This is a genomic window from Haloarcula pelagica (assembly GCF_030127105.1).
GTDB classification, from domain to species: Archaea; Halobacteriota; Halobacteria; order Halobacteriales; family Haloarculaceae; genus Haloarcula; species Haloarcula pelagica.
In genome coordinates this window covers 112,491-343,176 of sequence record NZ_CP126162.1, presented here as the reverse complement: position 1 = coordinate 343,176, position 230,686 = coordinate 112,491, and the positions used below count along the sequence as shown (strand labels likewise).

The 230,686-nt window shown below is 66.2% G+C and carries 213 protein-coding genes, 1 tRNA gene and 1 pseudogene (2 of these 215 only partly in view); 129 read left to right on the top strand and 86 right to left on the bottom strand.

What is annotated here, in order from left to right; all coding sequences use genetic code 11:
- Together P1L40_RS20370 and P1L40_RS20365 are read left to right on the top strand one after the other, a co-directional pair.
- Positions 1-27 carry the end of a HalOD1 output domain-containing protein gene (locus P1L40_RS20370; RefSeq protein ID WP_284011217.1) on the top strand. It extends 261 nt beyond the left edge of the window, so 27 of the gene's 288 nt are visible here — the last part of the coding sequence; the start codon falls outside the window, past its left edge; it ends in the stop codon at positions 25-27.
- 119 nt (positions 28-146) lie between these two features.
- Positions 147-527 carry a DUF5658 family protein gene (locus tag P1L40_RS20365; RefSeq protein ID WP_284011216.1) on the top strand — a complete coding sequence of 127 codons (381 nt, stop codon included), beginning with the start codon at positions 147-149 and terminating at the stop codon, positions 525-527.
- A gap of 6 nt (positions 528-533) precedes the next feature.
- Here the strand turns inward: P1L40_RS20365 and P1L40_RS20360 are convergent, their stop codons facing one another.
- On the bottom strand, positions 534-1,055 hold the full coding sequence (locus tag P1L40_RS20360; RefSeq protein WP_284011215.1) for an HTH domain-containing protein: 522 nt from the start codon (positions 1,053-1,055) through the stop codon (positions 534-536).
- An 815-nt stretch (positions 1,056-1,870) separates the two neighbouring features.
- Between P1L40_RS20360 and P1L40_RS20355 the strand changes: the two genes are divergently transcribed.
- Together P1L40_RS20355 and P1L40_RS20350 are read left to right on the top strand one after the other, a co-directional pair.
- A complete protein-coding gene (locus P1L40_RS20355; protein WP_284011214.1) occupies positions 1,871-2,080 on the top strand; it encodes a hypothetical protein in 210 nt (69 codons plus the stop codon).
- A gap of 76 nt (positions 2,081-2,156) precedes the next feature.
- Positions 2,157-3,017: a 3-keto-5-aminohexanoate cleavage protein gene (locus P1L40_RS20350; protein ID WP_284011213.1), complete on the top strand. Its 861-nt coding sequence runs from the start codon at positions 2,157-2,159 to the stop codon at positions 3,015-3,017.
- Between the two features lie 190 nt (positions 3,018-3,207).
- Here the strand turns inward: P1L40_RS20350 and P1L40_RS20345 are convergent, their stop codons facing one another.
- Entirely contained in the window at positions 3,208-4,056 is an 849-nt protein-coding gene (locus tag P1L40_RS20345; protein WP_284011212.1) for a glycosyltransferase family 2 protein, read from the bottom strand.
- 364 nt (positions 4,057-4,420) lie between these two features.
- Here P1L40_RS20345 and P1L40_RS20340 point away from each other — a divergent pair, with 364 nt between their 5' ends.
- Positions 4,421-4,699 carry a HalOD1 output domain-containing protein gene (locus P1L40_RS20340; protein WP_284011211.1) on the top strand — a complete coding sequence of 93 codons (279 nt, stop codon included), beginning with the start codon at positions 4,421-4,423 and terminating at the stop codon, positions 4,697-4,699.
- Positions 4,700-4,747: 48 nt separating this feature from the next.
- Here the strand turns inward: P1L40_RS20340 and P1L40_RS20335 are convergent, their stop codons facing one another.
- Positions 4,748-5,029 (bottom strand): winged helix-turn-helix domain-containing protein, encoded by a 282-nt coding sequence (locus P1L40_RS20335; protein WP_284011210.1) that lies wholly within the window; start codon positions 5,027-5,029, stop codon positions 4,748-4,750.
- A gap of 416 nt (positions 5,030-5,445) precedes the next feature.
- Between P1L40_RS20335 and P1L40_RS20330 the strand changes: the two genes are divergently transcribed.
- From P1L40_RS20330 to P1L40_RS20315, 4 genes are all read left to right on the top strand, one after another.
- Positions 5,446-6,048: a DUF7344 domain-containing protein gene (locus tag P1L40_RS20330; RefSeq protein ID WP_284011209.1), complete on the top strand. Its 603-nt coding sequence runs from the start codon at positions 5,446-5,448 to the stop codon at positions 6,046-6,048.
- 477 nt (positions 6,049-6,525) lie between these two features.
- Positions 6,526-7,245: a class I SAM-dependent methyltransferase gene (locus P1L40_RS20325; protein WP_284011208.1), complete on the top strand. Its 720-nt coding sequence runs from the start codon at positions 6,526-6,528 to the stop codon at positions 7,243-7,245.
- Positions 7,246-7,367: 122 nt separating this feature from the next.
- Positions 7,368-8,267 (top strand): class I SAM-dependent methyltransferase, encoded by a 900-nt coding sequence (locus tag P1L40_RS20320; RefSeq protein ID WP_284011207.1) that lies wholly within the window; start codon positions 7,368-7,370, stop codon positions 8,265-8,267.
- Complete coding sequence (locus P1L40_RS20315) at positions 8,264-9,406, top strand: hypothetical protein (RefSeq protein ID WP_284011206.1); 1,143 nt, start codon at positions 8,264-8,266, stop codon at positions 9,404-9,406. Before P1L40_RS20320 ends, P1L40_RS20315 begins: the two co-directional genes overlap by 4 nt.
- Positions 9,407-9,414: 8 nt before the next feature.
- Here P1L40_RS20315 and P1L40_RS20310 read toward each other — a convergent pair whose 3' ends face one another.
- Positions 9,415-10,233 carry a hypothetical protein gene (locus tag P1L40_RS20310; protein WP_284011205.1) on the bottom strand — a complete coding sequence of 273 codons (819 nt, stop codon included), beginning with the start codon at positions 10,231-10,233 and terminating at the stop codon, positions 9,415-9,417.
- 298 nt (positions 10,234-10,531) lie between these two features.
- Between P1L40_RS20310 and wecB the strand changes: the two genes are divergently transcribed.
- The 6 genes from wecB (at position 10,532) to P1L40_RS20280 (ending at position 16,811) form a co-directional block, all read left to right on the top strand.
- On the top strand, positions 10,532-11,608 hold the full coding sequence (gene wecB, locus P1L40_RS20305; RefSeq protein ID WP_284011553.1) for a non-hydrolyzing UDP-N-acetylglucosamine 2-epimerase: 1,077 nt from the start codon (positions 10,532-10,534) through the stop codon (positions 11,606-11,608).
- A gap of 218 nt (positions 11,609-11,826) precedes the next feature.
- Positions 11,827-12,411, top strand: coding sequence for an acyltransferase (locus P1L40_RS20300; RefSeq protein WP_284011204.1), 585 nt, complete (start codon positions 11,827-11,829; stop codon positions 12,409-12,411).
- Positions 12,408-13,514, top strand: a complete 1,107-nt coding sequence (locus tag P1L40_RS20295; RefSeq protein WP_284011203.1) for a DegT/DnrJ/EryC1/StrS family aminotransferase — start codon at positions 12,408-12,410, stop codon at positions 13,512-13,514. The genes P1L40_RS20300 and P1L40_RS20295 overlap by 4 nt, the downstream gene beginning before the upstream one ends.
- Entirely contained in the window at positions 13,511-14,476 is a 966-nt protein-coding gene (locus tag P1L40_RS20290; RefSeq protein WP_284011202.1) for a Gfo/Idh/MocA family oxidoreductase, read from the top strand. Before P1L40_RS20295 ends, P1L40_RS20290 begins: the two co-directional genes overlap by 4 nt.
- The gene (locus P1L40_RS20285; RefSeq protein WP_284011201.1) at positions 14,473-15,822 is read left to right on the top strand and encodes a nucleotide sugar dehydrogenase; all 1,350 of its coding nucleotides are present in this window, start codon (positions 14,473-14,475) and stop codon (positions 15,820-15,822) included. The genes P1L40_RS20290 and P1L40_RS20285 overlap by 4 nt, the downstream gene beginning before the upstream one ends.
- Positions 15,819-16,811, top strand: coding sequence for a polysaccharide deacetylase family protein (locus tag P1L40_RS20280; RefSeq protein WP_284011200.1), 993 nt, complete (start codon positions 15,819-15,821; stop codon positions 16,809-16,811). The genes P1L40_RS20285 and P1L40_RS20280 overlap by 4 nt, the downstream gene beginning before the upstream one ends.
- Here the strand turns inward: P1L40_RS20280 and P1L40_RS20275 are convergent.
- On the bottom strand, positions 16,737-17,891 hold the full coding sequence (locus P1L40_RS20275) for a glycosyltransferase family 4 protein (RefSeq protein ID WP_284011199.1): 1,155 nt from the start codon (positions 17,889-17,891) through the stop codon (positions 16,737-16,739). The two genes, P1L40_RS20280 and P1L40_RS20275, sit on opposite strands and share 75 nt — an antisense overlap.
- Before the next feature lie 147 nt (positions 17,892-18,038).
- On the opposite strand from P1L40_RS20275, the gene P1L40_RS20270 reads away from it, so the two are divergent.
- From P1L40_RS20270 to P1L40_RS20255, 4 genes are all read left to right on the top strand, one after another.
- The gene (locus tag P1L40_RS20270; RefSeq protein ID WP_284011198.1) at positions 18,039-19,241 is read left to right on the top strand and encodes a sulfatase-like hydrolase/transferase; all 1,203 of its coding nucleotides are present in this window, start codon (positions 18,039-18,041) and stop codon (positions 19,239-19,241) included.
- 148 nt (positions 19,242-19,389) lie between these two features.
- Complete coding sequence (locus tag P1L40_RS20265; RefSeq protein ID WP_284011197.1) at positions 19,390-20,397, top strand: DUF1616 domain-containing protein; 1,008 nt, start codon at positions 19,390-19,392, stop codon at positions 20,395-20,397.
- Positions 20,398-20,624: 227 nt separating this feature from the next.
- Positions 20,625-22,391, top strand: a complete 1,767-nt coding sequence (locus P1L40_RS20260; protein ID WP_284011196.1) for a hypothetical protein — start codon at positions 20,625-20,627, stop codon at positions 22,389-22,391.
- Positions 22,392-22,421: 30 nt separating this feature from the next.
- The gene (locus P1L40_RS20255; protein WP_284011195.1) at positions 22,422-23,864 is read left to right on the top strand and encodes a lipopolysaccharide biosynthesis protein; all 1,443 of its coding nucleotides are present in this window, start codon (positions 22,422-22,424) and stop codon (positions 23,862-23,864) included.
- 30 nt (positions 23,865-23,894) lie between these two features.
- On the opposite strand, the gene P1L40_RS20250 is transcribed toward P1L40_RS20255, so the two are convergent.
- Positions 23,895-26,294, bottom strand: coding sequence for a hypothetical protein (locus tag P1L40_RS20250; RefSeq protein ID WP_284011194.1), 2,400 nt, complete (start codon positions 26,292-26,294; stop codon positions 23,895-23,897).
- Positions 26,295-26,759: 465 nt separating this feature from the next.
- Positions 26,760-27,869, bottom strand: a complete 1,110-nt coding sequence (locus P1L40_RS20245; RefSeq protein WP_284011193.1) for a glycosyltransferase family 4 protein — start codon at positions 27,867-27,869, stop codon at positions 26,760-26,762.
- A 291-nt stretch (positions 27,870-28,160) separates the two neighbouring features.
- Here P1L40_RS20245 and P1L40_RS20240 point away from each other — a divergent pair, with 291 nt between their 5' ends.
- From P1L40_RS20240 to P1L40_RS20230, 3 genes are all read left to right on the top strand, one after another.
- Complete coding sequence (locus tag P1L40_RS20240) at positions 28,161-29,213, top strand: GNAT family N-acetyltransferase (RefSeq protein WP_284011192.1); 1,053 nt, start codon at positions 28,161-28,163, stop codon at positions 29,211-29,213.
- A 92-nt stretch (positions 29,214-29,305) separates the two neighbouring features.
- Positions 29,306-30,520, top strand: a complete 1,215-nt coding sequence (locus tag P1L40_RS20235) for a glycosyltransferase family 4 protein (protein WP_284011191.1) — start codon at positions 29,306-29,308, stop codon at positions 30,518-30,520.
- A gap of 6 nt (positions 30,521-30,526) precedes the next feature.
- Positions 30,527-31,924 carry a sulfatase gene (locus P1L40_RS20230; RefSeq protein WP_284011190.1) on the top strand — a complete coding sequence of 466 codons (1,398 nt, stop codon included), beginning with the start codon at positions 30,527-30,529 and terminating at the stop codon, positions 31,922-31,924.
- 62 nt (positions 31,925-31,986) lie between these two features.
- On the opposite strand, the gene P1L40_RS20225 is transcribed toward P1L40_RS20230, so the two are convergent.
- Complete coding sequence (locus tag P1L40_RS20225; RefSeq protein WP_284011189.1) at positions 31,987-33,135, bottom strand: WD40/YVTN/BNR-like repeat-containing protein; 1,149 nt, start codon at positions 33,133-33,135, stop codon at positions 31,987-31,989.
- Between the two features lie 55 nt (positions 33,136-33,190).
- On the bottom strand, positions 33,191-34,666 hold the full coding sequence (locus P1L40_RS20220; protein ID WP_284011188.1) for a hypothetical protein: 1,476 nt from the start codon (positions 34,664-34,666) through the stop codon (positions 33,191-33,193).
- 324 nt (positions 34,667-34,990) lie between these two features.
- On the opposite strand from P1L40_RS20220, the gene P1L40_RS20215 reads away from it, so the two are divergent.
- Positions 34,991-36,223: an antibiotic ABC transporter permease gene (locus tag P1L40_RS20215; protein ID WP_284011187.1), complete on the top strand. Its 1,233-nt coding sequence runs from the start codon at positions 34,991-34,993 to the stop codon at positions 36,221-36,223.
- A gap of 768 nt (positions 36,224-36,991) precedes the next feature.
- Here the strand turns inward: P1L40_RS20215 and P1L40_RS20210 are convergent.
- The gene (locus tag P1L40_RS20210) at positions 36,992-38,266 is read right to left on the bottom strand and encodes an orc1/cdc6 family replication initiation protein (RefSeq protein ID WP_419181209.1); all 1,275 of its coding nucleotides are present in this window, start codon (positions 38,264-38,266) and stop codon (positions 36,992-36,994) included.
- A 1,268-nt stretch (positions 38,267-39,534) separates the two neighbouring features.
- Between P1L40_RS20210 and P1L40_RS20205 the strand changes: the two genes are divergently transcribed.
- On the top strand, positions 39,535-39,924 hold the full coding sequence (locus P1L40_RS20205; RefSeq protein ID WP_284011185.1) for a DUF6788 family protein: 390 nt from the start codon (positions 39,535-39,537) through the stop codon (positions 39,922-39,924).
- Between the two features lie 33 nt (positions 39,925-39,957).
- Here P1L40_RS20205 and P1L40_RS20200 read toward each other — a convergent pair whose 3' ends face one another.
- Positions 39,958-40,866 carry an NAD(P)H-binding protein gene (locus P1L40_RS20200; protein ID WP_284011184.1) on the bottom strand — a complete coding sequence of 303 codons (909 nt, stop codon included), beginning with the start codon at positions 40,864-40,866 and terminating at the stop codon, positions 39,958-39,960.
- Positions 40,867-41,012: 146 nt separating this feature from the next.
- Entirely contained in the window at positions 41,013-41,429 is a 417-nt protein-coding gene (locus tag P1L40_RS20195; RefSeq protein ID WP_284011183.1) for a universal stress protein, read from the bottom strand.
- Between the two features lie 168 nt (positions 41,430-41,597).
- Here P1L40_RS20195 and P1L40_RS20190 point away from each other — a divergent pair, with 168 nt between their 5' ends.
- Entirely contained in the window at positions 41,598-44,231 is a 2,634-nt protein-coding gene (locus P1L40_RS20190; protein ID WP_284011182.1) for a cation-translocating P-type ATPase, read from the top strand.
- Between the two features lie 38 nt (positions 44,232-44,269).
- On the opposite strand, the gene P1L40_RS20185 is transcribed toward P1L40_RS20190, so the two are convergent.
- The gene (locus P1L40_RS20185; RefSeq protein WP_284011181.1) at positions 44,270-45,163 is read right to left on the bottom strand and encodes a universal stress protein; all 894 of its coding nucleotides are present in this window, start codon (positions 45,161-45,163) and stop codon (positions 44,270-44,272) included.
- Between the two features lie 210 nt (positions 45,164-45,373).
- Between P1L40_RS20185 and P1L40_RS20180 the strand changes: the two genes are divergently transcribed.
- Positions 45,374-45,823 carry a pyridoxamine 5'-phosphate oxidase family protein gene (locus tag P1L40_RS20180; RefSeq protein ID WP_284011180.1) on the top strand — a complete coding sequence of 150 codons (450 nt, stop codon included), beginning with the start codon at positions 45,374-45,376 and terminating at the stop codon, positions 45,821-45,823.
- A gap of 26 nt (positions 45,824-45,849) precedes the next feature.
- On the opposite strand, the gene P1L40_RS20175 is transcribed toward P1L40_RS20180, so the two are convergent.
- Positions 45,850-46,431, bottom strand: a complete 582-nt coding sequence (locus tag P1L40_RS20175; RefSeq protein ID WP_284011179.1) for a VIT1/CCC1 transporter family protein — start codon at positions 46,429-46,431, stop codon at positions 45,850-45,852.
- Positions 46,432-46,436: 5 nt separating this feature from the next.
- The gene (locus tag P1L40_RS20170) at positions 46,437-46,724 is read right to left on the bottom strand and encodes a DUF211 domain-containing protein (RefSeq protein ID WP_284011178.1); all 288 of its coding nucleotides are present in this window, start codon (positions 46,722-46,724) and stop codon (positions 46,437-46,439) included.
- Between the two features lie 196 nt (positions 46,725-46,920).
- On the opposite strand from P1L40_RS20170, the gene P1L40_RS20165 reads away from it, so the two are divergent.
- The 3 genes from P1L40_RS20165 to P1L40_RS20155 all read left to right on the top strand — a co-directional run bounded on the left by P1L40_RS20165 (position 46,921) and on the right by P1L40_RS20155 (position 49,299).
- Positions 46,921-47,760: a DsbA family protein gene (locus tag P1L40_RS20165; protein ID WP_284011177.1), complete on the top strand. Its 840-nt coding sequence runs from the start codon at positions 46,921-46,923 to the stop codon at positions 47,758-47,760.
- A gap of 560 nt (positions 47,761-48,320) precedes the next feature.
- On the top strand, positions 48,321-48,539 hold the full coding sequence (locus tag P1L40_RS20160) for a hypothetical protein (RefSeq protein ID WP_284011176.1): 219 nt from the start codon (positions 48,321-48,323) through the stop codon (positions 48,537-48,539).
- A gap of 376 nt (positions 48,540-48,915) precedes the next feature.
- Positions 48,916-49,299 carry a winged helix-turn-helix transcriptional regulator gene (locus tag P1L40_RS20155; protein WP_284011175.1) on the top strand — a complete coding sequence of 128 codons (384 nt, stop codon included), beginning with the start codon at positions 48,916-48,918 and terminating at the stop codon, positions 49,297-49,299.
- A 129-nt stretch (positions 49,300-49,428) separates the two neighbouring features.
- Here P1L40_RS20155 and P1L40_RS20150 read toward each other — a convergent pair.
- Positions 49,429-49,498 (bottom strand) — tRNA-Gly (locus P1L40_RS20150).
- Between the two features lie 188 nt (positions 49,499-49,686).
- On the opposite strand from P1L40_RS20150, the gene P1L40_RS20145 reads away from it, so the two are divergent.
- Both P1L40_RS20145 and P1L40_RS20140 read left to right on the top strand, forming a co-directional pair.
- Entirely contained in the window at positions 49,687-50,571 is an 885-nt protein-coding gene (locus tag P1L40_RS20145) for an aldo/keto reductase (protein ID WP_284011174.1), read from the top strand.
- 1 nt (position 50,572) lies between these two features.
- A complete protein-coding gene (locus P1L40_RS20140; RefSeq protein WP_284011173.1) occupies positions 50,573-51,292 on the top strand; it encodes a class I SAM-dependent methyltransferase in 720 nt (239 codons plus the stop codon).
- Positions 51,293-51,322: 30 nt separating this feature from the next.
- Here the strand turns inward: P1L40_RS20140 and P1L40_RS20135 are convergent, their stop codons facing one another.
- Positions 51,323-52,060, bottom strand: a complete 738-nt coding sequence (locus tag P1L40_RS20135; RefSeq protein ID WP_284011172.1) for a DUF7260 family protein — start codon at positions 52,058-52,060, stop codon at positions 51,323-51,325.
- Between the two features lie 183 nt (positions 52,061-52,243).
- Here P1L40_RS20135 and P1L40_RS20130 point away from each other — a divergent pair, with 183 nt between their 5' ends.
- Entirely contained in the window at positions 52,244-53,641 is a 1,398-nt protein-coding gene (locus P1L40_RS20130; RefSeq protein WP_284011171.1) for a PQQ-dependent sugar dehydrogenase, read from the top strand.
- Here the strand turns inward: P1L40_RS20130 and P1L40_RS20125 are convergent.
- Complete coding sequence (locus P1L40_RS20125) at positions 53,629-54,957, bottom strand: M28 family peptidase (RefSeq protein WP_284011170.1); 1,329 nt, start codon at positions 54,955-54,957, stop codon at positions 53,629-53,631. The genes P1L40_RS20130 and P1L40_RS20125 overlap by 13 nt on opposite strands.
- Before the next feature lie 77 nt (positions 54,958-55,034).
- Between P1L40_RS20125 and P1L40_RS20120 the strand changes: the two genes are divergently transcribed.
- From P1L40_RS20120 to P1L40_RS20075, 10 genes are all read left to right on the top strand, one after another.
- On the top strand, positions 55,035-55,538 hold the full coding sequence (locus tag P1L40_RS20120; RefSeq protein ID WP_284011169.1) for a GNAT family N-acetyltransferase: 504 nt from the start codon (positions 55,035-55,037) through the stop codon (positions 55,536-55,538).
- Between the two features lie 312 nt (positions 55,539-55,850).
- A complete protein-coding gene (locus P1L40_RS20115) occupies positions 55,851-56,501 on the top strand; it encodes a DUF4129 domain-containing protein (RefSeq protein ID WP_284011168.1) in 651 nt (216 codons plus the stop codon).
- Positions 56,494-58,425, top strand: coding sequence for a DUF58 domain-containing protein (locus tag P1L40_RS20110; protein ID WP_284011167.1), 1,932 nt, complete (start codon positions 56,494-56,496; stop codon positions 58,423-58,425). The genes P1L40_RS20115 and P1L40_RS20110 overlap by 8 nt, the downstream gene beginning before the upstream one ends.
- Entirely contained in the window at positions 58,422-58,937 is a 516-nt protein-coding gene (locus tag P1L40_RS20105) for a DUF7519 family protein (protein WP_284011166.1), read from the top strand. Before P1L40_RS20110 ends, P1L40_RS20105 begins: the two co-directional genes overlap by 4 nt.
- Positions 58,938-58,979: 42 nt before the next feature.
- A complete protein-coding gene (locus P1L40_RS20100) occupies positions 58,980-59,111 on the top strand; it encodes a hypothetical protein (protein ID WP_284011165.1) in 132 nt (43 codons plus the stop codon).
- A 187-nt stretch (positions 59,112-59,298) separates the two neighbouring features.
- The gene (locus tag P1L40_RS20095; protein ID WP_284011164.1) at positions 59,299-59,448 is read left to right on the top strand and encodes a DUF7512 family protein; all 150 of its coding nucleotides are present in this window, start codon (positions 59,299-59,301) and stop codon (positions 59,446-59,448) included.
- Positions 59,448-60,476: a sulfite exporter TauE/SafE family protein gene (locus tag P1L40_RS20090; protein WP_284011163.1), complete on the top strand. Its 1,029-nt coding sequence runs from the start codon at positions 59,448-59,450 to the stop codon at positions 60,474-60,476. Before P1L40_RS20095 ends, P1L40_RS20090 begins: the two co-directional genes overlap by 1 nt.
- Before the next feature lie 53 nt (positions 60,477-60,529).
- Positions 60,530-60,835 (top strand): divalent-cation tolerance protein CutA, encoded by a 306-nt coding sequence (gene cutA / locus P1L40_RS20085; protein WP_284011162.1) that lies wholly within the window; start codon positions 60,530-60,532, stop codon positions 60,833-60,835.
- Positions 60,832-60,996 (top strand): hypothetical protein, encoded by a 165-nt coding sequence (locus tag P1L40_RS20080; protein WP_284011161.1) that lies wholly within the window; start codon positions 60,832-60,834, stop codon positions 60,994-60,996. Before cutA ends, P1L40_RS20080 begins: the two co-directional genes overlap by 4 nt.
- A 51-nt stretch (positions 60,997-61,047) precedes the next feature.
- Positions 61,048-61,485 (top strand): DUF302 domain-containing protein, encoded by a 438-nt coding sequence (locus tag P1L40_RS20075; protein ID WP_284011160.1) that lies wholly within the window; start codon positions 61,048-61,050, stop codon positions 61,483-61,485.
- 18 nt (positions 61,486-61,503) lie between these two features.
- Here P1L40_RS20075 and trxA read toward each other — a convergent pair whose 3' ends face one another.
- Positions 61,504-61,908, bottom strand: coding sequence for a thioredoxin (trxA, locus tag P1L40_RS20070; protein ID WP_284011159.1), 405 nt, complete (start codon positions 61,906-61,908; stop codon positions 61,504-61,506).
- Between the two features lie 78 nt (positions 61,909-61,986).
- A complete protein-coding gene (locus P1L40_RS20065) occupies positions 61,987-62,385 on the bottom strand; it encodes a helix-turn-helix domain-containing protein (protein WP_284011158.1) in 399 nt (132 codons plus the stop codon).
- 170 nt (positions 62,386-62,555) lie between these two features.
- On the opposite strand from P1L40_RS20065, the gene P1L40_RS20060 reads away from it, so the two are divergent.
- From P1L40_RS20060 to P1L40_RS20050, 3 genes are all read left to right on the top strand, one after another.
- Complete coding sequence (locus P1L40_RS20060) at positions 62,556-62,873, top strand: DUF7471 family protein (RefSeq protein ID WP_284011157.1); 318 nt, start codon at positions 62,556-62,558, stop codon at positions 62,871-62,873.
- Between the two features lie 53 nt (positions 62,874-62,926).
- Positions 62,927-63,496 (top strand): nitrous oxide reductase accessory protein NosL, encoded by a 570-nt coding sequence (locus P1L40_RS20055; RefSeq protein ID WP_284011156.1) that lies wholly within the window; start codon positions 62,927-62,929, stop codon positions 63,494-63,496.
- 70 nt (positions 63,497-63,566) lie between these two features.
- Positions 63,567-64,094, top strand: a complete 528-nt coding sequence (locus P1L40_RS20050; protein WP_284011155.1) for a winged helix-turn-helix transcriptional regulator — start codon at positions 63,567-63,569, stop codon at positions 64,092-64,094.
- A gap of 26 nt (positions 64,095-64,120) precedes the next feature.
- Here P1L40_RS20050 and P1L40_RS20045 read toward each other — a convergent pair whose 3' ends face one another.
- The 3 genes from P1L40_RS20045 to P1L40_RS20035 are packed head-to-tail and all read right to left on the bottom strand — an operon-like array spanning position 64,121 to position 67,589.
- Positions 64,121-64,960, bottom strand: coding sequence for a hypothetical protein (locus tag P1L40_RS20045; RefSeq protein ID WP_284011154.1), 840 nt, complete (start codon positions 64,958-64,960; stop codon positions 64,121-64,123).
- Positions 64,957-65,679, bottom strand: a complete 723-nt coding sequence (locus P1L40_RS20040) for an ABC transporter ATP-binding protein (protein WP_284011153.1) — start codon at positions 65,677-65,679, stop codon at positions 64,957-64,959. The genes P1L40_RS20045 and P1L40_RS20040 overlap by 4 nt, the downstream gene beginning before the upstream one ends.
- Positions 65,676-67,589 (bottom strand): NosD domain-containing protein, encoded by a 1,914-nt coding sequence (locus tag P1L40_RS20035; protein ID WP_284011552.1) that lies wholly within the window; start codon positions 67,587-67,589, stop codon positions 65,676-65,678. Before P1L40_RS20035 ends, P1L40_RS20040 begins: the two co-directional genes overlap by 4 nt.
- Before the next feature lie 309 nt (positions 67,590-67,898).
- On the opposite strand from P1L40_RS20035, the gene P1L40_RS20030 reads away from it, so the two are divergent.
- Positions 67,899-68,354 (top strand): ferritin-like domain-containing protein, encoded by a 456-nt coding sequence (locus P1L40_RS20030; RefSeq protein ID WP_284011152.1) that lies wholly within the window; start codon positions 67,899-67,901, stop codon positions 68,352-68,354.
- Position 68,355: 1 nt separating this feature from the next.
- On the opposite strand, the gene P1L40_RS20025 is transcribed toward P1L40_RS20030, so the two are convergent.
- The gene (locus P1L40_RS20025) at positions 68,356-68,910 is read right to left on the bottom strand and encodes a class I SAM-dependent methyltransferase (protein ID WP_284011151.1); all 555 of its coding nucleotides are present in this window, start codon (positions 68,908-68,910) and stop codon (positions 68,356-68,358) included.
- Between the two features lie 210 nt (positions 68,911-69,120).
- Between P1L40_RS20025 and P1L40_RS20020 the strand changes: the two genes are divergently transcribed.
- The 3 genes from P1L40_RS20020 (at position 69,121) to P1L40_RS20010 (ending at position 71,291) form a co-directional block, all read left to right on the top strand.
- Entirely contained in the window at positions 69,121-69,939 is an 819-nt protein-coding gene (locus P1L40_RS20020) for a glycerophosphodiester phosphodiesterase (RefSeq protein WP_284011150.1), read from the top strand.
- A gap of 50 nt (positions 69,940-69,989) precedes the next feature.
- Positions 69,990-70,793 carry a DUF7537 family lipoprotein gene (locus P1L40_RS20015; protein WP_284011149.1) on the top strand — a complete coding sequence of 268 codons (804 nt, stop codon included), beginning with the start codon at positions 69,990-69,992 and terminating at the stop codon, positions 70,791-70,793.
- A 72-nt stretch (positions 70,794-70,865) separates the two neighbouring features.
- On the top strand, positions 70,866-71,291 hold the full coding sequence (locus tag P1L40_RS20010) for an archease (protein ID WP_284011148.1): 426 nt from the start codon (positions 70,866-70,868) through the stop codon (positions 71,289-71,291).
- Positions 71,292-71,311: 20 nt separating this feature from the next.
- Here the strand turns inward: P1L40_RS20010 and P1L40_RS20005 are convergent, their stop codons facing one another.
- Positions 71,312-71,734, bottom strand: a complete 423-nt coding sequence (locus tag P1L40_RS20005) for a CBS domain-containing protein (RefSeq protein ID WP_284011147.1) — start codon at positions 71,732-71,734, stop codon at positions 71,312-71,314.
- Positions 71,735-71,984: 250 nt separating this feature from the next.
- Here P1L40_RS20005 and P1L40_RS20000 point away from each other — a divergent pair, with 250 nt between their 5' ends.
- Positions 71,985-72,743: a proteasome assembly chaperone family protein gene (locus tag P1L40_RS20000; protein ID WP_284011146.1), complete on the top strand. Its 759-nt coding sequence runs from the start codon at positions 71,985-71,987 to the stop codon at positions 72,741-72,743.
- A gap of 36 nt (positions 72,744-72,779) precedes the next feature.
- Here the strand turns inward: P1L40_RS20000 and P1L40_RS19995 are convergent, their stop codons facing one another.
- The 4 genes from P1L40_RS19995 to P1L40_RS19980 all read right to left on the bottom strand — a co-directional run bounded on the left by P1L40_RS19995 (position 72,780) and on the right by P1L40_RS19980 (position 75,925).
- The gene (locus P1L40_RS19995) at positions 72,780-73,076 is read right to left on the bottom strand and encodes a hypothetical protein (protein WP_284011145.1); all 297 of its coding nucleotides are present in this window, start codon (positions 73,074-73,076) and stop codon (positions 72,780-72,782) included.
- 158 nt (positions 73,077-73,234) lie between these two features.
- On the bottom strand, positions 73,235-73,855 hold the full coding sequence (locus P1L40_RS19990) for a plastocyanin/azurin family copper-binding protein (RefSeq protein WP_284011144.1): 621 nt from the start codon (positions 73,853-73,855) through the stop codon (positions 73,235-73,237).
- Between the two features lie 426 nt (positions 73,856-74,281).
- Positions 74,282-75,529 carry a Cdc6/Cdc18 family protein gene (locus P1L40_RS19985; protein WP_284011143.1) on the bottom strand — a complete coding sequence of 416 codons (1,248 nt, stop codon included), beginning with the start codon at positions 75,527-75,529 and terminating at the stop codon, positions 74,282-74,284.
- Between the two features lie 222 nt (positions 75,530-75,751).
- Positions 75,752-75,925, bottom strand: a complete 174-nt coding sequence (locus P1L40_RS19980) for a hypothetical protein (protein WP_284011142.1) — start codon at positions 75,923-75,925, stop codon at positions 75,752-75,754.
- 84 nt (positions 75,926-76,009) lie between these two features.
- On the opposite strand from P1L40_RS19980, the gene gfo6 (P1L40_RS19975) reads away from it, so the two are divergent.
- Positions 76,010-77,095: a D-xylose 1-dehydrogenase Gfo6 gene (gene gfo6, locus P1L40_RS19975; protein ID WP_284011141.1), complete on the top strand. Its 1,086-nt coding sequence runs from the start codon at positions 76,010-76,012 to the stop codon at positions 77,093-77,095.
- A 21-nt stretch (positions 77,096-77,116) separates the two neighbouring features.
- Here the strand turns inward: gfo6 (P1L40_RS19975) and P1L40_RS19970 are convergent, their stop codons facing one another.
- Together P1L40_RS19970 and P1L40_RS19965 are read right to left on the bottom strand one after the other, a co-directional pair.
- Positions 77,117-78,598 (bottom strand): aldehyde dehydrogenase family protein, encoded by a 1,482-nt coding sequence (locus P1L40_RS19970; RefSeq protein ID WP_284011140.1) that lies wholly within the window; start codon positions 78,596-78,598, stop codon positions 77,117-77,119.
- A gap of 69 nt (positions 78,599-78,667) precedes the next feature.
- A complete protein-coding gene (locus P1L40_RS19965) occupies positions 78,668-79,642 on the bottom strand; it encodes a DUF726 domain-containing protein (protein ID WP_284011139.1) in 975 nt (324 codons plus the stop codon).
- 127 nt (positions 79,643-79,769) lie between these two features.
- Here P1L40_RS19965 and P1L40_RS19960 point away from each other — a divergent pair, with 127 nt between their 5' ends.
- Positions 79,770-82,133, top strand: a complete 2,364-nt coding sequence (locus P1L40_RS19960; protein WP_284011138.1) for a methyl-accepting chemotaxis protein — start codon at positions 79,770-79,772, stop codon at positions 82,131-82,133.
- Positions 82,134-82,197: 64 nt separating this feature from the next.
- A complete protein-coding gene (locus P1L40_RS19955) occupies positions 82,198-83,100 on the top strand; it encodes a dihydrodipicolinate synthase family protein (protein ID WP_284011137.1) in 903 nt (300 codons plus the stop codon).
- Between the two features lie 122 nt (positions 83,101-83,222).
- On the opposite strand, the gene P1L40_RS19950 is transcribed toward P1L40_RS19955, so the two are convergent.
- From P1L40_RS19950 to P1L40_RS19925, 6 genes are all read right to left on the bottom strand, one after another.
- Positions 83,223-84,644, bottom strand: coding sequence for an ABC transporter substrate-binding protein (locus P1L40_RS19950; RefSeq protein WP_284011136.1), 1,422 nt, complete (start codon positions 84,642-84,644; stop codon positions 83,223-83,225).
- A gap of 84 nt (positions 84,645-84,728) precedes the next feature.
- Positions 84,729-85,730 (bottom strand): Ldh family oxidoreductase, encoded by a 1,002-nt coding sequence (locus tag P1L40_RS19945; protein ID WP_284011135.1) that lies wholly within the window; start codon positions 85,728-85,730, stop codon positions 84,729-84,731.
- Positions 85,730-86,896 (bottom strand): UxaA family hydrolase, encoded by a 1,167-nt coding sequence (locus tag P1L40_RS19940; protein ID WP_284011134.1) that lies wholly within the window; start codon positions 86,894-86,896, stop codon positions 85,730-85,732. Before P1L40_RS19940 ends, P1L40_RS19945 begins: the two co-directional genes overlap by 1 nt.
- Before the next feature lie 2 nt (positions 86,897-86,898).
- On the bottom strand, positions 86,899-87,222 hold the full coding sequence (locus P1L40_RS19935) for a UxaA family hydrolase (protein WP_284011133.1): 324 nt from the start codon (positions 87,220-87,222) through the stop codon (positions 86,899-86,901).
- A gap of 54 nt (positions 87,223-87,276) precedes the next feature.
- Complete coding sequence (locus P1L40_RS19930) at positions 87,277-88,254, bottom strand: YeiH family protein (protein ID WP_284011132.1); 978 nt, start codon at positions 88,252-88,254, stop codon at positions 87,277-87,279.
- Complete coding sequence (locus P1L40_RS19925) at positions 88,254-88,391, bottom strand: hypothetical protein (RefSeq protein ID WP_284011131.1); 138 nt, start codon at positions 88,389-88,391, stop codon at positions 88,254-88,256. Before P1L40_RS19925 ends, P1L40_RS19930 begins: the two co-directional genes overlap by 1 nt.
- Before the next feature lie 119 nt (positions 88,392-88,510).
- On the opposite strand from P1L40_RS19925, the gene P1L40_RS19920 reads away from it, so the two are divergent.
- Both P1L40_RS19920 and P1L40_RS19915 read left to right on the top strand, forming a co-directional pair.
- A complete protein-coding gene (locus tag P1L40_RS19920; RefSeq protein WP_284011130.1) occupies positions 88,511-89,503 on the top strand; it encodes a carbohydrate ABC transporter permease in 993 nt (330 codons plus the stop codon).
- Between the two features lies 1 nt (position 89,504).
- The gene (locus P1L40_RS19915; RefSeq protein WP_284011129.1) at positions 89,505-90,365 is read left to right on the top strand and encodes a carbohydrate ABC transporter permease; all 861 of its coding nucleotides are present in this window, start codon (positions 89,505-89,507) and stop codon (positions 90,363-90,365) included.
- 166 nt (positions 90,366-90,531) lie between these two features.
- Here the strand turns inward: P1L40_RS19915 and P1L40_RS19910 are convergent, their stop codons facing one another.
- Genes P1L40_RS19910 through P1L40_RS19900 form a run of 3 tightly spaced genes read right to left on the bottom strand, consistent with a single transcriptional unit; the run spans position 90,532 to position 95,059 of the window.
- A complete protein-coding gene (locus P1L40_RS19910; RefSeq protein WP_284011128.1) occupies positions 90,532-91,497 on the bottom strand; it encodes a C-terminal binding protein in 966 nt (321 codons plus the stop codon).
- A 24-nt stretch (positions 91,498-91,521) separates the two neighbouring features.
- On the bottom strand, positions 91,522-92,787 hold the full coding sequence (locus P1L40_RS19905) for a mandelate racemase/muconate lactonizing enzyme family protein (RefSeq protein WP_284011127.1): 1,266 nt from the start codon (positions 92,785-92,787) through the stop codon (positions 91,522-91,524).
- A 43-nt stretch (positions 92,788-92,830) separates the two neighbouring features.
- The gene (locus P1L40_RS19900) at positions 92,831-95,059 is read right to left on the bottom strand and encodes a glycoside hydrolase family 3 N-terminal domain-containing protein (protein WP_284011126.1); all 2,229 of its coding nucleotides are present in this window, start codon (positions 95,057-95,059) and stop codon (positions 92,831-92,833) included.
- A gap of 93 nt (positions 95,060-95,152) precedes the next feature.
- Here P1L40_RS19900 and yicI point away from each other — a divergent pair, with 93 nt between their 5' ends.
- From yicI to P1L40_RS19880, 4 genes are all read left to right on the top strand, one after another.
- A complete protein-coding gene (gene yicI / locus P1L40_RS19895; protein WP_284011125.1) occupies positions 95,153-97,495 on the top strand; it encodes an alpha-xylosidase in 2,343 nt (780 codons plus the stop codon).
- A gap of 66 nt (positions 97,496-97,561) precedes the next feature.
- Positions 97,562-98,689, top strand: a complete 1,128-nt coding sequence (locus P1L40_RS19890; protein WP_284011124.1) for an ABC transporter ATP-binding protein — start codon at positions 97,562-97,564, stop codon at positions 98,687-98,689.
- 54 nt (positions 98,690-98,743) lie between these two features.
- Positions 98,744-99,523, top strand: coding sequence for an IclR family transcriptional regulator (locus P1L40_RS19885; RefSeq protein ID WP_284011123.1), 780 nt, complete (start codon positions 98,744-98,746; stop codon positions 99,521-99,523).
- 1,023 nt (positions 99,524-100,546) lie between these two features.
- Entirely contained in the window at positions 100,547-101,023 is a 477-nt protein-coding gene (locus P1L40_RS19880) for a hypothetical protein (protein ID WP_284011122.1), read from the top strand.
- Positions 101,024-101,040: 17 nt separating this feature from the next.
- Here P1L40_RS19880 and P1L40_RS19875 read toward each other — a convergent pair whose 3' ends face one another.
- Positions 101,041-101,193, bottom strand: a complete 153-nt coding sequence (locus tag P1L40_RS19875) for a DUF1059 domain-containing protein (protein ID WP_284011121.1) — start codon at positions 101,191-101,193, stop codon at positions 101,041-101,043.
- 126 nt (positions 101,194-101,319) lie between these two features.
- Between P1L40_RS19875 and P1L40_RS19870 the strand changes: the two genes are divergently transcribed.
- Positions 101,320-101,745 (top strand): TRAM domain-containing protein, encoded by a 426-nt coding sequence (locus P1L40_RS19870; protein WP_284011120.1) that lies wholly within the window; start codon positions 101,320-101,322, stop codon positions 101,743-101,745.
- Between the two features lie 117 nt (positions 101,746-101,862).
- Positions 101,863-102,810 (top strand): nucleoside hydrolase, encoded by a 948-nt coding sequence (locus P1L40_RS19865; protein WP_284011119.1) that lies wholly within the window; start codon positions 101,863-101,865, stop codon positions 102,808-102,810.
- Positions 102,811-102,820: 10 nt separating this feature from the next.
- Here the strand turns inward: P1L40_RS19865 and P1L40_RS19860 are convergent, their stop codons facing one another.
- The 3 genes from P1L40_RS19860 to P1L40_RS19850 are packed head-to-tail and all read right to left on the bottom strand — an operon-like array spanning position 102,821 to position 105,651.
- Entirely contained in the window at positions 102,821-103,903 is a 1,083-nt protein-coding gene (locus P1L40_RS19860; RefSeq protein ID WP_284011543.1) for an ABC transporter ATP-binding protein, read from the bottom strand.
- Positions 103,900-104,703 (bottom strand): ABC transporter permease subunit, encoded by an 804-nt coding sequence (locus tag P1L40_RS19855; RefSeq protein ID WP_284011542.1) that lies wholly within the window; start codon positions 104,701-104,703, stop codon positions 103,900-103,902. The genes P1L40_RS19860 and P1L40_RS19855 overlap by 4 nt, the downstream gene beginning before the upstream one ends.
- A gap of 3 nt (positions 104,704-104,706) precedes the next feature.
- Positions 104,707-105,651 carry an extracellular solute-binding protein gene (locus tag P1L40_RS19850; protein WP_284011541.1) on the bottom strand — a complete coding sequence of 315 codons (945 nt, stop codon included), beginning with the start codon at positions 105,649-105,651 and terminating at the stop codon, positions 104,707-104,709.
- Positions 105,652-105,715: 64 nt separating this feature from the next.
- On the opposite strand from P1L40_RS19850, the gene P1L40_RS19845 reads away from it, so the two are divergent.
- A complete protein-coding gene (locus P1L40_RS19845; protein WP_284011540.1) occupies positions 105,716-106,408 on the top strand; it encodes a TOBE domain-containing protein in 693 nt (230 codons plus the stop codon).
- 32 nt (positions 106,409-106,440) lie between these two features.
- On the opposite strand, the pseudogene P1L40_RS19840 reads toward P1L40_RS19845, so the two are convergent.
- The 4 genes and pseudogenes from P1L40_RS19840 to P1L40_RS19825 form a co-directional block, all read right to left on the bottom strand.
- Positions 106,441-107,621: pseudogene (locus P1L40_RS19840) on the bottom strand (anion permease).
- Positions 107,622-107,643: 22 nt separating this feature from the next.
- Positions 107,644-108,102 (bottom strand): DUF6691 family protein, encoded by a 459-nt coding sequence (locus tag P1L40_RS19835; protein WP_284011539.1) that lies wholly within the window; start codon positions 108,100-108,102, stop codon positions 107,644-107,646.
- Complete coding sequence (locus P1L40_RS19830) at positions 108,102-108,659, bottom strand: YeeE/YedE family protein (protein WP_284011538.1); 558 nt, start codon at positions 108,657-108,659, stop codon at positions 108,102-108,104. The genes P1L40_RS19835 and P1L40_RS19830 overlap by 1 nt, the downstream gene beginning before the upstream one ends.
- 6 nt (positions 108,660-108,665) lie before the next feature.
- Positions 108,666-109,859, bottom strand: a complete 1,194-nt coding sequence (locus P1L40_RS19825; RefSeq protein ID WP_284011537.1) for an MBL fold metallo-hydrolase — start codon at positions 109,857-109,859, stop codon at positions 108,666-108,668.
- A gap of 245 nt (positions 109,860-110,104) precedes the next feature.
- On the opposite strand from P1L40_RS19825, the gene P1L40_RS19820 reads away from it, so the two are divergent.
- Both P1L40_RS19820 and P1L40_RS19815 read left to right on the top strand, forming a co-directional pair.
- On the top strand, positions 110,105-110,350 hold the full coding sequence (locus P1L40_RS19820; protein WP_284011536.1) for a sulfurtransferase TusA family protein: 246 nt from the start codon (positions 110,105-110,107) through the stop codon (positions 110,348-110,350).
- Positions 110,351-110,352: 2 nt separating this feature from the next.
- Positions 110,353-110,940 (top strand): DsrE/DsrF/DrsH-like family protein, encoded by a 588-nt coding sequence (locus P1L40_RS19815; RefSeq protein ID WP_284011535.1) that lies wholly within the window; start codon positions 110,353-110,355, stop codon positions 110,938-110,940.
- Positions 110,941-111,002: 62 nt separating this feature from the next.
- On the opposite strand, the gene P1L40_RS19810 is transcribed toward P1L40_RS19815, so the two are convergent.
- The 3 genes from P1L40_RS19810 to P1L40_RS19800 form a co-directional block, all read right to left on the bottom strand.
- The gene (locus P1L40_RS19810) at positions 111,003-111,818 is read right to left on the bottom strand and encodes a DUF7839 domain-containing protein (RefSeq protein WP_284011534.1); all 816 of its coding nucleotides are present in this window, start codon (positions 111,816-111,818) and stop codon (positions 111,003-111,005) included.
- 166 nt (positions 111,819-111,984) lie between these two features.
- Positions 111,985-112,407 (bottom strand): DUF2267 domain-containing protein, encoded by a 423-nt coding sequence (locus P1L40_RS19805; RefSeq protein ID WP_284011533.1) that lies wholly within the window; start codon positions 112,405-112,407, stop codon positions 111,985-111,987.
- A 47-nt stretch (positions 112,408-112,454) separates the two neighbouring features.
- Positions 112,455-113,678, bottom strand: a complete 1,224-nt coding sequence (locus tag P1L40_RS19800; protein WP_284011532.1) for a CBS domain-containing protein — start codon at positions 113,676-113,678, stop codon at positions 112,455-112,457.
- Between the two features lie 172 nt (positions 113,679-113,850).
- Here P1L40_RS19800 and P1L40_RS19795 point away from each other — a divergent pair, with 172 nt between their 5' ends.
- The 3 genes from P1L40_RS19795 (at position 113,851) to arsB (ending at position 116,407) form a co-directional block, all read left to right on the top strand.
- Complete coding sequence (locus P1L40_RS19795; protein ID WP_284011531.1) at positions 113,851-114,246, top strand: ArsR/SmtB family transcription factor; 396 nt, start codon at positions 113,851-113,853, stop codon at positions 114,244-114,246.
- Between the two features lie 156 nt (positions 114,247-114,402).
- Positions 114,403-115,257: an arsenite methyltransferase gene (arsM, locus tag P1L40_RS19790; protein WP_284011530.1), complete on the top strand. Its 855-nt coding sequence runs from the start codon at positions 114,403-114,405 to the stop codon at positions 115,255-115,257.
- Positions 115,250-116,407, top strand: a complete 1,158-nt coding sequence (arsB, locus tag P1L40_RS19785; protein WP_284011529.1) for an ACR3 family arsenite efflux transporter — start codon at positions 115,250-115,252, stop codon at positions 116,405-116,407. Before arsM ends, arsB begins: the two co-directional genes overlap by 8 nt.
- 410 nt (positions 116,408-116,817) lie before the next feature.
- Here arsB and P1L40_RS19780 read toward each other — a convergent pair whose 3' ends face one another.
- Together P1L40_RS19780 and P1L40_RS19775 are read right to left on the bottom strand one after the other, a co-directional pair.
- Positions 116,818-117,585 (bottom strand): IclR family transcriptional regulator, encoded by a 768-nt coding sequence (locus P1L40_RS19780; protein ID WP_284011528.1) that lies wholly within the window; start codon positions 117,583-117,585, stop codon positions 116,818-116,820.
- A gap of 270 nt (positions 117,586-117,855) precedes the next feature.
- A complete protein-coding gene (locus P1L40_RS19775; protein WP_284011527.1) occupies positions 117,856-118,890 on the bottom strand; it encodes a galactitol-1-phosphate 5-dehydrogenase in 1,035 nt (344 codons plus the stop codon).
- Positions 118,891-119,241: 351 nt separating this feature from the next.
- On the opposite strand from P1L40_RS19775, the gene P1L40_RS19770 reads away from it, so the two are divergent.
- The 6 genes from P1L40_RS19770 to P1L40_RS19745 all read left to right on the top strand — a co-directional run bounded on the left by P1L40_RS19770 (position 119,242) and on the right by P1L40_RS19745 (position 125,953).
- A complete protein-coding gene (locus P1L40_RS19770; protein ID WP_284011526.1) occupies positions 119,242-120,684 on the top strand; it encodes an extracellular solute-binding protein in 1,443 nt (480 codons plus the stop codon).
- A 42-nt stretch (positions 120,685-120,726) separates the two neighbouring features.
- Complete coding sequence (locus P1L40_RS19765; protein WP_284011525.1) at positions 120,727-121,659, top strand: carbohydrate ABC transporter permease; 933 nt, start codon at positions 120,727-120,729, stop codon at positions 121,657-121,659.
- Positions 121,659-122,537, top strand: coding sequence for a carbohydrate ABC transporter permease (locus tag P1L40_RS19760; protein WP_284011524.1), 879 nt, complete (start codon positions 121,659-121,661; stop codon positions 122,535-122,537). Before P1L40_RS19765 ends, P1L40_RS19760 begins: the two co-directional genes overlap by 1 nt.
- Positions 122,538-122,622: 85 nt before the next feature.
- Positions 122,623-123,795 carry an ABC transporter ATP-binding protein gene (locus tag P1L40_RS19755; RefSeq protein ID WP_284011523.1) on the top strand — a complete coding sequence of 391 codons (1,173 nt, stop codon included), beginning with the start codon at positions 122,623-122,625 and terminating at the stop codon, positions 123,793-123,795.
- 39 nt (positions 123,796-123,834) lie between these two features.
- Complete coding sequence (locus P1L40_RS19750) at positions 123,835-124,488, top strand: class II aldolase/adducin family protein (RefSeq protein ID WP_284011522.1); 654 nt, start codon at positions 123,835-123,837, stop codon at positions 124,486-124,488.
- A gap of 4 nt (positions 124,489-124,492) precedes the next feature.
- A complete protein-coding gene (locus tag P1L40_RS19745; protein WP_284011521.1) occupies positions 124,493-125,953 on the top strand; it encodes a rhamnulokinase in 1,461 nt (486 codons plus the stop codon).
- Positions 125,954-125,998: 45 nt separating this feature from the next.
- Here P1L40_RS19745 and P1L40_RS19740 read toward each other — a convergent pair whose 3' ends face one another.
- Entirely contained in the window at positions 125,999-126,772 is a 774-nt protein-coding gene (locus tag P1L40_RS19740; protein WP_284011520.1) for an SDR family NAD(P)-dependent oxidoreductase, read from the bottom strand.
- A 112-nt stretch (positions 126,773-126,884) separates the two neighbouring features.
- Here P1L40_RS19740 and dgoD point away from each other — a divergent pair, with 112 nt between their 5' ends.
- From dgoD to P1L40_RS19725, 3 genes are all read left to right on the top strand, one after another.
- Positions 126,885-128,036 carry a galactonate dehydratase gene (gene dgoD / locus P1L40_RS19735; protein ID WP_284011551.1) on the top strand — a complete coding sequence of 384 codons (1,152 nt, stop codon included), beginning with the start codon at positions 126,885-126,887 and terminating at the stop codon, positions 128,034-128,036.
- Positions 128,037-128,080: 44 nt separating this feature from the next.
- On the top strand, positions 128,081-129,112 hold the full coding sequence (locus P1L40_RS19730; RefSeq protein WP_284011519.1) for an NAD(P)-dependent alcohol dehydrogenase: 1,032 nt from the start codon (positions 128,081-128,083) through the stop codon (positions 129,110-129,112).
- 954 nt (positions 129,113-130,066) lie between these two features.
- The gene (locus P1L40_RS19725; protein ID WP_284011518.1) at positions 130,067-130,882 is read left to right on the top strand and encodes an SDR family NAD(P)-dependent oxidoreductase; all 816 of its coding nucleotides are present in this window, start codon (positions 130,067-130,069) and stop codon (positions 130,880-130,882) included.
- Between the two features lies 1 nt (position 130,883).
- On the opposite strand, the gene P1L40_RS19720 is transcribed toward P1L40_RS19725, so the two are convergent.
- On the bottom strand, positions 130,884-131,186 hold the full coding sequence (locus P1L40_RS19720) for an L-rhamnose mutarotase (protein ID WP_284011517.1): 303 nt from the start codon (positions 131,184-131,186) through the stop codon (positions 130,884-130,886).
- Positions 131,187-131,264: 78 nt separating this feature from the next.
- Between P1L40_RS19720 and rhcC the strand changes: the two genes are divergently transcribed.
- Complete coding sequence (rhcC, locus tag P1L40_RS19715) at positions 131,265-132,134, top strand: L-rhamnono-1,4-lactonase (RefSeq protein WP_284011516.1); 870 nt, start codon at positions 131,265-131,267, stop codon at positions 132,132-132,134.
- Between the two features lie 16 nt (positions 132,135-132,150).
- Here rhcC and P1L40_RS19710 read toward each other — a convergent pair whose 3' ends face one another.
- Entirely contained in the window at positions 132,151-134,331 is a 2,181-nt protein-coding gene (locus tag P1L40_RS19710; RefSeq protein WP_284011515.1) for an LUD domain-containing protein, read from the bottom strand.
- 3 nt (positions 134,332-134,334) lie between these two features.
- The gene (locus tag P1L40_RS19705; protein ID WP_284011514.1) at positions 134,335-134,856 is read right to left on the bottom strand and encodes an LUD domain-containing protein; all 522 of its coding nucleotides are present in this window, start codon (positions 134,854-134,856) and stop codon (positions 134,335-134,337) included.
- A 256-nt stretch (positions 134,857-135,112) separates the two neighbouring features.
- Here P1L40_RS19705 and P1L40_RS19700 point away from each other — a divergent pair, with 256 nt between their 5' ends.
- From P1L40_RS19700 to P1L40_RS19615, 18 genes are all read left to right on the top strand, one after another.
- A complete protein-coding gene (locus P1L40_RS19700) occupies positions 135,113-136,507 on the top strand; it encodes an ABC transporter substrate-binding protein (protein WP_284011550.1) in 1,395 nt (464 codons plus the stop codon).
- A gap of 58 nt (positions 136,508-136,565) precedes the next feature.
- Positions 136,566-137,492, top strand: a complete 927-nt coding sequence (locus tag P1L40_RS19695; protein WP_284011513.1) for a carbohydrate ABC transporter permease — start codon at positions 136,566-136,568, stop codon at positions 137,490-137,492.
- Positions 137,492-138,457, top strand: a complete 966-nt coding sequence (locus P1L40_RS19690; protein WP_284011512.1) for a carbohydrate ABC transporter permease — start codon at positions 137,492-137,494, stop codon at positions 138,455-138,457. The genes P1L40_RS19695 and P1L40_RS19690 overlap by 1 nt, the downstream gene beginning before the upstream one ends.
- Before the next feature lie 63 nt (positions 138,458-138,520).
- Entirely contained in the window at positions 138,521-139,687 is a 1,167-nt protein-coding gene (locus P1L40_RS19685) for an ABC transporter ATP-binding protein (RefSeq protein WP_284011511.1), read from the top strand.
- 27 nt (positions 139,688-139,714) lie between these two features.
- The gene (gene rhcE, locus P1L40_RS19680) at positions 139,715-140,743 is read left to right on the top strand and encodes a 2-keto-3-deoxy-L-rhamnonate dehydrogenase (RefSeq protein ID WP_284011510.1); all 1,029 of its coding nucleotides are present in this window, start codon (positions 139,715-139,717) and stop codon (positions 140,741-140,743) included.
- A gap of 110 nt (positions 140,744-140,853) precedes the next feature.
- Positions 140,854-142,059 carry an L-rhamnonate dehydratase gene (gene rhcD / locus P1L40_RS19675; protein WP_284011509.1) on the top strand — a complete coding sequence of 402 codons (1,206 nt, stop codon included), beginning with the start codon at positions 140,854-140,856 and terminating at the stop codon, positions 142,057-142,059.
- A 2-nt stretch (positions 142,060-142,061) separates the two neighbouring features.
- Complete coding sequence (locus P1L40_RS19670) at positions 142,062-143,093, top strand: LLM class flavin-dependent oxidoreductase (protein ID WP_284011508.1); 1,032 nt, start codon at positions 142,062-142,064, stop codon at positions 143,091-143,093.
- Positions 143,094-143,400: 307 nt separating this feature from the next.
- Complete coding sequence (locus P1L40_RS19665; RefSeq protein ID WP_284011507.1) at positions 143,401-144,159, top strand: IclR family transcriptional regulator; 759 nt, start codon at positions 143,401-143,403, stop codon at positions 144,157-144,159.
- A 49-nt stretch (positions 144,160-144,208) separates the two neighbouring features.
- Positions 144,209-145,054 carry a 2,4-diketo-3-deoxy-L-rhamnonate hydrolase gene (gene rhcF, locus P1L40_RS19660; protein ID WP_284011506.1) on the top strand — a complete coding sequence of 282 codons (846 nt, stop codon included), beginning with the start codon at positions 144,209-144,211 and terminating at the stop codon, positions 145,052-145,054.
- Between the two features lie 949 nt (positions 145,055-146,003).
- Complete coding sequence (locus P1L40_RS19655; RefSeq protein WP_284011505.1) at positions 146,004-146,768, top strand: pirin family protein; 765 nt, start codon at positions 146,004-146,006, stop codon at positions 146,766-146,768.
- A gap of 490 nt (positions 146,769-147,258) precedes the next feature.
- Entirely contained in the window at positions 147,259-148,707 is a 1,449-nt protein-coding gene (gene xacF / locus P1L40_RS19650) for a 2,5-dioxovalerate dehydrogenase (protein WP_284011504.1), read from the top strand.
- Between the two features lie 421 nt (positions 148,708-149,128).
- On the top strand, positions 149,129-149,992 hold the full coding sequence (locus tag P1L40_RS19645) for a fumarylacetoacetate hydrolase family protein (RefSeq protein ID WP_284011503.1): 864 nt from the start codon (positions 149,129-149,131) through the stop codon (positions 149,990-149,992).
- 128 nt (positions 149,993-150,120) lie between these two features.
- A complete protein-coding gene (locus tag P1L40_RS19640) occupies positions 150,121-151,356 on the top strand; it encodes a mandelate racemase/muconate lactonizing enzyme family protein (RefSeq protein ID WP_284011502.1) in 1,236 nt (411 codons plus the stop codon).
- A 317-nt stretch (positions 151,357-151,673) separates the two neighbouring features.
- Positions 151,674-153,029: an ABC transporter substrate-binding protein gene (locus tag P1L40_RS19635; protein ID WP_284011549.1), complete on the top strand. Its 1,356-nt coding sequence runs from the start codon at positions 151,674-151,676 to the stop codon at positions 153,027-153,029.
- A gap of 51 nt (positions 153,030-153,080) precedes the next feature.
- Positions 153,081-154,031 (top strand): carbohydrate ABC transporter permease, encoded by a 951-nt coding sequence (locus P1L40_RS19630; protein ID WP_284011501.1) that lies wholly within the window; start codon positions 153,081-153,083, stop codon positions 154,029-154,031.
- 1 nt (position 154,032) lies between these two features.
- Positions 154,033-154,968 (top strand): carbohydrate ABC transporter permease, encoded by a 936-nt coding sequence (locus tag P1L40_RS19625; protein ID WP_284011500.1) that lies wholly within the window; start codon positions 154,033-154,035, stop codon positions 154,966-154,968.
- 1 nt (position 154,969) lies between these two features.
- Complete coding sequence (locus P1L40_RS19620) at positions 154,970-156,115, top strand: ABC transporter ATP-binding protein (protein WP_284011499.1); 1,146 nt, start codon at positions 154,970-154,972, stop codon at positions 156,113-156,115.
- Positions 156,115-157,260 (top strand): ABC transporter ATP-binding protein, encoded by a 1,146-nt coding sequence (locus P1L40_RS19615; RefSeq protein WP_284011498.1) that lies wholly within the window; start codon positions 156,115-156,117, stop codon positions 157,258-157,260. Before P1L40_RS19620 ends, P1L40_RS19615 begins: the two co-directional genes overlap by 1 nt.
- 121 nt (positions 157,261-157,381) lie before the next feature.
- Here the strand turns inward: P1L40_RS19615 and P1L40_RS19610 are convergent, their stop codons facing one another.
- Positions 157,382-158,155 (bottom strand): SDR family NAD(P)-dependent oxidoreductase, encoded by a 774-nt coding sequence (locus P1L40_RS19610; RefSeq protein WP_284011497.1) that lies wholly within the window; start codon positions 158,153-158,155, stop codon positions 157,382-157,384.
- 90 nt (positions 158,156-158,245) lie between these two features.
- On the opposite strand from P1L40_RS19610, the gene P1L40_RS19605 reads away from it, so the two are divergent.
- From P1L40_RS19605 to P1L40_RS19590, 4 genes are all read left to right on the top strand, one after another.
- Entirely contained in the window at positions 158,246-159,289 is a 1,044-nt protein-coding gene (locus tag P1L40_RS19605) for a zinc-dependent alcohol dehydrogenase (protein WP_284011496.1), read from the top strand.
- A 64-nt stretch (positions 159,290-159,353) separates the two neighbouring features.
- Positions 159,354-160,427: a D-xylose 1-dehydrogenase Gfo6 gene (gene gfo6 / locus P1L40_RS19600; RefSeq protein ID WP_284011495.1), complete on the top strand. Its 1,074-nt coding sequence runs from the start codon at positions 159,354-159,356 to the stop codon at positions 160,425-160,427.
- A 37-nt stretch (positions 160,428-160,464) separates the two neighbouring features.
- Positions 160,465-161,229: an IclR family transcriptional regulator gene (locus P1L40_RS19595; protein WP_284011494.1), complete on the top strand. Its 765-nt coding sequence runs from the start codon at positions 160,465-160,467 to the stop codon at positions 161,227-161,229.
- A 42-nt stretch (positions 161,230-161,271) separates the two neighbouring features.
- A complete protein-coding gene (locus tag P1L40_RS19590) occupies positions 161,272-162,249 on the top strand; it encodes a Gfo/Idh/MocA family protein (protein WP_284011493.1) in 978 nt (325 codons plus the stop codon).
- A 589-nt stretch (positions 162,250-162,838) separates the two neighbouring features.
- On the opposite strand, the gene P1L40_RS19585 is transcribed toward P1L40_RS19590, so the two are convergent.
- On the bottom strand, positions 162,839-164,056 hold the full coding sequence (locus P1L40_RS19585; RefSeq protein WP_284011548.1) for a Tm-1-like ATP-binding domain-containing protein: 1,218 nt from the start codon (positions 164,054-164,056) through the stop codon (positions 162,839-162,841).
- Positions 164,057-164,084: 28 nt separating this feature from the next.
- Positions 164,085-164,921, bottom strand: coding sequence for a phosphoenolpyruvate hydrolase family protein (locus P1L40_RS19580; protein ID WP_284011492.1), 837 nt, complete (start codon positions 164,919-164,921; stop codon positions 164,085-164,087).
- Between the two features lie 157 nt (positions 164,922-165,078).
- Between P1L40_RS19580 and P1L40_RS19575 the strand changes: the two genes are divergently transcribed.
- The gene (locus P1L40_RS19575; RefSeq protein ID WP_284011491.1) at positions 165,079-165,489 is read left to right on the top strand and encodes a cupin domain-containing protein; all 411 of its coding nucleotides are present in this window, start codon (positions 165,079-165,081) and stop codon (positions 165,487-165,489) included.
- 49 nt (positions 165,490-165,538) lie between these two features.
- On the opposite strand, the gene P1L40_RS19570 is transcribed toward P1L40_RS19575, so the two are convergent.
- From P1L40_RS19570 to P1L40_RS19540, 7 genes are all read right to left on the bottom strand, one after another.
- Positions 165,539-166,798, bottom strand: coding sequence for an outer membrane protein assembly factor BamB family protein (locus tag P1L40_RS19570; RefSeq protein WP_284011490.1), 1,260 nt, complete (start codon positions 166,796-166,798; stop codon positions 165,539-165,541).
- Between the two features lie 49 nt (positions 166,799-166,847).
- Entirely contained in the window at positions 166,848-167,591 is a 744-nt protein-coding gene (locus P1L40_RS19565; protein WP_284011489.1) for an ABC transporter ATP-binding protein, read from the bottom strand.
- On the bottom strand, positions 167,588-168,343 hold the full coding sequence (locus P1L40_RS19560; protein ID WP_284011488.1) for an ABC transporter ATP-binding protein: 756 nt from the start codon (positions 168,341-168,343) through the stop codon (positions 167,588-167,590). Before P1L40_RS19560 ends, P1L40_RS19565 begins: the two co-directional genes overlap by 4 nt.
- Positions 168,343-169,497: a branched-chain amino acid ABC transporter permease gene (locus P1L40_RS19555; protein ID WP_284011487.1), complete on the bottom strand. Its 1,155-nt coding sequence runs from the start codon at positions 169,495-169,497 to the stop codon at positions 168,343-168,345. The genes P1L40_RS19560 and P1L40_RS19555 overlap by 1 nt, the downstream gene beginning before the upstream one ends.
- A complete protein-coding gene (locus P1L40_RS19550; protein ID WP_284011486.1) occupies positions 169,494-170,435 on the bottom strand; it encodes a branched-chain amino acid ABC transporter permease in 942 nt (313 codons plus the stop codon). Before P1L40_RS19550 ends, P1L40_RS19555 begins: the two co-directional genes overlap by 4 nt.
- Before the next feature lie 203 nt (positions 170,436-170,638).
- The gene (locus P1L40_RS19545; protein ID WP_284011485.1) at positions 170,639-172,042 is read right to left on the bottom strand and encodes a substrate-binding protein; all 1,404 of its coding nucleotides are present in this window, start codon (positions 172,040-172,042) and stop codon (positions 170,639-170,641) included.
- A 455-nt stretch (positions 172,043-172,497) separates the two neighbouring features.
- Entirely contained in the window at positions 172,498-173,274 is a 777-nt protein-coding gene (locus tag P1L40_RS19540; RefSeq protein WP_284011484.1) for an IclR family transcriptional regulator, read from the bottom strand.
- 382 nt (positions 173,275-173,656) lie between these two features.
- Here P1L40_RS19540 and P1L40_RS19535 point away from each other — a divergent pair, with 382 nt between their 5' ends.
- Both P1L40_RS19535 and P1L40_RS19530 read left to right on the top strand, forming a co-directional pair.
- Positions 173,657-174,559: a GAF domain-containing protein gene (locus P1L40_RS19535; protein ID WP_284011483.1), complete on the top strand. Its 903-nt coding sequence runs from the start codon at positions 173,657-173,659 to the stop codon at positions 174,557-174,559.
- Between the two features lie 161 nt (positions 174,560-174,720).
- Positions 174,721-175,674: an AEC family transporter gene (locus P1L40_RS19530; RefSeq protein ID WP_284011482.1), complete on the top strand. Its 954-nt coding sequence runs from the start codon at positions 174,721-174,723 to the stop codon at positions 175,672-175,674.
- Positions 175,675-175,972: 298 nt separating this feature from the next.
- Here the strand turns inward: P1L40_RS19530 and P1L40_RS19525 are convergent, their stop codons facing one another.
- Positions 175,973-176,401, bottom strand: a complete 429-nt coding sequence (locus P1L40_RS19525) for a universal stress protein (protein ID WP_284011481.1) — start codon at positions 176,399-176,401, stop codon at positions 175,973-175,975.
- Between the two features lie 193 nt (positions 176,402-176,594).
- Between P1L40_RS19525 and P1L40_RS19520 the strand changes: the two genes are divergently transcribed.
- Entirely contained in the window at positions 176,595-177,146 is a 552-nt protein-coding gene (locus P1L40_RS19520; protein WP_284011480.1) for a VIT1/CCC1 transporter family protein, read from the top strand.
- Positions 177,147-177,237: 91 nt separating this feature from the next.
- Here P1L40_RS19520 and P1L40_RS19515 read toward each other — a convergent pair whose 3' ends face one another.
- Positions 177,238-177,846 carry an HdeD family acid-resistance protein gene (locus P1L40_RS19515; RefSeq protein WP_284011479.1) on the bottom strand — a complete coding sequence of 203 codons (609 nt, stop codon included), beginning with the start codon at positions 177,844-177,846 and terminating at the stop codon, positions 177,238-177,240.
- A gap of 285 nt (positions 177,847-178,131) precedes the next feature.
- On the opposite strand from P1L40_RS19515, the gene P1L40_RS19510 reads away from it, so the two are divergent.
- The 6 genes from P1L40_RS19510 (at position 178,132) to P1L40_RS19485 (ending at position 182,045) form a co-directional block, all read left to right on the top strand.
- Entirely contained in the window at positions 178,132-178,302 is a 171-nt protein-coding gene (locus tag P1L40_RS19510) for a hypothetical protein (RefSeq protein WP_284011478.1), read from the top strand.
- A gap of 228 nt (positions 178,303-178,530) precedes the next feature.
- Positions 178,531-178,986, top strand: coding sequence for an LURP-one-related/scramblase family protein (locus P1L40_RS19505; protein WP_284011477.1), 456 nt, complete (start codon positions 178,531-178,533; stop codon positions 178,984-178,986).
- 50 nt (positions 178,987-179,036) lie between these two features.
- On the top strand, positions 179,037-179,624 hold the full coding sequence (locus tag P1L40_RS19500) for a hypothetical protein (protein WP_284011476.1): 588 nt from the start codon (positions 179,037-179,039) through the stop codon (positions 179,622-179,624).
- Positions 179,621-180,283 (top strand): DUF2238 domain-containing protein, encoded by a 663-nt coding sequence (locus tag P1L40_RS19495; protein WP_284011475.1) that lies wholly within the window; start codon positions 179,621-179,623, stop codon positions 180,281-180,283. The genes P1L40_RS19500 and P1L40_RS19495 overlap by 4 nt, the downstream gene beginning before the upstream one ends.
- Before the next feature lie 241 nt (positions 180,284-180,524).
- Positions 180,525-181,301, top strand: a complete 777-nt coding sequence (locus P1L40_RS19490; protein WP_284011474.1) for a metallophosphoesterase — start codon at positions 180,525-180,527, stop codon at positions 181,299-181,301.
- A gap of 69 nt (positions 181,302-181,370) precedes the next feature.
- Positions 181,371-182,045 (top strand): phospholipase D family protein, encoded by a 675-nt coding sequence (locus tag P1L40_RS19485; protein ID WP_284011473.1) that lies wholly within the window; start codon positions 181,371-181,373, stop codon positions 182,043-182,045.
- Between the two features lie 144 nt (positions 182,046-182,189).
- Here the strand turns inward: P1L40_RS19485 and P1L40_RS19480 are convergent, their stop codons facing one another.
- Positions 182,190-184,151, bottom strand: coding sequence for an ester cyclase (locus tag P1L40_RS19480; protein ID WP_284011472.1), 1,962 nt, complete (start codon positions 184,149-184,151; stop codon positions 182,190-182,192).
- Positions 184,152-184,797: 646 nt separating this feature from the next.
- Between P1L40_RS19480 and P1L40_RS19475 the strand changes: the two genes are divergently transcribed.
- The 6 genes from P1L40_RS19475 to P1L40_RS19450 all read left to right on the top strand — a co-directional run bounded on the left by P1L40_RS19475 (position 184,798) and on the right by P1L40_RS19450 (position 190,507).
- Positions 184,798-185,838: a DUF8173 domain-containing protein gene (locus tag P1L40_RS19475; RefSeq protein WP_284011471.1), complete on the top strand. Its 1,041-nt coding sequence runs from the start codon at positions 184,798-184,800 to the stop codon at positions 185,836-185,838.
- A 130-nt stretch (positions 185,839-185,968) separates the two neighbouring features.
- The gene (locus tag P1L40_RS19470; protein ID WP_284011470.1) at positions 185,969-187,075 is read left to right on the top strand and encodes a succinylglutamate desuccinylase/aspartoacylase family protein; all 1,107 of its coding nucleotides are present in this window, start codon (positions 185,969-185,971) and stop codon (positions 187,073-187,075) included.
- 158 nt (positions 187,076-187,233) lie between these two features.
- Positions 187,234-188,247, top strand: a complete 1,014-nt coding sequence (locus P1L40_RS19465; protein WP_284011469.1) for an AI-2E family transporter — start codon at positions 187,234-187,236, stop codon at positions 188,245-188,247.
- A gap of 154 nt (positions 188,248-188,401) precedes the next feature.
- Entirely contained in the window at positions 188,402-188,629 is a 228-nt protein-coding gene (locus tag P1L40_RS19460; RefSeq protein WP_284011468.1) for a hypothetical protein, read from the top strand.
- A gap of 6 nt (positions 188,630-188,635) precedes the next feature.
- Positions 188,636-189,517, top strand: coding sequence for a bile acid:sodium symporter family protein (locus P1L40_RS19455; RefSeq protein WP_284011467.1), 882 nt, complete (start codon positions 188,636-188,638; stop codon positions 189,515-189,517).
- Between the two features lie 57 nt (positions 189,518-189,574).
- Positions 189,575-190,507 (top strand): bile acid:sodium symporter family protein, encoded by a 933-nt coding sequence (locus P1L40_RS19450; RefSeq protein ID WP_284011466.1) that lies wholly within the window; start codon positions 189,575-189,577, stop codon positions 190,505-190,507.
- Positions 190,508-190,788: 281 nt separating this feature from the next.
- Here the strand turns inward: P1L40_RS19450 and P1L40_RS19445 are convergent, their stop codons facing one another.
- Positions 190,789-191,781, bottom strand: a complete 993-nt coding sequence (locus tag P1L40_RS19445) for a DUF4397 domain-containing protein (protein WP_284011465.1) — start codon at positions 191,779-191,781, stop codon at positions 190,789-190,791.
- A gap of 401 nt (positions 191,782-192,182) precedes the next feature.
- On the opposite strand from P1L40_RS19445, the gene P1L40_RS19440 reads away from it, so the two are divergent.
- Positions 192,183-192,965 carry a YihY/virulence factor BrkB family protein gene (locus P1L40_RS19440; protein ID WP_284011464.1) on the top strand — a complete coding sequence of 261 codons (783 nt, stop codon included), beginning with the start codon at positions 192,183-192,185 and terminating at the stop codon, positions 192,963-192,965.
- 44 nt (positions 192,966-193,009) lie between these two features.
- On the opposite strand, the gene P1L40_RS19435 is transcribed toward P1L40_RS19440, so the two are convergent.
- Positions 193,010-194,410: a TIGR00341 family protein gene (locus tag P1L40_RS19435; protein WP_284011463.1), complete on the bottom strand. Its 1,401-nt coding sequence runs from the start codon at positions 194,408-194,410 to the stop codon at positions 193,010-193,012.
- Between the two features lie 427 nt (positions 194,411-194,837).
- On the opposite strand from P1L40_RS19435, the gene P1L40_RS19430 reads away from it, so the two are divergent.
- Together P1L40_RS19430 and P1L40_RS19425 are read left to right on the top strand one after the other, a co-directional pair.
- Positions 194,838-195,200, top strand: coding sequence for a cupin domain-containing protein (locus tag P1L40_RS19430; protein ID WP_284011462.1), 363 nt, complete (start codon positions 194,838-194,840; stop codon positions 195,198-195,200).
- Between the two features lie 164 nt (positions 195,201-195,364).
- Positions 195,365-196,939 (top strand): ABC1 kinase family protein, encoded by a 1,575-nt coding sequence (locus P1L40_RS19425; RefSeq protein WP_284011461.1) that lies wholly within the window; start codon positions 195,365-195,367, stop codon positions 196,937-196,939.
- Positions 196,940-196,970: 31 nt separating this feature from the next.
- On the opposite strand, the gene P1L40_RS19420 is transcribed toward P1L40_RS19425, so the two are convergent.
- The 5 genes from P1L40_RS19420 to P1L40_RS19400 all read right to left on the bottom strand — a co-directional run bounded on the left by P1L40_RS19420 (position 196,971) and on the right by P1L40_RS19400 (position 204,684).
- Positions 196,971-198,143 (bottom strand): AI-2E family transporter, encoded by a 1,173-nt coding sequence (locus P1L40_RS19420; protein WP_284011460.1) that lies wholly within the window; start codon positions 198,141-198,143, stop codon positions 196,971-196,973.
- Between the two features lie 61 nt (positions 198,144-198,204).
- A complete protein-coding gene (locus tag P1L40_RS19415; protein ID WP_284011459.1) occupies positions 198,205-198,945 on the bottom strand; it encodes a hypothetical protein in 741 nt (246 codons plus the stop codon).
- A 66-nt stretch (positions 198,946-199,011) separates the two neighbouring features.
- Positions 199,012-199,989: a formylglycine-generating enzyme family protein gene (locus P1L40_RS19410; protein WP_284011458.1), complete on the bottom strand. Its 978-nt coding sequence runs from the start codon at positions 199,987-199,989 to the stop codon at positions 199,012-199,014.
- Positions 199,990-200,028: 39 nt separating this feature from the next.
- Positions 200,029-202,347 carry an arylsulfatase gene (locus P1L40_RS19405; RefSeq protein WP_284011457.1) on the bottom strand — a complete coding sequence of 773 codons (2,319 nt, stop codon included), beginning with the start codon at positions 202,345-202,347 and terminating at the stop codon, positions 200,029-200,031.
- Between the two features lie 18 nt (positions 202,348-202,365).
- Entirely contained in the window at positions 202,366-204,684 is a 2,319-nt protein-coding gene (locus P1L40_RS19400; protein ID WP_284011456.1) for an arylsulfatase, read from the bottom strand.
- Between the two features lie 294 nt (positions 204,685-204,978).
- On the opposite strand from P1L40_RS19400, the gene P1L40_RS19395 reads away from it, so the two are divergent.
- Positions 204,979-205,836 carry a mechanosensitive ion channel family protein gene (locus P1L40_RS19395; RefSeq protein WP_284011455.1) on the top strand — a complete coding sequence of 286 codons (858 nt, stop codon included), beginning with the start codon at positions 204,979-204,981 and terminating at the stop codon, positions 205,834-205,836.
- 74 nt (positions 205,837-205,910) lie between these two features.
- Here P1L40_RS19395 and P1L40_RS19390 read toward each other — a convergent pair whose 3' ends face one another.
- The gene (locus P1L40_RS19390; RefSeq protein WP_284011454.1) at positions 205,911-211,643 is read right to left on the bottom strand and encodes a GLUG motif-containing protein; all 5,733 of its coding nucleotides are present in this window, start codon (positions 211,641-211,643) and stop codon (positions 205,911-205,913) included.
- Positions 211,644-211,845: 202 nt separating this feature from the next.
- Between P1L40_RS19390 and P1L40_RS19385 the strand changes: the two genes are divergently transcribed.
- The 6 genes from P1L40_RS19385 to P1L40_RS19360 all read left to right on the top strand — a co-directional run bounded on the left by P1L40_RS19385 (position 211,846) and on the right by P1L40_RS19360 (position 217,479).
- Entirely contained in the window at positions 211,846-212,628 is a 783-nt protein-coding gene (locus tag P1L40_RS19385) for a helix-turn-helix transcriptional regulator (protein WP_284011453.1), read from the top strand.
- 257 nt (positions 212,629-212,885) lie between these two features.
- Entirely contained in the window at positions 212,886-213,278 is a 393-nt protein-coding gene (locus P1L40_RS19380) for a DUF5518 domain-containing protein (protein WP_284011452.1), read from the top strand.
- 352 nt (positions 213,279-213,630) lie between these two features.
- Positions 213,631-214,071 carry a hypothetical protein gene (locus P1L40_RS19375; protein WP_284011451.1) on the top strand — a complete coding sequence of 147 codons (441 nt, stop codon included), beginning with the start codon at positions 213,631-213,633 and terminating at the stop codon, positions 214,069-214,071.
- A 496-nt stretch (positions 214,072-214,567) separates the two neighbouring features.
- Complete coding sequence (locus tag P1L40_RS19370) at positions 214,568-215,032, top strand: DUF1269 domain-containing protein (RefSeq protein WP_284011547.1); 465 nt, start codon at positions 214,568-214,570, stop codon at positions 215,030-215,032.
- A 116-nt stretch (positions 215,033-215,148) separates the two neighbouring features.
- Entirely contained in the window at positions 215,149-216,579 is a 1,431-nt protein-coding gene (locus P1L40_RS19365; protein ID WP_284011450.1) for a TIGR00341 family protein, read from the top strand.
- 30 nt (positions 216,580-216,609) lie between these two features.
- Positions 216,610-217,479: a CPBP family intramembrane glutamic endopeptidase gene (locus tag P1L40_RS19360; RefSeq protein WP_284011449.1), complete on the top strand. Its 870-nt coding sequence runs from the start codon at positions 216,610-216,612 to the stop codon at positions 217,477-217,479.
- 60 nt (positions 217,480-217,539) lie between these two features.
- Here P1L40_RS19360 and P1L40_RS19355 read toward each other — a convergent pair whose 3' ends face one another.
- The 7 genes from P1L40_RS19355 to P1L40_RS19325 form a co-directional block, all read right to left on the bottom strand.
- Positions 217,540-218,337 (bottom strand): 2-oxo acid dehydrogenase subunit E2, encoded by a 798-nt coding sequence (locus tag P1L40_RS19355; protein WP_284011448.1) that lies wholly within the window; start codon positions 218,335-218,337, stop codon positions 217,540-217,542.
- A 188-nt stretch (positions 218,338-218,525) separates the two neighbouring features.
- A complete protein-coding gene (locus P1L40_RS19350) occupies positions 218,526-219,893 on the bottom strand; it encodes a methyl-accepting chemotaxis protein (RefSeq protein WP_284011447.1) in 1,368 nt (455 codons plus the stop codon).
- Positions 219,894-219,903: 10 nt separating this feature from the next.
- Entirely contained in the window at positions 219,904-220,614 is a 711-nt protein-coding gene (locus tag P1L40_RS19345) for an ABC transporter ATP-binding protein (RefSeq protein ID WP_379776684.1), read from the bottom strand.
- Complete coding sequence (locus tag P1L40_RS19340; protein ID WP_284011445.1) at positions 220,611-221,372, bottom strand: ABC transporter ATP-binding protein; 762 nt, start codon at positions 221,370-221,372, stop codon at positions 220,611-220,613. The genes P1L40_RS19345 and P1L40_RS19340 overlap by 4 nt, the downstream gene beginning before the upstream one ends.
- Positions 221,369-222,235 carry a branched-chain amino acid ABC transporter permease gene (locus P1L40_RS19335; RefSeq protein WP_284011444.1) on the bottom strand — a complete coding sequence of 289 codons (867 nt, stop codon included), beginning with the start codon at positions 222,233-222,235 and terminating at the stop codon, positions 221,369-221,371. Before P1L40_RS19335 ends, P1L40_RS19340 begins: the two co-directional genes overlap by 4 nt.
- On the bottom strand, positions 222,235-223,206 hold the full coding sequence (locus P1L40_RS19330; protein ID WP_284011443.1) for a branched-chain amino acid ABC transporter permease: 972 nt from the start codon (positions 223,204-223,206) through the stop codon (positions 222,235-222,237). Before P1L40_RS19330 ends, P1L40_RS19335 begins: the two co-directional genes overlap by 1 nt.
- A gap of 130 nt (positions 223,207-223,336) precedes the next feature.
- Positions 223,337-224,704, bottom strand: a complete 1,368-nt coding sequence (locus tag P1L40_RS19325) for an ABC transporter substrate-binding protein (protein WP_284011442.1) — start codon at positions 224,702-224,704, stop codon at positions 223,337-223,339.
- Positions 224,705-225,143: 439 nt separating this feature from the next.
- Here P1L40_RS19325 and P1L40_RS19320 point away from each other — a divergent pair, with 439 nt between their 5' ends.
- From P1L40_RS19320 to P1L40_RS19305, 4 genes are all read left to right on the top strand, one after another.
- Positions 225,144-225,695, top strand: a complete 552-nt coding sequence (locus P1L40_RS19320; RefSeq protein WP_284011441.1) for an ArsR family transcriptional regulator — start codon at positions 225,144-225,146, stop codon at positions 225,693-225,695.
- Between the two features lie 73 nt (positions 225,696-225,768).
- A complete protein-coding gene (locus P1L40_RS19315) occupies positions 225,769-227,493 on the top strand; it encodes an Nramp family divalent metal transporter (RefSeq protein WP_284011440.1) in 1,725 nt (574 codons plus the stop codon).
- The gene (locus P1L40_RS19310; protein WP_284011439.1) at positions 227,478-227,828 is read left to right on the top strand and encodes a hypothetical protein; all 351 of its coding nucleotides are present in this window, start codon (positions 227,478-227,480) and stop codon (positions 227,826-227,828) included. The genes P1L40_RS19315 and P1L40_RS19310 overlap by 16 nt, the downstream gene beginning before the upstream one ends.
- Complete coding sequence (locus P1L40_RS19305) at positions 227,825-228,304, top strand: hypothetical protein (RefSeq protein WP_284011438.1); 480 nt, start codon at positions 227,825-227,827, stop codon at positions 228,302-228,304. The genes P1L40_RS19310 and P1L40_RS19305 overlap by 4 nt, the downstream gene beginning before the upstream one ends.
- On the opposite strand, the gene P1L40_RS19300 is transcribed toward P1L40_RS19305, so the two are convergent.
- Positions 228,305-230,686 carry the 3' portion of an FAD-binding and (Fe-S)-binding domain-containing protein gene (locus P1L40_RS19300; RefSeq protein ID WP_284011437.1) on the bottom strand. Its footprint extends 642 nt past the window's final position, so 2,382 of the gene's 3,024 nt are visible here — the last part of the coding sequence; its start codon lies off the right edge, out of view — the gene reads right to left on this strand; the stop codon is at positions 228,305-228,307.

Genomic DNA, 230,686 nt, shown 5'->3' with positions numbered 1-230,686 from the left:
ACGGTCGAGATCGTCCCGCCGACCTGAGACGGGGGATAGCCCAGGGGTGGGGTGTGTCCGTGTCTCCGAACTGCGACGAGTAACCCGGCGTTAGGGCGTAGTACGCTGTCCGTTACCATGCCGATGGTTGCCGAGGACACACCTAGATGTCAGACCGTTCGCCCCGCCTTCCTACTCCCGGGGTCGTCCGCCCCCTCACCGCGCTGGAGAGCGGCCGGCACGGCCCGGTGCTGTGGGCGCTCGTCGTCGGGTTCGCACTGGCGGACACGGTGCTCACCGTGATCGGGCTGGAACTGGGCCTGTCGGAGGCCAATCCCGTCGCCAGGTCGGCGTTGTCGCTGCTCGGCCCGGCCGGACTGGTGTTGCTCAAGGGCTTCTCCCTTGGCCTCCTCGCGGTGATCGTCCGAACGGTGCCGGGTCGGTTCGAACCGGCCGCACTGCTCGGGTTCTGTCTACCACAGGCCGCCGCGACCGGTGTGAACGCGACACTGATCCTCAGTCAGACGGGGACGATCGCCGGCCTTTGAGCGATTTCAGGCCCGTGCCTGTTGGTGTTCCTCGTCGGTGAGCCGCTCGAGCTGTGTGAGGGCGTCCTCGGGCGTGTAGACGACGCCGTCGACCTTGCAAGGGTAGACACCGAGCAGTGACTCGGCGGTGTAGAACGCGACACACCGCGCGGGCGTGGAGATACAGTTGAACTCCTCGCCGGAGAGCGAGGAGGAGATTTCCTTGACCCGAAAGAACGGAGCGACCTCCACCGAGGAGTCGGCGGCCAGCGCGAAGAAATCGCCGATGGCCTGGATGATCTGTGAGCAATCGGTGACAGTCGAGAGCGCACCCTCGGTACAGACCTGTTCGCCCCACACCGTCACGGTCAGTTCGTCGATATAGCCGGCGTCGACGAGCGATTGCAACCGTTCGACGAGCCGTTCCTGCGAGGAGTAGGAGCTGGTCGGCGCCAGCGACTGAAGATACACCGTGGCGCGGACGATCGGCTCCGTTGTGGGTAGTTGGTTCGACGGCAGGTTCCGGTCGGTAGCGTCGTGACCCGGCATGACTGTCTGTCTTCTCTATCGAGATCGGTTTAAAAGGGTTAGACCGTTTAGTCAGTAGGACGGTGTTTTCCAGAAGTAACCATGGATCGGTCGGCCGAAAAGTGGTACAGACGGGGTAGCTGGGTGGGTGGGAGCCAGAACACCCCGCAGACCGTGGAGAGAGCATTCGGGTCAGTGAGTGCCGGTACGGGGGACGACCCCGGTGGGGTTCGGCAATCGATGAACCGGTTCGGTGGTGAGGGGGGAGACGCTCTCTCCGACTGAACGGAGACGCCGGGCCGGTGTAGTTATATGGCGGTTATGTTCGTGACAACCAGTGCTTGCCGACGGTCCGTGCACACCGGCGAGCCCTGGTCAGCCACCGGCGGCCGCCGCGACCGGCGTGAACGCGACACCGATCCTCGGTCGAACAGTCACCGCCAGGGCGGTTCCCTGCGCAAGACCAGCGGTACCGATAGTGTCCGAACCGCAGGGATAGAGTGGTGATACTCGGTGGAGCGGTCGACCCTGCCGGGGTCGGTGCGGAGTAAGCTTCTCATACCCGTGATCGAACAGGAGTGGTACGTACACGGACGTAAATATGAACATAACAGGTGTGTATTCGGTCAGTAATAAGGCGATCTTACTCACGTACTGGCCACAACCGTTAATCCGGTAGCCACTGGTTTCGGATGTATGATCGGGCATACCGACGGGCGGACGACGTGGAAAGCGGCCATTACTCGTCCGATGCAGCGAGGACGACGATTCGAGTCACCGAGTGACGGGTCCGGTGTGGCCACCGGAGCCGGGACCACCTGGACACAGCGGTACTGATGAGCCGGCACGACGGAGAGATCGACTGGCAGGAGATTCCGGAAGACCCGGACCCAAACCAGGACCTCGGCTACGAGATGGAGGAGCTGACGGTCATCGAGTCCTCGGCGGATTCACAGCTCATCTTCCTCCCGGAACACGACTCGCAGTTCCGGTCCGAGGAGTTCATCGTCGTCAGCGAGCAGTCGCTGCGATCGCTCGATCCCTGAGCACCTACACACTGTATAACAATACCGCTCTCGGCGAGTGGGTCAGTAACAGCCCGGCACGACCGGGCGAGAATCGATGACCTACCGAGAGTACATGAACGGCGCCCCAGTCAGCTGTAGTGTGGCCCCGACAGGGTATCAATCACTGGACGGCCACGGCACGAACGTCCCGATCGAACCGGACGCTGTCGCCGACGACATCGAGGAGTGTCAGCTGCTGGGGGCGACGATCGCCCAACTGCACGGACGGACCGACGACGGAACGCCCGCACCGTCGCGGTTGCCGGCGATCAGTACTGCAGTCACGGACGTGACCGACGACATCCTGATCGAGTACGCGGTCAGTCCGGCAGCACAGCTCGGTGACTACCTCGATGTCATCGACGAAGGGCCGGTCCCGGATATCGCACAGGTCTTCCTCGGGCCGGTTCAACACGGTCGTCGAGAGGTCGCATCGATCAGCCGGCGGGACGTAGACAGGTTCGTCGAACACCTCGTCGAGCGCGGCATCAAGCCCAACTTCGTGGTGTTGAACGGCCGTGACATCAACGAACTCGGTCGCCTACGCCAGTCGGGCCTGCTCTCGACGCCACCGATGGTGACCGTACGGCTCGGGCCGGCTGACGGGACCGTCGCCACCCCGGGCCAGTTGCTCGCACTGCTCGACGCCATCCCCGCCGATGCGACGGTGTTTGTCGGCGCCACAGGTCCGAACCAGTTCCCGCTCACGACGATGGCCGTGCTGCTGGGCGCCCACGTCCGAACGGGAATGGGCGATAACCTCTATCTCGACATCGACTCGCCGGTCCACCGGAACAGTCAACTCGTCGGCCGAGTCAGCGACGTAGTTCGCCACTCGCGCCGTACGTTTGCCGCTCCGGAAGACGTTGTCGAGATGTTATCACTTCCGGAGATACAGTCGAACGTCGAGGTGTAGTCCAGACACCCGTGTTCCCCAGGTGTCGCGACCCGTCGTCGGTTTTCGTGTGTGTTAAGCGGCGATTAACCGGGTTTCCAGCGATAACTGGCAAGAAGAGAGAATTAATGGCTAAGTTGAATTTCCGGAGCGGAGCTGTGGCAGAGAGACACACGTACGGCCCGGAGAGACGAGCCGATGACGGCGGCCGTTATGGGGAGTTCGTGCTGTCGTCGCGGCTGGCCGTCGCCCGACGGAAGTACTTCGTCCAGAGTCGCCAGAGAAACCCCGTCAGGAGGAGCCATGAGAGACGGGGGACGAACGTGGAGTACTCGATCCCGCTGGATTCGTCGCCGTAGACGGCGGTGATCGGGACATCGGCCAGTCGCATCCCGCGTGCGTCGAGGCGGATCAACAGGTCGTTGAGAAAGCCATAGTCGTCGTAGATCGAGTCGAGATCGAGTTGGCGAAGCGCGTCGGCCGAGATCGCAGTGTACCCGTTCTGCGGGTCGCGCATCCCCCAGTAGCCGCTCGCGACTTTCGTGAGAGCGGTCAGAACGGTGTTGCCGAACAGGCGCCAGCGGGACATGCCCGCCCAGTGGTCGGGCGACGCGAGGCGGTTCCCCTTCGCGTACTCGACGCGACCGGCCGCGACTGGCTCGACGATCCGCTCCAGTTGTGTCGGGTCCATCTGTCCGTCGCCGTCCATCACCGCGACGATGTCGTGGCCGTCGACCAGCGCGAGTTCGTACCCGGTCTTGACGGCCGCTCCCCGCCCGCCGTTGGACTCGTGTCGAACGGGAACGATGTCCTGGTCCGGAATCGCCGACGCGAGCGTCGTCGCCGCCTGGTCGGGTTCGACGGTCCCCCCGTCCGTGACCCGTTGCGCCGCTGTCCGGTCGGCGAGCGAGGAGACGATCTCCCAGGTTCCATCGGTCGAACAGTCGTCGACGACGAACGTCCGATCGACGAACTCCGGAATCGTCGTCAGGACGGCTTCGATGAACGGTTCCTCGTTGTAGGCCGGGACGACCACACCGACGGACGAGTCGTCGTACATCTTACGACCGTCCCACCGTTTCGACCCCATCGATCAGTCGCCACGCCCGACGTGGCGACGCTGTTTCGACCGACCATCGTCGCTCGGACCGGCCGCGTCGTCCGGTACCCGTCTCGTCCTGGTCACCTGCTGCCGAGTGGACCGCTGTGAGACGGAACAGGTGTCTGATCAGCGTCGTGTGCCGCATACTCTTCGCGTGCTACCATCCATCGCGCTATTGTTATTCCATACTTTCAACAGGTAGGCGGATCGTTCCCGCGAGTGGCCGTCCATCAACATCGATCATCCAGAAATCCTGTCGTTGATTCTATTTTTCCTCGTGAATACCAACAGATATATACCTCACTTAGCCGTCGCTCAGGATATGGTTCAAGCCACGCAGACACCCGAAGAGGGTCGGCTTTGGAACGAACTCGCGGAGACACCGAGCACTGCGATCGTGCTCGAACTCATGCACACGCTCGATCGTGAGGTAGACGAAATTCCGCCGCTGGCGAGGACGATCGATCCGGACGCTATCGACCGGCTCGTCGAATCGGGCGCGCAGGGGACCTCGATCTCGTTCACGCACGCGGGCTGTGCGGTGACAGTTTCCCCAACGAAAATCTCGGTGTCCCGACCCGAGACGCCGCCACGGGTATAACGGCCACGCAGACTGTCGGCGGGTGTCGCTCGACCGCCGAACTGCCGGTCACGCCATGTTCTTCCGGGTGATCGTGTTCCAGACCTCGACGCCTTTGTCGGTCACCCCGTAGACGCGCCCTTTCTTCCGGTCTTCCGACACCAGCAGATGGACGAGCTCGGCCTCGCGCAGTTCCTGGAGCGCACGGGAGACGTGTGCGATACTGAGATCCATATCGTCGGCGATCAGCGACGGTGTCGCCGGGCCCTCCGAGAGGCGACGGATGGTCTCGACTCTGTACCGCGAACTGATCACGAAACTCACCTCGTCCCATTGGTCGAAGTCTACCATAGTACTGTCTCCGGTCGATCCATCCGCTGTCGCCGGGAGTCCGTCGACTCGGAATCGGACGGTCGACCTTCTTGGTATACGTTTCCATTGGTCGTCGGTTAACGGTTTCGCTCTCTACGGTTCCACTCGTCTGTCTGTTGGTCACGTACCGGTTGTCTGGCGGGAGGAAACCGGGAACACACGGTGTTCGACCGTGTGACGGGTCAAAGCGAGATCCCGGGCCGGATCAGAGTTCCCGGCGATTCTCGCCCTCGGTTTTTGGTAACATGAATCACATCAAACATAGCCAACAATTAAGTATCAAGGGGTTGTCCACTCACACGGTTACGTCAGTGTAACTAGGCAACGGGGACCGTGACGACCGACGATGGTCGGGCGGTGACCAGCAAACGACGTGGGGAACACGGAGTACCAGTATGGAAGCACAAGACTCACCGATCACAAGCACTGGATCCGAACTACCGGATCACGACGGAGCGGATCAGAAAGAGGCAGAGATGAGCCAGGAGACCACACAGACAGAACGTGTGGAGACACCGTCGCTCGACCTGATCTTCGAGGTGTTGAAGAACAGTCGGCGACGGGAGGCCATCCAGTACCTCCGAGAACAGGACCAACGAGTATCGCTCGGCGAACTCGCCGAACACATCGCGGCGATCGAGAACGACACGACGACGAAACAGCTGACCTCCAGCCAGCGCAAGCGCGTCTACGTGGGGTTGTACCAGTGTCACCTGCCGAAGATGGACGATGTCGGTGTCGTCGACTTCAACCAGGACCGCGGTCACGTGACCCTGACCGAACAGGTGCAGTACTTCGAACCGTATCTTGACTACACGGGGGAGGCGGAGTCACGACCGTGGTACCAGTACTACGGCGGTCTCGCCGTGTCCGGTGCCGGAGTGGTCGGCCTGGTGACGCTGCTCGGAGCGCCCGGATGGGTGCTCGTTCTCGTGGCGACCGCGCTGGTCTGTGCTGTGGGCGGCTGTGCCGTGGTTCATCGCGCGACGAGCGAATAGTCCGGTATCGGTTTCCGCGGTCAGGAGGGACGTACCGCCAATTTTCACCGTCGAGACCGTCTGTTCGTGGCTACCGGTCCGTAGATCGGGAGACACAGTGCGGATGGACGGTCCCGTTAACACCTCATTATAGCACTGTAACAACACCTTACCGTCGAGCCCCATCGTGTAAACAGTCCTGAACTATCCAGGACGCAGCTGGCACGAATCTCACAATCGTACTATTGTTATTCGGCACACGAAGCGGCGCCGCTGGCTCCGTACCGTGGGATCAGCACCACCCTGCCAGCGAGCGGCGACCGTTTATTTCGTTCGAGATGCGCTGTAGCAGCGACGGCACGTCGGGACGGGCCGTAGATACACTTCGATAGAGGGGTGTGTGCTGCCGCGACAGCGCCACCGTGACCCGACAGTTCGCCCGAGTATCCTCGGATTTACTTTGTGCGGGTGCGCCGAACCACGCGATAGCGTCCGCGTATGACACTCGAATCACCCCCCGAAGACCACTTCGAGACGAACATCGATCGGTTCTCGTCGGACGAACTGCTCTCACAGTACACGGACCGGGCGACAGCGGGCCTGTTTCCCGAAGAACGCGCCGCCATCGACCGCTACTTCGACGACGACGGGGCAGTCCTCGATGTCGGCTGTGGCGTCGGCCGGACGACACGTCCCCTCGCAGAACGGGGCTTCGATGTCGTCGGGATCGACCTCAGTCAGGAGATGATCGAGGCGGCACGACGACTCTCCCCCGACATCGACTTCAGCGTCGACGACGCGACCGATCTCGGGTTCGAGACGGCGTCGTTCGACTACGCGCTGTTCTCGCACAACGGGATCGACTACATCCACCCGACGGCCAAACGCGAGCAGGCGTTCCGGGAGCTCCGGCGCGTCCTCAAACCCGGCGGTATCCTCGTGTTCAGCACCCACAACGCCTGGTACCGGTTCCCGGCGATCGTTCGGGACAGGGAGTTCCTGCGAACGTTCTACCTCAACCGGACCAACGTTCCCAGGCTGTTCGATCGGTACAAGAAAGACACCGGCGAAGCCGATCTCCACACGTACATGTCGAACCCCATCAGACAGCGCCGTCAGCTCCGACGCTGCGGGTTCGATCCGCTGGAACTCGTCGGGAAACGCGACGGGCCGGGCAAGTACTTCGAGGCGATGCTGTACTTCGCCGCCGAGCGATGATCGGCGGGCGTCGCTAAGTTCGCTATAACTTTACCGATCGGAATCGCCACGTCTCACAACTGTCTGTGACACGAGAGGAAGCGTCACAGACGAACCGACCACGACCCACGAACTCACAATCCATGGACATCGATATCAACCGAATCTACGACCGAATGCCCGAAGAGATGCAGTCGAGTGCCCAGCGCTGGTTCTACGTGTTACATCCCCGCCGATCGTGGGCACAGCGCATCAGACCGGAGACAGCCCACGACGCGTTCGTCGACCGCTTCTTCGACGACGAAGCCGAGTTCGAGCGGTACCAGCGGGAGTTTTTCGAGAGTTCGTTGCCGGAACACATCACCGGCGAGATCGACGCCATCGACGACGAGTACGATGTCTACGACGCCCACAGGGACGAGTGTCTGAAGTACTACGCCCTCGTCAGGAAGTTCCAGCCCGGGACGATCGTCGAGACCGGCGTCTACAGCGGCGTCTCGACGACGACGATCCTGGCCGCGCTGGCCGAGAACGGACACGGCCACCTCCGCTCGATCGACTGCTCGGCGGGGTTACGCGCGGGCGAGACGGATCCGGAGCACCGAGCCCGACAGCGCCAGTTCAGCAGGGACCGGCCCTCCTGTGCTGAACCCACCAGTCACATCCTCCCACCGGGGAAGGAACCGGGCTGGCTGATCCCCGATCACCTCCGTGACCGCTGGACGCTGACCCAGGGGAGCAGTCGGACCGAACTGCCGGCAGTGGTGGCCGACACCGCGTCGATCGATCTGTTCTTCCACGATTCGGCCCACACGCTGTCTCGCATGCTGTTCGAGTTCGAGTGTGTCTGGGACGTGCTCGAACCCGGCGGCCTCATCGTGTCGAACCACGCGGACTGGAACGACGCCGTCGACACCTTCGCCGAGGAACACCGGTGTGAGCACGGCGACCTCTCCTTTCACTATCTCGGGTACCGCGAGACGGAGGAACCGATCCCGTGCCGGACGGCGTACATCCGCAAACCGGGCGGTGAGTCGGCGTGAGGTTCCTCTTTTTCGTCAACACGCCCGCCCACGCACATCTCTACAAGTACGCCGTCGAGCGCCTCGACCGACGGGGCCACGACGTGCACATCCTGGCCCGGGACTACGGCTGTACGCTCGACCTGCTTGAGTGGCACGACCTCCCGTACAGCGTCTACGGCCGCTGTGACACGACGAAAGGCTCGCTGTTCAGACAGCTCCCGCGACACTACGCCAGCCTCCTCCCCGCGACGCTGCGGTACGACCCCGACCTGATCTTCGGGATGGGCGGCTACGCGGCTCCCGCAGGACTCGTCTCACGCACGCCAGTCGTCCTCATCCTGGATTCGGAACCGACGACGCTCGATCACGCCCTCTCGAAGCCGCTGGCCGACGCGGTCCTGACGCCGGCGGCGTTCCGGAAGGATCTGGGCCCCAAACACTACGTCTTCGACGGGTTCAAAGAGTCGGCGTATCTCCACCCCGACGTGCACGAACCGTATCCCGCGATCCGTTCGGAGTTAGGCGTCAGTGCCCAGGAGCCGTTCGCCATCCTCCGGTTCAACGCCTTCGGCTCCCACCACGATGTCGGGGCCGGCGGCTTCAGCCCGGCCCAGCGCCGGCGGCTGGTCTCGCGACTGGCCGAGGAGGTGACCGTCTTCGTCTCCGACGAGGGCGGCCAGATGGACCTGGACGGGCTGCCGGCGAAGCGCTTCGACGTGCACCCCGCGGCGCTGCATCACGCACTGGCCGAAGCCGACCTCCTGGTGGCCGACACACAGACGATCGCGACCGAGGCGGCTCTGCTGGGGACGCCCGCGATCCGGTCGAACTCCTTCGTTGGGGACGACGACATGGGGAACTTCCTCGAACTCGAACGGCAGGGGCTGCTCCGGAACCTCGACTCCTTCGAGGCCGTGCTGTCGACCGCCACCGAGTTACTGAACGACGAGTCGACCGCCACCGAGTGGGCACGACGGCGCGACGAGTTCGTCGCCGACATGGTGAACCTCACCGACGTGATCGTCGCCGTCGCCACCAAGCACGACTCGATCGAGACGGTCCCGGGGCTCAGGTCACGCAGCGCCGCTCGGCCGACCAGGCACACAGCACAACAGCCCCCCACCGCCCGCGAGCGCACCCCCTCGGGCGAGGACTGAGCGGCCGGTCACTTCGGTCCGGCGTGGACTGGTGGTCCCTCGCCCTTGTCCTCAGGTGGACCGGCGTGGCCGGGCGGTCCGCCCTCCTTGTCGTTAGGTGGACCGGCGTGGCCGGGCGGTCCGCCGTTTCCGTTTTCTTTCTCCCGCTTCTCGTCGTCGGAGTCCGTCTCGCCGCCACACTCACAGTCAAGTCCCAGGGCTCCGTTGTTGAAATCGTCGAGTATGTCTTTCAGAGCCTCGCCGTCGACGGGTTTCCCGGCCCGGACGACGGTCCAGTCGCGTTGCTCCCCGGGGAAGTTCGAGTGTTCGAGCCAGCTATCGGCGAGCGCGCTGACTTTCGCGACGTTGTTCTCGTCGAAGCCGTAGTCCCTGAGGTCGATGCCGTAGTCGGAGAAGTCCGTGGCCTGATAGACACAGTCCTGTTCGTCTTCTGGCCCGGAGTCCTTGCTCGATCGTAGTTCGAAGTTCAGTTTGGTCGCGAGCAGGGTCTGGGCTAGCTTGACCGCCTTGTCGCCCCTGGTGGGCTTGAGGAGGAACGCCTGCCACTCCTCCATCGTCTTCGAGACGCCGGTCTGTGGAAGCGTGTACTCGCTGCTGGGATCGGAGCAGTCGATCCCGGAGAGGCTCTCGCCGACGGTCGATCCCCCGCCGTTGGGGACCGAACACCAGTCGTGGTTCGCCCAGAAGCCGGGCGTCCGGGGACAGATTGTCGCCGCCGCTGTCCCGGACAGGCCGACCGTACCGATCGCGACGGCGCCGGCGGCGAACGCCCCCTGTCTGAGGACACTCCGTCTCGTTACTCGGGTCTCGGTATCCTTGTCTGTCATGGGTACTAATCTGTTGTTACCCCGTCTGTACCGTGGGGAAGCGCCCCGTTTGTTATACCGAGCTTTCCGTCGGTATCGGGCGGCTGAACCGGGCGGAGGTGGGGGTTGACACCGATCGACAGCGGGGCAGCCTCGAAAGGTGACGATAACAATACTCCCGCTCGGACACCCATCAGCCGAGTGGGTAACAGATGTCAGTATGGACTCGTTTGCCGGTGTCGAGCAGCCAGTCAGGGGACGGCCCGTTCCCGCGAACACGGCCCCCGGCCGAACCGCACCGTTCGTCGGCGGAGCGACGATGAAGGTCCTCAGCGTCGTTGGCGCTCGACCGCAGTTCGTCAAGGCGTTTCCCGTCTCGGAGGCGCTCCGCCGGGAGCACACGGAGCTGTTGGTGCACACGGGGCAACACTACGACGAGGAGCTCTCCGGCGTCTTCTTCGAGGAGTTACCGATCCCCGAGCCGGACCACAATCTCGGGGTCGGGTCGGGCTCCCACGCCGAGCAGACGGCGGCGATGATGCAGGGCCTGGAGTCGCTCGTGGACACCACCGACCCCGACGCCGTGTTGGTCTACGGCGACACGAACTCGACGCTCGCGGGGGCGCTGGTCGCCGCCAAGCGACGCCCGGCACTGATCCACGTCGAGGCCGGGCTCAGAAGCGGCGACCGGTCGATGCCCGAGGAGGTCAACCGCGTGCTCACCGATCACGTCTCCGACCTCCTGTGCGTGCCCAGCGCTCGTGCCCGGACACAGCTCGAACGAGAGGGGATCGACCGCGGGATCTACGAGACTGGGGACGTGATGTACGACGCGATCCGGTACGCCCGGACCGTCGCCACGGAGCACTCGACGGTGCTTGCCGAACTGGGGCTCGATCCGGCGGAGTACGTCCTGGCGACGGTCCATCGGGCGGCGAACACAGACGACCGTGACCGGCTCGGGCGGATCGTCTCGGGGCTGTGTGACAGTCGGATCCCGGTCGTCTTCCCGGCCCACCCGCGGACGGTCGACGCCCTCCACCGGTACGGGCTCTACGACGAGGCACGCGAAGGGCTGGAGCTGATCGATCCGGTCGGGTACCTCGATTTCGTCCGCCTGCTCGACGGCGCAGCCAGGGTCGCGACCGACTCCGGCGGCGTCCAGAAGGAGGCGTTCTATCTCGAAACGCCCTGCGTGACGCTCAGAGAGACGACCGAGTGGACCGAGACCGTCGACTGTGGCTGGAACGTGCTGGTCGGTGCCGACCGGGCGGCGATCCGTGACGCGCTCGCCGCGTCGCGCCCACGCGGGCCGAAACCCGACCTCTACGGCAACGGGCAGGCTGCCGAGCGGATCGTCGAGGCGATCGACGACCTGTCGGGGTCGGACAGGTAGGCACCGCTGCCGTCACCAGCAGTGGTCCACCGGCTGCGCGAGGGGATATCACACCCCCTACCGCCGTCGTAGCGGCTGAAAGGGACGAATAACAAAACGACGATCTACCGACCATCTACCAGATTCAGGGGCGTGTACCCCCGAACGCTACCGATGTCACCGAACTCACCGCCCAGACGAGAGCAGAGGTACCGACCCACCGCCGACGGGGGGCGCGAATGACACACCGCCGACTCGGCGAGAACGTCGAGATCGATCCGGGCGCGACCGTCGGCTACGAACACCGGGCCGACCCCGAGCCCGCGCGGATCGGCGACGACTCGACGATCCGCTCGGGGACGATCGTCTACGCCGACACGGAGATCGGCCGCGGGTTCACGACCGGTCACGACGCCCTGGTCAGGGAAGACACGACCGTCGGCGAGGACGTTGTCCTCGGGACGAAGGCCGTCCTCGACGGGGATGTCTCGGTCGGCTCCGCCGTCAGCATCCAGACCGGGGTGTACGTGCCGCCGGCGACGACGATCGAGGACCGGGTGTTTCTCGGTCCCCACGCCGTCCTGACGAACGACCCGTACCCGTTGCGGGTCGATCGGGAGCTCGACGGCCCGACGATCCGAACGGGCGCGTCGATCGGCGGGAACGCGACGGTGCTGCCCGGCGTGACCGTCGGTGCCGGCGCGTTCGTCGCCGCGGGCGCAGTCGTCACGACCGACGTACCTCCGGAGACGCTCGCAATCGGCGTCCCGGCCCAGCACCGCCCCCTTCCAGAGTCGTTGACCGGGGGGAACGTCCTGGCATGATCCCCGTCGCCGACCCGCAGTTCGGAGCCGAGGAGGTCGACGCGGTCAGTGAAGTCCTCCGAGACGGGCGTGTCGCAGACGGGCCCGAAGTCAGACAGTTCGAGTCCGAGTTCGCCGACTACTGTGACGCGAGCCACGGGGTCGCGACGGCCAACGGGACCGCCGCCCTGCACGCGATGCTCGAAGGGGTCGGGATCGGCCCCGGGGACACGGTGGTCACGACGCCGTTTTCCTTCGTCGCCAGCGCGAACGCGATCCGGCTCGCCGGGGCGACACCGGCGTTTGCCGACATCGATCCCAGGAGCTTCACCCTGGAGCCCCACGACACCCGGCGCGTCGTCCGCGAGACCGACGCCGAAGCGATCCTGGCCGTCCACCTGTACGGCCTGCCGGCGGCGATGGACGCGCTGGCCGAGATCGCCGCCGCGGAAGACGCTCGCCTGCTGGTCGACGCGGCACAGGCTCACGGCGCCCGCTACCGGGGCGACCCAGTTGGAAGCCGGGCCGACGCGACGGCCTTCTCGTTTTACCCGACCAAGAACATGACGACCGGGGAGGGCGGTATGGTCGTCACCGACGAGGAGGGCATCGCCGACCGGATCGCCAGCTACGTCAACCACGGCCGGACCGACGGTGGCGGGTACAGTCACGAGCGGGTGGGTCACAACTACCGGCTCACCAGTCTGGCGGCGGCGATCGGCCGCGTCCAGTTGCAACACCTCCCGGACTGGGTCGAGACCAGACGCGACACCGCGGCGGCGTTGACACGCAGCGTCGAGACGGTGCCAGGGATCGAGCCACCGGTCGAGCCGGCCGGCCGCCGCCACGCGTACCACCAGTACACGGTGCGCTGTACCGGGCAGTCCCGGGACCACGTCCGTGACCACCTCGCGGACCACGGCGTCGGCGCGGCCGTGTACTACCCGACACCGATCCACAAGCTGGGCGCCTACGACGGGTTCGACGCCGACGCGCCGGTCGCCGAACGGGTCGCCGAAGACGTGCTCTCGCTCCCGGTCCACCCGGGGCTCTCGGACGAGGACATCGATCGGATCACCGCGGCACTAGACGCGCTCGATTCGGCGACGGAGGTGAGCGCGTGACCGTCGCCGTCGGCGTCGTCGGCGTCGGGGCGATGGGGCGACACCACGCCCGGATCTACGCCGAGAACCCGGCGACCGAACTCGTCGGTGTCGTCGACCAGGACACGGAACGAGCCCAGGAGATCGCCACGAAGCGGAACACGCGAGTGTTGTCGTTCGACGAGCTACTCGACGCCGCGGACGCGGTCTCGGTCGCCACGCCGACGGCGTATCACGCCCAGATCGCCTGGGAGGCGCTGGGCGCGGGCGTCCACGTCCTCGTCGAGAAACCGTTCGTCGACGACCCCGACCAGGGGCGACAGCTCGTCGAGCGGGCCAGGACGAACGACCTCGTCTTGCAGGTCGGACACGTCGAGCGGTTCAACCCTGCCGTCGAGGTCCTCCGGGACGTTGTCGCAGAGACGGACATCGTCGCCCTGGACGCCCAGCGTGTCGGGCCGCCCCTGAACCGGGCGATCGACAACAGCGTCGTCCTGGACCTCATGATCCACGACATCGACATCGCGCTGTCGCTGGTCGACAGCGAGACGGGGTCGATCACCGCCGTCCGGGCCGACAGCTACCCGCACGTGACCGCCAACCTCACGTTCGAGAGCGGGACGGTCGCGACGATGACGGCCGGCCGGGCCTCACAGCGACGGGTCAGAACGCTCTCCGTGACGACCCCCGAGTCGGTCGTCGAGGTCGACTACCTCCGGCGGTCGATCGAGGTCTACCGGCAGTCCCTCCCGGAGTACGTCGAGACGGACGGCGAGGTCAGATACCGCAACGAGTCGGTCGTCGAGCGCCCGGTCGTCGAGAACGGGGAGCCGCTGAAGGCCGAACTCGCGGCGTTCGTCGAGGCCATCGAGTCGGGGACGGAACCGATCGTCACCGGCGAGGACGGACTGCGGGCGCTCGCGGTCGCACGCTCGATCGAGGAGAGCGCGACGGACGAGGAGACGGTGGTGACCAGCCTGTGAGTCGAACGACGCTGCCGCGCCCGTACGAGTCGACGCTTTCCGCCGACCAGTTCCGGGCGGCGGTTACCGACGGCCGGTTCCCGGTCGCCGTCGTCGGCCTCGGGAAGATGGGGCTGCCGCTCGCGGCGGTCTACGCCGACGTGACCGGGAACGTCGTCGGCGTCGACCGGGACGGAGATCGTGTCGCCGCGATCAACGACGGCCGGACGCCGGTCACCGGGGAGCCGGGGTTGCCGGACCTGGTCGAGCGGACCGTCGCCGACGGGGCTCTCAGGGCGACCACCGACGGCGTGTCGGCGGCCGAGGACGCCACGATCCACGTCCTGCTCGTCCCGACGACCAGCGGGGCGAAACAGGGGGCCGACCTCACCGCGATGCGGGCCGCGGCCGAGACGGTCGGCGACGGCCTCTCTGCGGGCGACCTCGTGGTCGTCGAGTCGACCGTCCCGCCCCGGAGCTGTGCGGACGTGCTCACGCCGCTGCTGGCCGTCGAGAGCGGGCTCGATCCCGAGGCGTTCGGCGTCGCGTTCTGTCCGGAACGGACCGCGAGCGGGCGGGCGCTGCGGGACATCCGTGGGGCCTACCCGAAGGTCGTCGGTGGTACGGACGAAGCGGCCACCCGTGCCGCGAGGCTCGTCTACGAGGAGATCACCGACAACGACGTGGTTCCAGTCGACGCGACCACCGCCGAGTGCGTGAAGGTCTTCGAGGGGGTCTACCGGGACGTGAACATCGCGCTGGCGAACGAACTGGCGACGTTCGCCGACGAACTCGACGCCGACGTTCGGGAGGCCATCGCCGTCGCGAACACGCTCCCGATGTGTGACATCCACGACCCCGGAGTCGGCGTCGGCGGCCACTGCATCCCGTACTACCCCTATTTCCTCCTCTCGGAGTTCGAGACCGACGGCCCGCTCATGCAGGCCGCCCGCGAGGTGAACGACGCGATGCCGGTCGCCGTCGCCGACCGGCTAATCGAGTGTCTCGACGGGAGCGGCGGGATGGACGATATCAGGGTCGTCCTGCTGGGCGTGACGTACCGGGCCGGCGTCGCCGAGACGCGGAAGTCGCCGGCCATCCCGCTCGGCGAGCGGCTCATCGCCGCCGGCGCGGACGTGGCGGCCGTCGACCCGCTGATCGAGGGCGGCGACGACCTCCCCTTCCCGCTCGTCTCGCTCGACTCGGTCCGCGAGTCGCCGCCGGACGCGGCCGTCCTCGTGACTCACCACGATACCTTCGACGGGATCGACTGGGACAGGCTTCCCCCGATGGTCGTCCTCGACGGCCGCGGGACGCTCGACATCGACTCGACACACCACGACGTACTCACCGTGGGCCGACCATGAGCCCGGACGGATCAGCCAACGGGGGACTCACCGGTGTCGACACCGACGACTGGACGCGAACCGAGTTAGCGCCGGACGCCGAGTGGCCCTTCGTCGTCTGTCTCACCCACGACGTTGACCGGCTGAGCCACAGACTTCCCACGCTCGCGCGACTCCGCGAGGCCCCCAGTGCTCGCCGTCTCCGGCGACTGCTCGGTGACACCGCACCCTACTGGCAGTTCGGGACGATCCGTGACGTAGAGCGGGACCTCGGCGTGCGGTCGAGCTTCTACTTCCTCAACGAGAAGTCGCTGTTCACCGACAAGAGGCCTAACCACTGGGTCCGGCCACAGTCGTGGTCGCTGTACTCCTACTACGACATCCAGCGGCCGGCCGTCAGAGCGGTCATCGAGACTCTCGCCGATTCGGCGTGGGAGGTGGGGCTGCAAGGCTCCTACGAGTCGTTCGACGACCGTGTCAGGCTGGCCTACGAGAAGTCCGTCCTGGGCGAGATAACGGGCACACGGATCCGTGGTGGCCGCCAGCACTACCTAAACGGCCGTTTCCCCGAGACCTGGCGTCACCACCGAGCGATCGGGCTCGTCTACGACACGACCTTGGGGTCGGCGACGGAGTACGGGTTCGACTACGGCCACGACGTGATCCACCCGTTCGGCGACGACTTCGCCGTCTTCCCGCTGACGGTGATGGACCAGGCCCTCATGGAGTCGACCGACTCCGTGGCCGCGGCGAAGGGCGCGGTCGACCGACTCCTGACCACGGCCCGGGAGACCGGCGCCGTCGTGACCGTCGACTGGCACCAGCGGACCTTCGACGACCTCGACTTCCCCGGCTACGCCGACGTGTACCGGTATCTGGTCGAACGGGCGCTGGAGTTGGGTGCCTGGGTCGGGCCGACGGGGGACGCCTACGAGCTACTGGTCGAGGGTGACGCGGGACGCCCGGTCGCCGGCGTCACGCCCGCCGCCGTCGACGACGGCGTCCGGTAGCCCCGCCTCGATCCGATCGACGACGCGGCGAATGTCGTTGTGTTCACGGGCGTACTCGAAGGCGCTGTCGCCGAGCGCGCGCCGTCGCTGTGGGTCGGTGATCAACTCACGGACACGGTCGGTCAGCGTCTCGATGTCACCGACCGCGTAGTAGCCGGTGGGGTGGTCGCCGGCGTCGTCCGTGGGGTCGACGTTGAGGCTCACGACCGGCGTCCGACGGAGCCACGACTGGATGAAGGTGTTGGGGAACCCCTCCTGTGTGCTGGTGTTGACGAACACCGACGCCTGTTCGATGTAGTCGTCGCTCTCGGCGACGGTACAGCCGCCCAGATAGCGGAGGTTCGGGAGCCGGTCGGCCTGCTCGGTGAGGCGGTCCGCGAGCGCGCGCTCGACCGGTCGGCCGACGAGCCAGAACTCACACGGGAGGTCCCGACACCGGCGTGCAACCTCGACGAAGCGTTCGGGCTGTTTCCAGGGTTTGATGCTCGCCAGCCAGAGGACCACCGGGGGGTCGTGTTTCTCCGGCGGCGTCTCGGGGACCGGCTGCCCGTTGCCCGTGAGCACGCCGGTGAGTCCCCGGTTCTCGCGCAACAGTCGTTGCTGGCGCGGCGTCTGGACGAACAGCGTGTCCGGCACCGGGAGGAAACTCCGCCGGAAGCCGAGTTTGGCCCGCCGGTAGGCGGTGTGGACGATGGTCTCGTCGGGCTTGCCGGGCCAGCCGGCGAACCGCGGGAGACACTGCGCGTCGTGGGAGACGTTGTAGACGACGTGGGCGTCGGTATCCAGGCGGAACAGCAGCGAGAACGGGATGTCGCCGAGGTTGCGCAGGTAGAGCACGTCCGGCCCGATCCGATCGACCGTCTCCCGGAGCCGTCCCCATCTGTCGAGGCCGCCGTCGGTGTCGAGCCGATGGACGGTCACCCCGTCGTGGTCGGTCACTCGCTGGCTGTCGGCGTCGAACGCGACGTAGGTGCTCTCGTGGCCCCGATCCGCCAGTTCGGCACAGATCAACTGCGCCTGTAGCTCTGCCCCACCCGGCGTGTCCGACGGGTGTGTCCCGAGGACGGCACAGAAGTGCATTTCCCGGGCGTAGCCCGCCACCGAATAAAAGTATGGTCGGCGTACACGCGGCGATCGGCACAAGTGGCTGTCACGCGGCCAGTCGCGCCGCCGGCGCCGTAGGTATCGGAGTCGTAACTAAACCGGGATCGCCCGATTACCGGGCACATGGTTCGAGCGGCCCTCTCGTCGATGGCCAGCGGTTCGGTCGAGAACGTCCTCGTCTACGTCAGCGACAGTCTGCGCTTCGACGCGCTGCCGGCGTCGGTCGCCGAGGTCGGCGTCACCGGCCGCGGGATCGCGACCAGCACGTTCACTGCCTCGGGCTTCCCGTCGATCCTCACGGGGACCTACCCCGCGACCCACACCGTCTGGTCGTTCGAGGACGCGCTGGCTCGCCGGCCGGCCCTGCTGGCGGCGTTCGAGCAGTCCGGCATCGACGCGACCCACGTCTGGAGCAACGTCGACGACCCGGCGACGAAACCCCCGCTGCGCATCTGTGGCGAGTCCGCGGAGACGACCCTCTCGGACCTCGATCCGCCGTTCTCGCTGGTCGTCCACGACCGCGGGGGACACATGCTGTACGGGCGGCGCGAGCGGGCCGACGAGTGGGCGACACACGGCGAGTTCTTCGACGAGTTCGGCGGGGATCGGGCGGCGATCAGGGAACTGTACGGGGAGGGTGTCGCGGAGTCCGTAGAACGGTTCCTCGATATCCGCGCGGCGCTGGACTCGCGGGGACTGCTGGAGAGCACGCTCGTCGTCTTCACGAGCGACCACGGGGAGTTGCTGGGGGAGTACGGCGGGCTCTACGGCCACGGCACACCGCTGGTCCCGGAACTCGTGACCGTCCCCGTCGTCTTTACCGGGGCGGGTCTTCCGGAGGGGGTTCGGTTGAACGGGTGTCTCTCGACGGCGGACATCACGCCGACCGCGCTCGGTGCGGCCGGTGTGGGCCACGGGCGGACGGAGGGGCTCGACCTCTGGGACCAGGCGCCACCGCCGGGCCGCCTCGCCCGCGCGGAACTCTGGAAGGAGACGACTTACGACGGCGTCGAGTACAAGGCGACATCCGTCTGGACGGACACCGGCGGCTACGTCCGCCATCTCAACCCGCTGCACGGACGGCTGGCACACCTCCTGGGGACCAAGTTCTACCTCGCCGACTACGCGAACATCGTCCGGCGACCCTCGCGTGGCTACCTCCCCCTGGCCGGGAGTTTTCTCCGGACCGAACGCACGTACGGCGAAGCGCCCGACCGGGAGCGCATCGAGGAGGCGCTCGTGACGACCTTCGTCGAGAACGACGGGGCGACGACCGCGCCGGCGACCGACCGGGAGCACCTCCGACAGCTCGGCTATCTGGAGTGAGTCGGGCCGGCCTCGATCGCCCGCGAGCGGTCACGACGCGTCCCGGGCGGTAAGCCGAGCTTACTCGCCGCTGTGATCGGATCTCCGTCTGTGCGCGTCCGATGGTACAGGGTGGCTAACTATGCCGGTCGTATAAAAACGAGGGGGCATGATACGGGAGTACCTGGATGGGGACTCGCTCCGTCGGTTGCTCGGGGGGCTCGCTGATATCGGAATCGTCATCGGACTGGTGGTCGTCGCGGACTTCTCGTTGCTGTACACCGGCGGCGTCGAATCGCCGGGGCGACTCGCGTTCGAGGTCGCCGTCGTGCTGTTCGGTCCCGGGTATCTGGCTGTAGCGGCCCTGTTCCCGGCAGCCGGGCGACCCGCGACGACGGGAGCGGAGAGCGACCACGCCGGCGGGATCACCCTGCCAGAACGGCTCGGGCTCTCGTTCGTGGTCGGTATCGCCCTGGTTCTGCTGCTCGGGTTCGTGCTCAACCTCACGCGCTGGGGCATCGCACGGCGGCCGCTCCTGGTGGGGATCAACGCCCTCGTCGTGCTGGCGGCGCTGCTCGCGGTCGTTCGCAGGGCCGCGCTTCCCCCGTCGGACCGGTTCACCGTGGCGGTCCGCGGGCGCTTCGCTGCCATCGCCGGCAGTGCGGTCCGACGGGACTCGGTCGTTACTGTCCTCCTCAACGTGCTCGTCGTCGTGAGCCTCCTGGTCGCCGTCGGGAGCGTCGGCTACGCCATCGGCGTCCCGTCGTCAGGGGAGAACTACACAGAGTTCTACCTCCTGACCGAAGCGGACGACGGCACGCTCGTCGCCGACGACTACCCGACGACGATCCAGGGAGGCCAGTCCGAACAGGTCGTACTTCGCGTCCGGAACAGGGAACACCGACCACAGCGGTACACGGTCGTCGTCGTCGAGCAGCGGCTCCGGAGGGACAACGGCTCGGTCTCGGTCGCCGACCAACGCGAACTCGACCGCGTTCGGGTCTCCCGACTCGGACACAACGAGACGTTCACCCGCCCCTACGACATCGCGCCGACGATGACCGGCGACATCCGGATCGCGTTCCTGCTGTATCGGGCGGACCCGCCAGAGACGGGGGTCGGAACGGACCCCTACCGCCGCCTCCAGCTCGGCGTGAACGTGACCGGCCAAGCATGAGAACAGTGAACATCCGACAAACGGTCGTACACGGCGCTTCGGGCGGTTTCGCCGGCACATACACGGTGACTAACTATACACCGGTCGCTACAACTGCGGGACAATGAGGGAGCACCAGACAGCCACAGACGGCGTGAAACCACCGATATCGGCCAGTATTGGTTCGACAGGACGACAGCAGTCAGTGGCCGGGCCGATAGCCCAGTCGTACCGGGTGTCGAGGACGGATGAGTAGTGGCTATCAGCGCCGCGTCAGTGCAGTCGTCAACGTGGACCTCGACCGGGTCCGGGTTTCGAAGCTGCTGTACGCGCTCGCGGGGGTCCAGATCGCCGCGCTGGCGATCCTCGCTCACCGGCTCTACCCGCTGACGTATCTCGATACCGGCCTGCTGTGGATGTACGAGTACTGGCTGTTGCTGGTGTCGCTCATCGTCTCGGCCACGCTGATCGCGTACTACGGGAAGACAGCGATCAGCGGGTTCCTGGCGACGCTCCTGTTCTATCTGACGCTCAACATGAACCAAGTGCTGTATTTCAGCGTCGTCGGCGGCGATACGACCGGCGAAATCGCCGATCTGACCGTCCTCTCACGGTTTAGCCACGTCGATCCGGGACTGTCGGTGAACTACACCTTCGCGCTGACGCTGTTGCGCCTGTTCGAACTCGACGGTGCGGTGGCGACGGTGAACGTGGGGTATCACGTCTACTTCCTGCTGTTGACCGTCGGCGTCTGGCTGTTCGCCTACCGGTTGGGGAACGGCTTTTTCGCCTTTCTCACCGCGGCGGCGTATCTCGTCGTCTCGCTGGTGCCGCTGAACAACCAGTTCGTCCCGCAGATGCTCGCGCTCGTCTTCCTCGTCTTCCTGTTCTACCAGATCGACCGGACCGGTCGCCACTGGCGGGTGTTCGAGTTCGGCGTCTTCCTCTGTCTCTCGCTCTCGCATCCGGTCTTCCCGCTGTTCTATCCACTCGCGTTGATGATTCGGCCGACCGTCACGTCGCTCGTCGACAGCTACGCCGACGATCAGTCGTTCACGACGGCCTACGAAGTGTTGCTCCACCCGATAACCCTGCTGCGACGGACGCTGGCACCGTCGACCTGGCTCCCCGACGACCGGTGGATGTACCTCCGGCTCGGCGGGCTCTGGTTGGTGTACTTCCTCGGGACGACACCGACGGATCTCTACGCGCTGGTGGTCGGCCCCCGGGTCGAGACAACCGGGAATCCGCTCGCCGATATCGCGAACGCGTTGCTCTCCGGCGGCGGTTCCGGCGGAGCCGACGCCGGCCCGCAGCTGCTCTATCACCTCGTGCCACAGTCGGTCGACGCCGCGGTGACGTGGGGAAGTCGGGGCCTCGTCGTCGCGATGCTCGGCCTCCTGGTGGTCTCGTTGCTGTTCAACGACCTAGAGTCGCGGGTGCTGGCCGAGTATCGCCTGGAACTCCTGCTCGTCTGTGTCGCGCTGTTCGTCGTCGGCTGGGGGATCCAGTCGACGTACTCGACGCGGGTGTTACAGGTCGCGTTCCTCCCCGTCGCGCTGTTTTTCTACGGACTGAAGAGACACCGAAAGTACGCCGTCGTCCTGGTGGTCCTCCTGGCGCTGTGCTCGCCGGTTCTTCTGGCGAACAACCACGTGAACAACACGATCACCGCAGGCGGATCGACCATCGGCTATCACGAGACACGGGCCGGACAGACCATCGACCAGCACTACCGGGACGCGGACGCCGTGGTCGTCCCGCCACACACCCCGTATCCGGTCGGCACGTTCGACGAGCGCCGAGCGGCGGACATCCAGTTCATCCTCGACGGGGATATCTCCGCACCCGACACCGGGCTGATGATCCACTCCGAACGGTTGGCGTACTACATCCAGTATCGCAATCGTGACTGTACGATCCGGGCGGAAAACGAAGATATCGTCTACGACAACACGGTACAGGTCGTCTGGCAGTCCGGTGATCGAGCGTTGCTCGACTGTCAGCCAGTATAACTCTCACAGAACGCGTTCACGAGCTAGCCGATGGATTTCAGAAAAGTCCTCACCGATTCGGGCGTCTCCCTGTTCCGGCAGATCGTCTCTCTCTCCAGGGGCATCCTCGTCGTCCCGATCATCACGAAACTGATCGGCGTCGACACCTACGGGGTGTGGACGCTGGTGTTCTCCGTCGTCACGATCTACGCCGGCGTCGGGGGGCTCCACCTCCACGGCGCCCTGATCCGGTACGGCCCGAACGAGGAGACCGACGGCCAGACCGTCTCGGACCTGCTGGCGATGGCGGTCGTCACGGCAGCGCTGGTCGGTCTGTTGGTGCCGGTCACGATCGATCTCCTGGATGTCGTCCAGCTCAGCGAGACGGTGGTCGGGCTGTCGATCCCCGTCATCGCGGCGATGCTCGTCGTCGCACAGATATTCGGCCAGATCGTCAAAAACATCCCGCGCGCGCAAAATCAGGTGAAACGGTACGAGCTCATCACACTGGTGACACAGACGTTCCAGACGGCGGCGCTCGTGGCGACGCTGACGATCACCCGCAACATCGCCGCCGGACTGCTGTCGATCGTCGTCGCGATGGTCGTGGTCTACGCGGTCGTCGCGCTCATCTATCTGCCACAGCGGCTCCGCCTCCCGGAGGTCGGGAACGTCAGACGATATCTCTCCTACTGCTCGCCGATGGTGTTCAAGGAGTTCTCGCACAAGATGCTCTCCGAGTCCGACCGGTTCATCGTCCTCTTCTTGCTCGGTCCGACGGCGGTCGGGATCTACTCGGTCGCCTACGGCGTGGCGGCGCTGTTCCCGAACCTCACGAACGTGTTCAACTCCACGCTGTACCCGACGATCACGTCGGCTTGGGACGAGGGCGACACCGCCGACATCCGGCGGTTCTACTACAACTTCCTGATCGGGTACGTCCTGTTGACCATCCCGATCCTCTTCGGATTGACTCTGCTTGCCGAACCCGTCTTGCGTCTGCTCGCTACCGAGACGGTGGCGACCGAGGGGTGGCTGCTGGTCCCGGTCGTGACCGTCTCGTTCATTTTCCGGGGGTTCGAGACGGTCCTGACCTACGTCCTCAACGCCGCCGAGGAGACCGGCAAGGTCGCCAAGGGCACCATGATCGCGTTCCTCACGAACTTCGGGCTGAACGTCGCGCTCATCCCGGTGGTCGGCCTCATGGGGGCGGCGATCGCGATGGCAGTCAGTATGGCCATCCGGCTGGGATACATCTACTACTACGTACGCCAGCACATCGCGATCCCGATTCCGACCCGACGGATCGCCAAGTCCACCTTTAGCTCGGTCGTCATGGCGGTCGTTCTCGTCTATCTCGTCGTCACGCCCGACAGCGCGATTCTCCGGCTCGTCGTCTACCCGCTCGTCGGTGCCAGCGTCTACTTCACGGTCGTCTACTCCGTCGGCGGTCTCACGCGGCGGGACATCAGACAGATCCGCGCGTTGCTCTGATCCGAGCGGCGACCCCGTCGAGGGGGCCGCTCAGTTGGTCACGGACGTGGTGACGTTCTCACCGTCGACGAAGATCGCGTAGTCACTGGCGTCGACCTCCGCGGAGAAGCCGACGATCTCGCCGTCGAAGTCGAAGTAGTCGCTGCCGCCGTTGCCGACGACGCCCTGTGCGGTGTAGCTCCCATCGCCGTTCTGCGTGATCTCTTCCTTGTCGCCGCTGTATTTGTTCTCCAGGGTCCCGTCGGTGGTCAGCGCGTAGCTCCACCAGCCGGTGTCGTTGGCCGAGCGGACCTCGATGGTTCGGTTCTCGTACTGCGTGGTGTCGCTGTCGTCGCTGGTGTCGGTGTCGCTGGAGGAACTGTCGGTCCCAACGCTGTCGGTGACATCCTCGCCGTCGACGAGGATCGTGTAGTCGCCGGCGTCGACCTCCGCGGAGAAGGCCGTGATCTCACCCGTGAAGTCGAAGTAGTCGCTGCCGCCGTTGCCGACGACGCCCTGTGCGGTGTAGCTCCCGTCGCCGTTCTGCGTGATCGGTTCCTCGTCGCCCGAGTACGTGTTCTCCAGGGTGCCGTCGGTCGTCAGCGAGTAGCTCCACCAGCCGGTGCCGTTGGCCGAACGGACCTCCAGGGTCCGTTCCGTCGTCGAGTCGGTCGTGTCGCTGTCGTCGGTGTCGTCGCCAGCGGAGCTGTCGGTCGTGAGGGTGTCGGTGACATCCTCGCCGTCGACGAGGATCGTGTAGTCGCTGGACTCGACTTCGGCGGAGAAGGCCGTGATCTCACCCGTGAAGTCGAAGTAGTCGCTGCCGCCGTTGCCGACGACGCCCTGCGCGGTGTAGCTGCCGTCGCCGTCCTGCGTGATCTCCTCTTCGTCACCCGAATACGTGTTCTCCAGCTGTCCGCTGGTCGTCAGCGTGTAGTTCCACCAGCCGGTGCCGTTGGCCGAGCGGATCTCCAGAGTCCGAACTGTCGCGTCGGTGTCGTCTGAGGGTTCCTCGGTCGAATCGTCCGTGTTGTCGTCGGTCGAATCCGACGTATCATCCGTCGAGTCGGACGTGTCGTCAGTCGAGTCCGACGTGTCGTCCGTCGAGTTCGACTGCCGGTTCGGCGTCTCGGGGTGGGTCTGTGACCAGTCGAACGTCGCGTTCGTCCCGGAGGTCGAGACCGACCCGGGATCGATGTTCGACGCGACCCGGTTGTTGTCTCCGGGGATCGACCCCGAACCCGCGATTGCACCCGATGCGGAGCCGGCGAAATCGGAGTTGCGGACCGCGATCTCGTAGTCACCGGGCTGGACGCCGGTGATGTCGGTCTCGAGGAGGAACTGGCTGTCCTCGACGGTCATGCTGTCGTTTTCGAGCATCGCGGCGAGTCCGGAACTGCGCTGGTAGCTCCGGATGATAAACGAGACGTTCCGGGCGACCCCGCCGTTGGATCCGGACGAACGGCTGTCTCCCCAGAGTCCGCGGGTGTTGTGTACCGAGGCATCCAGCACTCCGTCGCCGTCGGTGTAGTCGTCGACATCGATGACGACGGTCGTGTCGCGAACTTCGACACCGCCCCCGACACGGACCGCCGAGACGTTGTTGTTCATCAGCAGGCCGCCCTCGACGACTACCGTCCCGGGCTGGCGCGAGACGTAGCAGGCGTTGTTCGGGAACCCCTGGAGGACCGGGTTCTTGAGGTGGATCGTCCCGTCGTTCTGGCCGCCGACGAAGATACCGACACGGCTGTCCCCGCCGGCGTAGCCGCCGATGTCGCCGTTGTTGAACTGTCGGTAGTCGTCGATGCGGAAGATCCCGTCGGAGTTGAGCGTCATCGCGGCGATCCCGTTGCCGTGTTCCTGGAAGGTCTTGGGCCCGTTCATCGCGTAGTTGAGCCCGCGGATGTGGGCAGCCTTCCGGGTCGACAGACGCATCCCCGGTGCGGCACGACCCGACGAGTCGAAGGTCAGGTTCTCCAGGAAGTAGTTGTCCGCGGAGAGGCTCCCGGACTTCGTCCGGAGGACCAGCCCCTTGTCGCCGTCGCCGTAGCCGGCCGGGACTTCGAACACCGTGTCGCTCTGACATCGGATCCCCCAGTCCTCGGCGAAGACCTGTGCCTCGTCGGACCACCGGAATCGCCCCGACGGGAACACGAGTATCTCGCCGTTACTGACGTTCTCGACGATGCCGGACACTTCCTCACCCTGGGAGACATCGACCTGTGTCTCGGACATCACCGACTCGTCGACCGGTGAGTCCGTCGCCGCCGCGACGGAGCCCGTGCCGTACAGGCCGGCGAGCGTCGCCGCCACCGTCCCCTTCAGGAAGCCGCGGCGACCCAGCCCGTCGGCCAACCGCCCCGTTTCGATGTCCTTACTGTCACTACTCTGACTATCAGCTCCTGTGTCGTCAGCCGAACTAACGTCCTCACGGCCAGGTATGCGGACCATACCAGGGGTAGGAAAGACCTAAAACTTAAGCGTATGTACAGGTTGGATTCGACTCTGAGTTCAGTGGATACCTGTTACGTATCACTTTACGGCGAGCTACACTGATCCACCCGGGTCGATATGTAGAAATTACTACTGGTAAGACGGTCGTATCCCGTCGTTAGGGACTGCCTGCGACGTTCGTCGGCGGCGCAGGCCTTCGCGACTGCGATGTTAGTGTAACACACCTATCAATAACTCGCTGCGGTCAGGCCAGGGTATCGACACCGGCGGAGTCCTGATCGTCGCCTCGCTGGGTACCTCGCCGACGACGTAGTCTGTCACCGCCACCCATCGGGAGACGGTCAGCGAGTCGCTACGTGCTACGTCCCGTCGCGAAAATGAGCCACCGTGGGCCGCTCGTTCGCCGCCGATCGGGACGGGGCACGGCGTCCGCAGTCGCCGGGGTCTCGATTCGGCCGGATCTCAGTCGAGGAGTTCCTCGACGTAGAGTCGCTCCAGTCGAGTCTGGATGCTATCCCAGTCGTACTCCGTTTCCACGAGCGTTCGGTTGCGCCGCCCCATCTCGGCGACGGCTTCGGGTGCCTCGATCAGTTCCGAGAGAGCTTCGGTCAGGGCGGCCGTGTCGCCGGGTTCGACGAGTCGGCCGTTCTCGTCGCCGATCACTTCCGGGATCGAACCGACCGTCGTGGAGACGATCGCGTTCCCGCCGGCCATCGCTTCCAGCATCGCGATCGGTAACCCTTCGGCGTGTGTCGGGAGGACGTAGATCGTTCCCTGCTCCAGCAGTTCGCGCTTGCGCTGCTCGGAGACGTAGCCGTGGTACCGGACGGCGTCGTGGCGCTGGGCCAGGGCCTCGACCTGGTCGACCAGCGGTCCCTTGCCGGCGATCTCCGCCCGGAACTGCGGGTCGTCGTCGGCGAGGGCATCAAGCGCCTCGACGAGCGTCGCGACGCCTTTGCGTTCGTAGAGGTTCGACACGAAGACGATCCGCGGTCGGTCGGCCTCGTAGGCGGGTGTGTACTCGTCGGGATCGACGGCGTTTGGATACACGCGGAGTTTCTCGGGGTCGGTCCGGCGGGACAACACCTCCCGCCAGTACTCCGAGAGGACGACGATCCTGTCAGCGGCGTCGAAGACGAGGTCCTGGAGCAGCCTGACCCCTTGGTCGGAGGTCCGTGCGAACTCGTCGAACGACGAGCCGTGGATGTGGAGGACGACCGGACACTGCCACACGTACGCGGCAAACAGGACGTAGAACGCGGCCCGGTAGAAGGAGAAACGGTGTGACGCGTGGACGTGGACCAGGTCGGGTCGCGATCGGAACGGGAACCGAAGGGCCGCCGAGAGCGAACGCAGCGTCGACGTGAGAAACCAACCCGGACCGCTCCCCGTCGGCGCGGCGATCATGTCGAACGTCGAGACGGCGATCCCGTCCGAGAAGCGGTCGACCTGTTCGTCGATGTACTGATGGATCCCGCCGCCGCCGAACGTGCCGACGACGAGCAACTCGACGGGGCGGTCGTCCGCCCTGTCGTCCGACTCAGCCTGTCCGGTGCTCGGCTCGCGACGCATCAGGAGTAGGGGAGGGAACCACGTTGTTTTGTTATGCCCAGATTTCCGGAGTACAGCCGCCAGAGGGGGTATGTTTCAGCGAACGGGCGAACACCGTATACCGTCGTAACCGCGGGATGAAGTGGCATAACAAAGTAGATCAGACAAATTTGAGCCAGTGATGAAAGACGCCTGGACCGCTCCGCCTACGATCGTCGAGACGGGCCATCCAGTGGCTGATCGAGTGGATTTCCGAGCGTACTGGCGGGACGTGGCACCCGAGCGGGCAGGCCCGACGGAGGCGCCGAGCAGATGAACATCGAACGCATCTCGCTCTCGGACTGGGCGGCGGAGCTGCCCGAGACGGGTCATCAGGTGTTTCACCGTCCCGAACTGCTCGAACTGCTGGCCGAACACAGCGGCACCGACGAACTCACACTCTACGCCGGCTGGAAGGGCGATCATCTGGTCGGGCTGCTTCCGGTGTTTATCAACCGCAACCCGCTCGGTATCCGGACCATCTCGTCACCGCCACCCGGGATGCACGTCCCGTACCTGGGTGTGGTCTTGCAGCCGACGAGCCCCAAAGTGCGGAAGTGCGAACGCGTCAACACGCGGTTTACCCGGGGTGTCCTCGACGATCTGGAGATCGACAGCCGAACCCTCGTCTTCCTCGTCAACGGCCCGGAGTACACTGACCCGCGGCCCTACGAGTGGGAAGACCTCTCGGTCGACACGTCGTTCACCTATCGCCTCCAGATCGACGGGCGGTCCGCCGAGGAGATCATGCAACGGTTCTCGAAGTCCCGTCGCCGTGAGATCCGGAAGGGGAACGACCTCGACGTGATCGTCGAGCAGGGCAACAGGGCCGACACCCGGCGTGTGTTCGAACAGACCAAAGCCCGCTTCGCCGAACAGGACGAGTACTACGGGCTCACCTGGCCGTTCGTTCGCGGCGTGGTCGAAGCCATCGACGACAAGAGCCGGACCTACGTCGCACGGCGCCCGGACGGGGAGTTTCTCAGTGGTATCGTCGTCCTCTACTCCGGGGATACGGCTTCGTTCTGGCTCGGTGGCGTGCGCGCGGAGTACCAGCACATCTCGATCAACAGCCTGTTGCACTGGGCGATCATCCGGGACATCGCCGACGACCCCGAGCTGTCGGGGATCACGAACTACGACATGGTGGGTGCCGGGGAGTATCGGCTCTCGAAGTTCAAGTCCAAGTTCGGCCCCGAACTGCGTCCCTACTACGTCGTCAACTCCGGTGGCGTACAGATGTGGGCCTCCGAGTCGGCCTACAGCGTCCTCAAGAACGTCCGGACGTGGTTCCAGTCGACGCCGACGGTGGATCGAAGCGACTGATCGGCGCTCCGAACCGAGATAGGTGTGGCATAACAAACTGCCGGGACGGGAACTATCGGGCACCGATGGGGCAGTCCGACCGGTCGATACTGATGGTACAGTCGCGGGATCTGACATCGCCGTTCGGATCGACACAGGGGTACTACCTGTCTCGGTCGCTCGCGGAGTCACACACCGTCCACGTGGTGTGTCGGCGGCGCCCGAGCGGCCGCGACGACCCCGGCGGCCCCGACGGACTCGTCTTTCACGTGCTCGACACCGGAGAGGTGCCGGTCGTCTCGGGAGCCCTGTTTATCCTCCTATCGACCGCCTACGCCGCCGTCCTAGCGCTTCTCACAGGCTTCGACGCGGTGTACAGCTACAAGAGCGAACTGCCACAGGGGTGGCTCGCGTCCCGTCTCGGTCGGGGACGGTTCGTCGTCTCGCTCCAGGCCGTTCCCGTCCGCCAGGCGGACGACCTGACGGCCGAGTCAGGGACCGACGAGTCGATCGGAGCGAGGATCGCGGCGGCGGTGCGCCGGGGCTACGGAGCGGTCACCGGGTGGCTCCTGGCCGACGCCGACGCCGTAGTCTGTCTGACCGAAGGGATCAAGCGGATCACCGAACGGCAGTACGGGATCGATCTCTCGGACGCAGCGGTCGTCCCGATGGGGGTCGACACCGACCGGTTCTCGATGGAAGCGCCGGCCCGTGCCGAGCGGGACCCGGACGCGCCGTGGCGACTGCTCTACGTCGGGACGGTCCACCTGACCCGCGGGCTCGACAGCGTGTTCGAAGTCGTCGCCGAATCGGCGTTCGACCTGGAGCTACACGTCGTCGGGAGCGGCCCCGAGAGCCACGTGCGTGCCCTGCGCTCACGAGTGCGCGAACTCGGGATCGAGGACCGGGTCGTCTGGCACGGGTTCGTCGCCCACGAGGAGGTCCCCGGGCTACTCACGGAGACCGATGTCGCGCTGTCGCCGCTCTCGGACATCGAGTCCTACCGGATCAGCTTCCCGGCGAAACTGCTCGAATATCTGGCGGCCGGCTGTCTCGTCGTCGCGACGGATATCGACCCACATCGGCGGCTGATCGAGGACGGTGAGAACGGCTACCTTCACGCTCCGGGGAGCGAGGGGCTCCAGGAAGGGCTCTCGCGGTGTCTCGCCGACGCCGACCGCCACGCTGCGGTCAGACAGGCGGCCCGAGCGACGGCGCTCCAGTACGACTGGGACGCGGTCACTGCCGAGCACGAACGCGTGCTGTGGCCGGCCGACGGCGGCAGCACCGAGCGCCGACAGCCCCGGCGGGTGTCGACTAGCGAGTGAGTAACAATGTCCCCCGTCTTCGACCGCGGAGCCATGACCGACCGGCCGGACGTTCTGTTCCTCGTCGTCGACTCGGTCCGCAAGGACCGGACCTCGACGTACGGACACGACCGCGAGACGACACCGAACCTCGACGCCCTCGCCGACGTGGCGACCCGGTACGACAGCGCGTACGTGCCGGCCCCCTGGACGCTTCCCTCGCACTGCTCGATGTTCACCGGGCTGGCGCCGTCCGAACACGGCGTGACCGGCGGGTTCGCGGACTCGACCAGTCGGCTCCCGGAGGCGACCCCGACCCTCACCGAACGGCTGTCCGAGGCCGGCTACCGGACGGCGGGCTTCTCGAACAACCCATGGGTCGGCTCGCTGTCGGGGCTCGACCGCGGGTTCGAGGAGTTCGTCGAGTGGGACCTGGAACTCACGAGCCGTGGCGGACTCGGAGTCCACAGGCGCCGCGACCGGATGCTGTCGGCGGCCCACAGGCTGCTGGCACAGGCCGCACGACAGCCAGTCTTCCTCCTGAAACGCCGGTTTTTCACCGACCGGCTCGTCGACCGCGCCGAGCGGTGGTTCGCACGGACCGCACCGCTCTCGGCGCCGACGTTTACTTTCCTGAACCTCATGGAGGCCCACAGCCCGTACTTCCCGCCCCGGTCGGCGTTTCGGGCGCTCGACCTCGATCCGCCCTCGGTCGTCGAGCCGCGGCTGTTGAACACGAAGCTCCTGGCGTACGTCCTCGGGAGGCGCGACCTCGCGCCGGCCGAGCGGCGCCGCGTCATGGAGTACTACGACGCGAGTCTCCGATACCAGGACCGCCGCGTCGAGGAGCTGCTGGCCGCACTCCGACACCAGGGCCGGTTCGACGAGACGCTGATCGTCGTCTGCGCCGATCACGGAAAGACCCTCGGCGAGTACGACCGTGACGGGACACCGCCCCACTACACGCGCCAGCTCAACGTCACCGTGCCGTTGTTGGTCAAAGCACCGGGCCAGTCCTCGTCCGAGCGGGTCGAAGCGCCGGTCGAGCTGGCGGACGTGTTCGACCTGCTCGTCGGGGCCGGGACCGAAGCGGACGGGGACGGGCTCCGGCCGGACCCGTCCGGAACCGCACTCGTCGAGGACTTCCTCCCCCACACCGGCGGCGAGGAGCCGGCCGACCGCGAGCGGTGGCGTGTCCTCGCCGACGGGGTCCACAAGTACGTCACCGACGGTGACAGGGAGTTCCTCTTCGATGTCCGGGCCGACCGCGACGAGCAGCTCAAAGACCCCGGCCCCGACCGCCTCGAATCGTTCCGGACAGCGTTGCGCGACCGCGTCGCCGACCTCGATACGGCGGCGGCGGGAGAGAGCAGGTCGATCGGCAAGAGCACTCAGTCACAGCTCCAGGATCTCGGTTACATGTGAGCGGGCAGCACCGCTGGACGGTGGAATCGGTGTGTAGCGGTTCCGGACGGTGAAGTCGGTCCCTACCGGTACTGGACGGTGAAATCGGTCGGTTCCGTGGGGCTCGCTCGATCGAGCATCGAGGGCGTGACTCGGAGGAGCGCGCCGTCGAACTGTGCCGTGTTGTACGGGTTGAGGACGAGCCCGCGGTCGGGGTCGCTGGCGAGGAAGACGTAGGCGTTCGCCGACGGGACGACACCGCCCAGATCGACCGTGTCAGCCGGGACGGGCCGCTTCTGGAACGCCGCGAGTTCGATCCACTCCGAGTAGTCGGTGGCCGAACTCGCCGCCACGACGCGGGCTCGCTCCGAGTAGGACGTTTGCGCTCCCTGCGGAGCGGTGCTGTCGCTGCCCGGCTCCATCGCGGTCGAGAAGACGATCCAGTGGGCATCGCCCGTCTCCAGTGTCGTCGCGTAGTAGACGGAGCTATCCAAATCGTGGACGCGCTTGGGTTCGGGCCTCCCGCCGAACGCCGAGCGGTCGACCCTGAAGATCGGTTTCTCGGCCTCGTAGACGCTGTCCATGCCCCAGAACACGGCCGAAGGCGTAAACGCTAGCTCGACGGCACGCCAGCGCTGGTCCCCGCTGCCGAGCCGCTCGACGGTGCCGTCACGGAGGCGCCCGATCGCGCATCCGTCGCCGCTGTCGCCCGTCGTGAGCCAGACGGCCCCGGTGTAGGGATCTGTCTGGACACTATGGACGTGTCGGACGGACGGGAGCGAACAGACCGTCGACCAGGATCGTCCGGCGTCGGTCGACCGCCTGACGCGGGGAGTGGCGTCCGTGTCGAGCGGGTACTCACCGACGTACCACGCCCCGTTAGCCGCACAGAACGCGCTCGGGAGCACGCCCATCGGGCCCGAAGACTGCGGCAGCGTGAGACTCGTCGTCCAGGTGCGACCGCCGTCCCGCGAGACGAACAGCCAGCGATCGGCCGACGCGACCAGTGTCGTCGCGGAGACGGGCCAGACGTTGACCGACGCGACTCGCCCGACGTACCGGCCGAGGAGGGACTTCGCCCGGCCGGTCGTGAGCCTGTACGAGAGCCCGGCGCGACCACCGGCGGGGACCGGGAGCTCCCCGACTCGCGTGAGTCCCGCTGTCGTCTCGGTGAGGACGGCCCGGTTCTGGCTGACCGACAGCGTCCCGTCGTGGAATCCGCCGAGTTTCATCCGTGTGTCCGTGTCGGTGTGACAGGTAAATCTGCCGGGTTCATCTGCTCTCAGACTACTCCCGTACGATTAGACGGCCGTTGAACACCAGCTTGTAGCCGTCCGGCGGGCCGGTCGTGTTCCAGGATTGGACCCGGCCGTCGAACGTGTACGTATCGAAATCACCGCTGTCGACCGCACCAGTGGCCGTCCAGGTGCCGTCGCTGTTTTCGGTCACGTCGTCGCTGCCCTCCGTCGCCGACCCTTTGACCAGTTCCCCGGTGGTCGTCAGTTCGTAGTCGACCCGGTTGGTGCCCCAGATCGAGAGCGTGTGCTCGTAGCTGGGTGTCGACGCCCCTTCGATCGGTGTCGCCTCGTGGACGGTCCGCCAGTCGAACTGGTCGTCGGCGTTCGACGAGACGGGGAGCGTGCCCGGATAGATGTTCGGTGCGACCGTGTTTCCGCTGCCGAGGATCGTGCCGACACCGGCGATCGAGCCGACCGACCCCCCGTCGATCGTCGATCCCTGTACGTTGACGGAGGCCGTCTCCGCGTTGACGGCGATGACGTTGTCGTCGAGCAAGAACTGGGAGTCTCGGACCGTCACGACCGGGTTCTGGAGGATATCGACGAGGCCGCTGGACCGTTCGAAGTTGTGCAGGACGAACGACGAGTTCGTCACCAGTCCCCCGTCAGTCCCCGCCCCCCGGTTGTCGCCCCAGACGCCGCGGGTGTTGTGCTGTCCACCGTCGATCACACCGGGTCCGTCCGTATACCGCTCGGTGTCGATGACGATGGTCGTGTCCCGTACTTCGACGCCGCCGGAGACACGGACCGCCGAGACGTTGTTGTTCATCAGGAGTCCGTCCTCGACGATCACCGTCCCCGGCTGGCGCGAGACGTAACAGGCGTTGTTGGGGAAGCCCTGCAACACGGGGTTCCTGAGATGGATCGTCCCCTGGTTTCGCTGCCCGGCGAAGATACCGATTCGACTCTCCCCGCCCGCGTACCCGCCGATATCGCCGTTGTTGTACTGTCTGAAGTTGTCGATCCGGAGCGTCCCCGAGGGCTCTGTGACCAGCACCGAGAGGGCGTTCTCCTGAGGTCCCTGGCTCTGTGGTCCGTCGAGGTCGTAGTGGAGTCTGTCGACGTGTGCGTTCGTTTCGACACCGAGTCGCATTCCGGGGGCGGCACGTCCCGGGGACTGGAACCACAGGTTCTCGAGCAAGAAGTTGTCGGCGACATCGTTGTTGACGATGGTCCGGAGGAGAAGCCCGTTGGAATCGTCTCCGAGTCCGGCCGGGACTTCGAACTTCGTCCGGGGGTTACAGCGGATTCCCCAGTTGTTGGCAGTGACGACGGCTGTCTCTTCCCACCGGAACGTCCCCGCCGGGAACACGAGCAACTGACCGTCCTGTATCGTGTTGAGCACGTCGGCGGCATCGTTGATCGGTGGCTCGACGTACCGTTCGGTCATCGTCGACGTATCGACGGTCGTTTGTCGCGCGCCGGTGGCGTCTCCACCGCCGACGGCGCCGATAATCGGTGCCACACACGCCGTCTTGAGGAACGTTCTCCGATCGACTCGGTCCGCTGTGTTCGACCCGGTTGCGGCTCGGTTAGCAGTTACTCCGTCGTCGTCTTCGGCGCCCTGATTCATGGATGGATAACTGTCACGTCCATCGAATCCGGTCAAGATTGTTATGACCGTCTTTGTCAGTCGCGGGGACACGTAAGCGGAGCTTACGAAAACGGCACGTCTCGTCCGGTTCCGGCGACAGCGGTAGGATCGGAATTACAACGACTACGGCGTGTCCTCAGACATCGGTAAGATGGGTCCCCCAGCACAGACCCAGGGAACCGCACGGTGAGTCACGTGACTGAGATATACGATACATCCACGACGGAAGCTGTCGACCCGCTCTTTGACCTCCTCGAACGGTCGCTTGCGTACGCTCGCGAGCGGGAGTATCTGGGATGGGATTACTGCGACGGGATGAGCAGCCGCGTCTGGCGTTCGGTCCCCGTCCAGACCAAGTGGAGCAACCTCGCCTTCCAGGAGGTCATCAAGCGCGGCCCGCCGTTTCTTCGTCGGTTGTTTCTCGTCGAGCCACGCCGAAACTACAAGGGAGCGGCGCTGTTCGCGATGGCGAATCAGAACGCCCACGAACTGCGACAAATACGCGGGCCCACGAGGAACACGGACATCGACTACCTCGGCGAGACACGAGACCTCCTCGACTGGCTCGTCGAGAGCAACGACTCTGGAAACAGCGGGTTCGGTCTCGGACATCCCCACGCCGTGCAGGACCTCCAGGGGTACGCCAGCCCGAACACGCCCGACTCCGTGGTCACCTCCTACGCGGTGAAGGCGCTCCTCCGTGGCGCGACCCTCGATCCCGCGTACGCCCGTGTAGCCGCCAGTTCCGCCGAACTCGTCGAGAACGAACTCGACTACACGGAACTCGACGACGGAACCGCGCGGATCACGTACAGCCAGAACCACCCAGGAACGTACTACACACTCAACGCGGGCGCCCTCGGTGCGCGGTTGCTCGTGGATCTGTACGCGTACTTCGGGGACGACCGACATCGGCGGCGCGCCCGGAAACTCCTCGATCACATCGTCGATCGACAAGAGCCTATCGGCGGCTGGAAGTATCGCGACCCACCGGACGCCTCCCACCTCTCGATGGACACCCACCACAACGGGTTCATCCTCGAATCGCTCCAGTACTACCGCACCGTGACGGCGGACGGCCGCTACGACGAGGCGATCGACGACGCGATGACCTTCCATCGCGAAACGCTGTTCACCGCCGACGGCGCGCCCAACTTCGACGAGAACGACGCCTACCCGCGGGATATCCACGCCGCTGCACAGGGGATCCTCGTGTTCAGCTACGCCGGGGAGTTCACGTTCGCGAGACGGATCATCGAGTGGACGCTGGAGAACCTCTTCGACGGCGAGGAGCGGTTCTACTTCCGCAAGACGAGATATCGGACGCGACGGATCACGCTCATGCGCTGGTGTCAGGCGTGGATGGCCTACGCCATCTCAGAGTATCTGGTCGAACGAACCGGTGTCCGCGAGACGCAGGCCCCGTAGCGACGTTCCGCCTGACTGGAACGCCCCGCTGGTCGGCACCGCGGCCCCGAACCGGGCCGTCGACAACAACGAGCACCGGACCGTTCCTCCGGTCCCGACACCGACGTGTGAATACGGGTCCGTGTCGACGGATCTCCTGTTTTGGCTGCCCATCGGCGATCCCAGAGTGAGTTTCTACAGTGGAGACGCGTGTGCTTCCGAGAAGCGTGAGCGGTTGGCCGGGCGCTGTACGCGAAGTTCGATCGGATCCACGAGTGTCTTAACCAACAGCTCGCGCGTGTTCGACCCATTGTTGGTTAAGACCGGGAGTGCTCCGTCAGTTCGATTCTAGTACTATCCCGGCCAAATCTAGAGATAGTAATCAGACGCCTAGCTATCGAACACATCGATACAGGGACGGGACGCTTGTAAGACACTTGTCAGCCAGGCGTATGCCGTCTCGTCGCTGTCAGACACCGATATTCACCCACAGGCGTCCGTTTCGAACACATCGATAGCGGTGTGTGAACACACCGAGATTGTCCAGCAGCCACACGAACACATCGATAGAGGGGTGTCCTCCAGGCGAGAACCTATTCAGTCGTGGTGAACACCGCCGGCAGAGAAAACAGTTCGATACCGGTGTGTGGCGGGGAATGAACACTTCGATAACGGTGTGTGGCTCGGGACAGACAGGTCGATACCGGTGTGTGGCAGGGCAAGGACAGTTCGATACCGGCATGTCACGGACCAGTGCTGTGGCGTTCTGGTCGACCGCAGCGGGCGAGGTCAGGTCTCGTTGCGGAGCTGTGCGGTGACGACGCTCTGTACTTCGTCCGACGCGGCGACCTCGATCCGGGAGTCCTCGCGCAGCGTCTCCAGGATCGTCGCCGGCCGCTCGCCGAACTGGAACTCCAGAAACATCCCCGAACTCGGCCCGTGGCTGCGTCGCTCGAAGTCGACCAGCGAGTACGTCGTCATCTCTTTCATCTTGTTGACGTACGTCTCCTGGTGGTACTGGTCGGCGTCGATCGAGTCGGTGAGGAACTGATACACCTTGTAGCCGGTCGTGCTGCGAGCCGTGCCGTCGTCGGTCTGGTCGGCGACGGCGGCCGTCGCGTAGAGACAGAGCTTCTTCTGTTGGCTGATCCCCCTGACGACCTCCAGAACGCGGTTCTTCTCGACTTTGTCCTGGGCCGCCCTAACGTGTCGTTCGCGCACGCGCTCGTCGCCCTGGCGTTCCGCGAGTTCGCCCGCGACACGCATCAGATCGATCGCTTTCCGGGCGTCGCCGTGGGTCTGTGCGGCGAACGCTGCCGCCAGCGGGATCACGTCGTCGTCGAGGACATCCTCGTGAAACGCGTCGCGGCGTCGACGGAGGATCGCCTGGAGCTGGTTGGCGTCGTAGTCGTCGAAGTGGACATCCTCCGGCGTGAAGGAACTCAGCGCGCGACTGCCGACCGACTCCATCATCTTCGTGTCGTTCGAGATCGCGACGACAGAGAGATACGCCGTCAGCTCGTCGTTTGCTCCCGCCCGTGACAGCTGGTACAGGAGCCGCGAGAACGCCGGTTCCTGCTTGTCCCGCCGGCCGACGAGCATGTCGAGTTCGTCGAGGACGAAGACGACCGAGTCGAAGTTCTCGTTGACGATCCGGAACAGCTCGTCCCACTTCTCCTTGGTCGCGACGCCGTGTTTCGGGACTTCGACCTCGACGTTTGCTTCGTCCGCTGCACGGCAGGCGAGTTCGTAGACGCCGACACCCAGGGTGTCGATATCCTGGCAGTTGACCTCGACCGTTCCAAAGCGGATGTCCCTCGACTCGCAGATCCGGCTGATGTTCTTACACACCGCCTTCGTGATGAGTGACTTGCCCGTCCCAGACGGCCCGTACAGGAACAGATTCGGCGGCCGGTTGTCTCCCAGCGCGACGCGGAGCATCTTCGTGACCTCCTGAAGCTGTTTGTCGCGGCCGACGATCCGATCCTCCTCGACGACGTGGTTCGGATCGATGAGCGAGCGGTCCCGGATCAGTCCCTCCTGTTCGTCGAACTCCAACAGCATCTCCTCGATGGACTGTGATCCCTCGCTGTCCGAGTCGGCCGGCTCCTCGGTCGGGGAGCCAGCGGTCGATTCGGCCGGCTCGACGGCGTCGGGGTGTTCCGACGGTGGCGGCTCGGGCGACTCGTCCGTGGCACCGATCGGGTCGGAAAGACTCGTCTGTTCCGAACTGCCGTCCTCCGACGCCGCTCGGTCCCCGGTGTTGTCCTGAGCGTCGTCCGTATCCATGGCAGTCACCAACAACGCCGGGGATAAATAACTTCCCCACCCCTATCGATGTGAGATCGGGCTTCTAAGGTGGGTGATATTCGGCTCAATCGACTCCCGGGGACGAGACCGTGTGAAATCTGCGATCGGTCTGACGATGTGTCCGACTCCTGGGGACACAGACACCCCTCTATCGATGTGTTCGGGCGAGCGGAGGGGAAGGGGGTGAGAGCCGCGGACGGAGTGGTACCGGCAGTGAATACGATAGTATCATATTCACCATTCTCAGTCTCTAAGACAGCATTTTTCGTCCATTTAGTGCGAGTGGCACTGTGACGATATGGCTGTATAGAGCGCTCTCCGGACGGTTCTCGGCCGTTCTTTCTTCTTCTAGTCTGTTCTAGTAAGCTAGTTCTAGTAGACCACCCCCACCCACCTCTATCGAAGTGTTCGATGTGTTCGCTCGACCTTGCCTCGTCAGGGGGAGGGATCACTCGTACGTTCCTGGTTGTCTCTTATCTTGGAAGACACCTCATCGGGCCGTTTCAGTCCGTCTCGTCCGCTTCAGTCGCCGTTTCCCACTCTTGTCCTCCGTCTCCACGGTACTCTCGGTCTCCGGTCGGCGGTTCTCCCCCCACACAGCGACCTGTCGAACACATCGATAGAGGGGTGTGTCTGTCCCGTCCGATGGCCGACTCGATCCCAAAGTGGGTATCGGTTACCGACCGACGATCCCGGTCTCAAGGCCTCTACGTTCCATATCTGAGTGTTACGACTGTTCAGATACCGATACCGGCCTCCGGTATCGGCAGTTCTCACATGGGACTCACCGTCTCCGGGAGTTCCGTGATCGCGACCACGACCGGCCGGCCACACACCTCTATCGATGTGTCGGACCGACCGATCGCCCATCTGTCATCGACTGGAACACTTCGATAGAGGTGTGTCTGGGATCACCGGACGATCCGGAGCCGAACCGAACACATCGATAGAGGTGTGTCGGCAGCTTCGACGGCGAATTAACCAACACATCTATTATCCTACGACGATTGTTGGTTAATACTGTGTCTACCGACCCACCCACGCCTCCCGATGACCTCACAGAGCCCGTTCTCGACGAGCTCCGGACTGCGGACCCAGCGTACCTCCGGCGGATCGCCGAGTACGCGACCGACCTCGCAACCTACCGTGAGCAACAGGGAGTGCACGACGACCAGAGGGGGCGAGACGAGCGGCACGGGAACGATAAGCGGGGGGAAAACGACGAGCAGCAAGAAAGCGACGAGCAGGAGGGTCGGGACGCCGACCCGAGCGACCGACTGGACACACCCGAGGGAGTCCCGGCCAACGCGACCCTCACCGAGAAGACGATCAACGATAATCGGTATTACTACTGGCAGTGGCGGGACGGCGACCGGATCAAGTCGAAATACGAAGGCCCGGTCTCGGAGTGACCGGACCGGTCTGGCGACGAATTCGTCGACGGATCAGGCCGGTGCACGCTCGCGATGCCGGTCGGCGCCAGCGTCGAGTGCCAACCGCACGGCCTCCGCGAAGGGTGTCAACTCGACATCGACGAGGTCAGTAATACTGTCGTCGGTGACCACGACCCTGTTTTTCAGTCCGTCGACCAGCGGCTTCGCGACACTGACGGGCACGTCGGTGACCAGTCCGAGCCAGCGTGCGGAGAGACCCGGCGACAACACGGGTACCGGGACGATCAGCGGTCGACGCCCCACGTGAATCGACGCCGTCCGGACGAGTATCTCCTGGTAGGTGAGCACCTCCGGGCCGCCGATCTCGAACGTCCGGCCGGCCGTCGCCGGTTCCGCCAGGACACCGACGAGGTAGGCGATCACGTCGTCGATATAGATCGGCTGGCAGTCCGTCCGGACCCAACTCGGTGTCACCATTACGGGGAGTCGTTCGACGAGCTGTCGGATGACGGCGAAACTCGCCGAGCCGTCACCGATGATGATCGCGGCTCTGAGAACCGTCAGCGAGGCTGCACCCTCGCCCAGGAGTCGTTCGACCTCACGTCTGGACCGCAGGTGTTCCGAGAGGTCCGCGTCGTCCTCTCCGAGGCCACCCAGGTAGACGATCCGGTCGATTCCGGCGGCGTCCGCCGCGGCGACGAAGTTCCGCGCGGCCCGTCGGTCGAGTTCCGAGAAGTCGCCGTCGGCGGCCATCGAGTGGATCAAGTAGTACGCCGCGTCGACGGTGGGAAGCGTGAGGCCGGGGTCGAGGACATCGCCCTCGTACACGTCGACGCCCGGCGGCGGATCGTATCGGTCGCTGTCACGGACCATCGCGACGACCGTGTGACCAGCGTCGACTAACGCCGGGACGAGATGCCCGCCGACGAACCCGCTCGCTCCCGTCACGAGGACGCGCATACAGCCGTTTCGTACTGCCGACAGTTAATTCCGCCCCCGGAGACGAGGCGACCCAGGCGTTCGAGAACCTCGTCGGTGTGCGCGACGACGACACGTCACGCGGCCGAGCCGACGACGATAGGCCACAGCAGTCGGTCCGCGGACGGTTAGGTCAGCATCAGCGGTCGGGTGGTCGAGCGGGCGACCCGATCCGCGACACTCCCGATGTGGTGGCCGGTGTGTGAGAGCCCGTGTGAGCCAAGAATCACGACATCGGCGTCGATCGACTCCCCGTAGCTCACGATCTCGTCGTGTGGAACCCCGTGGACACACCTCGTCACTACCTCGATGCCGGCCTCGTCTCCCTGCGAGCGGATCGTCGACAGGACTTCGTTCGCACGGTCTTCCAGCTCGTCGATGACCAGTTCGCTGCTGCTAAGCGCCGGTTCGCCGTAGCGGCCGGTGTCGACGACCGCGAGCGCGTGGACCTCGGAGCCGTGTTTCCGTGCGAGGCTCAACGCGTGATCGACCGCTCTGTTCGCTGGCTCACTGCCGTCGGTGGCGACGAGAACACGCTCGTACATATTGGTTCAGTAACTAGTTCTGTGCGAGGGGTAGTAACTATTGTGCGGGGTCGGCCTCACGACAATCGGGGCCGTCGGCGCGGAGTCTGGGCTCACAGCGGTCGGAGCCGACCGATCTCCTTCCGGTGGGCGCAAATCAATATGTAGCTGGGGGGAGAGGTTCGACGCGTGCCGACGCCACCGCACGCCCGGGAGACCGACGCAGTCCTCGACGAGTTGGGATCGAGCAGCGACGGGCTCACGCCGGAAGAGGCAGCGTCTCGGCTCGAAACGCACGGGCGAAACGAGGTCACCGACGGCGCACAGCGGAGCGCGTTCGACATCTTCCTCACGCAGTTCGACAGCGTCCTGATCTGGGTCCTGCTGGCGGCCGCGGCGCTGTCGCTCTGGGCCGGCCACGCGGTCGACGCCGTCCTCATCGCGATCATCGTCGTCGCCAACGGCGTCTTCGGGTTCGTCCAGGACTACCGCGCCGAGCAGAGCCTCGAATCGCTGCGCGAACTGACCGCACCGACCGCGACGGTCCGCCGCGACGGGACGACCGCCGAAGTCGACGCCGCGACGCTCGTGCCCGGCGACGTGATCGAACTGGCGGGGGGTGACGTGGTTCCCGCGGACTGTCGGCTTCTGGAGACGACTTCGCTGGAGGTCGACGAGGCGGCGCTGACCGGCGAGAGCGTCCCCGTCTCTAAGTCCCCGGCGCCCGTCCCGGAGGACACCCCGCTCGCCGAACAGACCTCGATGATCTACAAGGGAACCAACGCCACGCGCGGGCGCGGCGTGGCCGTCGTGACCGCTACCGGGATGGAGACGGAGGTGGGGGCGATCGCCCGGGAGTTGGCCGGCACCGAAGAGACGGAGACGCCGCTCCAGGGCGAACTCGACCGACTCGGTCGGCTGCTCGGCCTGGGCGTGCTGGGGTTGACCGCGTTGGTGATCCCGGTCCTGTTGGTTCAGGATACGCCTGTGATCCAGGCCGGACTGACCGCGATTTCACTGGCCGTCGCGGCCGTCCCCGAGGGACTGCCGGCCGTCGTGACCCTGACGCTCGCGCTCGGCGTCCGCCGGATGGCCGACGAGAACGCGCTCGTCCGGCGACTCCCGGCAGTCGAAGCCCTGGGCGGTGTCGATGTCATCTGTACCGACAAAACCGGGACGCTGACGGAAGGCGAGATGGTCGTCAGCCGCGCGTGGCTCAACGACACCGTGGTGGACCTCTCTGGTGAGGAGGTACCGACCGCGACAGCCGACCAGCAAATGCCGACCGCGACAGCCGACGAGGGAACGCCTGTCGCCGCCTCCGACGACGACCGACTGGACCGCCTCTTTCGGGCCGCCGTGCTCTGTAACGACGCCACGGCCGAGGAGGGCGATCCGACCGAACAGGCGCTGGTGACCGCGGCCGCGGACTACGGGCTCGATGTCGGGACGGTCCGCGAGGAATCGCCCCGGACCGACGAGGTCCCGTTCTCCTCCGAACGCAAGTGGATGGGGACGATCCACGGCGATGTCGGCTACGTCAAGGGTGCGCCCGAGGTGGTCGTCTCGATGTGTTCGGAGGTGTCGACCTCCGACGGCCCGGCGGCGCTGACCGACGAGACGGCGACCCGGATCCGCGAACGGGTAGACGCCTTCGCAGACGACGCCCTTCGGGTCCTCGCGCTGGCCGCCCGGTCCGACGTGACCGACCAGGCCGACATCGAGACGGGGCTGACCTTCCTCGGACTGGTCGGGATGATCGACCCCGCTCGCGCGGAGGTCGCCGACGCGGTCGCCGCGACCGACCAGGCGGGGATCGATCTGAAGATGGTCACCGGCGACAACGTCCGGACGGCCGCGGCGATCGCCGACTCGCTGGGAATCGGCGGGGCGGTCATGGAGGGCCGGGAGATCGAATCGATGACCGACGAGACGCTCAGGGAGCGCGTCGAGTCCGTCGATGTCTTCGCCCGGACTTCGCCCCAGCACAAGGTCCGCATCCTCCGGGCGCTCAAGGACAACGGTCACGTGGTGGCGATGACCGGCGACGGCGTCAACGACGCGCCGGCACTGAAAAACGCCGACATCGGCGTCGCGATGGGGGTCCGCGGGACGGACGTGGCAAAACAGGCCAGCGACATCGTCCTGCTCGACGACAACTACACCACGATCGTCGCCGCCGTCCGGCGCGGGCGTGCAATCTTCGACAACGTCTGGAAGTTCGTCGCCTACCTCCTGAGTGCCAACGTCGCCGAGGTCGCGCTCGTGTTCATCGCGTCGCTCGCGGGGTATCTCGTCCTCCCCGCGGTCCAGTTGCTCTGGATCAACCTCCTGACCGACGGGCTCCCCGCGGTCGCGCTCGGGACCGACCCCGAGAGCGGCGCGGTCATGGACCGGTCGCCCAGAGACCCCGACCGAGGGATCGTCGGCCGGGGGATGCTCGGCCTGATGGCCGGGACGGGCACCGTCTCGACCGTCGTTATGTTGGGTCTGATGACCTATACGCTCGACGGCGCACCTTCGATCACCCCGTACGCGATGACGATGGTGTTTACGGGCTTCGTCCTCATCGAGTTCGTGAAACTGTTCGCGATCCGGTGGCTCAGGGAGACACCGACGTTCTCGAATCCCTGGCTCACTCTCGCGGTGGCTGCGTCGCTCACGCTCCAGTTGGCCGTCCTCTACACGCCGCTGAACCGGTACTTCGGAACCGTACCGCTGGGAGCAGCTGACTGGGCGGTCCTCGCCGTCGTCCTCGCCGTGACGGGGCCGGCGTATCTCGCCGTCGCAACGGCAGTCAGGCGCTTGGCGCCGAACCTGTAGCGATCACGGGTCGAGCGTGATACTCGACCGCGTGCTCCCTACTCTGCCCCCGAGGACCGCGCGTTGATCGCGAACACGGGCATCGACGCGTGTCTGACCACCCGTTCTGTCGTGCTCCCGAGGAGGAACCGGCTGAGTCCGGTCTGGCCGGCGGTACTCATCGTCAGCAGATCGATCCCGTTGGCGGCGGCGTAGTCGAGGATGTCACGCGCGGGGTATCCCTCCCGGACCTCGGTTTCGACAGGACACCCGGCATCCTGGATACGGTCGGCGGTCGACTCGACGGTCCGCTGGCCGTTCTCGCGCAGCGTCTCCAGCAGTTCGACCGGTGCCGACTGGTCCGGGCCGCCCGAGACGGCGCCGAGGTCGACGACGGTGAGGACGTGGACGGTCGCATCGAAGGCAGTCGCCAGGGCGATGCAGTGATCGACGGCGACCCCTGCTCGCTCGCTCCCGTCGGTCGGGAGGAGGATGTCGTCGTAGCCGGTGACGGGTGCGTCGTCCTCGCTCGCTCTGGTGGTGAGGACGGGGACCGGCGACTGCCGTAACACGTCCTCCGTGACGCTCCCGGCGACGAAGCGGCGGACGCCGGTCCGGCCGTGGGTCCCCATGCTCACGAGGTCGACATCGTGGCTCTCGACGAACTCCAGAATCGCCTTCGAGGGCCGTCCCTCGACGACGTGTCCCTGCACCGAGTCGCCGTCAGCGAGGGCCTCGACCGCGTCGATCGATTCGCGCCCGCCGTCGCGCAACCGGTCGACGTACTCCTCGGAGACCCCACCGGCGTTGATCGGCCCGGCCGCGGCGTCCACGTCGACGACCGCGAGGACGTGGACGGTCGCGTCGAAGGCGTTCCCCAGTGCGAGCGCGTGTGCCGCCGCACGGAGCGCGTGGTCGCTACCGTCTGTCGGAACGAGGATCGTATCGTACATGACTGAGCCTCAGTGGCGGGGTGAACACTCCCGCCCGTGTTCTGACCGACGCTTCGCCGGGACCGCTCATAAGGGTTCGCGTGACGATTGACTGGCACGTCCCACCGTCCGCGATACATCTCTCCAGCCATCCCTCGACTCGATCACCCCTCGTCACAGGCTCCCGGAGTCGGAGACGGGTTTATAGGCACCGCCGTCGTATCGAGTCATATGGGCGACACGAAATCGATCGAGATGGACCCGGCGACACAGGACGAACACCTGGGGACCGGCGGGACCGGGGTGCTCTCGTTCTCGGGCCCGGCGGCCGACGCGCCCCACTCGGTCCCCGTCTCGTACGGGTACGATCCGGACGAGCGGGTGTTCTACTTCCGGTTGGCCGTCGGCCCCGACAGCGAGAAGGCGTCGCTGCTCGATCGGGCCGTTACCTTCGTGGTTCACGGCGAGTCCGACGACGGGTGGTGGAGCGTCATCGCGCGCGGGGAGCTCGAATCGACGGCGGCGGAAGCGACCGCGCTTGACTCCCTCGCCGGGCTCGAACGGGTCGATATCCCGCTCGTCGATGTCTTCGACACGCCGTTGCGTGTCGTCGATTTCGAGTTCTGCCGCCTCGTTCCGACGGCACAGACCGGCCGGCGAGAGACCGGCGGTGAGATCTGATCCGGAGACAGGCCGCCGCTGGCCGTCTATCCGGGCAACACCAGATTGACGAGCGCGACCACGAGCCCCGCGAGCCCCATCCTGATCGCGGCGACGTACCACCGCTGTCCGGAGATCGACCCCATGTAGGCACCGAACGACGCCAGCACGCAGATTCCCAGCGCGACCGCGGCGACGGCCGCCTCAGCCATCGTAAACACCGTCCCCTCGACGACGAACGGGGCGAGCGGGACGACGATTCCGATGATCGGGCCCAGGCCGCTCATCACCGCGTGGAGCAGTCGCGCGCCGCGGTGCTGACGCTGGATCTGTGTATCGTCCAGATCGACCAGCATGGCCCGTTCCATCCGGAGGATGTCCGCTTTCGTCTCCGCACGCTCGATCTCCCAGACGCTCCAGACCGCCGAGGTTCCCAGACCGACGGCCGCACCGAGGCCGATCTGGATGACCGTCGCCCCGTCGGGGACGCCCGAGAGGACCGCACCGACGACGATCCCGATACTCGTCAGCGTGCCGTCGAACCCGTTCGAGATGAAATACCGTCTGGAGATCGATCGGATCTCCTCTCTCCCCAACAGGGTCCAGAGCCTGGAAACGAGTGAGGGCACGCGTCTCAGTCCTGGGGCGTTGGCCGGTTCTCGACGAGGTACTCGCCGAGTGCGACCTGATCGACAGAGTGGACGGTCGCACCGATTGCCTCGACAGTCTCCTGGATCTCGTCGAGCGACAGCGACGCCCCCTCAAATGTCAGCTTGACGTTCTGTACTTCCTGGTCGTGTTCGATGAGCGTCGCGTTGACGCCTTCGACGCCGCCGACACCGGCGAGTTGCTGTGTGAAGTCGAGCAGTTCCGGGTCGTGCGGTTTGAGCACATCGAGGACGAGTCTGCGAACTGGTGCCATACGCTCGTCTCCGACTGGAGTGCACCTAAAACCCTGCCTGCGCGTGGTTCCGGCTCACCAGGCCACAGCGGGGGAGGTCGGTGTTCCGACGGAATCCCGGATGCAGTTTCCAATCGTAACCTACTCGACCGCGCCATCCCTCCTTTCACGGACGCTGCCTGAGCTACTTCCCCCGGGGACACATCGATCTCGACGTATGACCGCTTCCGACAGCCCGACGATCACACAGTTTACCGACCCGATGTGCACCTGGTGTTGGGGTGCGGAGCCGATCAGGCGCCGCCTCCAGACGGCGTACGGCGATCGGTTGACCCACCGCTTCGTGCTGGGCGGGTTGATCGAGGACTTCGAGACGTTCTACGACGCGGCCAACGACATCTCCGATCCCGAGGACGTGGGTCCACACTGGCTGGCGGCCGCAGAACGTCACGGGATGCCCGTCGACACGGAGATATTCGAAGTCGATCCGGCACAGTCGACCTACCCGGCGAGTGTCGCCGTCGCCGCCGCCCGACAGCAGGGGTGGGAGGCCGGCCACCGATATCTCCGTCGCGTCCGCGAGGCCTACGCCACGGAGGTCCGGAACGTGAACCGGCCGGCGATACAGCGCGAGATAGCCGCCGATCTCGGGCTGGATATCGGGGCCTTTCGGGCGGCGATAGACGACGGGACTGCGCGTGAGGCGTTCGAAGAGGACCTCGCGCGGACCCGGGAGGCCCGCATCGGTTCCTTCCCGACGTACCGGCTCACCGGCCCGGAGGGAACACGGACACTGGCGGGATTCCGGTCGTTCGAGGAGCTAGCTGACACGCTGGAGACAGTCGCACCCTCCCTGGAACGAACGTCGCCCCCTGCTGTCGAGCAGTTCGTGCGGGAGTACGGGCCGGTCGCGACACAGGAGGTCGCGACGGTGTGTGCCCTCTCTCACGGCAAGGCGACACAGACCCTCAAGTCGCTGGCGGACCGCGACACGCTCGTCCGTGAGCAGCGCGGAACCGGCGTCTTCTGGCGCGTCCCTGCCGAGAGTACCGGCTGAGCGTGGTACCCGTCGCCCCGCCGGGACTGGGCGCCGATCCACGAAGCCGACGGCACGTGAACATAAAATAAACAGTGTTTCTCCCACTCTCGACGATCCATCTCGAACGATTCCCGTTCCGGCGGCCAGCCGGTAGCGAGGCCCACAGAGCCGAACAGGAACTCGACTGAGCCGCGTGCTGTCACCGCGGCGTCCCGATTTCGGGCACCGAACCTGCTTTTGTTTACGTTGCCTGAGATATATCCCGTCGGTCGGCGACGGACCAGTCGTGATGTCAGCGACCGATCGCAGACACGTACGGACCGTATCGATCCGCTCGACCGCGCCACATCGACAGCTCGCCGTCCGGGGGGGCCTGGTAACGGTGTTCGACTCGGCACTCGCCGGCTGGGCGTTCCTGTTCGGCAGAGCCCTGTTCGCAGTCGTCGTCGGATACCTGGCACTGGGGAACTTGCTGGACCGACAAAACGCCGTCGGCTACGCCCGAAGCAAGGGGGGTTCCCGTCGCCGGGGTCACCGTTCCGGTCGGGAGTCTCCTCCTGCTGGCCGGGTCCGCCTCGGTGGGTGCCGGCGTCTACCCGGCCATCGGGTCGGTGACGATCGTCGCCGTGTTGACGCCGATCACCGCAGCGATGCACGACTTCTGGACGATGGAGGGACAGGACCGACAGAACGAGCAGATCCACTTCCTGAAGAACGTCGGTCTCCTCGGTGGCGCGATGGTGTTCATGGCGCTCTCACAGACCACGTGGCCCGTCGCCGTCGGGATCGGGCTCTGAGGGCTGTCACCTCCCGGACGCGTGCGACGACCTGGCCGTCGGAGCCCCGCTGCTGCCCCACCGACCCTGGGACTCGGTGAACTGGATTTCACAGGCCCCTCGCGGCGTCGCGGTCGGGTTCTCTCTCGGTCCGTCACGGTTGGCCCCGGGAGGGCGGGGTCTGTCGTCTCTGCCGGCGACCATCGACATCCAGCGGCGAGTGACCGAGCACTGGGCGAAATACGCTTCACAGAGCCTTTAGGTGGTTTTCGGCCGTCGATAGCTGTATGTTCCGACCCGGCGATCGACGGCACAGTGCACCGACCCGCTCACACTGCGACACGGCGCTTCCCACCGTCGGTCGTGTGGTGTCGCTCCGCGCGGGGGTGAACTGGGCGTGACGGCAGAGAGCGACCGGCGGCAGGCCTCGATCGAGGCCCACAACGCCCGTGCCTGTCCCGTGGTCACGACCATCGAGGAGATCGGGACGCCCTGGCGATTGAACGTCCTCTACGCGCTCGGGGACGGCGAACAGCGGTTCAACGACCTCAAGCGGGCGACCGACGCTCGGTCGAAGACCCTCTCGGACGCCCTCGACGCGCTCGTCGACGCCGATATCGTCGAGCGGCGGATGGAGGCGGCCGCGCCGGTCGCCGTCTACTACAGTCTCTCACAGAAAGGCGAGGAACTCGTGCCGGTTCTCGACCGCCTGAGCGACTGGGCGACGCGGTGGGGCAGGTCGGTCCCGGACGACGCCTCCGGTCGGATCCACGAGCCGTGACGAACTCGTTCGGTCGGGGCCGATACCACGTCGAGACCGACTGGTCCTGTCTAAGTATAGCTATACCGTAAAACTACACGGTAATTCTAACATCCTCTCACGGCTGATGGCCGAGCCGGCCGACGTGGATGCGCTGGGCAGGGTTCGAACCTGCGGTACAGCCCTGGAGGGACTGTGTGTTACGCTACACCACCAGCGCCTACTCGGTCGTCGGACGCGGATGGTATTGTTACGACCGAGTTACCGCCGGTATCGGATCCCTTCGGCGGCGGTTACCGGAACTGACGGCTCGGTGACCGATCGACTCAGTGCTCGGCCGGCGACCGAAGCGCTCACAGCGGCGGCCCGGCGACCAACTGTTATGTTCACCGGGCCGTACGGTCCGGTATGGAGACGCGACCGCTCGGCGACACCGGACACGAGAGCAGTGTCATGACCTTCGGTGCGATCGCACTCAACTGGCTGGAACAGGAGGGTGCCGATCACCTGGTCGAACTGGTGTTGGACCACGGCGTCAACCACTTCGACGTGGCGCCGACCTACGGCGACGCGGAGCTGAAACTCGGGCCGAAGCTTCGCCAGCACCGCGAGGAGATCTTCCTGGGGTGTAAGACCCAGGAACGGGGATACGAGGGAGCGAAACGGAAACTGGAGCGGTCGCTGGACCGACTCGGCGTCGACCGTATCGACCTGTATCAGGTTCACGGCCTGGAGTACGAGGACGAACTGGACGAGATCACGGCCGACGACGGCGCACTGCGGGCGTTCCGTGAGGCCCAGGAGGCGGGACAGATCGGCCACATCGGCCTCACGAGCCACGGCAACCCCGGGCTGATCCAGGACGCGATCGACCGAATCGACGATCTGGAGACGCTGATGTTCCCGCTGAACCCCGTCGTCGTCGGCAAGGGCGACGCCGAACACGACTACGAGGGCGTCTTCGAGGCGGCCGAGGACGCCGGCATCGGCACGCTCGGGATCAAGGCCTTCGCCAAGGGTCGGTGGCCCTCGACCGACGAACTCCCGGAGGCGGACCGCCCGTACGCGAACTGGTACGAACCGGTCGACTCCCCAGACGAGATCAGCGAGCGGTTCGACTTCGCCGCCTCGCGCGGGATCGACACGGTCGTCAGCCCCGGCGACCCGAAACTGGTCGCGATGGTGCTCCACGCGGCCAGCCAGTACGACGGCATGGACGAGGCGGCCCAGCGCTCGCTCGTCGAACGGCTCCGCCACGACGAGAGTCCAGTTCCCGAACAGCTCCACCACTGAGATGGACGTTCCCGAGACGGTGCGGGCGGCGCTTTCGGACGTACCCGTCGACGGACGGGTGTGTCTGGAAGCCGGCGCTGGCGTCGGCAACACGACGGCCGGCCTCCTCGACGCCGGCGCGGCGACGGTCTACGCGGTGACGAACGACCGAGCGCACGCCCGGACCGTCCGGCGACGGATCGAGCGTGGTCACGACAGACTCCGGGTGCTCCACAGCGACCTCAGATCGCTCCCGATAGCGGACGGATCGGTGGAACTGATCACGGCCCACGGACTCTGTAACGTCCTCCCGCCAACCGATCTCGACAGAGTCGTGACGGAACTGACCCGCGTCGCTACCGGGGACTGTCGGCTCGTCGTCGACGACTACGGGCCGCTGCCGGACGACGCGGCCGTCGGGGAGCTGTTCGGCCTGGAGAACGCGGCGGCGAGCGCGGTCACGGGACGGCCGGCGCTCTCTTTTTACCCCTCTCAGGCGCTGCGTCGGTGGTTCGAGGGAACCGGCTGGGCGTTCGAACGGGAGCGGACGCTGCTCGATCCGGTCCCCTGGACGCGGTCGCATCTCGACGCACACGCCGGGGTGATCGAGGCGTTCGCGGCCGCCGAGGAGTCGGCACACCTCCGTGCGATACACGAGCGAGCGACGCGTACAGTCGAGGAGATCGGGAGCGAGTCCGTCGGCCGGATGTACAGCCTATCGTTCGTCCTCTCGGTGGACTGACTCGGCGCCTGGCCGTCCACCGACACCGACTCAGTCGACCACGACGGCGTCGTGCAGCCGGACGACCGCTGTCAGCACGGGGAACGTCCAGGGCTCGTCGGCGTAGAGGTGTGTACACAGCGACTGGCCGTCGATCCGTGACGGCGAGAGACGGCCGTGGACCACGGCCTGTCGGTCCCGGACGATCTCGTCGAGGCGGGATTCGAACTCCTCGCGGTACCAGTCCTGAATGATCACGTCGTCGAGGGAGGTGACGATGTCCTCGATCGCCTGCCGGGCCGTCGCGAGCGACTCCGTTTCCTCCGCGAGTACGTCGATGTAGCGTTCCCGGTCCTCGATCGATCGGTCGACGGCCGACAACAGGGCCGACCGTTGGGCCGGCGTCACTCCCGTCGCGGTCGTGCCGACGACCGCCGCGGCGGGGTCGCCGAGTTCGGCCAGCATGTGGTCGGACAGCGACTCGTCGTAGACTGCCTCGTAGTGGGGGACGCTCATGACCGTCGAGCTGAACGCCTCACGCAGGCGTTCGACGTGATCGTGGCTATCGTCGACACTGACGACGGACCGCCGGAGGGTCGCCGGTGTCGCCGCGATCGGCTGGATGTCCGCCACCGCCGTCCTGAACTCCGCGAAGGCCGACTGCTCGGCGGCGAGTTCCTCGCGCTCCCGCGATATTCTCGCCTCTGCGTCCGCGATAGGCTCTAAGACGTGGTGTTCGAACACCCTGAGATACTGCCGTGGGCCGCCGGGGAGGGTGGTCTCGACCATACACTGATATGCGATAGCATGTAACTAAAATGTTTGTTTTACATATCTCTCCGTAGCGGAATATTCCAGACGATAAATGGATGATAGAACACTCAAATTTCGGAAACAAACGCTGGCGGCAGATCGACGGTCGAAACGGTCGGAGACCTCATGGTATTTCAACGTTCGGCTCGAATGTCATTTATGCCTGACGACTGGACTCGCCGCCGATACCTCGGCGTACTGGCCGCCGCGGTCACGGCAGGCACCGCCGGATGTTCGAACGGACCCGAGAACCGAACGCCGACGGACACGCCGACTGGCACGCCGCCGGCCACCGCCGGCGACACCGATCCGTCGGGGACACGAACGGCGACCCCGACGGCGACTGCGCCGAGAGACCCACCCGAGTCAGTCGGACTCGAACCGCTCACGACCGACCTCTCGGCGCCGCTGGATGTCGTTTTCCCGCCCGACCTCGACGCACGGTACATCGCACAGCAGGGTGGCGTCGTCGCCAGACACGGGCCCGACGGACTCGCGTCGCGGCCGTTTCTGGACCTCCGGGACGCCGTCACGACCGGCGGCGAGAAGGGGCTGCTTGGCCTCGCGCTGCACCCGGAGTTCGCACGGAACCGCCGGTTCTACGTCCGGTACAGCGCGCCCGGCCGCTCTGGGCTGCCCGCCGGGTACAGTCACACGTTCGTCCTCAGCGAGTTCCGCGCGACCGAGGACGGCACCCGCGCGCGCCGGGACTCCGAACGGACGCTCCTGGAGATCCACGAGCCCCAGAGCAACCACAACGCGGGCTCGATCGCGTTCGGCCCGGAGGGCTACCTCTACGTCGGCGTCGGCGACGGCGGTGCCGGCGGCGACCAGGGTCGCGGTCACGTCGCGGACTGGTACGACGCCGTCGGCGGCGGCAACGGACAGGATGTCACCGAGAACCTGCTGGGCAGCATCCTCCGGATCGATGTCGACGACCGGGACGACGGCAAGGCCTACGCAGTCCCCGACGACAACCCGCTCGTCGGCCGGCAAGGGCTGGACGAACAGTACGCCTGGGGGCTGCGCAACCCCTGGCGGTTCTCGTTCGACGGGACGGACTTCTTCGTCGGTGATGTCGGACAGAACCGCTTCGAGGAGGTCGACCTCGTCGAGCGTGGCGGCAACTACGGCTGGAACGTCCGCGAGGGTACCCACTGCTTCCAAGCGTCGGACTGCCCGTCTCGAACGCCGGATTCGGTCCGCGGCGGCGAACCGCTCCTCGACCCGATCATCGAGTATCCCCACGAGGGCGCGCCGGTCAGCGGCTACTCGGTCATCGGCGGCCACGTCTACCGCGGGGACGCGCTCCCGGGACTGCGCGGCCGCTACGTCTTCGGCGATTACGTCGCCCAGGGGCGTCTGTTCCTGGCGACCCGTCCCGACGATGACGGGCAGTGGCCGACCGAGCCCCTCCCGGTCGCTTCCGGGGACACCGGCAAGCTCGCCCGGATCAGGTCCTTCGGGCGCGACGCCGACGGAGAACTCTACGTCGTGACCAACGGCGAACCCGAGGCCGGTCTCCACCGGATCGTCCCGGCCGGTCAGTCGTCGTAAGGCCAGTCGCCGGTCAGGCGCATCCCCGGGGCGGTGTCCTCGGCTTCCAGCCGGCGGGCGACTCCCTCGGGCTCACGCCGACCGGGCTCGAACGCCTCGCTAGCGAACTGGACGGCCAGTTCCGTCAGGAAGACGGCCTGCTCGCGCAGCGTCCGAACATCGAGTTTCTCCAGCGTGTCGGCGTGGGTATGGGCCCACCCGCGCCCGGTGTCTGTCGTCTCGCTCATCACGTGACAGCCGGGCACGCCCCACTGGACGAACGGCCAGTGGTCGCTGTGGGGTCCCTGCCGGGGCGTCTCCGTCGTGTCGTGGTCCAGTCGATCCCCGACCGCCTCGACGGCCGCCTCGATCTCCGGGAAATCGTGGGTGTGAAACTCCAGAGTTCGCCCGCGGACCACCCCATCGAAGTTGAGGACGGCGTGGACGGTGTCGAGGTCCCGCTGGTCGCTGAGACACTCCGAACCGACCAGGCCGACCTCCTCGGCGCCGAAGGCGACGAACTCGACGCGCCGATCCAGTTCGTCCTCGCGGGCGGCGAGCGCCCGGGCGACCTCGACCACCATCGCCGTCCCGGCGCCGTTGTCGAGCGCGCCCTCCGCGATGTCGTGGGCGTCGACGTGGCTCGTCACCAGCACGGCCCCGTCTGTGTCCGGCCCGAGTTCCGCGTGGACGTTCTGGCTCGTGGCCGGCGGCGTCTCGCAGTCGACGCTGACCGTCAGTTCCGCCCCGTCGTAGCGACGACCGAGCCGGGCCCCGACCTCGCTGGCGACACCGACCGCCGGTACCGCGCCCAGCGCGTCCGCCTGGGTCCCGACGCTCCCGGTCGGCGGGAGCATCCCCTCGACGTGGTTCCGGTAGACGAAGCCGGCGGCGCCGGCCTCGACCGCCCGGTAGTACTTCTCCCGGCGGTGGATGTACCGGTCGTACCAGCCCGGGATGTCCGAGCGGGCCATGACGATCTTGCCGGCACAGTCGGTCTCCTCGAAGTCCGCCGGCAGCCCGTAGCCCAGATCGACAAGCTCCCCGCTGGCCTCGCCGGCCGGCGACCGCGGGAGGGCGATGACCTCGTGGTCGGCCGCGGCCATCGGCGCTCCACCGGCCGAGATACTGCTGTCGCCCCGCTCCCACCCCTGGATGTCGAACGGCTCCAGCCGGGCCGACCGGGCCTGTTCCGCGAGCGCGTCGCGGGTCGCCTCGGCGGCCGCGCGCTCCCCGTCGCTGCCGGCCATCCGGTTCCCGATGTCGACGAGTCGCTCCAGGTGCGACCAGCCCGCGTCGCTCGTGATCGTCTCCCCGATCCAGGTCGTGTCTGTCATACTCTGACGTGTGCGCCCGGCGGGTTTGAAACCACTGGACGGGACAACGCTTTCACGCGGCCGGTCCAGCACCCTACGTGATCCGACCCTACGAGACTACCGACGCAGACACGCTCTGGGAGCTCAAACGCGCCTTCGAACTGGAACTGGGGACTGCGACCGGCGAGGAGGGGAAGGCGGCTGCCTACCGCGAGAAACTCGACGACGACTACCGGGCGTCGTACCTCCAGTGGGTCGACCGCTGTGTCGCGGAGGCCGAGCGGACGGTCCAGCTGGCGGTCCGAGACGGCGAGGTGGTCGGCTACGGCTTCGTCCTCCCGGAGTCGATGGCCCACGTCTGGGACGCCGCGGTGTTGAACGAACTGTTCGTCGCCGAGCAGGCCCGCGGAACCGGTGTCGTCGACGACCTGCTCGGGGCCGCGGTCGCCGTCGCCCGCGAGCAGTCACTTCCGCTGGACCGACTCGTCCTCGATGTCGACCCGGACAACGACCGCGCCAGAGCGGTGTACGACCGCTGGGGGTTCGAGCCCTGGGGCGAGATGGTCGCCCGCGACCTCACTGCGGCCGACCCCGTCGAGTGAGTCCCCGCTCGCCGAGAAAGCGGCACGACCTGTGCGGGAGCGACCTGATTTGTAGCTCCGCCCCACAGCGGTAGCCATGGAGCGGTCGCGTCTGCTGACCGCGGCTCTGACGGTCGTCTGCGTGACAGCCGTCACGATGGCGGGCGTCACGCTGCCCGCGACGGTCCAGCAGAACCCGGGGACGGGCGACGGGGCCGGCGTGGGCGGCCCCGGCGAGGGTGCGGGCATCGGGACTCCCCGGCGGTCGGTCGCGGCGGCGGGCCAGCCGTCACCTCGCCGGCCGTCGCGTGGCTGCTCACGCTGCTGTCGGCTGTGGGCGTCCTCGTCGTCCTCGCGTACCTCGCCGTTCGGTGGCGGCGGGCCCTCCGCCTCCTGGTCGCGCTGGGTCTCGTCGGCTCCCTCCTCTTCGTCTCTGCCCGGTTGCTCTCCGGGGGTGGAACGGGCTCGATGGCCGGGCTCGGCCGCGGGGCACGACCGCTTTCGGGCGCCCCGGGCGGGGGTGGCACCGGCGCCGGACTCCCGGCGGTGCTCGTGGCGGCGCTCGCGGCCGCAGTCGCCCTCGCGCTCCTCGCGATCGGGTTCGTCGCGGTGCGCGGGGAGCCAGCGACGCGACCCGAGCCGACCCCGACGGACTCGTCGTCGGAGCTGACCGCGGTCGGGGAGGCTGCCGGCCGCGCGGCGACTCGGATCGACGGCACGGACTCGCTCGACAACGCCGTCTACCGCGCCTGGCGCGATATGACGCAGTTGCTCGATCTCCGCGCGCCGGCGAGTTCGACGCCCCGGGAGTTCCAACGGGCGGCGATCGACGCCGGGATGGAGCCCGACGACGTGCGCGCGCTCACCGCGCTGTTCCGGCAGGTCAGGTACGGCGACGAGGCGCCGTCCGCCGAGGACGAACGGCAGGCGATCGACCTGCTTCGCTCGATCGAGGGCCGCTACGGGGGCGAGAACGGTGCGTAGGCGCGAGTGGCTCGCCGGCGCCGGTCTCGCCGCGTTCGCACTCGGAGTGATCGCCCTGGCCGCACCCGGCGTCGTGGGGATCGGGGTTCGCCGGTACGTCGTCGCACTGGCCGGGCTGCTGGCACTGTGGCAACTTCTCAAGCTCGCTCGTCGCCGCCTCGGCGCGTCCCCGCGGACCACGGCGACACCGGACGTGGCTCGGACGCCGCCGATCGAACCGCCAGGGCGGTCCTTCGATGCGGTGTTCGACCGCTACGGCGACGATGTCGACGCGCTCGGCGTCCGGGGTCGTCTCCAGACGCGGCTGGCCCACCTGGTGACCGACGTTCTCGACCGGTACGGGGACGACGCCACGAGTCCGGGCGACGCCGTTCGATCCGGGAACTGGACCGACGACCCGGAGGCGGCCGCCTTCCTCGGTGGGCTCGACGCACCGTCACCTGGTCTGGGAGCCCGGATCGCCGACCGCCTCGGGGGGCGGACGACGTTCCAGCGGCGCCGCGGCAGCGCTGTCGCCGAACTGGTCGCCCTCGCAGGAGTCGACACGGCGGGAGACACGCCACGGCGCTCGTGGCCGCGCCGACTCCGCCGCTCGCTGGGCGGACTGGGCCGGTCGCCCGACGCGAACGGCTGGACGACGGCGCCGTTCGACGGCACAGTCACGCGACCGACGGGGAGGTGGCACGGGACGACCGTGGTGGCGATGGCCGCCATCGGCGTCGGCGTGTTGACCGACACGCCGGCGCTGCTGTTCGTCGGCGCGGTCGCGGTCGCCTACGCCGGCCACGCGCGCCTGACCGCGCCGCCCGACCCGAACCTGACGGTCGAGCGCGCCCTCACGCCGTCCGACCCCGACCCGGACACCCCAGTCGAGGTGACCGTCACCGTCGGAAACGAGGGCGACCGTCTCCTCCCCGATCTCAGGCTGGTCGACGGCGTCCCCCGGGGACTGTCGATCGCCGAGGGGGCGGCGACGGCCGGCACTGCGCTCCGCCCCGGGGCGGAGATCACGCTGGAGTACACCGTCACCGCCCGCCGCGGGACTCACGAGTTCGGTCCGCTCGCGGTCCTCGCCCGGGATACTGCCGGCGCCCGTGAGGTCGAGACGACGGTTTCGGTGACCGGGGACACGGACCTATGTTGCCGTCCGCGGCTGGGTTCGCTCGACCGGCCGGTACCGACCCGGACACACGCGACACGCCGGGGCGGCCTCGTCGAGACCACCGAGAGCGGCGCCGGGACCGAGTTCTTCGGCGTGCGCGAGTACGAGCGGGGCGACCCCCTCGCCTGGATCGACTGGAACCGCCTCGCCCGCACCGGCGAGTTCGCCACGCTCCAGTTCCGCGAGCAGCGGGCGGTGACGGTGGTGTTCGTCGTCGACGCAACCGACAGCGCGACCGTCGGTCCGCCCGACGCCGACGAGACGGCCGCCGAGCGCTGTGTCGCCGCGGCCGGCCGACTCGTCGGAACCGCTCTCGACGGCGGTAACCACGCCGGCCTCGCGGCCGTCGGGGCAGCGGACTGCTGGCTGGCGCCGGGTGCGGGCCGGTCCCACCGCGTCGCCGCACGGGACTTCCTCGCTCGGACGCCCGCGCTCGCTCCCGGACGGCACGGCGATCAGCCGTCCGACCGGTGGGCCAGGACCCTCCGACAGCGCCTCCCCGAGGACGCACAGGTGGTCGTCCTGTCCCCGCTGTGTGACGACCGGATCGCTACGGGCGTGCGGCGCCTGCACGCCGACGGGTATCCCGTCACGGTCCTGAGTCCCGATCCGACGGCCCGCCGATCCGACCCGGAGCGGGTCGCCGCCGTCACCCGTCGACTGCGACTCAGCGACCTCCGCGCCGGCGGGGTCCCGGTCCTCGACTGGGAGTGGGACGACTCGCTTGACGTGGCACTTGCCGACCGGAGGGCGCGGCGATGAGGACCGACCGCCCACAGGTCCGGCTGAGCACTGTCGTCGCAGTCGTCGCTGCCATCGCCGTGGTCGCGGGGACCGGTCGCTACTCGACGCTCGCGCTCGGCAGCGGCCTCCTCGGGTTCGCGCTCGTCACGGTGGCCGTGCTGACCGAGCGACAGGCGCTTCTCACTCTCGGCTGTGCTGGTCTCGTCGCCGCTGTCCTGGCCGCCGGGGCGGGCCGCGCGCCGACACTGGTCGTCCTCGCCGGGACCGTTGCGGCGGCGGTCGCCTGGGACAGCGGCCGGACGGCGCTCACACTCGCCGATCAGCTCGGACCGACCGCCGATGTGACCCGACTGGAACTCGTCTCGATCGGATCGACACTCGCCGTCGGCTGTGTCGCCGGTGCGTTCGTGTGGAGGCTCGCTCGCGTCGAACTCGACCGCGCCCCGTCGGTCGCACCGCTGTTGTTGCTCGTCGCGGGCATCGCGCTGGCTGGCGCCCTCTACTACCGCGGCGACGCCCACAGTGAGTGAGCGGACCACAGCGTACAGGAGTCACGCGACCGTACGTCCGGTATGACCGACGCCTCGGCCCCCGGTGAAACCGACGGACTGCCGCGCTACCTGAAAGTCATCATCGCCCTCGCCGTCCTCGTCGTCCTGTTCGTCGTCGTGATCGATCTGCTGACGTTCGCGAGCGCGCTGTAGGGGCGGCTGGCGTCACTGAACGGCTCCGAGTATCGGTATACGTTTTCGGTGACGTACGGGTGGTGACCTGTTGGTTACGCCGATATAGTATTGTAAGAGTTGAGCAAAACCGTTATAGCCCCCTCTCTGCTACGTAGAATTGTAATGAAAATCCACGGACGCACACAACTGCTGGACGGTGAGTTCGATGTTCGGGCTTGAGCAACTGAGCGGGACCCCGCAGGCGGTCGCGCTCGTCGGTCTCGTCCTGCTGGAAGCCGTCGTGTTGTACGTCGGCTACGGCGAACTGGAACGCGCGCTCGGGCCGGCGTTACTGCGGGCCATCACGGAGCGATGATGGAACTGTTCGGGACGAGCGTGCTGTTGCTGGGGCTGTTCGTCGGCTTCGGCCTGCTCATCGGCATCCTGTTCGGCTTTTTCGGCATGGGCGGGTCCTTCCTGGTCACGCCCGCGCTGCTGGTCATGGGCTATCCCACCCGGGTCGCGGTCGGGAGCGGACTGGCCTTCGTCTTCGGGACCTCGGTCATCGCGACGCTGAAACACCGCGACCTCGGACAGGTCGACTACAAACTCGGGATCTCGATGATCGTCGGCACGACAGCCGGCATCGAGGTCGGCAAGGAGATCGTCCTCCACCTCGAATCGCTCGGCCTGGCCGGCGGGATCATCAGCGTCACGTACGTCGTCTTGCTCGGCGGCATCGGCGCGTTCGTCACCTACGAGGCGCTCAAGGGCGGCGACGGCGGCGGCGTGAGCCACGACGCCGACGCAACGGCAACACAGGACATCCCCGACATCGCGAAGAAGATCCAATCGTACCACATCCCGCCGATGCTCTCGCTGCGTGGCGGCATCACCGCCTCGCTGTGGCTCGTCCTCGCCGTGGCCTTCGCGACGGGGCTGTTGTCGGGCTTCCTCGGCGTCGGCGGCGGCTTCATCCGCATGCCCGCGTTGTTCTACCTGATCGGCGTCCCGGTGCCGGTCGCCGTCGGGACGGACCTGTTCGAGATCGTCTTCTCGGGCGGGCTGGGATCGCTCCTGTACGCCCAGTCCGGCGGTGTCGACCTGAGCATCGTCGCGCCGCTGCTCGCCGGCAGCGCGCTCGGTGCACGACTGGGCTCCGCAGCCACCGACCTCGTCGATGAAGAGGAGATCAAAGTCTACTTCGGCGTCATGCTGTTGCTCGGCGCCGCCGCGGTCGCACTGCGGCAGCTCGGCGAGACGTACGCCGTCGACGTGCTCAACACGGTCAGCTTCGTCATCATCATCGGCGCGGCGCTACTGGTCAGCGGTGCAGTCGTCTCCAGCGCACTCGCGGCGCTGCGGGAACGGGACGACGCCGGCCACTCGACGAGCGCGGACTGACCGCGGGGACCGGCTACGAGGTCCTTTTCACCTGTCCGGCCCTCCAGTCGGGTATGCCGACGGTCTACATCACGGCACCGCCCGACGCCGCGCCACGGATCGCCCGCGAACTCGTCGAGGAGCGGTTCGCGGCCTGTGTCAACCGCGTCGACTGTGCGTCGACGTATCGCTGGGACGACGAGATCCACCAGGACGACGAGGAGATCCTCCTGGCGAAGACGACCGCCGAGCGCTACCCGGCGCTGGTCGAACACGTGGAGGCCACCCACCCTTACGAAACGCCCTGTATCGAGCGGTTCGACGAGGCGGAGACGGTCCCGCTGTTCGCGGAGTGGCGCGCGAACGCGACCGACGGATGACGACGTATCGGATCGTCGAGACCGGCCAGCGACTCAACGGTCTCGAACTGGACCTGCAGCTGCTCTTCGGGACCTGGAGCGTCCGCGATCGCGAGGGCGAGACGTGGCACGTCCGGACGCGGGACGGCGAGACGTTGACGGTCACGCCGGTGACCGACTGAGCCGTCGGATCGAAGCGGTTTTGTGTAAAAAACCCATTTATGCTATCGAAGATGCTTCCAATCGACCCGTCAGCGATCGATCCGGCCGACATCGGCGAGAAACGCGCCACACTGGAGATGGACCACGAGACAGCCGTCGAACACGTCCGCGAGGCGTTCGCGGACGCGGGCTTTGGCTTCCCGGTCGAGTTCTCCCCGTCGGAGTTGCTCAACGAGAAGGTCGACGCCGACCGCGATCCCTACTACGTGCTGGGCGCGTGCAACCCGGCGGTCGCCGACCGGGCGCTTGACGCCTCGGACAACAGGATGGGCGGGCTGTTCCCGTGTAACGTCGTCGTCTGGCAGGAAGAACCCGGTGTTCAGACAGTCTATCACGTCAGTATCATGCGGATCGCCCGACTGACCGGGATGGCCCCGGACGACGACGAGATGGCGGATATCATCGCACAGACCGGCGAACTCGTCGAGGAAGCCTACGAAAACCTCTGACGCATCGATTCCGAAAAATCAGGAACCGTACTGCTCGATCTTCGCGACGAGGTCGCCTTTCTGCTGGACCCCGACCATCTGTTCGACGGACTCGCCGCCGGCGAACAGGACCAGCGTGGGGACGCCCCGAACGCCGTACTCGGCGGCCAGTGGCTGGTTGGCGTCTACGTCGATCTTCGCGACCGCCGCACCGGTCTCGGCCGCGATCTCCTCGACGACCGGCGCGATCATCTTACACGGGCCACACCAGTCCGCGTAGAAGTCCGCGAGCACTACGTCGTAGCGCTCGACGGCCTCCGAGAGGTCCTCGCTCGATCCGATCTGGATCGGCTCGGCGGGGGCGTCGTCTCCCGACTCTTGCTCGGACTGCAGGTCCTCGATCTTCTGTTCCCGGATCTCCTCGATCGGCTCGTTGTCGCTCATCGTCGGTGCTAGGGGACGTGCGTTCTTAATTGTTTTGCAAGAAGCTTACAATACAGTCCGACCGTTACCGTGCGACCGCTACTGCTCCGCGGAGGCCGTCTGTGGCTGGTCGTACTTCTCCCGGAACTCCTGGATCAACTGCCCCATCTTGGCGTACCAGTCGTTGAGCATCCGCTGCATGTCCTCGGCCATCTGGTCGGGATCGGTCGGATGGTAGACGTGGTAGTAGCCGCCGTGGTCGTAGTTGACCTGTTCTTTCTGGATGAACCCAGCGTTCAACAACCGCTGGACGGACCGATACGCAGTCGAGTGGTCTCGGTCGACTTCCTCGGCGATCTCCTCGACGGTCATCGACCCACCGGCGGCCGTGATGTGGCCGAAGATCTCCCGATCTAGCTGTTTGAGCCCGTGGAAACACTCCAGCAACCCCTCACACTCCATATCCTGCTGGAGGTACTCGCTCATCGAATCTGGCATGTATGGGTGTACGTACTTCTCTGGCGAGTATAAATGTGTGGGGTTGATGCATTACTGCACCGACCCGGCGCCCTCGTCGGGGTCGCCACCACAGGTCCGCGGGACTGCCACCGCCTCGGCCCGTCGAAATACATTCCACCCTCCGGGGCGAAGCGGGTACCGAACCGATCATGGATCTCGCGGGCACGTGGCTCGGTCAGGACGAGGCAGTGCTGTTACTGACGGTGCTCACGCTCGCGACTGTCGGGACAACCGTCCTCTTCCTGATCTCGTTGACCGCCACGCGCCGACGGCAGACCCGTCCGTACCTCCTGTTGACCGGCGCGATCGGTCTCCTCATGGTCCGGTCCGTCGTCGGCATCGGCACGGCGCTGGGCCGGGTCCCGATGCCGGTCCACCACATCGCCGAGCACACTTCGGACTTCCTCATCGCCGTCCTGGTGCTCGCTGCGATCTACTCCGTCGGTGCCCGCTTCGGCGCGGAGTGACTTTCGACGGGTGCACCAGACCGCCTTTTCGGGTGTAGTCCGACAAGATACCTATGCCATTTCGAACCGATCTGTCGGCGACCCGGCGCCGGGTTCTCACCGGCCTCGTCGGCGTGACACTCGCTGGCGGCGCGGGCTGTCTCGGAACTCCGGCACAGCAGTCGCCGGTTCCGTTCGACGACGGCTGGAGCTGCGACCAGTGCGGGATGACGATCTCCCAACAACCCGGCCCGGTCGGCCAGACCTACTACGCCGACGAGCCGTCGCTGGGTCACGACGGGCCGGCGCGGTTCTGTTCGTCGCTCTGTACCTACCGCCACCGGTTCGACACCGAGACTCGCGGCTGGACGCCCTCGGTGACCTACCTGACCGACTACAGCACCGTCGACTACTCGGTCCGGTCGGACGGGGGACGGTCGGTCATCTCACCACACCCCGACGCCGACGCTCTCGCATCGACCGACGAGCTGACCATCGCTGCCGGTACCGGTCTCGAAGGGGCCATGGGACCCGCGCTGGTGCCGTTCAGCGACTCCGCCGACGCGCGCACCTTCGCCGAGGAGTACGGCGGATCGACCCTCCCGGCGACGGAAGTGACCCGCCAACTGGTGAGCGGCCGCTGACCACGTTCTCGGCCCGCGGGAATTTGCGAAACGTGCATACCGCCCCGGCCGTACAACACGAGACAGAGTAATGTCCTCGGTCAGAGAACGGGTCCGCGATCACGTCCACGCGAACCCGGGCGTCCACTTCAACCAGCTCGCCCGTGACCTCGACATCGCGACCGGGCAGGCCCAGTATCACCTGCGGAAGCTCCGCCGCTCGGGCGACGTGACCGCCGAGGAGATCAGGGGACGTTCGCACTACTTCGACGACGGGTACGACGCCTGGGAGCGCCGCGTCCTCGGGCTCTACCGGCGCGAGACCGCCCGCGAGATCATCGTCACTCTGCTGGAGGACGGCCCCCTCTCGGCGGGGACCCTGACCGACCGACTCGGCGTCGCCCGGAGCACGATCTCCTGGCAGGTCTCTTCGCTCCGTGACGCCGGAATCGTCGAACAGCAGTACGGCGAGCGGGGCCGCGCCGTCGTCTCGCTCACCCGGCCCGACGAGACGCAGCGACTCCTCCAGGAGGTGACGCCGTCGCTGTCGGACCGCCTCGTCGATCGGTTCACGCGCCTCGTCGACGCCAGTCTCGCTGGCAGCGAGGAGCAACGGTAGTCGGCGGCCGAGACTGCCGTCGGCATTCAACGATACGCCACGGCTGCAACCGCAACCGACAGCGCTCCGACCGTCCACGTCAGGAGGCTCCCGACCGCGATCCAGGCGGGGACGAACCCGCTGTGACTCTCGAAGGCGACCGAGAGCACCTGCTGGAAGACGATCCCCCGGAACGCGCCGGCCGGCGTGAACGCCAGTGTCGCCCCGAGGCCGCTTTCGCCGACGAACCCTGCGCCGAGCCCGGTGACGACGAGCAGATCGAACCCCGCGACGACGGCGGCGACGCCAACGAGACCCAGCACGATGGCGCGACGGCGCGATCCGGCGACAGCCGACAGCGCCAGCGCGACCGCGAGCGAGACCAGCGCCAGCAGCGCCGTCAGCGACAGGAACCGCACGTACAACAGCGGCGAGTCCACGCCGCGGTGGGACGCGAACACCGTCGTCTCCGGTCCGGCCGTGGTCGCGACGTGGATACCCAGAACGACGAGCGGTCCGAGAACGACGACCAGGAGCGCGATCGCTCGGCCGGTGTAGACACCGATGACGTACGCCCACGGTGGAAGCGGGTAGGTCTCGAGCACCGCGAGTTCGCCCCGCTCGCGCGCGTCGACGACGGCCCGGTAGCCCACGGCGAACGCCACCGCCGGGACCAGCACCTCGACGACGACCAGTACGTCCACGACGGTCGGCACGTACCCACCCGAGGGGCCGCCGCCCACGCGGGCGACGCCGACGACGATCAGCAGCAGCGCGATCGACAAGAGGGCGTAACTCCGGGTACGAACTGCAGCGACCAGTTCGCGCTCGATCACGGTCCAGAGACGATCCGCGGTCCGACGGGGAGGACCGCTGGGCTCGGTCATCGATCCCCCTCCGTCGCGGACACGACGCCGGCGTCCCCGTCGAGCACCGCAGTGAACGTCTCGTGTAGCGGTCCGCCGGTCCGAGCCTCGATCTCGGCCGGCGACGCGGTCGTGACGACGCCGCCTGCCTCCAGAACGACGACTTCGTCGGCGGCCCGGCCGACGAGCGGGAGTTCGTGAGAGCTGAGGACGACGGCCCGGCCGTCGCTTGCGATGTCGGTCACGATGTCGAACACGCGGCCGCTCATCGCCGGGTCGAGCCCGCTGGCCGGTTCGTCGAGCACCACGACCGGCGGATCGCCGGCCAGCGCCTGGGCGATCCCGAGCAGTCTCGTCATTCCGCCCGAGAGGCCTTCGACCGGCCGATCGGGGACCGCGTCGAGGCCGACCCGTTCCAGGAGTCGGTCGGGGTCGGCGTCGACCAGATCGGCGTAGAACGCGATCGTCTCCCGGACGGTAAAGCCCGGCCTGAACGAGGGACGTTGCTGGAGGTAGCCGATCCGGCGCTCCGAGTCGGGGCCGTCGTAGTCGACGGTCCCGCTGGTCGGCGTGTCGACACCGGCGAGCAACCGCAACAGCGTGGTCTTGCCCGAGCCGTTCGGGCCGACTAGCGCGGTGATGCCGTCGGGATCGATCGAGACCGTCGCCCCCGAGAGCGCTGTCACGTCGCCGAACTCCCGGGTCAGGTCGGTCGCCGTCAGGAAGGGTTCGTCCGTCATTCGTCTGCCTCCATCGCCTGCGTCCGGTTGCGGACTCGCTCTACGACGGCGGGGTTGGCCGGCGAACGTAACGGCGCGCGGTCGACGATGCTGGCCGACCGGAACCCGGGCGTCGTCCCGCGGAGTTCCCGGAGGGCGGCCACGCTCGGCGCTTCCCGCACGACGACGGCCGCGTCCGACCGGTGGAGCCGCCTGTCGACGGGGTCGGTCGGGGAGTAGGGCCGGTCGAGCGTCGGGCCCGACCCGGACTGGCCGTACGCGCCGCTCCAGTAGTTACCCCGCCCGTCGTGCGTGTAGACCCGGAGCGGTCCCGGTCCGGAGACGGCGTGGCGCTCGTTGGCCACGAAGTCGTTCTCGACCACGCGGTTCGAGGGGACCACCGTCGAGGCCGCGACTCCGATCTCGTTGCCGTAGAGGACGTTGTGTTCGTACACCGACTGCCCGGCGTTCGTCGAGAGCGCACGGCCCGTGTCGACGACGACGTTGTGGGCGACGTAGCTCCGCGCGCCGGCCATCATGATCCCGCTCCCCGAGCGTCTGATGTCGTTCCCGACGACGGCGTTGCCCCGCGGGTTCGTCATCACCACGACGCCCGAATACAGCTGTTCGCGTGCGACGTTGTCCGCGATCAGCGCGCGCGAGGTGTACATCAGGTGGGTGCCGAACCGGCCGCCGTGGAAGCTGTTGTTCCTGACGACGGTGCCGTGGGCGCGGTGGAGGTAGACGCCGTCGCGCCCGCCCGAAACCGTCGCGTTCTGGACGACGAGACGATCGTGCATCCCGACGACGCCCATGAACCCCTCGTCCCACTCGTCGGTCCCGTCGACGGCGACCCCGTCGAGCACTGCCCCGGGGGTTCGACGGAGGACGAACCCGCTCGCCGGCGTCTCGACGGTGACGTTGTGGACGTACGGAGCCGAGACGTTCCGCGCGGTGACGCCCGCGTCGCTGTTGCCGTAGGCCTGCTGGACGGTGTGGTCCCACGCGCCGTCGTCCGACCCGTTCACGTCTGGCGATCCGAGCGTCTCGTTCCCCACGCCGTCGATGGTCAGGTCGACGAGCGCCACGTGGTCGGCCGACACCGTGACGACCGATCCGGTGCCGTTCCCCCGGAGCCGGGTCCCGGAGCCGGCCACCGTCAGCGGCTTGTCGATCGTCACGTCGCCGTCGTAGGTGCCGGGCGGCACCCTGACCGTGGTGTTCGCCGGTGCGGCCTCGACGGCGGCCGCGAGCGTCGGTTCGTCACGCCCGACGACGACCGACACCGGCCGGTCGGCGCGTTCGCGTGCCGCCTGGACCTGGCTGTCGGCCCACTCGTGGCGTGGTTCGACCTGTGACCTGACCGCCGATGCGCGGTCGATGTCGAACGACCGCGACTGGAGCCCGTCCCAGCCGACGACCGACCCGCCACAGGCGTCGACGAACCGCGCCGCGTCGGCCCGCTCCGCGAAGGGAACGACGGGCGTCCCACCCGGCACCCGAGCGTCGCTGCCGACGACGTAGTGTGCGCGGTCGGCGGGGACCCAGTCCGGGAACACGTCGACCCGGAGCAGGCCGTCGCCGCTGCACCGCGGGTCGGCCCCGCTGTAGTCCGAGACGTAGACCGTCAGGGGATAGCCGAACTGCTGTTCGTGGCCGGGCTCTCTGAGCGCCGCGACCGCCTGCTCGACGCCGACGTAGCCGACGACGTACCGGTACTGCGAGTAGAAAACCTCCGTCTTCGGGACGCTCACGCCGCGCTCGTCGGCGATCTGTGAGTGCTCGGCCGAGAGCCCCCGCTCGACGGTCTCGTCGAACGGCACCGGTTCGGGTCTGGCCGACCCCAGGTCGGCCGCGAACGACAGCGCCACCACGGCGACGACGACGAGGACGACGCCGCCGCCGACCGCCCGCCGCGCCGTCAGTTCCATGCGTCGCATCTGATTGTCGTCGGGTCCGGCCGGGCTTCAGTCGTTCGTCCTCCCGGTCCCGCGACGGTCGCGGCTTTGTCGCGACCCGGTCGCAGTATCGCGGTTCCATCCCCGGGCCCGACGGTGTCGACTGCTCGCTTCGGACCGTCGATACGGGACTGCTCGATCATATCCGAATGCAGGGTGTCGACCGTCGAATACCATCTGGTACACCCGTCGAAACGACTCTGCCGGCCGCGGGAGACCGACCGCCCGTAGCGGAACGCGCCGACCGACCGTTCAAGACCGTGGAGGGACAACTCCACCTGTATGACAGATCAAGAGGTCGTCGACCTGCTCCGTGACGCGTACAACGACGAGATCGAGACCGTGATGAACTACATGACGAACGCCATCGTCCTCGATGGCGTCCGCGCCGAGGAGATCAAAGACAGCCTCCAGCAGGACATCCAGGAGGAACTCAACCACGCACAGCAACTGGGCGAGCGACTGAAGCAACTCGACGCGCGCCCGCCGGGCTCTGCCGAGTTCCAGATGCGCCAGGAGACCCTCCAGCCGCCCGAGGAGAGCACGGACGTACTGTCGGTCATCGAGGGCGTGATCGACGCCGAGGAGAGCGCCGTCGAGATGTATCGCGAACTCGCGTCGAAAGCCGACGCGGCCGACGACCCCGTGACGGAAGACTTGGCCGTGACCATCCTCGCCGACGAGGAGGCCCACCGGACCGAGTTCCGCGGCTACCGCAAGGAGTACCGCGCGGACTGACTCACACCGTCGCGACCACGACGAACGTATCGGGCCGTTCCATCTCGTGTGTGACGGTGAAGCCGGCGTCCCGGAACTGCTCGGCCGCGACTGCGGCGTCGTAGCGTTCGTCCAGTGGCGGCCCGGCGTCGCCAGTGCCCCGTGCCGTCCAGTCGGCGACGACCACGCGGCCTCCGTCGGCCGTCACCCGGTGAAGCTCCGCGAGGCTCTCCGGGGTCGCGAACTCGTGGAACGTCATCGTCGAGACGGCGGCGTCGAGTTCGCCGTCGGCGAAGGGGAGCGAGGCGATGTCGCTCGTCACTGGCTCGACGTTCTCCGGGAGCCCCTTCGATCGGTAGTAGTCGTGCATCGCCTGTTGCACGTCGACGGCGTAGACGGTCCCGACGAACGGCGCGATCTCGTCCGTGTAGAAGCCGGTCCCGCTCCCGAGGTCGGCGACGACGGCCTCCCGGCCGACCGCCATGTGTCCGATCAGTTCGTCACGGGAGCAGTACCGGAACCGGGAGACATCCTCCAGGTTGTCCGCCCGGTCGGCGTCGAAGGTGTGAAACCCCATCAGCGAGGCACCTCCGTCCCGCTCCGTCGATTCAGTGCCGGCGCGCCAGTCTGCCCGTCCGCGGCCTTCTCCATCGTACGCTGAACGGGGTGCCAGACGGCAAAGAAGCTTCAGGTAGCGGTCGGCTGGACGACGGCGCCACGGATGTCTGATCCCGCCGCTCGTCGGTAGCCAGATATGCCCCGCCCGCGTTGGCCCGGGCACAGACAGATGGACGCCGACTCCGCCCCCCGAGTGATCGCACATCGTGGCTTCGCCGGCGCCGCACCCGAGAACACGGTGCCGGCCGTCGAGTACGCCTGCCAGCACGACGAGACCGACATGGTGGAGGTCGACGCGGTGCCGACGGCCGACGGGACCGTCGTCTGCTTTCACGACCCACAGCTCCACGAGACCGACGACAGCCGCGGGATCACCGACGCCGACGGGACGGTCTGGGAGACGGCCACCGACACCGTGCTCGACGCACGCGTCCTGGGCACGCACGCGACCGTCCCGACCCTCGACGCCGTCCTCGCAGCGATCCCCGAGGGGGTCGGGGTCAACGTGGAGCTGAAACACCCAGGCCGAGCGGTCGCGCCGTTCGCCGACGCGCTCGCGCTGGCCGACCCGACGCCCGCCCGTGAGCGCTGGCAGCCCTTCGTCGCCGACGTGCTGGCGTTGCTTGACGACTTCGACAGGCGGGTGTTGCTCTCCTCGTTCTACGAGGGCGCGCTCGCGGCGGTCGACGCTGCCGGCGGGTACCCCGTCGCTGTCATCACTGGCGAGTCGATCACGGACGGCCTGACCACGGCGGCCCGCTACGACGCGGCCGCGATCCACCCACACTGGCACCACGTCTCCGGGGCGACCGAGCGCACGGTCGTCGAGACGGCCCACGAGCGCGGGCTGGCCGTCAACGCCTGGACCGTCGACACCTGGCACCGCGCCGCAGCCCTCGCCGACGCCGGTGTCGACGGCGTGATCGCCGACTACCCGGAACTGGGGGCCTGGCGCGATAGGCACCCGGCCGCGGACGACGGTCGGTAGCGCCGTTCCGGAACTGTCCTTTTTTTGCCGTGCGACGACGACCGGCGGGTATGCGAGGTTCGCGACTCGGCGTGTGTCTGCTGGCTCTGGTCGTTCTGGCCGGCTGTAACGGCTTCGGCGGGGCACCGGCGCCCGAGACGCCGTCCGCAACCGATGCCTCAGTGTCGGGACCGGCGGCCGTCCCCGGGATCTCTGACGGGCGGCTCACGGACCCCGCGGCGCTGCTGGCTGCCCACAGTGACGCGATGCTCGCCGCCGGGTTCGAGAACGACTACCGGGCGAACCGGTCGCTCGTCCGGGACGGGCAGGTCGTCACGATCGTCGGCCGCCAGCGGACGCTCGTCGAGTCGAACAAGACCGAGTACCGGTATCGAGTGACCTCCGGAGCGGGCGCACCGAGTTCCCGGTTCGACACCTGGGGTAATCGGAGCCGCCAGGTCGTGCGCGGCCAGGTCGGTGACACGGTCCGGTACTCCACCGGGCCGCCGGCGAGCGCCGCCGATCTCACCGGGACCGGCGCGCTCCGGTCACACCTTACCGCGTCGACCTTCGAGGTGGTCGACAGCCAGACCAGCGACGGCCGGTATCTGGTGACGCTGGCGGCGACCTCGACGAACGCGTCGGCCGTCCTCCCGGAAAACGGGACGGACCTCCGGAACTACGAGGCGCGCCTGGTCGTCGACGCCAGCGGCCGGGTTCTGCAGTTCGAGGCGTCCGGGACGTACACGGTCTCCTCGGGCGCGACGAGCGAACCGGGCGTCGTCGATGTCAGCTACGAGGTCCTCAGCCTCGGTGGCCGCGACATCGAGCGGCCAGCGTGGGCCGACACCGCGCTCGCTAACGCTTCCCAGTGACGGCCGCAGTCTGTTTGTCCCGGTTCTGACCCCGAGGAAAGCCTTACCGCCTGGACAACGTAGTCACCGATCGTGCCGTACGAACTGCTCTCTCACCCGGCGGACGTGAAACTCAGGGCACGCGGGGAGTCGCTCGACGCCGCGTTCCGGGCCGCCCTCGATGCCGTCTCCGCGATCGTCACCGACGGTGACCCGGTCCCTGCGGGGGAGCGACGGACCCGGCAGGTAGCGATCGAAGCCCGGACAGCCGAGGCGCTGTTGTTCGACCTCCTCGACCGGGTGATCCTCTTTCAGGATGTCGAGAATGCGGTCGTCACCGGGATCACCGGGCTCTCGATCCACCGGAGCGACGACGGGTTCGAACTGTCTGGGACGCTCGTCGGGGCGGCCATCGACCCGGACGAGCGAGCGATGGACCTCAAAGCACCGACCTACAGCGAGATGCGGGTCGTAGAAGACGACGACGGGTGGGTTCTCGAAGCCGTCCTCGATGTCTGAGCGCGTCGTTCCGTCCGGACTCAGTACGGCGGCGACTCCGCTTCGACCACGCTCGCGAGGTTCTGGAGTTCCTCGGTGAGCAACTGCAGGATGTCGTCCAGCGTGATGATCCCCGCGATCAGGCCGCTGTCGTCGACGACCGGGAGCCGACGGACGGTATCGGCCTGCATCTTCGCGGTCGCCTCGAACAGCCCCATGTCACCCTGAACCGTCGAGAGCGTCTCGGTCATGATGTCCGCGGCGGTCATCTCGGCCGGATCCCGCCGTGGTTCGAGAACGTGGATCACGAGGTCTCTGTCGGTGACGATCCCGATGGGCCTGTCGTCCTCTTCCACGATCACGCTCCCGACGTTCTCTTCCGCCATGACCGTCGCCACGTTACCGGCGGTCTGGTCGCCATCGACTGTCATCACGTCCGTTCGCGCAAGGTCTGAGACTGGCATGATACCTCACCGACACGATCGGTGCGGGGTGACATAACTCCACACGATCGTCCTGACACGGTCGGTCGCCGCGGCCCCAGGAGTAACCGGGTCCTAGCCACGCGGGAATCGCCGGTACGGGGCCCATCGGGAGCGATCTACGCTGTCGGCGAGTCCCGGTCCGCTGTCCGTTCCGACACGACGGTAACAGTCCGGTAGGGACCGGGAACGTGACCGCTAACTACGGGCCGGGGTCGCCAACGTCCCACGGATGTCCGTCGCAGACACCTTTCGCATCGACACCACGGAGCACAAGCCCATCGGATCGACGCTGCTCGTCGGCCAGGCGAACCCGGGGATGGCCGGCGTTACCGCCGTCGATCACCTGGTCCGGCACCTCGACGCGACGCTCATCGGCCACGTCGCCCCGAACGACCTCCCGGCCATCGCGCCGTTCGAGGACGGCGTCCCGCGTCACCACGGCCGGCTGTTCACGCACACTGGCGCTGACATGACTATCCTCATTGAGGAGCTGTTCGTCCCCGTCGGTGCCGGTCGCGGCTACGTCGACGCGCTGCTCGACTGGATCGAGCCAAGCGCCGTCGACGAGATCACCGTCCTCCACGGCGTCCCGTTCCCTCACGGACCGGAGGAACACGACGTGTTCTCGGTCGCGACGCCGGCCTACCGGGACCGCCGGCTCGCCGACTCGTCGCTCTCGCCGCTCCGGGGCGGCCTGTTGGACGGTATCGTGGGCGAACTGGTCACCCGGAGTCTGGACGAGACGGTCCCCGAAACGGGCGTTCTCATCACGCCGACGCATCTCCCCGGCCCGGATATCGACGCGGCGTTGCGGCTGATAGACGCGCTCGAAGGGCTCTACGACCTCGATGTCGACGAGACGGACCTCAGGACGTTCGGTGACCAACTCAAACAGTACTACGAGCAACTCGCCAGCCGGATGGAGTCCCGCGGTGCCGGCGGGAGCGACGTGAGTTCGGAGTATCCGGACGATCGGATGTTCATGTGAGGGCCGGCAGCGGGGACCGACCGCCGAGCACGGACATCAGTCCGGCGTCGACCCGGTGTCGGGTTCGGCGAGTGTCTCGCCGAGGCCGTCGTCTCGCACCATGCTGCTCACGTACTCCGCGATGGTGGCTCCCGACGGGTCGTCCGCGACACAGCGGGAGGCGCCGGAGGACTCCTGTTTCTCGACGATCCGATCCGTCCCGGTCACGTCCTCGAACAGTTCACGAAGCTGTCGGCACTTCACCGACTCCGCCCCTGTGTCTGACTCGACGGCCCCCGCAGACGCTGTCCGGGCCGGCCCGATCGGGTCCGTGGGCCGTTCCTCGCTGCTCATCTGCTCCCACCGCCGGGTCCCTGTCTGACACGGGCGCGCTCGCCCGAGCGCCGCCGTTTCGATAGGCTGATGTGCCGTCTCATCACACACAGTCTTGCTCCTGAGTTCCTCTTTAGTATGCACTCGATACGCGGATAAGCCCGCGCTACAGCCACCGCTCACTCCGTGGCGTCGTCCTCAAGGTAGTCGCCGCCGTACTTCATGAACACGTAGGAGAGTCCGAGCACGCTCAGGAAGGTGATCGTCGCCGAGACGGCGAGCGTTCTGGCGCTGTCGGGCACCTCCGGAATCACGAACCCGCCGCCGCCGTTCCCGCCGTCGCCGCCACCGTTCCCGCCGTCGCCGCCGACCTGGATCGTGCCGACCATCCCGGCGGACTCGTGTGGGATGCAGAAGTAGTCGTAGCTCCCGGCGACCTCGAACGTGTGTTCGTAGGTCATCCCCTCTGTGATGTCCCCGCTCTCCGGATCGCCGGCCCTGTAGCTGTTCCGCGCCGCGTCCTCGGAGTCGAAGTCGCCGCTCGCGAAGTACGTCGCCTCCTCGGGAATCTCCGCCTCGTAGGCCGTGACCGAGTGTCCGATGGCGCCGACGTTCTCCCAGACGACCGTATCGCCCGGTTCGATCGTCAGGTCGTCCGGGTCGAACACCAATCCGTCCGTCATCTCGACCGTGTGTGTCGTCCCTTCCTGGGCGGCCGCTGTCCCGGCCCCGGCTGCCAGTGCGGTCCCGAGCCCCGCCCGGAGAAACTGCCGTCTGTTCAGCGATTCGCCGGCTGTCATCTGTCGGTGGTGACCGGGACCGCGCTCGCTCTGTCGCCGAACTCGCCAGCACTCGTACTCTCGGCGTGCATAGCTTACCGATCGCTCTCCCCGCTCTTTGTAACGGACCGACGACCCGCCGTAAGGTGGCCCTATCGGCTACACCCGAACATCGTTACCGTCGAAGTCACTCCTCGTTCGACGCCACCCTCGCCGCGGCTCCGGTCAACCGCCGTTCGGACAGCCGCGACAGCGATCGGCCACCGACACTCTCACGCATACGACTCTGGACAGACCGAACGGGAACCTCCCAGCGCTACTTTAGATACCAAAATCGCGAACCCGCGGAAAAATATCGGCACCTCGATACGAAAAGATACACTCACGGTTGTTTTCTCGCCACTCTTCTTATAAATGCGAAATACGACTACGAAACCGTCGGGTTCGCTACTGTCGCCGGTCGTACAGCCGCCGAAACGCCTCCGCCGGGAACAGATACTCCACGCGGCTCGGTCGCCGTCCCTGTGACGTGTTCGTCATGGCTTCGATCCGTTTCAACACGCCCGCCTCCGCGAGTTCGTAGACAAACCGCTTGATCGTCCCCGGCGACAGCGAGAGCTCTGGGTCGATCGCCCGCGTGGCGCTGGCGACCGATCGCCGTTCGTCCGGCGGGATGTCGACGAGTTCACGCAGGACTGCCTGGCGGTTCTCCGGAAGCGACAGCACACGCCCGAGCGCCACGCCGTCGTCGGGGATGTCCTCGAACGCGGTGTAAATATCGGTGTCGGTGATCGTCGTCCGGCCCGCGTCGACTGCCCTGCCCGTCGCCAGCGACAGCGCCGTCAGCGCGTCGTGTGCGTTCCCGTCCGCCCGCTCCGCGATCTCCCGTGCCAGGTCGTGGTCCAGCACGTTCTCACTCAGTCCCAGCGAGGCACGCGCCATCACCACGTCCGTCAGGACCTGCTGTCGATACGGGTCGAACTCGATCGCGTCGGCGGTCAGTTCTGCGACCGGCGTGGCCCCGGGTGGCGTCCTGCCGACGGCGAGCCAGCAGAGGTTGTCCGGGAGCGAGTCCAGTCGCTCGACGAAACGTTCGACCTCGACGGTCGGTTCGTCGAAGTGGTCGATCGCGACGACGAACTTCGTCGTCCGATCCCGAAGCAGGGTTCGCAGCCGTGTCTCGAGGCGATCCGTGCCGACACCCCGCTCGGGGACCGACTCCTCGACGAGTTCGTCGAGCAGCGAGTGGTACCACTCGAACTCGCTGGTGATCCGGCGCGCGTCCAGATACACCACGACCGGCGACTCCTCGGCCACACGTGTCGTGGTGTAGATCACCGGGCGGGAACTGATCGGGTACCGGTCCAGGTGCTGACACAGCGCGGTGACGACCGCCGACTTCCCCGTCCCGGCGGGGCCGTGGAGATAGAGGTTCGGCGGCGTCCGACGTTCGAACAGCGGATCGAAGTGGTCGAGCACTCGCTCGATGACCATCGCCCGGTTGACCGGTTCCTCGACGTGAGCGACCGGGGACAGCGGCTCCCACTCGGTGACGAGTGTCGCCTCGTCGGTCGGTCGCTGCCGCCGCCTGATCCGTTCTTCTAAGTTCATCGCTCCGTCGTTGCCGGTGGCGTTCCGACCTTCCGGCCGGAGTCGATCGTGGTTCTCGTGGGTGGCTGACCGCTGTGTGGACACAGCACAACCTGTGGACCTCCCGCCCCTGACTCGGTCGAGCCGACGTGTGTCGCTGTCATGATCCTCCGGTCCGGAACAGCGGCCGCCGACGCTGTTCGGTCACTGTCCGATTTGTTTACTCGTACTCCTCATAAAGATTTCCGTCACCGTCGAACTCGGGCCGTCGCAGTCTCCACGCACGAAAACATTTATTACTAACACTTCCGACCACGGTCCGGCGGCTCACCCGTCGGTGATGATGACCGTGTCGATGACTTCGCCACAGGCCGGGCAGCGCGGCTCCGGGTCCTCCGGGCTCCCGTCCGGGACGAGACCGGGGATGTCCGTCCGACACTCGGGACACCTGACGGTATCGTGGCCGGGATACGGACAGATATCTGGCTCTTCGGGCGCCACGGATTAGCACTCTGTCTTTTGAAATATAACCGTTTCGTTCACCGCGAGGGGTCGATTTATGAGCCACGGGCCAGTGGTCCCGATATGGACCTGAGTGCCATCGTCGAAGATAGCTGCGCACGCGACTGGGAAACGGTCGACGCCGACACCGTCGACCCCGTTCGGTTTGCGGTCATCGGACTGGGCTGGTTCACGAAAGGGCGAGCCCTGCCAGCACTGGAGGCGAGCGACCGCTGTGAACCGGCCGTCATGGTCAGCAGTTCGACCGAAAAGGCCGAGCGCATCGCCGCCGAGACCGACGGTGCCGACCACGGGATCACCTACGACGAGTTCCACGACGGCGCCGCCCGCGACGCGTACGACGCCGTCTACATCGTCACGCCCAACGCCTTGCACCTGAAGTACGTCGAGACCGCTGCCGAGTTCGGGAAGGCGGTCCTCTGTGAGAAACCGATGGAGCGGGACAGCGAGCGGGCCGCCCGCCTCCGCGACACCGCCGCCGACGCCGGCGTCGAGCTGATGATCGCCTACCGGATGCACACGGAACCGGCCGTCCGCCGAGCGCGCGAACTGATCGCCGACGGCTACGTCGGCGAGCCGATGTCGGTCACCGGCGACATGTCCCAGCGACTGCTCGACCGCATCGACCCGAACCCCGACCAGTGGCGTCTGGACGCGGAACTCGCCGGCGGCGGCGCGCTGTTCGACATCGGGATCTATCCGCTCAACACCGCGCGCTTCCTGCTCGACGCCGACCCGCTGGCGGTCACCGGCAACACGTCCAGCACCCACGACGCGTTCGGCGAGGTCGACGAGACGGTCGCGTTCTCCGTGGAGTTCCCCGACGAGGTGTACGGCCAGTGTTACGCCAGCCACAACGCCCGCCAGTCCTCGGGGATCACCGTCACCGGCACCGAGGGCCAGGTCCGCGTCGAACCGGCCTTCTTCCAGGACCAGTCCCGACAGCTCCACGTCTCCCGTGGCGACGGCCGAGCGTCGGTGACCGTCGAGAAGGTCGACCAGATGTTGGAGGAGTTCGACTACTTCGCGGACCGACTCCGCGGCGACGCACCCATCCGCCCCGACGGCGACCACGGCCTCGTCGACATGCACGCGATGGAAGCGATCTACGAGGCCGCCGAGACGGATCGATGGGTCAGCGTCGACTGAAAAACGGCGCCGTACCGGAACTTACGCGTTGAAGCCCTGGTGGAAGCCGACGAGTTTCTCCCGGGAGAAGTGTTCGACGGCGTACTTGATACCTTCCTTCCCGACGCCCGAGTCCTTGAACCCGCCGTAGGGCATGTGATCGGCGCGGAAGCCACTGACCGTGTTGATGTTGACGCCGCCGGCGTCGATGGTGTCGGCCGCGCGTTTCGCGCGGTCGATGTCCTGGGTGAACAGGCCGGCTTCGAGGCCGTAGTTGGTGTTGTTGGCCTCCGCAAGTGCCTCCTCGAAGTCCTCGACGGTGATGACCGGGACCAGCGGGCCGAACGTCTCCTCCTTGGCCGCGGGCATGTCCGGGGTCACGCCCGAGAGGACGGTCGGCTCGAACGTCCGCGGGCCGAGGTCGCCGCCGTAGTTACCGCCACACTCGACGGTGGCGCCGGCGTCGACGGTCGCTTCGAAGAGTTCGACGACATCGTCGAACTGGCTGTCGTCGACCATCGAGGCGATGTTGGTCCCCTCCTCGAAGGGGTCGCCGACGACGAGATCCTCGCAGGCGTCGACGAGGTGCTCCACGAACTCGTCTTCGATGCGTTCGGGGACGATCACGCGCTCGACGCTGTTGCACACCTGGCCGGCGTTCGAACAGGCGCCGCCGACGACCTGGACTGCCGCCTGTTCGAGGTCGGTGTCGTCCCAGACGATCGTCGGGTCGTTACCGCCCAGTTCGAGCGTGAGCTCTTTCATCCCGCTGTTGTTGGCGAGGTACTTCCCGACCGGCGTCGACCCGGTGAAGGAGATGGCCTCGACGGCCTCGTGCTCTAGGATCACGTCGCCGGTCGCGGAGCCCGAACCGGTGACGATGTTGACCAGGCCATCCGGTACGTCGAACTCGACCGCGTCGGCGGCGTCGTCGAGACACTCGAACAGCGCGATCGAGGTCAGGGGGGTGTTCGAGGCGGGCTTGCCGACGACGGCGTTACCGGCCGCCAGTGCTGGCCCGACCTTGTGGACCATCAGGTTCAGCGGGAAGTTGAACGGCGTGATCGCCGCGACGACGCCCAGCGGCTCGCGCTGGGTGAAACAGTGATCGCGGGCGAAACCCTTCTGGGCGTCCATCGGGACGTACTCGCCGAACATCCGCTTTGCCTGCTCGGACGAGAGGTCCAGCGTCTGGACGGCGCGGTCGACCTCGCCGCGGGCCTCCGAGATCGGCTTGCCCTGTTCGCTGGTGAGGATGGTCGCGATCTCGTCGGCCCGCTCTTCGACCAGACGGGCGGTCTCGTGGAGGTACTCGTAGCGCTGGTAGGCCGACAGCTCCGACGCTTCGAACGCGGCTTCGGCGGCGTCGATCGCGTCGACGACCTGCTGTTCGGTCGCCATCGGGATCGACCCCACGAGGTCCCCATCGTAGGGGTGGATAACGTCTGTCCGCTCGTCGGCGTCGACCCACTCGCCGCCGATGAGCATCTGCTTGTCGAGGCGTGACGCTGCTTGCTGGCTCATACTCGTGGGGTGGGTCATCAGAATTATAAGTGTTACGCAGGCCCCGAACAGACGGGGAGTGCGCCCCGCTCAGACGCCGAAGTCCTCGACCACCTCGTCGAGGACCCCGACTTCGTTGTCGGCGCTGTCGTAGTCGCCGTGCGCCTCCACCTGGTCGGTGACGTTCCGGTCGGTGTAGTTCTCCGGTGCTTCGGGGGCGTGGGCGATCCCGGTGTGCCCGACCGCGTCGGTCTGGTCGATCGCGTAGTATCCCTGTCCTAGCACCGCGTCGTTGTCCGAATAGTAGTTGTAGAACTCGCCGGCGGCGTACTCGATAGCCTCGCCCCACCGCCTGTTCAGTTGGACCGTGTCGTTGTCGATGGCGCCGCCCAGCAGCGCGACCGAATCGACGACGTTCTCTCCAGGGGTGTGGTGTGAACCACCGGAACTGTAGAACCGGCTCACGTCGAGGTGGAGTTCCTCCAGCAGCGAACAGGTGACTCGCGCGCCAAGCGAGTGGGCGACGATCCGGACGGGGCGGTCGTCGGACTCCCGGATGTCCCGGATCCACTGGCCGAACTTGAGCGCGTTCCGCTCGGCGATCTCGCTCGCGTCGGCCCAGCCCACGTCCGAGTCCCAGGTGAACGCGACGCTGAGGGCGTCGGTGTAGCCGGCCGATCTGAGACCGGTCCGGGCCTGATCTGCCAGGTACCGCCCCCAGAGATGTGGGACGCTGTCGACGAACCCGTGGACGTACACCTGGATCTCGTCGGCGTCCCCGTAGCCGCTCCAGTCGCCCTGGAGGTCGTAACTCGTCGGCGTCTCGCCGTCGACGAGCGACACCTCACCGGGGTCCGACATGGGTGAGAAGTGGCCGTCCGTCGAGACTGTCGGGAACGAATCCGGGACCGATGGAGGCTTGGTCGTACTGATCTCGTCGACCGGCGGGAACCCCTCGGGGAGTCCCGTGTCGTCGCTCTCCTGTGCAGCGACCGACCCGGATCCGAGTGCGATTGCCGAGGCTGTGCTACCGACTGTCGCGAGGAAGCGTCGTCGTGAGGGCACGGGCTTTCTGTTGCCCGGATAGTATATATTGGTTGTGGTGTGATCACCACCCACGTACCAGATCGTCGACCTCGAATCTGATAGCTGGGGCCGAACTATTAAATACCACTATTCAGACGCCTCTCGTATGTCAGAGCAGACAGCGTCCTCCGACGACGGGGAGCGTCGGGTCCGCGAGACGGCGGTCGCCGTCGTCGGAGACGCGGCTCGCCGGTTCACCCCGGAGTTCGTCCGGCGACGGTACGCCGCAAAGTTCGCGATCTCGATGCTGGTCGTCCTCGTCGTGATCGCCGCGATCGGCACCGGCAGCTACCTCCAGATACAATCGGAACTACGTGAAGACACTCGGACACAGCTCCAGTCCCGGGCGTCGATGCAGGCCACCGCCGTCGGCGGGTGGGTCGAGGAGATGCAGGTCCAGACGCGGTTTATCTCCGCCGCCGAGCCGATGCAGGCCCAGCAGACCCGCGTCGTCGACCGCTACCTACGGGACGCACAGAACCTCGGCACGCTCGACATCCTCGCGGTTCACGTCGTCGACACGGACGCCGGCGAGGTCCGCAGCAGCACCGCCTTCGACCTGGCGGGCCAGTCCATCGCCGAGACCGACCAGCCCTGGACCCGCCAGGTCGAGTCGGTCCAGCAGTACGCCAGCGTCCCCTCCGTGGTCGCGATCAGCGATTCGGCCTACCAGCGGTCGAACGAGACCGTGATGGCCTTCGTCAGTCCCGTTCCCGACACCGACCGCGCGGTCGTCGTCGTGGGCTCGGGCGGCGCCCGACTCGACGGCGTCGCCGGCGGGGGGACCGCTGCACGGACGACCGTCGTCGATCCGAACGGCGATGTCGTCCTGGCGCCAGCGGGCGCGGCGAACGCGACGACGGTGACCGACAGCACCGCCTTCACGGCGGCCGCGGAGAACGGCACCGTCGGGGCGCTCGAACGGGACAGTCGGGTGCTGGCCTTCGCCCCGGTCGCACAGACCGACTGGGTGGTGACGGTCTCGCTCCCGACGAGTGAGGCCTACGCGATCGGGCGCTCGGTCGGGCGGAACGTCCTCGGGATCGTCCTGGGAAGTATCCTGGTGCTGGGCGTCGTCGCCACCGCGCTGGGCCGCCAGACGGTCGTTCCGCTGACGCGGCTCCGCCGCCGGGCAGAACAGATGCAGGCGGGCGACCTCGACGTGGAACTGTCGACCCGGCGGGCAGACGAGATCGGCCGGCTCTTCGAGAGCTTCGACGGGATGCGCACGTCGTTGCGCGAGCAGTTCGCCGAGACGGAGGCCGCGCTGGAGGACGCACAGGCCGCACGTAGCGACGCCGAATCGGCACAGGCCGAGGCCGAGGCGGCACGCGACCGCGCGCGGGAACTCTCGGACCAGCTCCAGCAGCAAGCCACCGCCTACGGCGAGACGATGCGGGCCTGTGCCGACGGCGAACTCCATCGCCGGCTCGACGAGGATGTCGACAGTGAGGCGATGGTCGAGATCGCGGCCGCGTTCAACGAGATGATGGACGACCTAGAGCGGACGGTCGCGGAGGTCCACCGGTTCGCCGACGACGTGGCGGCCGCGAGCGTCGACGTGGTCGAGCAGGCCACCGACGTGGAGGACCGCAGCCAGCAGGTCACGGATCGGGTCCGCCGTATCTCCGCCGGGGCGAGCGACCAGAGCCAGCGCCTCGACGACATGGCCGAGGAGACCTCGACCCTGTCGGCAAACGTCGAGGAGGTCGCCGCGAACGCCAGCGAGGTCGCCGACTCCGCACAGCACTCCGTCGAGCGCGGGACCGAGGGCCGCGCGGCCGCCGAGACGGCCCTCGACGAGATGGAGCAACTCCAGGCCCAGGCCGGCGAGACGGTCGAGCAGATGGACGACCTGGACGAACAGGTCCGGGCTATCGGTGACGTGGCCGACCTGATCGCCGAGATCGCCGACCAGACCACCATGCTCGCGCTGAACGCCAACATCGAGGCGGCGACCGCCGGCGGCGACGGCGCGGGCTTTGCGGTGGTCGCCGACGAGGTCAAACAGCTGGCCGAGGAGACCCAGGACGCGACCGACGACATCGCCGACCGGATCGCGGCGGTCCAGTCACAGACCGACCGGACCGTCGACGCGATGGACGAGATGCGCGACGCTGTCGGCGAGGCCTCGACCACGGTCGAGGAGGTGCTGTCGGCCCTCGACGACATCGTCGACCGGGTGGAAGAGACCGACCAGAACGCCCGCGAGATCGACCGGGCGACGGGCGAGCAGGCACGGACGACCCAGGAGGTCGCCGCCGACATCGACGACGTGGCCGAGATCAGCCGACGCGTGACGGACCAGGCCGAGTCCGTCGCCGACGCAGCCACCGAACAGAGCCAGACAATCTCGACGGTCACCGAGCAGGCAGAGGAGCTTCAGGACCGCGCGGCGACGCTCTCGGACCGGCTCTCGACGTTCGAGGTCGACGAAACGGCCGGTTCGTCCCCCGAGCAACGGGACTAGCACGGCCCCGTCGGTGTGTGGCGCCATCCCAAATTATAACTAAGTGCTCCTCCATGCGATAGGCATGAATCTCTCGGGAACAGTGGTTCCCATGGCGACGCCTACCCATGGGTCTCGGCGGTCGGTCGACGACGAAGCGGTCAGGCAGTTCACCCGACGGCTCGTCGACGGCGGCGTTCACGGTCTCTTTCCGGGGAGCTCGATCGGTGAGTTCCCCAGCCTGACGACGGAACAGAACCGCCGGCTGGTCCGGCTCGTCGTCGAGGAGGCCGACGGTGAGGCCGACGTGCTCGCGGGCTGTTGTGACACGAACGTCGACGCGGTTCTGGACAACATCGAGGCGGCTGACGCCGTCGGCGCCGACGCGGCCGTCGTCGTCTCCCCTTACTACCTGGGGACCACACAGCCAGGCCTCGAACGGTTCTTTACCGCCATCGCCGACGAATCGCCCCTGCCGCTGCTGTTGTACAACATCCCGCCGCTGACCGGTAACGAGATCGGCCTCGACCTGGTCCGACGGCTCGCCGACCACGACACTATCGCCGGGCTGAAAGACACCTCGGGCGACCTGACCTACCACCACCGGATCATCAGCGAGACGCCCGACGACTTCCTGATCTTCCAGGGCGCGACCCAGCTCGCGACGGCCTCGCTCGACCTGGGTGCGGACGGACTGATCGCCGGCCCGGCGAACGTCTTCCCCGGGGCGCTGGCCGAACTCTACGAGGCATACGCCGCCGACGACCTGCTGGAGGCTCGCCGGCTGATGCAGACTATCGTGACGCCGTTCGTCACAGCGACCAGCGACGTGCCCACGGCCGCGGGGATCAAACACCTCTCGGCGCTGCACGGCCTGGACATCGGCGAGCCGCTGCCGCCGCTGCCGGAACTGACCGACGACGAGCGCGCGTCGCTCCGGGCGACGTACAACCGGATCACCGAGCGGGTCGGCGAGCAGACGGTCTGACTCGGTGGGACCTTCTCGTGGTGCAGCTAACTGGCGAGCATAGCGAGCCGACGGCTGCTCGAACTCGGGACCGCGAAAACGGAGTGGTGCAGACTGGGGTGTCGGACTGACGACAGGGGCGCTTACGCGTTGTTGACCTCGCTGTCGATCTCTTCCTGGGCGTCGTTGAGCGCCTCCTCGGGCGTCTTGTTCTGGACGAGCGCGGCGTTGCAGTTGGTGTAGACGATCTCGGAGAACGTCGAGTACTGCGGGGTCGCCGGCCGGGCGCTGGTCTGGTCGACGATCTGTGCGAACGTCTCAAGCTGGGAGGCCTGCTCGTAGTACTCGTCGCTGTACAGCTCCTGGCGGACCGGCAGGCGGCTGTGTTCCAGGGCCATCGTCTCCTGGGCCTCCATCGAGGCCATGAAGCTGGCGAAGGCCTGTGCCGCCTCCGCGTTCTCGGAGTTGGCGTTGATAAAGAGGTTCCACCCACCCAGACAGGAGTTCTGGGCGTCGGGGTTGCCCTCGGCTTTGGGCATCGGCGCCACGTCGAAGTTGCCCTGGACGGCCGAGCCGTCCTCGTTCATCAGCGCGACGGCGTAGGGCCAGTTGCGCATGAAGATGGTGTTGCCCTGCTGGAACGTCTGACGGTTCTGGTCCGTCGAGGACGCCGGGATGGATTCGGGCGTGACCTCGTACTCGTGGATGAGGTCGACGGCGTGTTGCAGCGCCGCGATACCTTCCTCGGTGTTGACGACGAGGTTCCCGCTGCCGTCGCGGACGCTGCCGCCCATGCCCCACAGCCAGTTGAGCCACATGATCGTGAGCCCCTCGTTGGAGCCGCCCTGCCAGATGTAGCCGTTGAGGTCCTGATCGGACTGGTCTTTGATGTCCTGTGCCATGTTGACCAGTTCCATGTAGGTCGTCGGCGGCTCGTCGTACCCCGCTTCCTCCAGGAGGTCGGTGCGGTAGTACAGGGCGTTGGCGTCCGTGTGGATCGGCATCCCGTACATGGTGCCGTCGACGGTCACCGAGTCGATGGGCGTCTGGAGCATGTTCTCGGTGTGGCCCTCCGGGTCGTTCATCTCGGCGGCCCAGCCGTTCTGGGCGAACTCCGCGGGCCAGATCACGTCCATGTTCCCCACGTCGAACGACGACGACCCGGAGACGAACTGATTGACGTAGTACTCGCGTGTCGAGGAGGCGTCCGAGGGCGTCTGCTGGGACTCGACGTTGATGTTGCTGTTTGCCTCCTCGAACATCGGGACGAGGCTCCCGGCGTCGTTGCTGAAGTAGCCGGGGTAGACGTACGTCATGGACATACTGCCGCCGTCACCGTCGCCGGAGCCACCGTCGCCGGAGCCACCGTCGCCGGAGCCCCCGTCGCCGGAGCCCCCGTCACCGGAGCCACCGTCACCGGAGCCCCCGTCACCGGAGCCACCGTCACCGGAGCCACCGTCACCGGAGCCACCGTCGCCGCCACACCCGGCCAGCATCACGACGCTCCCGCCGGCCATCGTTTTGATAAGTTGCCGCCTGCGCTTGTCAGAGACTTCGTCTGTCATACACACCCACGTTAGAAACAACCCCTATTAATTGTTATTGTTTTTATTCCTACAAATGTGGGAAATGAAGGGGGGAACTCCGTCTCAGGCGTCGGCGATCTCGCGGACCTCGTCCCAGAGGTCGTCCTCGATCTCGACGGTCGTGGCGGTCCGATCGCGTTCGACCGACCGCTGGCCGGGGAGTCGGATCTCGTCGACGTGGGCGGCCTGTTCGCTCTCGGTCAGCGCCGTGAGGAACGAACTCGCCCGCTCGCTAAACGCCGGCGCACCCAGGGCTTCGGGGTCGATCGCCAGGAACAGGTCCCCCTTCGTGCAGGGGTCCTCGGTGTGGTAGGTCCCCGTCACGTCGGTCCCCATCGCGGCGCCGACCAGCCCGCCGGCCAGCACCTCGACGGCGATGGCGAGGCCGGAGCCTTTCGCGCCGCCGAAGGGGAGGATCGTCCCCTCCAGTGCCGCGGCGGGATCGGTCGTCGGCTGGCCGTCGGTGTCCAGCGCGACGCCCTCGGGGAGTTCCTGCTCGGTCTCCTTGTAGTGGAGGACGGTCCCGCGGGCGATGCCCGAGGTGGACATATCGAGGTTGAACGCCGGGTCGGTCGGGAGCCCGATGGCGATGGGGTTGGTCCCCAGCACCGGCTCCGCGCCGCCATAGGGCGGCATCGCCGGCTCGGTGTTCGTGATCCCGACGCCGACGTACCCCCCCTGGAGCAGTTGATCCGTGTAGTAGCCCAGCATCCCCAGGTGGTTCGAGTCGTGGACGCCGACCGCGCCGACGCCGAACTCGTCGGCCCGGTCCATCGCCTCGCCGGCGGCGGCGCTCGCGACGACCGGGCCGAGCCGGGACCCGCCGCTGATCGTGGCTGCGCCGCCCCGCTCGTCGACGACCTCGATGGTGCCGTCGGCGTCGACGTTGCCGTGCTCGATGCCGCGGACGAACCGCGGGAGTCGGAGCAGTCCGTGCGAGTGTTTCCCGCGAGCGTCGGCACTCACCAGCACCTCGGCCGTCTGCTCGGCGTCGGCGTCGGAGATCCCGTGTGCGCGGAAGGCGTCGGCCGCGACCGCGACCGCGCGCTGGCGGTCGATCTGCATTATGTCGACGGGCCGATCCGGTGGATGGCGAACTGGCTCTCGCCCATCGCCTCGCTGAGGGTGACCTTCCCGTTGACGATGTCCATGATCTCGTCCCACAGCTGGTCGGTCGCCCAGTCGATGCTCTCGTCGCCGACGAGCGCCTCGCTGACATCGACATCGGTCTGCTCGGGCACCCGCTCGGCGCTGTGTGGGTTACCGGTGATCTTCAGGGTCGGCATCACGGCGTTCGAGAGGGTGTGGCCCTGCCCGGTCGAAATGACCATGAAGTGAGCGCCGCCGGCGCCGATGCCGGTGACCGACTCGGCCCCGTGGCCCGGCGTGTCCATGATGTACATGCCCGACTGATCGGGGATCTTCGCGCCGTAGTCGATGATGTCCTGGATCGGGCCGTCGCCGGACTTGACGAGCGCGCCCAGGGACTTCTCCTCGATGGTGGTCAGCCCGCCGTCCATATTGTCCGGGGTCGGCTGGGCGCCGCGCACGTCGTAGCCGGTCGCCTGCAGGCGCTTGTCCCAGTGGTCGACGCGGTCGAGGATTTCCTGGCGCACCTCGTCGTTGACGGCGCGTTCGGAGAGTTCCTCCTCGCCGCCGAAGAACTCCGGCGTCTCCGCGAAGCAGCCGCGACCGCCGTGGTCGTCGATGAGGCGCCAGACGGCGCCCGCGGTGGCCTTGTGCTGGCACAGCCCCGACGTGGTGTCGGAGGTCGCACAGTTGATCCCGAAGGTGAGTTTCGACATGTCTGCCGGGACACGGCGCTGTGCGCTGGCGTCCTGGACCATCTCCTGTGCGGCGTCGACGGTCGCGTCCAGCGCGTTCATGACGCCTTTCTCCTCGTGGATGTTGATCGAGGCGCTCGGCCGGCCGGTCTCGGCCACGTCCTGTGCGAGTTCGTCGCCGTCGACGATCTCGCCGGCGTGGGCGACGACGACGGCCCCGTACGTGTTGGGGTGGGTCGCGTAGCCCAGTAGCGTGCGGTAGGTCTGGAACACGTCGGGCTTGGTCTGACAGCGACCCAGCGGATGCGTGATCGGGATCGCGTCGTCGACGATGTCGGCGGCGCGCTTGACCGTGTCGTTTGCGTACGGTGCCGTCGACACGATCACTGTGTGGTTGCGGATGCCGATACTGCCGTCGTCTCGCTCGTAGCCTAGGAATTCGGACATAGTTACTCGCTGATCGCCTCTACTTCCTCGTCGCCGGCCAGGTCACCGCGGCCGTAGTTGGACTCGACGTTGTGGACGTGGACGAACGTCCCCGCCGGGATGTCCTCGGTTGCGTTCCCGATGCTCTTGCCGTACTTCGTGATCGTCTCGCCGTCGGCGATGTCCTCGATCGCGAGCTTGTGTCCGAAGCCCACGTCGTCGATCATCTCGATCGTTCGCTCCTCGTCACCGACCGCGACCGTTACTGTCTCGCCGGCGTCCACGTCACGAAGCGCTGTCGCGACGTTGTCGGCTGGTTCGACTACTTCTAGATATCTGTCGGCCATACATGTCGGTTGACGTGCGCCCCCAGTTATAACGTTTTCTCCTGTCCCGCCGGCTCACAGCACGAGCGTCACCGCGCCGAGCGCCAGCAGGCTTACGGTCAGGAACTGGGCGAGCACCACCAGGATCGGCTTGAGCCCGGTCGCCCGGAGCTTGCGGGGGTTGAGTTCGAACCCCAGACCGACGAACGCGAGCGCGAACAGCCAGTCGCCCACCGTTCCCAGGGTCGCCTGGGTCCCGGCGTCGACGAGTCCGAGGTTGACGATGACCGCGACGAGCAAGAACCCGACCAGGAACTTCGGGAACCGATACCAGATCTCCGTGGCGTCGGTCCGCTCGCCGCCGCTCGTGTAGTAGACCGCGTACCCGACCGCGAGCACGCCGATGAAGGTGTTGCGGACGAGCTTGGTGATCGTCGCCCACTGGCCGGCCGTCTCCGAGACCGCGAAGCCGACGGCCGCGGTCGGACCGGTCGAGAACAGGCTCAGCCCGGCCCAGACGCCGAAGGTCCGGTCCGGGAGTCCGAGCGCCGACCCGACGATCGGGAAGACCACGAGCGTGATCGCGTCGAACAGCAACACGGTGCCCGCGGCGTAGCTGATGTCTGCCTCGTCGCCGTCGATGCTCCCGGCGACCGCGAGCACCGCCGAGACGCCACAGACGCTCGCGCCGGCCGCCAGCAGCGAGCGGGTCCGTGACTCGATCCCCGCCTGTTTCCCGACCAGTTCCACGAAGACCACACCGAGGACGACGACGCCCATCGCCAGGCCGACCACCTGTGGGCCGGTGCCGACGAGCTGGCCGACGGTCAACTGCGCGCCCAGGAGGACGATCCCGGTCTCCAGGAGGAGCTTGTGGCGGTCGATCCCGGCTTCGGCCCACTCGGGAACGCCGACCAGCGCGGCCACGGCAGCGCCGCTTGCGATGGCGACGACCAGCGGGCTCAGCGGCGTGGCGCCACCGACGACTCTGGCGATGGTGGCGAGCACCACCAGGACCAGCAGTCCCGGTACCAGTCTGCGGACCGCACTCATCAGAGGACCAGCGCCGTCGCGAGGACGATCGAGACGCCCAGCGCAGTGGCCTTCCAGCCCCGGTCGACGGCCCCGACTGCCCTGGCACAGCGGGAGACGAGCCGCTCGGTCCGAGTGCGCGTTCGCTTCACGTCCATATGGGTGAACCCGGGGCGCCCTCCTATATAAAATTTCACTGTCGACGCCGGCCGTCCGCCGATTCCCGCGGGCGCACCCCCGTAGTTTTATAACGAAAGACGACCCACGTCGGGAACGAATGGCAGACACAGTCGAGAGTTCGTCCGGGTCCGGCTACGAGGAGGGCTCGCGGCGGCAGAACAGATTACAACGGTATCGTGACCTCCGGTTCTCCGAGGAGGAACTGGCGGTAATCCTGCTGACACCGGTCGTTTCCTTCCTGTTGGCGGTGTCGTTCTACCCCATCTTCGACACAATCGTCGGGAGCCTCTATCAGGGGTACGTCCTGGAGATGAACCCCCGGGAGTTCGTCGGACTAGAGAACTACCGGAGCCTCTACGGCAGCGGCCCGTTGCTGGAGCAGTTCCTCAGCGGCGACGGCTTCTGGAACGCGCTCCGCGTGTCGCTCATCTACACGTTCGTCAGCGTGCCCATCGAACTCGTCCTCGGGCTCGGGCTCGCGCTCTTGCTCAACCGCGACTTCAAGGGCAAGTACTTCGCACAGGCGGCGATCCTGTTCCCCTGGGCCATCCCGACGGTCATCAACGCCCGCATCTGGGCGTGGATGTTCAACGGGCAGTACGGCGTCATCAACGACCTCCTCATCCGAATCGGCATCCTCCAGACGCCGTTCCCGTTCCTGGCGAAACCGGACACGGCGCTGTACTCGATGCTGTTTATCACCATCTGGAAGACGAGTTCGTTCATGGCACTGATCTTGCTTGCAGGGCTCCAGTCGATCCCGGACCACCTCTACGAGGCCGCGCGGATGGACGGCGCCTCGCGCATCCGCCAGTTCTGGGACATCACGCTACCCCTGCTGAAACCGACGCTGCTCGTCGCGCTCATCTTCCGGACGCTCCCCGCGTTCCAGGCGTTCGGGCTCCCCTACGGACTGACCGGCGGGGGTCCCGCGTCCGCGACGACGACGCTGGTCCTGTTCGACCACCAGTTGACGTTCAACCGCCTCAGCTTCGGCGAAGGCGCGGCGACGGCGACAATCATCACGCTGATCGCGGCCGGCATCGCGATGCTCTACGTCGGCACCCTCTACGAACCGGAGGTGCGCTGAGATGAGCTACGACCGCGACACCCTCGAAATCCGCAACTTCCAGTGGGTCGGCAAGAAGGTCGGCTTCTACGGGAGCATCTTCATCATCGCACTCGTCTCGGTGTTCCCGGTGCTGTGGATGCTGATCACCTCGCTCAAACAACCCGGGAACGTCGTCACGTTCCCCGTCGAGTACATCCCGCGTGACCCGACGCTCGCGAACTACCGCGCGGCCATCGAGGGGGCACCGTTCTTCCGGTACCTCCTCAACAGCGTCATCGTGGCGACTGGCACGGCCGTGCTGGACGTGCTTCTGGGTGCACTCGCCGGCTACGCGCTCTCCCGGCTGCGCTTCCGGTTCAAGCTCCCGGTCCTCCTGCTGATCCTCGGGACCGCGATGTTGCCCTTCATCGCCCGGCTGATTCCCCTCTTTAGCCTGGCGCGCTCGTGGGGCCTGCTCAACGACTACCTGGGACTGATCATCCCCTACGCCGCCTTCCAGTTGCCCTTCGCGGTCTGGATCTTCCAGGCGTACTTCAAGGAACTGCCCGACTCCTTAGAGGAGGCGGGCCTGATGGACGGGCTCTCCCGGATCGGCGTCCTCTTCCGGATCATCCTGCCCGTCTCCGCGCCGGCGATGGCGACCGCGGCGATCATCGTCTTCATCTACGCCTGGAACGAGTTCCTGTTCGCGCTGACGTTCATGACCGAAGACCAGATGCGGACGATCACCGTCGGGATCGCGCTCTACCAGGGCGAGTTCCAGTACCCCTGGGGGACGATCTCCGCGGCCGTGTTCATGTCCGTGATGCCGCTGATCCTGTTCATGCTGTTCTTCCAGCGGAAAGTCGTCGAGGGGCTCACGGCGACCGGAAAGGCCTGACTCGCGGACCGTCTTTTTCCCTTCGTCGTTGCCGCGCCCACTCGGACGAGCGACGACGGCCCGACCCGGAGTCCCCGCCCGCTCGGCTGTCGCACGGGCTATCGGCGCTTCTGCTCGCCGCTGCCACGGAGCGTCGAACCTCGAAAAGCCGAACGGCGCGCAGTCCTCAGTCGTTGACGACGTTCCAGGGGTCGCCGCCTTCTAGAACCGTGCGGACGATCTCGGTCACCGTCCGGCGACGCTGGTCGTTTGCCTCCTCGCTGTACCAGGCGACGTGTGGTGTGGTCAGTACCTTCGGGTGATCCCGCAGCGGGTCGTCCGCGGCCGGGGGTTCTTCGGGGAACACGTCCAGGCCGGCCCCGGCGATCTCGCCCGCATCGAGCGCGTCGGCCAGCGCCTCGCCGTCGACGATCGGCCCGCGTGCGACGTTGACGAAGTAGGCGTCCTCGTTCATCCGCGCGAAGGCGTCGGCGTCGAACATCCCCCGTGTCTCGGGGACCAGCGGGGAGTGGACGGTGACGAAGTCCGCCTCCGCGAGCAGCTCCTCGAACGCCACGAGCGTCGCTGGATCGCCGGCCACGTCGTCCTCGGTGAGGAACGGGTCGCTGGCGACTACGTCCATCCCGAGCGCGTCGGCGCGCTCGCCGACTGCACGGCCGATGGCGCCGTAGCCGACGACGCCGACAGTCCGTGTCGAGAGGCGGTGGATCGGCGTCGCAACGCCCCGGTCCCACCCGCCCGCGGCCACGTCGGCGTCGTAGGACTTCAGGCCGCGCGCGAGTGCGAGGTACAGTGTCAGCGCGTGGACGGAGACCTCCTCCAGACAGTAGTCGGGGACGTTCGTGACGGGGATCTCCCGCTCGGCGGCGGCCTCCACGTCGATGTTGTCGACGCCGATGCCGTACCGGGAGATCACCCGGCAGCCCGTCAGCGCGTCGATCGCCTCTTGGTCCAGATCGTACCGGAGGTTGATGACCGCGTCCGCCCGGGCGAGCGTCTCGTGGGCATCTTCGACCTCCTCGCCCACGTCGCCGGTCAGTTCGACGACCTCGGCGATGTCTTCGAGGCCGTCGCGTTCGATCGAGAGGTCCGCGAAGTCGTGGTCGGTCACGACGACGGTGTGTTCAGACATAGTGTGAAAGTGGTCTCGGGGACCTCAGATGATCAGGTCGTAGCCGTCGACGAGGTACTCCTCACAGATGTCCCGGTCGAGTTCGACGCCAAGACCGGGGCCTTCTGGCACGTCGATGTAGCCGTCTTCGAGGATCGGCCCGGAGCCCTCGACCCGGTTGCACATGTCGTTCCACCACGGCACGTCCCGGGAGTGCCACTCCATACAGAGGAAGTTCGGGATGGCCGCCGAGACGTGGGCGCCGGCGACGGTGCCAAGCGGCGAGGAGATGTTGTGCGAGGCGATCGGGACGCCGTACAGATCACAGACGGTGGCGATGTCGACGTACTCGCCGAGGCCGCCACACTTGTTCACGTCGGGCGCGGCGATGTCCATCATCCCTTCGCGGGCGGCGTTGTTGAACTGGTTTGCCTTCACGAGGTTCTCGCCGGTCAGGACCGGCATGTCCAGGGCCTCGGTGACGCGCTTCTGGGACTCGGTCTTCTCCGGCGGGACGGGGTCTTCCAGCCACGCCAGGTCGAACCGTTCGAGTTTCTTCCCCAGGCGGATGGCCGTCTCCGTCGTGAAGTTCCAATGGAGGTCCATCCCCAGATCGATGTCGTAGCCGATCTCGTCACGCACCGCCTCGACGAGGCTGACCTTGTGTTCGAGGGCCTCGTTGTCCATGCGCCGGTTGGCCTCGTCGTACTCGGCGTGGGTCGGCACGTCCAGGTCGAACTTCAGCGCCTCGAACCCCTCGTCGACGACCTCGCGGGCGGCGCGGGCGTACCCCTCCGGCGTGTACACGTCCTTCGGGTCGTGGTCGCGGGCCTCGCCCAGGGACTCCCCGCCGTGGGTGTCACAGTAGATCTTGATCTCGTCGCGGTACTTCCCGCCCAGCAGTTCGTAGACGGGCACGTCGAACAGTTTGCCCTTGATGTCGTAACAGGCCGTCTCGATGGCGGTGAAGGCGGCCTGCCCGATGCGGCCCGTGCCGGTGTAGCGCTGTTCGAGGAGTTCGCGGATGCGGTCCGTATCGAGCGGGTTCTCGCCTTCGAGGTCGACGTCCATGCGGCCGGCCATGTCGAGCGCGGCCTCGGCACGGAACGTCTCGCCCAGCCCGTAGACGCCCGAGTCGGTCTCGACCTTGACGATTCCCCAGGTGAAGTTCCCCGCGATCGCCATGGTCTTGATGTCGGTGATCTCAACGTCTCGCTCGGGTGGACGGTGGGTCTCGTCCATGCCCATGTCCCGCCAGGGGACGCCGCCGCCCTGCGGAATCCGGTAGTCCGGTTGGTCGTCTTGCGTCATCACCTGTGCAGTCGTGGATTGCCGGGTTAAAGATTGTGGTGAGCTACCCACGCCGGACGGTCGATTCGGCCCGGTGCGGTCGCCGATCCGGCCGCGCTGGCTCCCCTCGAAGGTCCACGCTCGCCCGGCCGCGCGTGTCTGCCGCCGACCGCCCGACAATCAGATCGACGGTCCCCGGCTCGACGACGAGTCGGCCCTCGCGGTCGTGGACGGCCAGCGCTGCAGACGGCATCTCGAAATCGACGGTCGCCCGGGCTCCGGCGTCGATGTCGAGGCGCTCGAACCCGACCAGTTCCCGCTCGGGCCGGACCGTCCGCCCGCCGCGGTGGCGAGCGTACAGTTGGACGACCTCGCTGCCGGCGCGGTCGGCGACGTTCTCGACGCTCACGGTGGCGGTGAGCGAGCCGTCGGTCCCGACCTCCTCCTGCTCGACTCCGACCCCGCTGTACTCGAAGGCGGCGTAGCTCTCCCCGTGGCCGAACGGGAACAGCGGCGCGCCCTCGGTGAAGACGTACTCGCCCCGCGAGAGGTCGTCCTGGCGGTAGTGGACCGGAAGCTGTCCCACCGACCGCGGGAGCGAGACGGGGAGTCGACCGCCGGGGTCGGTTCCCAGCAACACGTCCGCGATGGCCGCGCCGCCCTCTTGGCCGGGGAGCCACGCCGCCACCGTCGCGTCGGCCCGTTCGACAACGTCCGGGACCGCGAGCGGGCGCCCGCTGACGAGGACGACCACCATCGGCGTCCCCGTCGCCGCGACCCGTTCGATCAGTTCCGACTGCCGGCCAGGGAGGCCCAGTTCGGCCCGGTCGAGTGCTTCGCCGGCGGTTCCCGGCGAGTCCCGCTCAACGTCGATCCCCGACTGGCCGCCGACGCAGGCGACCGCCACGTCGGCGTCGCGGGCGGCCGCCACTGCGGCCTCGATGTCATCGCCCGGGTCCGCTCTGATCCCACAGCCGTGGGCGTACTCGACCCCGGCCACGCGCTCGCGCAGGGCCGCCCGCGGGGTCACCACGTCGATGCCCCCGGCTTCGTTCTCCGCGCCCGCGTAGGAGTAGTTCCCCAGCAGGTTCCGGCCGGCGTCGGCGTTGGGACCGACGACGGCGACCGTCGACGACGCCGACAGCGGGAGGAGGCCGTCGTTCTCCAGCAGGACCAGCGACCGACGGGCGGCCCGCCGGGCCAGCGAGCGGACCGCGTCTGTCTCGAAGGCCTCGTCCGCGCGTTCAGGCTCGGCGGTTGTCCTGGCCGCCCCGAACAGCCCCGCTTCGGCCTTCTGACGGATATGGCGCGTCACGGCGCGGTCGACCGTCGATTCGTCGACCTGCCCGTCCCGGACTGCGCCGACGAGGCGGTCGCCGAAACACTCGGTCTCGGGGAGTTCCACGTCGATACCGGCTTCGATGGCCTGGACACCGGCCGCGGTCCTGTCGGGAGCGACGCCGTAGTCGTCGGCCAGCATCTCGATGCCCCGGCCGTCCGAGACGACGGTCCCCTCGAACCCCCACTCCTCGCGGAGCAGCCCGGTCAGCAGTTCACCGTTCGCGTGACAGGGGACCCCGCCGACGGTGTTGTACGCCGCCATCACCGACGGCGCGCCGGCGTTGATACCGGCGCGGAAGGGGAGCAGGTCGGCGTCGCACATCTCGCCGAGGCAGGCTGTGGGCCGCGCACGGTTGCGCCCGCCCGCGGGCCGCCCGTGGCCGACGAAGTGCTTGAGCGTGGCGTCGACTCCGCTGTCTCCCAGCCCCGTGACGACGGCCTCTGTGAACGCGGCCGAAAGCGCCGGATCCTCGCCGAACGTCTCCTCGATCCTGCCCCAGCGCGGATCCACGCCCAGGTCCGCGACGGGCGAGAGGGTCGCTTGACAGCCCACGGCCCGCAGTTGCTCACCGACCGCCGCCGCGACCTCCCGTGCCAGTTCGGGGTCCCAGCTACTTGCCAGTCCGATGGCCTGCGGGACCGTCGCCCCGCGGCGGCCAGCGTAGCCACAGAGGCTCTCCTCGCGGACGAACGCCGGAATCCCGTGGGGCGTCTCCGTCCGGAGGAACGACTGGATGTCGGCGACGACGCCGGCGAGTTCGGTGGGGTCGAGGCCGCTCTCGCGCCCGACCCGAGTCACGCGGCCGATGCCGTGTGAAATCTCCGCCCGGGCGCGCTCGGGCGAGAACGCGCCGTCCTCCAGCAGCGTGCCGATCCGGACGGTCCCGAGTTGTGCGACCTTCGCGTCGAGGGACATCTCGGCGACGAGGTCGTCGATGGATGGGGCTGTCATGTGAGGTTCTGACTCGGTGAGTCGACGCCCATCGAGAAAAAGCCACGCACGACGGGGTAGTTTTATTACCGAGAGACGCCCCCACCCGATAGGATGACCAGCGAACGCATTACCGTCGCCGCCGTGGCCGACTACGAGGTCGACGGACAGCGGGTCCGGTTCGACTGCGAGATCGACGCCCCGGAGACGGTGACCGACCGCACCGTCCCGGTGACACTGACCGTCTACGACCCGCGGACCTTCCGCTTCGAACTGCTCGCGAACCCCGAGACCCACACCGACAGCGAGTACCCGCCCCTCGACACCGCGGCCGTCGAGACCGACGTGGCCCTCGATGTCGCCGAGGCCGAGGGGCGACTCACCGTCGACACCGGCGCTCTCTCGATCACGGTCGGGCTGGACGAGTGGTCCTTCTCCGTGGCCGACGCCGACACCGGTGAGACGGTCTTCGAAGAACAGCGGGCCGACCCCGACGTGTTCGGCCGCCAGCGCGTCGACGCCCTGGGCTTCTCCCAGGAGGAGATCAACCACAACCCCCGAAAGGTGACCGAGACCGGTACTTCCTTCCGGCTCTCGCCGGACGAGAAGCTCTACGGCGCCGGCGAGCAGTTCGTCGAGTTCGACCGCCGGGGCCGGGAACTGGACCTCTGGCACCAGGAACCCCTCGGGACCGAGACCGAGCGGGCCTACAAGAACATCCCCTTCCACCTCTCGACGAACGGCTACGGGCTCTTGCTCGATACGACCGCCCGGGTCCACTACGACTTCGGGAAGACATCGACCGCGTCGGGCACGATGTCGGTTGCCGACGACGACTTCGCGTTCGTCTTCTTCTATGGCCCCGACTTCCGGGAGATACTCCAGCGCTACACCGCCGTCACGGGCCGACCCTCCCGGCCGCCCAAGTGGTCTTTCGGCACCTGGATGTCCCGTCTGGGCTACGAGTCCCGCGAAGAACTGGCAGACGTGGCAGAGCGTCTCCGCGAGGAGGAGATTCCCAGCGACGTGCTCCACCTCGACCCGTTCTGGATGCGGGCGAACAAGTCGACCGACCTGGAGTGGGACACCGAGCAGTTCCCCGACCCAGAGGGGATGATCGACGAACTGCGCGAGGACGACTTCCGGCTCTCGCTGTGGGAACACCCTCACGTCCCCGTCGGGACCGAAGCCTTCGAGGAGGGGGTCCGTGAGGACTATTTCGTCACCGACGGCACCGGCGACGCCTACGTGATGGACAACACCTGCCAGGGCGACTACCGCGGGGCGCTCGTGGACTTCACCGACCCCGACGCCGTCGAGTGGTGGAAGGCGAAACACCACCGCCTGCTGGAACAGGGCGTCGCCGTCTTCAAGACCGACTACGGCGAGTACGTCCCCGAGGACGCCGTCTTCGAGAACGGCCAGAGCGGGAAGACGATGCACAACCTCTACCCGTACCTCTACAACGAGGCGGTCTACGAGGCCGTCGGCGAGGTCAACGGCCCCGAGGAGGCCGTCGTCTGGGGCCGCTCGGCCTGGACCGGCAGCCAGGCGTTCCCGATGCACTGGGGCGGGGACCCACAGACCTCCTGGAACGGGATGAGCGCGGCCCTGCGCGGTGGCCTCTCGGCCTCCCTGTCGGGCATCGCCTTCTGGAGCCACGACATCGGCGGCTTCCGGGGGACGCCCGACGACGACGTGTACACCCGCTGGGCACAGTTCGGCCTGCTCTCGTCGAACAGCCGCTGTCACGGGACCACGCCGCGGGAGCCCTGGGAGTTCGGCGAGGAGGCGCTCGACATCTTCCGGGAGTACGCCCGCCTGCGCTACCGGTTGCTCCCGTACCTCTACACGTACGCGGAAGTCGCCGCCCGGACCGGCCTCCCCGTCGTCCGGCCCCTCGTCCTGGAGTACCAGGACGATCCGACGGTCCACCGGATGGACACCCAGTACCTCCTGGGTGAGGACCTGCTGGTCGCGCCCGTCTTCGAGGCCAGCGGGACCCGGTCGGTGTATCTCCCCGACGGCGAGTGGCGCGATTACTGGACCGGCGAGCGCTACCCCGGCGGTCAGACCGTCGAAGTCGAGGTCGGACTCGACGAGATGCCCGTCTTCGTCCGGGCCGGCAGCGTCATCCCGGAGCGGGAACCGACCCAGTCGATCCAGCCCGGGACGCCTGCCGAGCTGGAACTGGACGCGACGCCGACCGATGGCCACGCTGCGGGGCGGTTCTACGACGCCGACGCGGACGCACTCGCGGAGGTCACGGTCGCTATCGAGGACGACACCCTCTCGATCGAACTCGGCGACTGCTCGGCCGACCGCGTGACGCTGACTGTCCGCGACGTGGCGCCCGAGAGCGTGGTCGTCGACGGCGATGCGCTGACCGAGACCGGCGACGACCCCGACGCCGGTGCGTGGGCCGATACCGAGGTCGGTGTGACGGTCGTCGTCTGAGCCACAGGAGGGGTGGATTTATTAATCGAGCTGTTGAATGATGCGATAACGAATCACGGTGACACAATGGGACGCCTACAACTGAACGATCTGACGAAAGTATTCGAATCGGGCGGCAACGACATCGTCGCGGTGAACGAACTGAACATCGACATCCAGGACGGGGAGTTCCTGGTCCTGGTCGGGCCGTCGGGCTGTGGGAAGTCGACGACGCTGCGCTGTATCGCCGGCCTGGAACGGACGACATCCGGCCAGATCCTGCTGGACGACCGGGACATCACACACCGCAAGCCCAAAGAGCGCAACATGGCGATGGTGTTCCAGAACTACGCGCTGTATCCCCACATGTCCGTCCGGAAGAACATCGGCTACGGGCTGAAGATCACGACCGACCTCGGCAAAGACGAGATCAACGAACGCGTCGAACGGACGGCGGAACTGCTGGAGATCGAGGAACTGCTGGCGAAAGAGCCGGGCGACCTCTCCGGCGGCCAGCAACAGCGGGTCGCGCTCGGCCGCGCGATCATCCGCGAACCCGAAGTGTTCCTGATGGACGAGCCGCTCAGTAATCTGGACGCGAAGCTGCGGACCACCATGCGCACGGAGATCCAGCAACTCCAGCAGGACATGGACATCACGACGATCTACGTCACCCACGACCAGACCGAGGCGATGACGATGGGCGACCGCATCGCTATCCTCGACGAGGGGGAACTCCAGCAGATCGGCGAGCCCCTGGAGTGTTATCACCGCCCGGTCAACCAGTTCGTCGCGGGCTTCATCGGCTCGCCGTCGATGAACTTCCTGTCGGTCCGTCAGGACGGCGACCGGCTGGAACACGAGCAGTTCACCTACGAGATCTCGCCCGACACGCAGGACGCGCTCGTCGACGCCAGCCAGAACCTGACGCTGGGTATCCGCCCGGAGCACATCCAACTGGCGGCCGGCGATGCGACCAACGCCGTCGAAACGACGGTTCAGGTCGTCGAACCCATGGGTGAGGTGACCTACGCGTACTTCGAGATCGGGGACCAGAACTACACCGCGAGCATCGACGGCGAACGCCGGATCGAAGCCGGCGACGAGGTCAACGTCGTCTTCCCGGAAGAGAAGATCCACATCTTCGACGGCCGGAGCGGCGAGGCGGTCAAGAACAGCGAACTCGACGAGACCCTCGACGCGGTGCAGGCCTAACCCCCCGTTTGTTTCTCGCGAACAGTTAAGTGGCTCCTCGCCGTACCGCCGCACATGAGCGAGCCATCGAGCCAGCCCGGGTCCGGCCGACGCGTCCAGGCAGTCCAGATCTCCTGTGACATCCTCGAAGCCCTCCGTGAGAACGACGGGGCAGGAGTCTCCGAACTCGCCGACCAGTTGGGGCGGTCGAAAGCCACGATCCACAGTCACCTCGCGACGCTGGCGGACAACGAGTTCGTCGTGAAACAGGGCGACACATACGAGATCAGCCTGCGGTTCGTCGACATCGGCGAGTACGCGAAAAACCAGGTCGACATCTACGAGGTGGCAAAGGAGGAAGTCGACCGACTCGCCGAGGAGACCGGCGAGGTCGCGCAGTTCATGGTCGAAGAGCACGGGCGCGGCGTCTACCTCCACAAGGCGCGCGGCGAGAACGCGATCCAGACGGCCTCCTACACCGGGAACCGGAAAGACCTCCACTGCACGGCACTGGGGAAGGCGATCCTCTCGCAACTCTCGACCGAGCGCATCGACGAGATCATCGATCGACACGGGCTGCCAGCGCGGACCAAAAACACCGTCTCCAGCCGGGCGGAACTGTTCGAGACCCTCGATCGAATCCGTGAGGAGGGGGTCGCTTTCGACGACGAGGAGATCCTCCAGGGACTCCGGTGTATCGCCGCCCCGATCGAACACCCGACCGGCGACATCTGCGGCGCAATCAGTATCTCGGGGCCGACGAGCCGGTTCAAGGGCGACCGGTTCCACGAGGAACTCCCGGAGATCGTCCAGGGTGCGGCCAACGTGATCGAAGTGAACGCGACGCAGGTCTGAAACGTTCGCAGGAGCCAAACGCTGTCGATTTCCGCGTTCCTCTCCAGGGACCTGTTCCCCGACCGAGACGGGAGAGATCGCGGCGCTCCGTGCCGCGATGAGGTGGCTACCCGTTTGCGAGACGCAAATAGCTGGTACCGTGTGGCTACAGCGGTATCCGACCGCCGTTCGTCGTCGCCACTCCCCACAGCTGGGCGGCAATTCGTGTGTGAGGTCGTTACTCGATCCCGTGCTGGGGGCCAGTTCCGGCCGTGTTTCCGGCCGTTCGCGACTCGCGAACCGACTGTTCGGACGGTCCCGACCGGACCCACCGATGTCGGAGCGAATCCCTCGGTGGGGAGCGTCGACGGGGTGCGTGACCAGTCACGTTGCACCGGCACTCCTGCCGTTCGCACGCGGATTCCGCAGTACCCGCTTCTCGCAGCCTCGACGTAACGACTGTACAGGTGTTATCCTCTGATCGGGGGTGGTCCTCTGCACTCCGGTACGACAACCGTGTGTACGACTGTTATTCAATATACCTGTCGCTCCCAGTTTCTGCGGGTGTCCGGCCGCCGTCCCGGCGTGATGAAACGCTCGTTTGCCACTCCCGAACGTCGTACGATCGTTGACGGCACGACTCGCCTGCACTTTGTCCCTCCCGTCGATGTCGTTTTGTTCCCAGTACTGTTCGGTAATCGAAGTAAACAATCGAAAGCCCCTGATTAGTCGATGGATACCAAGTATTGATAGCGCAATATCGTCACTGTAGGAACCTAATCGAGTAACTGGACCCACTCGCATATATTCGTAAAAGAAAACCGACAGCCGACCCGGGGATTAGATCTTTTGGACCCGTAAAAGCGAATTTTGGATCGCCAGATCGACTGGTGGTGATCGGTCCCGCACAGTTATGCCGGTTCCGGCCGTCGTCGTGTGTATGTCGGCCGCCCTCGCTGCGATCGACACGCACAGACCGACCCGACCGCCGGACACCGCAGCGGTACGAACCGAGTACCGTCGCTGTCCCCCGACCGACGGCACGTGACTCCCGTCTGGTCCCGGCGGCGGTTCCTCTCCGCCGTCCTCGCGGGCGGTACCTGCGGCTGTGTCGGCCCGGACCGTCCTCGGCGACCGGTTACCCCTGCCCCAGTTCCCACGACCGCCGACTCCGGACGCCGCCTGGACGGTGTCGACCTCGCCGTCAGGAACGAGTCTCCGTATCGTCGATCCGTCGTCCTCGCTAGCTCCCGCGACGGAACTCGACAGTTCGAACGGACCGTGACCGTGCTTGCGGGCCGTGGTCGGCGATTTCCCGAGGCCGTCGCCGCGGGGAACGCGGGCGGTACCCCGACCGCCGACGTGGCAACGGCAGACGTAACCATCACTGTCGCCCGCACGACGGGGACACGACTGGCCGAGCGAACGGTCCGGCCCGCTGGTGTGGCCACAGTCGTCGTGACGTTACTCCCGGAACGAGTGGAGTGGACTGTCGTCCCACTCCGGCGAGAACGGCGCTAAATCGGCGTTTTGGATGCCTATACCGTCTTCATCCCGTCGCGGATGTCGCCAGCGGAGGGCGACATATCGTGATATTCCTGTGCGTGGTGCTGGACGAGCTCGATGAGTTCGTCGTCGTTCTCCGATCGGACCTGAAACTCGCACGCTGAGCAGGAGTACTGGTGAGCCATGTCGACCAGTTTCACCTTCGGAGGGGCGCGAATAGTTATTCGCCGATTACCGAACCGGTGTCGCTGGTCCGCCAGCGGGACGGGGAGACTACCAGCGATTATTTACCAGGAGACACAGTGTGTGGTATGGTCGAGATTCCCGAACGACTCACGTCGCTGTTCAGCGGAACTGTCGAGGAACGGAACGGTCGGTTCGTCATCGAAGTCCCCGAAGACGAGATCGAAGTCGACGCGATCGAGGCCGGCCGGACGTATCGAATCGGCGTTCTCCCCCATCCCAGCGGCGAACCGGCGGAGTCCACTCCCGATCCGGACACGGCCGAACTGGCGGAGATCGACCGCGAACCCGGACCACCGTCCCCGCCCGTCGACGAGGGCGAAGTCCGGACGGTGACGATCGAGTCTATCGGCGATCAGGGCGACGGTATCGCGAAGGTCGAACGCGGCTACGTCGTCATCGTTCCGGAGACGGAACCCGGTCAGGAACCGACCGTCGAGGTCGAACGCGTGAAACAGAACGTCGCGTTCGCGTCCGTCGTCGACGCCGAGTGAGGCTCCGGGACGGGACACCCCGCCGATAGACACCGGGTGACCGGCCGGCACGCAGTCCCCTCCGGCGTCTCTCCCACTGGTCGCCGTCGTTTAGTCACTGGAGGCGAGAGACCGTGTGTGTCGACTCCGCTCCTGATCGATGCCGACCCGGGCTGTGACGACGCCGTCGCGCTCGCGCTCGCCACGACCCATCCGGCCCTCGATCTCCAGGCCATCACGACGACCCACGGGAACAGCACGGTGGCAAACACCACGCGAAACGCCCGTGCGCTCGCTGCGCTGTTCGATGTCGAAGCGGTGCCGATCGCGCAGGGGGCGACCGACCCGTTGCTCGTGCCGCGGTCGACCGCCGAGCACATCCACGGCCCGGACGGGATTCGCGGCGACCTCCCCGACGCGTCCGAGACGCCGGCCACGGTCGAGACACACGCCGCGCAGTTCATCGTCGACCAGGCCCGAGCACACGACGGCGACCTCTCGCTGGTCGCGCTCGGACCGCTGACCAACGTCGCCCTCGCGGCGGCCATCGAACCCGCCCTCCCGGAGTTGCTCGACGAGTTCGTCGTCATGGGCGGGACGGTCTCGGCCCACGGGAACGTGACGCCGCTCGCGGAGGCGAACTTTCACTCGGACCCACACGCCGCCCGCAAGGTGATCGCGGAGTGTGAGCCGACCGTGGTCGGCCTGGACGCCACCCTCAAGGCGACGCTCCGGCCGGCGTGGATCGACGCGCTCGACCGCGACACCGACCGCGGCCGACTGCTCGCCGAGTGGCTGACCTACTACGACGACGAGGCGCTCGCTCGCTACGACCTCGACGCCGCGCCGATCCACGACGCCGCGGCCGTGGCCCACCTGCTCGACGGGGGGCTGCTGGAGACGACCGACTGCCACATGGAAGTCGGCACGGACTCCGCGCTCGACCGAGGCGCGCTGGCCTGTGATCTCCACGGCGTGTCCGACGAGGCGCCGAACGGCACCGTCGCGCTCGACCTCGATGTCGAGGGGTTCCGGCGCCTCCTCACCGACACGCTCGAAGACTGGCTCGCCGACGCGCCGTCCTGAGCGACACTCGTCACGGTGCCTCGCCGGCTCCGAGCAGGTGGATCGACTCCCGGGGGAGCGACACGCGAACCGTCTCCCCGGTGTCGATCGAGAGCCGGTCGAAGACGGGCGGGTGGACGGTCGCCGTGACGGTGAGTGGTCCGCACTCGACCGCGACCCGGTAGCTCGTCCCCTCGTTCAACCAACGCGTGACCGTGCCGGTGAGGACGTTCGCTGTGCCGAAGCCGTCGGCCTTGCCGGCCGCCTCGGGGTCGGGGGCCGCGCCGGGAGTGTGGAGTGTCACCCGCGACGGGTGGAGACAGACGGTGACGGCGTCCGCAGGCGGGTCGACGACGGCGGTCCGGAGCGTCTTCTCGCCGACCTGAACGAGTGCCCCATCGTCGGTCCGCTCGGTCACGTGGCCGTCGAAGCGGTTCTCGTTCCCGGTAAAGCGGGCGACGAACCGGTTGGCCGGTCGGTCCAGCACGCTCGGCGGCGGCCCGACCTGTTCGAGGCCGCCGTCCCGGAGGATGGCGAGTCGGTCCCCCAGGGCCGTCGCCGTCCGCTGGTCGTGGGTGACGTAGACGACCGGGATCGAAAGCGAGTCGAACAGCCCGTGGAGTTCCTCCCGGAGACGGCGCCGGATCGGTGCGTCGAGGCTCGACAGCGGTTCGTCCAGCAACAGGGCGTCCGGGTCGGCCGCCAGCGTCCGCGCGAGCGCGACCCGCTGGCGTTCCCCGCCGGAGAGGGTGTCGGGGGTGCGATCCAGGACGCCGTCGAGTTCGAGCAGGGCCGCCAGTTCGCGGATACGGTCGCCGTCGGCCCCCGCGTACGCGACGTTCTCGCGAGCCGTCATGTGCGGGAACAGCGCCCCGTCCTGGAACACCATCCCGACCCGTCGCGCCTCCAGTGGGACCCCCGACAGCGCCCGGCCGTCGAGGCTGATCGAGCCCGTATCGGGGCTCGTGATCCCGGTGATCAACGAGAGCAGCGTCGTCTTCCCGCTCCCGGAGGGGCCAAGCAGCGCGAGGACCTCCTGCCCGACCGTCAGATCGACCGGGCCGAAGTCGAAGCTGCCGTAGGACTTCGCGAGCCGTGTGAGTTCCAGTGTCATTCCCAGGGATTGGCCGCGACGGTGTTGAGGACGAGCAGTGCGCCGACCGCGACGACGACCAGGAGGATCGCGACCGGATACGCCGCGTCCAGGCCGGTCGAGACGAACGAGACCCAGATCTCGACCGGCAGCGTCCGCGGGTAGTACGCGACCATCATCGTGGCGCCGAACTCGCCGATCGACCGCGCAAACGCGAGGGTCACCCCGGCGGCGATGCCCGGGCCGGCCAGCGGGAGGGTGACGTTCCTGGCGGTCGCCAGCCTGCTCTTACCCAGCGACCGGGAGGCGTGTTCCAGCGTCCGGTCGACGCTCTCGAAGGCGGCTTTGGCCGTCACGACGACGAACGGCGACGCCACGAACGTCTGGGCGAGTACCACGCCGGCCAGCGAGCGGGTCAGCGGGAGCCCCAGCGCCGCCGCCGTCCCGCCGACGAGCGTGTTCGGGCCGACGACGGTGAGCAACACGACCCCGCCGACGGTCGGCGGGACGACCAGCGGCAGGACGACGACCGCGAGGACGAGCGGCTTCCAGGGAGTCGACGTGCGGGCCAGCCAGTACGCGAGCGGGAGCCCGAACACCGTGGCCAGGACGGTCGTGATCGACGCCGACAGCAGCGACGTTCCCGCGGCGCTCCGGACGGCGGGGTCGGCCAGCCGCCCGAGGACAGCCCCCGGCGAAGCCGACAGGAGCAGCGACGCGAGCGGGACGAGGTAGTAGAGGACCAACAGTCCGCCGAGGACGAGCGCCACCGAGAGCCAGTCGCGCGACTGCAGCCGGCCGGCGTGTGTGCGTGTCGCCATCGGTTACCCACCTCCGGTTGCCGTGTCGACGGCCGCCGGCACGTCGCCCGCGTACCGGGGGAACTGTTCGCGTAGCAGGAATCCCGAATCGGCCAGGTAGGACCCGGCCACGAGGCGGTCGAACACCGCACGGGCCGGCCCATCGGACGTTCGGATCGTCGCGCCGTAGCCGATGAGCCCGCCGTCGATCCGCCGGCCGCCGGCCAGTTCGTACGACACCGTCGAATACCACTCATCGACGTACGCCGGGTCGCCGAGGTCGATCTGCCCTGGGAGCTCGACGTAGTCGTAGCCGCGCTCGACGGCCATGTTCCGGTAGGCGAAGGCGGCGTCGACGCTCCCGGTCTCGAACTGGCTGAGCAACCCCGTCTCCGGATACACCTGGTCGCGGGCCGGCAGCGTCGCCCGGAGGTCGGGCGCGTCGTCGTAGTACCGCGACGCGAGTTCGAGCGCGAACAGGGTCCGGTAGCCCAGTGGGTCCTGGTCCGGGTCCGTCCGGCCGAGCGCGACTTCCCCCGCGAGCAGCGGTTCGTACCACCGGTCGCTCCCCGCCGCTTCGACCCGCTCCCCGCCGTCGGTGTCCGGGTTGTACGCGAGGACGACCGCGTTGCTCGCGAAGACCGCGTACCACGGCACCGACAGCGGTTCCCCGAACAGCGCGGTGTCGGCGACGGCGACGATGTCGGGGTCGCGCTGGCCCTCCGCCACCAGTCGGGCGACCGTCGCCGAGCCGTGTGCTTCGACCCGGAGCGACGCGTCGACCGCAGGTTTCAGACCGGTCTCCAGGGCGTGCTGGAGACTGCCGGCCGCGAGGACCGTCACGGGCGAACCGGTCGCGGGCCGTCCGCTGGTGAGACAGCCCGCGAGCGCGACGCCGGCCGCGGCGCCGGCCGTCCGGAGGAACCCCCGGCGGGATCGATGCGGTGTTTCCCTCCGTTGTTTCCCCATAGACACATCGGCGTTGTGTCGACAGCGGCATAACCGTTTTGCTCGTGGGCCGCGAGACGCCCGTATGGACCTCGACGCGGCGTTCGACGCCCACCTCGACACGGACGAGGTGCGGGTCACTCGGCGGGACGTGGAACTGCTCAGGGCGGTCCGGGAGCAGGGCTCGCTCAACGGGGCCGCGGCCGCGCTGGACCGCTCGTACTCGCGGTCCCAACAGCGGGTCGTCGAACTCGAAGCCGCCCTGGGCCAGTTGGTCGACCGACAGCGCGGCGGGGCCGGCGGCGGCGGCAGTTCGCTGACGGCGACCGCGACCGACCTCCTCGCGGAGTTCGACCGCGTCCGGGCCGAGTTCACCGGGTTGACCGAAGTCGAGGAGACGGTACTGGACGGGACCGTCGTCGAACGGGACGGGGAACTCGGGACGGTCGAGACCGACGCCGGCCCCGTCCGGGCGATGGTGCCCGCCGCGACCGACCGGGTTCGACTCTCGGTCCGGGAAGACGCCGTCACGCTCCATCCTGCGGGGAGCGTCCCGGAGACCGAGACCAGCGCCCGCAACCGGTTTCGGGGCACAGTCGGCGATATCGCTGTCGGTGACGCCGTCGCGCGCGTCACGGTCGACATCGGCGCCGACATCGCCGTGGGGGCACTGGTGACACAGACGAGCGTCGAGACGCTGGCACTGGAGCGCGGTGATCCGATCGCCGTGTCGTTCAAGGCGACCGCGACGCGGGCTTTCCCCGACGAGTCCTCGTAACCGCACTGCCGCCCCGACCCCGTGGCGGCCGGTCAGCCCATCGGCACGGCGTGAGCGAGCCCGTAGCCCAGCACGAACGCCAGGCCGAACGAACCGGCCCACGCACCGACGGTCAGCCCGATCTTCCGGCCGCTCACCGCCTCGCCACCGCCGACGGCGGCCCCGCTGCCGATGATCGCGCTGACGACGATCTCGTTGAACGACACCGGGACGCCCAGAAGCACCGCCAGTTGTGCGATCAGGAAGGACGGGACCAGCGCGGCGATCGAACGGCGCGGCCCGAGCGAGGAGTAATCCTGCGACAGGGACTTGATCATCCGCGGCGCGCCGGTCCAGGAGCCCGCGAGCATGCCGAGCCCGCCACCGAGCAGGACCGCGAGCAGGGAGACGACCTCGGCCTGTTCGAGCAGCGGGACGAGCGGCCCGACGGCGAGCCCGACCTGGCTCCCGCCCGCCGAGAAGGCCACGAGCGAGCCAAGCGCCAGCAGGACGCGCCGGAGCCCGCCGTCCAGGTCCCGCCGGATGTCCCAGGAGACGACGCCGGCGACCGCGACCGCCAGCAGCCCCGAGAGTGCGACCGGGACCGCCATCCCGTCGACACCGATCGCCCGCTGGCCGGCTCCGACCAGCGACCCCATCGCGCCCCCGGTCCGAGCGACGCGAACCTGACGTTCGCGAGCACGGCGCCGACGAGTCCGGCGAGCACGGCGACGCTGTAGCGCTCGGGCACGTCCGGCCGGGGCAGGACACTGGCGATCCCGTAGGCGATCCCGCCGCCGACGAACGGCGTCAACACCCAGACCGTCCCGATCTGGAGGTACTTCGACCAGACGGGCGAGCCGCCCATCGCCAGCCCGACGCCGACGACGGCACCGGTGACGGTAAACGCCGTGGCGATCGGGTAGCCGGTCTTGATCCCAAGCGCCATCAGACCGGCGCCGATCAGCAGGACGACGATGACGCCGGTCACCGGCAGGGTGACGCCGCCGACGAGGCCGCTGCCGATCGCCTGGGAGACGTTCGCCCCCTGGACGACAGCGCCGGCGAACCCGAGCAGGCCGACGACGAAGGCCGCCCGCATCGTCGAGATGGCGTTCGCACCGACTGCGGGAGCGAACGGCGTCGCGCCGCTGGAGCCGGCACCGATCACCCAGGCCATGAAGAAACTCGCCACTCCGGCGACCAGAAACAGGCCGATTACTGCGGGTTCCATGCGAATATCGTGCGTTGTCGCGTCAGTCCGCCCCCGTGACAGCGGGACCGGCGTCTGCCGCTCGACTCCGCCAGTACCCCTGTGCGTACGCGCCGAGGAACATCCCGGCCAGCGCCCAGAGGATCGTCACGTTGCCGACACCGAGGCTGGCGTAGGCCGCTCCCGGGCAGATCCCGGACAGCCCCCAGCCCACGCCGAAGATCCCGCCGCCGATCAGGACGTTCCGGTCGAAGGCTTTCAGACGGCGCTCGTAGGCGTCGCCGGTCAGCGGTGCCCGGTCGCTGATCCGGGGCAGTACCGCGAAGGCGACGCCGGAGACGATCGCCGCCCCGAACATCACGAACACCAGCCCGAAGTCCTCGAACTGGAGGAACTGGAGCACGACCTCCGGCCGCGCCATGTGGCTGAAGCCCAGCCCGAACCCGAAGATCAGGCCGCCGACGAAGATCAGCGGCTTGAACAGCGGGTGGCGGTCCGCCATCAGGGGCTCACCCCCAGCGCCGCGACGATCTGTGCGGTGCCGATGGCGACCGCGAGGAACGTGAGCACGCCCACGATGGATGTCTTGGAGGCCGAACCGACGCCACAGACGCCGTGGCCCGAGGTACACCCCTTCCCGATCCGGGTGCCGATCCCGACCAGCGTCCCGCCGAGGAACAGCCGCCACGGCTGGACGTTCGTCGTCCAGAACGTGAACCCGCCGAGCTGGTGGAGCTGTCCGGTGGTCCCCGGCTGGTAGAGCGAACTCGACAGCAGACCGGACTGGACCGTCAGCGCGAACAGGAACCCACCCAGGACGATCCCGGCGGTGAACACGAGGCGCCAGTCCCGCGAGGCGACGTATCGCTGGAACCGGGACTGCTCGGAGACGTACGACAGCGTCGACTCCAGGAAGGTGCTCGCGCCGGCGCTGATGCCGGTCCCCAGATAGATGACCACCACGCCGAGCCCGACGAGCAGACCACCGACGGCGTAGCGGCCGATACCGTTGGGAAACAGCTCCGGGGCGATCTGCAGGACGGCTGTATCTGCTACCATCGGCACTTAGTCACCCGCCAGCGACTCCTGGCTCGCTGCACAGTTGTTCGGACCGAGTTCGAGCGTGAACGCCTCGTCGTCGTCGACGGCGTTCTGGCCGAGGTTGGTGGCGATGATCTCCTCGTAGTTGGCCGGCCGCGGCGGCATGTCCGAGAGGATCAGGTCGACGAACTCCTGTTCGGCCATCGTCAGCGCGTCCATCTCCGCGACGAGGTCGCCGATCGGTGCCGTGTAGGTCCCGTCGGCGGCCGGCGCTGCGGCGTCGCTGAAGTGCGCGCCGCCGATCAGCGTGTCCTCGGGCAGCGACAGGACACGCTCCTGGAGGCTCTCGTAGAGCAGCCGTGCGGCTTCGGGGGCACCGTCGTCGCCCTCTTCGAGGTCCGGGCGGGCGACGCTCTCGACGAAGAGGCCGTCACCGGTCGCAAGCAGGCCGCCGTCGACGAGATAGGAAGTCATGCCCGTGGTGTGGCCGGGTGTGTGGACCGTCTCGATGGTCGCCTCGCCGACCCGGAACTCGTCACCGTCGGCGGCCGTCGTCAGTTCGTCGGCGTAGGTGACACCGCGGTCGACCGCCGCCGCCGGGACGACGCCCTCGACACCCCGCTCGTCCAGTTTGCGCACGCCCGAGACGTGGTCGGCGTGGATGTGCGTATCGAGCGCGTACCGGAGGTCGACGCCCAGTTCGTCGGCGTCGTCCAGGTACCGGTCGGTGAACGCCCGCAGCGGGTCGATCACCGCGGCCTCGCCGTCGTCGTAGAGGAAGTAGCCGAGACAGCCCGACGACGGGCGCTGGTACTGCAGGAGCGTCCCCGCGCCCTCGTAGTCCGTGACCTCGACCGCCTCGTAGATCTCCGCCCAGCCGTTCATCCCGCCGTCGAGGTGGTCGACATCGTAGCCGCGGTCGGCCAGGGTCCCGGCGACGAACTCGCTGGCGCCGCCTTTCGCACAGAGGACGGTCACCTCGCGGTCGTCGGGGACCTGCGCGAGGACCTCGTCGTCGATGTCGTCGTCGAGGAACTCGAAGTACGGAACGTTGAGCGAGGTGACGGTGTCGCCGTCGATGTGCCACTCCTCGTACTCAGACGCCATGCGGGCGTCGAGTAACGTTACGTCCTCACCGTCGTCGATGCGGCTTTTCAGCGTCACCGGGTCGACTGTCTCCACGTCCGCGTCGGGGGTCGGGAAGTCTTCGGGATTCATCTCGTACACTCACGTATCGGGTGGGCATACTAAAGCGTTTTCATAGATTTTCACTAACTACACAATACACCCTCCTCCGAACGCCCACAAAGACGACGCTCAGCCCTCAAAACATAGACGAGAGCTGTACGTCGAGATCGTGGTGGGCGTAGTTGTTTGACGATTGTACAAGAACCAACATTCTTTTTACTACCCAGGGTATATTGCTCGATAGCTCCAATACAATACAACGGAGCGGATACCCAATGAGTACTGAATACGACATCGCGGAGACACTCGACGTACAAGGCGCATCGTGCCCGATGCCGGTGGTCAAGACGAAGACGGCGATCGACGACCTCGACGCCGGCGAGGTGCTCGAAGTCCTCGCCACGGACCCGGGCAGCATGAGCGACATCGACGGCTGGGCCTCGGGGACCCCCGGCGTCGAACTCCTCGATCAGGTGGACGGGGACGACGTGTATACCCACTACGTCCGCAAGACGGAGTAACGATGAGCACCGATACGACGGCCGACGAGAGCACGGATTCGGTGGACGCCGACGCTCCCTCGCGCGCGGAACTGGCCGCGCGCGTGGACGAGCTCGAAACCGCACTCGCCGAGGCACAGTCGGACGACGACCAGCGGAAGCTGTCGATCATCGCGACGAAGGGGACACTGGACATGGCCTACCCGCCGTTGATCCTCGCCAGCACCGCCGCCGCCTTCGGCTACGACGTGACCGTCTTTCACACGTTCTGGGGGCTGGATATCCTCCACGAGGAGCGGTCGAAAGACCTCAAGCTGAGTTCGGTCGGCAACCCCAACATGCCGGTGCCAAACGCCGTCGCCGCGCTCCCGGGGATGGACCGGATGACGACCCGGATGATGGAGAAGAAGATCGCCGACAACGACACCGCCACCATCGAGGAACTGCTGGAGACGAGCCTGGACATGGGCGTGGAGTTCCAGGCCTGTCAGATGACGATCGACCTCATGGGCTACGACGAGGACGACTTCTACGACGGCGTCACCACGGGCGTCGGCGCGGCCACTGCCCTGCAGGATATGGCCGACGCCGACATCCAACTGCTGGTCTGATCGGCGGCTCACTTCGTCCGGCCGCTGTCGACGACAGCGGGCGCCCCAGACCGATCGAGCCGTTACGCGTCCACCACGTCGACGACTTCGTAGCTGAGGTTGTGTTCCCGGAGGGAGTCTGTGTGTTCGGAGAGCCGATCCGTCGCACAGAGCAACAGGATGTCCAGTCCCTTCGCGGCCGCTTCCTGGACGGCGGCGGCGCTCCCGAAGCGGATGTCGGGGTCGAGACCGACCGCCTCGGCGACCGCGATCGCCTCGACGCCGCCGACCGCCAGCAGGTCGTGGTCCGTGACCAACGCCGAGACCCGCGCGGGGTCGACCGCCGAACTCCCGCCGTTCTGGACCTGCGGGATCGAGACGACAGTCACCGACCCTAGCTCGTAATCGACGACACCCTCGAAGTTCGTGATCCCGACATCCTGGCCCGCCTCGGCGTCCGTCACCGCGACCGCGGTCGCGTCCCCGGTGTCGCCGGCCATGGCGCGTAAGGCCCCGTCTTGCATGGTCAGCGAGACGGTTTCGCCCTCGTCGATCGCCGTCGTCGCGATCGCGGTCTCGACCTCGACCTGACCGATCACGTCCTCGGCGACGTGTTCCACGAAGTGGCGCAGTTCGTCCGTCTGTGAGATCAGCCAGTCGACGCCCTCTTTGGTCACTTCGTACCGACCACGGCCGTGTTTGGTGACGTAGTTCTCCTCGCTCAGGGTCTGGAGGTAGTCGCTCACTGCCTGGGCGGTGATCCCGATTGCGTCCGCGATCTCCTGTTGGTTCACCGCGGGCTGTCGCTCCGCGATCTGGACCAGGATCTGATACCGTGTCGCGTTTCGCTTGCTCCGGAGGACGCCGAACTCGTCGGTGTCGTCCGCGTTCTTCGCCATTGGTTGTGTTCCGGGCCTCCGACGCAAGTAATTTTGCCTTACATCGGCTGCGATTTGTAGTTGCCGCGGCATCACCCCACTAGAGGAGTAGTTGACTTTGGTTACTGCGGGTGAGGTTGTCCCCTGTTCTACGGGAGTTGTCTTGCGCGAACGGCCACCCGAGGGGTCACGAATGCTCGCTCCAGCCACCGCTGTCGACGACTTCGAAGAGGTTGCGCCAGTCCTCGTCGTCCTCGCTCTCCGGCAGGGCGTCCCGCAGTTGCTGGAAGTCCGACGGCGGGACCACCGTGTGTGCCAGGTCGACGATGACACGGGCGTGATACGCCGCATCGGCGCGGTCGGCGCCTTCGATCTCGCTGACACGGTCGACGAACTCCGCCCAGTCGAAGCGGCGGCCGTGTTCGTGGACCGCCCCGGTCATGTACCACTGGATCTCGCCCGGCAGCGACGCGGCGAAGTCGGCCGCCTGTCCTTCCGGCAGGCGTTCCCCGAGGGTCATGAGCGTCGCTCGGATCGCGCGGACGGTCTCACCGGTTCCGGGGAGGCCGAGTCGGTGCTGGATCTCGCCGGTGAAGGCATCGAAGTCCATACCCGTAAATTAGTCTCCGTTGACATCAATCTGTCTGGCCGGTCCCCTCACCCGTCGCCTTCGAGCAGCCAGCCGAAGCGTTTCTCCCAGAACTCCTCGCCCCGCGGCTTCTTGCTGCGTCCGTACGTTTTCTCGTCCCGGATCTGTCGCTCCATCACGTCACGCGCCTCGTTGAGGGCGTGACTGGCGCCGTACCCCTCTCCCGACGCGACGAACAGCCCGCGGTCGGTGTGCAGGCGGATCCGGGCGAGCAACAGCGGTGTGCCGCGGTGTTTTTCGTCGTGTTCGTGCATGTGGATCTTCGCGTCGAGGATGTTCATGTCGTGGTCCCTGTCGTCGAACTTGTCGATCATCGCGACGATCTCCTCGTACTGGATGTCGTCGAGCAGGTCTGCCCCGTACAACTGGACGGAGCGGTTCCCGCCCGCTTCCCAGGTGAGCGAATCGAGGATATCCGTCTTCGTGACGATGCCGTACGGCGAGCCGTCGTCCGTGACCAGCAGCGACGAGGCGTCGATCTCTGTCATCGCGTCGAGCGCCACGTCCAGCGTCGCAGTCGGCTGGATCGTCCGGACCGGTTCGATCATCAGGTCCCGTACCGGGAGATCAAGCAGCCGCGTGAGTTCGCCGTCCCGCGCGCCGAATCCCCCGCCGCGTGCGCGGCCGCTTCCGGCGGCGATGTCACCGCCGAACGGGTCGGTCCCGCCGGGATCGCCCCCCTGGCTCTGTGTCGTGGCCCTGACGGTGAGACCGGTCACGTCGTAGAGACTCAGGATTCCGACCGCCGTGTCGCCGTCGACGACCGGCAGATGTGTGATCCGGTGTTCCCGGAAGACGTTGAGTGCCGTCCCGAAACTCGTTCCCGGTTCGACTGTCACCATCTCGGGCGTGTAGGCGTCGGCGACGGTCACCGCGTCGAGGAAGGGACGCACCGCCTGGAGGAGGTCCTCGGCGGTGACCACGCCGATCAGCTCGGGGCCGTCGAACACGGGAAGCAACTGCGAGTCGCTGTCCAGCATCAACCGGGCGGCCGTCCGGATGTCCTCGTCCGGCGCGAGTCGTGGCACGTGCCAGCGGAGCGAGCGGAGCTTCTCGTTGGGTTGGTGGTGTGATGTCGCCAACTGGCGTCTGGTTACGACTCCCTCGAACTCGTCGCCGTGGACCACGACGCCTTTGACCGCAGGGTCGTCGAACACACCGACGAGCTTCGAGACAGGGGTCTCTGGTGACAGTTCCGTGTAGTCGGTCGAAACGATGTTTTGGATATCCATTGGGGCTCTGTGTCGGAGTCGGCCGTCGTTCGGTACCGCTGTATCGCACCGTATAGTTGTTAGTCCATTCACAAGTATTCGCGGGTGAGCCAGAGTCACCCGGCCTCCGTTGACCTACGCCATCGGTTCCGGTCCAACACAGTTATATGAATGACTGTTCAACCACTCATCCATGAGCTCACAGACGGACCGACTCGAACGACTCATCACCGAGGAAAGCGGCGGGTGCTGCGAGGCCGACATCGAGGACCGCCTGGACTCGCTGCGCTCGTACCAGTCGGCGGCTCCCGCGGACGCCGACACCGATCTCAGCGCGCTCAAGACACTGGGCAACGACACGCGATACGCGATCGTCCGGCTGCTGACGGCTGCGGACCGTGAGTTGTGTGTCTGTGAGATCAATCCGGTCGTCGATGTCAGCGACAGTGCGATCAGCCACGCGCTGTCGGACCTCTACGACGCCGGCCTCGTCACCCGTCGCAAGGACGGGACGTGGCGGTACTACGAGGCGACCGACCGTGCCGAAGCGCTGTTGGCGGCCCTCGACGAGACGCGGGGCGACCGATGATCGAACTCGCTACGGACGGTCCCGGGGGTGACGGCGGTGGTCGGGCAGGCGGCAGGCGCGACGGATCCGGGCTTGACCGGGTTCGGGACAGCCGCCACGACGGTCGAACCGGCCGTCGTGCGTTGTTCGACGCGACCGATGGGGAGGAACCGATCGATGCCTGAGTCGAACGATGCCACGGCAGCGTCCGGGCTCGACGCACGGACACAGCGGGAAGTCGTCCGGGAACGGTACGCTCGCATCGCGACCGGCGAGCGCGAGGACGGCGGCAACTGCTGTTCGAGCGACGACTCCTGCTGTAGTTCTGAGGACGCGGCGGCTCCCAGTGACGAGACGGCCCGGAAACTCGGCTACTCCGACGGCGAGTTGGCCCGTGTCGACGGCGACGCGAACCTGGGGCTTGGCTGCGGTAATCCGCAGGCGATCGCGTCGCTGGCTGCGGGCGAGTCGGTGCTCGATCTCGGGTCGGGTGCTGGGTTCGACTGCTTCCTCGCCGCCGACGAGGTCGGTCCGACGGGCCGCGTGATCGGCGTCGACATGACGCCCGAGATGGTCCGGAAAGCGCGTGCGAACGCCGAGGAAAACGGGGCCGAAACCGTCGAGTTCCGCCTGGGCGAGATCGAGCACCTCCCGGTCTCCGATTCCAGCGTCGACGTGATCATCTCGAACTGCGTCGTGAACCTCTCGCCGGACAAACAGCAGGTGTTCCATGAGGCCTTTCGCGTCCTCCGTCAGGGTGGGCGTCTCGCGATTTCCGATGTCGTCCTGACCGCGGCGGTGCCTGACGACGTTCGGGCGGACCCCGAGTCCGTCGCGTCCTGTGTCGCCGGCGCCTCGACAATCGACCGGCTCGACCGGCTCCTCGCCGACGCGGGCTTCGAATCGATCAGTATCTCGCCGAACGACGACAGTGACGAGTTCATCCGGGACTGGGACGACGAGTACGACGTGAGCGAGTTCCTGGTTTCGGCGACGATCACCGCCAGAAAGCCGGAAAGCGACGATGAGTAGCGTCGAGCAGTCCCACGGCCCGAACTGTGACTGTGAGAGCTGTGGTGATCCGCGGTCGATGGACTTCCTCGATAAGTACCTCACCGTCTGGATCGTCGCCGCGATGGCCGTCGGCGTCGGTCTCGGGTTCGTCGCGCCGTCGGTCACGCGCCCGATCCAGCAGTTCCATCTGGTCGAGATCGGCCTCGTCGCCATGATGTATCCACCGCTGGCGAAAGCCGAGTACTCGCAACTCCGGGCCGTGTTCCGCAACTGGCGCGTCCTCGGCCTGAGTCTCGTCCAGAACTGGCTGATCGGTCCGACACTCATGTTCGGGCTGGCCGTGATCTTCTTCAGCGGGCTCGTCCCCGGGCTGCCTGCCCGCCCGGAGTACTTCCTCGGACTCGTGTTCATCGGCATGGCGCGGTGCATCGCGATGGTGCTCGTCTGGAACGAACTCGCGGACGGGTCGACCGAGTACGTGACCGGGTTGGTCGCGTTCAACAGCCTCTTCCAGATCGTGACATACGGCGTCTACGTCTGGTTCTTCGCGCTCGTCCTCCCGCCGCTGCTCGGCATGGAGACGCTCGTCGCCGGCATCGAGACGTTCGACGTGACGCCGATGCAGGTGTTCCAGGCCATCGTCGTCTTCCTCGGGATCCCCTTCGCCGGCGGCTTCCTCACGCGGTACGTCGGTACGCGAACCAAGGGACAGGCGTGGTACGACGAGCAGTTCGTCCCGACGATCGATCCGCTGACCCTGATCGCGCTCCTGTTTACGATCGTCGTGATGTTCGCCACCCAGGGGGAGACGATCGTCGCCTCGCCCGGCGACGTGCTCCTGATCGCCGTCCCGCTGACCATCTACTTCGTCGTGATGTTTCTGGTGAGCTTCGGGATGGGCAAGGGCGTCGGCGCGGACTACTCGACGACGACGGCGATCGGTTTCACCGCCGCCTCGAACAACTTCGAACTCGCGATCGCGGTCGCCGTCGCGGTGTTCGGTGTCGGTTCCGGCGTCGCGTTCACCACCGTCGTCGGGCCCCTCATCGAGGTGCCCGTGCTGCTGGCGCTCGTCAACGTCGCACTGGCCTTCCAGCGGCGGTTCGACTGGAGCGGTGCCACCACCGAACAGCCCGACACGACCCCACCGTCCGTGGAGACCGACTGACCGGCACCCGCTGTCTCGGTCCGTGCGCTGTGCGACCCTCTCGTCGGTGATTCCCGCTACCTGTCGTCAGATATCGGTTGTTTGAGGTTATCACAACGCTTTCGGACCTCTTTTCCTCGGCTCTCGACATTTCACAAACGCAATACCGCTTTTGATAACCAAAAACAATTAAAACACACTTAGATAGCTTTTTCTATTGGCTCAAAACAAAATATGGTATCACCTCGGCTGTAGCGAATATAGGAATCCGAATACACTCACATTCTTGAACAAGTGGTCCAATACACCTGTGAATTCATCTAATCGTGCCTTAGCGTTACACCACCGTTCCGGTCGAGTCGGCTGTCGAACGGGCGTGGAACCCAGTGGTATAACAGTTGTACTGGTGTTACGACACCCACTCATTCGGTTCATCGACTCCGGAGGTCGACCTGAATCGACTTCGCGGTGCTGACGACCTGGCCGGTGATGTCCTCTTCGAGGTACCGCCCGCTCAGTCGGTCTACCGGACCACAGATGCCGAGCGCTGCCACGCAGTCGGCATCGCTGACCGACACCGGGGCGGCGGCACCGACGATCCCCTCGTACTGTTCTCCTCTACAGAACGCGACGGTGTCCTCGCGGACTCCCCGGAGCGTGGCTTTGAGTTCGTCCCGCCGGGTTATCGTGGCCTCGGTCGGCGCGACGAGGTCGGTGGCCGCCAGAATCTCGTCGACGCGCTCCTCCGGCAGCGACGCCAGAATCGCCTTCCCCGGTGCGTTTACGTGGAGTGGATAGCGCTGGCCCTCGTGGAAACGCGGCGACCAGCCGTCGCTGGCCTCGGCGATGTAGACCGGCACGCCCGACCCCGCTTCGAGGACGAACAGCACTGTCGTCTCCCCGGAAGCAGCGGCGAGGTTGTCGAGGTGGTGGCGCGCGGACTCGTAGATGGGCATCGCCGCACGCGTCTGTGAACCGACGTCCAGGGGTTTGAGCGAGGGTTCGTATCGGTCGCCACGCTTGACGACGTAGCCACGCTCACGCAACGTCGCGAGGTGGTTGTAGACGACGCTCTTTGCGACCCCGAGGCGGTCGGCAAGCGCCGTCACGCCCATCGGGTCGGCCGATTGCACCAGGAGTTCGAGCAGGTCGAGCGACGTTTCCGTCGCGTCGATGGTGTAGCTTGGTGTGTCGCTCATTGTCTTCGTGTACTGGTGCCACGTACATAATTCTGTTCGTTAGAGCAGAACACTTTCGCCCTGGTAACTGTTCACACGCGATGTATCCCTCACGAAAAACGAAATAGGTTACTTTTGTGCACTCAAAAACGCGCGAACTATTTGTGTTCTTGAGAGAAGAACGAATACAACGTGACCCACGGACCGGACGGATCGCTGGTCGTAGTTTTAGACACAGAATGGCAGACGGGGGGAGGGCTCCAGAACAGTGCGGTGACGCGGCGACCGACCTCAGTCGCTGGCGCCCGGGACGACGACTTTCTTCAGTCCCTCGCCGTTCTCCATGCGCTCGAACGCCGTCGGCAAGTCGTCGAGTCCGATCCGTTCTGTGACGAGGGTGTCCGCGTCGATCCGACCCTGCTGGAGCAGCGTCACCGCTCGCTCGAAGTCCTCCGTCGTCAGGGAGAACGAACCCCGGTAGTCGACCTCGTCGAAGAAGATGTCGAAGGGGCTGACCTCCATGGTCGCCTCCTGGTCCGGGACGCCGAAGACGAGCGTCGAGCCGCCCTGGGCAGTCACCGCGTTGGCCTGTTTGATCGTCGGTACGAGTCCGATCGCCTCCGCGCCAACGTCGACGGCACCGCCGGCGGCCTCGGGGATCGCCGTCTCGGGGTCTTCCTCCTCGGGGTCGACGACGGCGTCGGCGCCGAGTTCGGCGGCGATCTCGCGGCGCTCGTCGTCCGGTTCGGAGACCACGATGGGTGCGGCGCCGGCGATGCGGAACGACTGCAACAGGAGGAGCCCGATCGGACCGGCACCGATGATGGCGACGCTGTCGCCCGGCGTGAGATCCGTCTGTTCGACACCGTGGAGACAGCAGGCCAGTGGTTCGGCCAACGCGGCCCGCTCGAAGGACATCTCGCCGATGTCTTCGACGTTGATGGCCGGTACGCGGACGTACTCTGCGAACGCGCCGTCGAGGATCGTCTCGCCGGCACCGCCGATGCTCGTGTTGTTCTCACAGAGGTGTGTCTCCCCGCGCTTGCAGTACGAACAGGCGTTACAGGGGACAGTCGGATTGATCGCGACACGGTCACCCGCGGCGAACGTGTCGACATCGGTCCCGACATCGACGACGGTCCCGGCGCTCTCGTGACCGAGCACCAGCGGCGTCGGGGCGGCGAAGGTCCCGTGGTACATGTGATAATCGGTCATGCAGACGCTGCAGGCACCGACTTCGACGAGCACCTCGTTCGGCTTCGGTTCGGGGCGTTCCCGTTCCTGGACTTCGATCTCGCCAACGTCTGTGAGTGTGGTCGCTCGCATCACTCGCCCCCCACAGCGGAACGGACGTGTGTGACGGGTCGGTACTGTGCTGACGTGTGGGTGTCTCCAGTCATGGTGGATCGTGGCCGAACAGGCTCGTCGGTGAGTGTCGTCGCGATGTCAGTCGGGAGCGCGTCGCTCGCACGAGGACTCGACGTGTGACCGACGACTGCTGTTCTCGTGTGGCCTCGGCCCAACTGTTGTCGGACACTCCATTAAAGTCTTTCCACGGTTCGACCGCAAACCGCTCGCTGTGTGGCGATTTACGTGATCGTCCCCCGCTCGCTGGGCTTCGAAGAAGGGGTACCTTTATTATGCATGAATGTTGTTGCTAGACCGAGGCAAGCCAATATGACAGAGCGCAACAGGCGGAACTTTATCAAAGCGACAGGTGTCGGACTGCTCGGCGGCCTCGCAGGCTGTACGCGAGGCGGGTCGAGTGGCTCGGGCGGTGGCGACGGATCGAGCGGCGGTAACGGGTCCAGCGGCGATTCGACCGAGTCCAGTTCCGGATCCGACGGCGACCTCGCCATCCCGCTGGAGGAGTACCAGAGCGCAGACATCGACTGGCGGCAGTTCGAGGGGTCACAGATCAACATCGGTGCCGTCCAGCACCCGTGGGTGTCGGCCATCAAGCCCGCGGTGCCCGTCTTCGAGGAACTGACGGGGATCGATGTCGTCTGGAACATCCTCCCGGAACAGCAGTTCCGGACCAAGCGACAGACCGATGTCAGCACCGGCGCCGGGCAGTTCGACATCTTCTACATGGATCAGGTCGTCAATCAGTTCCGCGAGGAGGGCTGGATTCAACCCCTCGATCCGTACTTCGACGACAGCAGTCTCTACGACGAGGAGTGGTACCAGCCCGACGACCTCTTCGAGGCCTCGAAGTGGCAGGCCCACGGCGGCGGCTACAGCGACTCCTGGACGGGCATCCCCATCACCGTCGAGGTCCAGACCCAGTTCTACCGAACGGACCTCTACGAGAAACACGACCTCGAAGTCGCCGAGACGCTCGAACAGTTCCGGCAGAACGCACAGACGATCCACGAGAACGAGTCCGACGTGGTCGGGACGGTCGGCCGCGGCCAGAAGGGTTACGGGATGAACATCTACATCCTGAACACGTTCCTGCGCGAGTACGGCGCCGAGCTCTGGACCGAGTTCCCGAACGACTCGGGACTGGACACCGACGGTGTCATCGAGGCGGCCGAGTGGTACACCAGCCTCCTCCAGGACTACGGTCCCGAGGGCGCGTCGACCCAGACGTGGTCCGACGTGCTCGCGACGATGCAGGAGGGGCGGGCCGGTCACATCGTCGCCGACGCAAACCTGTTCTGGCCGGGCCTGACCGGCGAGGACTCTCAGGTCGGCGAAGACATCGGTATCGCGAAGGCGCCGCGACCGGCCGACGGGACGTTCTCGCCGAACGCGTTCAACTGGCAGATCTCCACGTCGAAGAACGCCTCGAACTCCGAACAGGCGTTCCTGTTCATGCTGTGGGCGTCCTCCGAGCCGACCAACACCTGGATGCACCTCGACAACGGCGCGGCGTTCTCGGTGCGTCAGTCGGTCTGGGAGAACGACGAGTTCCGCTCGCGCGTCGGCGACAACTTCGCGCAGGTCACGCTCGAATCCCTGCAGGAGGCCGCACCGGACCCGTTCGACCGGAAGTACCCCGAGTGGGGCCAGCGCTACTCCGAGGAACTCCAGCGCGCTATCGCTGGCCAGAAGTCCGCCGAGGCGGCGATGACGCGGGCCGCGGAGGTCGCGGAAGACATCTACAGCGGCTGACGTGCCAGCCCGAACCAGCATCATGAGACATATCCACAACAAATGAGCACACCTACCCAAACAGAGTCGGCAAACCGGACGACCCTCGCCAGACTCCGGGATCTCTGGAACGACTACCTCCCGTACTGGTTCATGGCACCGATGGTGCTGGTGATGGTGATGATCACCTTCTTCCCTGGTGCCTACGACCTCTATCTCAGCCTGATCGCCGAACCGACGTTCAACGTCTTCGAGGCGGAGTTCGTCGGGCTCAGCAACTTCGAGACGGCGTTCACCCGGGGCGGCGCGTTCCACTCGTTCGTCATCACGATCACCGTCGTCGTCAGCGCACTGGCCCTGGAGACCGCGCTCGGATTCGTCTTGGCGGCACTGGTCGCCGGCGTCGACTCCGGTCGCATGAAGGGGTTCTACCGGGTGCTGTTCATCATCCCGATGGCTGTCGCGCCCGTGTCGCTCGCGACGATCGGCCGGATCATGCTGAACAGCGAGATCGGTGTCATCCCGTACGTGATCGAGACGGCGACGCCGTTTGCGGCCCCCGCGTTCCTCTCGGACGTGCCGCTGTTGACGGTGATCCTGCTGGACACGTGGAACTGGACGCCGTTCATGTTCATCATCTTCTACGCCGGCCTCTCGTCGGTGCCCGACACGCTCGTCGAGGCCTCCCGCGTCGACGGCGCGCCGCTGTGGCGCCGCTACGTCCACGTCATCATCCCGTACATGAAGCCAGTGGTGTTCGTCGCCACGCTCATCCGGCTCATCGACCTGTTCCGGACCTTCGGCGTCGTCTACGGGCTGACCAACGGCGGACCGGGGACGGCCACTCAGCTCGTCAGCATCAACATCTACGAACAGATGTTCATCAACAACCAACTGGGCGTGGCCGCGGCCATCGCCATCGTCTACCTCGTCCTCGTGGTGGCGCTGTGTAACATCATCATCGCGAAGGTCGGCTTCGAGGGGGTGTGGGACTGATGGCGACATCCGACGAGGAGGCTGCCATCGGCTCACAGCGCCTCGACAAGGAGACGCGGGAGACACTCGTCAGGGTCGCTCGACACACCATCCTGCTTGGCTGGTCGTTCGTCGTGCTGTTCCCGCTGTACTGGCTCGTCTCCATGTCGCTGAAACCGCCGGGACAGGCCAACTCGCTGCCGCCGGACTGGATCTTCCTGCCGACGGTGTACAACTACATCCAGTTGGTCCAGCAGTCCGATTTCGTCGCCGCCTTCGCCAACAGCGTGCTGATGGTGTCGGCGTCGGTCGTGATCGTCCTGCTGATCGGCGTGCCCGCGGCGTACGTGCTCTCGCGGTACGACATCCCCAAAGAACGGGACGTGCTCGTGTGGATCCTCTCCTCGCGCATGCTCCCGCCGATCGCCGTCGTCATCCCGTTTTTCGTCATCTTCCGGGCGCTGAACCTGTTCGACACCCGGATCGGGATGGTGTTGATGTACGTCAGCATCAACCTCTCGCTTGTCGTCTGGGTGATGAAGGCGTTCTTCGATGGCATCCCCGAGACGCTGGAGGAAGCCGCACGTGTCGACGGCGCGACGCAGTTCCAGGGCTTCCGGAAGGTCGTCCTGCCGGCGGCCAAACCGGGCATCTTCTCGGTGGCCATCATCAGCTTCATCTTCGCGTGGATCGAGCTGCTGTTCGGACTCGTGTTGACGAGCTTCGAGGCGGTGCCGGTGACGCTGTTCGTCTACTCGTTCATCGGCTCCCGGTCCATCGAGTGGTCGATGCTCGCGGCCGCCTCGACCGCGATGATCGTTCCGGTCGTCGTCTTCCTGATCGCGGTCAACAAGTATCTCGCGGCCGGCCTCAGCTTCGGTGTGGTGATCAAAGAATGAACACGCGTTCCACCGAACGACACGTACTGCACGCAGACCACGCCCGTGCGGCGGCGAGAAACAGCCGCACAACGGAGACACACTAATGGCTAGTATCACGATCGACGACGTAACGAAGCGGTTCGGAGAGGGCGACGAATCGGTCGTCGCAGTCGACGACGTGTCCCTCGACATCCACGACGGCGAGTTCGTCGTCTTCGTCGGACCGTCCGGCAGCGGGAAATCGACGCTCATGCGGATCGTCGCGGGGCTCGAAACCCAGAGCGAAGGCGACGTGAAGATCGGCGACACCGTCGTCAACCAACTCGGACCGCGCGCGCGCGACATCGCGATGGTGTTCCAGAACTACGCGCTGTATCCGAACATGACCGTCGAGGAGAACATGTCGTTCGGGCTGAAGATGTCGACGGAGCAGTCCGACCAGGAGATCGAGGAGACGGTCACCTCGGCGGCCGAGATGATGGACATCGGCGAACTGCTGGACAACACGCCCGGCGAACTGTCGGGCGGCCAGCAACAGCGCGTCGCGCTGGGGCGGGCGATCGTCCGGGACCCGAACGTCTTCCTGATGGACGAACCGCTCTCGAACCTGGACGCGAAACTCCGCGCGGAGATGCGGACCGAGATCAACCGCCTGCAGAGCGAACTGGGCGTCACGACGCTGTATGTCACCCACGACCAGACCGAGGCGATGACCATGGGCGACCGGCTGGTCGTCCTCAACTACGGGGAACTCCAGCAGATCGGGACGCCGCTGGAGTGTTTCTACCGGCCGGCGAACCAGTTCGTCGCCGGCTTCCTCGGCTCGCCGTCGATGAACTTCTTCGAGGGCCACGTCGAGGGTGGCACCCTGCGGGCCGACGGGTTCGACTTCGATCTGACCGAGCGGATGCAGACCTCGGCAGACGACCGGAGCGACCTCGTCCTGGGGGCCAGACCCGAGGACATCACGCTCCACGACGACCCGACCGGTGGCCACGAGTTCGAAGCGGAGGTCGACGTTGTCGAACCGATGGGGAGCACCTCCTACGTCTACCTCCAGGCAACACAGCAGGACCACGACCAGACGTTCATCGCCGAGACGGACGGCCAGCGGCTCATCAACGAGGGTGCGGTAGTCGCCGTCGAGATCCCCGACGAGGACGTGCATCTCTTCGACGCCAGCACCGGCGAGACGATCCACCAGCGACGACTCGACAGCGACGCCGAGGTCGCCCTCGAAGAAGGGATGCAGACCGCCGGAAGCACCGCTGACTGAGAGACACACCGCGTCGATACCCGATTCACTACGATCCCAATGTCATCAGAGACGATCCCCCACTACGAGACACGTAACGCCATCTGCGAGTACGGACGCAGCCTCCTCGACGACGACCTGACGACCGGCACCGGCGGCAACTTGAGTACACGCCTCGACGAGGACCACGTCGCGATCAGTCCGTCCGGCGTCCCCTACGCGGAGATCGAGCCCGCGGACGTGCCCGTCGTCCACACCGACGGCACCGTCGTCGAGGGGGAGATCGACCCCTCGACGGAACTGCCGATGCATCTGGAGGTGTACGAGCAGCGGCCGGACGTTGGCGGTGTCGTCCACACCCACTCGCCGTACGCGACCACGTTCGCCTCGCTGGGCGAGGCGATCCCGGCCTCACACTACCTGCTCGCGTTCACCGGCACCGAGGTGCCAGTCGCCGAGTACGAGACTCACGCGACACAGGCGCTCGGCGACGCCGCCGTCGACGCGCTCGGGGAGTCGTACAACGCGACGCTCCTGCGCAACCACGGCGTGTTGACCGCGGACGGCTCGCTCGAAGACGCCTACACGGTGGCGCTGATGGTCGAGTACTGCGCTCGCATCCACCACCAGGCGCGTGCCATCGGCGAGCCGGAGATCCTGCCCGACGAGGAGATCGATCGGCTCCGCGGGAAACTCGACAGCTACGGACAGTGAACGCATGAACCACGTCGCCATCGATATCGGCGCCAGCGGCGGCACGGTGTATCTCGGTCGCGTGACGCCGACCGACTTCGACGTTCGGGAGGTCCACCGGTTCGAGAACCGGCCGGTCCGACGGGACGGACGGTACGTCTGGGACCTCGCGGCGCTCCGCGAGCGGATGGTCGACGGCCTGGAAGCCGCCGCCGAACGGGCCGACGGACTCGACACCGTCGGCGTCGACACCTGGGGGCTGGACTTCGGTCTCCTCGCGGACGGCGAGGTCCTCCGGGACCCCGTCTCCTACCGCGATCCGGAGGCGACGGCGACACGCGAGGAGCTGTTCGCGTCGGTCGGCAAGCGCCGGCTCTTCGCGGCGACCGGGATCACCAACTGGAACACGCCGAACACGCTCTGGCAACTCCACACGCTCGCCGAGCGCGACCCGGCCCTCCTCGAACGGGCCGACAGCCTGCTCATGATGCCACAGCTCCTGACGACCCTGTTGGGCGGCGATCAGTGTGGTGAAGTGACCGTCGCCTCGACCACGCAGATGGTCGATCCGAGCGAGCGCGCGTGGGCGACCGACCTGCTCGACGACCTGGGGGTGCCGACTGCTCTCCTCCCGTCGCTCGAAGAGCCCGGCCGGCGGCTGGGGCCGGTCGCCGACGACGTGGCCGAGCGGGTTTCGGAAACGCCCGAACTCGTCACGCCGGCGAGCCACGACACGGCGGCGGCCGTCGCTGGGCTCCCGCTGGCCGAAGACGGGGCCTTCCTCAACACGGGGTCGTGGTTCATCCTCGGTGTCGAGCGCGACGCCCCGGTTCGTACCGACGCGGGCTTCGAGCACGGCGTCTCGAACGAACTCGGCGTCGACGGGACCGTCCGCCTCCTGACGAACGTCAACGGCTTCTTCCTGCTCGAAGAGTGCCGCGAAGCCTGGCGGGCGAACGGCGAGCCGGCCGGGTACGACCATCTCCTGTCGGCGGCCCGCGACGCCCCTGCCCGGGCCGCGCTCGTCGACCCCGACGCCGAGAGCTTCGACATCGACGGCTCGATGCCCGACCAGCTCCGCGCCTACTGTCGGCGGACCGACCAGCCGGTCCCGACCGGCCAGGGGGAGATCGTCCGCTGTCTCCTCGACAGCCTGGTGACGAAGACGGCGCTGGAGCTGGACGCGCTCGCGGCCGTCACCGACGATCGGCCCGAAAGCATCAACCTGGGCGGTGGCGGCGTCCGCAACGACCTGTTCTGTCAGTTGCTCGCGGACGCGACCGACCGCCCGGTCGTCGCCGGTCCGGTCGAGGCGACGGCGATCGGGAACCTCCTGACACAGGCGCTCGCCGTCGACACCCTCCCGGATCTCGCGGCCGGGCGCCGACTCGTCGCCTCGGCGTTCGAGACGACGCGGTACGAGCCCACCGACACGGGCGAGTGGGAGCGGGCGAAAGAACGGCTGACCGACCTCCCGTCGGCGTAGCTCCCGGCGACCGACCCACCGTCCTCGAAAAGAGCGACCGATCCCCTATCGGGAGGTGTAGCCGCCGTCCATGACGACCGTCGACCCGGTCATGTACGAGGAGGCGTCCGAGGCGAGATAGACGACGAGTTCCTTGAGTTCCTCCGGACGGCCGAGCCGTCCCATCGGCGTGTTCTCCAGCCACGTCTCCTCCATCTCGGGGTTCTCGGCCAGCACCTCGTCGACCAGCTCGGTGCGCATGTACCCCGGCGCGATGGCGTTGACACGGACGCCGCGGTCCCCCCACTCGACGGCGAGCGACTGGGTCAACATCCTGACGCCGGCTTTCGTCGTGTTGTAGCTGGCCTGTTTCTGCGGGACGTTGACATCGAACCCGGACATCGAGGAGATGTTGACGATCCGCCCTTCGCCCCGCTCTAGCATCTGCTGGCCGACGTGTTTGGCACAGAGGAAGACGCCGTCTAAGTTGACGGCGACGATACGCCGCCAGGACTCGATGCTGGTCTCCTCGGCCGGCGAGTTCTCGACGATCCCCGCGTTGTTGACCAGCACGTCGATGGGGCCGAGGCGGTCGGTCACGTCCTCGACCATCGCCTCGACGGAGGCCTCGTCTGTCACGTCGACCTCGGTCGCGATGACCGTCGTCTCGCCGTCGAGTTCGGCCGCGGCCCGCTCGGCTTTCTCCTCGTTCACGTCGGCGATGGCGACATCGGCGCCCATCTCCGCGAGCCCGCTCGCCATCTGCTTTCCGAGTCCCTGTGCTGCACCGGTGACGATAGCCGTCTCTCCGTCGAGGGAGAAACTCTCGCGTACACTCATACGTACGTTCACGCACGCGGCTTCCACGATGATAAAACTATACCTCGACTGTACCGGATCGGGGTTCTCGCCGACCTGGCGTTTCAAGTGTGCGCTTGCCTACGTAGCATCCATGCAAATCACCGACTACGAACTGTTCGCGATTCCGCCCCGGTGGTTACTGCTCAAACTGGAGACCGACGAGGGGGTCGTCGGCTGGGGTGAGCCGATCATCCAGGGGCGACTGGAGACGGTTCGGACGGCGGTGTCCGAACTCGTCGAGGGGTACCTGCTGGGGATGGACCCGTTGCGGATCGAGTACCACTGGCGGAAGCTGTATCAGAGCGGTTACTTCCGTGGTGGGCCGGTGCTGATGAGTGCGCTCGCCGGCATCGACCAGGCACTGTGGGACATCAAGGGTCGCCACTACGACGCCCCGATCCACGACCTGCTCGGTGGCCACGTCCGGGACCGGATGCTCGTCTATCAGTGGATCGGGGGCGCCGATCCCGACAAGATCGCTGACTCCGCACGACAGCATTCAGAGCGAGGCTACCGCGCGTTCAAACTCAACAACCCGCGGAAGTTCCGGCCGATGGAGACGACCCGGGCCGTCGAGCGGGTCGTCGACCGGGTCGCGGCACTCCGGGACGCCGTCGGGAGCGACGCACTCGTCGGCGTGGACTTCCACGGCCGCGTCTCGAAGCCGATGGCGCTGGAACTCCTCCGCAGGCTCGAACCGTTCAACCTGATGTTCGCCGATCAGCCGCTGACGCCCGAACACGGCGAGGCCTTCGGCGCGCTCAACCAGCAGACCAGCGTGCCGGTCTCGACCGGCGAACGGCACTACTCACGGTACGATTTCAAGCCACTGCTGACGGAGAACGCCGTCTCCGTCATCCAGCCCGATGTCACACACGTCGGCGGCATCAGCGAGATGCGGAAAGTGGCGTCGATGGCTCAGGCGTTCGACGTGGCGGTCGTCCCGCACTGCCCGCTCGGTCCGATCGCGTTCGCCGCCAGCTTGCAGGTCGGGTTCGCCTCCCAGAACGTCGTCATGCAGGAACAGGACCTCACACTCCACGATCCGGCGTCGAGTCAGGGCCTCGCACTCCTCGAAGACCCGGCGACCTTCGAGTTCGAGGACGGTTACGTCGAACGGCCGACCGGTCCCGGCCTCGGGATCGAAGTCGACGAGGCGTACCTTCGCGAGAAGGCCCAGTCCGACGTGAACTGGTACAACCCGGTGTGGCACCACGAGGACGGGAGCGTCGCCGAGTGGTGACGGCACCCCCCTGTTTTTTGTAGCCGTACGACGTGTCGTCACGCATGCGTGCTGCAGTGTTAGTCGAGCCCACGGAGTTCGAACTCGAAGAGCGTCCCAGACCGTCGCCCGGTCCCGACGATGTCCTCGTCGCCGTCCGCGATGTCGGCATCTGCGGGTCGGACATCCACTACTACGAACACGGTCGCATCGGCGACTACGTCGTCGAGGAGCCGCTCGTCCTCGGCCACGAGAGCGCCGGGGAGGTCGCGGCGGTCGGCGAGAACGTCACGGGACTGGCCCCCGGCGACCGTGTCGCGCTCGAACCCGGTGTCCCCTGTCGGCGGTGTGCCCACTGCAAGCGCGGGGACTACCACCTCTGTGAGGATGTCACGTTTATGGCGACGCCGCCACACGACGGCGCCTTCGCCGAGTACGTCGCGTGGCCGGCCGACTTTGCGTACAAACTCCCCGACAGCGTCTCGACCGCGGCGGGCGCGCTCTGTGAACCGCTTTCGGTCGGCATCCACGCGTGCCGTCGGGGTGACATCGGGACCGGCGACACGGTGCTCGTCACGGGGGCCGGCCCAATCGGCCTGCTCGTGATGGAAGCCGCCCGCGCCGCCGGCGCGACTGACGTGCTCGTCACCGACGTTGTCGCGGAGAAACTGACCCGCGCGGAGGCGAGAGGGGCGGATCTGGCTATCGATGTCACCGAGGCGGACCTCGAAACGGCGGTCGACGAGTACACCGACGGCGTCGGCGCGGATGTCGTCGTCGAAGCCTCTGGCGCCACGCCCTCTATCCAGTCGACGTTCGATGCCGTCCGTCGCGGCGGAACTGTCGTCCTCGTGGGGCTGGCGGACGAAGCGACCGTCCCGGTCGACGTGCTGGAACTCATCGACAACGAGATCGATGTCGCCGGCTCGTTTCGGTACAAGAACACGTACGACGCTGCCGTCGCCCTCCTCGCGGACGGGAGCGTCGATGTCGAGGGGCTGATCGATTTCGAGGCGCCGCTCGACGGGATCGACGACGCCTTCGGCCGTGCGATGGACCCGACGGCAGTCAAGGGGATGATCACGTTCGACGGCTGAGCCCCGAAGACGACATCTCCCTGTTGTCTCCGCCGCACCGTCGGGCTCGTCTTCTCCACGTCTGTCGGCAGCATCTGCCACCGCTGTCGTGCCCACTCCCTCGCGACGACAGTATCCCGTCTCTCGAACAATAGGGGAACGGTAGCGCCAGACGGAATTTTATAGCCATATATTCGCGATACTGACCCTTCTATACCCAGATCTGGTCCGAATACTCGCCATAACTATGCTATTTGCAGCAATATGGTTCGAGATATCGGACAAGTAACATTAGAAAAATAGATACGGTGCTATTAACGGAATTTCGAAATCTAAATCTGGGGATAACTGATGTACGGCTGTTAGTAGTGGGTGTCCAATATCGACCGGAGTCAATATCGAATGTACACTTGTTAGAAGAACCCCCTGACGGGGAATCACCCTCCCGATGTCGCTACGGGACAGGTGTTTCCGCTCATGTCGGATACTTGCCGGCTATACCGATTGGGTATCGAGACGCTGCGCGACGAACACACGCTCGTCCCGAGCGTGGGGCGTGTCGGCGAGCGCTCGCTGGGATAGCATAGACCGTCGTCATATCGGCCAGGAGCGGCGATCGAGCCGGTTTACACTCGGTTCCGCGCTCGAATCGCCGATGTCCCGGCTTGTGCAACCAGTTCGTGGGCTCCCCGCGACGGGAACCGTCTGTCCGATTATAGCGAATCCCATCCGGTAACAACGGATTCCGTCCGTACCGGCAAGCCGTCGGAATCGACCGCTGTGTGTGGGACTAAACCGGGGGGCGGCCAAATATCTCGGCTATACTCCGGAATAAAATATATGTTAACTATTACCACTATGCTTGTCACCAGTTCACCTGACAAATATTGGTCCGGCAATACCGGACAGCTGCTCGCGTGCGTTGGACCGAGTTACACCTACAGGTTTACGTATCCCCCCGACTGAGTGACCGATATGTCTGCACAAGGGCCAGACAGCGGTTCCACCGACACACGGCTTACCGATCGCCACGTCGTCGTCACCGGCGGTGCGCAGGGAATCGGCCGCGGCATCGCGGTGAGATGTGCGCGCGCAGGTGCCGACGTTACTGTCTTCGACACGAACACCGAGGACGCCGACGTGACGGCCGATCAGGTCAGGGAGACGGGGAGTGGGGCGACCGTGGTCGAGGTCGACGTGGCCGACGCGGCGTCCGTCGACAGTGGCGTCGAAGCGGCCGTCGAGGCGCTCGGGCCGATCCACGGCGTCGTCAACAACGCCGGCATCCAGCAGTCGATCCCGCTCCTCGAGACGACCGAAGCCGAGTGGGACCGACACTTCGCGGTCAACACGAAAGGGACGTTCCTCGTCGCAAAGCGGATCGCTGCGCAGATGATCGCCGACGATGTCGCGGGGAGCATCGTCAACATCTCCTCCGTGGGGGCAGAACGACCGTTCACCGGACAGGGAGCGTACGGTGCGTCGAAGGCCGCAGTACTGGCGCTGACGACGGTCCTGGCGAAGGAACTCGCCGAGCACGACATCACGGCGAACGCGATCAAACCGGGGACGGTCGAGACCCCGATGGTCGACCAGTGGCTCACGGAGAAGGCGGCACAGAGCGACCAGTCGCCCGAGGAGGTCCTGTCGGAGTCGCTCGACACGCACATCCTCGACAGGCCGGCACAGCCGGCGGAGATCGGGCACGTCGCCGTGCTGTTGCTCTCGGCGGAGGGCGAGTGGATAACCGGCGAGTCGATCGCCGTCGACGGCGGGTATCTCAAAGCCTGATTCAGACCATCCGGTAGACCTCGTCCATCCACTGGTCGTCCTCCTCGACGAGGATGGGGTCCATCACCTCGTTCCACGCTGCCTGCGCCTCGCTTTCGGCCATGGCCTCTTTGATCACCGCCGGGTCTTCGACCTCCAGGAACCCGAACACGTGGCCGCCCTTCTCGAAGACGCTGTACGTCTCGATGCCCGCTTCGGAGTCGAGATACGCCGACTCCAGTGCCTCGGGTACGTCCTCGTGTTCCTCGCGGTACGCCTCTCGTTGCCCCTCTTTGATACGGAGGTGGAACGCTATTCGCGCCATGCGGTTCACAGTAGCACCCCCCTCGGGCTTAGCTTTTCTGCGGCAAGATTTAGTAGGCCCACTGACGAACCACTGGACATGTTTGATACCCATACCCACGCCTGGGACAAACCGAGCGCCGACCATCCGTGGGTGAACGGCCCGATCGTCGACCTCGTCGACTCGTTCGACGTTCACACCGTCTACACGGCCGACCGCCTGCTGGCCGACATGGACCGAAACGGGATCGACGAGGCCGTCGTGGTCGGCTATCCGATCTGTGACTGGACGGACAACTGGTACACGGTGGAGACGGCGGCCGAGTACGACCGACTCCACGGGATCGTGATGCTCGACCCGTTCGCCGACGACGCGGCGGTCCATCTTCGACGCTGCATGGACACCGACGGCGTCCTCGGGTTTCGCCTGGGTGCAGCCTGTCCGTACGACCGGATGTGGGAGACGTTCGATCCGGACGTGAGTTGGCTCCGGGCGGCCATCGAGGAGACCGAATTCTGGGAAGCCGCGGTCGAGACGGACGCTGTCGTCCAGATTCTCTGCGATCACCGCCAACTGGACCAGGCGCTCGAACTCGTCGAGGCGTATCCGGAGTTGACCTACCTGTTCGACCACTTCGCGCACGCGGACCCGGAGACGCCCACGGACGAGGGGACGTTCGCGCAGTTCGCCGACCTCGCCCAATACGACGGTGTCGCGGTGAAGGTCTCGGAGATGCCACACATGTCCGACTCGGCGTTTCCCTACGCGGACATGCACGACCACGTCCGCTGGTATCTCGACACTTTCGGCCGGGAGCGTGTCGTCTGGGGGTCCGACTACCCCAACGTCAGCGATGTCGCCACGTACCCCGAGACCTACAACTGGCTCCGGCAGGTCGATTCGGTGTCGAAGAAAGACCGGCAGTGGATCACGGGAACCTCGTTCAGACGCCACGTCGGCCTCGACTGAGCGCCGGGGGGCCTGGCTATTCGGCGAGCAGTTCGATCGGGTGGCGCGGCTGTCGTTCGAGGAGTGCGTCGATCTGTTCGAGACAGGAGGTGCCGCTGGCGACGACCTGTCTGTCCTCGACGCCGTCCGCTTCGAGTTGGTCCCGGAGCCGATCCCCAACATCCATGCTGAGTTCGTAGTAGTCCGACTTGTAGCCGAAACTCCCGGCCATCCCGCAACACTCGACATCCGAGGTCGTCACGTCGTACCCGCACAGTTCCAGGACGGCGACCGTGTGTGCTTCGAGACCGAGAGTTCGCTGCTGGCAGTGGCTGTGGTAGGCGAGTCGACCGTCCTCGACAGTCGGAAGCGCATCCGTGTCTGTCCCGTTCTCGACGAGGCCGTAGACGTACTCGAACACTTCGTAGCTGTTCTCGGCCAGCTCCGTGAACGTCGCCTCGTCCAGCAGTTTCTCGTACTCGCGCTGGAACATCGCGTGGTCGCTGGGCTCGATGACGACCACGTCCCGCCCGTCGGCGACGTGTGGTGCCAGCGCCTCCGTGACCCGTTCGGCGTGGTCTTCGGCGGTCGCGACCATCCCCTGGGATAGTGGTGCCCGGCCGCTGGAGGCGACGGACGGAACGGTCACGTCGACACCGAGAGCTTCGAGGGCCTTCACGGTCGCTTTCCCCCGCTCGACCTGGACGTGGTTCGTGTACAGGTCCGGGTAGACAACGGCTCGTCGGTCGGGATCGTCAACTGTCGAGTCGCGTCGCTCGGCCCAGTCGACGAACGTCTCACGCTCGAAGGTCGGCAGCTCACGCCGCGGGTCGATGTCCAGGAACCGGGCCATCGCCCACCGTGACGGGCCGGCGTCGGCGAGCCAGTTCGACAGCGGCGCGGTCGCGCTCCCCAGTTTCGCCACCGTCTCGAAGTTGCCGAAAAAGCGCTTCTGGAGCGGTGCGCCCTTGTCCTCCTCGTCGGGCGTGAGCCCGTCGACCAGCCACTCCGCCGGTCGGTCGTCCTCGCGGTTGACCCGATCGCGGACCACGGTGTTGATCCACGGGATGTCGATACCGACCGGACAGGCGTTCACACAGCGGCTACAGCCCGTACAGAGGTCGTTGAACTCCGCTGCCACGTCCAGTCCCTCGATGCCGGCCTCCCAGCCGGTGGCGATGCCACCCGAGTACGTCTCGCCGCCGAAGGCGTGGCCGCCCACGCTCTGGAAGTTCGCACAGGAGTTCGAACAGGCCGAACAGCGGATGCAGTACAGCGTCTCCTTGAGGTGTTCGTCCTCGCGCATCGCCAGTCGGCCGTTGTCGATGAGAACGAGGTGAAAGTCCCGGTCGGTGTCGTGCTCCGACAGCGGCGTCTCGTCGTCCTCGAAGTCGACGACGGGCGTGTCGACGGGCGGGGTCAACAGCGAGACGTACGACGTGATGTCCTGTCCGGTCCCGGACCGGCCGATGAGTTCGACGAACGGGTGGAGGTCGCCGACCGTCGGGATCACCTTCTCGACGCCGGCGACCGCGATGTGGGTGTCCGTGGCCGCGACGGTCTTGCGGGCGTTGCCCTCGCTCGTGACCAACGCCATCGTCCCTGTATCGGCCGTGACGAAGTTCGCACCGGTGAGGCCGACCTCGGCATCGACGATCTGTTCACCCAGTTTCCCGCGCGCGAAGCGCGTCAGTTCTTCGGCGGTTTCGAGCGGTTGGTCGGGATCGAACACCTCGTTGAACAGCTCCGCGATGCTCTCGCGTGACTTGTGGATCGCCGGCGCGACGATGTGAGACGGCGCCTCGTCGGCGACCTGCAGGACCCACTCGCCGAGGTCCGTCTCGACGACATCGACGCCGTCGGCTTCGAGGGCGTCGTTCACTTCGATCTCCTCGCTGGTCATCGACTTGCTCTTGACCAGGCGGTCGGCGTCGCGGTCCGCGACGACCTCGCGGATGTAGTCGTTCGCGTCGGCTGCGTCGTCGGCGATGTAGACCGTTCCGCCGTTTTCCTCGACGGCGTCGGTCAGTTGATCGAGGAGGTCCGGGAGCCGCTCGATCGCGTCCTCCTTGATCGCCCGTGCCTCGGATTTCAGCTCCTCGTAGTCGGACAGATCGGCGACCGACCGATACCGCCCTTCGTTGAATCCCTGGGTGTTCTGTGCGACTGCCGCACCCTCGGTCCGCATCAGTTCACGGAGTTCGTCGGCGGACGCCATCGTTCACGTCCCCTCCTCGATGACGATAACGTGGACCGATTCCGGGCCGTGTGCACCCCTGACGAGCGCTCCCATGTCCGCCGTCGCGCTCGGCCCGGTCGCGAGGATCACGCTCCCCCGGGTCCGGTTGAGTGTCGCTTCGAGCGTCTCGACGGCGGTGTCCATATCCGGAGCGATATCGGCCTCGTGAACGAGGACGACGTGGTGTTCGACGAAGAGCGTCACCAACTCGCTCCCTCGATCCGTCTGGGTCAACACGAGCGAGCCGTAGTCGGCCACCCCGAGGTCGGCAGTGGAGACGCCAGTCCGGGCCTCGTCGAGTGCGGCAGGCGTCGGATCGAGCTCCACCCCGGCCTCCGTGAACGGGAGACTCGTCTCCGTGAACTCGTCCTCCGGGGCGACCCCGACGGCCGGCTCGCGGACTGCTTCGTCGAGGGCCGCACCGACTTCCGAGGCGGCTGTGCGGGTTACTGACACACCTAACTCGTCGAGAGACGCTTCGAAGGTGGCGTCGGTTTCGGTCATCTGTGTCTGTTCTGTGGGACCGCTCCGTCATTTAGCTTTGGTTGCCATCCCGGAACAACTCCCGTTGAACCGGGCGTTAGCCCGTGGCGTGGGGTATCTCTCTGCGGAGGGATGACTGATCTTTGAAATAGGCATCGAATATTCCGGTAAATTTATTATATACGATACCCGTTCTACAACGTAGCGGATCATGACAAACGATGGCTCAGCCTCTCGACTCGACAGGCGACGATATCTGACTGGACTCGGTACCGCGATGGCCGCGGGGCTCGCCGGGTGTGGCGGTGACGGCGGTAGTGGCGGGGGCGGCGGCAGCGGTGGCGGCGATGGAGGCAGTGGTGGCGACGGCGGCTCCGGGACACAGAACCTCGATTTCTGGCTGTTCGGCGGCATCCCGGCCGAACGGGAGTACATCAGCGGCCACTACGACGCCTACGAAACACACAACGTCAGCTACCAACACCAGGAGTGGGGCCAGAAGTACCAGATCATCGCCTCCGCGGCCGCCAACGACAACCTGCCACACGTGATGGCCGGCCAGTGCCAGCAGATCCCCGACTACGTCGGCGCGGGCGCTATCCAGCCTCTCGACCAGGACGCCTACGCCGACCAGCTCGAAGAGGTCAACAGCCACTTCATCCAGGCCAACATCGACACTGTCGTCTACGAGGGCCTCGGCGAGACCAGCGGCGAACGCCAGTGGGGACTCCCCGGCGGCTACGCCGACCTCGGTCCATTCATCGACATCCGAACCGACTACCTCGAACAGACCAGCTTCGACGCCCCCCCGCGGAACTGGCCCGAACTCATCCAACTCGGCCAGGAGATGCAGGAGATCGACGAAGTCTCCGCCGCCATCACCGCGCCCGGAACCGACTTCGGGCTCACCACCGGCTACTTCATCGGCTTCGTCTACGCCAACGGCGGCCGCTACTTCGATCCCGAAACCATGGAGGCCACTGTCGACGAACCCGGCTTCGTCGACGCGGTAAAGCTGTACCAGGACATCGCCGATGCAGGCCTGTTCCCCGACTCGATGGCCGAGAACAACCACATCGCCGCCGGTCGCCTCCTCCGAGAGGGTGAGTCGGGTATCTTCATCACGTACTCACACGCGAACGCGGTGTATCAGACCACCGGCGCACCCCAGGCGTGGCTCGACGGCGAGGGACACACCGTCACCCGTGCCCCGCTGCCCGAGTCACCGTCGGGCAGCTTCCAGCCCCAGGACCTCCTCTTGCAGAACGCACAGGGGTTCATGATGGGTGCCGGCTCGGGAAGCGGCGCACAGCAGGACGCCGCGTTCGACTACATCAGCTGGTGGAACCAGCCCGAACAGCTCGCCCCCTGGACGTACAGCGCGGACGCCGATGTCGGCATCCGCGGGCGCGTCCCCACGCTCCAGAGCGCGTTCGAAGAGCCAAGCGACCTGTTCCAGAGCCAGTTCGGTGACCTCGTCACCCTCTACGAGAACGACGACCTGTTCACCCGGACTTCCCGGTTCCCCTCCTTCTCGGGCATCGCACAGATGCAGAGTATCATCAACACGCAGGTCATCCAGCCGGTGGTGCTCGGTAACGCCACCGCCGAGGAGGCCTGTCAGAACGCCAACTCCCAGATTCAGGAAGTCGTCGACGAAGAGATCGCCTGAATCGACGGAAATCTTCTTATTGTAGATCATTCATAGTGGCAGTAGACACGATTCAACCATGAGTTACGTAGACCACGCACAGTCGTCCTACGAGAACGTGAGCAAGCACGTCCCGGAGAGCCTCCGGGTGTACCTGCCGATCCTGCCAGTGATGACGCTGGTCGGGGTGTTCATCCTCTACCCCATCGCGCAGGCGATCTACTCCAGTTTCTTCGCGAAGAGCCTGCTCCAGCCCGACCAGGCCGAGTTCGTCGGGCTGGCCAACTACGTGGAGATCTGGACCGACCCCGACATCCACCAAGTGCTCTGGAACACGGCCATCTGGGTGAGCGTCGGCAGTCTGGCCGCGATCGTCCTCGGCTTCCTGATGGGGTGGCTCTTAGACGAGAAACTCCCCTACACGAGCGTCGCCAGCGCCATCGTGTTGATCCCGTGGGTGCTCCCCCGCGTCGTCGGCGCGTCGATCTGGCAGTTCATGTTCGGCGGCTCTCAGGGCATCATCAACGAACTGCTCGTGCAACTGGGGTTCGTCGACGAGTACATCGTCATGCTGGGCTCGACGGAACTGTCGCTGTGGCCGCCCATCATCGGGATGATCTGGCGGCTCGCGCCGCTGTTCGCACTGCTGACGCTGACCTCGTTGCAGGGGATCGACGAACACCTCTACGAGGCCGCGCGGATGGACGGTGCGACGCCGTGGGAGCAGTTCCGGTACATCACCATCCCGATGATGAAGTACAACCTCGCCATCGGCTTCCTCCTGATGCTCATTTATAACGTCAGGAACTTCTCGATGGTGTGGGTGATGACCAAGGGCGGTCCCGGCGTCTCCAGCAGCACGCTCCCGGTGATGATCTACCGCGCGGCCTTTATCGACTTCGAGGTCGGCTTCGCGTCCGCGCTCTCGGTGATGCTGTTCGTCGTGTTGCTGGTGTTCTCGTACTACTACATCCAGTTCTACGACAAAGTCCAAGGTGAAATGTAATGGCGACTCAAGACACAGACCCGACCGCAGAGTTCCGCAAGAATCAGTCGTGGCTCTACGACTCGAAACCGGGAGCCTACGTCAGGAAGACCGCGATCGGCCTCCTGACGCTCGTCGTCGGGGCGTTCATCCTGTTCCCGCTGTACTGGATGGTCGTCACGGCGTTCAAGACGACCGCGGAGATCCAGCAGATCCCGCCGACGGTCTTCCCCGAGAACTTCTCGCTGGAAGGGTTCCGACTCGTCATCGAGTCGTCGATCCAGGCGGGCGGCTACGCCGGACTGGTCCAGAACCTCTTCGGGGTGACGGTGTCGTCGGCGATCGACATCAACCTGCTCGGCCTGGTCGTCAGTAGCCTCAAGGTCGCTGTCGGGGCCGGCCTCATCGCGGTCGTCCTCGGGACGGGGGCGTCGTACGTCCTCTCGCGCCGGGACTTCCGCGGGAAGAACCTCCTGATGAGTCTGCTGCTGGCGTCGCTGATGTTCCCCGGGACTGCCATCATGGTGCCCGAGTGGGAACTCATTTCGACGCTGGGGCTGTTCAACACGCATCTGGCGCTGATCCTGATCTACGGGGCGATGACCGCGCCGTTCGTCGTCTGGCTGATGAAAGGCTTCTTCGACGATTTCCCGGATTCGATCATCGAGGCCTCGCGAATCGACCAGTGTTCGGCCTTCGAGACGTTCTGGTACGTGCTCGTGCCGATGGCGCGCAACTCGCTGATCGCCTCGTTCATCTTCGCGTTCTTGCTCGCGTGGAACGAACTGGTGTTCGCGCTGACGCTGTTGGACAACTCGAAGTTCACCGTCCCGCCAGGGCTGCTGACGTTCGTCCAGGGGTTCAACACGCAGTGGAACGTCGTCGCGGCGGCGTCGATCATCGTCTCGATCCCGGTGCTCGCTGGCTTAGCGTACATCCAGCGGTACTTCGTCCAGGGCCTCACCGGCGGGGCGATCAAGGGGTAACTCCCCGCTCGACCCACCGACAGGACGCTAGCTTTAAGGTGCGTTGGACGGTACCATTTTTCAATGACACACCTCGAGCTAGATAGTGTCACGAAAGTGTTCGGCGACCCGTCAAAGGACGGTGTCGTCGCCGTAAACGACCTAGACATCGACGTTGCGGACGGGGAGTTTCTCGTCCTGTTGGGTCCCTCGGGCTGTGGGAAGACGACGACCCTGCGGATGATCGGCGGGCTCGAAGACCCGACGGAGGGCGAGGTCCGGTTCGACGGCACCGTGGTCAACGAGGTGAAAGCCCGCAACCGCGACGTGGCGATGGTGTTCCAGGACTTCGCGCTGTACCCGCACATGACCGTGCGGGAGAACCTCGGGTTCGGGCTCAAACGCGAGGACAACGGCATGTCCAACGAAGAGATCGATGACCGAGTCACGGAGGTCGCCGAGATGCTGGAGATCGAGGAACTGCTGAACAACAAACCGGCACAGCTCTCGGGCGGACAGAAACAGCGTGTCGCGCTGGGCCGCGCGATCATCAGGGAGCCCCGGTTGTTCCTGTTCGACGAGCCGCTGGCGAACTTGGACGCGAAACTCCGGAAGACGATGCGGACGGAGATCGACGAACTGCAGTCGGAAGTCGGGATCACGTCCGCGTACGTGACCCACAACCAGGAGGAGGCGATGACGATCGCGGACAAGATCGCGATCCTGAACGACGGGCAGTTACAGCAACTCGGGACGCCCGACCAGGTGTTCAACGAGCCCGCGAACCTCTTCGTCGCGCAGTTCGTCGGGAGCCCCGACATGAACCTCTTCGACGCGACGCTCGACGACGACGGGGACGCCTACCGCGTCGACATGGATATGCTCTCGTTCGAGATCCCGAAGACACTCGTCGAGACGGAGATCACGACCGAGAACGTCCTCGTGGGCTTTCGCCCGCAGGACCTCTATCAGTCGCGGCGGCGAGTGACCGACGGACCGGAGTTCGACACGACTGTCCGCGTCGTCGAGCCCGTCGGGACGGAAGCGATCGTTCACACCACGTCGTTTCTCGGTGACGTGACCGCGAAGGTCGGTAACTTCCACGACATCGACGCGAAAGACGAACTGTCGCTCACGATCGCCCCCGAGCACGTCTACCTGTTCGACGCCGAGACGGAGGAGCTGCTGAAAGGCCGTCTGGTCAGCGAACGGGGTGACACTGAGACCACGGCCGACAGCGTCGAAGCCTAACAGTCCGACTCTTACACACTACCAATCATGAAAGCAATCGTCCAGACAGGCCCCAAGTCAGTGGAGATCCAGGAGCGCGAGCGACCGACAGTGGCCGCCGACGAGGTACTGGTGAAAGTCCACACTGCGGGCCTCTGTGGCAGTGATGCACACGCATACAAGTACGACGGCGGGTACGAGTGGATCCCGATTCCGCGGATCATGGGCCACGAGTACTCGGGTGAGGTCGCGGCGGTCGGCGACGATGTCGAGGGGTTCGCCGAAGGCGACAACGTGATCGAGGAACCGATCCACGACTGTGGCCACTGTTTCCAGTGTAAGAACGGCCAGCCCAACGTCTGCCAGAACTTCTCGATCACGGGGATGCACCGTGACGGGGCCTACGCCGAGTACGTCGCCGTGGCACCCGAGCACATCCACGCGGTCCCGGACGGCGTCCCGCTTCGTCACGCCGCCATCACGGAACCGACGAGTATCGCGACGCGTGCGGTGCTCGACCAGTCGGTGACGACGCCGGGCGACAACGTGCTCGTCGAGGGTCCCGGCCCGATCGGGGTCCTCGTGGCTGCGGTCGCGGACTCGCTGGGCGCCAACGTCGTGGTCTCGGGGCTCGATCAGGACGCCAGCTACCGCCTGCCGTTGCTCGACGATCTGGGTATTTCGACGGTCAACGCGCAGTCGGTGGATCTCGGTGAGGTGACCGAGCGCCACACCGACGGGATCGGGTTCGATGTCGTGTTCGATTCGACCGGTCACCACTCCGGTATCGGGACGGCGAACGACCACGTCCGGAAGGGCGGGCAGGTCGTCGTCGTCGGCATTCCCAACGACACCAGCCAGGTGACGCTGACCTCGACCGTCCGGGGTGAGATCGACATCAACACGTCCTACGGGTCGACGTGGACCAACTTCGAACAGGCGCTCCGGCTGATGGAGCGCGGCGAGATCGCGGTCGAGGAGATCCTCGATACGTCCTACTCGGTCGACGACCCGTCGGCGGCGTTCGAGGCGTTTCTCGCCTCCGAGACCTGTAAACCCGTCTTCCAGTTCAGCTGACCACGACACCGGCAGTGGCGAACGCGGACGAACAGTGGCAACTCTTTCATTCGATCGGTCAGCTCTGACAGAAAGACTTTAGCCACATCGCACGGTCGTACTAGCGTACGATGGAGATTACAGGCGTTTCAGCCACGAAAGTCAGCAACGAGTCCTGGGGCGAGTTCATCGAGTTCCCCCTCGTCACGATCATGTCGAAGTACGAGGAGTACAGGAACGTCGACGGCGAGAACCCACAGGCCCGCCGGAAGTGGATGGGGCCGGTCGGGGATGTCGTCGTCGAAGTCGAGACCGACGCGGGCATCACCGGCGTCGGCGTCGGCAACTGGGGCAGTGGCGCCATCGCCACCGTCGTCGAGGAGACCCTCTCGAAACTCGTCGTCGGCGAAGACCCGATGCGCCGTGAGCACCTCTGGGAGCAGATGTACCGCGCGACCCTGCCCTTCGGCCGCAAGGGCGTCGCCGTCATGGCGATCAGCGCTGTCGACCAGGCGCTGTGGGACATCGCCGGCAAGGAGGCCGGCAAGCCCGTCTACGAGCTACTGGGCGGCCCCACCAAAGACGAGATCCCGGCCTACGCGTCGAACCTCCACCCCGTCGACATGGACAAGTTAGAGCGCGAGGCCATCCAGTACGCCGAAGCAGGGTTCGACGCGATGAAACTCCGCTTCCTCCACGGCCCCGAGGACGGCCGGTCGGGCATGGAGAAAAACGAGGAGATCGTCGCCACAGTGCGTGATGCCGTCGGCCACGAGATCGACATCGCGGGCGACGCATACATGGGCTGGTCGGTGAAGTATGCTAAGGAGATGACCCAGCGCCTCGGGAAGTACGACATGGCCTGGGTCGAGGAGCCGGTCATCGCCGACGACATCGACGGCTACGCCGAGGTCCGGGAGGCCGCGCCGATGCCCATCTCCGGCGGCGAACACGAGTTCACCCGTTGGGGCCACGAGGAACTGCTCGAACGCGACGCCGTCGATATCCTCCAGCCCGACGTGGGCCGGGTCGGCGGGATCACGGAACTCCGGAAGGTCGCGGACATGGCCGAGGTCCACGACGTGCCGGTGATCCCCCACGCCGGGACGAACCCGACGCTCCACGCCATCGCGGGCCACACCAACATGCCGATGGCCGAGTACTTCCCGACGCCCGAGTGGTTCCAGGAGCGACAGGAGCAACAGGAGTCGACGTACGCCGACGCCATCTTCCAGAATCCGCCCTCGCCCGAGGACGGGTCGATCCCGCTGCCCGACGACCCCGGTGTCAGCACGCAACTGAACCACGAGGCGCTGGACCACTTCGCGATCGAGTAACGATGACGGACATCAAATTCGAGTACAACGTTCCCGTCTTCGCGGGTGCGCCCGACGCTGGCGACGACGAGCCGGTTCACCGAGACACGCCCGAATACGAGGCGCTGGACTGGGAGACGACCCGTCGCGGTATCGAGAAAGCCGAGGAACTGGGCTTCGACGCCGCGTGGGCGCCCGACCACCTGATGCTGGGCCGGGACCGCGCGGAGTACGAGTGCTGGACGCTCCTGTCGGCGATGGCCGGCTTCACCGACGAGATGAACATCGGCTCACTCGTGCTCTGTAACGACTACCGTAACCCCGCGCTGGTCGCGAAGATGGCGGCCACGCTGGACGTAATCTCCGAAGGGCGGCTCGAACTGGGCCTCGGTGCGGGCTGGCACGAACCGGAGTACGACGCCTACGGCTGGGAGTACCGCGACGGGTTCGAGCGGCTGATGCGGCTGGACGAGTCGATCCGGCTGATGAAACGGATGTGGGACGCCGGCGGCGACGGCGCGAGTTTCGACGGCGACCACTACCAGATCGAGGACGCCGCCTGTGCGCCGACACCCGTTCAGGACCCACATCCCGAGATTCTGGTCGGCGGGCAGGGCGAGCAGGTGACGCTGAAACTGGTCGCGAAACACGCGGATGGCTGGAACACGGACGTGTTCAACGGCGATGTCGAGACGCTGGAACACAAGATCGGCGTCATCGAAGACCACTGTGAGACCGTCGGGCGTGACCCCGCCGACATCGAATACTCCTGGGACGGTCACGTCATCTGTACCCGCGACGAAGAGAAGTTCGACCGCCTCGTCGACCTGATGACACCGATCCAGTTCGAGGCGGAGTATCAGGACCAGGCGCCGATACGGACCGAGGAGGACGCCCGCGAGTACTTCGTCATGGGAACGCCCGAAGAGTGTGCGGAGGCAATCGAAGCGCGGATCGAGGCCGGCGTCACCAAGTTCCAGTGTTGGTTCATCGACTTCCCGGACACCGAGGGGATGGAACTGTTCGCCGACGAGGTCATGCCGGAGTTCCGGTGACGACGCTTCGGTCAGCGATCCTCGTCGAGCGCGGGGAGGATCCGGGTTGACGCCGTGTCACCGTCCCCGTCGAGGTGGAAGCACACCCAGTGTCCGGGTGAACCGCTCTCTCGCCGTTCCGGTTCTGGCGGGCCCCGCAGGCCCAGTCACCCATCGGGCACCGGCCCGTCTCTCTCGATCGCTGCAGTTTGGTCTGCCGGAGCGTAGAGCGCGTCGGACGCTGGAATCGAGTCCACTAGTACGATATACCCGGACTGCTTCCGGTAGTAGCGGAAAAGGTTTTGTAGAAGCGTTCGAGACATGTGGTATGAGCACAGATGTCCCGGTCAAAGCGGCGAAAGTCTCGCTGGAGATCGTCGAGACACTTCGCGAGCGCGACGGTGCCGGTGTCTCGGAGGTAGCGGACGCTCTGGACAAACCCACCAGCACTGTCCACGACCACCTCCGGACGCTGGAACACGAGCAGTATCTGGTCAAGGAGGGGGATCAGTACCACGTGAGCACTCGGTTCCTGCAGTTGGGTGACCAGGCTCGGTCCCGAAAGAAGGTGTTCAAGATCGCCCGTCCGGAGGTGGAGGAACTGGCAGAGAAAACCGGCGAGCACTCGAATCTGATGATAGAAGAACACGGACTCGGTGTGTTCCTCTACCGGGTACGCGGGCCCGATGCGGTCCAACTGGACACCCACGCGGGGATGCGGGTTCCACTCCAGACTACGGCGCTCGGCAAGACGATCATGGCGTTTCGCCCCCGAGCCGAAGTCGAGGCGATCGTCGACCGACACGGACTCCCGGCGGTCACGGCCGAGACGATCACCGACGAGGCCGACCTGTACGAGACACTCGAACAGGTCCGAGAGCGAGGGTACGCGTACGACGACGAGGAGCGAGTCAAGGGGATGCGGTGTGTCGCGGCCCCGATCATGGACCAGAACGACCGTGCGATCGCCGCCGTGAGCGTCTCCGGACCGAAAAGCCGGATGCAGGAGGACCGCTTTACCGACGAGATCCCCTCCCAGATCTTACGCAGCGCGAACGTCATCGAAGTGAACCTGACGTATTCGTAGCTGGCTGGAATCACAACAGTTAGGTTCGAGGGATCGGCAGTACACGTCGATGCAGTTCGTTCGATACACCACCGGTAGCGGCCCGGAGTGGGGCGTCCGCCGTGACGAGGAGATCGTCCCGCTGTCGGGGCTCAGAGAGGACGTGACGTACCAACAGCTCACCGATCCTGGATTCCTCCGGGTCGTCGAGGACGCTGTCGACGCGATGGCCGACCACGCCGTCCCCGTCGCGGACGCGAAACTGCTCGCGCCGGTTCCCCGGCCGGGCAAGATCATCTGTGTCGGGCTGAACTACCACGACCACGCCGAAGAACAGGACGAAGACATCCCCGAGCGGCCGCTGCTGTTCGGCAAGTCCGCCACTGCGGTCACCAATCCCGGCGATCCCATCGTCCACCCCGAAGAACTCGACGAAGTGGACTTCGAGGTCGAACTCGGCGTGGTTATCGGCCGGACGGCGAAGGATGTCTCGACCGAGGAGGCGCGCGAGTACGTCGCGGGCTACACGGCGATCAACGACGTGAGCGGACGTGACGCGCAGTTCGACGACGGACAGTTCTTCCGGGGCAAGAGCTACGACACCTTCGCACCGATGGGGCCGACGCTGGTGCCGGACGACCGACTCGACCCGGGGAATCTGGACGTAGCGTGTCGGGTCAACGGCGAGACGATGCAGGCCTCGAACACCGAGGAGTTCATCTTCGGCGTCGAAGAAGTCGTCTCCTACATCAGCGGTATCACGACGCTGCGGCCCGGGGATGTCATCTCGACGGGCACGCCCGGTGGGGTCGGCATCTTCCGTGACCCGCCGGAACTGCTCGAACCCGGCGACACCGTCGACGTAGAGATCGACGGCATCGGGACGCTGACCAACCCCGTCGTCGCCAGAGACTGACCACTGCGTACCGGCGGGCAGTCTCCGACGGCAGTATTCACGTGAGTCACGTGTCGGTGACAGACCCTGTAGATGGGAGAGCGAGGTCCGAGAAATATAAACTCAAAAACTCTTGAAAAAGTCTAGTGAGCGTAAATATGAACGTAGATTTTCGATATCTGATTTTCGATGGATACTCGTGACACTATTTTGGCGAATACCTCCCAGAAGTGGTCGCCGACCCCACGGTGATCTGTGCAGAGAGGCGGAAGATAAATATAACCGGCAACATCGCCGCGACTACGCACACAGTCGTCTCCCGCCGGACCGCTGTCTGGCGGTCCAGAAAACTTATACCGAAACTGGTCACACCACAGTGATGGGTCCCGGTTCCCGCTCCGCAGTCCCCTCCCATCCCCTGTGCGCACCCGCCGGGGCCCGACTGACCACCCGTTTCAGCGCCGGCCACGGGCGCGACGGTAGCATGGCGTGCCCGTGGTTCGGCGACTCCATCTCCGGTTTCCGAGTGTCTCTCAGTCGTGACTGGACTCGAAGCAGCCCCTTCTTACCGTCTCTCGGACCGGTGTTCGATCGAGGACGTGATGCAGCAATTACATCTACGCTGGGCCGCGTAGAGGCACCTGCCAGAGCAGGGCACCGTGTTCTGCCTGGCAGTGCTGTCAGAGGCACACGGGGACTGGCCCTATCGACCGGGGCGATGGGGCCGGCGACCGTTATGAGCCGTGCTTGCCGCCCGCGTATCGATTCGCAGGAACCCAGCCCGCGACCGAAACCGTACTCGAACGGGTCGCTAGCTACTGTTTTTCGGGGGTGACAGTGAACGCGAACAGTTCGATAGGGGTGTGTCGTGACCTACCCGTCGCACGGGATCGACGGTCTGCGCTCGCCCGCACCGCTCCTATCTCGATCGCACAACCCCTATAGCGACGAAGCGACTAGCGGAGAGCCGATGGACGATTCGCTTTCCGAACAGACCGAACCACACGTCTACACGGCCCCCCGGACGGATATTTCGCACGATCAGGGGGGGTTTCGGATCCACTTCAACTTTCCCGGCCGAGCGGTCCCCAACCACGAGGATCACGGCTACGGACCGCTGGCGACTGTCGTCGAGTCGTTCATGGATCCGGGGACACTGATCCGGATGCACCAGCACCGCAACGAGGAGATCGTCTCGTGGGTGCCCGACGGTGTGATGCGCCACGACGATCGCCAGGGCAACGAGTTGGTCACCGACTCCGACCACCTGCTGGTGATGAACGCCGGCAGCGGCTTCTGGCACGCCGAGGAGACGCTCGCGGACGATCCACCGTTGCGGATGCTCCAGATCTTCGTCCGCCCGGACAGCCTCGGCCTCGAACCGGACATCCAGCACGAGCCGATCCCCGACCCCGCCGCGAACGAGTGGCGCCAGCTGTTCGGCCCCGAGGGGACCGACGCTCCGCTGACCGTTCGTAACGCTGTCGAGTGCTACGACTGCCGACTCGACGCCGGTGCGACGGTCACGCTCCCCTCTCGGTCGGGCTGGCACACTTACCTGTACGTCTTCGACGGAGCGGTCGCCATCGGCGACGAGTCCGTCGGGTACACCGAGAGCGCAGTCGTGACCGACGGTCGCGACGTAACCGTCACCGCAACCGAGGCCGCGACCGTCGTCGCGTTCGGTATCGACCCCGACGCCCCGGTCACGCGCCAGGGGACGATCGGTCGCTGAGCCACTCAGGAACCGCACACCGAACGTCGAATACCCGCTCTTGGGCCGAAAGCCGACGCAAACCCTCGAAAAAGAATTTTCTACAGGGAATATCGAATCCAAATCTGCGAAGAAGTGTAGACGATAGCCGTGTTCGAGATGTAGACACCGAAAACCGAAACTCGTACCGGGAATCCACTCACAAATTCGTCCCTACTGGTGTGAGTAGCCGACAGCTCTCGCTCGATACAGCGTCAATCTGATCCTTTCGGATAGTACTGACCACACTCCTCACACGAGAACTCGAAATTGTTGTACACTGTTGCGACTGACATGGTGGCGTCACAGTTTGGGCACCGCATCACGAGATCATATATTTCGACAATACATATATTTTTGTAAGACAATCGTCGAAATCGTTCGCCGAGCGGCGACAGCCGTCAGAGCTAGCAGACGCCGCTGTGGCGGTTCACCGAAAGAGATGTAAGGGTGGCAGACCGTCTTTCGCGGGATGGCAACAACACTGAACTACATTAACGGAGAGTGGACAGAATCCGAGAGCGGGGAGACTCACACGAACTACAATCCGGCGGACACGACAGCGGCTATCGGGGAGGTACAGTCGTCGACGGCCGCCGACGCCCAGCGCGCGATCGCCGCTGCGGACGAGGCAGCCAGCGAGTGGGCGGCCACGCCGGGTCCGGAACGCGGTGCCGTGTTGCGCGAGACGGGCGACCTGCTGGCAGAACGAAAGGAGTCGCTGGTCGAAACCCTCGTCAGCGAGGAGGGAAAGACTCGGGCCGAGGCCGCTGGTGAGGTCCAGCGTGCGATCGATATCTTCCACTACTACGCGGGCAAGGCGGCCGACATCGGTGGCGAGATCAAGGAGAGCAGCGCGCGCGATACCACGCTGTCTGTCCGTGAGGAACCGGTCGGCGTGGTCGCGGCCATCACGCCGTGGAACTACCCCATCGCCATCCCCGCGTGGAAGGTCGCACCGGCGCTTGCGGCGGGCAACACCGTCGTCCTCAAACCCGCGACGGTCGCGGGGATCACCGGCTCGAAACTGGTCGAGGCACTCGACGACGCGGGACTCCCCGACGGTGTGCTCAACTTCGTCACGGGATCGGGCAGTGTCGTCGGCGGGGAACTCTCTACCGACGAGCGCGTCGACGCCGTCTCGTTCACCGGGTCGGAGACGGTCGGCGACATCGTGTATCAGGACGCCGCCGACGACCAGAAGCGCGTGCAACTGGAGATGGGCGGGAAGAACCCGACGGTGGTCGCCGAGGACGCCGACATCGACGAGGCCGTCGAGATCGTCGGCGCCGGCGCCTTCGGCGTCACCGGTCAGGCCTGTACCGCCTGCTCGCGGGCGATCGTCCACGAGTCGGTCTACGACGAGTTCGTGTCCGGTATCGTCGAGTACGCCGAGTCGCTCGATGTCGGGCCGGGGCTGACAGACCCCGACATGGGGCCACAGGTCACCCAGGCCGAACTTGACGGGACGCTTGAGTACATCGACATCGCCCGGGAGGAGGGTGCACAGCTCGCTACCGGCGGCTCGCGGCTCACCGGCGGCGACTACGACGACGGGTACTTCGTCGAGCCGACGGTCTTTAGCGACGTAGACCCAGAGATGCGCATTGCCCAGGAAGAGGTGTTCGGCCCGGTGCTGTCGGTTATTCCCGTCAGTGGTTTCGAGGAGGCGCTGGACGTGGCCAACGGCGTCGAGCAGGGGCTCTCGGCCAGCATCGTGACCGAGAACCTCCGGAAGGCCCACCGCTTCGTCGACGAGGCGGAGGCCGGTGTGGTGAAAACCAACGAGAAGACGACCGGACTCGAACTCCACGTCCCCTTCGGCGGCATGAAGGCGTCGTCGAGTGAGACCTACCGCGAACAGGGCGACGCGGGACTAGACTTCTACACCATCACCAAGACGGTCTACCTCAACTACTGAGCCGCTCCCGCGGTCGACTGCCGTTTTCCGTTTCGCAGTGTCTCGGTCCGCCGTTCGTCGTCATTGTCGACTAGTCGTTCATCTATCGTGGCCACTAGTACTCGATTACCGAATTACTGTTCGATATTGTGGGACGACTTCCGTCATTGCGGCACGAAACGAACCGTGCCAGGGGGGAGCCGACGTGTCTCTGAGAACGCCGAATTAGCTCGATAGCGGGTGCAACTCCCGTGTGAACAATGTACATGCCGAAGAGAGTAACGAATGTACGCTTGTTATTCAAAGCGTTCCACAATCTGGAACGTAATGCTACCATGTCGCAATAGAATCCACCTACGTCGAAGCGTGGCCGGGGTCGGAACTGGCGAGCGGGCTGCCGTGACCACAATATTTTTGTAACATTGGCTATCACTCTGACAGTATGAGGTATCACCAGTTAAGCGACGGTTCCGACAGCCGGCTGGCGGTCTCCGGCGAGCAGGGGATCTACGACCTGACAGCCGCGAAACCGCGACTGTCGTCGCTCCGCGATCTCTTCCGGGCAGCAAGCCTCGCCGACCAGTCACCCGACGCCATCGCGTCCCGGCAGCTCGACGACGCGACGGAGCTGTCGCCCCAGCGTCTCGAAGAACAGCGACGGGTACCCGTCGACGCCGACGAGGTGTGGGCGGCCGGCGTGACCTACGAAATCAGCGAACAGGCCCGCCGGCAGGAGAGTACGATGCCGGAGATTTATCTCGACGTGTACGATGCCGACCGGCCGGAGATATTCTTCAAATCGACGCCGAGTCGGACGGTGGGTCCGGGCGAGCAGGTCGGCATCAGGGCGGACTCGGAGTGGGACGTTCCCGAACCCGAACTCGGTGTGGTCCTCTACGAGGGCGAGACGGTCGGCTACACCGTCGGCAACGATATGAGCAGCCGGTCCCTCGAAGGACGGAATCCGCTGTACCTGCCACAGGCGAAGGTCTACGACCGGTGTTGTTCCCTCGGGCCGAGCGTGGTGACCGACATCGAGGACCCCCACTCGCTGTCGCTGTCGATGTCGATCCACCGGGACGGTGAGACGGTCTACAGCGACGAGACGAACACCGGGGAGATGATACGGAGCTGTGAAGAGCTGGTCTCGTGCTACCGAGACCACAACGCCGTCCCGGAGGTTTCGGTGCTGCTCACCGGGACCTCGTTGGTCCCGGAAGACGGGTTCACGCTTCAGGAGGGCGACCACGTCGAGATCGCGATCGAAGATATCGGAGAGCTTCACAACGAAGTCACGACGGTGTGAGCAGGTCGGGGGTGGTCGCAGGCCGTCCGGTCAGCGGCGCGAACGGGCGATAGCGCGTTGTCTGCGCCGGTTTTCGGCTCTCACTCTCGAAAACGTTTTGAGTGTCGGTGTGTATTCCCCGGTGTCGCATGAACTACGCAGACCTGCGAGACCCCAACGCTGAATACACCATGCGTGACCTCTCGGCCGAGACGATGGGCCTCACCCAGTCCCGGGACGAGCGGCGCGACGTGGAGATCACCGACGTACAGACGGTCATCGTTGACGGCAACTACCCGTGGACGCTGGTCCGAGTGTACACCGATGCCGGCGTCGTCGGGAACGGCGAGGCCTACTGGGGGGGTGCGCTCCCGGAGATCATCGACCGGCTCAAACCCTTCGTCGTCGGCGAGAATCCGCTGGACATCGACCGCCTCTACGAGCACATGGTCCAGAAGATGTCCGGTGAGGGCTCTATCGGCGGGAAAGACATCGCGGCGATCTCCGGCGTCGAGATCGCCCTCCACGACGCGGCCGGCAAGATTCTCGATGTCCCGGCGTACCAACTGCTGGGCGGCAAGTACCGCGACGAGGTCCGCACCTACTGTGACTGTCACACCGAGGACGAGGCCGACCCGGAGGCCTGTGCCGACGAGGCCGAGCGCGTGGTCGAAGAACTGGGCTACGACGCGCTGAAGTTCGACCTCGACGTGCCCTCCGGACACGAGAAAGACCGCGCGAACCGCCACCTCCGCCAGCCCGAGATCGACCACAAGGCCGAGATCGTCCGGCGTGTCACAGAGCGCGTCGGCGACAAGGCCGACGCCGCTTTCGACTGTCACTGGGCGTTCGCCAGCGGGAGCGCCAAACGACTCGCGCGCGAACTCGAACAGTACGATGTCTGGTGGCTCGAAGACCCAGTCCCCCCGGAGAATCACGATGTCCAGCGTGAGGTGACACAGTCGACGGGCACGCCCATCGCTGTCGGGGAGAACGTCTACCGAACCCACGGCCAGCGTCGACTGCTCACCGAACAGGCCGTGGACATCGTCGCGCCCGACTGCCCGAAGGTCGGCGGGATGCGCGAGACGGCGAAGATCGCCACGCTCGCGGACATGTTCTACATCCCGGTGGCGATGCACAACGTCTCCTCGCCGATCGGGACGATGGCGTCGGCCCACGTCGGTGCGGCCATCCCCAACTCTCTGGCCGTCGAGTACCACTCCTACGAACTGGGCTGGTGGGAAGACCTCGTCGAGGAGGACAATCTCATCGAGGGCGGTTACATGGGGATCCCCGAAGAGCCCGGGCTGGGACTGACCCTGGATCTAGACGCCGTCGAGGCTCATCTCGCCGACGGTCAGGAACTGTTCGACGAGGCGTGACACGAGCAGGCAGACACACCCCATTCCACACGACCAGGGACTCCGAGCAGCCCACACACCCACACGCCTCGTTGTAGGCGTTCTGCGGACCCGGCCCGGCGAACCCGATTCGACGCGGCCCGCGCTGGGTGGCATCCGATACGTGGCGGTAGAATCGAACACCACGTCTCTCACTCACGTTACGTTGCTCCGGCACCCGGCAGACCGTTCTTTCGACGGAGCTGCATGACTGGTTCTCACACGATTTGCGTTACCTTTATGTACTATTAGGTGTACTCGGATAGTGTATGGTAAAACGTGACAGTTCAGACGTGTCGATGGACCGACGGAAGTACCTCGCCGCACTCGGTGTCGGTGCCGCAGCCAGTATCGCTGGCTGTGGCGGCGACGGGGGTTCGGGCGGTTCAGGCGGCTCGGGTGGCGACGGCGGCTCGGGTGGGTCCGGTGGTTCTGACGGCGGAAGTGGCAGTTCCGACGGGTCGAGCGGTCAGCAGTGGGACGGCGAACTCGAAGTCCTCCACGGCTGGGCCGGCGGTGACGGCGAGGCGGCAGTCAACGCTCTCATCGAGGTGTTCCAGGAGGCGTACCCCGAGATGTCGACGAACTTCCAGGCTGTCGGGGCCAGCGCGAACGTCAACCTGAACGCGACAATCCTCCGGCGGATGGTCAACGGCAACCCGATGAGTTCCTTCGCCAACTGGCCGGGGCAGAACCTCGAACGGTACCGCGGGAACCTCATGGACCTCGAAGCGGATGTCTGGGACGCCGAGGGGTACAAGGACGTGATGCAACAGCGGGCCATCGAACTCAACACCTTCAACGGGAAGATGCCCGCCGTGCCGCTCGGTTCCCACCGGATGAACAACCTTTTCTACAACATCTCGGCGTTCGAAGAGGCCGGTATCGATCCCGACAGCCTCGACAGCGTCGAGGCGTTGATGAGCGCGCTCGACACCCTCCAGTCCGAAACCGATATCGTCCCGATGGGGCAGGCGATGGTTGCCCCATGGACGGTGCTCCAACTGTGGGCACAGGTGCTCATGGGACAGTCTGGTATCGACGCCTACATGGACTTCATCGAGGGCAACGGTGACCGCGGGATGATGATCGAGGCCCTGGAGACCGTCCGTGACATCCAACAGAACTACATCACCGACGACGCGTCCACGTCCAGTTTCACCGACATGGGCGGGAAGATGATCAACGGCGAGGTCGCCTGTATGCACCAGGGCAACTGGCTCGCGGGCCAGTTCCGCGTCGACGACTCGTTCAACTATCAGGAACACTGGGACTGGGTCCCCTTCCCGGGAACCGAGGGCACCTACACCTACCACATCGACTCCATCGTCGCGCCCGCGAACAACCCGACTCGGGAAGAGACAATCGCGTGGCAGAAGTTCGTCGGGACGAAGGAGGCCCAGATCGCCTACAACAACCTCAAAGGCTCCGTCCCGCTGCGGACCGACGTGGACCCGGGCGAACTGGGCGACTTCATCGCGATGACCTACGAGGACCTGACCAGTTCGGACCGCTACCCGCCGACCATCGCCCACGGACTGGCGGTACCGCCGGAGCAACTCGGGGCGTGCCGGACGGCGCTGAGCAACAACATGATGGGGCCGTACGACGTTGAAGCCGCTGCCGACGCGCTGCTGGACGCCGTCACCGGATAGTCGATCCGGTACCTACACGTTTTATTACATAGGAGTGAATCCACTACAGCTATGGGTACGCACGAAACCACAGAGACGACGACACAGTCGTCCGAGGAAGTCGACTGGGAGACGAGACTCAGGTACTTCCTCAACAGCGACTTCGTCCGGTCGTCGCCGTTCTGGGGCATCCCCCTCTTCATCATGGGAGTCGCCGTCTACGGTGGGATGGGGTTCAACATCGCCATCTCGCTGACCGACGCCAGAGGGTTGACCCCGCCGGACTACAGCAACCTCGATCTGGAGATGTACGGACAGGTCCTGGGCAACGAGGCCTTCCTCACGGCCGCACAGAACAACCTCGTCTTGCTCGTGGTCTTTACCACGATCTGTCTGTTCCTCGGGCTGTTCCTCGCCATCCTGCTCGATCAGGGCATCCGTTACAACAACACCGTACAGACCATCTACCTGCTGCCGATGAGCCTCTCGTTCGTCATCACGGCACAGATGTGGCTCTGGATGTTCAACACCAACAACGGGCTGTTGAACATCATCGTGACGACACTCGGGTTCGAACCGGTCCAGTGGATCGGGAACCCGAGCATCGCGCTGGGATCGGTCATCTTCGCCCTCATCTGGCAGTTCAGCGGCTACACGATGGTCGTCTACCTCGCGGGGCTGCGGTCCCTGCCCGACGACCAGTTCGAGGCCGCTCGCGTCGACGGCGCGAGCACGATCAAGACCTACCTCCGTATCATCGTCCCCCAGATGAAGGAAGCCTCGGTCAGCGCGGCCGTAGTCTTGATGGTCTTCGCGCTGAAGGCCTTTACCTTCCTGTACTCGCTGACCGGACGCTACCGGCCACCCAACGGGACGGACATCCTGGCGACGCTGATGGTCCGTGAAGCGTTCAAGTTCGGGAAGTGGGCCTACGCCGCCAGCATCGCGACGTACCTCCTCATCCTCGCGCTCGGGGTCATCGCGCCGTATCTCTACTACCAGTACAGACAGGGGAGCCTCTGATATGTCACAGTCAACACCTGATTCGACCTTCGACGTTGCATCGCTCGTCGAGGACGTGAGCCTGAAACGCATCGGCCAGTACGTACTGGTCATCGTCTTCATCGGCTTCTTCCTCTCGCCGCTACAGACCGGTCTCATGACCGCGTTCAAGACCAACGAGGCCGTCGCGCGGTCGATCCCGCTCGCACCGCCGAGCGCGACCGGCTTCACGCTCGGGAACCTTGAGTTCGCGCTCGAACAACTCTCGGGCGCCTTCTTCAACTCGCTGTTCATGGCGATCCCGGCCACCATCGGGAGCGTCCTGTTCGGGAGTATGGCCGCCTACGGCCTGACGATGGTCCGCTGGCGCGGACAGATGGCGGTCCTGATCCTGTTCCTCGTCGGTATCTTCCTGCCCTACCAGGCCGTGCTGGTCCCGCTCGCGCGGTTCTGGAACAACATCTTCCCGCTCGCGTCCATGCTGGCACCGACGTTTGGCTCTCTCCCGGTCGTCCAGTCGTACCACGCGAACCTGGTCCCACTGATGATCACCCACATCGCGTACGGCATTCCCATCTGTACGATCCTGTTCCGGTCGTACTACCAGAGCCTCCCCAGTTCGCTGGTCGAGGCGGCGAAGATCGACGGCGCCTCGATCTCGAAGATCTACCGCCGTGTCATCCTCCCCATCTCGAAGCCGATGTTCGGTGTCGTCTTCATCTACCAGTTCACCCAGATATACAACGAGTTCCTGTTCGCGTTCACGCTCATCACCGGGTCGGACACGCCCGAGGCCGTCGTGACGCTCATCCTCCCCGCCGTCGGGGCGTCGACCTCCGGCGTCGACTTCGGGATCCGGATGTCCGCGTCGTTCCTCGCGGCGATCCCGACGCTGCTCATCTACGTCGCGTTCGCCGAGCAGTTCGCGAAGGGTCTGCAGACGGAGGGAGGTGCCTGAGATGGGCGAGATCACTATCGACAGTCTGACCAAGCAGTTCGGCGATACCACCGCCGTCGACGATCTCTCGATCGAGATCGAGGACGGCGAGTTCCTCGTGCTAGTCGGCCCGTCGGGCTGTGGGAAGTCCACCACGCTTCGCTGTCTGGCTGGCCTGGAGACGCCCACGTCCGGTGACATCTACATCGCCGACGACCACATGAACTTCCGCGTGCCCCAGAACCGCGACATCGCCATGGTGTTCCAGGACTACGCGCTCTATCCCCACATGACCATCCGGGAGAACGTCCGGTTCGGGCTGGAGGAAGAGTCGGGCTACACCGACGCCGAGCGCGAGGAGCGCGTCGAGGAGATCGCCGCGATGCTGGGCATCGAGGACCTGCTCGAACGCAAGCCCGAGGAGCTTTCGGGCGGGCAACAACAGCGGGTCGCGCTGGGACGGGCGATCGTCCGGGACCCCGAGGTGTTCCTGATGGACGAGCCGCTCTCGAACCTGGACGCGAAACTCCGCGCGGAGATGCGCACCGAACTCCAGCAACTCCAGGAGCAGTTCGGCGTCACGACCGTCTACGTCACCCACAACCAGACCGAGGCGATGACGATGTCCGACCGCATCGCCGTGATGGACGACGGGGAACTCCAGCAGGTGGGCAAACCCCTCGAACTGTACCACGCGCCCGCGAACCGCTTCGTCGCGGGCTTTATCGGCGAGCCGATGATGAACTTCCTCACCGGCACCGTCAGGCGCGGGACCTTCGACGGCCAGTTCGTCGAGTACCCCTTCGACGGCGATATCCGGGAGGCCGTTGGGGGTGTCGACGAGGTGGTGCTGGGTATCCGCCCGGAGGACGTTTCCATCGCCCCGGCCGAGGAGTACGACACCCCCCTCCAGGATCACGAGTTCCCGATGGAGGTGAGCGTCGTCGAGCCACACGGCGACCAGAACGTCGTCCACCTGCACCACACCGCGGACACGGAGGGGACGGAACTGGTGCACGCCCTGACCAGTGGCACCGACATCGTCGAGTCCGGCCAGTCGGTCGTCGCGACACTGGACCCCGACGACATCCACGTCTTCGACGCCGCAAGCGGCGAGGCGTTGCACACGCGCCGACTGGCCGCGGCCACGGAGGTGACGAACGTCTAATGTCCCGACTGATACTCGACGACGTGACGAAGGTGTTCGAGGACGGCGACGAGGAGATCGTCGCGGTCGACGACATCTCTGTCGAGATTCCCGACGGCGAGTTCCTCGTGCTGGTCGGCCCGTCGGGCTGTGGGAAGTCCACCACCCTGCGGATGATCGCCGGGCTGGAGACGATCACCGACGGCGAGATCCGCCTCGACGATTCGGTCCAGAACGACGTGCGGACCCAGGATCGGGACATCGCGATGGTGTTCCAGTCCTACGCGCTGTACCCGCACAAGACCGCCCGCGGGAACATGTCGTTCGGGCTGGAGGAGGCGACCGACCTCTCGGACGCCGAGATCGACGACCGGGTCACCGAAGCCGCCTCGATGATGGGCATCGAGGGCCTCCTCGATCGCCTCCCCGGCGAACTGTCGGGCGGCCAGCAACAGCGGGTCGCGCTGGGACGGGCCATCGTCCGGGACCCCGAGGTGTTCCTGATGGACGAACCGCTCTCGAACCTGGACGCGAAACTCCGCGCGGAGATGCGCACCGAACTCCAGCAACTCCAGCAGCAACTCGGCGTGACGACCGTCTACGTCACCCACGACCAGACCGAGGCGATGACGATGTCCGACCGCATCGCCGTGATGAACGACGGGAAACTCCAGCAGGTCGGTCGGCCCTTGGAGCTGTACCACGAGCCGGCGAACCTCTTTGTCGCCCAGTTCATCGGCGAGCCGTCGATGAATTTCCTCACCGGCAGGCGCGAGGGGTCGTCGTTCGTCACCGACCGCATCCAGTATCCCCTCCCCATGGACATCGCCGACGCCGTCGGCGACGCGACGGATCTCGTCTTTGGCATCCGCCCGGAGGACATCGAGATCGGCGAGTCCGCCGACAACCCCGCCCACGAGTTCGAGATGACCGCCACCGTCGTCGAACCGATGGGCAACCAGAACGTCGTCCACCTGGAGTTCCCCGGTGAGACGGAGGGAACAGAGGACCTCGTCGCGACTACCGAGGGGATGAAACAGGTCGACGCCGGCGAGACCGTCCGTGTCTACATTCCCCCGGAGACCGTCCACGTCTTCGACGCCGCCAGCGGCGAGGCGCTCCACAACCGCCAACTGGAGTTCGCCGAGCAGGAACTGCGGCTGTAAGGTCGCCGGCCCCTCTCGGCGTGTTTCTGCGACTCGAACTCACCTGCTGCTTTTCACCACACCGACTCAGGAGAGAACTCGACTGACCGGGGTCGCCCGGTCGCCGGCGTGTCGACTGCGGTCAGAACGCGCTGTCCGCGAATCCACCGTCGACGGTGAGCACCTCGCCCGTGACGAACGACGCGGCGTCGCTTGCGAGGAAGACCGCTGCGCCGACGATCTCCTCGCGGTCGGCGACCCGCCCCAGCGGCGTCCGGTCGTCGATCTCGGCCCGTTTCTCGGTCCCCTCGGCGTACGTGTCGGCGTTCTGTGGCGTGATGACGAACCCGGGTGCGATCGCGTTGACGCGCACTTCCGGGGCCAGTTCCTTTGCCGACGCGCGCGTGAACGACTCAACGCCGCCTTTGGCCGCCGCGTAGGCCGGCAGGTCCGCCATCGCCAACCGCGCCGCAAGCGAGGAGATGTTGACGACCGCTCCGTCGCCGTCCATCCCGGGGACGAGCGCCTGGGTCACCCGACGGACGCCGTCCAGCGCCACGTCGGTGACGAACTCCCAGGACTCGTCGTCGATACCCAGCACCGACTCCCGGGAGATCGCGCCCTGTGAGGCGACGACAGCGTCGATACCGCCCAGTTCCGCCTGGGCCGTCTCCCGCAGCGCGTCGAGCGTCTCGCGCTCGGTCACGTCACAGGTCACTCGGGCCGTATCGACGCCGTACTCCTCGATGGCGTCGGCCGTCTCACTGACGGCGTCCTCGCTGCGACTGGTCGCGATCACGTCTGCCCCCTCGGCTGCGAACCCGAGGGCGATTGCCTGTCCGATGCCGCTCGTCCCGCCGACGACGACCGCGCGCTTGCCGTCGAGAGAGACTGGTGTGTGGTCGTAGGAGTCCATAGACAGTGGGTCGGCGCGGCCGTATTTTACCTTTGTGGACGGCGACCACGGAACCATAGAATTATTAGTCTCGGTCGAATCCGTACGCGTATGCGTGGCTTAGCAAAAGTGCGTCGTAGCCACGGCGCAATGGAGTTCGTCGACCGGAGTCGCCCGGAGCCAGCGCCCGACGAGGCGCTCGTGGAAGTCGACTACGCGGGGCTCTGTGGCAGCGACGCCGGAATCTACGAGTTCGAATCGGCCTTCGAGCGGATGGAGCTCCCGACAGTCATCGGGCACGAGTACGCCGGGCGCGTCGTCGAGACCGGTGACGCGGTGTCGAAGTTCTCCGTCGGCGACCGCGTCGTCGAGCGCCCGATCCGAGGCTGTGGCGACTGCTACCAGTGTGAGATCGGCGAGTCGAACGTCTGCCAGGACGCGGTCATCACCGGCGTCGACCACGACGGGGCCTACGAGCAGTTCGTCTCCGTCCCGGAGCGTGCGCTCCACCCGGTGCCCGACTCGGTCCCCCAGAAACACGCGGCCGTGGTCGAGCCGACGAGCATCGGCGCCCGGGCGGTCATCGAGAACTCCCGGGTGACCGCGGGCGACCGCGTCCTCGTCGAAGGGCCGGGGCCGATCGGCCTTCTGACCGCACAGATCGCCCGCGCACAGGGCGCGACCGTCGTCGTCTCCGGCGTCGGGCAGGACGCCACCTACCGGCTTCCCCTGGCCGAGGACCTGGGCTTCGAGACGCTCAACATCGCCGAGGACGACGTAGCGGCCCGTCGCGAGTCACTCACCGACGGCGTCGGCTACGACGTGGTGTTCGACACGACCGGCCACCCCTCGGGGCTCCCCTCCGCCGTCGACGAGGTCCGGAAGGGCGGCCAGATCGTCCTGGTCGGCCAGACCGGCGAGACGACCATGGAGTACTCGCCGCTGGTCCGCTCGGAGATCGACCTCCAGTGTTCCTACGCGTCGATGTACGACGACTTCGAGCGCTCGCTGCGCCTGATCGACCGCGGCGCGGTCGACTGCGAGACGTTCGTCGACGACCGGTTCTCGCTGTTAGACGCCGACGAGGCCTTCGAAGCGTTCGTCGGCGGCGAGACCTGCAAGCCGGTCTTCGACGTGTCGGAACTCTACGACTGACGCGCTGACGGTTCGACCGCTCCTTTGGGAAGCTTTTAGCCCGTGCCGCCGGTATCGACGGCCGATGTACGACTGGTTCGACAGCTACGAGGAGCGCGATTGGCAGACCACCACGGAGGGGACCGTCCGCCTCGCCCTGCTGGGGCTTGGCTGGTGGACGATCGACGAGGCGTTGCCCGCGATCGGGAACACGGACCGCTGTGAAGCGACCACGCTCGTCAGCTCCTCGGCGGAGAAGGCCGAGCGGCTGGCCGACGAGAACGGCGTCGACAACGGGATCAGTTACGACGAGTTCCACGACGGAGCCGCGGCCGACGCCTACGACGCGGTGTATCTCGGAACGCCAAACGCCTACCATCTGGAGTACGTCGAGACAGCAGCGGATCTCGGGAAGGCGGTCCTCTGTGAGAAGCCCATGGAGTCGACCGTCGAGCGGGCCGAGGCGATGGTCGACGCCTGCGAGCGGGCGGACGTGCCGCTGATGATCGCCTACCGGATGCACACCGACCCGACCGTCCGCCGGGCGCGGGACCTACTCGACGAGGGGTTCATCGGCGAACCGGTGTCGGTGTACGGCAACAACAGCCAGCCGCTGCTGGAGATGATCCCCGACCACGACCAGTGGCGGCTCGACCCCGATGTCTCGGGCTACGGCACCTCGGTCACCGATCTGGGCATCTACTCGGTAAACACTGCTCGGTTCTTGCTGGACCGGGACCCGGTCGCGGTACAGTCCCGGATGAGTTCCCACCACGAGGCGTTCGCGGACGTGCCCGACGAGCGCTCGGGGTCGCTGCTCGCACTTGAGGGCGACGTGAAGATGGTCACGACGACCAGCCAGAACGCCCACAGGGACACCCAGCTCAAGCTCACCGGCACCGAGGGCCAGATCGATCTGCGGCCGGCGTTTCACGGCACCTGTACCATGCATCTCTCGCGCGGTGACCTCTCGGCGACTATCGAGAACGCGGCGGTCGACTCTCAGCGGGAGATGCGCGAGGAGTTCGACTACTTCGCCGACCGCGTGCTCACCGGTGGGGACATCGTTCCGGACGGCCGCCACGGCCTCCAAGATATGCGGATCATCCAGGCGCTCCACGAGGCCGCCGACACCGGCGACGTGGTCACGCTGGAGTGACGACAACAGTTTTGTAGACCAGTGTCGTTGTCCCGGTATGCCCACGCCAGCTCGAAACCCACTCCAGTCTGTCGCGACGACCTTCGAGATACTCGACGCCTTGAAGACACTGGACGGGGCGGGCGTGACCGAACTCGCACAGCATCTCGACGTGCCAAAGAGCACCGCCCACAACTACCTCAGCACGCTCGAACAGGAGGAGTACGTCGTCAGAGAGGACACCGAGTACCGTGTCGGACTCCGGTTTCTCGAACTCGGTGCGTACGCACGCCACGTGGAGAAACTGTTCGAGATCGCCAAGCCGGAGGTGGATCGCCTGGCCGACGAGACCGGCGAACTCGCCAACTTACTCGTCGAGGAACACGGCCGTGGGACGTATCTCTACCGCGCATACGGCGACCAGGCGGTCCGCGTGAAAGCACACGTCGGGACCCGGGTCCCGCTGCACACGACGGCGCTCGGGAAGGCCATCCTCGCTTTTCTGCCGCCCGGGGAGGTCGACGAGATCGTCGACCGTCACGGGTTGGACGCGCCGACGGACCAGTCGATCGGCACCCGGAGCGAACTCGACGACGCCCTCGCCGAGGTCCGCGAGCAGGGGGTCGCGTTCGACGACGAGGAGCGCATCGACGGCCTGCGCTGTGTGGCCGCGCCGATCAGAGACGACGGCGACGAGGTCATCGGTGCCATCAGTGCGTCCGGCCCGACCAACCGGCTCCGCGGCGAACGGTTCCGCGAGGAACTCGCCGGGAAAGTGCTGGAGGTCGCCAACGTCATCGAACTCAACGTCACCCACTCGTAGGCGACGGTAACACTTATCACTGTCTCGGTCGGGGTTCGTGGTATGCGATTTGGCGTCCTCAGCACGGCGGACATCGGTATCGACTCGGTCATTCCGGGCATCCAGCACAGCGAACACGAAGTCGCGGCCATCTCCTCACGGGACGAGGATCGCGCTGCGGCTGTGGCCGAACGGCTGGGGATCCCCGAGAGCTACGAGGGGTACGACACACTGCTGGCGGACGACTCGCTCGACGCGGTCTACATCCCGTTGCCCAACGGCCACCACGCGGAGTGGGTTCGGGCGGCCGCCGACGCCGGGCTCCACGTCGTCTGTGAGAAACCCCTCACTGCGAGCGCCGCCGAGACCGAAGCGGTCTTCGACTACTGCGAGGAGCGCGGCGTCACTCTCATGGAGGCGTTCATGTACCGCTACCACCCGCTCACCGAGCGGGCCGTCGAGATCGTCGAGTCGGAGCTGGGCGAGGTCCGGAACGTCACGTCGACGTTTACGTTCCGAATGCCCGACGGCGCCGACGACATCCGGCTCGATCCGGACCTGGCCGGCGGTAGTGTGATGGACGTTGGCTGTTACGCCGTCAGCGCCGCACGCCTGTTCCTCGGTGACCCCGAACGGGTGTACGCGACGACCACCGACCGACGGGACTGTGGCGTCGAGACGGAGATGGCGTGTGTCATGGAGTACGGCGACGGCGCGAGCGCTCGCCTCCAGTCCGGCTTCGAGACGCCGCTGACCCAGTACTACCGCGTCGAGACGACCGACGGCTGGCTTCGCGCCGAGCCGACCTTCGACGTTGGCGTCGACAACGCCACGGAGCTGACTTACGGTGTCGGCGAACGCGAAGTGACCGAGCGGTTCGAGCCGGTCGACCACTACCGCCGCGAGATCGAGCACTTTGCCGACTGTGTCGCCGCCGGTGAGACGCCCCGGGTCGACCGCGAGGAGAGCGTCGCCGTGATGCGAACTATCGACGCCATCTACGAGAGCGCACAGCGCGGACAACCGGTCGATCTCGACTGATCGGCGACCTACGGCTCTCGCCATCGGTTCTGAGGGGACACCCTACTCCCTTCGAACGTTCTCACGATACATAGTCGCACAATACCCCGAAAGATACCTTCAAATACCGACTGGGTACCAAGATATAATACCTACAAAGAATATGTACAAACATATACGCGGGTATACACCTATGTTGCGCGCCATCAACTAGAAATCGGCAGTTTGCTGCTGCCCGTGGCACTGTTTTCGGATATCCGGGCAGAAACAGTGACAAACTCCGCTATTAAGTCGGGAGGAAGATTCGGTTGGTCTCATTCGAGTGTCGTTCTCACATGTGTACCATTCTTTCACCCGGCGATGGCTCTATGACGCTAGGCTGGCCGCTTCACACCAGTCGACATCGCTGTCGTCGGTCGTGTTACTTGGGTCGATCGCAGCGATACCGCTCGCTCGGGCCACAGAGAGTACTCTCGAATGCTCCGGGTTCGGAAGGGTTCGACCGGCCACTCACAGCGACACTCGTGGTCCCGAGAGTCGACTATCGGGTGCGTTAGTCGTCACCGCGGGCACCGCCGAGCCACGGCGTAGTTGCGCTCTCCGGGCGTCGTCAATCGCTTCCTGCACCGTCCATGGAGGCCTCGAGCGTGTCCACCAGGAGTTCGGCGAACGACTCGTCGTTTATCGCGGCGTCGGACTCGATCAGTTCGACTCCGTCGTCGAGGGTGTCACGGAGCGCGTCGAACAGCGCTCGATCGGCGTCGGGGTCGTGGAACGCTTCACCCGGTTTGGAAAGCATCGAGACGCCACCGAGCGGCAGGGCCAGCGCCGTCGGCCCGGTCGCGTCGTTGAGCTTCCCCGCGATGATCCGCCCGAGTTCGGCGTTCTCCTCCGGGGTCGTCCGCATCAGCGTGACCTGTGGGTTGTGGACGTGGAAGGTCCGGCCCTCGAACTCCTCGGGGACGGAGTCACGCGGGCCGAAGTTGACCATGTCCAGCGCACCGGGCGCGACCACTTGCGGGATTCCCCGTTCTGCCGCCGCATCGAGCCGTTCGGGGCCGGCCGACAGCACCCCACCGACGAGTTCGTCGGCCCACTCGGTCGTCGTCACGTCGAGGACGCCGTCGATGACGCCTTCCTCGATCAGGTTCTCCATCGCCCGGCCGCCGGTGCCGGTGGCGTGGAAGACGATCGTCTCGTACCCCTTCGCTTCGAGTCGCTCGCGGGCCGCCTGCACGCACGGCGTCGTGACGCCGAACATCGTCAGCCCGATGGTCGGTTTCTCGGACTCCTCCACGTCCGGATCGTTGGTGGCCATCCCGACGACCGCGAGCGCGGCGTTCGAGATGACCGTCCGCGAGAGCTGGTTCAGTCCCTCGATATCCGCGACGGAGTACAGCATCGCGATGTCGCTGGCCCCGACGTAGGGCTCGGTGTCCCCGGAGGCCATCGTCGAGACCATGAGTTTGGGCACACCGACGGGGAGCGCCCGCATCGCGGTGGTCGCGATGGACGTGTTTCCCGATCCGCCGAGTCCGAGGATGCCGTCTAGCTCGCCCGCCTCGTGGAGCTCGGTCACGATCGAGGCCGCGCCCTTGCCCATCACTTCCATCGCCACGCCACGGTCCCCCTCGTCGCGGAGCGACTGGAGCGTCGACCCGCCGGCCTCCGCGACCGCACTGGCGGGGGTATCGGGCGTGATCTCCGGCTCTCCCATGACGCTGACATCGACGAGATGCGTGTCGACACCCTGTGCCTGCACAACGTCGCGGGCGAAGCCGATCTCCTCGCCTTTCGTATCGAGCGTCCCGACGACGACGACGGTCATCCCACTCGCCTCCATCCGATCGGCCTGCTCATGAGAGTTCCATCTCCTTGAACTCGCGCGCCTGGTTCTCGATCGCGTCCTCGGTCGCGAGGCGCTCGATGCTGGAGGCACCGAAGAAGCCGACGACGCCCTCGGTGTTGTCGAGGACGTACTGTGCGTCTTCCGGCCAGGCGATCGGGCCGCCGTGGCAGATGACCAGCACGTCGTCGTTAACGCTCGTGGCCGCGTCGTGGTGTGCCTGGACGCGCTCGGCGGCCTCGTCGAGACTCAAGGCAGTCTCGGCGCCGATGTCGCCCGATGTGGTCAGCCCCATGTGGGAGACGATGACATCGGCACCGGCCTCGGCCATCTCCCGAGCCTGGGACTCGTTGAAGACGTACGGACAGGTCAACATCCCCTGATCGCTGGCCTCACGGATCATCTCGACTTCCTTGTCGTAGCCCATGTCGGTCTCTTCGAGGTTCTTGCGGAAGGAACTGTCCTCGTCGATGAGCCCCACCGTGGGGAAGTTCTGGACGCCCGAGAACCCGCGGCGACGGAGGTCCTCGATGAACACGTCCATCTCGCGGAACGGGTCGGTCCCGTTGACGCCCGCCAGTACCGGCGTGTCCTCGACCACGGGGAGCACCTCCTGTCCCATCTCTAGGACGATCTCGTTGGCGTCGCCGTAGGGGAGGATACCTGCAAGCGACCCGCGACCGTTCATCCGGTACCGGCCCGAGTTGTAGATGATGAGCAGGTCCACGCCGCCGCGCTCGGCGAACTTCGCCGAGATTCCCGTCCCCGCTCCCGCGCCGACGACCGGCTCGTCGTTTTCCACAGTCGATTCTAGCCGCTCTAGCGACTCGCTTCGCGCAAACTTCATGTTCCACTGAGCTAGTCGGAATCGGGCCTAATCAAGATTTGGGTCGATTGCGCGGAGCGTTCCCCGGCCCGAGAGCGTCCGTGGATATCGGAACCCGCACTCGGCTACCGCTCTGATCAAAAAATTTAATACATCTTGCTGTTCGTTACCAAACGCTATGCCAGCCAACAAGCGGTTCGTCCAACCGGACGATGTCGAGACGATACGACTGGACTGGGGGACGCTGAAGTGGCTGAACGCCCCCGACGTGACCGGGTCAGAGGAGTTCAGTGCCGGTGTCGTGGTGCTCGAACCGGGCAAGGGCCACGAGCGCCACACTCACCCCGACAGCGAGGAGATCCTCTACTTCCTCAGCGGGGAGGGCACACAGACGATCGCCGACGAGGAACGGTCGGTCAGTGCGGGCGAGATGGTGTTCATCCCCAGCGGCGTTGAACACAGCACGATCAACACGTCCTGGGAACCACTCCGGTTCATGGCGGTGTACGGCCCGCCCGGACCGGAGGCCGAGATACGCGACCTGGACGAGGCGACGGTGTTCCCGCCGGGGGAGTTCCCGGAGCCGTAAGCGTCGACCACCGCCTGGTCCCGAACAGTATCGAAACGCCCGCCTCTCGCTACTCCACCGCGTACACGGTTCCGTCAGTGCCGCCGAAGTAGAGCACTCCGTCGACCAGTGCCGGACTGGACCCGACGCCGCGCCCGCCGATCTCCAGGAACCACGCTTCTTCGCCGTCCGTCGTGAGCGCGTGCACACCGACATCCTCGCCCTCTGTCTGTCGATGACTGCCGACGTAGAGGTGGTCGTCGGTGACGACCGGGCTACTCCCGACCTCCAGCGCCGGCGTCTCGAAGGCCCACCTTTCGGTGCCGCTCTCGCGGTCGAAGCGGAATATCTTCGCGTAGTTCGTCGTCGGGTCGTCGAGGGTGTTGTACGGCGTGTGACCGACGTAGACGGACTCCTCGTCGACTGCTACGGAGCCCGAGATGTATCTACCGGCCGTGTCGGCGAGCCACGCCTGCTCCCCCGTAGCTGCGTCGACTGCGTGGACGTTGCCGTTCCAGTCGGTGATAAACACCGTCCCGTAAGCGACGGCTGGACTCGACCAGATCATGTCTCGGGTCTCGTAGGTCCACTCGACGGCACCCGAGGAGGGGCCCAGAGCGTAGAGGTTCCCGTCCGACGCGCCGACGTACACCATGCCGTCGGTGACGGCCGGGCTGCTCACGACCTCGTTCCCGACCTCGTACCGCCAGTTCGTCTCCCCGCTTGCGGCGTCGAGCGAGACGAACCAGCCGTTCTCCGGGACGCCCTCGTCCTCCGCGTACCACGCACAGGCGAGGTTGTGACAGCCGACGCCGACGTAGACGGAACCGTTCCACACCGTCGGACTGCCCCGGATGAGGCCGTCGAACGTTCGACGCCACTGTTCCTCGCCCGACGCCGCGTCGACGGCGTACAGCCGCTTGTCGTAGGATCCGACGTAGACCGTGCCGTCGCTGTAGGCCGGCGTAGCTTCGATCCGGTGGTGGGCCGGAAACGACCACTCCTCATCGCCGGTCTCGGCGTCGATGGCGTACAGCGAGTTGTCCGTACCCCCGATGTAGACGGTGCCGTCGGCGACGATCGGACTCCCCCAGAACGGCCCGTCGGCCTCGTAGGTCCAGGTAATGGACGGGCTCGATCCGGTCATCGACGCCCCGCCCGTGTACCCGGTGTTGTGTCGCCCCCCGCGAAAGGTCGGCCACGAGGTGATCGGTTCGGAGACCGGGTGGCTCTCCGAAGCCGACCCCGACGGCGTCTGGCACCCTGCTGTGAGTGCGAGTCCGGAGGCCGAAACCGCAGCGAGAAACTGTCGCCTGCGATACGTTGGCATGTACGACCGTTCCGGCGTCAGGAAGATAATCCTGTCGCCCCGAGCGGGCTCAGACCACGAGGTACTCGTCGAGGTCTTCCTGTTCGAGTTCGTCGACGGTGCCTTCGTAGACGATGTCGCCCTGGTCGAGGACGTAGCCGCGGTCGGCGATACGGAGCGCCTCCCGGACGTTCTGCTCGATGAGCAACACCGTCAGCCCCTGGTCGGCGATCTGATCGATCGAGTCGCCGACCGTCTGGACGATCTGTGGTGCCAGCCCCTCCGTCGGCTCGTCCAGCAACAGGAGATCCAGGTCCGGCAACCGGAGCGTCCGGGCGATCGAGAGCATCTGCTGCTCGCCGCCCGAGAGCGTGCCGGCCTGCTGCTCGCGGCGCTCGTCGAGCCGCGGGAACAGGTCGTACAGTTCACCGATCGACATCGTGCTCTCGCCGCCGCCGAGTCCGCCCCGTCGAACGGTGTTCCACCACCCGCGAGTGATCTTCGACAGCTGGAGGTTCTCCTCGACGGTCAGTTCGGTGAAGAGCCGACGCCCCTCGGGCACGACACCGATACCGCCCATCGCCACGTCGTCGGCCGGCCAGTCCGTGATGTCCGAGCCGTCGAACCGGATCGTCCCGGACCGGACTTCCGGCGGCTCGGTGCCCGCGATACTCCGGACCGTGGTCGTCTTTCCGGCCCCATTTCGCCCCAGCAGCGTGACGATTTCGCCCTCGTCGATGCCGAGCGAGACGCCACGCAGGATGTGGCTCGGGCCGTAGTAGGCGTGGATCCCGTCCAGTTCGAGGAGGCTCATTCTTCACCTCCGAGGTAGGCCTCTCGAACGGCCGGGTGCTCTCTGATCTCCGCGGGCGTTCCCTTCGCGATCAGTTCGCCCTGGTGGAGCGTGAAGATGCGGTCCGAGATATCGAAGACGATGTCCATGTCGTGCTCGACGAGGAAGACAGTCATCCCCCACTCTTCCAGCAGATCGTCGATGAGGTTCACCGTCATCTCGGTCTCCGTTGGAGACATCCCCGCGGTCGGTTCGTCCATGAACAGGAGGTCCGGATCGGTCGCGAGCCCGATGGCGACTTCGAGCCGCCGTTTGTCGCCGTAGGGCAGCGATCCGGCCTCCACACCTGCCTTCGAGTCGAGTTCGATGGTCTCCAGGATGTCGTTCGTCCGCGCCTGCACGTCCTCGAACGAGTCCCGACGGCGGAGGAAGTTGACCCTGAACGAGCCGTGTTCCGCGGCGAACGACGCGACCTGGATGTTCTCCCGGACCGTGAGTTCCGGGAGGATCGACGCGGTCTGGAACGACCGCCCGACGCCGAGTTGGGCGATCTCGAACGGCTCCATCCCGACGAGGTCCGTCCCCGCGTAGTGAACGTCGCCCTCGGTCGGTTCCAGCCGCCCGGTTATCGTGTTGATCAGTGTCGACTTGCCGGCGCCGTTGGGACCGATCAGCGAGACCAGTTCACCCTCCTCGACGGCGATGTCGACGCCGTCGAGTGCCGTGAGCCCGCCGAACCGTTTGGTCAGTCCCCTGGTTTCGAGCAGCGCCATCAGCGGTCACCTCCCGTGGAGTCGCCGAGCGGACTCAGTCCGGCGAGTCGCCGTTTCGTCTTCGCCAGTAGCGCCTTCGGGTCACGGAGTGCTGCGGTGAAGTCCGTGATCATCCCCCAGATCCCGTCGGGATAGACCCACACGACGGTCGTGAACGAGAGCGCCAGCAGGAGCAGCCAGTAGTTCCCGAGCGTGGGGAAGCCGTTGACGATCCCCTTGAAGTAGAAGAACACGAACGTCCCGATGACCGGTCCGGCGATCGTGCCCAGTCCGCCGAGGACAGCCATCACGACGATGTCGCCGCTGACGGACCAGTAGAGCCGCTCGACGCCGGCGAACTGCGTGTTGACGGCCATCAGCCCTCCGGCGAGTCCAACGATCGCCGCCGAGAGCATGAACGCCGCGAACTTGTAGCGCCAGACGTTGAGCCCAACGAAGGCGGTGCGCGTCTCGTTCTCGCGGATCGCCTTGAAGATCAGTCCGTACGGGGACTTCCGGACCCGTGTAATGAACGCGACGACGGCGACGAAGAAGACGCCGACGAAGAGGTACAGGTTGTTCACGACGAGCATTCCAAGGAGGCCGCCGTACTCGTGTTCGAGGTCGACGAGACCAAGCAGCGGGACCCGTGGCACGTCCAGCCCGTTGATCCCTTTGGTGATCTCGACCAGTGGCTCCCGTGCGAGGAAGTACAGGAACTGTGCGATAGCGAGCGCGACGATCGAGAAGTACACCGTGTGCAGCCGCAGGAGGAGCAGCGCAGCGATCACGCCGAGGACGATCGCGGCCAGCATGCCGACCAGGATGACGACGAGCGGATCGTTGTACACGTGGATCGCGAACAGCGCCGATGCGTAACTCGCCGTCCCGAAGAACATCGCGTGACCAAAGGAGAGCAGGCCGGTCTGGCCCAGGAGGAGGTTGAACCCGAGCGCGAAGATCGACCAGATGAGGACCGTTATCGCGAGTCCGTGGTACCCACGCAGAAGGTCCGAGACGACTGGCGCGCGGCCGAAGGCGTACGAGAACAGGAGGACGAAAAGCACCGCCGACAGGGAGACGAACCACTCGGTGTGTTTGATCCCGTCCCACGTTTCCCAGCTGATCAACGACGACTCACCGTCCGTGCTCTCGTGGATGGTGTCCGTGCTCATTGGCCGATCTCCGTCGAGGGGAAGATGCCGCTCGGTCTGATCGTCAGTACGAGGATCGCGAGCAGGTAGATGCTCGCACGGGTCATACTCGGGACGAGTTCCGTCGCCGTCGCGAAGAAGAGGCCGGCGAGTAGTGCCCCAATGACCGTCCCTCTGAGACTGCCGACACCGCCCATGATGACGATGACGAGCGACGGAATGATGATCTCCATGCCGATACCGGACGTGACGTTGAACAGCGACCCGCCGAGGACGCCGGCGAGCCCGGCGTACGCGGACCCGACGGCGAATATCAGCAGGAACGGCCGGCCGACACGGATACCGAGCATCTGTGTCATCTCCGAGTCCTCGGTCCCCGCGCGAACCGCGAGCCCGTAATCAGTGTACTTGAAGAACGCGAAGATCGCCACGATCAGCACCAACGTGAGCGTGACGACCAGCACACGGATCGTCGACGCCGCGCTCATCCCGGGCGGCGTCCCGATCACGGGGAGCGAGATCGCACCCGTGAGCCAGTCGGGACGCGGATAGATCGTCCCTGTCCGACCGAAGACGATCGCGACGAGCTCTTGGGCGGCGATCAGGATACCGAACGTCACCAGGAGCTGATCGAGGAGATCCCGCTCGTAGAACGGTTTCGCGATGAACCGCTCCATGACGACCCCGACTGCGAAGATCACGAGCGGCGTCAGCACCAGCGCCGGGACGAACCCCCAGTCGAGGCCGACCTGCCCGAACTCGCTCAGTAACCCACCGTACTGCTCGCTCGAAGCGATGAGGAGCCCGATGTACGCACCTCCGAGATACAGCACTCCGTGTGCCATGTTCACGTACTTCAGCGATCCGAACACGATCGACAGCCCGACCGACACCAACAGGTACAGCGATGCCACGCTCAGCGCGATGAAGAGGAATCCGACGATCCCGTCGATGCTCATCGCCGGCACCGTCCTCTAGCTATGATTCCGCGTCTCATGATGTACACGATAAAGAATGACGACACCAATATTTGAATCTTGTGCTTACACCGGTTCCGTCGGGGCGGACACCGGACCGATGCGTCGGCTCTGGCGGTCCCTGGTGACGGGGTGACTCAGGGATAGCGTGCTCGTCGCGTACGACCCAGCCCGACTGCCTCGTCTTACTCGTCCCCGTAGGCGTTCTCGCTCATCGCGCAGTTCGACGCCGGGAACGAGTCACACTCGTAGACGAGCGGGTCCGTCGTCTCGACGATCTCGGTGCGGATCCCGAGTTCCTCGGCCCGGTCGTCGCCGACACCCTGCACGAGGTACCACGGTCGCTCGACCTGGTGGTCACACTCGCGGTAGGTCGAATCGCCCCAGGCGAGGCTCCACTCGAACTCTTCGAGAGTCCTGACGACCGTCGGCGGATGGAACGTCCCGGCCTCCTCGACGGCGGCCGCGTACACCATCATCGACTCGTAGGTGTGCAACGAACTCTGGTTGGGCGTCTCGTCGTACTCCTGCTGGTAGGACTCGACGAAGACCTGACTGGCCTCGTTGTCCGCGTTGGGGTTCCACGGCTCCATGCCGAGGACCCCTTCGGCGTCCGCGCCGAGGGGGTCCAGGGTGAACGCGCTGACGTGGGGGATGATGACATCGATGTCGTCGGTCAGTCCGGCGTCGCGCAGTTGTGCGAGCCCGCTGGCCGCGAAGTTGCCGAAACTGGAGAAGTACAGCGTGTCGGCGCCGGAGTCTTCCAGCGCCTGAATCTGGGAACTGTGGTCGGTTTCTCCCTCTGCGATGGCGGCGCCGCCAGCGTCCTCCCACGGACCCTGTTCGGTGAGGTACTTGCGGGCGGCGTCGCGGTTGGACTGCCCGTAGGAGTAGTCCATGTAGATGTGGAACAGCGACCGGTCCTCCCCGAGGACGGAGGGGGCGGCCTCGCCCATCGCCATCCCGATGATCTCGGCGTGGAACGTCGGGTGGAAGTAGTACCGCGAACAGTTCTCCCCGGAGATACCCGCCGAGGTGGAGTTCCCACCCATGAACGGCACTTTCTCGCGCTGGGCGACGTTCTGCATCGCCATGGTCACCGTGCTTGACATGCCACCGGTCCAGAACTGGATGTTGTCGCGCTGGATCATCCGGTCGATGTTGTCCTGCGCGGTATCGGCGCTTCCCGCGGTGTCGGCTTTGGTCGGCTCGACCTGGGATCCCAGTATTCCGCCGCCCTCCAACCGATCCCAGTAATCGACGAGACCGCCGCCGTCGTTGAGATGCTTGACCGCGAGGTCGAACCCTTTCTCCTGGTCCTGCCCGTCTGGACCCAGTGCACCCGAAGTCGGCCCGTTGAACCCGATCGACACCGTGTTACCTTCCGGCGGGAAGTTCCCGATGGCAGCATACTCGTTTTCGCCACCACCGCTGCCGCCGCCGCTGTCACCGCTGCTGCCACCACCGCTACCGCCACCACTGCCGCCGTCCCCGCCACACCCTGCGAGGCCGACGAGGGCGCCGGCGGCTCCGACCGTTTTGAGATACTTTCGCCTGGACTGGTCTGTCTGGTCTGCGCGTTCAGTCATGATTGGTACGTCCGTGAGAATGTCCGAGAATAAACTATTTAAAACTTCTGGTGAATTAACCATGTTGTATGTGCTATCGCCGCCGTTCCGCGTAATTGTTTACTTTCGATCATTATGGACAGCGCTGTGCTGGCAGCCGAGATGCCGGCCGTTGAACGACGAATCGAATCCACGACACGGACAATAATTCGCATAATGCGAATCGACGATCATCGTGGTACGAGAGCAGTTCACATATCTCTCGCTCAGGGCCGCAGACACGGGTCACGAACTCCGAGAGACGGAGCGTTCGCATTATGCGATAACTGCTGATGTGGGATATCGCTGGCGCCCTCCGGCGAGTAAACTACCATATGTACATCTGTTAGTGCTACGATGCGGGCGGTACCCGCTCGTCCGCAGTGGCCGGCTCACCGAAAGCGTCCCCGTAACACCTGTACGAGCGTTAGTCCATGCTACTCGCGCTTCGACTGGAGGGCCGACTCCAGCGATCCCACGGCGTCGAGCAGATGCTCCGCCAGTTCGTGGTCGACGCGGACGCTGTCGACCCGGTACTTCGGCCCGCCGACACTGATACCACCCAGGATGGTCCCATCGGCTGCGTGGACCGGCGCTCCGATGGCGACGAGTCCGGGCGCGAACTCCTCGTCGACGACCCCGTAACCGCGGTCGGCAGTCGCTTCGAGAGCGTCGAACAGCGCGTCCCGGTCCGTGATCGTCGCCTCGGACTCCCGGGGCAGCCCCCACGTATCGAGGATTCGTTCGACTCTCTCGGTGTCGAGCTCCGACAGGATGGCCTTTCCGGCCGCCGTATCGTGGAGATAGTACTCAGAGCGGTAGTCGAAGTCGGTCTCACTGGTCGCCGCGTGACCGGATGTGCCGTAGAACATCAGGAGCCGACCGTGTTCGAAGACCGTGAAGTTCGCCTCCTCCCCGGTCGTCTCCGCCAACTCGTCGATGACTGTTTTGACGTGCCCCTCGTCTGGGTACCGGTATCGGGCCTTCTCACCCAGCAGCGCCACTCTGAAACTCACGAAGTATCTTCCCTCCTCCTTGACCAGATAGCGGCTTTCCAAGAGCGTGTTGAGGTGACTGAGGACCGAACTCTTCGGACTGTCGACCATCTCGTCGAGCTCTGCGAGCGTGAGGCCGTCGTGTTCGAGAATCAGCGACAGAATCCGCAGTGATTGCTCAGTCGTCTTGAGTGTTCGACCGTTGATGTCCTGAATCATACATCAAAGATGATAGGGGATCCGTATAATTGTTTTCATAATGCGAATCGGCGGCAGCTCCCCGTTTTTATTTACATTATGTGAATGATTGTCGCTCGGCTCGACAGCGGGCGAGCACGACGACCTGCGGGTCGAGTACCGTCACTGCCGATATAATTCGCAGTCTGACACTTCATCCGACTGCGACTGGCGTCCGGTTCGTCGTCCGATCCACCCCGGTGTTCGTGGCTGAGGACGCAGACAGTGGGTCTTCCTTACGTGGTGATCAACAGCCCACCGCTGGGTTTCCGACGGAGCGACGGTACTCTCGGCGGTTCGGACACGGGCTCGACTCACTGGACGAAAGGATTTAGTGATGTCTCCGACAACGAGTCACATACGCATGCGTGACTCTCCACAGGCCGACGACCAAGCTATCGAATCGTTACACGAGGATCACCGCCAGGAACTGCTGTCCAGCGTCGAGCAACTCACCGGTATCGGCGTCTGGTTCCACGATATCTCGACCGAGGAGACGGTGTGGAGTCGCCAGGCCAAGCGAGTCCACGGCGTCGACCCGGAACGGCGGTACTCGTTCGCTGACCTCGTCGCTCACTATACGGACGCCGACGAGACAGCGGTTATCGACCGATTCAATCGAGCGGTCGCCGGTTCGGACGGGTTCACGGTCGACGCGACGCTCGCCGGAGCGGGGACGATCAGTCACTCGGTCCGTATGCACTGTACCCCAGGGCGCTCGACGGACGGAGACCCCTTCTTGTACGGAACTGTCCAGGACATCACGGACGTAAAACGCAGGGAGCAACGCATCGAGGTGCTTCGACAGACGAGCCAGGAACTCCGCTCCGTCAGCACGAGACAGGACGTTGCGGAGATCCTCGCGGACGCCGCGAAGAACATCCTCGGGCTGGTCAACACCACCATCCGCCTGAGCGACACCAACAACAGGCGGTTGGAGACGGTCGTCGCGACCGAGGAGTGTCTCGAACGGGCCGGTGATCGTCCCGACTACTCCGTCGAGGAGGAGACGCCGGCGGCACGGACGTTCCGGACGGGCGAACCCGAACTCCACGCCGACCACGAGATGACCGAGGACGACCACAACCGCGGCGAACTCCAGTCGGGGCTGTACGTCCCGATCGGCGAACACGGCGTCCTCAGTGCCGGTGATGTCGTGGTCGACGCCTTCGCCGACCACGACCTCGAAGCCGCTGGACTCCTCGCTCAGCTCGGCGCGGAGGCGATCACACGTATCGGCTGGGTGAAGCGGTCGCGAGCGGTCTGACGGAGCGTGGTTCGAGGCGCCCCGATAACTGTCCGTCCGCACTCGATGAGTACTTTGATAAGAGACGACAGTGAGAGAGGAGTTAGATGTCGCCCAGTTTCCGTCCGGAGTGTCACGTGCTCTCAGCGCCCGCAGGCCGTCCAGGGGTGTGGTAACCACGGATGTCGCTGACCACTGCCTTCACCGGTGCTGTCGGTCCGATCCTCGCGATTTCGGCCGTGGGCTATCTGCTGACGCGGACGACCGATGTCGACGTTACGTCGCTGAACACGGTCGGGCTTTACGTGCTGGTCCCGGTGCTCGCGTTCCACAGCATCGCGACGACCGAACTGGGTGGCGCTGCCGTCCTCAAACTCGGCGTCGGCGTCGTCGCGTACGCGCTGGTCATGATCGGCGTCGCCTGGGTCGCCGGCCGACTGACGGGTGAGTCGGGACCGCTGCTGGGCGCGCTGATGCTCGCTGCGGCCATCCCCAACTCCGGGTTCATCGGCATTCCGCTCTCGGAGTTCGCGTTCGGTGCCGTCGGTCGGACCACTGCGGTCCTCTATCTCACGATCCAGAACCTGCTCGTGTACACGCTCGGCGTGTACATCGCGTCCCGAGGGACAGACAGGAGTGCCCTGGGTGCTGCCAAGGAGATATTCAAACTGCCGCTGGTGTACGCCGTCGTCGCGGCGGTCCTCGTGCGCGCCTGGGGAGCGGTGCCGGCGACGAACACCGCCGTCATGGACACGTTGGCTCTCGTCGGCGACTCCTCGATACCGATCATGCTCCTGATACTGGGGGTCCAGTTGGCAGACACCGACGTGTCTGCGGTATCCCGGACGATTACTCCGTCAGTGTTGAAACTCGGGGTCGCCCCAGTGGTCGGGGTCGGCATCGCGTTCGCGCTGGACTTTGCGGACCCCACCGTCGCCCGCGTGTTCATCCTGGAGTGTGCCACCCCTGCGGCCGTCATCCCCCTCGCGCTGACCATCGAATACGCCGACGGCAGCGTCGTGGACGGGCTCACGGCCCCAGAGTACCTGAGCACCACTATCTTCGTGACGACTGTCGCGGGGATCGCGGTCCTGACCGTTCTGGTCGCGCTTCTCCAGTCCGGGAGCGTCCTCTGACCGCGTTCAGTTCGGCTCTCCACGGTCGCCGACAGTTTGGGCCACGCTCCCCGGGTGACTGCGTGTCCTCGGATACGGCGTGAACCCGCGGACAAGCGGACCGACTCGACCACCGATCGCAACAGGACTGCCCTATCGAAGGGTATATGAGACAGATATAGCCACACCTACCGGAGATATTCCACTCGCTAGTTCGATCTATCCCCATCTTCCCGAGGTGAGACGACAGCGGTCGAACACTCTCGGCCGTCCTCTGGCTCTCTTCGGCGGAGCGCTAGTCCCGGACCCAAAGCCTGCCCTATCGAACGATCGTCACCGGTATCGGGGCCCCTCGAACTACACGCTCTGCGACGCTCCCAAGAACGAGGCGCGAAACGCCCTCGCGACCGTGACTTCCCATGAGTATGTGCTCGATGTCGTGTTCGTCCGCGTAGTCCAGAATACTGCGGGCGGGGCGTCCGATCTCGATGGCCGTCGTGATTTCACACCCGTGGTCGGCGGCCTCCGCCGTCGCGTCGGCACAGATCTCCTCGGCCCGTTCTCGCATCCGGTCGGACCACGCGCGTGCCGCGGGCAGCCCCTCTGCCTCCGCTTCGTACACGGCGTGCATCGGATCGATGACGTAGAGAGCGGTGATCCGGTCGTCCGCGTGCCTCGTGATGGCTCGCCCGAGCGCGCTCCGTGAGAGGGGTGAGCCGTCGAACGGGACGAGAACGCGTTCTCCCATGACCGTCCGTACGAACGGGCGCGTGAAGTCGCTACCGCCGCAACTCCAGTCTACAGTTCTCGTGGCCGCTCGGACCTGTTCGCGACGGGGCTGTGCGTTCGGCCCGCGCTACAGTGGAGTGGGATGCGTCTCCCGCTGGGCAACGAACGGTCGGCGAGAAATATAATCGAGGCGAACGAACACTCCTGTAGGCATGATCGAACTCCTCCTGGGCGACGATGTCGAATCCTCGGGGCGGTACCTCGCCGAAGTGATCTACGGGGCGAACGACGGGATCGTGACGACGTTCGCGGTCGTCTCCGGCGTCGCAGGGGCCGCACTGAACCCCTCTATCGTCCTGGTCCTTGGCGCTGCAAACCTCTTTGCTGACGGGTTCTCGATGGGGATGAGCAACTATCTCAGCCGTCGGTCGGAGCTCGACTACCAACGATCCGTCCGCGCGAACGACCGGGACCGGCCGAGTGAACCGACCGATGGCAAGTCACCGCGCCGAACTGCGTTCGTCACGTTCCTCGCGTTCGTCGTCGCTGGCTGGGCGCCGCTGATCCCGTACATCTTCGAACTACGACCGACGTTTCCACTCTCGATCGCGTTCACCGCGTTCGCGTTCTTCGCTGTCGGGGCGAGCCGAAGTCTCGTGACGAGCCGGCGGTGGTACGTCAACGGGGCGGAGATGTTCGTGGTCGGGATGGCCGCCGCTGTCGTCGCCTACACTGTCGGCAACCTCCTCGGGGGTGTCGCGTGACATCGCCTCTCGCTGCCGCTCGACCGATGAGACTGACGTACCCGTCGGGTCCGAGACCGTCCGTCGTCGTCGGTCCGCGGACGGCCATCGCTTAGCCGCTCCGTGGGCTGCGTTCGGCTGTCTCTCCGCTCTCCGCCGCTGAAGCGTCTCGACCGAAGTACCCGGCGGAGACGAGCGCGAGCCCGGTCGTCAGGAGGCTGATCCCGAACAGGAGACCAACCGCCCAATCGGCGTTGCTGGGGAACCCGGCCCAGAGCAGCCCCGCCAGGGCCATCGTGACGACGCCGCTGACGATGAACCCGCCCCACTGGGAGTCCGGGCGCATCTTCACCCCGATCACCAGTTCGAAGAGGCCCGAAACGGCGAGGTACACGATGAGGAGTGCGGTCAGCGTCGTCAGTCCGAAAACGGGGTTCGCCAGCAGCGCAACCCCCGCTAGCGTGTAGACGATCGCCAGCAGTACCTGCCAGAACGACCCCACCCAGCCACGCGCCCTGAACGCGTGTGCGACGTGGGCGAGTCCGCCCACGACGAGCAGCGTCCCGAAGGCGAGCGAGAGCCCGAGTCCGGTGACGAGCGGGGCCAGTATCGCGACGATGCCAAGGACTGCGATTACGAGTCCGGCACCGACGAGGTATCGTGAATCGCGCTGTCGTTCGGCCGGACGGGTCGCTGTCGTCGACGGTGGATCTGTGCTCATCGTTTTGTCACCTCGGACGTAGATTCGCCGGCCGAATAACGGTATTCGAGATCCCGTCGCCACATACGTTCGGTTCTCTCACCCCGTAGTGACGACTGATCGCCCGATTGCAGTCGGTTGGCCAACCGTACCGCGGCCAGGCTCGGCTTACCCGTGACCGGCGCTCGATCGCGGCGCGCGGTCCGTATCGAACCGGCCGTGATCGAGTCACGCCGTCCGTACGGAATGGCGGTCGATACCGCGAGAAAGGATAGGTTTATACCCGTCAACGTCCTTCCCATGGTAATGATCAACACAGCGGCCGATGGCACGGGTGCCACGACCAGAATCGACTGTGAGACCACCGACGGGTACAACGTCAAGCCAGGTGTCCACGCCTACGAGTACTGTCCCTTCTGTGGCCATTCGACGACGGAGGGCGACGACCACCAGGTCGTGATCTCGCTCCCCGCCTGACGCTTCCACGTGTCCGGGCCACTACCGTCGGCTCAGCGGTGCGTCCTCCGCGTCGAACCGTCTGAGGCTTGCGACCGGTAAGGCAGTGTGACCGCGTGACACGCCGCGTGTAACAAAGAGCGTCGCTCTCGCTAGACGACGCATGGCAGGGATCCCACAGTGAGTCCGCGACGACGGCAGCGGCGGGCGGAACGGCGCAGAGCGGCCGGCGGAGCAACACGGTACAAGATGCGGGAGCGACTCGTCACGTTCGGGAAGGACTTCGTCATCGAGACGGCGGCGGGCGAACCGGCGTTCCGGGTCGACGGCAAAGCGCTCAGGCTGCGCAACACCATCCAGATCACCGACCAGGCGGGACAGACCAGGTACCGAGTCCAGCAGCGTGTCCTCCGGCTCAAGGACACGATGGTGATCGAGCGGGACGGGAAACGGGTCGCGACGATCCAGAAGGCGCTCGTGACACCGCTCCGAGACCGCTTCGATATCGACGTTGTCGGGGAACCGCCGTTACAGGTCCGGGGCAACATCGTCGATCACGAGTACTCGATCAGCCGCCGAGGGACGCCGGTCGCCACCGTCTCGAAACGGTGGTTCCGGATCCGGGACACTTACGGCGTCGAGGTGATGCCGGGCGAGGACGACGCCTTTCTCCTCGCGGTCGCGGCCGCTATCGACACGATCTGACGGCAGGGCCGGGCGGCCGGATGTCCGGACCGACCGCGGGTGAGAGACGTATGCCGAAACTCAGGACGCGCTGGCTCGTTCGCGACCGCCGGGCCAACGCGTTTGCCACGTGGACGCTTCTCGGCCTCGCGACAGCGGCAGGACTGGTCGCACTCCTGGGCGGCACCCCGCTCCGTGCGGCCGGAATCGGCCTGCTCGTCCTCGTTGCGGCGGTGCCCTCGCGCCCGCCCGGGACCTGGCGACGCACGTTCGTCTGGCCGCTGGTGTTCGTCGTGACGCTGCCGGCCCACGTCGTCGCGGTCGGCGCTGCCCCCCTCGCGGATGTCGCGGCCGCCGTCACGCTGGCGACGTTCGCACTGGCGGTCGTCGTCGACCTCCATCTGGTGACGCCAGTTCGGATGTCGACCGGCTTCTCGGCGTTCTTCGTCGTCGTCGCCACGGTGGGGTTCGCGGGCTTCTGGGCGGTGTTTGCGTGGGGCGCACACCTCCTCTTTGGAACCCCATTCGTCGAGACCGGCGACGAATTGATGCTCTCGCTGTCAGTGAAAACCGCCGCTGGGCTGGTCATCGGCCTCGGGTTCGAGTGGTTCGCCCGCCGGACTCTCCCGGTCGTCGACGAGGGAGGCGTCTCGCCGTGAGCGTCCGGACTCGACTCGGTCTCTCGAAGCGACAGGAGGCCGGACTGGTTCGTCTGATGCAGGCGTGTCTCGTCGGGATCGCACTCGCCGGGCTCTGGGACCGCAACGTCCGGGTCGCGCTCAACGCCGTGTTCGCGCTCCTGATAACGCAGTTGCCAGCGATCCTCGAACGGAACTTCCGGATCACGCTCGATGTCGGCCTCACGCTGTGGGTCACGGCCGCCGTGTTTCTGCACGCGCTCGGGCTAGTGCCGTTCGGGCTTTTCGGTGGGACCGCCTACACCCGCGTGTGGTGGTGGGATCACCTCACACACACCCTCTCGTCGACCGTCGTCGCGGCGGTGGGGTACACGGCAGCCCGCGTCATGGAGGCCCAGTCCGAGTACAACACGTTTCCGTCGCGGTTCCTGTTCGTCTACCTGTTGTTGTTCGTGATGGCTGCCGGCGTCGTGTGGGAACTCGTCGAATACTGCATCGGGGTAGGCTCGATCGTGCTCGGCATCGACCCCGTCCTCACTCAGTTCGGCCTCCAGGACACGCTGCTCGATCTCGTGTTCAACACGCTGGGGGCCGTCCTCGTCGCGGCGGGCGGGACGGCCTATCTGTCGGGACTGATCGACCAACTGACCGACCGGCTCATGTCACGGCGTGCTGACTGACCGATACGGCACGTCTCGGACCGCTCCCACCGTTCCGGTGAGAGGCGCCTCGTGAGCCTGGCCTGTCTCCGGCGCCAGCGGGGGAAGAATATTAACACGCTCACCCCCTACATCCCGTTACGATGCGAGAGAGCGTCGGCACGAACTGCCGACACGAGCCGCCGACAGCGGGTCACGAACCCGACACGAGCGCCGTCGAAACCGACCGATCGACAGTCACAGGGAGCCGGTCGCGAGATCAGTGACGGGACCGATCGCCGTCGCGGGGGATGTCCACCTGGGGGCCGAGAACGCGGACGCCGAGGCGTTCAACGGATTCCTCGACAGCCTCCTGTCCGAACACGAGGCCGTGACGGAGCTGGTGCTCCTGGGTGATGTCTGGGACATGATCCGGCGCGACCCGTTCGGCGTCGCCTGGGAGTCGGCCGACACTATCGATCGACTCCAGACCATCGCCGAGTCCATCCCCGTGCGTCTCCTGCTCGGGAACCACGACACGTACCTCGGCGGCCTCGACGACTCGCGGTACGATGTCGCGTTTCTCGACGACTACGTCCTCGAACAGGCCGAGACGACCATCCGGTTCGTCCACGGGAACGCGTTCGACCGCCTCCAGTTCGACGCGCTCTCCGAGCGCCTGTCCGGCCCCGGCGACCGCGGCGACATCGATCCGACGAGCGGGCGCAAAGACCCCCTCGTCGCGACACTCAGAGAAGCGGTCAAGCGCGGGCACCGGGGGCTCCGAGCGCTCCCGCTCGTCGGCACCTTCGCCGGCGTCGACGCGGGCCGCTACTCACGCCGGCAGCGCCGGGCACACGCGTTTCTCGACTCGATCGCGGAACACAAGCTCGTCTACGGGCACACCCACAGTCCGTACGTCCACCACGACAACGTCGCCGCGAATCCCGGGTCCTGGAAGTCGACTGCACCGGTCCACAACACGTACCTCCTGGTCGAAGACGGTGTCCTCGAACTCTACCGATACCGTGATTCGGGCGCGGACGAACGCCTCGGCTGACGACGTACCTCCGTCCGGCGGTGAACGCACTCCATACTTTTTGCCCCGTGCCGGCGTAGCTCTGGCACGATGGTCGAACAAGGGCTGTTCGACAACCGCATCACGGGTCGGCTCGTCGCCGAGGCCGTCCTGCGGTTGTTCGAAGCGGACGGTACCATCTACCTCACCACCGGTTATTTCACCTGGTCCGGGTTCCTCACGATCCGCCCGGCACTCGTCGAGTTCCTCGCTCGGTCGCCCGACAACGAGCTGTACGTCGTCGTCGCGACCGGCGCCGACCAGTTCTCCCGGCTCGTCGCCACCGCACTCTGGGAGCTCGACATCGACGACCGCATCCACCTCCTCACCTACCGGGACGGGTTCATCCACCCGAAGCTCTACCTCCGAGCCGGCGACCAGCCCGCACTCGTCTCCGGGTCGGCGAACCTCACGTGGGACGGTCTCGGGAAGAACCTCGAACTCGCCTGGTACTACGCCCCCGACGACCCCGAGGACCCGATCTTCCAGACCCACCTCGCGTGGGTGCTCGCCTTTCTCCACCCCTGCGAGCCCGTCACCCAGGCGGACCTCGCCCGCGTCACCCGGCTCCGACGGACGACGAAGACGTGGCTCTCGAAGGGGCGCATCAACATCCCGTCGATGGTCCGGGGCTGGCTGCCGTTCGGCGAGCGGCCGACGACGGCCGATTGGGAACCGCTGGTCGATGTCGACGGTGGCGACGACGAGCCGTGGCGGGGTGCGTGACGCCGTGGACGGCCGCTCTCGGCTGGGCTGTCGACTGGCTCCCGGTCACGACTGCCGTTGCGGTCGCGGTCCATCTGGACGAACCGGACTGGCCGCCACAGGCGATCTCTGTGGCGTTCCCGCCCGCGCTCGGGACCGCACTGCTCATTGAGGGGTGTCCGACGGTTCGACGACCTCGTCCCGGACACCGAGTTGCCGGAGGAGGCCCAGCGTGTCCTCGACGATCCCCGTCTCGACGATCCGGCCGTCGTCGATGTGGTGGAGCACCATCCGACCCACGTCGACCTGCGACCCGGTCGCGCCGACCCCGAAAATGGGGCCCTCGTGAGTCCCGCGCAACCGCTGTCGGACGGCGATCTTGTCCCCTTCGGAGACGATATCCTCGATGGTCACTCGTAGATCTGGGAACGCGTCCCGGTACCGGGAGACGAACGCCCAGAACGCATCGTGGCCGACCAGGTCCGCCGTCGCGTCGAGATAGAGGACGGCGTCCGGGTCGAGGACCCGGTCGAGCACCGCTCGGTCGCCCTCGGTCCAGACCGAACCGGCCACGGCCCGGGCCAGTTCCTCGTTCTCGGCCGGTGCGGAGAGTTGCGTGACCACCGGTGTCGCGGTGATGCGCCCCATCGTGGGCACCGGCGTAGCCGCCTCTGTGTCCCGGAGTTGGCGAAGCAGACTCCACTGCTCGGTGAGGAGCCACGTTTCGGCGAGTCGTCCGTTCCGGAGCGTATCCATCCGCATGCCGGACAGGGTGACGGTCCTCCCTGTCGGCTCGATGTCGAGCAGCGGCTCGGTGTGGGTCCCGCTTGCGGTCCAGCGCGTGGCGACCCCGTCCGGTTCGGCGACGAGTTCGTCGACGTGGAACTGGAGGTCGGGGATCGCTTCCCGAAACCGGGTGCCGAACTCGACGATCGCTTCGATGTCCAGCCCGCCCGGTCTCTGTTCCGACTCCCCCCGGAGAGAGCTGTCGAGTCGCGCCAGGCTGGCGGGCAAGTGCGCCTCGAACTCCGGGACAGTCCACGCTTCGAGGTCGAACTCACGCTTCCTCGCCCATCCCGTCTCTACGGACGCGCGAACCCGCCGCCGGTCCCGTTCGGTCGCGAGAAACCGGGCGGCCTGCTCGCGGCCGTGCTCCCGGAGCCGTTCGAGGAACCGTGGCGCCCGGTCGAGCTTGGTCGCGTAGTCGAACGGTCGGTCCGGCGAGGCGACGGACTCCTCCAGGTTGATCGTCTTCACTTCGACCGGCCGGTAGACCTCCTGGAGTGCACCCCTGGCGTGCCACTCGTTGAGCAATCGGAGGAATCGGAGTTCTTGGTTCACCGAGAGGTTCCCGCCGAGTTCGTTTCGCCGGTCGGCGATCCCGTCGAGGTCGGTCGGGATCGACTCCTCACGCTGGGGGTTGATCTGGACGATCCACAGCTCGTCGGCACGGTCGAGCCGGCTCGGCGAGTCACGAAAGAGGTTCCCCAGCGGCGGGTTCTGTGAGAACAAGCCGTCCCAGTACCAGCGGGTCGTCCCGTCGGGCTGGCTCACCGGCGCGGCCTGGAAGAGGTTCGGCACCGCGGCCGAGGCCAGGACGGCGTCGTGGCTCACCTCACGCTCGGTGAAACTCTTGAACGATCCGCGCTGGACATCCACGGCCCCGATTTCGAGTCGGGGCGGAACTGGTTCCGACCGCTCTCTCACTGCGGCGAGCTCGGCCGGATCGATCGCGTCTTCCAGCGTCTCGCGGAGGACCTTCCGTCCCCAGTCCGACCCGGGGGTGGCGTACGGACTCACGTTCGGCAAGGGCAGACCGAGGCCGTGTGCACGGACCGTCGCGACGCCGATGGCGTTCACCAACGCGTCGAACAGTCCCTCGGCTTCGAGATCGTCCCAGATCGTTGCCAGTAGCCGTCGTGCCGTCTCGCGGTCCTCGCTCGCCAGACCGAACCAGGCGGCGAAGGCACAGATTGCGCCGCCGGACGTACCGCTGAGCCCGACGATGTCGTACTCCAGGCGCTCCTCCGAGAGCAGGCGGTCGAGCACGCCCGCGGTGAACGCGGTGTGGCTGCCGCCCCCCTGACAAGCGATCGCGACCGACGGCCGTTCGGTTCCGTCGCTCATCGAACCACCTGCGGACCCCGGCCGGCGAAGACGGTCGGCCGGCACGGATGTGGCGCGGAGCGGCCACAAACGACTGCACTCCTGGGACGGCGGGCTCGACGCCAGTCGCTTCTCTTGGCTCTCATGTTCGGGTTCTGTCGCTCTCGCGTGACTCGGCGTCGGGACCCGACGCCGGACCACGTAGAGACACGAGTACCCGGCCCCTTTGTTAGCAGGCACTGACCCGGGTGAATGACGGCGTACTTCCCGGGAGCGACAGACGCGGCGCAGTGCAGGCCTGGCTGATCTGCTACCGGACCGGACGGCTGCTGGCCGTTCGTTCATGGGACACAGACGCCGGCCTCGGCGACGGGAGGGCGGCTTACGACTCGGTGGCCAGACCACATAGGCCGGCGTTACTCGAACGACCCGCCGGTTCTCGCACGATAACAAAGGCCGGCCGTGGCGTTGCACTCACCGTTCGCCGTGGCACCGACCACGAGCGATCCCAGCGTCCACCTATGAGTTCGCAGCGAAAGACAGCCCGTTCGGTCCGAGACCACGCCCACGGCCACCGAGAGGCGGGGCGCCACGCCCAGTCCCGTGCGGGCGGGACGAATCTCGGGTGGCCGCAAACATGTCTGTCCTCGGAGGCGATCCGGCACTGATGACGACCGCGATAGCCCGGATCGTCACCGCGTTCGTCCTCCTGACGCTCGTTCTCGCGAGCACCGCTGGCCCGATCGGTGCGGAGACGACGACGGCGCCGGCACAGCAGGAGCCGATGACGACGGAGCTATCCCTCCAGGCGGCCCTCACAGGTGATCTCGTCGTGGTGGCAGGCTGGTTCCAACTCACCGGGACGGCCGAAGGGCGCCTAGATACGAGTACCGGCGCGTCGGACCTCGACGGGACCTTCGACGTGGGTCCCGCCGTGCCGTTCGGGGAGTTCGCCTACCGTGGCGAGGTCGTCGGCACCGTCAACGCGAGCCGCGTGCTTTTCGCCTTCGAAGGGAACGCGACCACCCTCAGAGGGGAGGAGCCAGCCGCCCAACCGACAACGTCGTCGGGGGCTGTCGATACTCCACGGGACGCCGGACCCGCCCGAGCGGCGGCCGTCCCCATCGCCCCGGGACAGCTCAGCCCGTTCCGGTGGCAAGGGATCTCCTTCATCGACGCCTACTGGCAGCTCGCGACACTCCTCCTGGGGCTCGTGGTGGTCGGTGTCCTGCCGCGATTTTCGCGGCGAGTGGCCGACCTGAGTGTCGGTGATCCGGTCAGGACTGGCGGGGCCGGTCTCGCCGTCGTGCTCGTCGTCCCGATCGTGCTGTTACTGTTGGGCCTGAGCCTGTTCGGCATCCCGCTGGCGCTCGCTGGGACCGCCGTCTACCTCGTCCTCTGGTGGATCGGTGCCGTCTACGGCCGGTTCGCGGCCGGCTTGTGGCTGCTCGGTGTCGGCGCTCGGCTCCTGGCCGCACTCGACATCGAGGTCCGCCGTGTCGAGAACCGGTGGGCAGGGCTGCTCGTCGGGACGGTCGCGGTCGGTCTCCTGGCGGTACTCCCGATACTGGGACAGATCGTCGAGGCTGTCGTCCTCCTCCTCGGGCTCGGCGGGCTCTCACGGCTCGCCTACGGTTCGTATCAACGAACCGAACGGGAGGGGGACTCTCGAAGCACAGGGGCCAGGAGCGGCTCGGACGGCGACTGAGCCGGCGCCCGGTAAGTCGACATTGTTCCGGCCTGGCTCGGTCGGTCGGCCGGTTCCAGTGGCATAACAAAGGGCTGCCGGACGCATACAGTTCTCACGGCTCCGGTCCGACGACGGACCAGCGATACACATGAGTTCCCACCACGACACCCCACGTCCGTTCCGCTACGACGCGGAGGTCGATCCCGGCGAGACCAGACACCTCCAGTACGAGGTCGGCGAGACGTATCTCGGCCGCCCGGTCGAGATCCCGGTGACGATCATCAACGGCGAGCACGCCGGCCCCCGCCTGTGCCTGAGTGCTGCCCTTCACGGGGACGAGGTCAACGGCGTGAAAGTACTCCAGGAGGTCGCCGACCGCTACGAGCCGGCCGATCTCCACGGTACAATCGTCTGCTTGCACGTCGTGAACGTCCCGGGCTACATCGCCCAGCAGCGCTACCTCCCCATCTACGATCAGGACCTCAACCGGTCGTTCCCGGGGAGCGAGAGCGGGTCGACCGCGTCTCGGATGGCGCGGATCATCTGGGATCGTTTCGTCAGCAAGTGCGACATCGGCCTGGACTTCCACACGTCGACACGCAACCGGATGACCGTCTTCCACGGGCGCGCCGACATGGACGACGCGGGCATCCAGCGACTCGTCGACGCCGCGGGGATCCCGCTCGTCATCTCGGGCGCCGGGAGCTCCGGGATGCTCCGTCGGGTCGCGACAGAACGGGGCACACCCATCGTCACCGTGGAGATGGGCGAGGCTAACCGCTTCCAGCCGATGCTCATCGACCTCGGGGTCCAGGCCGTCGAGAACGTCCTGGCGGCCTACGAGATGCACCCCGAGGCCGAGCCCAGCCGGCCGGAGTTACAGAAGGTCCTCACCAGCGAGGACCAGAAGAAGTGGATTCGGGCCGACCACGGCGGCCTCGTCGAGATGAAGTGGGGTCCCCTCCCCATCGTCGACGAGGGCGAGACGATCTGCGTCGTCTCCGATCACTTCAGAACGGAGGAACACGTCGTCGAGGCGCCGTTCGACGGGTTCCTCGCGGGCATCCTGGCGAACCCGCGCGTCCTGCCGGGGCACCCGCTCGTCCACCTGGTCGAGATCGACGACGAGGACCGCGAACTCGTCCGGGCGGCCTACGAGGATGTCGGGTTCGCCAGGCACGGCACCTTCCACTGGATGGGGAAGATGGGCGAGCAGCTGGCCGAACCGCTCTTGAGGGACCGCCCCGGGGAGTGAACCGCGAGCGACACTTCAGACCCCCTGACCGATGTCAGCGATCCACACGGAAGCACCGGCCGACCCGCTCGCCACGCTGTCGGTAGGACAGTGATGAACCGAACCGGCCGGTGTGGACGCGATCCAGCAACGCGGGGGAGAACGACGGGGCACCTGTGATGATCGGAGACGACGACTCGGCCTCGATATCCTTCCTCAGAGTGCTCCTCCTGGGTGTCGGGGTGTTGTCGATCGCCCTCGTACTCCCGTTCCTGCAGTTCGTGCTGGCGGCGGGGCTGCTCGCGTACCTCGTCGAACCGGTACACGACCGGCTCTCGAACCGTGTCTGGTCGACCGTCGCCGCCCTTCTGACGATGGTCGCGACGGGCGCGGTCGTTCTCGTGCCGCTCTTTCTCATCGTCGTGGTCGCTCTCGAACAGGCCGTATCAGTGCTCCAGCACGCTTCGCTTCCGGACATCGCGGCTGTCGAGGCCCTCTTTCGGCGGTGGATCGGCCCCGAAGTCGACCTTCCGGCGCTGGCCGGGCCGCTCGCCAGAGCCGCCGAGGCGGGGTTCCGGGGCCTCATCGGGAACCTCGCCGGAGCGCTGGGCACCATCCCGGCGTTCCTGGTCGGGTCCGTCGTCTTCCTGTTTTCGTTCTTCTATCTGCTGCGGGACGGTGACGATCTGGTCGATTGGCTCCGGGCGGCGGCCCCGCTCGATCCGGCGGTGGCCGACGAACTGCTCGGACGGATCGACGATCTCCTGTGGGCAGCGGTCGTGGGCAACGTCGTCGTCGCCGGTGTCCAGGCGATACTGACCGTCTTTGGCTTTCTGGTCATCGGATTCGACAACATCATCTTCTGGGGTGTGGTCACGTTCGCCCTGTCGCTGCTTCCGGTGATCGGCGCGTCCGTAGTCTGGCTCCCCGCGATGGGCTATCTCTTCGCCGTGGGTCGTATTCCAGCGGCGGTGGGACTGCTGGTGTACGGGAGCGTCGTCATCAGTGGGTCCGACAACGTGGTCCGTCCGCTGGCGATGCAACGTGGCGCGCGCCTCAACCCGGGGCTGCTCGTCCTCGGCATCTTCGGCGGCGTCGCAGTGTTCGGGTTCCTCGGTCTCTTCGTCGGACCGGTACTGATCGGTCTCTGCAAGGAACTCGTCGAGCTGTTAGGCGAGGAACGGGCGCACTGACCACCGGTCCGCTGCCCGAGTGCGTCACGGGGCCGAATAATGTGACAGTATCGAGAGCCGTGTGTGGCCTACCGGAGCTACGTGACGACTAACAAAGTATAGGAATGCCTATATTTCTCCCACTGGTGGCAATCTCGGTCGAGAGGCCCTGACCATGGCACTCACAAGCACCACACTGCGACTCGAAGCGCTCGCCGAAGACGCGTCCCTGTACGGGTTCCAGCAGATCCTCTCCCGCGGGACGCGGCACAGCGACACACGGTACGCGGACAGCAACGTCGACGCCGGCGTCGATCGCTGGGGCCGCCCTCGGTTCTACGGGCCGCAGTGGTCGGTGATCGACGGCTCGTGTGACGTGCCGCGTGTCGTCTCCGGGGGGTGACCGACGGTGGCCGTCATCCTCGAATCACTCGCCACGCTGTCGGTGCTTGTGTTCGTCGTGACCAGCATGCTCGCGATGGGGCTGAACCTCACCGTCGGGCAGATTCTCGACCCGCTGCGGGACCTCGCGCTGGTCGGAAAGGCGCTGCTGGCCAACTTCGTTCTCGTGCCACTACTCGCGTACGCGATCCTCCTCGTGATCCCGCTCAGCGACGCCCAGTCGATCGGGCTGATCCTGCTGGCGACGGCCGCCGGCGCGCCGTTCCTGCCGAAACTCGTCGAGATGGCGAAGGCCGACGTGGCCTTCGGCGTCGGGCTGATGGTGCTGTTGATGGTGGTGACGGTGGCGTACGTGCCGATCGTGCTCCCCTTTCTCCTGCCCGGTGTGCAGGTCGATCCGGTCGAGATCGCGAGTTCGCTCGTCGTCCTGATGCTCCTCCCGCTGGCGGTCGGTCTGTTCGTGAAGGCCCGCTACGCCGATACAGCCGCGAGCTGGCAACCGATCATCAATCAGGTTTCTTCGACCGCGCTCGTCTTCCTGGTGGTGCTCATGCTGGTCCTCAACTTCCAGACCCTGATCAGCGTGATCGGGACGGGTGCGTTGCTCGCGTTCGCCGTGCTCATCGTCGGATCGCTCGGCGTCGGGTGGCTGCTGGGCGGACCGAGCGAGGGCACCAGACCGGTGGTCGGCCTCGGCACCGCCCAGCGCAACGTCTCCGCCGCCCTCGTCGTCGGTGCCGCGAACTTCGAGGACCCGAACGTGGTGGTGATGCTCGTCGTCGGCGCGACGCTGATGGGCCTGCTCATCGTCGTCGCCGGCGAACTCGGCAAGCGCACCGAGCGGGCCGAACCGGCCCCGATGGGGGAGGAGGCGACCTATGACGATTGAGGCCGCTCGGTTCGTGGGGGGCGAACGCGACCGACGCTCGATCGCGAGTAAATAACTGTGCCGGTAGCCCCCGCCGACGCGGTCGACGCGCTGGGCTTCGTCCTCGGCCGCCTCCAGGGGCTTCTCGCCACCGTCTCCATCGTCGCCGTGATGGCCGCGATGGGGACCCAACTGACGCGGGGTGATGTCCGCAGGACGATCCGCGAGTACAACCTCGTCTCGCGGTGGGTTCTCGCGAACCTGCTCGCTGTCCCGCTGTTCGCAGTCCTGCTCGGGGCCGTGTTCGCCCTCCCGAACTCGATCCGCGTCGGACTGTTGCTCGTCGCAGTCGCACCCGGCGCTCCCTTCATCCCGCAGTTGGTCGCCATAACGGGCGTGAACTCACACGAGGCCGTCCGGCTGACCGCCGCCTTGACCATCGTCGCAACGGTGACCGTGCCGGTGCTCGTCGCTGGCACGCTCGCGCTCCTCGACCTCTCTACCCGGTTCGCGCCCTGGCGGTTTCTCGTCCCGTTGCTCGTCGTGCTCGTGCTCCCGCTGGTCGCCGGCGGCGTCGTCGGGGACAGACGACCGGCGCTCGCGGACGCCGCCGCGAGACGACTCACGCGCCTGGCCAACGTGGCGTTGCTCGGCGCGCTCGTCGCCGTCGTCGCCCTGGACTTCGGTGGCGCACTGCGCGTGGTCACGGCGCTGTTCGGGACCGGTGCCTTGTTCGTGATGACACTGTTCGTGCTCCTGACTATCCTCGTCGGCTGGTTCACGGGCGGTCCGACAGCCGAAAACCGACGAATCCTCGCGCTCGGGACGGCCGGGCGCAACGTCAACATCGCGCTGTTTATCGCGACCGGCGCGTTCCCGGCCACCGAGGCGGACGCAAGCATCGTCGCGTTCGCCGTCGTCATGCTCGTCGTGTCACTGCTCGTCACCTGGTACTGGCGACGGCATCCGCTCTCCGGTGAGACTGAATCGGGCGGCGAGGTGACGGGCTGAACAGCCCGGTGCGTCCCCGTGTGCCCGCCGGGGAATGCGAGCAGTGAGGCCAGGTCACCCGGGGAAGTGCCGATCGGTCGTCGGAGAAGTGAACAGCACCCTGTCGGGGTCTGGGTCGGAGCGCCGACACAGCGCAGCACCACCGCGCCGCTCTAGGTGGCCGTGGCTGGCGCTACGCCAGACGGTGAACGCCGGGAAAACGAGGCCCGCTGACCTGACCACGGTCGGCGGCCTCGGACGCCCGAACGGGACGAATCCGCCGTCTCCGTACGGGTAGTTATCTATACGTTCTCGGTCGGTTCTTCGGTTGGCTGTTCGGTCGGTTCTTCGGTTGGCTGTTCGGTCGGTTCCTCAGTCGGCTCCTCGGTTGGTTCTTCGGTTGGCTGTTCGGTCGGTTCCTCAGTCGGCTCCTCGGTCGGTTCTTCCGTTGGCTCCTCGGTCGGTTCTTCCGTTGGTTCTTCAGTCGGTTCCTCGGGCGGCATCTCCTCGGACGGTAGTTGGACCGTAGTGGTTGCGTCCTCCGTCAGGATGACCTCGAAGGGGGTGTCGGCTGGCGCTTCGTCGGGCTCCAGATAGCCGACGGCCAGTGCGGAGTGTGCCGTCCCGTTGTCCAGGGAGAGGTCGACAGTGGTGACGACCGTCCCGTTGTTACCTTCCGTCGCCGGTCGAATCTCGGCGGTGTAATTACCCGCCGGCACGGTCACGTAGTCGGACGCGTTCTGGAAGCTCACGTTGTCGGCGAGGACGACCTCACCGTCGGCGGTCGTCACGTCGACCGCGGGCGCGTCCGGCGCGAGGTGGACGATACTAACGGCGCTCTCGTTCTCGGCTGGCGTGAACGCGGTGTCACCGAAGGCGACCGGCTCGAAGGCCGTCTCAGCGTCCTCGCTGATCTCGCCGCTCGCGGCCAGCGTGGTGACGGTCCGGGGGTCGAGAGTGACTTCGCCCTCGAACACGACGGTGTCCGGGTCCTCGGCCGCCACGATGCTCACGTTGTACGTCCCCGCTTCGAGCGTCAGGTAGTCGCTGACGACACCGAACGGAACTTCAGCGAGGACGGTCTCGTTCTCGACGAGTACGTCGACCGGTGGTGCGTCCGGCGAGGCGTGGGCCACTCTGAGATACGTTGTTTGCTGTGGGTCTTGGTCGCTTTCGTCCGGCATCGGCTCTTCTTGGATCGCTGCGACTCCGCCAAGCGCCAGTGTACTCCCGACGAGTACGACCGAGAGCAGTACCGCTGTCAGCTTGCTGCTGTTTGGTTTCGATGTCTGCACGTTGCATCCCGTGGCACAGCCCAATCTTTGTTATACCGTCGCAATTTTCGGGAAACGTGTGCTCAAACCTCGCTAAGAAAACGGTATCTGACATCTCTGTCACCCGATGTCGTCGGGGCGGTTGCGGCGGTGGTTCGAGACCCGTCGAAGGGGGCAACACCGGACGTATCGCGCGAAGCAACCGGAGCGATTAGCCGTCGGTACCGAGGAATAACCCGAACGAACTCGGAGTAATTCGCGAGCAGACAACACGACCTCTCTGTGCAAACTAGTCCGATTTCTGCGGGTCGGTGACCGCAGCGACGGTGCTCGAACTGTCCTGTACTTACCGACCGGTCTCTACGAGCACCGATCGGAAAGCTGCGTAGATTGAAGCCGCTGACGGACGACCGTGGTGGAGCATGACGCGAGTTTCCTCTCAGGTTTCGACCGCGGTCTCGGTCGGCCGACTGTGCCTCCGAGTGTTCAGGGAACGCGACATGATGTACCACGCCGCTGCGATCTCTTACTACACGCTCGTCTCGCTGGTCCCGTTGCTCACCCTCCTGTTGTTCGTCACGACTGTCCTCCACGAGGAGGCCGTGGCCACGATGATCACTGCGTTCGTGGGGACGTACTTGCTCCCAGCGAACGAGGAGATCCTCCTCGAACAACTGGTAGGGCTCGCTCGGGCGGGCCATCACACGGTAATTGGTCTCGCCGTCGCGGTCTGGGGGGCGTTCAGAACAGTTACGGGTATCAAGCGCTCCTTCGCGGGACTCTACGAACCGGCGTCACGGGGTGTAGTCAAGCGCGTCCGCGAGACCGTTCTCACCTTCTTCACGGTCGGTTTCGCCCTCTTCGCAGCCGCCGGGACGGCGGCCGTCATCGGGTTTCTCGACCATCCGGGAAGCGTGTTCGGCCCGCTCGTCCTCGGTTTCACGCTCGTGATCGTCTTCTTTCCGATCTACTACTTTCTCCCCGACGCGGACCTCTCGGCGAGTGAGGTACTCCCAGGTGCAGTCCTCGCCGCGACCGGCTGGAGCGTGCTCAGCACACTGTTTGGCTCGTACATTGGCTTCACGGGTGGAAGCGGGGCGGGCGTTGTCGGATCCGTTCTCCTGCTCTTGACCTGGTTCTACATCGCAGGGATCCTCCTCCTCTTCGGTTGTGTCCTGAACGCGGTGTTGGTCGGGCACGTGTAGCGGTTGCCTGTGTCGCACTGCCGTCTGCGTTCCAACCGCTCACGTCACCCAGTCCGGGCAACGGCCGGGCGGGGCCGTGGTTCGACCGCCGGCGATAGACGGCGACGGTCGGACTCGACCGGGACAGTTCGGGGGGAGAGCAGTTGCGTTCGGGGTTCGTCTGCTGGGAAAGAGGCGTCGACCGGTTCGACGATAACGATCGCGTCGAAGCCCTGTTCGGCCGCGATCGTCGTCCGGATATCGTCGGCCAACCCCTCGGGTGGGGGACCACCTCCCGTGTCGACGAGGACAGTTACCTCGATCTGTTCGCCAAACAGGACGTGTCTGAGTGGCGAGACATCGATATGCGTCTCCACGTGGCGAACGCCCTGGTACTCCGCTTTGTTGAGGACCTCGTCGATCTCTTCGTGGAGGGACGTTTCGAACCGAGCGTCGACGAGCGAGAGGGCACTGATTGCGACGAGCACGCTGCTCAGGACCAAGAGCGCGACGACGATGACACTCAGGGTAAGGGCAGTTTGTCTCCGGGCCGACCCGGTCCGTTCCGTGTCGACCGGGCGGTACCCCGTCACCCACAGGAGCCCGAGCGCGACGAGGTTGACCGCCAGGAGATTGACGAGCAGCAAGGTTCCGGCTTCGACTATCGCGAGCGGGTCGTTCCACGCGATGCCGATTCCGACGGTCGCAGCCGGCGGGACCAACGCGACTGCGATCATCGCCCCGACGAGGACCGACGAGACGCCCCTGGTGAGGCTGAACACGGCTGCGACACCGGCACCGATGGCGATGACGAGCGAGAGCACGTTCGGCGTGAGCCGCTCTTGAACCTGCGGGACGGCGAACGGATCGAAGCCGGGTGGCACAAGCAGCGTCTCTTTCAACAGTAGCGAGAACGCCAGTGCGCTGACGACGGCGAGTCCCACTCCCAAGACCTGCAACCCGACGCCGCGGCGGAAGAGCGTCCGGTTCGACAGCACGCTCCCGACGGACGCAGCGATCGCCGGCCCCATCACGGGTGCGATGATCATCGCGCCGATGATCACGGCTGCGGAGTTCGAGAGGAGACCCGTCGTCGCGACGACCGCGCTCACGATCGTCATCACCACGAAGGTCGACAGCGCGGGCGCCATGTCCTCCGCCCGAGCGATGAGTTCGGGGCGTGAGAGTGTCGGGTCGGCGTAGTTGGACCGGAGTTCGTCGAACCGTTTCGAGACGACCGTCTCCGCTGCGACGATCACCGTGAAGCCGTCCTCTTCGAGTCCGACGGCCCGCAAGCGATTCAGTACCGGTTCGACCGCGTTCGACGGCAGTGGAAACGACACCTGGGCTTCGTACTCGTCTCTGCCGACCTCCCGAGAGACCGCGTAGTCGATCCCCTCGTCGTCTAACTCCTGGAGGACAGCGTTTCGCTTCCCTCGGGGGACGAGCACGTGAACGAGTCGCATAATTGATGCTATACGCTGTCGAGTTATGAATCTCGTGCAGAGGTATCGAACCGACTCGTCATCACCTCTTGCATGATCTCAGGCCAACTAACGACTTCTACATCGCAGTTTGTCACCCGCTCTCTGGGGCATCTGCTCCGGGACCGAACCGATCGGGTCTCGGTACGCTCTGCTCCGCTACGGGCCTTTGTCAGAGCGGCCCAGCCTGAGTATAGTCGTTGGTCTATCGACGCGTCGCCCGGACGCTCCCGGTTGGCTTCCACTACCCCCGGTTCGGCCAGTCGACGGACCCAGGCGCTGTCGTGAGTTTCGGCACGATACCCCGAGCCATCCACAGTCGGTTGTTCTGTCCACTGTTTTCGGAACTTACCGGTGATCGGTCGAACGGAACGGTTAAGCTACCCGCCGGGAAGGACAGCGCAAGACGATGAAACGCTGTTCCCATCCCGACTGTTCGTGGCAGCCGATCGCCGCGTCGACGGCCGGCGCCCGGACCGCACTGTTGCGACATTTGGTCACCGAACACGGGGCGGAAGACGACGCGGTAACCGTCGACTGGTTCGAACGCTCCCCTGGGGAGACATCAGACCGGCGGTCCCACGACCACGAACAGGTCTTCATCGTCCTCGAAGGGGACCTCCGCCTCCACACCGAGGACGAATCGATCGAGCTGACGACCGGCGATTCGCTATCGATCGAGGCCGGCCAACGGTATCACAGCGAAAACCACGGTGAGCGCCCCTGTGTCGGGATCAGGACCGCCGCGCCCGGGTTCGAGCGCGCGAACTGAGGGGAAAGACGGCAACAGCGGGGTGGCGTCCGGCACTGGGGTCGTCCCCTGGCGGACTGTCCCGCTGTCGTGGCCAACAGCGCGATCGGTGTGGGCGGTAAGCCCCTGTTTCTTTTTGTCGACGGCGGCGGGGTATCGTTACGGTTCGCATGGCCCGGTACCCCGTGAGATTCCTGCGCATCGTTCGCAGTTTCCTCCCGTTCGCGCTCGTGCTGTTGCGAGACCGGAACCGGTTCGTCCTGTTCGGCAGTTCACGGACCGTCACGGCGGCCAGGCAGCGGACACGGGCCAGGGAGCTCAGGGAGACGCTACTGGCCCTCGGGCCGACGTTCGTCAAGATCGGACAGGTCCTCTCGACCCGCCCGGATGTCGTTCCGCCGGTCTACGCCGAGGAGTTCGCCGTCCTGCAGGACGCCGTCCCGTCCGGGCCGCTCGGCGAGATGGAGCCGGCCGCAGCGGGTGACCTGGACCGGGACGCCTTCGACGAGTTCGACCCCGATCCGATCGCCGGCGGCTCGCTCGCGCAGGTGCACGAGGCGCGGTATCGCGGCCAGCGCGTCGCAGTGAAGGTCCGGCGGCCGGGTGTCGTGGACCTCGTCGAGACCGACCTGCGCGTCCTCCGTCGCCTCATCCCGGTGATCGCGATGGTCGCTCCCGCGCGACACCGGTTCTCGCTGCGGAACCTGACGGGGGACTTCGAGCGCATCATCCTCGAAGAACTCGACTTCGAGCGCGAGGGGCGAGTGATGGACGAGATCCGGGCGAACTTCGCGGGCGACGACTCCGTCCTGATACCGCGGCGGTTTCCCGAAGTCTCCTCGGAGAGCGTCCTCACGATGTCGTTCGTCGAGAGCATCAAGATCACCGACGTGCCGGCGCTCAGGGCCGCGGGGTTCGACCCGGAGGAAGTCGCCCGAAAGGTGGCGAACGCCTACTTCGAAATGGGGATCGAACACGGGCTCTTCCACGGCGACCCCCACCCGGGGAACCTGGGTATCGACAGCCGGGGCCGGATCGTCTTCTACGACTTCGGGATGACCGGCCGGTTCACTCGGGAGATGCAAGACGCGGTCGTCGGCCTCTATCTCGGCGTCGCCCGGCGGGACATGGACGGGATCATCGACATCCTGATCGACCTCGGAACGCTCGACCCGACTGTCGACCGGGCGGCGATCGCTCACGTCCTCGGCCTCGTCGTGGAAGACCTGGAAGGGCGCGGCGTCACCGACTGGCGCGAGATCATCGCGGAGGCGATGGCCGTGCTCCAGTCGTTCCCGTTTCGCATCCCGCCCGATCTCATGCTCGTCATCCGTGTCGGGACCGTCGGGGAAGGCGTCCTGCGCCAGATCGACCCGGACTTCGACTTCGTCGCCGCTGCGCGGGCGTTCCTCGTCGCCCACGGGTACATGTGGCGCGGGATCGAAGCCGTTCCCCGGGAGCTTCGGGGGGACGTGATCGCGTCGGCACGCTCGGCCGTCAGGCTCCCGTCGGCGCTCGAACGGGTGCTCGATCAGGTCGCCCAGGGCGAACTCGCCATCGAGGGACTGAAACTCGAAACGCCGCTGGTCGCCATCGGGCGAGTGCTCGCCTACGCCCTGATCACCGCGGCCTGGATCGTGGGATCGTCGGTCCTCACCGACACGAACCCGATCTTCGGGGCCATCGGGTTCACCATCGCGACCGTCATGACGGTGCTGTTCCTCGTCGCCCTCAGGAACGCACGCCGGGCCGAGCGGTAGCCCGTTTCGGCTCTCTCTGGCCGTCGTCGCCTCACCCGGACGGAGCGTCCCCGTCGTCTCCTCCGGAGTCACTGCGCTCCATCGAGCCGTTTCCGGCCGGCGCGGCCTCGGCCGACCGCACGGGCTCGGGGTCGGCCCCGACGAGGCGCGGGAGAACGTCGACGACGAACTCGACCGTCAGGACCATCAGTAACGGGCCGGCGAAGATCCCGTACCACCCCAACAGCACCGGTCCCAGCAGGTACGCGAACATGACGAGCCCGATGTGGTACGCCTTCCCCGAGAGGGCCGGGCGGATGTACGTCCGGACGACGTTGTCGAACACGAGCACCATCAGGACGAAGAAGACGACCGGGATCCAGAGCAGCGCCGGACGGACGCTGACCGCCTGTAGCGAGAGCACAGCCACGATGAACGCGTAGACGATCGAGCGCCCAACGAGTGGGATCAACGTGAAGACGCCGGTGACGACGGCCAGGAGCAGCGGCGACGGGATACGGAGTCCCTCGGGCACGATCAGGTTGAAGAGGCTGTAGACGACGGCCGCCAGTACGATGACGACGAAGATAGTGAGCGTGTACCCGAAGTAGACGGATGTCAGGCCCCGGTCGACGTTGCGGAGGTAGTCGGCGGTCAGCGAGTCCGGCCCCAGGACGGTGCGCTCGAACCACCCCGCGAGCCGTCGGTCCTCGGCGAGCAGGAAAAAGGCGAACAGGAGCGCGAGAAACGTGTTGAACAGCGTTCCAGTGACCGCCCCGACGGCGACCCCGAACTGGCCCAGTACCGAGGTGAGTTCGGGGTCGTCGAGTAGCAGGGTCACGATCTCGACGGGGTCCGTCGGGAGATTCTCCGTCTGGATCGGGAGGCGTTCGACGAGTGCCACCACCGCCTCCGACGAGAGGAGTTCGAGAGCCTGTCCCAGCGCGACCGAGAGGAACACCACGAGGAACAGGAGGACCGGGAGGATGACGAACGTGAGCGTGAGTCCGGCGGTCACCGACCGGGAGGCGATCCGCCGCTGGAGCCAGCGGGCGACCGGACGGCCGACGTAGTAGGTGAACAGCCCGAAGACGATCCAACCGACGTACCTGACGCCGACCCACACCAGGACGGCGAACAGGGCGACGCCGAGCAGCCACCAGGTCAGGGGGGTCTGCCGGAGCCACAGGCGTAACGAGCCCTCGCCCTGCGCGTCCTCGGCCATGCGGACTGTACGTCCGGATAATAGTTAACACTTTGTCACGAACTCCGGCCGCCCGAGGCTGTCACGCGAACAACAGGACGACCGTGTAGAGGACCGCACCGGCCGCGAACGCGACGAACCGGCTCTCGCTCAGATCGGGGAGTTCCTCCTTGATGACGTTGAGAACGATCGCACCCGCCAGGAACCCGAACAGGGTCGCGACGAGGAGGTCCCCGAGTTCGACGGCGACTCCGACACCGCCCCCCAACAGCGTCGCACCGGCGAGAACCCAGCGACCGGTTCGATCGAACTCGTCCCCGTGGTGCCGGCGGAGGCCGTAGTCCGTGATCCCGAAGTGAAGCCCCATCGCCAGCGCGTAGAAGAACAGGTTCGAGAGCCCTCGCACTTCCTGGTGGAACAGCAGGTACCCGATGACGCCGCTGTAGAGCGCGAAGACGGCGACGTGCGCCCAGAAGACCAGCGACGACCCCTCGGTGTTGCCCGAGCGGTGCGCGACGGCGACTTCCACCCCGTAGAAGGCGACAAACCCGAACAGTGCCAGCAGATACACGTACTGCTCGGCGATCAGCGCCTCGCCGCGGAGTTCGCCGACGGTCAGGGCAGTCTCGCTCACTTCGGGAAGCAGCAGGACGAAGACGTACGCGACCGTCGCCCCACCCGCGGCGGAGAGCAACTGCCGATTCCGGCCGAACACGGTGACCTTTAGCCGTCCGGTACGGAGATGTACGAGCGCGAGCGCCACCGTGAACAGGCCCGCAGCGACCGGGAAGTTGTCGGCCGATCCGGCGAGCACCGCGATCATCCGGTGTGCCCTCCTGTGTCGCCCACCGGCGCCCCCCGGTGTGACCGACCGCCCCGTCTCACGCCGTCACGGCGTTTCGGCGACCACACACCGAAACCCCACGTGGCTCGTCGAGGTGTCGATCGGTTCGGGGTACCGCGCCGCCGGCCGGTACCGGAAGCAGTAGTTCGGCGCACAGAGGTGTGACCCGCCCTTGAGGACCTTCCGGGGAACCTCCGAGGGGTCTCGCGGGTCGACGCTCTGGTCTTCGGAGACGCCGCGTGGGTTCGTCGGCGTACAGCAGGCGGGCGAGTCGGACGCGCCAGCGGTCGGGTCGTCGCTGTACCAGTCGCGAGTCCACTCCCAGACGTTCCCGGCCGCGTCGACGAGTCCGAACCCGTTCTCGGGGAACGCTCCGACCGGCGACGTTCGGGCGTAGCCGTCGAGTTCCGTGTTCTCGTGGGGAAACTCGCCCTGCCACGTGTTCGCCATCAACCGGCCGGGGACGTGTTCGTCACCCCAGACGAACCGTTTGCCCTCCAGACCGCCGCGGGCGGCGCGCTCCCACTGGGTCTCCGTCGGCAACTGCTTGCCGGCCCAGTCGGCGAACGCCGCCGCGTCCTCGTGGGCGACGTGGACGACTGGGTGGTCCATCCGACCGTCGAGGTCACTGTCCGGCCCGCGTGGGTGTCGCCAGTCCGCACCGGGGACGTACTCCCACCACTCGTTCGGGTCCCGGTGGTCTACCGGCCCGTCCGGCTGTCGGAACACCGCCGATCCCGGGACCAGGTCCTCGGGGGCTACCCCGGGGTAGTCCTCGGGGTCGGGGTCGCGTTCGGCGACCGTCGTGTAGCCGGTGTCGGCGACGAACGCGGCGAACTCCCGGTTCGTCGTGGGCGCGCGGTCCATCCAGAAGCCGTCGACCGTGACGGTCCGGACGGGCGCTTCTTCGGGGTAGAACTCCTCGGAGCCCATCCGGAAGGTTCCACCCGGTATCCACTCCATCTCGGGTTCCGGCGGGTCACCCGGTGGGCTCGTGCGTGCCGTCTCTGAATGCGAAGTCATGGGTTCTGGGTGTGGGACTGTGTCTGTTGGCCGGACCGTTCACTCCTGAGCCATGAGGCGGTCCATCTCTTTTTCCTCGTGGACGAACGGTTCGCCGCTGACATCCACGACCACCCGCGCGATATCGCCGGTGAACGCGAACGGCGCACGGTCGCGGTAGGCGTCGGTGACGGCGCTGACGCTGTCCTTGCCACAGCTCAAGCCCGCGACGATCCCAATCATGTTCGGGACCGTCTTCGGGAGGTCGCCCTGGCCAACCTGCTGGTCGCCGTAGTAGAGGCTGACCGTCGCAGGAACGCCCTTCCCGTTGGCGACATCTGGTTCGCCGGTCGCCTCGAACTCCAGCCGCACCGAGATGTCGCCCTCCGGGAGGGGCTCGTCCGCCGAGACCAGATACTCCTCGACGCCGACGTAGTTGTGGACGTAGTGTAGTCGGTTGTCGTCGACGTACAGGCTGTAGCCGCCCGACCGGCTCCCGTGGGCGAGCAGGACGCCCTCCGCGCCGCCGACTGGCACGGTCAGGTCCGCGGTGATGCTGTGGTCGCGGTTCAGTACGCGCACGGCGGCGTTCTCGGGGACGTGCTGGCCGCCCGGGTGGTAGACGTACTGGTCACGGGCTTTCCCTGGCTGTGGCCTGGGCTCGCCCAGTCGCTCGACGCCGCGGCCGTCGAGCGGGAGCACGTCGTACTTGCCGGCCTCGGTCCACCATAGCTGTGCGAGTTCCAGCACCTTCTCGGGGTGCTCGCCCGAGACATCGTTCGCCTCCGCGAAGTCCTCCTCGAGGTTGTACAGTTCCCAACCCGAATCCTCAAGACTGGTCGCCGAGAGGTCCTCGGCGGTGATCCGTTCCCCGAACGGCCACGGGTGGACCGCTCGCCAGCCGTCGTGGTAGATGGCGCGCGTCGCGATCATCTCGAAGTACTGGGTAGTGTGCTGTTCAGGTGCGTCTGGGTTCTCGAAGGTGTACGCGAAGCTCTCGCCCTCGATGGGCGACTGCGAGTACCCCTTGACCTCCTCGGGCGGGTCGATGCCGACCGCTTCGTAGATGGTCGGCGCGATGTCGATGGCGTGGACGAACTGGTCGCGGACCTCGCCCGCGGCGTCGATGCCTTCGGGCCAGGAGACGACGAGCGGATCGCTCGCCCCGCCGCGGTAGGTCTCTCGCTTCCAGCGCCGGAACGGGGTGTTGCCCGCCCACGCCCACCCCCACGGGTAGTGGTTGAAGTAGTCGGGCCCGCCGAGGTCGTCCATCGCTTCGAGGTTCTCCTCCAGACTCTCGGGGACGTTGTTGAAGAAGCGGTTCTCGTCGACCGACCCGGTGGGACCGCCCTCGGCGCTGGCGCCGTTGTCCGAGACGAGCATCACGAGGGTGTCGTCGAGTTCGCCCAGTTCTTCGAGGTAGTCGAGCACCTTCCCGATCTGAGCGTCGGTGTGTTCGAGGAAGCCGGCGAACACCTCCATCATCCGGGCGTACAGGCGCTGTTCGTCCTCCGAGAGCGACGCCCACTCGCGAACGTCCGGATTCCGCGGGGACAGTTCTGTATCCTCGGGCACGACACCCTCCTTCTTCTGTTGCTCCAGGATCTGCTCGCGGGCCGCGTCCCAGCCCATGTCGAACTCGCCTTCGTACTTCTCGATCCACTCCTCGGGGACCTGGTGAGGGGCGTGGCACGCCCCGGGACAGAAGTACGTGAAGAAGGGTTTGTCCGGGTCGACCTGCTTCGCGTCGCCGATGAACTCGATCGCGCGCTGAGCGATGTCCTCGGTGAAGTGGTAGCCCTCCTCGGGGGTCGCTGGCGGCTCGGTCTGGTGGTTGTCGTGGACGAGTGCGGGCGTGTACTGATCGGTGTCGCCACCGAGGAACCCGTAGAACCGTTCGAATCCTCGCTGTAACGGCCACTGGTCGTACGGGCCGGCCGCGCTCGTCGATTCCGCGGGCGTGAGGTGCCACTTGCCGAGGTGGTAGGTGCTGAACCCCTCCTCGACGAGGGCCTCCGAGACCATCCCGTTCTCGTGGGGGATGTGCCCGTTGTAGCCGGGGAAGCCCGTCGACGCCTCGGTGATGCCGGCCATCGCGTTCGAGTGGTGGTTCCGACCGGTCATCAGACAGCTCCGCGTCGGCGAGCAGAGTGCCGTCGTGTGGAAGTTGTTGTACCGGAGGCCGTTCTCGGCGAGACGGTCGATGTTCGGCGTGTCGACGAGGCCGCCGAAACAGCCCAGTTGGCCGAAACCGACATCGTCGAGGGTGATCAACAACACGTTCGGGGCGTCCTCGGGTGCTCGCGTCTCCGCGGGCCACCAGGGCTCGGATTCGTCGTACGTACGGCCGACGTGGCCGTGGAATTCTCGGTCTGGCATCGGGTTCTCTTGGTTCGGTTATTCTCTCGCCATGAGGCGGTCCATCTCTTTTTCCTCGTGGACGAACGGTTCGCCGCTGACATCCACGACCACCCGGGCGATGTCGCCGGTGAACGCGAACGGCGCACGGTCGCGGTAGGCGTCGCTGGTCGCGTTGACCGCGTCGTAGCCACAGCTCAGTCCGGCGGTGAGCCCGGTCGTGAGGGGAGTCGTGACGGGAATCTCGGCTTCGCCGACCTGTCTATCGTCGTAGTAGAGCCGGACGGTCCCGGGCGCCCCTTTCCCGTTGGCCACGTCCGCCTCGCCCGTCACCTCGAACTCCATCCGGGCGGAGACATCGCCCTCAGGGAGCATCTCGTCGGCAGCGACGTGATACTCCTCGACGCCGACGTAGTTGTGGACGTACTTCAGCCTGTTCTCGTCGACGTACAGGGCGTAGCCGCCCGACCGGCTCCCGTGAGCGAGCAAGACGCCCTCCGCGCCGCCCACCGGCACTACCAGGTCCGCCGTGATGCTGTGGTCGCGGTTGAACACTTTGACGGCGGCGTTCTCGGGGACGTGCTGGCCACCCGGATAGTAGACGTACCGATCGCGGGGTTTGCCCGGCTGTGGTCGCGCTTCCGCGAGCCGCTGGGTACCGCGGCCGTCCAGGGGGAGGACGTTGTGGCGACCGGCCTCGGTCCACCACAACTGGGCGAGCTCCAACACCTTCTCCGGGTGTTCGCTGGCTACGTCGTGGGCCTCCGAGAAGTCCTCCTCGACGTGGTAGAGCTCCCAGCCCGAGTCCTCGAGGGTGGTCGCAGAGAGGTCCTCGGCGGTCATCGGCTCGCCGAACGGCCAGGGGTGGACCGCCCGCCAGCCGTCGTGATAGATGGCACGCGTGCCGAGCATCTCGAAGTACTGGGTGGTGTGTTGTTCGGGCGCGTCGGGTTCGTCGAATGTGTAGGCGAAGCTCGTCCCTTCGATCTCCGACTGCGAGTAGCCTTTGACCTCGTCGGGCGCGTCGATACCGGTCGCTTCCAGTATCGTGGGCACGATGTCGATGGCGTGGACGAACTGGTCACGGACCTCGCCTTCGGCCTCGATGCCCTCGGGCCAGGAGACGACGAGCGGATCGCTCGCCCCGCCGCGGTAGGTCTCTCGCTTCCAGCGCCGGAACGGGGTGTTGCCCGCCCACGCCCACCCCCACGGGTAGTGGTTGAAGTGCTCGGGGCCGCCGAGGGTGTCCATCGCTTCGAGGTTGTCTTCGAGGTCCTCGGGGACGTTGTTGAAGAAGCGGTTCTCGTTGACAGAGCCGGTGTGGCCCCCTTCGGCGCTAGCGCCGTTGTCCGAGACGAGCATCACGAGGGTGTTCTCAAGCTCGCCCAGTTCTTCGAGGTAGTCGAGCACTCTCCCGATCTGGGCGTCGGTGTGCTCGAGGAAGCCGGCGAACACCTCCATCATCCGGGCGTACAGGCGCTGTTCGTCCTCCGAGAGCGACGCCCACTCGCGAACGTCCGGATTCCGCGGGGACAGCTCCGTGTTCTCGGGCACGACGCCTTCTTTCTTCTGTTGCTCCAGGATCTGCTCGCGGGCCGCGTCCCAGCCCATGTCGAACTCGCCTTCGTACTTCTCGATCCACTCCTCGGGGACCTGGTGGGGGGCGTGGCACGCCCCGGGACAGAAGTACGTAAAGAAGGGTTTGTCCGGGTCGACCTGCTTCGCGTCGCCGATGAACTCGATCGCGCGCTGAGCGAGGTCCTCGGTCAGGTGATACCCCTCTTCGGGCGTTGTCGGTGGCTCGGTCTGGTGGTTGTCGTGGACGAGTGTCGGCGTGTACTGGTCGGTGTCGCCGCCGAGGAAGCCGTAGAACCGTTCGAAACCACGCTGTAACGGCCACTGATCGTACGGACCGGCCGCGCTCGTCGATTGGGCGGGCGTGAGGTGCCACTTGCCGAGGTGGTGCGTGCTGAACCCTTCCTCGACGAGCATCTCGGGGATCATTCCGTTCTCGTGGGGAATGTTCCCGTTGTAGCCGGGGAAGCCCGTCGAGATCTCGGTAATGCCGGCCATCCCGTTCGAATGGTGGTTTCGGCCGGTCATGAGACACGACCGCGTGGGCGAGCACAGGGCGGTCGTGTGGAAGTTGTTGTACCGGAGGCCGTTCTCGGCGAGACGGTCGATGTTCGGCGTGTCGACGAGGCCGCCGAAACAGCCCAGTTGGCCGAAGCCGACATCGTCGAGGGTGATCAACAACACGTTCGGTGCGTCTTCGGGCGCTCGCGTCTCCGCGGGCCACCACGGTTCCGATTCGTCGTACGTACGGCCGATTTGGCCGTGGAATTCTCGGTCTGGCATTGTCTCGTTCCGTCCGGCGTGCGTTGCCATCCCGCGCCGGGACGCCCGGTAGCGCCGATCCGCTCGGCACCGTGGATACCCGTCCCGATGTCGGAGTGGCCTGTCGCCGATGGCCGGACTTGTCAGTGTCCGACTATAGTTATGCGACGCTAGGACGGGACGAAGCAGACGTTACCGGACGGTACACTCGGATTGTTTCGCAGTAAGTGGCGATATATTCGCTCCCAGGCACTGTATCACTGGATAGCGGATCAACGGTTTAGTGCTCGCCGTCCTAGATGTGGTGTGTTCACGATGCTTACGGGACCCCCGTTGGTTGGGCAGACAGGACCGATAGTCGACCAACTCCTCACCTGGGAGCGCGGGTTCCTCCGCGGGATCACGGTATTCGCCGTCGCGCTGCTCGTCGTGTACTTCGTCGCCCGGTTCGTCGTCGTCAGGCGGGTCGTCCGGTGGCTGGCCAAGGAGGGCGTCGAGCCGTCGGTCGTCAGCATGGCACGACTCGCCGGACAGATCGGGAGCGCGGTCCTCGCGTTCGGCGTTTCGACATCCGTCGCGGGGTTTGGTTCGATCACGACGGCGCTGTCGGCCGTCAGTGGCGCTGTCGCGATCGGGCTCGGCCTGGCCGCGAACGACCTCATCGGGAACCTCCTCGCCGGGCTGTACATCATCAACGAGGACCTGTTCGAGGTCGGCGACTGGATCGAGTGGGAGGACCAGCGCGGCCGCGTCGAGCGGATCGACCTCCGGGTCACGCGTCTCCGGACGTTCGACAACGAGCAGGTGGCCGTCCCTAACGCGACGCTGGCGAACACGACCGTGACCAATCCGATGGCCTTCGGCCGACTCCGCATCTCGGTGCAGTTCGATGTCGGCCCCGGCGACATCGATCGCACGATCGAGATTATCCAGGAGGAAGCCAGCGCGTTCCCCGAGATCATGGCCGAACCGGCGCCGAGCGTCCGGATTACCGAGCTGGGCGACACCTACGTCGGGCTGAAAGCGCGGGTCTGGATGTCCCACCCCTCTCGGTCGGACTTCAACCGGCTCCGGACGGCGTACGTCCGGAACGTGCTGAACCGACTGGTCGAGGCGGGGATCGAAGCGGACCCGAGCCCCGTCCGCGTCTCCGGTGATCTCGAAGTCACCTGAGGGTGGCGAACCGACTCGATCGAACGCGACGCGACGGAGCCACGCCGCCCGCGCCGTCCCCGGGGGGCGTGTCCTCACTCGCTGTCCTCGTTGGCGGCAGCGATGACCGACATAACGTCGGCCGCCGACAGCGGACCGTATCCCGGTAGTTCGACACCGCTGTCGTATCGCTCGACGGCCTCGGCCGCCTCGGAGACGGAGACGCGGCCGTCGTCACTGCGATACACCGCCGCCGCCGACGGGGACGCTGCAGGCTCGACCGTAAGCTCTCGCGATGCGTTGCCGACCGAAACCGTCCGTGGCCCGGCCCCGCCGAACGCTACCGAAACCACTGCGGTGGCTGTCTCCCCGGCGTCGACCTCGATGCTCGTCGTCGCTACGGCGGTCCCGTTGACCCCAACAGACCCAGCGTACGTCCCGGCAGTGTCCCCCTGGTTTCGAACGGTGACGGAGAGGTTCCGAGGCTCTCCGGCAGTGACTGTCGCGGGAGCGTCCAGACCGACGACCGAGAACACCGGCCCGACCGGTGTCGGGGGTGGCGACGGCGTCGGCGTCTTCACCGCCTCGACGGAGACGGTCAGTGTCTCCGTAGCGGTCCGTCCTTCGAGGTCTGTCACCCGGAGGACCACCACCTCGATCCCGGGTGTCGGCCAGGCGTGGGTCGCGGTACGGCCGGTCTCCTCGAAGACGCCGTCACCGTCGACATCCCACTCGTAACGGCTGATCCCGACCGCGTCGGTCGACGCCCTACCGTCGAGGATCAGTCGCTGGCCCACGTCGACCGTCCGATCGAACGACGCGTTGGCGACTGGCCCCTCCGTGTCGACGGTCACGCTGTCGGATTCTCCGCCCGCGCCGTCGTTGCCGGCGGCGTCGACAGCCGCGTCGAGGGTGGCAGTGTAGATACCGTCGGTCCCACCCGTGTACGTCGCTGTGTAGGTGTACGTCCCGTCGCCGTCGTCGGTCTCGGCGAACGCACCCGTCGGCAGCGTCGCCGTCTCCGCACCGCCGATGGCGACAGCTACGGTCGCCAGTCGCTCGTCGGACTCGACGGAAGCGACGATGTCTCGATCCGCGGGATTCGCGACGCTGAACGTGGAGACGGTCGGTGTAGCGGCGTCGGTGACGGTCACCGTGACCGTCTGTGTCGCGGATGCGGTGCCTTCGCTGGCCGTGACGGCGAGCGAGAACCTAGTCCTGACGGAGCGGTCGATGTCGTCGGCGTCAGCGAGGACGATCTGCCCGGTCGAACGGTCGATCTCGAACGGGGCGACACCGTCGCCCGAGACATCGACGTTGCCGCCGGTGATCGCGTAACTCACACCGTCGTCGGCGGCAGCGCCGACGGTGGCGTCGGCATCGAAGACACCGTCTCCGGTCGTGGCGTCCCCGGCGATTCTGGCGGACGCGCTCGAACTGAACGTCGGCGCCTCGTCCACGTCGGCGAGTGAGACGGTGAGGCGCTGTGTCCCGGTGTTCCCGGCGTCGTCGGTGGCCGTGACCGTCAGGTCGTAGTCGCCGTCCCCGTCGTCGTCGCTCGGACGCTCGAACTCCTGTGGGTCGTCGAGGGACAACTCACCGGTGTCCGTGTCGAGACTGAACGGGCCGGCGTCGACGCCGCCGAGCGAGTAGTCGACGGCAGCATCGTCGCTGCCGGCGCTGTCGTTGGCGTCGATGTCGAGGACGACGCCGGTCGTCCCCTCGTTCACCGGGACGGTGTTCGTGGCGCCCGCGCTGAACGTCGGCTCGGTGGTGTCGATCCGGTAACGCTCGCCGTCCGCACTCCCGTCGCCACCGCCGCTGGTCCCGACACCGCCGAGCGCGATCCCGCTGTCCGCGGCAGTGATGCTGTCGTCGTCGACGAGGTCGAGTCGGAACGCACCCTCACCGGTGACGGAGTCGACGGTGACGGTGTAGCTGCTACCGGAGCCACCGACGGTGGCGACCGATCCCGTCACGTCGCCACTGACCTGTGTGGTGTCGAAATCACCGGTGTCGACCCCGGTAACGCGTTCGGAGAAGGTCACGTCGAACTCGACGGTGGCCGCGTTCGTCGGACTCGCGCCGGTTCGCGTGATGGCGTCTACTTCCGGCCCGTCTCGGACGCTGACGAGTGACTGTGTGGTGACTGTTTCACCGACCTCGTCGTCGTACTTCCAGGCGAATCCGGGGGCGTAGTCGCCGGCCGTGTCCTCGGTGAACGAGAACGTTACTTGACCGTTCGCGTCGGTGACTGCCTCGCCGCCGAGCCCCGAGAGGCCGGCCGCGGTCGCCACCTCGACGGTCACGCCGTCGGCGGGGCTCCCCTGGTCGTCGGTCGCCGTCACCGTGATCGTCCCCGCTTCGCCCTCGCCGACTGTCGGTGACGTGGCGCCGAGCGAATCGACGGTGAGCCCGTCGACGCGCTCCCACTTGAGCCGGGGATATTCACTGGTGACGGTCCACGTCGAAGCGAAGTCCAGCCCGGGCATGGTGTCGTAGACCGTGTCACCAGTCGCGGCCACGGCCGGGCCCCCTGCACCCGTCGAGCCGAGGCCCGCGACCGCCGACAGTGTGCCCGTGTCGGAGCCGGTCGCCTGGTCGACACCCGTCGTTCCCACGTCCCAGTAGGACAGTTCGACCGTCCCCTGGTCGGTGTTGTGACCGACCAACCCCCCGGCGTTTCCGCCGTTGGTACTGACGCTTCCGGTGGCGTAGGAACGCTGGACTGTCCCCGACGAGGAGGCCCCGCCGTTTTCGCCGACCAGCCCACCGGCGTCGCCCCCGCTGCTGTCCGTGGAGATCGCCGCGCCGGTCGCGTAGGAACCCTCGATCACCCCTTCGTTGAAGCCGACCAGTCCGCCGGCCTCCGACGAAGCGGTGCTTGTCCCAGTGGCGGCGGATCGACTGATCGTCCCGCCGTGGAAGCCCACGAGACCACCGGCAGTGCTACCGGTCGCGGTTGTGGTGCCCGCCGCGGTGGCGTTCGTGATCGTACCATCGACGTTGGCACCCACCAGCGGTCCGACTGACTCCCACCCGGTGACGGTAGCCCCCGTGAGGTCGACGTTCGTGATAGCTCCCGACGGGCCGACGACACCGAACAGACCGATGAATCTCGTGTTCTCTCTGTCGATGGTCAGCCCCGAGATCGTGTACCCGTCGCCGTCGAACGTTCCGGTGAATCTGGTGGTGGGGTCACCGATCGGGTCGAACCCGTCGCCCCCGTTCCACTCGCCCGTCTCGCTCGCGTCGATGTCTCCGGTCAGAACGTAGTCGTTCCCCAGTCCCCGATTCTCGATGCACTGGAGTTTGTACAGGCTGTCGATCTCGTAGTACGTCGTGCCCGAGATGTCCCGCGTCGCCCACGAGAGGTCGGCGCAGTCGGCTACCGACGGTGTAGTGTCCGGCGTGTTGCCCTGCGCTCGCAACTGCACGGTCCGGTCGAGCGCCCGTAGGATCGGATAGCCGTCCATCGCCGCGTCCGGATTCTCGCTCGCCACCGTCTCCCACGTGTTCGTGAAGTCGAGGCCGGGCATGTTCCCCTTCGCATTCGACCCTTGTATCTCGGGAGCGGGGGCGGTGTCGGCCGTCGCGCCGAAGCCGCTGACGGCGGTGAAGGTTATGGGGTCCCATCCATCCCCCGTACTCACACTCTCCTCGTTTGTCGTTCCAACGTCCCAGTAGGCCTGCTCCACCGTAGTAGGCGAAACAGCGGAGCCACCGACGAGGCCACCGATCCCCTGTGTCTCGTCGTCGACACTGAGGGCACCAGTTGCGTAGGAACGCCGAACCACCCCTCCGGGGTCCGCCTGGAACGACCCGAGTACCCCACCGGCGTACCAGCTCGAAGTAACCGAGCCAGTGGCGTAGGAGTCCGCTATCGTCCCCGTGGAGACACCGACCAGCCCGCCAGCAGACGTGCTGCCCCCGCCTCCGACGACGGCCCTTGCGGCGAAGGAGCGATCGATCATTCCCTGGTTGAAACCGACCAGGCCGCCAAACCAATCGCTTCCACGAGTAGGTTCCCCACTCGCGTAGGAGCGACGGACCGTCCCATCGTTCCGGCCGACCAGGCCGCCGACCCGATCCCGCCCAGTGATCTCACCAGTAGCGTGCGAGTCCTCGACCGTCCCGTCGTTGTACCCGGTGAGCTGTCCGACCCGTCTCGTGCCGGTGACGGACCCGCCCTCGAGGCCGACCGTCTTGACAGTTCCCCCCGGACCGATCTCACTGAACAGGCCAACGGAGTACGTTCCACCTCGGTCGATGATCAGTCCCGAGATCGTGTAGCCGTTGCCGTCGAACGTTCCGGTGAACTCGTTGTCCTTGTCACCGATCGGGTCGAACCCACTCCTGTCGTTCCACTCGCCCGTCTCGCTCGCGTCGATATCCTGGGTCTGGACGTAGTTGTCCCCCAGCCCTTTGGTCTGGATACACTGGAGTTTCACCAGGCTGTCGACCTCGTAGTACGTCTCGCCCGAGATGGTTCGTGTCGACCACGAGAGGGCGTTACAGTCCGATTCTGTCGGTGCGATCTCGTAGATACCCTGTGCCCGTAACTGCGCCTTCCGGTCGAGCGCCCGTAGGATCGGATAGCCGTCCATCGCCGCGTCCGGATCTTCGCTCTCGACTGTCTCCCACGTGTTCGTGAAGTCGAGGCCGGGCATGTTCCCTTTCGCACTCGACCCTTGCATCTCGGGGGCGGGGGCGGTGTCGGCCGTCGTGCCGAAACTGGTGAGACCGCTCGTCGTCACATCACCGTACGTCGTCCCGAACGCGCTGCCCTGGTCGGTCGTTCCCGCGTCCCAGTAGGAGTTCGCTATCGTCGACCCGAATCCTCCGTTGTCAACGTCGCCGACCAACCCACCGGTGCCACCGTTAGTTATACTGACAGCACCGGTCGCGTAGGTACGTCTGATGGTTACGCTAGTACTGCTTCCGGCCAATCCGGCGGCATCGTAGGTATCTGCCGTCACGTCGCCAGTCGCGTAGCTGTCTTCGATTGTGCCGTAGGTTTCACCGACCAATCCGCCGCCATACACGATGTCTGTCGTCACGTCGCCAGTCGCGTAGGCATATCTGATCGTCCCGCGATCCAGGCCGACCAATCCGCCGACCCGACCGCCGTTCGCGCTTTCACTGGTAACGTCACCGGTCGCGTAGGACGCCTCGACCGTCCCGTCGTTCTCGCCGACCAGTCCACCGATCCGACCATTGTCCGTGCTGAAAACGGCTCCTGTAGCGTGAGAGTCCTCGACCGTCCCCCCGCTGTCACCGACCAGTCCGCCGACCCGACCGCCATAAGCAGTGATTTCGACAGTCGCTACGGACTGACTGACGGTGCCGTTGTTGGTGCCGACCAGCGCTCCGACATATTCGCCCCCGGTGACCGTCCCGCCGTCCAGTCTGACGCTCCTGACCGTCCCCCCTGGACTGACGGTCCCGAACAGGCCGATGTCGCTCGTTCCGCCCCGGTCGATACTCAGTCCCGAGATCGTGTGCCCGTCACCGTGGAAGGTGCCCGTGAACTTCCCGTTGGGGTCACCGATCGGGTCGAACCCCTTCCCGCCGTTCCACGTCGCCGTCTCACTCGCGTCGATGTCGCTCGTCAGGACGTAGTTGTTGCTCAGCCCCTTCGTCTGGATACACTGGAGTTTCTCCAGGCTGTCGACCTCGTAGTACGCCTCGCCGGAGAGCTGTTGTGTAGTCCACGAGAACCCGGAACAGTCCGTCGCCGTCGGTGCGTCGGCCGACGCGACCCCGACGAAGCCCAGGCCCACGGCCGCGAACAGTGACACCGCCAGCACCGCCGAAAGTGTACCCACGCGCAGTCGTACCGAACTCTGTCCGGTCACGCACCAACCCTCTTCCCCAGTTCCCGCTGCCCGCCGAAACAGGCAGCCATCGCCGTCGTCTCCATAGCAGTACTCAGGAACAAGCCCGGATTATAGTCACCGCCTGAGACGATGTTTCAGCCCGTGAGATTGGTAACCAAATACTTACAGTTTAGCCACTCTATGGGACCGTATGCAAGGGAGTTACGAGCCAGATCGGATCCTGTCACGGGTGCCGCTGCTCGAGGCGACCCGCGAGGGGCCGGCCGATCGGCCGGCCTTACAGGACGAACTCGACATCTCGCGGGCGACGGCCTACCGTCGGACGGCCGCGCTCACCGACGACGGCCTGCTCGAACGGACGCCAGCGGGCTACCGGACGACCGGTGCCGGCGCGGCCGTCGTTGACGCCGCCGAACGGTTCGAACGGTCGCTGACGGCGATCGATCGGTTACAACCCCTGCTCGCGCAGCTTTCGGCACCGGAACTCACGCGAAACATCCATCTCTTTGCCGACGCCGACCTCCACACCGCGACGCCACAGCACCCCAGCGCCCCCATCGAACCGTGGCTCGACCACTTCGAGTCGTTCGACCGCTCTCGAAACATGGTCGTCGCCGGCTGCCCGCCCGCGGTCACCCAGCAGGGGCTCGAACACGCGCGCAACGGCGTCGACTTCGAGGCCATCTGTACGCCGCTGGCGCTCGAAGCCGATCAGAACGCGTCCCAGGAGGCGTTCGACACCATCGCGAACGCCGAGGCGCCGTCGCTGTACACTCATCCCGGGCTCCCGTTCACCATGGGGATCATCGACGAGGTCGTCATCGTCGGGGGCTTCGACGACGAGACGGCGCTCCCGGTCGCCTCGATCACCACCGACAACCCCGAGGCACGTCAATGGGCCGGGGACCTCTATCGCCGGTACAGGGACGCCGCCGACCCTCTCGATCTGGCGGAGTCGAACCTGTCGGCCTGAGTGGGCCCGACTCACAGAGTCGGCTCTCCCGCACAGTTGGTCCGCTGCCCACCACTCGACTCGATCGACCACTCGACTCTGCGGCGACGATCACCAGCGTGAGGGGGACGGTCGGTCATTGCTGGCCCACAGGCGATGCCCCGCTCGAAACGCCTCCCTCTCGCGGGCACCTATCGACCACCTGGCACGTAATACACATGGAGACAGCCGCGGTACGGTATGTTTGATTTAGTACACCGACTGTCTCGGTCACTGCTATGGTAAACTGGATCGCTGTCCTGTACGGCATCGTCACGGCGTTCGCGATCGGTCTCGCCAGCGGGCTCGGGCTCCCGTTTACGAGTATCACGCTCCCCATCGTCGGGGCCGGAGTGACCGGACTCGTCGCCGGTGGCGTCGCCGGATACTTCGCGCGCGAGGGGCTGGGGAGCGGGATCGTCCACGGGTTCCTCGCGACGAGCATCGGTGGGCTGTTGGTCGGACTCGTCCTGTTGTTGACCGGAACGATCGTGGCCGGCGTCATCGGTTTCAGCGCCGGCGTCGTCTTTCTCACCCTGGTCGCCGCCCACGGCATCCCGGGCGCCGTCGGCGGCGCGATCGGCGGCATCCTCGGGCGAGGGAGCGCCACGACCGGCCAGCCGACTACCTGACCTCGGTCGGCGCCGGCGAGAGGCCGTTTGGCTGCTCCCGGAGGCGTGGTATCGGGATCGCCCGATCCGTGTGAGAGCCCGAGAGCACGGCCTCGTTTGTTATCGGACGGTCGCCCGGTAAGTGTCGGTTTGCTCTGAACGCGGGTGCTTAGGCCGTTGCTCTCGGCGGGTCTGGTCGCGGCGGTCCGGCCGTCCGACGACTGCCGATAGCACAGTTTAAGCCCCTGTGACCACGTAGTAGTGGCATCGTTACTGGATCCGACCCGCAGTGTTCTCCTGTTCGACCCGACCCGAGCAGCGTCAGGCAAAACGCTTCCCGTCAAGGCCGGGCGAGGCGCCCGGTCGGAGAGTCGTGACCTACCGCACGTCGGTCGTCGCTCGGATGGCCGGTGCGGTGGCGTTGCTGGGCGTTCTCGCCGTCTGGGGGCTCCTCTCGTTGCTCGTCGGCGGCGAGACGACCGCGACGACCTGGGCGCTCGGACTCGGGGTCATGTACCCCGTGAGCGCGCTCTCGGTCGCCGGCACCGATACCGAACCCGGCCGCCAGTACGCTGTAGGACTCGCCGCCGGCGTCGTCGTCCTCTCCGTCGCCTACCTCGGCGTGGGTGTCGTCGATTACACCCTGGTCGAATCCCTCGCCGGGTTCGACCCGCTCGAACTCGTGGCGGTGAGCGTCGTCGCCGCGCTTCTGGGCGGTGGGCTGGGCCTGGTCGACGTGACCTGTGTCGAGCGCCCGGTCACAGCGGCCGCGTTAGAAGAGCGGTACGTCGACGACCCAGTCGACGGGGACTGATCGCGTCGACGCCGGGGGTGTGGAGCCGACAGGTCGGCGAACCACGCGGCGTGGCTACTCCTCGGTCACGTCTCCACGATCCTGGCGGCGGCGGGCGATCACGGCGATGCCGACGAGTACGACGATGGCGGTGATGAGTAGTCGTTTCATCACCTTGGACACTGCTCACAGCGACGGTATAAAACATATCTATCGTTGACAGGAGTAGCCGACCGCTTGTAACACGTACGACGGTATTATCGGCGTGTCGGCTGTGTCCGAACAGATGCGACGAACCGAGCCGCCAGGGGGCGCCCTGTCACTGTGTGGACCCTGGGGAGGGCGATGGCCCACTCGGATCGACCGTCGTCGACGGGTTCGGTCGGCTTACCCGCGACAGCGGCGAGACAGACATCCGGGTATGATTCTCTTTCACGACATGTGTCCGCGAATAACTATGACTGTCTCCCCGCACGGTTGCGGTATGAGTTCGCTCGTAGTACTGGCGTTCGACGACATGGACGGCGCTAAAGACATGCGCGAGAAGATGTTCGACTTCCAGAAACGTGAGCTGATCCAGCTCGAAGACGCGGCGGTCGTCGTCCGTAACGAGAAGGGGCGAGCGAAGGTCAAGCAGGCCCACAGCCTCGTCGGCGCGGGGGCGCTCGGCGGGGCGTTCTGGGGCATGCTGATCGGGCTGCTCTTTTTCGCCCCGTGGCTCGGACTGATCGCTGGCGCGGCTGCCGGTGCGGTGTCGGGCAAGCTCGGCGACATCGGGATCGACGACACGTTCATCAAGGAGGTCAGCGAGGCCATCGAGCCCGGAACGTCCGCGCTGTTCCTGCTGACGCGGGAGGCTCAGCTCGAACGGATCGTCGAGGAGACCAGCGACGTGGAGTTCGAGATCATCGAGACGAACCTCTCGCCCGAGGACGAGACGCGCCTCCGGGAGGCGTTCGCCGCCGAAGAGGTCGCCGGCTGATCGGGGGCGTCTGTCCCGCGTCCCGGCGGCTGCGACGGTTCCAGCACCGCGCGGCAACCGCGAACGACTGTCCGGGGTCCCGGACAGTCACCCACCACGATGCCACACACCGTCACATGCGACTCGTCCAGATCCTGATCCCGCAGGGGTCCCGGTCGGCGATCCTCGAAGCCCTCGACGAGGAGGGGATCGACTACGCAGTGTTCGACGAGGTCGGCCGCGGGGAGTTCGAGGCGATGGTCCAGTTTCCCATCCCGCCGAGTGGTGTCGAACCGGTGATGGACGACCTCGTCGAGGCTGGCGCTCAGAAGGACGCCTACACCATCGTGCTCCCGACCGAGACCGTCGTCTCGGAGCGCCTGTCCGCGCTCGTCGAGCGGTTTCCAGGCCTCCGGATCGCCCGCGAAGAGCTGTACGCACGGGCACAGGACCTCGCGCCGGCGACCTCTACGTTCTTTGCCTTCCTCTTCTTGAGCACCGTCATCGCGACGACGGGGCTGTTGCTCGACTCAGCGGCGACGATCATCGGCGCGATGGTCGTCGCGCCGCTGATGGGACCGGCTATCTCGGCGAGCGTCGGGACGATCCTCGACGATCCGGAGATGGCATCACGAGGGGTCACACTCCAGGTGACGGGGCTCCTGGCGGCCATCGCGACGGCGGCAGTCATGGGCTGGCTGCTCAAGCAGACGGTGCTCATCCCGCCAGGGCTGGACATCCGGACCGTCCCGCAGGTCGCAGAACGGACGAGCCCGAACTTCCTCTCGCTGTTTCTCGCACTGGGCTCGGGGATGGCCGGGTCGATCAGCATCATGCGGGGGTCCGGCTCGACGCTCGTCGGGGTGGCCATCGCCGTCGCACTGGTGCCACCCGCCGCGACATCCGGGCTGGGGATCGCGTTCGGGCTGCCGGGCGTCGCTATCGCCGGCGCCGTCCTCGTCGTCGTGAACCTCCTCGCCATCAACATCTCCGCGCTGGGCCTGTTCTGGCTTGCCGGGTTCAAGCCCCTCGACGCGGGGCAGTTCGAGGGCGTTCGGGCGTCCGTCCTCTCGCGGATCGTCGTCATCGCTATCGCCATCGCAGTCCTCTCGATCGCCCTCGGTGCGGTCACGTGGACGACCTTCCAGACCCAGGCCTTCGAGCAGCAGACACAGGCCGAACTCCAGGACCGGTTCGAGGCGGCGGACATCGAGGGCGTCGAACTCGTCTCGGTGACCGTCGACTACGAACCGATCGATCTGCTCCTCGGAAACGAGCCACGCGTGAACGTCCTGGTCGCTATTCCACGGGACCTGGAAGCGCCCCCCGACCTCGCCCAGCGCTGGGACGACGAGCTGACCGCGGAGTTCGACCGCGATGTCGTCGTCCGCGTCGGGTTCATCGAGGCACAGGTCTCCGACGGTCGGTCGCCGGAGCCACGGGCGGGGCTTGCCCTCCCCGGAACGGCGGAGTGGGCACCGGAATCGGCCGACGTACCACGTTCCCCGGCCGTCTCGCGCTCCCTGATCGGACAGCGAACGGCCTCGGGCAGCGGGACCATCGCATAGATTGATACTTTCCACCGAGTATCGTGCCGTATGGAGACGGACGACGACGCCGCCGCGACCGAGTTCTCGACAGCGGGAGTCGCGGACCCCGCGTCCGTTCCGCCGAGCGGGTCCTCGTTCGGCAGGCGATTCGGTGTGTCCCTGTTGTTGGGGCTGCCCGGAATCGGTGCCCTCGTCGCCTATATCTACGCCACGACGCCGCCGGCCGCCGTCCCGCCCGGGCTGTCGCTCCCGCTGCTTGCCGTCCTCTCGGGTGTCAACCCGCTACTGTTGCTCGCCGTCGCGTGTCTCCTCGGCGCGTACACAGCGCCGCGGGTGGGACTGCGCTCGGCCGTCATCGATCGGACGGCGGCCGGTGACGGACTCCGAACGCGCCTCCGGACCGAGGTCGGCCTGGCAGTCGCTGTCGGGCTCCTGGGGAGCCTCCTGATCGTCGTCCTCGACGCGGTGATGGTGCCGTTCGTCGCCCAGGACCTGCCCCAGTCGGCGGTCGGCACACCGAGACCGACCGTCGTCGGTGTGCTCGCGTACGCTCCCGTCCGATTCCTCTACGGGGGGATCACCGAGGAACTCGTGCTCCGGTTCGGTCTCATGTCGGCCCTCGCGTTTACCGGCTGGTCCGTCGCTGGTCGGCGGACCGGTGGCCCCCGGCCGGCAGTGATGTGGGCCGCGATCGTGGTGTCCGCGGTGCTGTTCGGCGTGGGGCACCTCCCGGCGCTCGCCCAGTCGGTCAGCCTCACCCCGGCACTGATCGCCCGCACCGTTCTCCTGAACGCTGTCGCGGGCGTCCTCTTTGGCTGGCTCTACTGGCGCCGGAGTCTTGAGGCGGCGATGGTGGCTCACGCGTCGTTTCACGTTCCACTGGTGGTGCTCTCGCTGGTGCAAGTCGCCCTGCTCTGATCGAATCCGGTACAGATGGTCGCCGTCGGCCGACCGATGCTGGCGAGCCCGTCGCCGCGATCAGGAATGGCCGTCGGCCTGCGGTTCCAGCCCGTGCGCGTCCTCGATCAGTTCGCACAGCCGGTTGACGAAGCGAGCGGCGGCCCCACCGTCGACGATGTCGTGATCGACGGTCACCGTGAGATTGAGAATCTCACGCTCGGCGAGCGTCCCGTCGACGAACGCCGGTCGCTCGCCGATGCCGCCGACCGTCAACTGTAGCGTGTAGTTCGTCGGGCTGATCGCCCACCCGCCACCCGCTCCGAACATCCCGACGGAGGTCACGGCGACCGTCCCGGCCACGTCCGTCCACCGCTCGGGCAGCCACTGCGGGAGCCGCCAGACGAGACGCCGGACGAACCCGGGGAGTCGAAGTCCCAGCTCGGCCCACCGTGAGAGGGCTGTCGGGTCCTCGGCGTCCTGTGCGGCCCGAATCTCGTCGTGGATCGATCGGAGCGATCGCTCGTTCGCGCGTCTGACGACGTGTGGGACGCCCATCCGCTCTCCGTCGACCGTCGTCTCGACGAGCACGTTCACGTCGACGGCTCGGAACACGTGCACGCGACCCCGCCAGTCCCTGTACGCGTTGACCCCCGGGTGATCCTCGATGGCCCGTGCGAGACAGCACACGAGAAACGCGGTGAACGACGGGGCCGTTCCGGTCTCCGCTTCGATGGCCTCGATACGGCGACGCGCCTCGGTCACGTCGACCTCGACGAGCCCGTGGACGTTGCTTCGCCGACCCGCCGCCCGCATGTAGTCGACCGTTCCCCGCCGACGGGCGGAGCGTGGTTCGATCCTGTCGGTTCGGTCGCTCATAGGATCTCTTCGTCGGCGTGACGCATACTTCTTGACGCGACTCTGTCGCTCCGCGGTACCGAAGCCGCCGACCGGCACTCCCTCGGTGGGGATCGTCGCCGTCCCTGCTGGTGTGCATCGGACACGTCGTCGCCCACGCCCCCCAGCCGGAGAAACCGCCTCCTGACACCGGAATCCGGGCCGTACGGCTACCCGGTGTCGATCTCGGCCATCGTCTCTCGGAGGTCCTCGATCGACGCGTCGATGTCCTCGACGAGGTCTCGCTGTGTCCGGTTCGCGTCGGCGATACTGTCGACCGTCGTCGCCAGGTCGTCGGCTCGGTCGGCCGCCTCGTCGACCATGCTTGCGATCTCCTGGGTCGAAGCCGCCTGGTCGTCGGCCGCTGTCGCGACATCCCTGATCCCGCGGGCCGTCCGCGAGACCGCCCTCACGATGTCCGCGAGCGTCTCCATCACCGATTCGGCCTGCTCGACGCCGGCTTCGAGTTCGCGGTTCGTCTCCTGGATTCCCTCGACGGTCCTGGCCGCGGTCACCTGGACCTCGTCGATGGTCCGCTCGATCTCCTTTGCCTGCCGTTGTGAGTCGGTCGCGAGCCCCTTGATCTCGTCGGCGACGACGCCGAAGCCCTCGCCGGCCTCGCCGGCGCGGGCCGCCTCGATGGAGGCGTTCAGCGCAAGCATGTTCGTCTGTTCGGCGATGTCGTCGATCACCTCCACGATGTCGTCGATCTCGGCCAGTCGGTCCTGGAGTTCGCTCACGTCCGCGCCCATCTCGCCGGCGGCGTCGCTGACCGACTCCATGACCTCGATGGCGTCGGTCGCCGCGGCCTGGCCGTCGGTGGCGAGGTCCTCCGCGCGCTCGCTCGTGGCCTCGACTTCGCGTGCGGTCGAGGCGACCTCCTCGACGTTCGCACTCAGGTTCGACACCTCGCCGGCCACCTGGCTCATCGTCTCCTCCTGACGGGCGGCGGAGTCGCTCATCTGCGCCGACTGTCCCGCGACTTCGTCGGCGGTCTCCCGGAGTTCCCGGACCGACGTGGTGACCTCCTCGGTGACGGTCTCCTGGGCGTCGGCCATCCGGTCGCGCTGCTGGACGATGTCGGTGACGATGGGGGTCCTCTCCACGGCACCGATGCCGTCGCCGTGGAGGTCGGTCATCGCGACTGCCATCGACCGGTTCCAGAGGCGCCCGTCCGGTGTCGGGACCGACCGGAACTCCTCCTCGCGGACTGTCTCGCCGGTCCGCGCGACCGTCTCGGCGAGGATCTCGGACTCGCCCTCGGTGCCGAAGAACTCGTACCCCTCGGTGCCGATGGCCTCTGTGCGGTCACGCCCGTACTCCGTCGCCGCCGCTTCGTTGAAGTAGCGCAACACCCGGTCGTCGTCGACGGCGAACATCGGTTCGGGGAACCCCTCGATGAGCTGTGTGAACAGGTGTCGCCACTCGTCGCGCTCCCGGCGGAGCTGGTCGGCGGACTTCTCGTCGTCCGGCTGGTCGGATTCCACTCGGTCCCGGTAGCCGCGTGCGCCGTTCGGCGTGTGTGATCGCTCGTTCATCTGTCTCTCCTCAGGTTCCCAGGTAGAGCTCCGCGACCTCCTCGGATTCGAGCAGTTCCTTGCCGGTCCCCTGGAGCTTCGAGTCGCCCATGTCGAGGACCACGCCGCGGTCGGACTCTTCGAGCGCGCGGCGGGCGTTCTGCTCGACCATCAGCACCGAGGTCCCCGCGTCGTTGATCTCGCTGATCTTGTCGAACATCTGGTCGACGAGGTCCGGGGCCAGTCCCGCGGAGGGCTCGTCGAGGATGAGCAGGTCCGGATCGAGCATCAGTCCCGCGCCCATCGCGACCATCTGCTGTTGGCCGCCGCTCAAGTTCCCGGTGAGGGTCCCGGTGCGGTCCCGTAGCTCCGGAAACCGCTCGTAGACGGCCTGGACGCGGCGGTCGAAGTCGGCGTCGTCGGTCAGCGACCAGGCCCCCATCTTCAGGTTCTCCATGACCGTGAGGTTCGGGAAGATGTTGTCGACCTGGGGGACGAAACACATGCCGTAATCGATGGCTTCGTCGGCCGAGATGGTCGTGATGTCCTCGCCCTGGAAGACGACACTCCCCTCGCGAACGCGAAGCAGGCCGACGATCGTCTTCAGGAACGTCGACTTCCCGGCGCCGTTGGGGCCGATGATCGTCACCATCTCGCCGTGCTCCATCTCCAGGCTGGCGCCGTCGACGATGATGGCGTCGCCGTAGCCACTCTTCAACTCGTGGGCTTCCAGCAGCATCAGACCTCACCTCCGAAGTACGCTTCCAGCAGGTCCTCGTCCTTCTGGACCCACGAGGGCGGGCCGCTGACGAGCACCTGGCCCTGGTGCATCCCGATGACCTTGTCGCTGATGTCCATTATCATGTCAACGTCGTGTTCGACGATCAGGAAGGTGATCCCCTGCTCGCAGAGTTCGTCGATCATCTCGATGATCTCGTCGGTGAGGCTGGGGTTGACCCCCGCCATCGGCTCGTCGAGCAGCAGTACGTCCGGGTTGGCCATCAGCGCCCGCCCCAGTTCCAGCAGTTTGCGCTGGCCGCCGGAGAGGTTCCCGGCGTACTCGTCGCGTAGCTCCCACAGCTCAAGCTGTTTGAGGACGGTCTTGGCCTTCGAGCCGATCTCTCGCTCCCGGTCGGCCGCGGTCCCGGCCAGCGCGTGGACCACCTTCTCGCCGTCGTGGTCCTGGCCGCCCAGGCGCATGTTCTGTGCGACCTTCATGCCGGTCAGTTCCCGGGTGATCTGGAACGTCCGCACCATCCCTCGCTGGGCGCGCTCCTCCGGCGAGTTGTCGACGATATCCTCGCCGCGGAACTCGACGGTCCCGCCGTCGGCCTCGTAGAAGCCGGTGATGAGGTTGAACGTCGTCGACTTCCCGGCCCCGTTGGGCCCGATGAGGCCGACGATACTGCCTTCCTCGATCTCGAAGCTCGCGCCGTCGACGGCGACGAGTCCGCCGAAGGACTTCCTGAGGTTCTCGACGCGAAGCACTGGCTCGCTCATCGTGTGGCCTCCCCGAACAGTCCGTCCGGACGGGTCAGCAGGCCGGCCACGAGCAACACGAGGCCGACGAGCGGTTTGTACTCCGCCGGGATGACGATCACCGACAGCTCCTGGAGCAGCCCGATAGCGTAGCCGCCGGCGACCGCGCCGACGGGGTCACCGATGCCGCCGAGGATGACCGCGGCGAAGATGGGGATCAGCGAGAGGAAGCCCATCGTCGGTCGGAGCTGGCCGTCCAGACCCAGCATCACGCCGGCGACGGCCGCGATGAGGCCGCCGACGAGCCAGACGTACAGCACGAGGCGCTCGGTGTCGACGCCGCGGATGCGCGCGAGGTCGGTGTCGTCCGAGGCAGCACGCATCGCGATGCCGATGTCGGTCCTGCGCAAGAGCAGGAAGGTCCCGCCCAGCACGGCGAGACTCAGGACGACGATCGCGACCTGATCGGCGAGAATCTGGATGCCGAAGTAGGTCGGGGCCTGCTGGATGGGGACCTCGAACCGCTTTGCTCCGCTTCCCCAGACGATCCGGATGAGGTTGCGCAGGATGAACGACAACCCGATCGAGACGACCAGCAACACGATAGCAGAGCGGTCCCGGAAGTGCTGGAAGACGGCCTTGTCCAGCGCGATCGCCAGCACGCCCATCGCCGGGACGGCGATGACGGCGGCGGCGATCACCGGCAGGCCGAGCGTGGTGTTCAGCCCGAAGGCCATGAACGCGCCAAGCGCCATGTACTCGCCGTAGGCGATGTTGATGAAATCGAGGATCCCGAAGATCAGCGTCAGCCCCAGCGCGCCGAGCGCGATGAGGCTCCCCGAGACGAGGCCGAACCAGATGAACTGCGGATCGAACCCCGCCATCACTCGCCCTCCATCGACTGGCCCGCGGCCAGTCGCTCCCTGTCACCGAGCAGTCCCTGCGGACGGTAGTACAGCACCGCGATGAGGGCGATTCCGATGATGATGAGCCGGATGAACGGCAGGTCGCTGCTGAACGGGATGTTGTTCGGGAGGAACCGAGTCACCTGGCGGATACCGACGATGAACACGGTCCCGGCGATGGCGCCGCCGTAGCTGCCGGCGCCGCCGATGATGACCGCCGCCCAGACGCTGAACGTCAGCGACGGCAGGAACATCGTCGGGTTGATGGCGAAGAAAAAGTGCGCCCAGAGCCCGCCGGCCAGTCCCGCGATACCCGCACCCAGGCCGAAGGACTTCAGTTTGAACAGCGACGTGTGCTTGCCAAGCGCCCGCGGGACATCCTCGTCCTCGCGAATCGCGTGGAGGACGCGTCCGAAGGGACTCCCCGAGAGCCGTTCGAAGACGGCGTAGCTCGCCCCGAGTATCCCCAGGACGAGCACGAGATAGAACAGGTCGTACCCCAGCGCGACGCCGCCGACATCGACCGGGAACGCACCGGCCGCCGGCCGCGGGATGTCACTGATCCCCTGTGCACCGCTTGTGAGCCAGGACTCGTTGGTGATGACGAGCCGGATAATCTCGGCCGCGCTGAGCGTGACCATCGCGAGGTAGTCCCCCTCCAGGCGCACGCTCGTCAGCGCGATGACGACGCCGACGGCGGCGGCCAGTACCGTCCCAGCGAGCAGTCCGAACACGATCGGCAGGTCGAAGCCGACCAGACGCGCGGCCAGGAGCCCCTCACCGCCGGGCGTCGTCAGGATCGTCGAGGCGTAGGCACCGACGGCGAAGAAGCCGGCGTGGGCGAAGTTGAGCAGGCCGGTGTCGCCCCAGTGCATGTTCATCCCGACAGCCAGCAGCGCGTAGATGCCCACGATGATCCCGACGGTGACCAGCAGTGTGGCGTAGCTCACGGGTCACCTCCCGTGGGCTGGTGTGGTGTTCGTGGCTCCGTGCGCCTCCTGTGTCCGGTATCCATGTAGAGCATAGCGTGAATCGAAGATGTGTGGTTGCTGTCGCTCCCGAGTCGCCTCCGGTCGGGGGTCAGTTCTGTGCCAGTTCGTCCGCCGAGTAGGTCTTGACCGTCTCCCACGACCCCTCCTGTGCCTGCAGCGCCGAGAACGGCCCCAGTGGGTCGCCGGTGTCGTCGAAGTTCTGCGGGTTCGACGCGCCGACGTAGTCGATCTCCTCGCCGTTCTCCAGGGCCTCCTTGCCCTCGGCGAAGCTCTGGACCTTGGTTCCCGGCGGGTTCCCGAGGGCACCGAGGTTGTTCGGAACGGCCTCGCGCGAGGCCTCGCCCTCGGCGACGAACGAGAGCGCGATGAGGTTCATCGCGTCGTAGGCCGCCGCCGCGAAGGCGCCCGGCTCCTTGTCGTGCATGCTGTTGTGCTTCTCCTGGAAGGCATCGTATGCCGGGCCGGGGGCCGGCGCCTGCCCGACCATCCCTTCCATGACATCCGCACCCATCTCTTCGATGAAGTCCGGCGTCAGCACGTCGTTGCCCAGGAGCAACTGGAAGTCCTCGCTGGCACCAGCCTCGACGTAGTTCTTGATGAACAGGCCGGTCACCTCGGTCGCGGCCGTCATCGAGACGACCTCGGCGTCGGAGTCCTGGAGCTTCTGGACCTCGCTCCGGTAGGAACTCGCGCCCGGATCGAGCGCGGCCTCGGTCAGCACCTCTCCGCCGAGGTACTTGAAGTACTCCCCGGAGGCCTTCGAGAAGCTCTGAGAGCCCTTGTCGTTCTTGTAGGCCAGCGCCATCTTGCTGTAGTCGAGCTCCTGGTAGCCGTACTGTGCCTGGGCCCGGGCACCGATACTGTCGGACGGCACCGTTCGCCAGACGTACTCACCGCCGATGTCGTCGAGCTGAATCGTCCCTGTCATCGGCGAGACGAACGACAGCCCGCTGCTCTGTGCGGGCTCGACGAGGCTGGGTGTCACCGTACTCGACGGCCCGACCATCGTCACGACGCCCTGGCTGTCGAGCGTCTTGAACCCGCTGATGGCGGGCTGGGGTTTCGTCTCGGTGTCCTGTTCGGTGATCTCGACGGTCCGGCCGAGTACGCCCGTCGTGTTCACGCCGCCGTCGGATTCGAGGGCCGTCCTGACCGCGCGCCGGGAGTTCGGCCCGATCCAGCCGAGTCCGCCGCTGAACGGCGAGAGGTTCCCGACCTGGATCGGCCCCGAGCCTCCGCTGTCGCCCGTCGAGCCGCCGTCACCGCTGCTGCCGTCACCACTGCCCCCGTCACCGCCGTCTCCACCACCACCGCCGGAGCTTCCGCCGTCTCCGCCGCCGCTGCCACCGTCGCCGCTACACCCCGCGAGCCCGAACAACACTGCCGTGCCGGCACCTTTGAGGTACGTTCGCCGCCCGATACGTCCCTGCCTGCCGTTACTGTCACGACCTGGCATGAATCTAGGACAATACTGGAATCACTTATATCTATGGGTGACGTTCATTACTATCTCGGACAGGTAGGTTCGATACGGCTGTAAATATGCGTTGAAGGACGGTTGAAACGGTTTGTGGCGATACATCGCCCATAGTTATATGATTCCGGATGAATACAGTCGAATGTACCAGGGTCGCGCTCTGACCCCGTATTTGGTGGGGAAACCGACAGAATGACCGGACACTCGATCACAGTGAGACCGACAACGGAACTTTCGACGCCTGGAGACGGCCGATTACGGCGTCTGGCTTCGTTCCATGCTTCGGCTGGCATGGCTGAATACACACGAGTGAGTTTTTGGTACACACGAATGAACAAACGGTCTTGCCAGTCGGGTGGACAGCGCCGGCATTGCGCTCACGACAACGCTTATCCCTCTCCTTTTGTTACACATCGATATGACTCCAGGGCGGGAGCGCGACCAGAGTGGCGAGCACTCGGACCGCGTCCCGCTGGCCGCGGTCCTCGGGGTCTTCGAGGAGCGCGAGGACCGCGCCCGCCCGCTCACAGCGAGCGACATCATCGACGCCGTGGGCTGTTCCCGGCGAACCGCCCACAACAAGCTCAACGACCTCGTCGATCGCGGCGAGTTGAAGACCCGGAAGGTCGGTTCCCGGAGCCGCGTCTGGTGGGTCCCGATCGAGGAGTCCCAGCCCGCGACCGGGGACGCCGACCCGTCGGTCCAGTCGCTGATCGACGACGTGGACCTGCCGGGGACCGGCAAGACCCTGAACGCCCGCAAAACCGCGCTGTTGGCGTCGTACAACTATCTCCAGGAACACCCGGAAGCCAAGAAGTCCGACTTCCTCCAGGACGTGTTCCCCGAACACCCGGCGGAGTACGAGACCGCCGAGGGGTGGTGGAACGCGATCCAGCCCGCGCTGGCCGAACTGCCGGGCGTCGACCCACCCGAGGAACGCGGCCACATCTGGCACTTCCTCGGCGGGTAATTATTTCTCCCCCGGTGTCCTGTGATAGAGGTACGGTGAGCGGACCCGACCAGCGCCGACGATGGGGGTGTGGATGAGCGACGACGACCCCCGTGAGCGAGAGGTGTACGCGACGGGCGTCGAGGGCCGCGAGTACCGCAGTAGCTCCTACATGCCGACGGCCTACGACAACCTCGACATCGCACCCGACAGCGAGGGGTATCCACAGCGGGGTCGTGACGGCGAGTTCCGCCTCCTCGACCTCCCGAGGGTCCCGAAGCTCTCACACGTCGTCGGTCCGAGCGCAATCATGCTCGGGGCGTCGCTGGGCAGCGGCGAGACGCTGTTCTGGCCGGTCCTCATCGCCCAGCACGGCTGGGCGCTGTACTGGGCGTTCTTCTTCGGCGTCATCACGCAGTTTTTCATGAACACGGAGATCCAGCGCTGGACGCTTGCCACCGGGGAGTCGATCTTCCGGGCGTTCGAGCGCGTCCACCGGTTCTGGCCGCTGTTCTTCCTGCTGCTTGGCTTCGTCAGCCTGGGATGGCCCGGGTGGGCTGCAAGCGCCGCGAAGGTGGGCGCGATCGGGCTGGGGAGCGAAGAGCTCACACTGTCTGTCGGCGCCGTCGATCTGGCCGCCTGGCGGCTGTTCGGCATCGTGCTGATGGTGCTCATCTGGCTCACTTACCAGCTGACACCGCTGATGTACAACGTCGTCGAGCGCATCCAGATCGTGCTGGTCTCGATCGCCTCGCTGTTCGCCGTCGCGCTGTTCGTCGCGCTCGGGTCGGTCAACGAACTCGCGAACGTCCCCGGCGGGATCGCCAGCGTCGGCACTATCCCGCCCGGCAGTGATATCGCGGTGTTCCTGGGCGGTCTCGCCTACGCGGGCGCCGGCGGCTACCTGAACCTCTCACAGAGCCTCTGGGTCCGCGAGAAGGGGTACGCGATGGGGCGGTACCAGGGCCGCATCAAGAACCCAGTCGTCGGGGACGACCCCGAACCCGTCCAGCGCGACGGCTTCACCTTCCCGCCGACGGTGACGAACCTCCGCCGGTGGCGGGGCTGGTGGCGCCTGGCCCAACTGGAGCATCTGCTGACGTTCGTCGTGGGACTGCTCGTCGTCGCGACGATGATGATGGCGCTGGCGTCCGAGTACGCCCACGGGACCTCCGACGACGGGGTCGTCATGTGGGCGGAGGTCATCGTCCCCCAGGTCGGCCCCATCGGCGGTGGACTCATCTTCACGACGCTGTTTTTCGCGCTGCTGACCACCGAGTACGCCATCGTCGAGTCGTTCGTCCGCAACAGCGCCGACATCGTCTACGAGGTGTACGGCCGGGCAGCGGGGTGGAGCCTGCCACGCATCTTCTGGATACTGCTGACGGTGTTCATCCTCTGGGGAATCGCCATCCTGGGCTCGCCCATCCCCATCGAGCAGCCGTTCGGCCTGCTCGTGGTGGCCGCCGCGATGTCGGGCGTGATGATGTGGCCCTACACCGCGCTGTTGCTGGTGGTCAATACGACGCGGCTCCCGGAGCACACCCAGCCCGGCTGGTTCCGTGTCGCCACCCTGTGGTGGGCGACCGGCTTCTTCGGCTACTTCAGCGTCTTGCTCATCGGGAACACGCTGACGCAACTCGGTGCACCAGTGTTCGACACTGCCGCCAACGTGGTCGACAGCGGGGTCGGCGGCTATGCGCTGTTCGGGGTGTTCGTTCTCGTCCAGATCGTCGTCGTCGTCGCCTCGATCCGCGGGAAACGCACGACAGACCGGACGGTCGACGCGGCCGACGAAGCCGCGTGGTACTTCCCCTGACCATGCACCCGGTGAACACACTCGTCGCACGCCGGTGGTGGAGCTACGCCGGCGGACTCGCGCTCGTCCTGGCGGCCCGAACACTCGTCGCGCCCTCGGCCGGCCGGGCGCTGGGCGTGAGTCTCGTCGTCGGCGTGATGGTACTGACCTACGCGGGCGAGCGGTGGGTCGACGCCGACCGGCCGCCCGTTCGCCCGCCGTTACTCGCAGTGGCCGCCGTCGGCGTCGTCGCCGGCCTCTGGCTCGCGCTGACCGGTCGGACGCCCGGACTGGTCTTTCTCGCGGGCGGGCTCCTGTTCCTGGACCGCGGTGTCCGTGGTGGTGGCGTGTCGTGACCGACGCCGTCCACGTCCACCTCCACTCGGTGATGGGCGGAACCTTCCCCCTGCGGCTGGCCGATCTGGCGTTTACGGATACAGAACTTGTCGTCCCGGAGTACCACTACCTCACGCCGCTGTTCGGTATCGCTCGCGGCAAGACCCACGAAGTCGCCGAGGAGGCGACCGAGCGGTACCGCCGGACGGGGCTGGCGGGCCTGCTCGACATGGCCGAACGGACCCACCGGGTTCCCTACGACCGGCTGGAGCGGGTCCGGCTCTACGACGGGCGCCACGTCGGGCGCCCGAAGGTCGCTGTCGATGTCGCCGCGGGACCGCCCTACGCCTATCGCGTCCACGCGCCCGTCGACATGGACGCCCTCGGCCAGGCGCTCGCGGCGCTGGGTGACCGTCGGGGATTCGCGGTCGAACACAGCGACGGCCTCGGGTTCCGGCCGCGGGCCAGCCTCCGTCGGTTCCTGGCCGACCGCTGATCAGGGCAGCGCGTCCGCGAGCTTCTCGATCGGGTGGGGCGGCTCCCCGTCGGCCTCCGCTCGATCGCCCAGTTGCGTCCGGCAGGACGCGCCGGGTGCGACGACGGTCTCGCCGCGGCTCCGTTCGACCTGATCGAAGAGGATGTCCGCGATCGCCCGGCTCATGGAGTAGTGTTCGGCCTCGTAGCCGAAACTGCCGGCCATGCCACAACAGCCCGAGTCCAGCGGGTCGACATCGAAGTCGGCCCGCCGGAGGACGCCGACGGCGTGGTGGTCCTTCCGGGTGGCCTTCTGGTGGCAGTGACCGTGGTAGGTCAGCGACTCCGCCGGCGCCGACCAGTCGACTCCCGAGTCGAGGCCGAACTGGTCGAGATACTCACAGACGCCGTAGGCGTTCTCGGCGAGCGCGACCGCGTCCGCGTCGTCGTGGCCCAGCAGGTCCAGGTAGTCCGACTGGAACATCACCGCGTCGGAGGGCTCGACGACGACTACGTCCCAGCCGTTCCGGACCCGGGGGGCCAGGGCGTCGACGTTCGCGGCGGCCGTCGCCCGGGACTCGTCGAGGAGCCCCTTCGAGTGGGCCGGGCGACCGCTGTCGGTCCGGTCGGCCAGGCGGACGTGGACGCCGGCCGCTTCGAGTACTCTGACGGCGGCTTTCCCGACCTCCGGGTGGCTGTAGTTTGTGTACGTGTCCGGGAACAGCAACGCGCGGCGCTCGGCCTCTCCCTCGGGGACCTGTGGCCCGCGGCTGGCGAACCAGTCCGTCAGCGTCCGCCGTCTGAACGTCGGCAGGCTCCGGTCGCTCGCGATGCCGACCGTCTTCTCCAGTAGGGTCCTGGCGCCGGGCAGGCGCTGGGGGAGCGACGACAGCGGCGCCAGCGCGCTGCCGACGCGGGCCAGCGTGTCGACGTTGGCAAAGAGCCGGTCCCGGAGACCGACACCGTGTTTCTGGTGGTGGGCGTGCTCGACTTCGGCTTTCAGCTTCGCCATGTCTACCTCGCTCGGGCAGTCTTTCGCACACCCCTTACAGCCGATACAGAGGTCCATCACCTCGGCGACGAACTCGTCGCCGGTGGGGTCGTCGGGCAAATCGCCGCTCATCGCCTGTCTGAGCATGTTCGCCCGGCCGCGAGTGGCGGTGATCTCCTCGTCGGCGGCGCGGTAGGTCGGACACATCACGCCGCCGGTGGTCTCCTGCGGGCCGCGACAGCCACCGCAGCCGTGACACAGTTCGACCATCCCCTGCATCCCGTTCTCGTTGTCCCACTCCAGTGCGGCGTCGAAGCCGGCGTCGAACTCGTAGTCGGGATCGAACCGGAGATGCTCGGTCATGTCGACATCGCCACAGACCTGGCCCGGGTTCAGGAGCCAGTCGGGGTCGAACGCGGTCTTGAGATCCCGGAACGTCTGCCAGAGGTCTTCACCGTACAGCTTGCGGTTCCACTGGGTTCGGGCGCGCCCGTCGCCGTGCTCTCCCGAGACCGACCCGCCGTACTCGACGACCAGATCAGTCACGGCGTCGGCGATGGACTCCATCTGTGCGACGCCCTCGACGGTCTTCGTGTTCACGAGCGGGCGGATGTGCAGGACGCCCGGCCCGGCGTGAGCGTAGAAGGAGGCGAACGTGTCGTGGTCGTCGAGGATGGCCTGGAAGTCGCTGACGTACTCGGGGAGGTGCTCGGGCGGGATCGCCGTGTCCTCGATGAACGCGACGTGTTTGTCGTCGCTGGTCCGCGAGAGCAGGATCGGCAGCCCGGACTTGCGGAGCTTCCAGAACCGCTCGCGCTCGGCGTCGTCGTGGGCCTCGAGCGCGTCGAACGCACGGACCGGCGCGTCGACGGTGACGCCGTCATCGGTGGGGTCGCGCCGGGCGTCGACGCCCGCGGTGCGGTCGGCCAGCAGGTCGGCGACCTTCCGCTCCCCGGCCGCGTCGCTGTCGGCGTAGAACTCCACGAGTAGGACCGCGCGGGTCCCCTCCGGCAGCACCTCGACCACGTCTTCGAACTCGGCGGTCTCCCGCGCCAGACCGACGAGCGTGTCGTCCAGCACCTCGACGGCCGCCGGGTCGTGGGCGAGGATGTCGTCGACATCGGCCATCGCCGCGACGAGTTCGTCGTAGGCCAGCAGCGCCATCGCCTTCGTCTCGGGGACCGGTTCGAGCGAGACGGTCGCCTCGGTGACGATCGCCAGCGTTCCCTCGCTGCCGGCCAGCAGCGCCGCCAGGTTCACCGTCCCGTCGGCGGCGTCTTCGACGACCCAGTCCAGGTTGTAGCCCGAGACGTTGCGCTTGAGATCCGGATAGCGGGCGTCGATCTCGTCGGCTTCTTCCCTGAGAATCCGATCGAGTTCGGCGTAGATGCGTGCTTCGAGGTCGCCGTCCGG

Coding starts and splice junctions, on each gene's coding strand:
- P1L40_RS20365 (WP_284011216.1), top strand. CDS start 147: ATGTCAGACCGTTCGCCCCGCCTTCCTACTCCCGGGGTCGTCCGCCCC.
- P1L40_RS20360 (WP_284011215.1), bottom strand. CDS start 1,055: ATGCCGGGTCACGACGCTACCGACCGGAACCTGCCGTCGAACCAACTA.
- P1L40_RS20355 (WP_284011214.1), top strand. CDS start 1,871: ATGAGCCGGCACGACGGAGAGATCGACTGGCAGGAGATTCCGGAAGAC.
- P1L40_RS20350 (WP_284011213.1), top strand. CDS start 2,157: ATGACCTACCGAGAGTACATGAACGGCGCCCCAGTCAGCTGTAGTGTG.
- P1L40_RS20345 (WP_284011212.1), bottom strand. CDS start 4,056: ATGTACGACGACTCGTCCGTCGGTGTGGTCGTCCCGGCCTACAACGAG.
- P1L40_RS20340 (WP_284011211.1), top strand. CDS start 4,421: ATGGTTCAAGCCACGCAGACACCCGAAGAGGGTCGGCTTTGGAACGAA.
- P1L40_RS20335 (WP_284011210.1), bottom strand. CDS start 5,029: ATGGTAGACTTCGACCAATGGGACGAGGTGAGTTTCGTGATCAGTTCG.
- P1L40_RS20330 (WP_284011209.1), top strand. CDS start 5,446: ATGGAAGCACAAGACTCACCGATCACAAGCACTGGATCCGAACTACCG.
- P1L40_RS20325 (WP_284011208.1), top strand. CDS start 6,526: ATGACACTCGAATCACCCCCCGAAGACCACTTCGAGACGAACATCGAT.
- P1L40_RS20320 (WP_284011207.1), top strand. CDS start 7,368: ATGGACATCGATATCAACCGAATCTACGACCGAATGCCCGAAGAGATG.
- P1L40_RS20310 (WP_284011205.1), bottom strand. CDS start 10,233: ATGACAGACAAGGATACCGAGACCCGAGTAACGAGACGGAGTGTCCTC.
- wecB (WP_284011553.1), top strand. CDS start 10,532: ATGAAGGTCCTCAGCGTCGTTGGCGCTCGACCGCAGTTCGTCAAGGCG.
- P1L40_RS20300 (WP_284011204.1), top strand. CDS start 11,827: ATGACACACCGCCGACTCGGCGAGAACGTCGAGATCGATCCGGGCGCG.
- P1L40_RS20295 (WP_284011203.1), top strand. CDS start 12,408: ATGATCCCCGTCGCCGACCCGCAGTTCGGAGCCGAGGAGGTCGACGCG.
- P1L40_RS20280 (WP_284011200.1), top strand. CDS start 15,819: ATGAGCCCGGACGGATCAGCCAACGGGGGACTCACCGGTGTCGACACC.
- P1L40_RS20275 (WP_284011199.1), bottom strand. CDS start 17,891: ATGCACTTCTGTGCCGTCCTCGGGACACACCCGTCGGACACGCCGGGT.
- P1L40_RS20270 (WP_284011198.1), top strand. CDS start 18,039: ATGGTTCGAGCGGCCCTCTCGTCGATGGCCAGCGGTTCGGTCGAGAAC.
- P1L40_RS20265 (WP_284011197.1), top strand. CDS start 19,390: ATGATACGGGAGTACCTGGATGGGGACTCGCTCCGTCGGTTGCTCGGG.
- P1L40_RS20260 (WP_284011196.1), top strand. CDS start 20,625: ATGAGTAGTGGCTATCAGCGCCGCGTCAGTGCAGTCGTCAACGTGGAC.
- P1L40_RS20255 (WP_284011195.1), top strand. CDS start 22,422: ATGGATTTCAGAAAAGTCCTCACCGATTCGGGCGTCTCCCTGTTCCGG.
- P1L40_RS20250 (WP_284011194.1), bottom strand. CDS start 26,294: ATGGTCCGCATACCTGGCCGTGAGGACGTTAGTTCGGCTGACGACACA.
- P1L40_RS20245 (WP_284011193.1), bottom strand. CDS start 27,869: ATGCGTCGCGAGCCGAGCACCGGACAGGCTGAGTCGGACGACAGGGCG.
- P1L40_RS20240 (WP_284011192.1), top strand. CDS start 28,161: ATGAACATCGAACGCATCTCGCTCTCGGACTGGGCGGCGGAGCTGCCC.
- P1L40_RS20235 (WP_284011191.1), top strand. CDS start 29,306: ATGGTACAGTCGCGGGATCTGACATCGCCGTTCGGATCGACACAGGGG.
- P1L40_RS20230 (WP_284011190.1), top strand. CDS start 30,527: ATGTCCCCCGTCTTCGACCGCGGAGCCATGACCGACCGGCCGGACGTT.
- P1L40_RS20225 (WP_284011189.1), bottom strand. CDS start 33,135: ATGAAACTCGGCGGATTCCACGACGGGACGCTGTCGGTCAGCCAGAAC.
- P1L40_RS20210 (WP_419181209.1), bottom strand. CDS start 38,266: ATGCTGTTGGAGTTCGACGAACAGGAGGGACTGATCCGGGACCGCTCG.
- P1L40_RS20200 (WP_284011184.1), bottom strand. CDS start 40,866: ATGCGCGTCCTCGTGACGGGAGCGAGCGGGTTCGTCGGCGGGCATCTC.
- P1L40_RS20195 (WP_284011183.1), bottom strand. CDS start 41,429: ATGTACGAGCGTGTTCTCGTCGCCACCGACGGCAGTGAGCCAGCGAAC.
- P1L40_RS20185 (WP_284011181.1), bottom strand. CDS start 45,163: ATGTACGATACGATCCTCGTTCCGACAGACGGTAGCGACCACGCGCTC.
- P1L40_RS20180 (WP_284011180.1), top strand. CDS start 45,374: ATGGGCGACACGAAATCGATCGAGATGGACCCGGCGACACAGGACGAA.
- P1L40_RS20170 (WP_284011178.1), bottom strand. CDS start 46,724: ATGGCACCAGTTCGCAGACTCGTCCTCGATGTGCTCAAACCGCACGAC.
- P1L40_RS20165 (WP_284011177.1), top strand. CDS start 46,921: ATGACCGCTTCCGACAGCCCGACGATCACACAGTTTACCGACCCGATG.
- P1L40_RS20145 (WP_284011174.1), top strand. CDS start 49,687: ATGGAGACGCGACCGCTCGGCGACACCGGACACGAGAGCAGTGTCATG.
- P1L40_RS20140 (WP_284011173.1), top strand. CDS start 50,573: ATGGACGTTCCCGAGACGGTGCGGGCGGCGCTTTCGGACGTACCCGTC.
- P1L40_RS20135 (WP_284011172.1), bottom strand. CDS start 52,060: ATGGTCGAGACCACCCTCCCCGGCGGCCCACGGCAGTATCTCAGGGTG.
- P1L40_RS20130 (WP_284011171.1), top strand. CDS start 52,244: ATGCCTGACGACTGGACTCGCCGCCGATACCTCGGCGTACTGGCCGCC.
- P1L40_RS20125 (WP_284011170.1), bottom strand. CDS start 54,957: ATGACAGACACGACCTGGATCGGGGAGACGATCACGAGCGACGCGGGC.
- P1L40_RS20105 (WP_284011166.1), top strand. CDS start 58,422: ATGAGGACCGACCGCCCACAGGTCCGGCTGAGCACTGTCGTCGCAGTC.
- P1L40_RS20100 (WP_284011165.1), top strand. CDS start 58,980: ATGACCGACGCCTCGGCCCCCGGTGAAACCGACGGACTGCCGCGCTAC.
- P1L40_RS20095 (WP_284011164.1), top strand. CDS start 59,299: ATGTTCGGGCTTGAGCAACTGAGCGGGACCCCGCAGGCGGTCGCGCTC.
- P1L40_RS20090 (WP_284011163.1), top strand. CDS start 59,448: ATGGAACTGTTCGGGACGAGCGTGCTGTTGCTGGGGCTGTTCGTCGGC.
- cutA (WP_284011162.1), top strand. CDS start 60,530: ATGCCGACGGTCTACATCACGGCACCGCCCGACGCCGCGCCACGGATC.
- P1L40_RS20080 (WP_284011161.1), top strand. CDS start 60,832: ATGACGACGTATCGGATCGTCGAGACCGGCCAGCGACTCAACGGTCTC.
- P1L40_RS20075 (WP_284011160.1), top strand. CDS start 61,048: ATGCTTCCAATCGACCCGTCAGCGATCGATCCGGCCGACATCGGCGAG.
- trxA (WP_284011159.1), bottom strand. CDS start 61,908: ATGAGCGACAACGAGCCGATCGAGGAGATCCGGGAACAGAAGATCGAG.
- P1L40_RS20065 (WP_284011158.1), bottom strand. CDS start 62,385: ATGCCAGATTCGATGAGCGAGTACCTCCAGCAGGATATGGAGTGTGAG.
- P1L40_RS20060 (WP_284011157.1), top strand. CDS start 62,556: ATGGATCTCGCGGGCACGTGGCTCGGTCAGGACGAGGCAGTGCTGTTA.
- P1L40_RS20055 (WP_284011156.1), top strand. CDS start 62,927: ATGCCATTTCGAACCGATCTGTCGGCGACCCGGCGCCGGGTTCTCACC.
- P1L40_RS20050 (WP_284011155.1), top strand. CDS start 63,567: ATGTCCTCGGTCAGAGAACGGGTCCGCGATCACGTCCACGCGAACCCG.
- P1L40_RS20045 (WP_284011154.1), bottom strand. CDS start 64,960: ATGACCGAGCCCAGCGGTCCTCCCCGTCGGACCGCGGATCGTCTCTGG.
- P1L40_RS20040 (WP_284011153.1), bottom strand. CDS start 65,679: ATGACGGACGAACCCTTCCTGACGGCGACCGACCTGACCCGGGAGTTC.
- P1L40_RS20035 (WP_284011552.1), bottom strand. CDS start 67,589: ATGGAACTGACGGCGCGGCGGGCGGTCGGCGGCGGCGTCGTCCTCGTC.
- P1L40_RS20030 (WP_284011152.1), top strand. CDS start 67,899: ATGACAGATCAAGAGGTCGTCGACCTGCTCCGTGACGCGTACAACGAC.
- P1L40_RS20025 (WP_284011151.1), bottom strand. CDS start 68,910: ATGGGGTTTCACACCTTCGACGCCGACCGGGCGGACAACCTGGAGGAT.
- P1L40_RS20020 (WP_284011150.1), top strand. CDS start 69,121: ATGGACGCCGACTCCGCCCCCCGAGTGATCGCACATCGTGGCTTCGCC.
- P1L40_RS20015 (WP_284011149.1), top strand. CDS start 69,990: ATGCGAGGTTCGCGACTCGGCGTGTGTCTGCTGGCTCTGGTCGTTCTG.
- P1L40_RS20005 (WP_284011147.1), bottom strand. CDS start 71,734: ATGCCAGTCTCAGACCTTGCGCGAACGGACGTGATGACAGTCGATGGC.
- P1L40_RS20000 (WP_284011146.1), top strand. CDS start 71,985: ATGTCCGTCGCAGACACCTTTCGCATCGACACCACGGAGCACAAGCCC.
- P1L40_RS19995 (WP_284011145.1), bottom strand. CDS start 73,076: ATGAGCAGCGAGGAACGGCCCACGGACCCGATCGGGCCGGCCCGGACA.
- P1L40_RS19990 (WP_284011144.1), bottom strand. CDS start 73,855: ATGACAGCCGGCGAATCGCTGAACAGACGGCAGTTTCTCCGGGCGGGG.
- gfo6 (WP_284011141.1), top strand. CDS start 76,010: ATGGACCTGAGTGCCATCGTCGAAGATAGCTGCGCACGCGACTGGGAA.
- P1L40_RS19970 (WP_284011140.1), bottom strand. CDS start 78,598: ATGAGCCAGCAAGCAGCGTCACGCCTCGACAAGCAGATGCTCATCGGC.
- P1L40_RS19960 (WP_284011138.1), top strand. CDS start 79,770: ATGTCAGAGCAGACAGCGTCCTCCGACGACGGGGAGCGTCGGGTCCGC.
- P1L40_RS19955 (WP_284011137.1), top strand. CDS start 82,198: ATGAATCTCTCGGGAACAGTGGTTCCCATGGCGACGCCTACCCATGGG.
- P1L40_RS19950 (WP_284011136.1), bottom strand. CDS start 84,644: ATGACAGACGAAGTCTCTGACAAGCGCAGGCGGCAACTTATCAAAACG.
- P1L40_RS19945 (WP_284011135.1), bottom strand. CDS start 85,730: ATGCAGATCGACCGCCAGCGCGCGGTCGCGGTCGCGGCCGACGCCTTC.
- P1L40_RS19940 (WP_284011134.1), bottom strand. CDS start 86,896: ATGTCCGAATTCCTAGGCTACGAGCGAGACGACGGCAGTATCGGCATC.
- P1L40_RS19935 (WP_284011133.1), bottom strand. CDS start 87,222: ATGGCCGACAGATATCTAGAAGTAGTCGAACCAGCCGACAACGTCGCG.
- P1L40_RS19930 (WP_284011132.1), bottom strand. CDS start 88,254: ATGAGTGCGGTCCGCAGACTGGTACCGGGACTGCTGGTCCTGGTGGTG.
- P1L40_RS19925 (WP_284011131.1), bottom strand. CDS start 88,391: ATGGACGTGAAGCGAACGCGCACTCGGACCGAGCGGCTCGTCTCCCGC.
- P1L40_RS19920 (WP_284011130.1), top strand. CDS start 88,511: ATGGCAGACACAGTCGAGAGTTCGTCCGGGTCCGGCTACGAGGAGGGC.
- P1L40_RS19915 (WP_284011129.1), top strand. CDS start 89,505: ATGAGCTACGACCGCGACACCCTCGAAATCCGCAACTTCCAGTGGGTC.
- P1L40_RS19910 (WP_284011128.1), bottom strand. CDS start 91,497: ATGTCTGAACACACCGTCGTCGTGACCGACCACGACTTCGCGGACCTC.
- P1L40_RS19905 (WP_284011127.1), bottom strand. CDS start 92,787: ATGACGCAAGACGACCAACCGGACTACCGGATTCCGCAGGGCGGCGGC.
- P1L40_RS19900 (WP_284011126.1), bottom strand. CDS start 95,059: ATGACAGCCCCATCCATCGACGACCTCGTCGCCGAGATGTCCCTCGAC.
- yicI (WP_284011125.1), top strand. CDS start 95,153: ATGACCAGCGAACGCATTACCGTCGCCGCCGTGGCCGACTACGAGGTC.
- P1L40_RS19890 (WP_284011124.1), top strand. CDS start 97,562: ATGGGACGCCTACAACTGAACGATCTGACGAAAGTATTCGAATCGGGC.
- P1L40_RS19885 (WP_284011123.1), top strand. CDS start 98,744: ATGAGCGAGCCATCGAGCCAGCCCGGGTCCGGCCGACGCGTCCAGGCA.
- P1L40_RS19875 (WP_284011121.1), bottom strand. CDS start 101,193: ATGGCTCACCAGTACTCCTGCTCAGCGTGCGAGTTTCAGGTCCGATCG.
- P1L40_RS19870 (WP_284011120.1), top strand. CDS start 101,320: ATGGTCGAGATTCCCGAACGACTCACGTCGCTGTTCAGCGGAACTGTC.
- P1L40_RS19860 (WP_284011543.1), bottom strand. CDS start 103,903: ATGACACTGGAACTCACACGGCTCGCGAAGTCCTACGGCAGCTTCGAC.
- P1L40_RS19855 (WP_284011542.1), bottom strand. CDS start 104,703: ATGGCGACACGCACACACGCCGGCCGGCTGCAGTCGCGCGACTGGCTC.
- P1L40_RS19850 (WP_284011541.1), bottom strand. CDS start 105,651: ATGGGGAAACAACGGAGGGAAACACCGCATCGATCCCGCCGGGGGTTC.
- P1L40_RS19845 (WP_284011540.1), top strand. CDS start 105,716: ATGGACCTCGACGCGGCGTTCGACGCCCACCTCGACACGGACGAGGTG.
- P1L40_RS19835 (WP_284011539.1), bottom strand. CDS start 108,102: ATGGCGGACCGCCACCCGCTGTTCAAGCCGCTGATCTTCGTCGGCGGC.
- P1L40_RS19830 (WP_284011538.1), bottom strand. CDS start 108,659: ATGGTAGCAGATACAGCCGTCCTGCAGATCGCCCCGGAGCTGTTTCCC.
- P1L40_RS19825 (WP_284011537.1), bottom strand. CDS start 109,859: ATGAATCCCGAAGACTTCCCGACCCCCGACGCGGACGTGGAGACAGTC.
- P1L40_RS19820 (WP_284011536.1), top strand. CDS start 110,105: ATGAGTACTGAATACGACATCGCGGAGACACTCGACGTACAAGGCGCA.
- P1L40_RS19815 (WP_284011535.1), top strand. CDS start 110,353: ATGAGCACCGATACGACGGCCGACGAGAGCACGGATTCGGTGGACGCC.
- P1L40_RS19810 (WP_284011534.1), bottom strand. CDS start 111,818: ATGGCGAAGAACGCGGACGACACCGACGAGTTCGGCGTCCTCCGGAGC.
- P1L40_RS19805 (WP_284011533.1), bottom strand. CDS start 112,407: ATGGACTTCGATGCCTTCACCGGCGAGATCCAGCACCGACTCGGCCTC.
- P1L40_RS19800 (WP_284011532.1), bottom strand. CDS start 113,678: ATGGATATCCAAAACATCGTTTCGACCGACTACACGGAACTGTCACCA.
- P1L40_RS19795 (WP_284011531.1), top strand. CDS start 113,851: ATGAGCTCACAGACGGACCGACTCGAACGACTCATCACCGAGGAAAGC.
- arsM (WP_284011530.1), top strand. CDS start 114,403: ATGCCTGAGTCGAACGATGCCACGGCAGCGTCCGGGCTCGACGCACGG.
- arsB (WP_284011529.1), top strand. CDS start 115,250: ATGAGTAGCGTCGAGCAGTCCCACGGCCCGAACTGTGACTGTGAGAGC.
- P1L40_RS19780 (WP_284011528.1), bottom strand. CDS start 117,585: ATGAGCGACACACCAAGCTACACCATCGACGCGACGGAAACGTCGCTC.
- P1L40_RS19775 (WP_284011527.1), bottom strand. CDS start 118,890: ATGCGAGCGACCACACTCACAGACGTTGGCGAGATCGAAGTCCAGGAA.
- P1L40_RS19770 (WP_284011526.1), top strand. CDS start 119,242: ATGACAGAGCGCAACAGGCGGAACTTTATCAAAGCGACAGGTGTCGGA.
- P1L40_RS19765 (WP_284011525.1), top strand. CDS start 120,727: ATGAGCACACCTACCCAAACAGAGTCGGCAAACCGGACGACCCTCGCC.
- P1L40_RS19760 (WP_284011524.1), top strand. CDS start 121,659: ATGGCGACATCCGACGAGGAGGCTGCCATCGGCTCACAGCGCCTCGAC.
- P1L40_RS19755 (WP_284011523.1), top strand. CDS start 122,623: ATGGCTAGTATCACGATCGACGACGTAACGAAGCGGTTCGGAGAGGGC.
- P1L40_RS19750 (WP_284011522.1), top strand. CDS start 123,835: ATGTCATCAGAGACGATCCCCCACTACGAGACACGTAACGCCATCTGC.
- P1L40_RS19745 (WP_284011521.1), top strand. CDS start 124,493: ATGAACCACGTCGCCATCGATATCGGCGCCAGCGGCGGCACGGTGTAT.
- P1L40_RS19740 (WP_284011520.1), bottom strand. CDS start 126,772: ATGAGTGTACGCGAGAGTTTCTCCCTCGACGGAGAGACGGCTATCGTC.
- dgoD (WP_284011551.1), top strand. CDS start 126,885: ATGCAAATCACCGACTACGAACTGTTCGCGATTCCGCCCCGGTGGTTA.
- P1L40_RS19730 (WP_284011519.1), top strand. CDS start 128,081: ATGCGTGCTGCAGTGTTAGTCGAGCCCACGGAGTTCGAACTCGAAGAG.
- P1L40_RS19725 (WP_284011518.1), top strand. CDS start 130,067: ATGTCTGCACAAGGGCCAGACAGCGGTTCCACCGACACACGGCTTACC.
- P1L40_RS19720 (WP_284011517.1), bottom strand. CDS start 131,186: ATGGCGCGAATAGCGTTCCACCTCCGTATCAAAGAGGGGCAACGAGAG.
- rhcC (WP_284011516.1), top strand. CDS start 131,265: ATGTTTGATACCCATACCCACGCCTGGGACAAACCGAGCGCCGACCAT.
- P1L40_RS19710 (WP_284011515.1), bottom strand. CDS start 134,331: ATGGCGTCCGCCGACGAACTCCGTGAACTGATGCGGACCGAGGGTGCG.
- P1L40_RS19705 (WP_284011514.1), bottom strand. CDS start 134,856: ATGACCGAAACCGACGCCACCTTCGAAGCGTCTCTCGACGAGTTAGGT.
- P1L40_RS19700 (WP_284011550.1), top strand. CDS start 135,113: ATGGCCGCGGGGCTCGCCGGGTGTGGCGGTGACGGCGGTAGTGGCGGG.
- P1L40_RS19695 (WP_284011513.1), top strand. CDS start 136,566: ATGAGTTACGTAGACCACGCACAGTCGTCCTACGAGAACGTGAGCAAG.
- P1L40_RS19690 (WP_284011512.1), top strand. CDS start 137,492: ATGGCGACTCAAGACACAGACCCGACCGCAGAGTTCCGCAAGAATCAG.
- P1L40_RS19685 (WP_284011511.1), top strand. CDS start 138,521: ATGACACACCTCGAGCTAGATAGTGTCACGAAAGTGTTCGGCGACCCG.
- rhcE (WP_284011510.1), top strand. CDS start 139,715: ATGAAAGCAATCGTCCAGACAGGCCCCAAGTCAGTGGAGATCCAGGAG.
- rhcD (WP_284011509.1), top strand. CDS start 140,854: ATGGAGATTACAGGCGTTTCAGCCACGAAAGTCAGCAACGAGTCCTGG.
- P1L40_RS19670 (WP_284011508.1), top strand. CDS start 142,062: ATGACGGACATCAAATTCGAGTACAACGTTCCCGTCTTCGCGGGTGCG.
- P1L40_RS19665 (WP_284011507.1), top strand. CDS start 143,401: ATGAGCACAGATGTCCCGGTCAAAGCGGCGAAAGTCTCGCTGGAGATC.
- rhcF (WP_284011506.1), top strand. CDS start 144,209: ATGCAGTTCGTTCGATACACCACCGGTAGCGGCCCGGAGTGGGGCGTC.
- P1L40_RS19655 (WP_284011505.1), top strand. CDS start 146,004: ATGGACGATTCGCTTTCCGAACAGACCGAACCACACGTCTACACGGCC.
- xacF (WP_284011504.1), top strand. CDS start 147,259: ATGGCAACAACACTGAACTACATTAACGGAGAGTGGACAGAATCCGAG.
- P1L40_RS19645 (WP_284011503.1), top strand. CDS start 149,129: ATGAGGTATCACCAGTTAAGCGACGGTTCCGACAGCCGGCTGGCGGTC.
- P1L40_RS19640 (WP_284011502.1), top strand. CDS start 150,121: ATGAACTACGCAGACCTGCGAGACCCCAACGCTGAATACACCATGCGT.
- P1L40_RS19635 (WP_284011549.1), top strand. CDS start 151,674: ATGGACCGACGGAAGTACCTCGCCGCACTCGGTGTCGGTGCCGCAGCC.
- P1L40_RS19630 (WP_284011501.1), top strand. CDS start 153,081: ATGGGTACGCACGAAACCACAGAGACGACGACACAGTCGTCCGAGGAA.
- P1L40_RS19625 (WP_284011500.1), top strand. CDS start 154,033: ATGTCACAGTCAACACCTGATTCGACCTTCGACGTTGCATCGCTCGTC.
- P1L40_RS19620 (WP_284011499.1), top strand. CDS start 154,970: ATGGGCGAGATCACTATCGACAGTCTGACCAAGCAGTTCGGCGATACC.
- P1L40_RS19615 (WP_284011498.1), top strand. CDS start 156,115: ATGTCCCGACTGATACTCGACGACGTGACGAAGGTGTTCGAGGACGGC.
- P1L40_RS19610 (WP_284011497.1), bottom strand. CDS start 158,155: ATGGACTCCTACGACCACACACCAGTCTCTCTCGACGGCAAGCGCGCG.
- P1L40_RS19605 (WP_284011496.1), top strand. CDS start 158,246: ATGCGTGGCTTAGCAAAAGTGCGTCGTAGCCACGGCGCAATGGAGTTC.
- gfo6 (WP_284011495.1), top strand. CDS start 159,354: ATGTACGACTGGTTCGACAGCTACGAGGAGCGCGATTGGCAGACCACC.
- P1L40_RS19595 (WP_284011494.1), top strand. CDS start 160,465: ATGCCCACGCCAGCTCGAAACCCACTCCAGTCTGTCGCGACGACCTTC.
- P1L40_RS19590 (WP_284011493.1), top strand. CDS start 161,272: ATGCGATTTGGCGTCCTCAGCACGGCGGACATCGGTATCGACTCGGTC.
- P1L40_RS19585 (WP_284011548.1), bottom strand. CDS start 164,056: ATGACCGTCGTCGTCGTCGGGACGCTCGATACGAAAGGCGAGGAGATC.
- P1L40_RS19580 (WP_284011492.1), bottom strand. CDS start 164,921: ATGAAGTTTGCGCGAAGCGAGTCGCTAGAGCGGCTAGAATCGACTGTG.
- P1L40_RS19575 (WP_284011491.1), top strand. CDS start 165,079: ATGCCAGCCAACAAGCGGTTCGTCCAACCGGACGATGTCGAGACGATA.
- P1L40_RS19570 (WP_284011490.1), bottom strand. CDS start 166,798: ATGCCAACGTATCGCAGGCGACAGTTTCTCGCTGCGGTTTCGGCCTCC.
- P1L40_RS19565 (WP_284011489.1), bottom strand. CDS start 167,591: ATGAGCCTCCTCGAACTGGACGGGATCCACGCCTACTACGGCCCGAGC.
- P1L40_RS19560 (WP_284011488.1), bottom strand. CDS start 168,343: ATGGCGCTGCTCGAAACCAGGGGACTGACCAAACGGTTCGGCGGGCTC.
- P1L40_RS19555 (WP_284011487.1), bottom strand. CDS start 169,497: ATGAGCACGGACACCATCCACGAGAGCACGGACGGTGAGTCGTCGTTG.
- P1L40_RS19550 (WP_284011486.1), bottom strand. CDS start 170,435: ATGAGCATCGACGGGATCGTCGGATTCCTCTTCATCGCGCTGAGCGTG.
- P1L40_RS19545 (WP_284011485.1), bottom strand. CDS start 172,042: ATGACTGAACGCGCAGACCAGACAGACCAGTCCAGGCGAAAGTATCTC.
- P1L40_RS19540 (WP_284011484.1), bottom strand. CDS start 173,274: ATGATTCAGGACATCAACGGTCGAACACTCAAGACGACTGAGCAATCA.
- P1L40_RS19535 (WP_284011483.1), top strand. CDS start 173,657: ATGCGTGACTCTCCACAGGCCGACGACCAAGCTATCGAATCGTTACAC.
- P1L40_RS19530 (WP_284011482.1), top strand. CDS start 174,721: ATGTCGCTGACCACTGCCTTCACCGGTGCTGTCGGTCCGATCCTCGCG.
- P1L40_RS19525 (WP_284011481.1), bottom strand. CDS start 176,401: ATGGGAGAACGCGTTCTCGTCCCGTTCGACGGCTCACCCCTCTCACGG.
- P1L40_RS19520 (WP_284011480.1), top strand. CDS start 176,595: ATGATCGAACTCCTCCTGGGCGACGATGTCGAATCCTCGGGGCGGTAC.
- P1L40_RS19515 (WP_284011479.1), bottom strand. CDS start 177,846: ATGAGCACAGATCCACCGTCGACGACAGCGACCCGTCCGGCCGAACGA.
- P1L40_RS19510 (WP_284011478.1), top strand. CDS start 178,132: ATGATCAACACAGCGGCCGATGGCACGGGTGCCACGACCAGAATCGAC.
- P1L40_RS19505 (WP_284011477.1), top strand. CDS start 178,531: ATGCGGGAGCGACTCGTCACGTTCGGGAAGGACTTCGTCATCGAGACG.
- P1L40_RS19500 (WP_284011476.1), top strand. CDS start 179,037: ATGCCGAAACTCAGGACGCGCTGGCTCGTTCGCGACCGCCGGGCCAAC.
- P1L40_RS19485 (WP_284011473.1), top strand. CDS start 181,371: ATGGTCGAACAAGGGCTGTTCGACAACCGCATCACGGGTCGGCTCGTC.
- P1L40_RS19480 (WP_284011472.1), bottom strand. CDS start 184,151: ATGAGCGACGGAACCGAACGGCCGTCGGTCGCGATCGCTTGTCAGGGG.
- P1L40_RS19475 (WP_284011471.1), top strand. CDS start 184,798: ATGACGACCGCGATAGCCCGGATCGTCACCGCGTTCGTCCTCCTGACG.
- P1L40_RS19470 (WP_284011470.1), top strand. CDS start 185,969: ATGAGTTCCCACCACGACACCCCACGTCCGTTCCGCTACGACGCGGAG.
- P1L40_RS19465 (WP_284011469.1), top strand. CDS start 187,234: ATGATCGGAGACGACGACTCGGCCTCGATATCCTTCCTCAGAGTGCTC.
- P1L40_RS19460 (WP_284011468.1), top strand. CDS start 188,402: ATGGCACTCACAAGCACCACACTGCGACTCGAAGCGCTCGCCGAAGAC.
- P1L40_RS19440 (WP_284011464.1), top strand. CDS start 192,183: ATGACGCGAGTTTCCTCTCAGGTTTCGACCGCGGTCTCGGTCGGCCGA.
- P1L40_RS19435 (WP_284011463.1), bottom strand. CDS start 194,410: ATGCGACTCGTTCACGTGCTCGTCCCCCGAGGGAAGCGAAACGCTGTC.
- P1L40_RS19430 (WP_284011462.1), top strand. CDS start 194,838: ATGAAACGCTGTTCCCATCCCGACTGTTCGTGGCAGCCGATCGCCGCG.
- P1L40_RS19420 (WP_284011460.1), bottom strand. CDS start 198,143: ATGGCCGAGGACGCGCAGGGCGAGGGCTCGTTACGCCTGTGGCTCCGG.
- P1L40_RS19415 (WP_284011459.1), bottom strand. CDS start 198,945: ATGATCGCGGTGCTCGCCGGATCGGCCGACAACTTCCCGGTCGCTGCG.
- P1L40_RS19410 (WP_284011458.1), bottom strand. CDS start 199,989: ATGACTTCGCATTCAGAGACGGCACGCACGAGCCCACCGGGTGACCCG.
- P1L40_RS19405 (WP_284011457.1), bottom strand. CDS start 202,347: ATGCCAGACCGAGAATTCCACGGCCACGTCGGCCGTACGTACGACGAA.
- P1L40_RS19400 (WP_284011456.1), bottom strand. CDS start 204,684: ATGCCAGACCGAGAATTCCACGGCCAAATCGGCCGTACGTACGACGAA.
- P1L40_RS19395 (WP_284011455.1), top strand. CDS start 204,979: ATGCTTACGGGACCCCCGTTGGTTGGGCAGACAGGACCGATAGTCGAC.
- P1L40_RS19385 (WP_284011453.1), top strand. CDS start 211,846: ATGCAAGGGAGTTACGAGCCAGATCGGATCCTGTCACGGGTGCCGCTG.
- P1L40_RS19380 (WP_284011452.1), top strand. CDS start 212,886: ATGGTAAACTGGATCGCTGTCCTGTACGGCATCGTCACGGCGTTCGCG.
- P1L40_RS19370 (WP_284011547.1), top strand. CDS start 214,568: ATGGACGGCGCTAAAGACATGCGCGAGAAGATGTTCGACTTCCAGAAA.
- P1L40_RS19365 (WP_284011450.1), top strand. CDS start 215,149: ATGCGACTCGTCCAGATCCTGATCCCGCAGGGGTCCCGGTCGGCGATC.
- P1L40_RS19360 (WP_284011449.1), top strand. CDS start 216,610: ATGGAGACGGACGACGACGCCGCCGCGACCGAGTTCTCGACAGCGGGA.
- P1L40_RS19355 (WP_284011448.1), bottom strand. CDS start 218,337: ATGAGCGACCGAACCGACAGGATCGAACCACGCTCCGCCCGTCGGCGG.
- P1L40_RS19350 (WP_284011447.1), bottom strand. CDS start 219,893: ATGAACGAGCGATCACACACGCCGAACGGCGCACGCGGCTACCGGGAC.
- P1L40_RS19340 (WP_284011445.1), bottom strand. CDS start 221,372: ATGAGCGAGCCAGTGCTTCGCGTCGAGAACCTCAGGAAGTCCTTCGGC.
- P1L40_RS19335 (WP_284011444.1), bottom strand. CDS start 222,235: ATGGCGGGGTTCGATCCGCAGTTCATCTGGTTCGGCCTCGTCTCGGGG.
- P1L40_RS19325 (WP_284011442.1), bottom strand. CDS start 224,704: ATGCCAGGTCGTGACAGTAACGGCAGGCAGGGACGTATCGGGCGGCGA.
- P1L40_RS19320 (WP_284011441.1), top strand. CDS start 225,144: ATGACTCCAGGGCGGGAGCGCGACCAGAGTGGCGAGCACTCGGACCGC.
- P1L40_RS19315 (WP_284011440.1), top strand. CDS start 225,769: ATGAGCGACGACGACCCCCGTGAGCGAGAGGTGTACGCGACGGGCGTC.